Origin of the sequence: Sphingomicrobium astaxanthinifaciens (genome assembly GCF_022865105.1) — a bacterium.
GTDB lineage: Bacteria > Pseudomonadota > Alphaproteobacteria > Sphingomonadales > Sphingomonadaceae > Sphingomicrobium > Sphingomicrobium astaxanthinifaciens.
On sequence record NZ_JAKNYM010000002.1, the window covers coordinates 542,081 to 764,388 of the forward strand.

A 222,308-nucleotide genomic window follows, 5' to 3' on the forward strand; every position below is an offset into this window, starting at 1 on the left:
GGCAGCGCGGCTTGTTCGAAGCGGCGGGGCACGAGGTCGTCGCCTGCCGCTGGAACGCGGCCGACGATGCGCTGCTGCGCGGCGTCGATGCGGTGTTGCCGCTGATCGCCTGGGGCTACCACCTCGACGGCGGGCGCTGGTTCGACCTGCTCGACCGGATCGCCTTTCGCAAGGTGCCCTGCGTCAACGACGTCGCGATCCTGCGGTGGAATTCGGACAAGGCCTATCTCGGCGAGCTCGCCGACAAGGGGGTTGCGGTGGTGCCCACGCTCGAGGGCGAGGGGCAGGACGAGCGGCTGCTCGCGCGCGCCGCCGCGCAGTTTGCGACCGACCGGCTGGTGGTCAAGCCGCGGCTCTCGGCGAGCGGGGAAGGCACCTATGCGCTGCGCCCCGACGAGCCGCTGCCCGCCGATGTCCGCGACGAGCGGCTGGTGGTCCAGCCCTTCCTGCCCGACATCCTGAGCGCGGGCGAGATGAGCCTGCTCTATTTCGACGGTCGCTACAGCCATGCCGCGGTCAAGCGCGCCCGCGCGGGCGAATTTCGGGTCCAGCCCGAGTTCGGCGGGAGCGAGGAGCCGGTCGAGGCCCCCGCCGCGGCGCGCGCGCTGGCCGAGGCGGCGCTGGGCTGCGCGCCGCTCGCCCCCGCCTATGCGCGGGTCGACCTGGTGATGACCGATGACGGCCCGCTGCTGATGGAGCTCGAGCTGATCGAGCCCGACCTGTTCCTGCGCCATGCCCCCGACGAGGGGGCGGGGTTTCGCGACGCGGTGCTGGCGCGGCTCGGCTAGCCCTCGCGCATCCGCGCGATCGGCCCCTCGACCATCAGCCACTGGCGGATCGCGCTCGCGAGGCCCGTGCGCGCGGCGCCCGTCTCGTCGAAGCGGGTGAGGTCGATCCGCGCGACCAGCGCGTTGACCGGCAGGTCGCGCTCGGCGGCGGCGACCTTGAGCGCCTCCCAGAACAGCGGTTCGAGGCTGATCGAGGTCTCGTGGCCACCGATGGTGACCGACCGCTTGGCGACGGGATCGGGGGTGAAGGACATGACGGCCTCGGCGCTAAGGGCGCGAGGGCGGCCTCGCGCCGTCGATCGGGTTTCCGCGTCGCCGACCCGTCGGCCGGCATGCGCGTTTCCCTTTAGCGGATCGGCGGCAGGAGGGGGACCCTCCTGCGCCCGCGCGCCGCTAGTACATGTGCTGGCCGCCGTTGATCGAGAGCGTCGAGCCGGTGATGAAGCCGGCGTCCTCGTCGACGAGGAAACCGACCCCGCGCGCGATTTCCTCGGCCTTGCCGAGCCGCCCGACCGGGATCCGCGCGACGATCTTCTCGAGCACGTTGTCGGGCACGGCGGCGACCATGTCGGTATCGATATAGCCCGGCGCGATCGCGTTGACGGTCACGTTGAAGCGCGCGCCTTCCTGCGCCAGCGCCTTGGTGAAGCCGTGGATGCCCGACTTGGCGGCGGCATAGTTGACCTGCCCGTACTGGCCCGCCTGCCCGTTGATCGAGCCGATGTTGACGATGCGGCCGTAGCCGCGCTCGCACATGCCCTCGAACACCGCCTTGGCCATGTTGAAGCAGCCGCCCAGGTTGGTGTCGATCACTTCCTGCCACTGTTCGTGGCTTTGCCGCTTCATCGTCGAATCGCGGGTGATGCCGGCGTTGTTGACGAGCACGTCGACGGTGCCGAGGTCGGCCTCGATCCTGGTCACCGCGTCCTGGCAGCCGTTGAAGTCGGCGACGTCGAACTTGTAGGCGGGGATCCCGGTACGCTCGGTGAATTCCTTGGCCTTCTGTTCGTTGCCGGCATAGGTCGCGGCAACCTTCATGCCCTTGTCCCTGAGGTGGACGGCGATCGCCTCGCCGATCCCTCGCGTGCCGCCGGTGACCACTGCAACTCGCTGCGTCATGTCCCTCTCCCTGTTGTTCAGGCCCAGCCGCCAAGCTCCTGCCGGATGAGCGTTTCGAGCATCTCCATGCCCGTCTCACGATCATTCAGACAATCGAGGCGGGCGAATTGTTCACCGCCGGCCTCGAGGAATTGTTCGCGCCCCCGGATCCCGAGCTCCTCGATGGTCTCGAGACAGTCGGCGGAAAAGCCCGGCGCGGCGATGGCGAGGCGCGTCACGCCCTCGCCCGGCAGCGCCTCGAGCCGGGTGTCGGTCGCGGGAGCGAGCCATTGCGCCGGGCCGAAGCGCGACTGGAAGGTCACCTCGGTGGGCAGCTCGAGCCGCTCGGTCAGCAGCCGCCCCGTCTTCTGGCACTGGCAGTGATAGGGATCGCCCTTGTGCAGGGTGCGCTCGGGCATGCCGTGGAAGGAGAGCAGCAGTTTCTGCGGCGCAAAATCGAGCGCGGCGAGCTGCGCCTTGAGGTCGGCGGCGAGCGCGTCGAGATGCACCGGGTCGTCATAATAAGGCGGCAGCGTGCGGATCGCGGGCTGCCAGCGGCGTTGCGCGAGCCAGTCCGACAGCGCATCCATGCTGCTCGCGCTCGTCGCCGCGCAATATTGCGGGTAGAGCGGCGCGAACAGGATCTTGCGCGCGCCCGCCTCCCACAGGCGGTCGAGCGCCGCGGGGATCGAGGGGTTGCCGTAGCGCATCGCCCAGTCGACCAGCACGCCTTCGCCGAGCCGCTCGCGCAGCTTGCCCCCCTGCGCCTTGGTGATGGCGGCGAGCGGCGAGCCGTCCTTTGTCCACACTTCCTTGTAGGCCGCCGCGCTCTTCCTCGGGCGCGTGTTGAGGATGATACCGCGCAGGATCGGCTGCCATGCGATCGGCGGGATCTCGATGACGCGGCGGTCGGACAGGAACTGCTTGAGGTAGCGCCTGACCGCTTTCGGCTCGGCCGCATCGGGGGTGCCGAGATTGGTCAGCAGGACGCCGACGCGCGGGGTCGGGAAGGTCGGATGGTCGGCGGGCTTGTCCATATCCTCAACCCCCTAAAGCAAAGGGAAGGCGGCGCAAGGCTGGCCCTTCGCCCAGTGCATTGGCGAGCGCGGCGGGAAGGACCGCCGCACCGAGGCTCGACACCCCGCCGGGAAGCTCGCCCGAGGGGGTGGTGAGCACGGTGATCTCGGGCAGGGCGCGCAGCGCCGGCGCGAGGCCTGCGCGGGCGCCCGGGCGCGGCAGCCCGTCGACCACGCGCGGGGCGGGCAGCTGCAATTCGCCGAGCGCGGCGAGCAGCCCGCCCGTCACCTGTTGCTCGACGAGGGCGGGGTTGATCATCGCGCCGCAATCGACCGCCGCGACGAGGCGGCTGACGCGGAAGGAGGAGGCACTGCCGCTCGCCTCGGCGACCAGCGCGATGCGGCTGCCGTCGAGGCGGGTGCAGGCGACCCCCATCATGCTCGCCCCGCCGCCACCGTCCCAGCCCGCTTCGGCGGCGAGCCGGGTCAGCAGCCGCGCCATGCGCACGTCGCCGCCGAGCAGGCCGATGCGGAACGACAGCGGCTCGCGGCCCAGCGCGCGGGCGGCGGCGTCGATCATCGTCTCGGTGGCGAGCGCGTGGAACGCCTCCTCGCGCCCGCGGTGCCAGCCGGTGCGCAGCGGCAGGTCGAGCGTCGTGGTGCGCAGCGCCTGCGCGGGGATCGTATAGGGCAGCCCGCCCGCCCCGAGCCGGCTTTGCGCGCGGGTGCCGTCGAGCCGGGCCAGCGACGCGCCAAGCCCGGGGGCGGCGGCGTAGGTAGCGCGCCAGCCCGCGATCGCGCCGCCCCCGAGCGCAACCTCGATGCGCGCCGCCATCGGCGGGGCGAACGCGCCGAGCCGCGCCGCCGCCGCGTGGGACACCTGCGCCTGCACCGGGCGGCCGAGCCGCTGCGCGAGCCGAGCCGCGACCGGGGCGGCATCGTTTTCGAGGAGGCGCCCGCTGGGATCGCCGATCCCCATCGGTACCAGCCGGATCGTGCCCGGCGACAGCCCGGTGGCCGCGGCGACCGCGCGGCGGGTCGCGTCAGGCGCGCGCGTGCCCGCCCAGACGTCGATCCCGCCGTCGCCGCGCGGGCGCGCGGTGGCGCTCGGCGCCTCGAGCCCGTGGTGGAGGATCGGCGCGGCGCGAAAATCGGCGACCAGCGGCGCTTCGGCGGCGGCGATCACCTCGCCCGCCTCGCCGACATCGACGAAGGCCTCCCCGCCCTCTTGCGCCAGCGCGGCGTCGAGCGCGGCATCGATCGCGGCATCGCCCGGCGGGGCGCTGGTGACGCGCACGTCGGCGGCGCGCAGCGCCTGTTCGGCGGCCCAGCTGGTCTCGCCGACCACCGCGACGAAATCGGGCGCCTCGACGATCTCGACCACCCCGCCGCGCTCGCTCGCGGCGGCACGGTCCAGCCGCGTCACGCGCCCGCCTGGCGGGGCGAGGCGGATGGCGGCGTAGAGCATGTTGGGCAGCCGGACGTCGGCGGCGAAGGTGAAGCTGCCGCGCATCTTGGGCGGCAGGTCGACGCGATCGGGGCTGGTGCCAATGATGCCCCCGCCCGCCCAGCTCCTGAGTCGGGCCTTGCCCGCGCGCCGCCGCGCCGCCCCTTCCGCGAGGTCGGCGAAGGACAGCGGGCGCTCGCCGCCGCGCACCTCGCTCCCGTCGATGAGCAGCGCGTCGCCATCGAGCCCGGTCCGCTCGGCCGCCTCGTCGCGCAGCAGCTCGCGCATCGCGGCGGCGGCGCGGCGAATATCGAGCGCGAAGCCGCGCACCGAGGTGGCGGCGGCGGTAAGGCGAAGATCGGGCCCGAAGGCGCGCGCGATCAGCGGGTTGGCGAACCCCGACCCGGCCTGTAGCGGCTGCACCGCGATGCTGTCGATCCGCGCCCCCATCTCGTCGGCGATGAGCTGGGCGAAGGCGGTCCAGATGCCCTGGCCATATTCGACCTGCGGGCAGTGCAGCGTGATCCCGCCCTGCGGATCGAGCGCGACCAGCCCGCCGACCGCGGTCCCGCCGGGGGCGACCGGGACGGCGGGGTCGTCATCGCCAAAAGCGTGCCAGGCAACGAGCAGTCCGACGCCGATGCCGCCGCCGATCAGCAGCGATCGCCGGTCGATGCGCACGATCCTCCCCCGGGTCCCCGCGCGGGCCTAGTCGCGATACTGCTTGGCGAGCGCGATGCGGTCGACCTTGCCGGTGCCGAGGCGGGGCAGCGCGGTGTCGGCGACGACGATCTCCTCGGGCACCTTGAAGGCGGCCAGCCGTTCGCCGCAGAAGCTGCGCAGGTCTTCGGCATCGCACCCGCCCTCGGGGCAGGAGACGATGGCGAAGGGCACCTCGCCGAGGCGCTCGTCCTTCTTGGCGAGCACCACCGCCTCGGCCACCGCGGGATGTGCGTAGAGCGCTTCCTCGACCTCGGCCGCGGCGATATTCTCGCCGCCGCGGATGATGATGTTCTTCATCCGGTCGACGATGTAGAGATAGTCCTCCTCGTCGAGATAGCCGATGTCGCCGGTGCGGAAGAAACCGTCGTCGGTATAGGCCGCGGCCGTCGCCTCCTCGTCGCCCCAATAGCCCTTGATCGTGGCCGCCGAGCGGATCGCGATCTCGCCGGTCTGCCCGGCGGGCAGCCGCTTGCCGTCGTCGCCGAGGATGGCGATCTCGACGAAGGGCATTTGCGGGCGCCCCACGCTGGTCGGGCGCTCCTTGTAATTCTGCCAGAAATTGCCGCATCCGACCGCGTTGGTCTCGGTCAGCCCATAGCCCTGGATCGAGCGCGTTCCGGGCAGGTCCTCCTCCTGCCGCTTGAGGTGCGCGGCGGGGCGCGCGGCGCCCCCCGAGTTGATGTCGCCGAGGCTTGAGAGGTCGTAATTGTCCTTATTCGGGTGCGTCATCAGTTCGAGCGCCATCGTCGGCACCCCGGTGAAGACGGTGACCTTTTCCTTCTCGATCAGCTGCATCGCGAGCTCGGCGTCCCACTTGGGCATGAGCACCAGCGCGCGGTCGATGACATAGCTGGTGAGCATCACCGGCACCTCGCCGGTGACGTGGAACAGCGGCACCGAGACGAGCGCGCGCATCTGCTCGGGCACCGGCCGGCCCTCGCTCTCGAGGATGCCGCGCAGCACCATCAGCGAGACGACATAGGTGTAGGTGCCCTGCACCACCTGCCCGTGGGTCGACAGCGCGCCCTTGGCCTTGCCGGTCGAGCCCGAGGTGAAGAGGATGGTGGCATCGTCGTCGGGGGTGACCTGCGGCAGCGCGGTCTCGTCGGCGGCGCCGAGCAGCGCGGCCATCGCGGTCTCGACGGGCTGGTCGATGTCGATATCGAGCGTGCTGTCGCCATGGCCGAGGCCCCGCGCCATCGCCGCGCGCGGCGCGTCGGCGATGATCAGCCTGGGGGCGGTCAGCTCGAGCGCATGGCGCAGTTCCTCCTCGCGCCACCAGCCGTTGATGAGGGTGGCGACGCCGCCCGCCTTCACCACGCCCATATAGGCGGCGATCCAGCTGGTGCAGTTGCGCATCGCGATGGCGACGCGGTCGCCCTTCTCGATGCCGCGCGCGACGAGCCCCTTGGCGATCTTGTCGGTCAGCGCGTTGATCTCGGCGTAGGTGAGCTTTTCCTCGCCCGAGATGACATAGGGATGGTCGGCGTAGAATTGCGCGAACATCATGAACATCATCGGCAGCGTGGGCGGGAAGTTGGCAACCGTCGGCCGCCCGCGGGCGTCGGGCCCGATCACGATGCGCCCGCCTTCGCCGCTGACCGCCGCGAGGACCGCTTCATACTTTTGATCGAGCTCGCTCGGCATCCAACTCTCCTTTGCCTTTGACGCCATCCACCCTATGAGGCGGTAAAGCCTTAGGGAAGCCAGAATGACCGCGATTTCGCCCGCCCCGCCGATCCAGGACTCGATCGATGTCGATCGCTACACCGCCTTTCCCGACCTCGGGCTGTCGGACACGGCGCTCGATCTCGGCGTCTACGAGCTCAAATGGTACAGCCTCGCCTATATCGTCGGCATCTTCTTCGGCTATTGGTACGTGCGCAAGCTGGCCCGACAGCCGGGGTCGCCGATGGCCGAGCGCCATGTCGACGACCTCGTCTTCTGGTCCGCGCTCGGGGTCATCCTCGGCGGCCGGCTGGGCTATGTGCTGTTCTACAACCTCGAGCTCTACCTCACGCAGGGCACGACGATGTTCGGCATCGACCTGCCGCCGCCGCTGGGGATCATCAACCTGCGCGACGGGGGGATGAGCTTCCACGGCGGGGTGATCGGGGTGAGCCTCGCGATCCTCTTCTATTGCCGCAAGCACAAGCTCGACTGGCTGCGGGTCCACGACTATGTCGCCTGCTGCGTCCCGGTCGGGCTCGGGCTCGGGCGGCTGGCCAATTTCGTCAACGGCGAGCTGTGGGGCGGGGTCACCGACGTGCCCTGGGCGATCCGCTTCGTCGAGATGGTCAACGGGGTCGTGGTGCTCGGCCCGCCGCGGCACCCGAGCCAGCTGTATGAGGCGCTGTTCGAAGGGCTGGTGCTGTTCGTCATCCTCGCGGTGATGTTCTGGAAGACGCGCGCGCGCTATTATCCGGGGCTGCTCGTGGGGGCCTTCATCTTCTTCTACGGGGTGTTCCGCTTCGGCATCGAATATTTCCGCGTCGCCGATGCGCACCTCAGCGAGTTCGCGGTAGAGACCGGGCTGCAGATGGGGCAATGGCTGAGCTTGCCGATGATCCTCGGCGGCCTGTTCCTGATGGCGACCGCCAAGCGACGCCGCCAGCGGGTCGAACCGATCGCCGGGCCGACGAGCGTGGCGTGAGCTTCGCCGAGGAATTGAGGCAGCGCATCGCGGCGGGCGGGATCAGCGTCCACGACTATATCGCCGCTTCCAACGCGCATTATTACGCGAGCCGCGATCCGCTCGGGAAGGCGGGCGACTTCACCACCGCGCCCGAGATCTCGCAGATGTTCGGCGAGATGGTCGGTGCCTGCCTCGCCGACTGTTTCCTGCGCGCGGGCGCGCCCGCCGATGCCGCCTACTGCGAATTGGGGCCGGGGCGCGGCACGCTGGCGAGCGACGCGCTCCGGCTGCTGCGCGGGGTCGGCTTCGCGGGCCCAACCCATTTCGTCGAGACGAGCCCGGCGTTGCGCGGCGAACAGGAAAAGCGCCACCCCACCGCGCATTGGCACGACGACGTCGACGCGCTGCCCGAGCGCCCGCTGCTCGTCGTCGCCAACGAATTCTTCGACGCGCTCCCGACCCGCCAGTTCGTGGGGGAACAGGAACGCCGGGTGGTGCTGGCCGACGGCGCCCCCGCCTTCGCCCCCGAGGGCGCGGTGACGCGCGAGGAGAGCGCGGACGCCACCGCCATCGCCGCGCGGCTGGCGGCGCACCTCGCGCGGGTCGGCGGCGCCGCGCTGGTCATCGACTATGGCTATGCGGGCGGCGAGCAGCGCGACACGCTGCAGGCGGTGCGCCGCCATGAACGGGTCGACCCGCTGGCGCACCCGGGCGAGGCCGACCTCACCACCCATGTCGATTTCGGCGCGCTCGCCGAGGCCGCGCAGGACGCGGGCGCACGGACCAGCCGCGTCATCAGCCAGGGCAATTGGCTCGAGACCCTCGGCCTTGGCCCGCGCGCGATGACGCTGGCGGGCAACAATCCCGCGCGCGCCGACGATATCGCCGCGCAGCGCCGCCGCCTGTCGTCGGAAGAGGGCATGGGCACGCTGTTCAAGGTGATGGCGATCCATCATCGCGGCTGGCCGGTGCCCGCGGGTCTGGGCCAGTGAGCCCCCCGCCGTTCATCGCCGCCCCCCCACTGGCCGGCCTGCCGCACGGCTTCTTCGGGCGCGAGGGCGGGGTGTCCGCGCCGCCCTTCGACAGCCTCAACGCGGGTCTCGGCACCGCCGACGAGCCCGGCGCGGTACGCACCAACCGCCGCCGCGCCGCCGATGCGCTGGTCGAGGGCGCCCCGCTGGTCGGGCTCCACCAGGTGCATTCGCCCGAGGTCGTCATCGTCGAACAGCCGTGGGACGAGGCGGACTGCCCCCGGGCCGATGCGCTGGTGACGCGGACGCCGGGCCTCCTCCTCGGCATCGTCACCGCCGACTGCGCGCCGGTGCTGCTCGCCGACCGCGAGGCGGGCATCGTCGGCGCCGCGCATGCCGGCTGGCGCGGCGCGATCGGCGGGGTCACCGACCGGACCATCGGCGCGATGCTGCAGCTTGGCGCCGACCCGCGCCGCATCCGTGCCGCCATCGGCCCCTGCATCGCGCAAAAGCATTACGAGGTCGGGGAAGACATGCTCGCCCCCTTCCTCGAGGAGGACCCCGCCAACGCCCGCTTCTTTCGCGAGGGCGCGCGGGGCCGGCCGCATTTCGACCTCGAATCCTATGTCGCGGCGTGGCTCGCGGGGGCGGGGATCGGCACCGTCTGGCTCGCGGGGGAGGACAGCTATGGTCAGCCGCAGCGCTATTACAGCTACCGCCGCGCCACCCACGCGGACGCCCCCGACTGCGGTCGCCAGATCAGCCTGATTGGCATCGCGCCCGCGGAGCGCTAGGACGCCCCTGAACGCTATTCAGGAGAGCAGTGCCCGTGACCAACGAGACCAAGATCGGCAACCACCAGATCGACCCCCATTCGCTGATGATGGGGTATGGCTACGACCCGCAATTGTCCGAAGGCAGCCTCAAGCCGCCGATCTTCAACACCTCGACCTTCGTCTTCGAGAAGGCGCAGGACGGCAAGGACCTGTTCGCCTATCTCACCGGGCAGAGCGACCGCGTCGCCAAGGGGCTCGTCTATTCGCGCTTCAACAACCCCAACCAGGAGATCCTCGAGGATCGCCTCGCCTTGTGGGAAGATTCGGAAGACGCGCTGGTCTTCTCCTCGGGGATGACCGCCATCGCGCACCTCATCCTCGCCTTCGCGCGGCCCAATGACGTGATCCTCATGTCGGGCCCGCTCTATGCCGCCTCCGAGGGCATCATCATGAAGATCATGCCGCAGTTCGGCGTGAGCTATGTCGACTTCCCCGCCTCGGCCACGCGCGAGCAAATCGACGCCAAGATGGAAGAGGCGAAGGCCAAGGCCGAGCGCCAGGGCGGCAAGGTCGCGCTGGTCTATCTCGAGAGCCCCGCCAACCCGACCAACGCGCTGGTCGACGTCGAGGCAGTCGCCGCCGCGCGCGACGCGATGCTGCCCGACGCGCCGATCGCGATCGACAACACCTTCCTCGGCCCGGTCTTCGCCAAGCCGCAGCACCATGGCGCCGACATGAGCGTCTACAGCCTGACCAAATATGTCGGCGGCCATTCGGACCTCATCGCCGGCGGCCTCACCGGCAAGAAGGCGCTGCTCGACCAGGTGCGCGGCATCCGCAATACGATGGGCGGCATCTGCGACGCCAACACCGCCTGGATGCTCCTGCGCAGCCTTGAGACGGTCGAACTGCGCATGACCCGCGCCGCCGAGAACGCCAAGGCGGTGTGCGACTATCTCAAGGACCATCCCAAGGTCGAACGCATCGCCTATCTGGGGCACCTGCCCGAGGGCAGCCGCCAGAAGGATATCTTCGACCGCCACGAACTGGGCGCGGGGTCGACCTTCTCGCTCTACCTCAAGGGGGGCGAACGCGAGGCCTTCGCTTTCCTCGACGCGCTCAAGCTCGCCAAGCTGGCGGTCAGCCTCGGGGGCACCGAGACGCTCGCCTCGGCGCCCGCCGCCATGACCCACCTGTCGGTGCCGCCCGAGCGCCGCCGCGAACTCGACATCTCGGACAATCTGGTGCGCATCTCGATCGGGATCGAGAAGGCCGACGACCTGATCGCCGATTTCGAGCACGCGCTGAAGGCGGTCTGACCCCGCGCCGTGGCGGGCCGCGCGCGTCCCTGCGGGGCGCGCGCGCGGCCTAGCCCCAGTCCTCGACCGTGTAGCCGCGCACCTCGGCGATCCGCCGCAGCTCGGCATCGGGATTGACCGCGACCGCCTCGTCCGACCATTCGAAGGCGAAGGCGTCGCTGTTGTGGTCCGAATAGAAGCGGACATGCGCGCGCGCCAGCCCGGCGCCCTGCAGCCACTGCTCGATCATCGTCAGCTTGGCCGCGCCATAGCAGTTGTAGCCGTCGATCCGCGGGTGGATGATGTCGTCGATCCCCGCGACCGTCCCGGTGCCGATGACATGGTCGAACCCCAGCAGCTCGCCGATCGCGGCGGCGTAGAAGCGATAGCTCGCGGTCGCCATCACCACCATCCGTCCCTCGGCCTTGTCGCGCGCGATCGCCTTGACCGCGCCGGGGCGCAGGTTGGTGGCGAGCGTCTTCTCGGCAAAGCTGCGCACGATCGGTTGGAGCGCTCGCTCGCTCACCCCCGGGCCGATCAGCAGCCGGTGGTTGATTTCCTTGAGCCGGGCCCGGTCGACGAGCTTGAGCGCATAGCCCAGCAGCGAGGCGGCCACGAGCGGCAGGAGCGCGAGCCGCCACGGCGCGCGCCGCACCGCGCAATGCAGCAGGAAGGGGGTGTAGGTGGGACGGCGCGTGACCGTCTTGTCCATGTCGTAGATTGCCAGGTCGGTCATGCGCCCTCGTCGCTTTCATCGGCTACGGGAAGGAGCCAGCTGGTCACCGGGTCGCCGCGCAGCGCGGCGCTTTTCGCCGCCGCCAGCCGGGTGCCGAGCACCATCGCGGTCACGAGGCTCCAGAAGGCCACCCACTGGATCCCCCACTCGGGGCGGAACAGGATCGCCGAGACGGCGAGCAGCAGGATGTTGATGTTGCGCCGCGCCGCGATCAGGTGGAAGCGGCTGTCGAACGGTTTCCACAGGTGGAGCGCGAAGCCGTGCGCGCGCGCGAAGAGGATCTCGCTGCCGCGGATCGCGGCGTAGGCGGCGACGATGGTGGCGAGCAGGAGCAGCGCGTAGACCGGCTCGAGGAAGCGCTCGCCGCGCTCGAGCCCGCGCATCCAGCCGATATACCATAGCGGGGGGTGGAGCAGGTCGAGCGCGGCATCGAGCCGCCGACCCCACAGATTCGAGGTCCCGGTGATCTTGGCCAGCTTGCCGTCGATCGTGTCGGCCAGCGCGAAGAGCAGCGCGGCGACGAGCCCGGCGCCGAACCAGCCCTGCCAGAAGGCCGCAAACGCGAGCAGCGCGAACAGCGCGGCGATGCCGGTGACCCGGTTGGCGGTCAGCCCGGCGCGCGCGGCGGCGCGGGTCAGCGCGAAACCGATCGGGCGCAGCAGCGTGAGGCTGATCGCATCGGAGACGCGGGGAGTCGCGGCGCCGTAGAGCGCGCGTTCGATCGCGGTGCAGTCGGCGTCGGCATCGAGCCGCGCGATGAACGGGCGATGGCGCTGGTCGATCGCCTCGAGGTCGACGTCCTCGGCGTGCACGAGGGTGAGGACACTCGGCTCGCCGCCCTCGCCGCCGATCAGCCGCTGCGCCTCGATGCGTTCGGCCGGGCGGCTGGCATGGGCGAGCACCGCGACCCCCTCGTGGCACAGCAGCGTGCCCGGGCGCAGCCGCATGTAATCGATCCAGCCCGGGCTCACCGCATGGCCCGCATGCTGGATCATCACCGGGCGGGCGCCATCCTCGCGCAACGCCTCCTCGCTGGCGGCCTCGAGTCCCATCATCGCGGCGACCCGATAGGCGCGCATCCGCGGCGCCAGCCCGAAGGGGGCGATCGCCCCGTCGCCCAGCGGGACAAACAGCATCGGGCGCTCGTTCGCCTCTGGGAAGAACCCGCTCATGCCCCCCTGCTAGACGGGCAATGGGCGACGCGCCAAGCTTTTTGCCGCGCATCTCCTTGCGGGAGGCCCCGCTTTGGCCCATCTGTGGGGGCGATGGGGGACCCTGATCAGACCCACGCCCCGCAGGAGGCGCACCGGCTCGCACCGACGGGCGCGCTGACGATCGCGCGGGTGGGCAGCCTCGAGCGCGACATCGCGGCCGCGCCCGACCCGCTGGTGATCGATCTCGCGCGGGTCGAGACGATGGACACGGTCGGCGCGTGGCTGCTCTACCGCACGCGCAAGCACCGCGGCGCCGAGATCGTCAACGCGAGCCCCGCCGCGCGCGCGCTGCTCGCGCAGGTCGCCGCCGCCGATCACGACACGCAGGTCCGTCCCGACCGCCCCCCCGGGCCGCTCGCCTTCCTCGAGGACCTCGGGATGTGGGCGTTCGACTTCTGGCGCACGCTGCTCGGCATGCTCGGCTTTTTCGGCGCCACGCTGCTTGGCTTCGCGAGCCTGCTGCGCCACCCCAGGCGCTTCCGCCTCAACGCGGTGGTCCAGCGCTTCGACCTCGTCGGGGTGCGCGCGCTCGGCATCATCGGGCTGATGAGCTTCCTCATCGGCATCGTCGTGGGCCAGCAGGGCGCGGTGCAGCTCGCGCAGTTCGGCGCCGAGGTGTTCACCATCAACCTCATCGGGCGAATCACGGTGCGCGAGCTGGGCACGCTGATGACCGCGATCATGGTCGCGGGGCGCTCGGGTTCGGCCTTCGCCGCGCAGCTCGGGACGATGAAGATCACCGAGGAAATCGACGCGATGCGCACGATCGGGGTCTCGCCGATCGAGGCGCTGGTGATCCCGCGCGTGCTCGCGGCGGTGATCATGATGCCGCTGCTCGCCTTCTTCTCGATGGTGCTCTCGCTCATCGGCGGGGGGCTGTTCTGCTGGCTGGTGCTCGAGATCCCGCCGCTGACCTTCATCCAGCGACTGCAGGAAGTGGTGCCGATCACCGACCTGTGGGTGGGGCTGATCAAGGCGCCGGTGTTCGGGTTCCTCATCGCGCTCGCGGGCTGTTTCCAGGGCATGCAGGTGAAGGGCAATTCGGAGGAGGTGGGGCTGCGCACCACGTCGGCGGTGGTGCAGTCGATCTTTCTCGTCATCGTGCTCGACGCGGTGTTCGCGGTGTTCTTCAGCCAGATCGGGTGGATCTGATGATCGCGCCCCCTCCCTCGTGCGAGCCGGTGATCAGCGTGCGCGGGCTGCGCAACGCCTTCGGCACGCAGGTCGTGCACGAGGACCTCGACCTCACCGTGTGCCGCGGCGAGATCATCGGGGTGGTCGGCGGGTCGGGTTCGGGCAAGTCGGTGCTGATGCGCTCGATCATCGGGCTGCAGCCCCCGGTGGCGGGCTCGGTCGAGGTGCTCGGCGAGGAGATGATCGGGCGCGACGAGGACGAGGCCAAGAACATCCGCCGCCGCTGGGGCATCCTGTTCCAGAACGGCGCGCTGTTCTCGACCCTCACGGTGGCCGAGAACGTGCAGGTCCCGATCCGCGAATATTTCCCCTTCATCCGCCCCCCGCTGCTCGACGAGATTGCCGCCTACAAGATCGCGCTGGCGGGGCTCGGTCCCGAGGCGGGGCCCAAATATCCGAGCGAATTGTCGGGCGGGATGCGCAAGCGCGCGGCGCTGGCGCGTGCGCTGGCGCTCGATCCCGAACTGCTGTTCCTCGACGAGCCGACCGCGGGGCTCGACCCGATCGGGGCCGCCAAGTTCGACGAGCTCATCCTGTCGCTGAAGAAAAAGCTCGACCTGACGGTGTTCCTGATCACCCACGACCTCGACACGCTCTATCAAATCTGCGACCGCGTCGCGGTGCTGGCCGATCGAAAGGTGATCGCGGTGGGAACGATTGCCGAGCTCACCGCGCTGGACCATCCCTGGATCCAGGAGTATTTCCATGGGCCCCGCGGGCGCGCAGCCGCGCCGAGGGTCGAGGGTTAAGAGGGGGCAATGGAAACACGTTCGAACCATATCCTCGTGGGCACGGTGGTCCTTGCGCTGCTCGCGGGACTGCTCGTCTTCACGGTATGGATCGCCGGCCTCTCGGGCTCGGCCAAGAAGTGCTACGACATCTATTTCCCCGGCGGGGTCGGCGGGCTCAACCGCGGCTCCAACGTCTCCTTCTCGGGGGTGCCGGTGGGCGAGGTGCAGCAGATCAGCCTCCTGCCGCAGCGCCCCGAATTCGTCTGGGTGCGGATCAGCGTCGATGCCGACACCCCGGTGCTCCAGGGCACCGAGGCGACGATCTCGGGGGTCGGCTTCACCGGCGTGTCCGAGATCCAGCTGACGGGCGCACAGACGGGCGCCCTCCCGGTCACCGACGTTGGGCCGCAGGGCTGCCCCGTCATCCGCTCCTCGGCGAGCGTGCTCGACAGCGTGCTCAACTCGGCCCCCGAGCTGATCGACCGGATCCAGCGGCTGACCGAGCGAATGGCCGAGCTGCTGTCCGACGAGAACCAGAATTCGATCTCCGACATCCTCGAGAATATCGAGAGCGCGACCGACACGCTGGCGGCGCGCGCGCCCGACCTTGCCGACGCGATCGCGCAGGCCAGCGTGGCCGCCGAACGCGCGGGCATCGCCGCCGAACGCTGGGGCGAGGTGGCGCAGACGACCGACGGCATCCTCAAGAACAACGCCGCCCCGGCGATGGCCGAGCTGCAGGAGGCGATCGCCTCGATGAAGGATGCCACGCAGACGCTCGACGCGGCGGTCGCCGACGCGCGCCCCGGGCTCCAGCAATTCTCCAACTCGACCGTGCCCGAGGCCGACCGGCTGGTGCGCGACATGCGGACGCTGACGCAGAGCCTCGAACGCTTCTCGACCCGGCTCGACACCGACGGGATCGGCGGCGCGCTGGGCCCCAAGAAACTGCCCGACTACGACCCCGGAGACGCCCGATGACCCGCGCCGCGCTGCCTGCCCTCCTGACGCTCACGCTCGCCGCCTGCGGGCTGCCGAAGCTGGGCGGCGAGGACCCGCCGCCCGCGCTCACGACGCTCGCCTCGACGGTGCCCGAGCCGGCGCCGCTGGTGCGTGAGCGCGCGGTCACCTTCGCCGTGCCGCTGACCCCCGAGGCGCTCGCGACGACGCGGGTCGCGGCGGTGCGCGGCGGCACCGCGGTCGCCTATATCCAGGACCTGTTGCTCGTCGACAGCCCCGACCGCCTGTTCCAGCAGCTGGTCTCCGAGACCGTCTACCGCTCGACCGACCTGCTGGTGGTCGACCCGCGCCAGCAGGACCAGGTGCCCGCGCTCAAGGTGACGGGCACGCTCTATCGCTTCGACTTCGATGCCGACACCCGCGAGGTGGTGGTCGGCTACGAGGCGCTGTGGGCCGACGGCGGGCGCGTCGCCAGCCGCCGCTTCGAGGCGCGCGAGCCCGCCGTCGGCTATGCCGGCGACGTCGCGCCCGCGCTCAATCGCGCGGCCAACCGCGTGGCCGCCGAGGTCGCCGCCTGGATCACCGGCGGCTGACCGCTCAGGACAGCGACTTCGAGACCTGCTCGAACACGTCCTTCGACAGGCCCTCGGTCTCCATGATCCGTTCGAGCGCGGCGCGCATCATCGCCGAGCGCGCGGGCTCGAACCGCTTCCAGCGACCGAGCGGGGGCACCAGCCGCGCCGCGACCTGGGGGTTGAGCCGGTCGGCGGCGATGATCATGTCGGCGAGCAGTTCGTAGCCGCGCCCCGAGGCGTGGTGGAAGACCCACTGGTTGGCGGTGAAGTTGCTCATCAGCGCGCGTAGCCGGTTGGGGTTCTTCAGCGTGAAGTCGGGATGCTCGGCCAGTCGCGCCACCTCCTCGAGCGTGCCCGCGCGCTCGGCGCGCGCCTGCAGCCCGAACCATTTGTCGAGGACGAGGTTGTTGTCCTTGTAGCGCGCGTAGAAATCGTCGAGCGCCTCGCCGCGCTGCGGCTGCTCGAGGTTGGCCAGCACGGCGAGCGCGCCCTGCCGCTCGGTCATGTTGCGCGCCGCGTCATATTGCGCCTTGGCGAGCGCGGCGCCCGCCGCCGCGTCGCCGGCCGCGAGATAGCCGAGCGCGACGTTGCGCAGCGCGCGGCGGCCCTTGGCCTCGACCGACAGGTCGTCGCCCGCGGGGCGGTCGGCCGCGAGCAGCCGCTCGAGCCCCGCGCGCTGTCCCCGTCCGATCGCGGCGGCGAGCCCGCGGCGCACCTCGTGGACCTTGTCGGGGTCGATGACCTCGAGCCGCTCGCCGATCATGCCTTGCGCGGGCAGCATGATGGCTTCGGCCTTGAAGGCCTGGTCGAGATCGGGGGCGTCGAGGGTGGCCTCGATCGCGGCGATCACCGGGCTGGGGTCGAGCGCGGCGCCCTGTTCGATCGCGGGCAGCATGGCGCGCAGCGCCAGTTCCTGCAGCGCCTCGAAGCGCGCGAAGGCATTGCCGTCGACCCGCGCCAGCGCGGCGAGCTCGTCGTCCTCGCGGTCGGTCTTGAGGATGATCGGGGCCGAGAAGTCGCGATTGAGCGAGACGATCGGGCAGGTCGCGCCGACCGCGTCATAGGTAACCTGCTGTTCGGGCTCGGTCAGCATGACGAGCCGTTCGCCGCCGGCGAGCTCGGCGCCGTTCTGGGGGTCGAGCAGCGCGAGCTTGAGCGGGATCGCCATCGGCGCCTTGTCCGACTGCCCGGGGGTGTCGGGGATCTCCTGCCGCAGCCGCAGCGTGCAGGTCCCCGCCGCCGCGTCATGGTCGAGATGCACGCTCACCCGCGGGGTGCCCGCCTGACTGTACCAGAGGCGGAACTGCGTCAGGTCCTCGCCGCTCGCATCCTCCATCGCGCGGACGAAATCCTCGCAGGTCGCGGCCTCGCCGTCGTGGCGCTCGAAATAGAGGTCGGCGCCCTTGCGGAAGGCCTGCGCGCCGAGGATCGTGCGCATCATCCGAATCAGCTCGGCGCCCTTGTTGTAGACGGTCGCGGTATAGAAGTTGGAAATCTCGATATAGCTGTCGGGGCGCACAGGATGCGCGAGCGGGCCATTGTCCTCGGGGAACTGGACCGCGCGCAGGAGCCGGACGTCCTCGATCCGCTTGACCGCGGCCGAGTTCATGTCCTGCGAAAAGCACTGGTCGCGAAAGACGGTGAAGCCCTCCTTGAGCGAAAGCTGGAACCAGTCGCGGCAGGTGACGCGATTGCCCGACCAGTTGTGGAAATATTCGTGCGCGACGACCCCCGCGATGCCGTCGAAGTCCATGTCGGTCGCGGTCTCGGCGTCGGCGAGCACGTAGCGCGAGTTGAAGATGTTGAGGCCCTTGTTCTCCATTGCCCCGAAGTTGAAATCGTCGACTGCGACGATGTTGAACAGGTCGAGGTCATATTCGCGCCCGTAGGTCTGCTCGTCCCACCGCATCGCGTCCTTGAGCGAGCGCATCGCATGATGGGTCCGCGGCAGGTCCTTCTCGCGCACCCAGATGTTGAGCGCGACCTCGCGCCCGCTCATCGTGGTGAAGCGGTCCGAATTGGCGGCGAGGTCGCCCGCGACCAGCGCGAACAGGTAGCTGGGCTTGGGGAAGGGATCCTCCCAGCGCGCCCAGTGCCGCCCGTCCTCCCCCTTGCCCTCGGCGACCTTGTTGCCGTTGGCGAGCAGGATCGGGAAGGCCTGCGCGTCGGCATGCATGGTGACGCAATAGGTCGACAGCACGTCGGGGCGGTCGGGGTGGAAGGTGATGCGGCGAAAACCCTCGCTCTCGCACTGGGTGCATAGCAGCCCGCCCGAGGCGTAGAGCCCCATCAGCTGCGAATTGGCCGAGGGGTCGATCTCCACCGTGGTCACCACCTCGTGGCGCTCGCCCTCGAGTTCGATGACGAGGTCGTCGCCGTCGAGCGTCCAACGCGCGTCCTGCCCGTCGACCTGGACCGCGAGCGGCTTGAGCTCGTCGCCGGCGAGCCGCAGCGGCCCGCCGCGGTTCTTCTCGACGTCGAGCGTGGCGCGCACGCGGGTGCGCTTGGGGTCGAGATCGATGTCGAGGTCGACATGGCGCACCCACCAGGCGGGCGGTTCATAGTCCTTGCGATAGACGGCGGCATGGTCGGGCGCGGGCGGCGCCTCGGGGTTCATGCGGGCATCGGCCATGGCGAAACATTCTCCTTTTATCCCGCGTCGGGATTGGTGACTTTCATGGGGCGCTGGCGCGACCATAGTGCGAGCACCAGCCCGAGGAGCGCAACCCCCGCGCCGGTCAGGCTGAGGCCGGTCCAGCGAAAACCCTCGAACAGCGTCGACAGTGCCATCGCCACGATCGGCACCATCGCCGAGGAATAGGCCGCCTTGCCCGGGCCGATCCGGCGCACCACCGGGTAGTAGAGCGAGAAACAGACCACCGAGGCGGCGAGGGCGAGCCACAGCAGCCCGGCCCAATAGCCCCAGCGCCACTCGACCACCGGGGCACCGTGCAGCGCGTAGGCGATGAGGCCGTCGGCGAGCGCGCCGATCCCCATCGCCCAGGCGAGCAAACTGAACAGCGGGAAGCGCTTCACCCGCTCGCGCGCCTGGTAGACATTGCTGACCGCCGCCGCGAGCAGGGCGAACACGGTCCAGCCGACCCCGATCATCAGCGCGGTCAAGGTGAGGTCGGGGCGCTCGCGCAGTTCGTGGAGGAAGAGCAGCCCGATGCCGACGACCGCGACCAGCGTGGCGAGGATGAAGCGCGCATTGGGGCGCTGGCCGAGCCACCACCAGCCGAGCAGCGCGTTGGGCAGCATCAGCAGCGCGAAGACGGTCGCGACCAGCCCCGAGGTGACATAATGTTCGGCGGCATAGACGCCGTTGAAGTTGAAGCAGAACTGGCTGATGCCTACGATCGCGGCGGCGCCGAGGAAGCCCGGGGTGGGGCGCAGGCTCTCGCCCTTCCATTTTGCCACCAGCGCCATGCCCGCCGCCGCGATGATGAAACGATAGGTCACCGACCAGGGGGCGGGGACGACCCCTAGCTGGTCCTTGATGACGATCCAGGTCGACCCCCAGATCAGCGTGAAAATGACGAAGGGGAGGGCGACCTGCCGCAGGCCGTCGGCGGGCAGGCTCATAGGCTGGCGATCGCCTCGGCGAAGCGCGCGACCGCGTCCATGTCCTGGTCCCAGCTGGTGACGAAGCGCACCTCGCCCGCCGCCCAGTCGTAGAAATCGAACCCCTGCGCACGCAGTCGCGCCGCCTCCTCGGGGGTCATCTTCACGAACAGCTCGTTGGCCTCGACCGGATGGACCAGCCGCTCGCCGCAGGCCTCGGCGAGGCATTGCGCGGCGGCATTGGCGGCGCGCGCATTGGCGCGCCAGACATCGTCCTCCAGCATGGCAAGGATCTGCGCGGCGGCGAAGCGCCCCTTCGACTGGAGGTGCCCCGCGCGCTTCTTCATCACCCGCACCGTGTCGGCCAGCTCGCGGTCGAACAGCAGCAGCGCCTCGGCGCTCATCCCGCCGTTCTTGATGAACCCGAAGGACAGCGCGTCGACGCCAGCCCGCCACGTCAGTTCGGCGGGGGAGGCGCCGCTGTGCACCACCGCATTGGCGAAGCGCGCGCCGTCGACGTGGAAGCGCAGCTGGTGCTCGCTGGCCTTGGCGCCGAGCGCGGCCATCTCGGCGGCATCATAGACGAGCCCATATTCGGTCGCGTTGGTGACCGAGAGACAGGCGGGCTGGACCTGGTGGACGTCCTTGCGGACCGCCGCCATCGCGGCATCGATCGCGGCCGGCGCGAGCTTGGCACCGGGGCCCTCGAGCAGCGTAAGCTTGGCGCCATGGGTGAAGAAGCCCGGCGCCCCCGCCTCGTCCTGTTCGATATGCGCCATGCGATGGCACAGCACCGAACCCCAAGGCGGGCACAGCGCGGCGAGCGCCAGGCAGTTGGCGGCGGTGCCGGTGGCCACCCAGATCGCGGTCACCTCGGTGGCGAACAACTCGGAAAAGGCGGCGTCCATCCGCGCCGACCAGCCATCGCCGTCATAGGCGGTGTCGAGCCGGTTGGCGGCCACCAGCGCCTCCATCACAGGCGGGCAGGCCGGGGCGGCATTGTCAGAGAAGAAGCGCATGGCTCCCGCATGGCTCGGCCCGCGGGGCGCGTCAATCGGGGGCGGGGGGGAGCGCGAAAAAATGGGGCCGGACCGCTTGGCGATCCAGCCCCGAGATCATAGGGAACATCATGAAGAAAGCCGTCGCTTTCAACTTCCCCTTTTACCTCGATATGGTTAACGAATCCTGTATCCGCCCGCATGAAACGGAAATTTCATCAACGAAAAAGGCCCGTTCGTCTCTTCCGGCGCTGGAAGGGTGCGGTCGTGCTGGGCGCGCTGCTGCTGCTGGCGGCAGTGCTGCACGACCCGGTGCGGATGCTCGAGGAGCGCGGCGGGGTCGTGGTGATGGCGGGGCAGTTCCCGCTGTGCAAGGCGTCGGGCGCCGATACAGCGTGCATTTCGGACGGTGACAGCATCCGGCTCGCCGGGGGCGCGCCGTTGCGAGTGGTCGGGTTCGACACCCCCGAGATCGGCGCGGCACGCTGCGACGCCGAGCACCGGGCGGCGATCGCGGCGCGGGCCGCGTTGCAGCGCTGGGTCAACGCGGGGCCGTTCGAGATCCACTATCGCGCCGAGCGCGACCGCTACGGACGGCGGCTGGGGCGGCTCGAGCGCGACGGCGCGGACGTGGCCGACCACCTGGTCGAGCGCGGGCTGGCGCGGCGCTACGCGGGCGGAAAGCGCGGCGACTGGTGCTAGGCGATGCCGCGCGCGGCGCGGACATGGGGGCTTTCCTCGGCGTCGGCGAAGCGCGCGGGCGCGCCGTCGGCGGCGAGCGCGGCGCGGATCGCGCGGGTGAGGACGAAGGCGAGACTGCCCGCGACGAGGCTGGCGGCGGTGGTCTTCATCGGCGGGCACTTTCTTCACTGGTCAACTGACAGCCCTGTTAGCAGCATGCCGATGAACATTTGGCAAATCGCGCGTTGCGTTCGCGCAACATCGGCGGCTCAATCCTTCTGCAGCGCGATCGGCACGCAGCGGATCAGCCGGCTGTCGGCGAGCGCGGCGGTGCGGTGGACGGTGGCGGCGCGATAGTCGGGATCGGCGATCATCGCGAGGAAGGCGCGCGCGTCGGGGTAGCGCGCGATGAACGCCATGTCCCACGCCTCGTCGGCGGGGCCGATCAGCGTGAGCGCGGGGGTCGCCGACCAGATGACGTCGAGCCCGAGCCGCCGCGTCACCGCGCCCGCCGCGTCGAGATAGCGGTGATAGGCCTCGGCCCCGGTGCAGGGCGCGGCGCCATGCCCCTCGGGGTAGCGCGCGGCGGCGCGGAACCGCAGTAGGTTGAGCATCTCGATCGGCGCGTCGGTCGGCAGGTCGCGAAAGGCGGCGAGCTGGTCCTCGCTCGGGTGGAGATGGGTCATGCGCGGCGGCTCCTGCCGGGGTGAAGGGGAAGGACCCCCATTGTCCACTTTGTCCACTTCGGGAACTTCGCGCCGGCGGCTCGCCGACGCCCCCGCGACCATGGCAGAGGCGCGCGGCGTAGGACAGGGGGTTGGGGAGGGGGTCGGGGACAGGGGCCTGCGGACGGGGGCTTGCGGACGGGGCTTGCGCGGGCGCGAGCGGGGGCGCAGGTTCGGGCACATGAAGGGCAAGGACTATCGCCGCGCGCTCGAGCCGCTCGAGCATGAACTGGCGCAGATGGCGCATTGGGCGCGCGCGACGGGGGAGCGGATCGTGGTCCTGTTCGAGGGGCGCGACACGGCGGGCAAGGGGGGCGTCATCCGCGCCATTTCGCAGCGGCTCAACCCGCGCCAGTGCCGGGTGGTGGCGCTGCCCAAGCCGAGCGAGCAGGAACGCAGCCAGTGGTATTTCCAGCGCTATGTCGCGCACCTGCCGAGCGCGGGCGAGATCGTGCTGTTCGACCGCAGCTGGTACAACCGCGCGGGGGTCGAGCGGGTGATGGGCTTTGCTAGCGAGGAGCAGGTGGCCGCCTTCCTCGACGCGGCGCCGCGGTTCGAGAAGATGCTGGTCGAGGACGGGATCCGATTGTTCAAATATTGGCTGTCGGCGAGCCAGGAGAAGCAGGAGGAGCGCTTTGCCGAGCGGCTCGCCGATCCGTTGAAGCGGTGGAAGCTGTCGCCGATCGACCTCGCCGCGCGCACCCGTTACGCCGACTATACAAGCGCGAGGGAGGCGATGTTCGCCAAGACGCACACGCCACACGCGCCGTGGACGGTGGTCGACTTCAACGACCAGCGGCGCGGGCGGCTGACGCTGATCCGCGACCTGCTCGACCGGCTTCCCGATACGCGGATCGAGGAAGAGGCAATCGACTGGCCCGCGCTCGGGCATCCGCCGCTCGGCGAGGACTTCGGGCTGCTCCACCCGATCGCGCACCGCGAGGGGGAGGAGGGCTGATGGACGGATGGTTCTGGATGATGGTGACCTTTGTCGTCGGCTACCTGCTCGGGCGCAACAGCATGGCGGGCAAGGCCGCGGCGGGCCCGACGGCGGCGGCGAAGGGTCGCCCGGTCGGCGAACTGTCGGCGCGCGGGCGCGCGGCGGTCGAGGCGGCGTTGCACCGCGGCCACAAGATCGAGGCGGTCAAGGCGGTGCGCGAGGAAACGGGGGCGGGGCTGAAGGAAGCCAAGGCGTTCGTCGACGCCTTTGCCGCCAAGCGCGCCGAGCGCCGCAAGGGCGACCCGATCGAGCGCTAGCGGCGGCGCGGCGCGGCGCGGGCGGCGGGATCGCGGCGGGGGTCGGCGCGGTCGTAGCGCGGCAGCAGCCCGGCCCATTCGACCAGCGCGAGCAGCGCGGGGCCGATGATCAGCACGACGAGCATGTAGGTGGCAATCGACATCGCTTCCCCCTGCGTTGTTCAACGCCGGGTTTAACGCGCGCGGTTTAACGCGGGGTAAACGGCACGATCGGGATCAAGGCCGGGGGTTAACCATGTCCCTTGTCGCGGGGCGGGTGAGCGCGGGGCGCACCAAGGCGGCTGAATCGGGCTTAACCCTGTCCGCCAAGGGGTCGTGAACCTTGCGGGTCAACCATCGCGGGCATGGCACGGCAGGATCGGATCGCGCCCGGCGAGGCGCTGTGGGACTGGATCGGCGCGCAGGCGCGCGACGAGGCGATCCGGCAATTGGAACGCGAGGGCTGGCGCGCCCCGCCGACCCCCGAGGAGCGCGGGTCGAGTGCGGGCTGGGCGGTGATCGCGCTGGTCGCGTTGGCGATGCTGGCGGGGCTGTGGTGGGGGTTTACCGGCGGGCGGCACGAGGGGCCGACCCGGCTGCAGGAATGGAATGAAATCCGATCCGGCAGTCCGGGCGGCCCGTCAAGCCACCCGTCTCGACCCTAGCCGAGGACGAGGCAGCCGATGAAGGTCACTCCGCATCCGCAGCAGCAGCTCTGCCCCTTGCTCGCCTGGCAATCGGCCTTGCACTTTTGTCGATCCGAATTGCACTTGAACGGCTTGGTCTCGTAATTGGGGCTCGAGGTGCCGCCCGAGGACAGCACCGCATAGAGCTGGTCGCCGGCACGTTCGGCGCGCGACAGCAGGCGATTCATCTCCATCGGGTCGTTGCCGTCATATCGGGCGACGGCCTCGACGGCTTCAATGGCGCGGCGCTGGGCGGTCATGGCGCGACTGTTGAGCGCCTCGCGCGCGGTGCGCTTGACCATCGCGATCTCCGCCTGCGGATTGGCGACTTGCAGGCGCTGGACGCGTTGCGGGGTGGCTTGTGCCTGGCCTCCAGCGATATTGGCGAGCACCCACCGCGCTTCCTCGCGTTGGGCGTTGATGCCGGTGGCATCGGTGACGCTGACCGAGCAGGTCTCGCTCGCGCTGTTGACGCTCGCAGCAGGCAGCGCCGGGGCGCCCCATAACGCCGCCAGCGCGGTCAGCAGGGTGACGAAGAATGTCATGGTTCAGCTCCCTCTGGGCAGTCGGCGCAAGCAGGCCCCCGCGGGTGAACGCCCCATCGGGGACTCGCACCGACGCACGGGCCCACTCCTTAACATAGATCAGCTCTTCCCGATACTGTAGAAGGCGGCATCAGCGGGCTTGGTGCGGCCCGGCGGAAGGGGAGAGATGGGGGGGCTGGCGCGCCCCGCCGCGCCCCGAGGCGCGTGGTTCGAGTGCGGGCTGGGCGGTGATCGCGATGGTCGCGCTGGCGATGCTGGCGGGGCTGTGGTGGGGGTTCACCGGCGGGCGGCACGAGGGGCCGACGCGGTTGCAGGAGTGGAATGAGCTAAGGGCCGCCGAGCGGAGCGGGAGCGGAACGTAAGCGAGCGAGCGCTAGGCGAAGAGACGGCGCGCCGCGGACGGCCTGCGGGCGTCTAGCGCGACTGGACCAACGGGGTCGGCCGCCCTGACCCCAGCTAAGCTACATTTTCCGCAACGTTGCTCGCTCGTTTTCGAGGCTTTCCAATTTTGACTTAGTAAGTTCAGCGGCCTTGAGCCAATAGACCATGGGCGCGATGGTCCCGCCTTCGTATTGGCCAGCCGCGAATGTCGCCTCGGCCTCCCGGTATGCTTGCCAACTATTTATCGCGATATCGAAGCACGCTTGGTCGTCGGCAGTGAGAAACTCGGACCATTGTCGGAGTTCGTTGTCGAAGTAAATTTCGAGCAACTCATAATTCTTCTTTGACTTTTCGTTCAAAGCCAACTGCGGCCAAATTGATGACTTCGTTGGTGGGTTTTCGGCAGCATCACGTTCGGACTCGGTCAATTCGTAGTCGAAGAACATCCACTCTTGTGGGGCCTTAAGACCAACGACGTGAACGTCGGTCTCCGAGGGTGAAAGCTCAAGCTTTTGCTGTTTGATGGACCCGTCGCGTCGAAGGAAATCCGTCCGAAGCCTCTGCATCTCGTCGAAACTCGGGCTTCGGCCGTGGAAGGCTTTGTAAACCTCAATCCAGTTTCGCACATTCTGGACAGTTTCTGACTCACGCTTCCCCTCAATATGACGTCGTAGAAAGTATCCTACGCCAGTCAAAAGCATGAGGGTTAGCGGAAGCGCCCAGCTCCACTCTATCCCTTGTGTCTCTACTTCGCCCCCGCGAACATATCCTCGCCTTCGTCCTCGGCATCGTCGGCCGCGCCGGCTTTCGCTTTCTGGCGGGTGTCGAAGTTGTCCCAGACGTCCTTCCAGTCGCCGCGCGTCGCGCCCTTCGAATATTCGGTGGCGCGGGTCTCGAAGAAGTTGGCGTGCTCGACGCCGTTGAGGAGCGGGGCGAGCCAGGGGAGCGGGTGTTCCTCGACCATGTAGATCGGCTTGAAGCCGAGCTGTCCCAGCCGCCAGTCGGCGATGTAGCGGATATACTTCTTGATGTCCTTGGCGGTCATGCCCTCGACCGGGCCCATCTCGAAGGCGAGGTCGATGAAGGCGTCCTCGAGCCGCACCACCTTCTGGCAGCAGTCGACGATGTCGTCCTTGACGCTCTGGGTGAGGCAGTCGCGTTCCTTCACGAATTCGTGGAACATGCGGATGATGCCCTCGCAGTGGAGGCTCTCGTCGCGCACCGACCAGCTGACGATCTGCCCCATGCCCTTCATCTTGTTGAAGCGCGGGAAGTTCATCAGCATGGCGAAGCTGGCGAACAGCTGGAGGCCTTCGGTGAAGGCGCCGAACATGGCCAGCGTTTTGGCGATGTCCTCGTCGGACTCGACCCCGAACTGGTTCATGTAGTCGTGCTTGTCGGCCATCTCCTTGTACTGGAGGAAGGCCGAATATTCGCTCTCGGGCATGCCGATGGTGTCGAGCAGGTGCGAATAGGCCGCGATGTGGATCGTCTCCATGTTGGAGAAGGCGGCGAGCATCATCTTCACTTCGGTCGGCTTGAACACGCGGCCGTATTTCTCGTGGTAGCAGTCCTGCACCTCGACGTCGGCCTGCGTGAAGAAGCGGAAGATCTGCGTGAGCAGGTTGCGCTCATGCTCGGTGAGCTTCTGCGCCCAGTCGCGGCAGTCCTCGCCCAGCGGCACTTCCTCGGGCATCCAGTGGACCTGCTGCTGGCGTTTCCAGAAGTCGTAGGCCCAAGGATATTCGAACGGCTTGTAGGTCTTGCGGGCTTCGAGGAGGGACATGGCTCAGGCTCCGGTGAAATGCATGTAGAGAGCGGCGGCCATGATGGCGAGGCCGGCCAGCGTCTCGACGATGACGATGATGGTCCGCTGCTGCGGGCCGAGGGCGGCGATGCGCGGGTAGATGAGGGCGGCGGAGGCCACCATCACCATCCCGGCGATCAGCATGACGAGGTGCAGCGTCTCCATCTTACTGGCACGCCAGACATTCGTCATAGTCGGTGCTGGGCAGCTCGTACTTGGCCGCCTCGGGAGTGTTGTCGGCCTCCACCCCGCCCGCGAACCCGGCGCGCTGCACCGACTTTGAACGCAGGTAATAGAGCGACTTGATGCCCAGCTCCCAGGCGCGGAAGTGGAGCATCAGCAGGTCCCACTTGTCGACGTCGGCGGGGATGAAGAGGTTGAGGCTCTGCGCCTGGTCGATCATCGGCGCGCGGTCGCCCGCCAGCTCGAGGAGCCAGCGCTGGTCGATCTCGAAGCTGGTCTTGAAGGTCGCCTTCTCGTCCTCGGTGAGGAAGTCGAGGTGCTGGACGCTGCCGCCCTTCTCGAGGATCGAATTCCACACCGCGTCGCTGTTCTTGGCCTTCTCGGTGAGCAGCTTCTCGAGGTGCGGGTTCTTGACCGACCAGCTGCCCGAGAGCGTCTTGTGGGTGTAGATGTTGGCGGGGATCGGCTCGATGCAGGCCGAGGTGCCGCCGCAGATGATCGAGATCGACGCGGTCGGCGCAATCGCCATCTTGCACGAGAAGCGCTCCATCGCGCCCATGTCGGCGGCATCGGGGCAGGGGCCGCGCTCCTTGGCGAGCATCATCGAGGCCTCGTCGACCTGGCCGCGGATATGCTTGAAGATCTTGTTGTTCCACGACTTCGCCATCGCGCCCTCGAAGGGCAGCCCGCGGGCCTGGAGGAAGCTGTGGAAGCCCATCACCCCGAGCCCGACCGAGCGCTCGCGCTCGGCGCTGTACTTGGCGCGCGCCATCTCGTCGGGGGCGCGGGCGATATAGTCCGACAGGACATTGTCGAGGAAGCGCATGACGTCCTCGATGAAGCGGTGATTGCCCGACCATTCGTCCCACGTCTCGAGGTTGAGGCTGGACAGGCAGCAGACCGCGGTGCGGTCGGCGCCCAGATGGTCGCGCCCGGTCGGCAGCGTGATCTCGCTGCACAGGTTGGAGGTCGAGACCTTGAGCCCGAGGTCGCGGTGATGCTTGGGCATGTTGCGGTTCACCGTGTCCGAGAACACGATATAGGGCTCGCCGGTGGCCAGCCGCGTCTCGACCAGCTTCTGGAACAGCGAGCGCGCGTTGACCTTGCCGCGCGCCGACCCGTCGCGGGGCGACTTGAGCTCGAACTCGGCGCCGTCGCGCACCGCTTCCATGAACTCGTCGGTGAGCAGCACACCGTGGTGCAGGTTGAGCGCCTTGCGGTTGAAGTCGCCGCTCGGCTTGCGGATCTCGAGGAACTCCTCGATCTCGGGGTGCGAGATGTCGAGGTAGCAGGCGGCCGACCCGCGCCGCAGCGAGCCCTGGCTGATCGCCAGCGTGAGGCTGTCCATCACCCGCACGAAGGGGATGATGCCGCTGGTCTTGCCGTTGAGGCCGACGGGTTCGCCGATCCCGCGGACCGCGCCCCAATAGGTGCCGATGCCGCCGCCCTTGGAGGCGAGCCAGACATTCTCGTTCCAGGTGCCGACGATGCCGTCGAGGCTGTCATCGACGCTGTTGAGATAGCAGCTGATCGGCAGCCCGCGCCCGGTGCCGCCGTTCGACAGCACGGGGGTGGCGGGCATGAACCACAGGTTGGAGATGGCATCGTAGAGACGCTGCGCGTGCTTCTGGTCGTCGGCATAGGCGGCGGCGACGCGCGCGAACAGGTCCTGGTAGCTCTCGCCCGGCAGGAGGTAGCGATCCCGCAACGTTTCCTTGCCGAACTCGGTCAGCTTGGCATCGCGCGAGGGATCGGTTTCGATCGGGAAGCGGCGCTCGTGGACCTTCTTCGAATCGGAGACGACAATGTCGTCGGCGGTCACGTCGCTGCTCGATGCGAGGTCCATGTTGCTCTCCCTAGCCCCCTGATCACATCGCCCGACTCGGCGGGGTCGATGTTCCTGTTTCGTTCATATCGGTTCCAACCCCCTGTTGGAAGCCGTTCGTCGGATTTGGAGAGTCATCGCAACGACTTATCCCCACCATCCCCGCTACCCACAGCTCGCCCCATGCCAGAAATAGGGATTCCTGGCCCCAATCGCTAGATGTTGCGGGGCGAACCGATGGTCAACACAAGGGATAGTGTCTTGGGCGGAGGCTTAACGCAAGAGTCATTTTTCGCTCGACCCCCCGATTGAAGCCGAATTGAACGGCAAAGCCCCGAGCTTCCGGGGTTTTTTGACGATCAAAAAATCTGTGGATGATCGTGTCCCGAAACGACCCGCTCACCGGTCGCGCCGGGGCGGCCCGGGATCGCCCCCGCGCGGCGCCCCGGAGCCCCCCGTCACGCGGCGCCGGCGTCGCTCGGATCACCCCCGGCCCGCCGCGCTGAACTTTCTCGCCGCCGCGGCATTATTGGCGGTGCGGACCGGGCCCCTCTGGCGCGTCCCCCGAGCCGCCCGGCGACGGGCGCGCGGGCGCGTGATGTCGGACCGTATCGGAAGGAACAGCTCCGATGCGCCGGGACGGGCCCCTGCTTTCCCACCCGCGGCGCGACCGGGCGCATCGGCTGGCCGTTTCCTTGCGATCATGCTCGTCGCTCGAGGGAGAAGCTGATGACGGCCACCGTGTGTGCCCCCCGGACCGGGGGGCTGACAGGACCAGGGGGCGAGCGCGCGGCGCGGCGCGCCCCCGCGCCGCCGCGCGGCGGGGAGGGCGAGGGTGGCTGACCTGCTCGCGACCGACTGGCTGGGCACCCCGCTGTGGTTCTGGGGCGCCTTCCTTGCCATCGTGGTTTTCCTCACCGCCTTCGACCTCGGGGTCCTCCACCGCGACGACCGCGAGCTGGGGATCGGCGAGAGCCTCAAGCTGAGCGCCTTCTATATCGGGGTGGCGCTGCTGTTCGGGCTCTGGGTCTGGGCCGAGCGCGGGGCGACCGCGGGGATCGAATATTATACCGGCTTCTTCATCGAGAAGGCGCTGAGCATCGACAATATCTTTGTGATCAGCCTGATCTTCTCCTATTTCGCGATCCCGGCGAAATACCAGTATCGCGCGCTGCTGTGGGGGATCATGGCGGTGATCGTGCTGCGCGGGCTGATGATCGCGGGAGGCGCGGCGCTGCTGGCGGAAGCCTATTGGGTGATTTACCTGTTCGCCGCCTTCCTCATCGTCACCGGGGTGAAGATGTTCTTCGCGGGCGATGCGCCGCCCGACATCGCGAACAACCCGCTGGTGCGCTGGATCGCGCGCCACCTCGCGGTGACCCCCGAACTGCACGGCCCGCAGTTCTTCACGCGCGTCGAGGATCCCGCGACGGGCCGCCGCGTGCGCGCGGCCACCCCGCTGTTCCTCGCGCTGGTGGTGATCAACATCGCCGACCTCGTGTTCGCGCTGGACAGCGTGCCGGCGATCTTCGCGATCACCACCGACACCTTCATCGTCTACACCTCGAACATCTTCGCGATCCTCGGGCTGCGCGCGCTCTATTTCGCGCTCGCCGCGATGATCCACCGCTTCCACTATCTCAAATATGCGCTGGCCGCCGTGCTGGTCTTCATCGGCGCCAAGATCTTCGTCGCCGACCTTGCCATTGATGGGGGCAAGTTCCCCGCGTGGATCAGCCTCGCGGTCACCTTCGGGCTGATCGCCGCGGGCGTCCTCTATTCGCTGTGGCGCACCCGGGGGCAGCCCGAGGCCGGGTGGCCCGCGACCCCCGATGCCGGGGCGAGCCCGGCCCCGCCGACCGGCGAGGAGAAGCGATGAGGCGCCGGAACGCGGCGGGTGGGTCGGATGGAAAAAAGGGGCGGCGCCTCGGCCGAGGTGCCGCCCCTTGCTGTCGTGTCGCCGCGGCGCGGCGGGCCTATTGCGCGACCTCGGCCTCGAGGTCGGCCTCGGCTTCGGCCTCGGTGCAGTCGCCGGTGCGGCGCCCCGAGAGCGTGCGGGTCATCGCATAGTCGCCCTCACCCGAGAAATAGGTGACCGTCTGGACGGTGCCGTCGACCCCGTCCTCGGTGAATTCGGCATCGACCTGGAGGCGGATCTGCCCGCTCTGGCCCTCGCGCTGGCAGACCAGCGCCTGGCGGATCTTGCCGCGCCGGACATAGGGGTTCTCGATCACGCAATCATCGCCTTCCTCGCCGAAGGCGGCCGCGGGCAGCAGCCCGTCCTCGCCGACGCAGACGTTGGCGGTGGTGGTCGAGCCGAGTTCGGCCGAGGTGACGGGATCGGCCTCGTCGGTCGAATCGAGCGACGTCACCTCGCTGGTGATCTCGAAATTGCCGGGCAGCAGCGTGTCGACCGGTGCGACCGCCTCTTCCTCGGCGGCGCTGTCACCACTGCCGCAGGCAGCCAGCGCGAGCGCCAGTGCGCTGGTGGCGAGAATGCGTGTCTTCATGCTTGTCCCCTCCTCTTGGATAATCGCGAGCGCCGCTCAGGCGGCGCCGTCCTCGCAGTCGCCGACCCGTTCGGCGCTGACCTTCATCGTCATGTGCATCCCGCCCTCGTCGGGCGAGGAGGCGCGCATGGTCAGATCGTAGCTCTCGGCCCCGTAGGTGCCGCTCATTTCCATCACCTGCCGGACCCCGTCCATGTTGCAGGTCATCTGCGCGTCGATGCGGCCGTCCTTGAGCGCGAAACGGTCGTAGGCGCAGTCATTGTCCTCGCCCGCGAAGAAGCGCTCGTCGGGCTGTTCGACGTCCTCGGGGGTCAGGCAGGTCGAATAGGTGCGATTGCCCATCATGTCCTGCATCATCGCCGCCATGTCCTCGGTCATGCCGGGCAGCTGGACGTCCTCGATCAGGATCCGGCTCTGCCACTCGCCCGCGCTCATGAAGCTGCCCGCGGCCATGGCGTCGCCAAGCTGGGCCTCGACCTCCTCGGCGCTGATCTTGCCGTCGCCATCGGTGTCGCGGACCTCGCCGTCTTGCGCGCTCGAGCAGGCGCCGAGGCCGAGGCCGAGCGCGAGGGTGAAGGCGGCAACAGGACGCATGGTCGTCTCCCCGGTGATTGGGAAGGCAGCTTGGAGGGGGGCGCGGCGCTTGGCAAGGGGCAAGGCCGCGCCGCGGCTAGCGGCGGCGCCCGGCGGGGCGGCGGGTCGGCGCGTGGAAGTCGGGCGGCTTGGTCGCGATCCAGCCGAGAAAGGCGGCGAGCGCGGGGTGCGCGCGCAGCGCCTCGGCATCATCGCCGATCGCGGCAAGCGTCTTGTTGTCGAGCCCGGCATGGAGCGCGCGGTGGCAGATCGGGTGGACCGGGCGGGTGGTGCGCCCACCGCGCGAGCGCGGGACCGGGTGATGGCGCTCGACCCGCCGCCCGAGCGCGCGGTCGCAGAGCCAGCAGCGGCCGGTATCGGGGCCGGTGTCGGGGCCGGCGTCGGGATCGGGGTCGGGGGGCGCGCGGCGCGGCACGGGCCTAGCCGGGGCAGGGGCCGCGGCGGCTGCCGACGTGGCGGGTGGTGACCGCGACGGTGCCGAGCGCGCCCGCCAGCCGCATCCGGTTGGTCGCGCTGAAGCGGTCGCCCGAATGGCGCCCCGCAAGGTCGAGCGTCATGCTGCCGCGCGCCGAGGTGCAGCGCCCGCGCACGCGCATCGCCCCGTTGGCGAAATCGCGCTCGGTGAAGGTGCAGGTCGCGTCGCGCTCGACCAGCAGCCGCTCGAACGCGGCGGCCTCGTCGGCGCCGAGGCAGCGCTCGTAGGTCTCGACCCGCCCCTCGACCATGCGGCGAACGAGCGGCGGCACCCGTTCGCTGTCGATCGACACCACGCGCGCCTCGACCGACCACAGCCCGGGCGCGGGCGCGGGCGCGGGCGCGGCGGCGGGCGCGGCGGCGGCGAGCGGCGCGGCGAGCAGGAGCGGGAGGGACAGGAGCGGCAGGCGCATGGGCGAACCTTTGCTGGGACGGGGCCGGGACGAGAAACCGGGACGGACAGAGGGCGCCCCCGACTAAGCCGCAAAGCGCGCGGTTGTGCAACCATCGGCGCGGCCCCACATTGGCCCCAACGATGGCTATCCAGATCCGCACCACGCTCGAGGAGCCCGAGACGGGCGAGAGCTTCGTCCCGCATCGCCCCGCGCGTCCCGACAAGGCCGAGGGCGGGCGCCGCTTCGTGCTCAAGTCCGACTACGAGCCCGCGGGCGACCAGCCGACCGCGATCGCCGAGCTGGTCGAGGGGGTGCGCGAGCAGGGCGAGAACAGCCAGGTGCTGCTCGGCGTCACCGGGTCGGGCAAGACCTTCACCATGGCCAAGGTGATCGAGACGCTGCAGCGCCCCGCGCTCATCCTCGCGCCCAACAAGATCCTCGCGGCGCAGCTCTACGGCGAGTTCAAGAGCTTCTTTCCCGACAATGCGGTCGAATATTTCGTCAGCTATTACGACTATTACCAGCCCGAGGCCTATGTGCCGCGCACCGACACCTATATCGAGAAGGAAAGCTCGGTGAACGAGGCGATCGACCGGATGCGACACAGCGCCACCCGGTCGCTGCTCGAGCGCGACGACGTGATCATCGTCGCCAGCGTGAGCTGTCTCTACGGCATCGGCTCGGTCGAGACCTATTCGGCGATGACGTTCAGCCTGAAGAAGGATGACCAGGTCGACCAGCGCGAGATCATCCGCAAGCTGGTGGCGCTCCAGTACAAGCGCAACGACAGCAATTTCACGCGCGGCTCGTTCCGCGTGCGCGGCGACAACCTCGAGATCTTCCCCAGCCACTATGAGGACATGGCGTGGCGGGTGAGTTTCTTCGGCGACGACATCGAGGAAATCCTCGAGTTCGACCCGCTCACCGGCAAGCCGGGGGCCAAGCTGGATCGGGTGAAGATCTACGCGAACAGCCACTATGTGACGCCGGGGCCGACGCTCGAGCAGGCGCGGCACGCGATCAAGCACGAGCTCGAGGAGCGGTTGAAGGAGCTGGTCGCCGAGGGCAAGCTGCTCGAGGCGCAGCGGCTCGAACAGCGGACCAATTTCGACCTCGAGATGATCGCCGCCACCGGCAGCTGCGCAGGCATCGAGAATTACAGCCGCTTCCTTACCGGACGGTTGCCGGGCGAGCCGCCGCCCACCTTGTTCGAATACCTGCCCGACAATGCGCTCTTGTTCGTCGATGAAAGCCACCAGACGGTGCCGCAGATCGGCGCGATGGCGCGGGGCGACCATCGCCGCAAGATCACGCTCGCCGAGCATGGCTTCCGGCTGCCGAGCTGTATCGACAACCGCCCGCTGCGCTTCAACGAGTGGGACGCGATGCGCCCGCAGTCGGTGTTCGTCTCGGCCACCCCGGGGCCGTGGGAGATGGAGGAGACGGGGGGCGTCTTCTCCGAGCAGGTGATCCGCCCCACCGGGCTGATCGACCCGCCGGTCGACATCCGCCCGGTCGAGGACCAGGTCGACGACCTCGTCAACGAGGCCCGCAAGGTCGCGGCGGCGGGCTATCGCACGCTGGTCACCACGCTGACCAAGCGGATGGCCGAGGACCTGACCGAATATATGCACGAGCAGGGCCTGAAGGTGCGCTACATGCACTCGGACGTCGAGACGTTGGAGCGCATCGAGCTGATCCGCGACCTGCGCGTGGGGGTCTATGACGTGCTGGTGGGGATCAACCTGCTGCGCGAGGGGCTCGACATTCCCGAATGCGGGCTGGTCGCGATCCTCGATGCCGACAAGGAGGGCTTCCTCCGCTCGGAGACCAGCCTCATCCAGACGATCGGGCGCGCGGCGCGCAACGTCGATGGCCGCGTCATCCTCTACGCCGACCGGGTGACGGGGTCGATGGAGCGCGCGCTCAACGAGACCCAGCGCCGCCGCGAGAAGCAGCTCGCCTACAACGCGGAGCATGGCATCACCCCGCAGTCGACCAAGCGTGCGGTCGAGGACCTGTTGAAGGACGTCAAGGACGCGGTCGCGGGCGGCGCCGCGCACCCGAGCCCCGAGGCGCCCCCGCTCGCGGGGCACAATCTGCGCGCCTATATTGGCGAGTTGGAAGAGAAGATGCGCAAGGCCGCCGCCGACCTCGAGTTCGAGGAAGCGGCGCGGCTGCGCGACGAGATCCGCAAGCTCGAGGAGGACGAACTCGGCATCCCCGAGGCCGAGCGCGCCGCCCCCAAGGTGGGCTATTCGAACGCCGGGCGGCCGGGGACGCGCAAGACCCGCTTCGGCAAGACGCGCGCGAAACGGATGGGCGGGCGGCCCTAGCGGCGGCTAGCCGATCGCCCCGAGGATCGCGCCGAACAGGGTGAATTGCGCGGCGTGATAGCCGCCGTTGATGAGCCACAGCCCGAGCGGGCGACGCTCGAACAGGTAGGACACGCCGAAGCTGCCCGCGACCCAGAACAGCCCCGCGACCAGCCCGTAGGTGGCACCGGTGACGATATCGACCTCGCCGAGGAACATCGAGAAGGTCGCCGCGGCGAGCAGGTTTAGGACGAAGGCGAGCGAGTAGATCATCGCCATGTTGGCCGAGGCCATGGTCTCCTCGGTGATGCCGACGAGCGCCATCCATTTCCTGCCGAACAGCGGGCCGTACCACAGCCCGCCGAGGACAAAGGCGGACACCGCCGCCACGACAATCGCGATCCAGTTGAATTCCATCGGGTCCCTCCTTCCGGCCGCGCGATCAGCGCAGCACGCCCTTGCGAACCATCGTCACGCTGTACCAGACGAGCAGCAGGGTCACCGCGAAGATGACCGCGGTGAACACCGCATAGCCCGCGCTGCCCATGCTCTCGGGCACCGGATTGACGACGAAGCTGTAGATCGAGGAGCCGACCAGCCCGACGAGCGAGACGATGAAGGCATGGACCGCCCAGCGCTTGCGCAGCAGCAGCAGGACCGAACCCGCGACCGCCCCCCAGACGCCGAGCGCCCAGAAGAATTCCATCCACGCCGGGAAGCCGTAGAAATAGTCGAGCTGGTCGGGGGTGAACTGCCCCATATAGGCATCGTTGCGCGTCTGCGTCATGAGATAGTCGTAGGCGCCGAAGGCGTTCCAAAGCAGGCTGACGACGCCGACCACCCAGAGGTGCCAGGGCGCCGCCGGCGCGGCCGCGGTGGCGTTGGAGGTGACGATCTTCTCGGTCATGGTGCTTCCCCCTGCACGAGGGCGCCGTGTCCGGTGCCCGACATCCGCAACCTGACGCAAGCCGACGCCGTGGTCAATCGCCCGCCGCGACCCCCGCCGTGCGCGGCGGCGGGGCGCCCTGCCAGGACAGGCGCAGCGCGTCGCTCGCGCCCGGATCGGGGCGCGTCTCTAGGGCGATGCCGTCGAGCGCGTCGGCCAGCGCCGCGAGCGCCTCGGGCGGCCCGCTCGCCACTAGCCCGAGACCGAGCCGCCGCGCCGCCCAGCGCGCCTCGGCGAGCGCGGCGGGGTCGAGCCCGCCCTCCGCGTCGAGCGCGATCGGGGCCAGCGGCAGCAGCGGGGGGACGAGTTCGACCGACCAGCCGGGGGCGCTCGCGGCCATGCGGCGCTCGAACCCCCGATAGGCGTCGTAGCCCGCCCCGCCGATGGCCTGCGCGCGCGCTTGAACACGGCGCTTGTCGCGGTCGACCAGCACCTCCTCGGGGGACACGCCGGCGACGATCGACAGCGTCTGGCTGAGCGCGTCGACCTGCCGCTGGACCGCGGCGGCGGCCTCGCGCCCGCGCGCCGCGGCGAGCGCGGCCTGCTCGGCGGCCTCGCCCCCCACCTCGACCTGGAACTGCTCGATGGTCACGCTGACGGGGCGGGCGAGCGTGTCGGCGAGCGCGGCCTCGGCGCGGCGTTCGGCCTGCCCGCGAAGGTCGGGGGTGAGCACCACCGCCGAGACGGCGAGCGGCTCGGCGTCCCAGTCGATCGACAGCGCGTCGATCTTGGCCCGCGCGTCGAATTCGCGCGCGAGCGCCTGGTTGATCGAGCGGGTGGCCTGCGCCTCGAAGGCGATGTCGCGCAGGCTGAGCGTGAGCGGGACCGCGAGCAGCAGCAGCGCGCCGACGATGACCAGCGACTGCACCCAGCCGCGCTTCTTCGAAAGCGTGGTGCGAAACCCGTAGAAGCGCGCCATCGCGGCGGCGGCGGCGGCGATGGTGACGAGGTTGGTGATGAACAGCATCAGCGCCCCCCCGAAGACGCTGCGGTCGAGGGTCGCCAGCCCGAAGCCGACCACCGCGAGCGGGGGCATCAAGGCGACCGCGATGGCGACCCCGACGATCGTGCCCGCGCGGCCCTTGATCATGGCATAGGCGCCGGCCAGCGCCGAGAAGAGCGCGACGAACAGGTCGAGCAGCGTGGGGCGCGTGCGCGCCGCGATCTCGCTGGTGATCTGCTGGATCGGGCTGAGCCACGAGAGCAGCGCGGCGAAGAGGACCGCGGCGACCACCCCGAGGAACAGCGCGCGCGCGCACTCCCGCATCCAGCGCACGTCCCAGATGGCGAGCGCGAACCCCGCGCCGAGGATCGGCCCCATCAGCGGTGACAGCAGCATCGCGCCGATCACCACCGCAGGCGAGGACAGGATCAGCCCGAGCACCGCGATCCCCGCCGACATCGCGGTCATGAAGACATAGCGCGCGTCGGGGGTCGCCTCCTCGCGCAGCCGCGTGATCGCCGCCTCGTGGTCGACGTCGCGCACGAAGTGGCGCCGCCACTGGCGGCGCACGAGCGCGAGAATCTTGAGCTTGTCGCTGATTTCGATCGGCGCGCGCGCGGCTTGGTCGGTCATGGGTCGCATTGGTGACCGATCGGGGGGCAAAGGCCAAGAGGCTTCTCGCACCCGCGGCCCTTGGCGAAGCGGGCGCGCGGCCCTAGGTAGGTGGGATGAACAAGATCCCGCTGCTGCTTGCCCCGCCCGTCTTCCTCCTCGCCTGCGCGCGCACCGAGCCGGTGAGCGAGGAGGAACTGTCCGATGTCGTGGTCGAGACCCCCGCGCTGGCCGACCCCGAGGTCGCCGACGACGGCCCCGACGCGCTGCCCGCCAACGCGATGCAATGGCGGGTCGAGGACGACACCGCGCTGCTCGCGGTCGATCCGGCGAGCCCGCTCCTGTCGATCGCCTGCGGCGAGGATGACAATGGCATCGTGCTGACCCGCTACGGGGTCGAGGGGTCGGGCAGCGCGGGCACGCTGACGATCGTCGGCAACGGCGCCTCGGCGCGGGTTCCGGTGGTCGCCGCCGAGGCCGCCGAGGAAGGCGAGTTCCACTGGACCGCGACGCTGGCGCGCGGCGAACTGGCGAGCAACATCCGCACCGCCTTCGCCGAGGACGAACCGGTCAACATCACCGCCACGAGCGTTGACCCGATCGTGGTCGCGGCGAACCCCGAGCTGCGCGGGCTCCTTGCTCGCTGCGTGGGCGGCGAGATCGGCGACGCCCCGCTGCTGGCGGAGGAGGCCCCGGCGGCCGAATAGGCGCGCCTTCCCTCGCGGGCGAAAGGAAAAGGGGCGGCGGGTCCGATGACCCGCCGCCCCTCTTTGTTGTCGTCGTGGCGAGGTACCGGGGGGGCTTAGAGCCCGACCCCGAGCCCGACCATGACGCTGGCATCGTTGCCGCTATCCTTCCACAGCGCGAAGGACATCGCCGCGTTGAGGTCGACCCCGGGGGCGAGCATCGCGGTGAAGCCGCTGGTGAAGCGGCCGTACATCCCGTCGTCGATCTCGGCGGTGGTCCAGCGGTTGACGATGTCGGGGCTGGTCGCCTGCGCGAAGCGATAGGTGCGCTGGTCGGCGTCGAGCTCCTGCTCGGCGACGAGCGCGGCATAGGGACGGATCTGGATGCCATAGCCCTCGAAGTCGCCGCGCATCTCGAGCCCGGCCTGCCCGCGCAGGCTCGACAGCGAGACCTCGGCGACGCTGAGCATCAGCGCGGGGTCGCCGCTCTCGTCATAGCCGTCGACGTCGAGGCTGACATGGTCGAGCGCGATCACCGGCCCGATCCGCGCGCCGAGCATGTTGGCAAGATAGCCGATCTTGCCGCCGGCGATGAAATGGTCGCCGTCGAACTCGGCGGTCATCGGCAGGCTCTCGAGCACGCCCGCGCGGGTGAGGTCGAAATCGTCGCGGCCGAGCCCGGCATAGGCCTGCGCGAACAGCGGGCCGAGCGCGTAGGCGCCGTAGACCGCGCCGGTCAGGCTGGTCGCCTCGACCGCCGCCGAACCGCGGAAGAACTCGCCCTCGGGCATGGCATAGCGGCCGGCGAGGCCGAGCATGCCGTTGCCAAAGCCATATTCGAACCCGGCGGTGACGCCCGCGCCGTTCATCGCGAGCTCGTCGGTGGTCGCGTTCATCGCCTTGGTGCGGGTCCATCCGTCGCCCTGGACGAACAGCTTGAACCCTTCGGCATAGTCGCCGTCGCGCGGCGCGGTGCCGGCGATGCGATTGCCGACGATGCGGCCCATCTGGTGCGCGTTCTCGAGCGCGACATCGGAGGGGGCATCGAGCGTGAGCGGCGCCTGCAGCTGGGTCGCGACATAGCGCGCGATCACCGCCGAGCCCGCGGCGGTGAGGTGCACCCCGTCGCCGTAGAAGACGAACTGGTTGGCGACGCTGTTGTCGAGCGCGCAGACCAGCGAGCTGAGATCGCCGCCCGCGGCCGCCGCGGTATCGAAGATCGGGCAGGTGGTGCCGGTGAAGCCGAATTCGGCGAGGTTGGCCTCGATCACGCCCGCGACGGTGTCGAGGTCGAGATAGTGGACCATGATGCCCTGCGCGGCATAGTTGGCGAGCACCGGGCGGGTCGCGGCGTCGTAGACGTCGTTGTAGGCTTGGCGGATCTGCCCGGCCTGCGCGGCGGGGGGATAGAGCGCGGTCTCGGGCAGGTTGGCGGTGTTGCCGTTGATCCAGCTGATCGTGCGCGCGCCCGCGCCGACCACCGCGTCGAGCGCGGCGGTCGCGCCGGCGGCGCTGTTGAGCGCCTCGGCCTGGAGGTCGGCGATGTCGGCGGCGCCGGTGGCGACGTCGAGCTGGAAGTCGCGCGCGTCATTGCCGCCGATGTTGAAGGTCACGAGGTCGCCCTCGCCCAGCGTGCCCGACACGCTAGGGAAGACGTCGGGGCCGACGCCGATATAGCCGCCCGAGAGGAAGCTGGCGATCTGGTAGTCGAGCCCGGGCAGGAAGTCGTTGGTGTTGCCGCCATTGGCCTTGGCGCCGCCGACCGCGAAGATCTCGTCGCTGGCGCCGAGCAGGTTGGCGAGCACCTCGGTATAGGCGGGGCCGTTGGAGAAGCGACCCGAGGTGTAGACCACGGTGCCGCGCGGATCGACGCCGCCCAGCTCGAAGGCATTGCCGTCATCGGCATAGCTGTCACCGAAGGCGACGACGCGGTCGATGCGCTGGGCGCTGGCGGCCTGCGGCAGCACGGTGGCAGCGGCCGCCGCCATGGCGGTCGCGGTCAGCAAGCGGGTCTTGATCATCTCTATTCTCTCCTGACGGGGGCGGGACGGCGCCCCGGAAACCTTTTGCGGCGGCGATTCTTGGACAGCGCCCGAGCGAACACAAGCGCGACGGCCGCGCCGCGTGCGCTTCTTCGCGCCATTGTGGCGGGTAGGACACGGCGCCGCCGACGATCGGTTAAAACGCTGTCCTACAGCGAACCGGAATGGTTATATGGGGCGACTCGACCAAGGAGACCGCGATGCGCCCCGACGACTTTTCCAGCCCCGAGCAGCGGGTCGATTTCCTCGACCGGCTGGTCGACCGCCTGATCGACCGCGAGGGCGGTTATGTCGACCATGCCGACGACGCCGGCGGGGCGACCCGCTTCGGCATCACCGAGCGGGTGGCGCGGGCGCACGGCTATGACGGCCCGATGGCGCTGCTGCCGCGCGCCGAGGCGCGCGCCATCTATCGCCGGCTCTACTGGCTGCGCCCGCGCTTCGACGAGGTCGCGCAGGTCGCGCCCGGGGTGGCGGCCGAACTGTTCGATACGGGCGCCAACATGGGGCCCGCGGTCGCCGCGACCTTCCTGCAGCGCGCGCTGACCGCGCTCAACCGGCAGGGGCGCGACTATCCCGACCTCGTCCCCGACGGGCGGATCGGCCCGCGCACGCTGGCCGCGCTGCGCGCCTTCCTCGAGGTGCGCGGGGACGAGGGCGAGACGGTGCTGCTGCGCGCGCTCGAGGCGCTGCAGGGCGAGCGCTACCTGCGGCTCGCCGAGAAGCGGCCCGCCAACGAGAGCTTCCTCTACGGCTGGCTCGCCAACCGGCTCGGCGACCGCGCATGAGGCTGCCCCGCTGGAGCGCGCGCGACTGGCGCGCGATGCTCGCGCTCGTCGCGACGGTGGCGGGGGCCGCGGTCCTGACCGGCTTGTCGATGTGGCTCGTCGCGACCATCGCCGCGAGCGGGGCGGGCGACCGGGCGCTCGCGCTGCCCGCGCTCAAGGCGCTGGCGCGCTCGAACTACGGGCTGCTGGTGATCATCGGGACGGTGCTGCTCAGCCTCGGGCTGGCGATCAACCGCCGCAGCGTGAAGGCGCGCGCGTTCGGCGCCGAGTTCGAGGCCGACGGGGGCGCGCGGCATCCCGACGAGCGGCGCGCCGATGGTTGAGCGGTGGCGCGTGCTGTCGCGACGGGGGCGCGCCGCGCTGCTCGCGCTGCTGCTCGCGCCGCTCGCCTGCCAGCAGCGCGCGCGGCCGCCGGGCGCGCCGCGGTCGACACTATCGCGGCGCATGCGGGAGAACAGCTGGCGGGCGAAGCGCTCGGCCGCCGCAACCGGGAGGAGATCGACCATGCCCAAGGGGCCGAGGCGCCGGTGGGCGCCGCTGTGTCTGGTGCCGGGCTTGACAGCCTGTGTCGCCGCGCCGCCTATCGTGACGACGAACGCTGCCGATTGCGCGGCGCTGGTGCCCGCTGAATGGCGCGAGGGGGTCGCGGGCGCCACGCTCCCCCCCGAGGCGGCGAGCGTGGGCGACTGGATCGTCTTCGCCGACGCGCAGACCGGGCGGCTCGACCGCGCCAACGCGCGCACCCGCGACACGCTCGCCATCGTCGAGACCTGCGAGGCGCGGCACGCCGAGGCGCTCGCGCGAGCGCGACGGCGGGGATGGTTCGCGCGGCTCGGGCTGTGAGCCGGATTGTCGCGCCGCGCGGCGCTTGCTAGGCTCGATAGCGATATGAAACTGGAACTGTCCCGTCCGGTGCGGCCGCCCGTCTCGCCGCAGGCCCGCCGCCGGGCGCGACGCTGGGCGCGCCGGCTCGCGGTGGCGGGCGAGACCTCGCTCTACGCGCTCGAGAAAGTCGGGATCTCGCCGATCGCCATGTTCGACCGGCTGAGCCGGTGGCGCGAGCCCAAGGACGCGGCGCGGCGGGTCGCGCGCGGCGTCACCTATGGCGCGCACCGGCGGCAGAAGCTCGACGTCTACCTGCCGGTGCGGCGGGGCAGCGCGCCCCTGCCGATCCTGCTGTTCTTCTACGGGGGCGGCTGGGTGAAGGGCGAGCGCGGCGAGTTCGGCTGGGTCGCGCGGGCGATGGCGGCGCGGGGCTATATGGTGGTGCTGCCCGACTACCGGCTCGCCCCCCAATATCGCTTCCCCGCCTTCATCGAGGATGGCGCGCTGGCGGTGAAATGGGCGCTCGACCATGGCGGCGAACTGGGCGGCGATCCCGCGCGGCTCGCGCTGGCCGGGCATAGCGCGGGGGGGCACCTGGCGGGCATCCTCAGCCTCGATCCGCGCTATCTCGCCGCCGCCGGGGTGGCGCCGGAGGCGATCAGGGCGGCGGCGCTGATCTCGGCGCCGACCAACTTCCTGCCCTTCGTCGACCCGCGCGCGATCGCCGCGCTCGGGCGGCACCGGCCCGAGCACGAGACCCAGCCCTATCACCTCGCGCACGGGGCGGCGCCGCCGCTCCTGCTTCTCCACGGGACCGCCGACATCATCGTGCGCGCGCGCAACGCGCAGCAACTGCATCGCAAGGTGCTGGCGGCCGGCGGCGAGGCGGAAATGAAGCTCTATCGCGGGCTGACCCATTCGGACCCGATCAAGGCGTTCAGCCCGATCGTCGACAAGGCCGATATCGCGGGCGATCTCGACGCTTTCCTGAAAGCGCGGCTGGGCTGATCGCGCATGCCCGATGGCGACCGAGGCGATTCCCAACCGCCGGGGGGCCGCTAGGGCGGGCGCGAGGACGGGCGCGCGGGACGTCACGATCGGCTCGGGGGCTTCAAGGCAAGCCCGCGCGCGCCGCCGACTTGAAATCGGGGCGGCTTGTCCCCCACATGGCAGGCATGAGCGATACACCCAGGTTTCACGGCACCACCATCATCGGCGTCAAGCGCGGCGGCACCACCGTCGTCGCGGGTGACGGGCAGGTGTCGCTCGGCAATACGGTGATGAAGCCCAATGCCATCAAGGTCCGCCGCCTCGGGCGCGAGGGCAAGGTGGTGGGGGGCTTTGCCGGCGCCACTGCCGATGCCTTCACGCTGTTCGAGCGGCTCGAGAAAAAGCTCGAGGCGCATTCGGGCAAGCTGATGCGCGCGGCGGTCGAGCTGGCCAAGGACTGGCGCACCGACAAGTATCTCAGGAACCTCGAGGCGATGATGATCGTCGCCGATGCCGATACGATGCTGATCGTCACCGGCAATGGCGACGTGTTGGAGCCCGAGGGCGGGATCGCGGCGATCGGGTCGGGGGGCAATTATGCGCTCGCGGCGGCGCGCGCGCTGTCGGATTACGAGAAGGACGCCGAGAAGCTGGCGCGCAAGGCGATGCAGATCGCCGCCGAGGTGTGCGTCTTCACCAACGACAACGTCACGCTCGAGCGGGTCTGACCGGGGGCGGGGTGGGCGCGCGCTTCACCCACCGGCTGGCGCGCGACGACGACCGCCCCGCGCTCGCGGCGCTGATGCGGCTGGCGATCGACCGGCTGCAGGCGGGTGTGCTCACCCCCGCGCAGATCGCGGCGAGCCACGAGATCATGGGGATCGACCGGCAGCTGATCGCCGATCGCACCTATTTCTGCCTGTTCGCGGGGCCGCAGCTGGTCGGCTGTGGCGGGTGGAGCGCGCGGCGCACGCTGTTCGGGGGCGATCACAGCCTCGCGCAGCGCGCCCCCGAGCGGCTCGACCCCGCGACCGAGCCCGCGCGGATCCGCGCGATGTACACCCACCCCGACCATGCCCGCCGGGGCGTCGGCAGCCGGATCCTCGCGCTTAGCGAGGCAGCGGCGCGGGGCGCGGGGTTCGAGGCCGCCGAGCTGATGGCGACGCGCGCCGGCGAACCCTTCTACGCGGCCGCGGGCTATCGCGTCATCGAACGCACCGCGCATCGCGGCGCCAACGGCGCGCTCGTGCCGCTGGTGCGGATGGGCAAGCGGCTCGAGCGCGCGCCCGCTTGAAGCGCCACCGTCCAGCCCCCACCTTCGCCGCCATGACCGAACATATTCCCATCACCAAGTCGCAGCCGCTCACCCCCAAGGCGATCGTCGCCGCCCTCGATGAGCATATCATCGGCCAGCGGGACGCGAAGAAGGCGGTCGCGGTCGCGCTGCGCAATCGCTGGCGGCGCCAGCAGCTCGGCCCCGAGCTGCGCGCCGAGGTGACCCCCAAGAACATCCTGATGATCGGCCCGACGGGGTGCGGCAAGACCGAGATCAGCCGCCGCCTCGCCAAGCTCGCCGACGCGCCCTTCATCAAGGTCGAGGCGACCAAGTTCACCGAGGTCGGCTATGTCGGGCGCGACGTCGAGCAGATCGCGCGCGACCTCGTCGAGGAAGCGGTGCGATTGGAGCGCGACCGCCGCCGCCGCAAGGTCAAGCGCGCCGCCGAGGACGCGGCGATGGAACGGCTGCTCGACGCGCTCACCGGCAAGGACAGCTCGCAGGCGACCCGCGCCTCCTTCGCCGAACGCTTCCGCGACGGCAGCCTCGACGCCGCCGAGGTCGAGATCGACGTGGTCGAGGCGCCCTCGACCCCGTTCGACATCCCCGGGCAGGGCGGGATCGGGATGATCAACCTGTCCGACATGATGAAGGGGCTGGGCGGGCAGCTACCGCGCAAGAAGCGCAAGCTGAAGGTGCCCGCCGCCTACGACCGGCTGGTCGAGGAGGAGGCCGACAAGCGACTGGACGACGACGACGTCAACCGCGCCGCGCTGGAGGATGCGGAGGCCAATGGCATCGTCTTCCTTGACGAGATCGACAAGATCGCGGTGAGCGACGTGCGCGGCGGCTCGGTCAGCCGCGAGGGCGTCCAGCGCGACCTGCTGCCGCTGATCGAGGGGACGACGGTGGCGACCAAGTACGGGCCCTTGAAGACCGACCATATCCTGTTCATCGCGAGCGGCGCCTTCCACGTCGCCAAACCCTCCGACATGCTGCCCGAACTGCAGGGGCGGCTGCCGATCCGGGTCGAGCTGCGCGCGCTGACCAAGGAGGATTTCGTCGCCATCCTCAAGGACACGCGCGCCAGCCTGACCGACCAGTATCGCGCCCTGATGGGGACCGAGGATGTCGCGGTCGACTTCACCGACGAGGGCATCGAGGCGCTCGCGCGGATCGCCGCCGAGGTCAACGAGAGCGTCGAGAATATCGGCGCACGGCGCTTGCAGACGGTGATGGAGAAGCTGCTCGAGGACGTGAGCTTCGAGGCCGAGGACCGCAAGGGCGAGACGGTGGTGGTCGATGCCGCCTTCGTCGAGGCGCAATTGAAGGACATCGCCGGCGACAGCGACCTGTCGCGCTACGTCCTCTAGGGGACGGGCGCCTCGGGCGGGCGGTAGCGCCATGGCAGCCCCTTGGAAAAGGGGGACCACAGCGAGCTTTCGACCCCCGCGATGCGCAGGCGGTCGGCGACCCACTGGTTGCAGGTGGCGACAAGGTTGAAGCCGCCCTTGGCCTCGTAAAAGGCGTCGGAAGCGAAATAGCCCGGGGTGTCGAGCCGTTGCGGCCAGCCGTCGGCGCCGAGGTCGAAGCTCTGCCGCACCGCCTGCCACAGCCGCCGGTATTCGACCGGGCGCAGGCGCAATTCGGCGGCGGCGAAACGCGCCGGGTCGGTGACATATTGGACGTGCATCACGCGGTCGCCCGCGACCAGCGCGCGCACCGCGGTGGCGGGGCGCAGGTCGGCCCAGCGCTCGGCCTCGGTATAGATGCCGCGGTCGCCCGAGCCGATCATCACCCAGTCCGCGCGGGCCCACGCCGGTTCGGCGAGGTCGGCGGCCGGGAAATAGGGCGCCCAGCTGAGCCCGCCCGCCTCGACCGGGAAGACGAGGTCGAGGTGGATGCCGTTGTCGACGAGGTAGACGGTGATGCCCTCGTCGGGTTCGCGCCAGTCGGCGTTGACCGGGACGAGGCTGCCGAGCGCGGCGAGCCCGAGGTAGAGCGCGAGCGGGGCAAGCAGGAACGCGGCGATCCGGCGCGGCCAGCCTGCCTTCCCTCGCTTGGTCGAAGTGCGCTTGCGCCTGGTCACTAGAGCTCCCCCGTCGCCCCGGCGTGCGGCGGGGGCCCATGGCGGCTGGGTAGCAGGGCGGTCGCTATTTGTCTCGGCAGGGCGCGAGTGCGGCGTGCCGTTCGGATCGCCATCGCCCGGCTCATCGTTGCAAGAGCGGGAAAGAGCCGCGCCGCGGCTTTTCCCGTCTCGCTCTTGAGAAAAAGATGGTCGGGGAGACAGGATTCGAACCTGCGACCCCCACACCCCCAGTGTGATGCGCTACCAGGCTGCGCTACTCCCCGACCGGCCCGCGACCGTTTGGGTCGCCGCGGGACGGACGGGCCTCTAGCCCGGGATGCCGTCCCATGCAAGCGCCTCTGGCAAATAGTTTGTTCGCATGATAGGCGCCCCGCTGACTTGAAAAACGGGGGGCGGGTTCCGACCATAAGCGGATCGCTGCATCCCGACAGCCGAACAAGAGACGAATCCATGATCCACTTCCTCGCCGCCGCTGCCGCCGAACCCTCGGGCGCGGTCGCTTTCTTCTTCCAGCTTTTCCCGCTCCTCCTCATCTTCATCATCTTCTGGTTCCTGCTGATCCGTCCGCAGCAGAGGAAGATGCGCGACCACCAGGCGCAGATCGCCGCGGTCAAGAAGGGCGACCGCGTCGTCACCGGCGGCGGGCTGATCGGCAAGGTGACCAAGGTCACCGACGACGAGGTCGAGATCGACCTTGGCGGCGGCAACAAGGTGCGCAGCGTCAAGTCGATGCTCGCCAGCGTGACCGACAAGACCGCCAAGCCGGCCAACGACTAGGACCCCGACCATGCTCGAATTCGCGCGCTGGAAGGTCTGGGCGGTGTGGGCGATCATCGCCGCCGGCATCGTCCTGTCGATCCCGAGCATCCTGTCCGAGGAACAGCTCGAATCCTATCCCGACTTCCTGCCGCAGAGCCGGATCAGCCTCGGGCTCGACCTCGCGGGCGGGTCTTACCTCCTGCTCGAGGCCGACGAGGGCGACCTCGCCAAGCAGCGGCTCACCGCGCAGGAAGAGAATGTCCAGACCGAGCTGCGGGGTGATCCGCGCGTGCGGATCGGCGATGTGTCGACCGCCGACGGGCGGCTCTCGTTCATGGTGCGCGATCCCGCCCAGCTCGACGAGGCGGTCGAGCGCCTGCGCGCGATGACCCAGCCGGTCGGGCTGACCGGGCAGCGCGACTGGAACGTGTCGGTCGAGGATTCGACGCGGATCGTGCTGACCCCCACGGCAGAGGGCGAGCTGCGCGCGATCGAGGACGCGGTGACGGTCGCGCGCGACGTCGTGCGCCGCCGCATCGACCCGTCGGGCACGCGCGAGGTGACGGTCCGCACGCAAGGGTCGAACCGCGTGCTGGTGCAGGTCCCCGGGGTCGAGGACCCCGAAGCGCTGAAGGCGCTGATCGGGCGCACCGCCCGGCTCGAGTTCAAGCTCGTCGACCTCGAGGCCAATCCCGCCCAGCTCAACGCCGGGCGTGCCCCCGTGGGCAGCGAGATCGCGCCCTATCCCGACGCCCCGCTCGGCCTTCCCTTCGTCGGCTATTCGACCGCAGACGGCGTGCCGGTGATCGCGCTCAAGCGCCGCGTCATCGTCTCGGGCGACCAGCTCGCCAATGCGCAGCAGAGCTTCGACCAGGACGGCAACCCCGTCGTCAGCCTCACCTTCAACAGCCAGGGCGCGCGGCGCTTCGGGCGGGTGACGCAGGAAAATGTGCAAAAGCCCTTCGCCATGCTGCTCGACGGCGCGGTGCTCTCGGCGCCCAACATCAACGAGCCGATCCTCGGCGGGCAGGCGCAGATCAGCGGCAATTTCACCGTCGACAGCGCCAACGATCTCGCGATCGCGCTGTCCTCGGGCAAGCTGCCGGTCAAGCTCGACGTGGTCGAGGAGCGCACCGTGTCGGCCGACCTCGGCAAGGATTCGATCGAGAAGGGCGCGGTGGCCGCACTGGTCGCCACGCTCGCGGTGCTGCTCTACATGCTGGCGACCTACGGGCGCTTCGGCGTCTATGCCAACATGGCGCTGATCATCAACGCGTTCATGATCCTCGCCGCGATGGCGGTGTTCAACGCCACGCTGACGCTGCCCGGGATCGCGGGCTTCGTGCTCACCATCGGCGCCGCGGTCGACGCCAACGTGCTGATCAACGAGCGCATCCGCGAGGAATTGCGCCGCGGGCGCAAGGTCCTCGACGCGATCAAGCATGGCTATGACGAGGCCTCGACCGCGATCTTCGATGCCAATATCACCAACACCATCGCCGCCGCGATCATGTTCTATTTCGGTTCGGGGCCGATCCGCGGGTTCGCGGTCGTGCTCCTGATCGGGATCGTGACCTCGGTGTGGACCGCGGTGACCTTCACCCGGATGATGGTCACGCTGTGGGTGCGCAAGGCGCGTCCCAAGACGATCGCCGTCTAGGGAGCGCGGGAAACCATCATGAAACTCATCAAGCTTGTCCCCGACAACACCAACATCGACTTCATGCGCTTTCGCAAGATCGCCATCGCGCTCACGATGGCGCTGGCGATCGCCGGGTTCGTGCTCACCGGCGTGCGCGGGCTCAACCTCGGCATCGACTTCGTCGGCGGCCAGTCGGTGCAGGCCGATTTCGCCCAGCCGGTCGAGATCGAGGAGCTGCGCGGCAAGGTGAACGGGCTCAACCTGGGCGATGCCTCGATCCAGCAGTTCGGCTCGGACACCGCCTATCGCATCCGCCTGCCCAAGCCCGAGGGCGACGAGGCGGCGGCCAATGCGGTGGTGAGCGAGCTGCGCGCCATGCTCGAGGCCGAATATCCCGGCGTCGACGTGGGCTCGGGCGAATCGGTCTCGGGCAACGTGTCCGAGGAACTGGCGATGGACGGCACGCTCAGCCTCGTCTTCGCGATGATCGGTATCGCCGCCTATATCTGGATCCGCTTCGAATGGCAGTTCGGGGTCGGCGCGCTGGTCACGCTGTTCCACGACATCGGACTGCTGCTCGCCTTCTTCTCGATCACCCAGTTGCAGGTCGACCTCAACATCGTCGCCGCCTTCCTCACGGTGGTCGGCTACACGCTCAACGACACCGTGGTCATCTACGACCGTATCCGCGAGAACCTGCGCAAATATCGCAAGATGGGGATCGTCGAGCTGATCAACCTGTCACTGAACGAGACGCTGTCGCGCACCATCACCACCTCGGTGGCGCTGCTGCTGGCGATCGGCGCGCTGCTCCTGTTCGGCCCCGAGGTCATCTTCGGGCTGACGATCGCGATCTTCCTCGGGCTGTTCATCGGCACCTATTCGTCGATCTACGTGTCGGCGCCGCTGCTCGTGTTCCTCGGGGTCACCTCGGACAGCTTCGTTCACGACGAGGACAGCGAAGATCGCCAACGCAGGGACGACGGCGCGGTCGTCTGACACCGCCCTCGCAAAGCCCTTGGCGAGCGATACCCGGAAGGTTAGAGAACAGTCATGTCCATTGGTCCCACCCGCGCGGCGCTGGCCGCTGCCCTCCTCGCCCTTCCCCTGAGCGCCTGCGCCGGCGGCAGCGCGACCGAGGCGGTCGATACCGCCTATGTCGCGCGCGACGTCAACACGCTCTACGCGCTCGGCAAGCAGAGCGCCGACCGCGGCCAATGGTCGCGCGCGGCGGTGGTCTTCGCCGAGGTCGAGCGGCAGCACCCCTATTCGGTGTGGGCGCGGCGGGCGCAGCTGATGAGCGCCTTCTCGCACTACATGGACCGCAACTATCCCGAAGCGGTCTCGGCGGCGCAGCGCTTCCTGTCGATCCACCCGGGCAACAAGGACGCGCCCTACGCCCACTATCTGATCGCGATGAGCTATTATCGCCAGATCGAGGACATCAGCCGCGACCAGAAGATCACCAGCCAGGCGCGCGACGCGTTCGGCGAGCTGATCCGCCGCTATCCCAACAGCCGCTATGCCGCCGACGCGCGGATCAAGGTGGACCTCGTCAACGACCAGCTCGCGGGCAAGGAGATGGAGGTCGGGCGCTTCTATCAGGACAACCGCCGCTGGCTCGCCGCCTCGATCCGCTTTCGCAAGGTGATCGACGATTATCAGACGACGAGCCATGCGCCCGAGGCGCTGCACCGGCTGGTCGAGAGCTATCTCGCGCTCGGCATCCCCGCCGAGGCGCAGAAGGCCGCGGCCACCCTCGGCGCCAATTTTCCCGACAGCAAATGGTATGAGCGCAGCTATCGCCTCATGCAGGACCATCGCCCGCAAGGATAATCCCTGATGCTCAGCCGGCTCGGCATCCGCGACATCGTTCTGGTCGAGCGGCTCGAGCTGGACTTCGCGCCGGGCCTCACCGTGCTCACGGGGGAGACCGGGGCGGGCAAGTCGATCCTGCTCGACGCGCTGGGCCTCGCGCTCGGCGCGCGCGCCGATTCGGCGCTGGTGCGCGAGGGCGCCGAGCGCGCCGAGGCGATCGCCGAGATCGAGCTGCCCGCGGGGCATCCCGCGCTGGCCATGCTCGCGCGCGAAGAGATCGAGGTCGAGCCGGGCGAAGCGCTCATCCTCCAGCGTCGCCTCAAGGCCGATGGCGGCTCGTCGGCCAAGGTCGCGGGCCAGAGCGTGCCCGCCCGCATCGCCCGCGCGCTCGGCGAGACGATGGTCGAGATCCACGGCCAGCACGCCGACCGCGGGCTCTTGGACGCCAAGGCGCATCGCGGACTGCTCGATGCCTTCGGGCAAGTCGACACGCGCGAGGTGGAGGGGGCCTGGTCGCGGTTGTCGGCGCTGCGCCGCGAGCGCGACGAGCTTGCGGCGAAAGCCGAGGCGGCGGCGGCGGACCGCGAATGGCTCGACCATGCGATCGAGGAACTCGACGCGCTCGCCCCCCAGCCGGGGGAGGAAGAGGAACTGGCGGGGCTGCGCCAGCAGATGAAGGATGCGGCGCGGATCGAGGACGACCTGTCGGCGATCGACCCGCTGCTCAACGGCGGCGAGGGGGCGCTGTCGCAGATGCGGCAGGCGGCGCGCGCGTTCGGCCGCGTCCACGAGGTGCACGAGGGGCTGGCGAGCGCGCTTGCGGCGATCGACCGCGCGATCATCGAGGCCGACGAGGCCGAACGGCTGTTCGCCGAGGCGCGCGCCGAACTGGTGCACGACCCGCGCGTGCTCGACGAGGCCGAGGAGCGGCTGTTCGCGCTGCGCGGGGCGGCGCGCAAGCACCGCGTCGATGTCGAGGGGCTAGCGAAATTGCGCGACGAACTGCACGAGCGGCGCAGCGCGATCGAGACGGGGAGCGAGCGATTGAAGGCGCTCGAGGGCGAGATCCTTGCCGCCGAGGCGGTCTATGACGCGGCCGCCGATGCGCTGTCGGGCGCGCGCGAGGCGGCGGCGGCGCGGCTCGACGCGCGGGTCGCCGAGGAACTGGCGCCCTTGAAGCTGGGCGATGCGCGCTTCGTCACCGAGCTTACCCCGAGCGAACCCGGCCCGCACGGCATCGACCGCGTCGAATTCACCATCTCGACCAACCCGGGATCGCCCTTCGGGCCGCTCGGCAAGATCGCGAGCGGCGGCGAATTGTCGCGCTTCCTGCTGGCGATCCGCGTCGCGCTCGCCGAGGTCGGCGGGGCGGGGACGATCATCTTCGACGAGATCGACCGCGGCGTGGGCGGCGCGGTGGCGAGCGCGATCGGCGACCGGCTGGCGCGGCTCGCGCAACAGCACCAGGTGCTGGTGGTCACCCACAGCCCGCAGGTGGCGGCGCGCGGGCAGCATCATTTGCGCATCGCCAAGGCGAGCGAGGGCACGGTCACGCGCACCTCGGTCGAGCTGCTCGGGCCCCACGAGCGGCGCGAGGAGATCGCGCGCATGCTGTCGGGGGCGGCGGTTACCGACGAAGCGCGCGCGGCGGCGGCCAAACTGATGGAAGCGGCCTGAGGGCCCGGCAGGGAGAGAGACGATGAACCGACGCGAGATGAGCCAGACGCACGAGGCCACCGAGCTCCTTCACGAGGTCTTCGACGACGGCAGCGGGATGGCGCGACCCGGGGTCGTCATCCTGCCGAGCTTCGCCAACCGCGGGCCGGTCGAGGTGGCGCATGCCGAACGGCTGGTCGCGCTCGGCTATTCGGTGCTCGCCGCCGACATCTTCGGCAAGGACATGCTCGGGCTCGATGTCGGCAAGGACGAGGACAAGCAGCGCGCCTTCGACACCATGAACGAGAAGATGGAGGACCGCGGCGGCTTCGTGAAGCAGCAGCAGGCGATCCTCGAGTTCGCGCGCGGGCTCGATGTCATCGACGGTGACTGCATCGCGGTGATGGGGTTCTGCTTCGGCGGGCTGTGCACGCTCGACCTTGCGCGCTCGGGCGCCGATTTCCAGGTCGCGGGAAGCTTCCACGGGCTGCTCAAGGTGCCCAATTTCAAGACCGTGAAGATCAAGCCCAAGGTCGCGGTCTTCCACGGCTGGGACGATCCGATGGCGCCCCCCGCCGACGTCGTCGCGCTGGGGCAGGAATTGACCGAGCAGGGGGCGTGCGACTGGCAGGTCCATGCCTATGGCGGGGTCGGCCATGCCTTCACCAACCCGCAGGCGGGCAAGCTCGGGATCGACGGGGTCGCCTTTGACGACAATGCCGCGAGCCGCAGCTGGGACAGCTTCTGCGACCTGCTCGAGGCGACCTTCCGGAAATGAGCGAGGGCCCGCCGCCGGTATGGCAGGTGCGCAGCGCCTACCTGCCCTTGCTCTTCCTCGCGCTGGTGCTGCCGTGGGGGGCGTTCGCGCTGGTGGCGATCACGATGGCGTGGCCGCTGGTCGAGCCGCTCTTCTATTTCTACCTCGTCGTCGCCGGCGCCGTCTTCCTGATCGGCGTGCGGCTGATCCGCGAGAAGCAGACGCCGGGGCTGTTTCGCGCCGCCACCGCGCTCGCGCTCGTCGCGGCGCTGCCCGCGCTGCTGTTCGTCGGCTGGATGGTCGCGACCTCGCCGACCCCGGGGGAGCAGGCGCGCGAACTGGTCGGCGCCGATGGTTGACGTGGCGCGGATGAGCGAGGCCGAGGCGGCCAACCGGCTGATGCGGCTGGCGCGCGAGATCGCCAAGCACGACAGGCTCTATCACGACCGCGACACCCCCGAGATCTCGGACGCCGACTATGACGCGCTGGTCGCCGAGAACCGCGCGATCGAGGCGGCCTTCCCGCAGCTGGTGCGCGACGACAGCCCGTCCAAGCGGGTCGGGCACCTGCCCTCCTCGCCGCTGTCGAAGGTGACGCATGCCAAGCCGATGCTGAGCCTCGACAATGCGTTCGAGGCCGACGACGTGCGCGAGTTTCTCGGCCGCGTGCGGCGCTTCCTCAAGCTCGTTCCCGAGGCGCCCGTCACGCTGACCGCCGAGCCCAAGATCGACGGGCTGTCCTGCTCGCTGCGCTACGAGGGGGGCCGGCTGGTGCTCGCGGCGACGCGCGGCGACGGGAGCGTGGGCGAGGACGTCACCGCCAATGCGCGCACCATCGACGATATCCCCGAGACGGTCGAGGGGGCGCCGCAAGTGCTCGAGGTGCGCGGCGAGGTCTATATGGCGACCGAGGATTTCGCGGCGCTCAACGCGCGGCAGGAGAAAGCGGGCGAAAAGGTCTTCGCCAACCCGCGCAACGCGGCGGCGGGGAGCTTTCGCCAGAAGGATGCAAGCGTCACCAAGGCGCGGCCCTTGCGCTTTTTCGCGCATGGCTGGGGCGAGATCAGCGCGCTGCCGCGCGAGACGCAGAGCGGGATGGTCGACTGGCTGCGCGGGCTCGGCTTCCCGGTCGACCCGATGTTCGTCACCTGCGAGGGCGCCGAGGCGGCGCTCGAGCACTATGACGCGATCCAGGAGGCGCGGCCCGACCTCGGCTACGAGATCGACGGGGTGGTCTACAAGGTCGACCGGCTCGACTGGCAGGAGCGGCTCGGGCAGGTGGCGCGCGCGCCGCGCTGGGCGCTGGCGCACAAGTTCCCCGCCGAACAGGCCGAGACGGTGCTCGAGGCGATCGACATCCAGGTCGGGCGCACGGGCAAGCTGACCCCGGTGGGGCGCTTGAAACCGATCGGGGTGGGGGGCGTGATCGTCTCCAACGTGACGCTGCACAATTTCGACGAGATCGACCGGCTCGGCGTGCGCCCCGGCGACCGGGTGCGCGTCCAGCGCGCGGGCGATGTCATCCCGCAGATCGTGGCCAACTTGTCGGACGCGGCGGGGCGCGATCCCTACCCGCGCCCCGCGACCTGCCCGGTGTGCGACAGCGAGGCGGTGGCCGAGGAAGGCGAGGTCGACATCCGCTGCACGGGCGGGCTGATCTGCCCGGCGCAGCGGTTCGAGCGGCTCAAGCATTTCGTCAGCCGCGGGGCGATGGATATCGACGGGCTGGGCGAGAAGAGCATCGCCGAGTTCCTCGAGCTGGGCTGGATCGAGAAGCCCTCGGACATCTTCGAATTGCACCGGCATCGCGAAGCGCTGCTCAAGCGCGAGGGCTGGAAGGAGACGAGCGTCGACAAGCTGCTCGCCGCGATCGATGCGCGGCGCGGCTTCGATGCGGCGCGCTTCCTGTTCGGGCTCGGCATCCGCCACGTCGGGGCGGTCACCGCGCGCGACCTGATGAAGGCGTTCGGCTCGATCGAGGCGCTACAGGAGGCGGCGCGGGGCGAGACCCCGATCGCCGATCTGACCGCGGTCGACGGGGTCGGCGAGGTGGTGGCGCAGGCGGTGGTCGACTTCTTCCACGAGCCGCACAACCGCGAGGAAGTGGCGAGGCTGATCGCGCGCGCCGCCCCCGCGCCCTATGTCGTCGAGACGGTCGACAGCGACTGGGCGGGCAAGACGATCGTCTTCACGGGCAAGCTCGAAGCCGTGTCGCGCGACGAGGCCAAGGCGCAGGCCGAACGGCTGGGCGCCAAGGCGGCGGGGAGCGTGTCGTCGAAGACCGACCTGCTGGTGGCGGGGCCGGGGGCGGGGTCCAAGCTCAAGAAGGCACAGGAACTCGGCGTGCGGGTGATGAGCGAGGAGGAATGGCTCGCCGAGGTGGCGAAGGCCTAGCCGACCGGTTCGATCGTGACCTTGGCGTGACCGCGGCGGACCATGCCGATTTCCTCGGCGGCGGCGCGCGACAGGTCGATGTCGCGGGCATGGTGGAAGGGACCGCGGTCGTTGATGCGGACCGTGACCGACTTGCCGTTATGCGTGTTGGTGACCTTGACCAGCGTGCCGAAGGGCAGCGTGCGGTGCGCGGCGGTCATCTGCGCGGGGTCGAAGATCTCGCCCGAGGCGGTCGGGCGCCCGGCGAAGCGGCGGCCATAATAGCTCGCGCCGACGATCTCGGGCTCGGGCTCGGCCAGCACCTCGAGGTCGACCGGGGTCTCGGGCAGGTCGGCGGCGGCAGTCTCAATAGCGGGAGCGACCTCGCGCAGGACCACCACCCGATCGGGGCTGAGCGCGGCGGCGACGGGCTGCGCGGGCACGAATGCCGCGCTCCCGGCGAACGCCAGCAGGCCCGCCAGTGCGATGGGTACAGTGGTCCCGAGGTCGATGATCCGCCCTAGTCCGCTCATGGGAGATGCGGACTAGCGTCAAAAAACGAAGGGTCCACCCGTAAACGGGGTTTTTAACTTCGAGTCGTTTCCCGCTTGCGACGAGCTGCGGATCAGGCGGGTCTTTCGAGCCGCAGGACGCGCCATTCACCCGTTCCGCGATCGATACAATCGAGCCCCTGCGCGGTGTAGGCGGCGGCCACGCGGTCGGCCTGGTCGTCGAGCAGCCCCGACAGGATCATCGTCCCCCCGGGCGCAAGCGCGGCGGCGAACCCGGGGGCAAGGTCGATCAGCGGGCCGGCGAGGATGTTGGCGATGAGCAGGTCGAAGGGCTTGGCGTTGGCGATCAGCGGATGGCCGAGCCCGGGGGCGGTGAGCAGCAGGACATGCCCCGCGCCCTCGCCGGTGGGGATATGGTTGCGGCTGGCATTGTCCTCGGCGACCTCGATCGCGACGGGGTCGATGTCCGAGGCGATGATCCGCGCCTCGGGCCAGAGCCGCAGCGCGGCGAAGGCGAGCAGCCCGGTCCCGGTGCCGATATCGGCGATGTTGCTGAACCGGCGGCCCTCGCTGCCGAGCCGGTCGATCGCCTCGAGGCAGCCGGCGGTGGTGGCATGCTGCCCGGTGCCGAAGGCGAGCCCCGCCTCGACGGTGAAATCGACGACGCCCTCGCGCTCGTCGGCGGGGTGGTGCGGGGTGTGGACGTAGAAGCGCCCGGCGCGGATCGGTTCGATCCCGGCCTGGCTCATGGTCACCCAATCCTCCTCGTCGAGATGCTCGACGACCGGCTCGCCGGGGGCGAGGCGGCGCAGGAGGATGAGGTCCTGCGTGCTCGGCTGCTCCTCGAAATAGGCGCGCAGGCGCCATTCGTCGGGCTTGTCCTCGTCGGGCTCGTCGGCGCTCAGCACGGGGGGCGTGTCGTGGAGCGCGAACAGTTCGTCACCGCTGTCGGCGATGCGCTCGGCCTCGGCCTTGGTGCACGGCAGGGTGACGCGCCAGCTCATAGGGTCGGCGCGGCCGCGTCCATCGTGCGCAAGTCGCGCATCTCGCCGGTCTCGCGCGCGAGCCGCTGCTCGAGCTTGTCGCGCTGCGCGCGCGCATAGGCGGCGCAGGCGCCGGGCTCGACGACGCGATCCTCGCCGAAGCGCTCGATCATGTTGCTGGCGCTCGGGTGCGGGGTGAGGAGGATGTCGCAGTCGAGCGCCTCGATACGGTCGAGCGAGGCGCGGAAGGCGTCGAGATAGGCGGGATGGTCGGTGAACCTGTAGGTCTCGCTGCTGACGGGCGAGAGGCTGTCGACATAGGCGATGCGATGGCAGGCCTGCGGACCGCAATCCTCCCACGTCCAGCTCAGCGCGCCGGGGCTGTGGCCCGGGGTCTCGAGCATGCGCACGCGCAGCCCGCCGAGCCCGACCTCCTCGCCGTCGACGAGCAGGTCGTCGACCGCGATCGGGGCATAGCGCTCGTGCATCCCGGCCTGCGGGTCCTCGGGGGCCAGTTGGCCGGCCTCGAGCCAGCGCGCGGCCTCGCCCGAGACCATCCGCGCCTGCGTCATCGCCTTGAGCTTGGCGAGCCCGCCGACATGGTCGTGATGTTCGTGGCTGTGGCTCATCCAGTAGACGTGGCGCAGCGAGAAGCCGAGCGTGCGGATGTTCTCGGCGATGAGGTCGGCGGCGGCGGCGGTGCCGCCGTCGATCAGCATGTGCCCCTCCGCGCTGGTGATGAGCACCGCGCTCACCCCGCAGGTGCCCACGAGATAGCTGTTGCCGTGGACATGGACGGGCGGCGCGGGCTTGTCCCAGTCGTCCCAGTCGGTGCAGGCGGCGGCATAGGCGGCCGGCTCGAACGGGCGCGGCGGCGTCTCGCTGGTGAGCGCGGGGCCGAGGTCGATGGCACAGCCGGCGAGCAGCGCGGGCAGCGCGGCGAGGAGGAAGGGGCGCTTAGCGGACAAAACTGGCTCCGTTGACGTCGAGGATCGCGCCGGTGGCGCTGGCGGGGGCGGTGGTGGCGAGCCAGCGGATGGTCTCGCCGATTTCGGCGGGCTCGGCAACCTTGCCGAGCGGGATGTCGGCGAGCAGCTGCGCGCCGCCGCGGCTGGCGAGATAGTCCTCGGCCATCCCGGTCATGGTAAAGCCGGGGCAGACCGCGAAGGCGAGGATGCCCTCGTGCGCGTAGCCGCGCGCGATCGACTTGGTCATCGCGACCATCCCCGCCTTGGCGGCGGCATAGTGCCAGTGGCGGGGCGAATCGCCGCGATAGGCGGCGCGGCTTGCGACGTTGACGATGCGGCCCGGCGCGTCCTCGGGGCGGCTGCGGAAATGGGCGATGGCGAGGCGGCACAGGTCGGCGCTGGCCTGCAGGTTGACCTGCAGGGTGCGCCCCCAGGCGGCGTGCCAGTCGGCGTCGCTGGCATTGTCGTCGACGGCCTCGAACACGCCCGCGTTGTTGACGAGCACGTCGATCCGCTGGTCGAGCGCGGCGAACGCCTCTTCCCACAATCGGCGCGGCGCGGCGGGATCGGTGAAGTCGGCGGCGAGGAGGTCGCCCCCGCCGCTGGTCGAGGAGCCGATGACGCGGTGGCCCTCGGCGCGCAGCGCGTCGAGGGCGGCCTTGCCGATGCCGCGGCTCGCGCCGGTGATCAGGATATGCATGCGCTTCCCCTAGCGCGGCCGGGCCGCGCGCGCAAAGCGGGTCGCGGCGCGGCTCAGGCGGCCGAGACGTTGAGCGCGAATTCCTCCGAGGCCGAGGAGAAGTGCTCGATCTGCTGCGTGAAGTCGTCGAAATCGGAGCGCACCGCGCCGATCGAACCGGCGACCAGTTCGGTCTCGCCGCGGATCGAGGCGATGGTCGAGCTCATCGAATCGGCGGCGAGCGCGGTCTCGTCGACCGCGGCGGTGATCGTCGTCACGGTCTGCGCCTGCTGCTCCATCGCCTCGCGGATGCGCTCGGCGCTGGCCTGCACCTCGCCGACCGTCTGGCGAATCGCCGCGTTGGAGGCGACGGTCTGCCCGGTCGCCTCGGTGATCGCGCCGATCTTGGCGGCGATGTCGTCGGTCGCGCGCGCGGTCTGGTTGGCGAGGCTCTTGACCTCCTGTGCGACGACCGCGAAGCCGCGCCCCGCATCGCCCGCGCGCGCCGCCTCGATGGTGGCGTTCAAGGCGAGCAAGTTGGTCTGGCCGGCGATGTCGCGGATGAGCCCGAGGATTTCCTCGATCGAGGAGACGTGGAGCTTGAGCGCGTCTGAAGTGGCGACCGCCTTGTGCGCCTCGTCGCCCGCGCGAGCGGCGATGTCGGCGGAGGTCTCGACCTCGAGCCGCGCGTCCTCGATCGCGCGGATCAGCCCGGCGGCGGTCTGCGCCGCCTCGCGCATCGCGGCGGCCGACTGCTCGGCGGCGGCGGCGACCTCGCTGGTCTTGCCGAGCATGCCGCTGGCGCTCTTGGCGCTCTCGTCGGCGCGGCCGAGCATGCCCTTGGCCTTGCTCGCCGCGGTGGCCGAAATCTGCTTCACCTTGCGCTGGAACAGGCGGCTGTGGACCGAGCGTTCCTCGGCTGCCTCGCGCGCCTCGCACACCGCGACCTGCGCGAGGATGATGTCGGCCGAGTAGAGCATGGTGGTCAGCACCGCATCGCACAGCCGGCCAATCATCGCGGGATCGCTCGCGAACTTGCGCCGGGCGGCGGCCATGATCGCCATCGTCATGCGGCTGCGCTTCACGTTCCACTGCGGGATTGCCACTTCCTCGCCGAACAGCCCGATGCCGATCTGGGCGACGTCGCGGATCCATTGGTCGCCGAGCGCCTGGTCGAACAGCCGACGCACGAAATCCTCGCCGCGGGCGCCCAATTCGGCGCGCGCGGCGGCGATCAGTTCCTCTTCCAGCGCGGGCCAGATCTCGGGGTGCGCGGCAACGAACTCCTCGTTGCTGAGATAGGCCTCGACGCGCGCCGCGACCTGTTGGTCGCTGATCGGCCGGAGCGCCTTCATCTTGCGTTGCGAAATCTCGGTCATGGCCCCTCTTCTCGTGCCCGGTCTAGACGGCGAAACGCGATACGAACTGCTGGGTGGTCTCGCGGAAGTCGCTGATCTGGTCGTTGAAGCGCGCGAACCCTTCCTCGACCCCGTCGAAATCCTTGGCGACGGTCTCGGTGTCGGCGCGGATCGTGGCGATGGTCGAGCTCATCGAATCGGCGGCCAGCGCGGTCTCGTCGACCGCGGCGGTGATCGTGGTCACGGTCTGCGCCTGCTGCTCCATCGCCTCGCGGATGCGGTCGGCCGATTTCTGCACGTCCTCGACGGTGGCGCGGATCGAGGCGTTGGTGTCGACCGTCTTCTTGGTCGATTCGGTGATGCCCGCGATCTTCGCGGCGATGTCGTCGGTCGCGCGCGCGGTCTGGTTGGCGAGGCTCTTGACCTCCTGAGCGACGACCGCGAAGCCGCGCCCCGCATCGCCCGCGCGCGCCGCCTCGATGGTGGCGTTGAGCGCGAGCAGGTTGGTCTGGCCGGCGATGTCGCGGATCAGCCCGAGGATCGATTCGATCGCCTCGACATGCCCCGACAGCGCTTCCGACACCTGCACCGCCTCGGTGGCCTGGCTGCCCGCACGGTTGGCGACGTCGGCGGCGGTCTCGACCTCGTTGCGCGCATCCTCGATGGCGCGGATCAGCCCGGCGGCGGTCTGCGCCGCCTCGCGCATCGCGACCGCGCTCTGTTCGGCGGCGGCGGCGACCTCGCTGGTCTTGCCGAGCATGCCGCGCGCGCTCGCGGCCGAGACGGTGGCGCGTTCGCGCAGCGAGCGGCTCTCGGCCGAGCAGCGCTCGACCACGCCGAGCACCTTGTCGTTGAATTCGCCCGCCTGCCGCGACTGCACCAGTTCGGCCTCGGCGCGGGTGATCGAGATGGCGTGGTGGATGAAACAGTCGATCTCGAGCGCCTGCAGGTCGGACAGCGTGCGCGCGAAGGCGACCGTCTGTTCCTCGCTGATCGCGGCCGCGCGGATCGCCACGAACGCGGCCTCGGTCTGGGCGGCGACCGCGGCGAGCAGCGTCGACAGGCTGATCCCGTTGGCCAGCGAATCCTCGACGAAGTCGCGGCTCTGCTCGATCCAGCCCGAATCCTCGAGGTTCTGGAACTTGCGGCGGATATAGGGCGCGATGTCCTGCGCCAGCTTCTCGATGCGCGTCGCCGAGAAGTCGCCGCTGACCTCGGGCGAGCGGGCGTAGCGGCGCCAGAATTCGCGCGCCATTTCCTGCTCGACCCCCTCGACCGCCTCGTAGAGCATGCGCGCCCGGTGCGGGAGGTCGCCCGAAAGGTCGTACATGGAGAGCCCGCGGCTCACATCATAGTCGGCGTCGACCTGCTGCTGGATCACCTTGTTCATGCTCGTCTTGTCGTCCTTGCGCACAGTGGGTTTCAGGCTGTGCACCCGGCTTACGGCCGAAGTGGTTAAGAGCGGGTTAGCCGGTGCGCCGCCTTGCCATGTATTTGCGCATTCCCTATCGGGTGAGCGCTTGAATTTCCTGATGTGAGGAATTGGATGAACGCGCCCTCCTCGCGGCCCTTGTCGCCGCACCTGTCGATCTATCGCTGGCAGCCGCACATGCTGGTCTCGATCCTGCACCGGATCACCGGCGCGGGGCTGACCACCGTCGGGCTCGCCGTGCTGGCCTGGTGGCTGGTGGCGCTGGCCTCGGGGGCCGAAGCCTATGCCGCCTTCGAGGGGGCGATGGGCTCGCTCCCCGGCCAGCTCGTGCTGGTGGGGCTGAGCTGGGCCTTCTTCCAGCACCTGTTCTCGGGGCTGCGCCACCTCGTCCTCGACATGGGGGCGGGCTATGAACTCAAGGTCAACCGCTTCTGGGCGGTGATGACGATCGCCGCCTCGGTCTTTGCCACCGCGCTGCTGTGGGCGGTCCTGAAGGGGGTGATCTGATGGGACGCGGGAAAAGCGCTTCGCCGCTCGCCAAGGTGCGCGGGCTCGGTTCGGCGGGCGAGGGCGGCGAGCATTGGCTCTACGAACGCTTCACCAGCGTCGCGCTGGTGCTGCTCGCGGGCTGGTTCCTCGCCTCGCTCGTGATGCTGCCCGACTTCTCGCAGCCGACGCTGGTCGAATGGCTCGCGAGCCCGATGGGGGCGGTGCCGATGGCGCTGTTCGTCATCACCAGCTTCGCGCACGGGCTCGACGGGCTCAAGGTGGTCGTCGACGACTATGTCCATGAAGAAGGCAGCCGGATCGGCTGGCACTTCGTCCTCACCATCCTCGCCATCGCCGGCGCGAGCTTCGCGCTGTTCAGCCTCGCGACCATCGCCTTCGGAGCTTAGACCCCCATGTCCGCTTACAAGATCATCGACCATATCTATGACGTCGTCGTCGTCGGCGCGGGCGGCTCGGGGCTGCGCGCCACGATGGGCGCGGCCGAAAAGGGCCTCAAGACCGCCTGCGTGACCAAGGTCTTCCCGACGCGCAGCCATACCGTCGCCGCGCAGGGCGGGATCGCCGCGAGCCTCGGCAACATGGGCCCCGACCACTGGACCTGGCACATGTACGACACCGTCAAGGGGTCGGACTGGCTGGGCGACCAGGACGCGATCGAATATCTGTGCCGCGAGGCGCCGGCGGCGGTCTACGAGCTCGAGCATGCGGGCATGCCGTTCAGCCGCACCGAGGAAGGCAAGATCTACCAGCGCGCCTTCGGCGGCATGACGCAGAACATGGGCGAGGGCCCGGCGGCGCAGCGCACCTGCGCGGCGGCCGACCGCACCGGCCATGCGATGCTGCACACGCTCTACCAGCAGAGCCTCAAATATGACGCCGACTTCTTCATCGAATATTTCGCGCTCGACCTGATCATGGAAGACGGCGAGTGCCGCGGGCTCATCGCCCTGTGCCTCGACGATGGCACCATCCATCGCTTCCGCGCGCAGGCGGTGGTGCTGGCGACCGGCGGCTATGGGCGCTGCTATTATTCCGCCACCTCGGCGCACACCTGCACGGGCGATGGCAATGCGATGGTGCTGCGCGCAGGCCTGCCGCTCCAAGACATGGAGTTCGTCCAGTTCCACCCGACCGGCATCTATGGCGCGGGCGTGCTCATCACCGAGGGCGCGCGCGGCGAGGGCGGCTATCTCACCAACGCCGAGGGCGAGCGCTTCATGGAGCGCTATGCGCCGAGCGCGAAGGACCTTGCCAGCCGCGACGTCGTCTCGCGCTCGATGGCGATGGAGATCCGCGAGGGTCGCGGCGTGGGCGAGGAGGGGGACCATATCTTCCTCCACCTCGACCATATCGATCCCGACATCCTCGCCGAGCGGCTGCCGGGGATCACCGAGACCGCCAAGATCTTCGCGGGGGTCGACCTCACCCGCCAGCCGATCCCGGTGGTGCCGACGGTGCACTACAACATGGGCGGCATCCCGACCAACTATCATGGCGAGGTCGTCACGCTGAAGGACGGCAACCCCGACCATGTCGTGCCCGGCCTGTTCGCGGTGGGCGAGGCGGCGTGCGTCAGCGTCCACGGCGCCAACCGCCTCGGCTCGAACAGCCTCATCGACCTCGTGGTCTTCGGGCGCGCGGCGGGGCACCGCCTCGCCGAGGTGGTCAAGGCCAATGGCGCGCAGCCCAAGCTCAAGGATGACGCCGCCGATCTCGCGCTGGCGCGGCTCGACCACTTCCGCCACGCCGACGGCGGCACGCGCACCGCGGACCTTCGCCTCAAGATGCAGAAGACCATGCAGTCGGACTGCGCGGTGTTCCGCACCGAGGAGCTGCTCGCGGGCGGGGTGAAGAAGATCGACGCGATCTACGAGGGCATGACCGACGTGTCGGTCGCCGATCGCGGGCTGATCTGGAACTCGGACCTCGTCGAGACGCTCGAGCTCGACAATCTGCTCGTCCAGTCGAAGGCGACCATCGGGCTGGCCTCGAACCGCAAGGAAAGCCGTGGCGCGCACATGCACGAGGACTATCCCGATCGCGACGATGCCAACTGGATGAAGCACAGCCTCATCTGGGTCGACGGCTGGGGCGGCAAGGGCGGCCAGACCACCATCGATTACCGCCCGGTCCACGAATATACGCTGACCGACGAGGTCGGCTATATCGAGCCGAAGAAGCGGGTCTACTAAGAGACCGCGCCGGCGAATCGAAAAGGGCGCTCCGGGAGACCGGGGCGCCTTTTTTGCGGGGGGTTAGCGCGAATATGGCTTTTGCCGCGGCGAGCCGCTAAGTCCGCCTCCATGAGTGACAAACATACGCCGCGGGACCCGATCTTCCCGTCCTCCAAGACCGACGCCGCCGCGGCCGCGACGATCCCCTCGAGCCCGCAGACCGAGAGCGAGGCGTACAAGCTCGCCTTCCAGGACCATGCGCTGATGCTGCGCGACGAGCTGCGGCCGGTGCGCCTCCAGCTCGAGCTATTGAAGCCCGAACTGCTGATGCAGGAAGCCAAGATCGCCTCGACCTTCGTGATGTACGGCTCGGCGCGCGTGCCCGAGCCCTCGAAGGCCGAGCAGAAGCTGGCCGCCGCCAAGACCGATTACGACAAGAAGGTCGCGCAGCGGCTGGTCGCCAAGTCCAAATATTATGACGAGGCGCGCAAGCTGGCGCGGATCGCCTCGACCTTCCCGGTCGACGAGGACGGGCAGCGCCACTTCGTCGTCACCTCGGGCGGCGGTCCGAGCTACATGGAAGCGGCCAATCGCGGCGCGCACGACGAGGGCAAGGAATCGATCGGGCTCAACATCACGCTGCCGCACGAGCAACTGCCCAACGAATATATCACCCCCGACCTCAGCTTCCAGTTCCACTATTTCGCGCTGCGCAAGATGCACTTCCTGATCCGCGCGCGCGCGGTGGCGGTGTTCCCGGGGGGCTACGGCACCTTCGATGAACTGTTCGAGCTGCTGACGCTGGTGCAGACGGGCAAGGTTCACCCGCTGCCGATCCTCGTCTTCGGCAAGGAGGAGTTCTGGGACCGGGTGCTCGACCTCGAGGCGCTCGCGCTCGAAGGCACGATCTCGAAGGGCGACCTCGACCTCATCACCTGGGTCGAGACCGCCGAGGAGGCGTGGGCCGAGGTGTGCAAGACCTACGACGCCTGCTTCCACCCCTAGCCGGTCGGCGCGGCGGCGGCGCGGCTCAGCAGCGCCCGCCCGCCGCGCGCGCCGCCGCGGCGGCGGCGACGAAGTTGGCGGGCGCGAGGTCGATCTCGCGCGCCACCGCGTCCCACGGCACGTCGTCGGGATCGCGGAAGCGGATGCACGACTTGCCCATGTCGAGCCGCTTGCCCGCGGCCTCGAAGGCGGCGGCGAGCCGCTGCTTTCGCGCCTCGCTCAGATAGGCGCACATCAGGTAGAGCCCGAAATGGCGCTTCTGCGCGGCGAGCGCGGCGAACATCAGCGGCTTGCCGTTGTAGGTCGGGCCCGAGATCGCGAGCGGCACCTCGAAGGTGGGGAAGCCCCAGGTCATGGCTTCGTCATAGCCCTCGGGCACGATCGCCCGCAGACGCGAAAGCGCGCCGCGAAAGGGTTCGCGGCGCGCTTCGTCGATGGTCTCGACATAGGCGTCGACGTCCGCGGCAGCGCGGTCGCCGGCGCGGGCCATGCTAGTTGGCGTCGGGGACGTCCACCCCGCCTTGCGAGCCGGTGCCCTCGACCGCGTTCTCGGTCAGGTCGTCGGCGGTGTCGCTGTCCTGCGCCAGCTGGAGCTCGCCTTCGGCCGAGGCTTCCTCGGCGTCGGCCACCGCGTCGTCCATCGCCGGCGGGGGCGGCACCGCGATGCCGCTGCCCAGCGTGTTGAGATAGAGCATGACGTCGGCGCGATCCTGCGGGTTGCCGAGCCCGGCGAAGGTCATCTTGTTGCCGGGGGCAAAGCCGCGCGGGCTCTGCAGCCAGGCCGACATGTTGTCCCAGCCCCAGTTGCCCTCGAGCCCGGCGAGCGTGTCCGAATAGGCAAAGCCCGGCTTGGCGGCGATGTCGGCGCCCATGATGTCGTAGAGGTTGGGGCCGACCTTGTTGGCGCCGCCCGCGGTCACGGTGTGGCAGGCGCTGCACTTCTTGAAGACATTCTCGCCGCGGGTCGCGTCGGCGCTGGCGAGGAAGAAGGCGATCGGCTGTTCGGCCTCCTGTTCGCCGCCGGCGGCGAGCGAGGCTTCCTTGACGTAGGGCGGGCAATAGCCGTCGCTGGCGTCATCCGAGCAGCTCTCGACCTCCTGCGCGTGGAAGACTTCGCTGACGACGAGCGTCGAGCCGAGCGCGATGATACCGGCGAAAAGCACCCAGCCGGCGATCGTGTTGTTGCGGTCCTGCATGATATCCCCAGAAAATTTTCTTGCACGCCCTTTAGGGCGGTGGGGCGAAGCTTTCAAGGCAGGAGGGAGGGCGCCCCGCGCGCCGCGTCGAAAGCGGCGAGCGCCTTGACGTAGAGCGTCGGCAGCCCCGCCTGCGCGAGCCGGTCGCGCGGCTGCCACCAGCCCTCGACGTCGCGCGGCGGTTCGGGGCGCGATTCGACCGCCAGCGTGAGCGCGAAATGGGTGAAGACATGGCGGATGGCCGCCGCCGCCGCCGCCGGCGCGGGGGGCGCGCCGTCGCGCCACGCGCTGCCCGGGAGCGCCGCCATCCCCCCGAGCACGCCCTTTTCGGGGCGCCGGACGAGGAAGATCGCGCCATCGCGTTCGATCACGAAGGCGGTGCCGTGGCGCTCGGGGCGCGCCTTGCGCGGGGGGCGGGGCGGGATGCTCGCGGGATCGCCGCCGGCATGCGCGGCGCACGTGTCGGCCAGCGGGCAGGCGGCGCAGTCGGGCGTGCGGGGGCGGCAGATGGTGGCGCCGAGGTCCATCAGCGCCTGCGCCATCGCGCCCGCGTCGACCCCCTCGTAGAAGAAGGCCGCGCGCTCGCGGATCTCGGCGCGCGCGTCCTTCACCGGGCGACGAATCGCGAAATAGCGCGCGACCACGCGCTCGACATTGGTGTCGACCACCACCGCCTCGCGCCCGAAGGCGATGGCGGCGACGGCGGCGGCGGTATAGTCGCCGATCCCGGGCAGCGCGCGCAGGCCGGCCTCGCTGTCGGGAAAGCCGCCGCGCCCGGCGACCGCCACCGCGCAGGCGTGGAGGTTGCGCGCGCGAGCGTAATAGCCGAGCCCCGCCCACTGGCCGAGCACCTCCTCGAGCGGGGCGGCGGCCATCGCCTCGACCGTCGGCCAGCGGGCGAGGAAGGCGTCGAAGCGGGGGGCGACGGTGGCCACGGTGGTCTGCTGGAGCATGACCTCGGAGAGCCAGACGTGATAGGGGTCGGGCGCCGCTTTGGCGCCGGGAGGGGTGCGCCACGGCAGGTCGCGCGCATGGGCGCGATAATGTTCAAGCAATTGCTGGCGCGGGCTTTTTCGCATCGCCCGCCTATGGCATGGGTGGAGCCGATGACGAAGAGGGGTGGGAAAAAGGGCGGCGAGGATACGCCCCGCGTGAACGGCGTACGGCGCGCGGGCGACCTTGTCGCGCCGATCGCGGGGGTGGCGTTCAAGCGGTTCGGCTTTATCCAGGGCGCGGTGGTCGAACGCTGGCCCGAGATCGTCGGCGAGCATTATGCCAGGCACAGCCTTCCCGAATCGATCCGTTTCCCCTCGGGCAAGAAGCGCGGCGGCACGCTCACCCTGCTGGTCGAGGGCGCGCAAGCGCCGCTGTTCCAGCACCTCGCGCCGATGATCATGGAGAAGCTCAACGATTTCTTCGGCGCGGGCGCGGTGACCAAGGTGGTGTTCCGGCAGGGGCGGCTGCCGGCGCGCAGGCCCAGCCCCCAGCGCCCGCGCCCGGCCCCCGTGCCCGAGGAACTGGGCGAGGGGCTGCGTGAGATCGCCGACCCCGAACTGCGCTCGGTGCTCGAATCGCTTGCCTCGGGGCTCGAAGGCGCCAAGACTGTTCCCAACATCCCGCTCGTCGGCCGGATCGGCGAGAAGAAACCAAGCTAGCATTTCGGAGAGCTCACCAATGAAGAAACTGATCCTTGCCTCGACCGCGCTCGCGCTGGCGGCGTGCAACGGTGATGGCGATGCCACCGGGGGCGGGGGCGACCTGCCCGTCGCCGATGCCCCGGTCGAGACCGTCGCCGCGCCCGAGGGGCAGCAATGGAGCGAGATCGTCACCAAGACCGATGCGGGGGGCTATCTGATGGGCAACCCCGATGCCGCGGTGCAGCTGGTCGAATATGGCTCGATGACCTGCGGGGCCTGCGCGCGCTTCGACATGGAATCGAAGGACGCGATCAAGGATTATGTCGACAGCGGGCGGATGAGCTTCGAGTTTCGCAACTATGTGCGCGACCCGGTCGACATCACCGCCGCGCTGCTCGCGCGGTGCGTGAGCGAGGATCGCTTCTTCGCGGTCAACAGCGCGCTGTTCGCCAGCCAGAACCAGTGGTTCGGCGAGCAGATCCCGGCCATCGAACAGGCCCGGCTGGCGACCCAGTCGGCGCCGCCGAGCGACCAGTTCAAGGCGATCGCCGAGGCATCGGGGCTCAAGACCGCGCTGGCGCAGCGCGGGCTTCCCTCGGCGCAGGCCGATGCCTGTCTCGCCGACGAGGCGGCGGCGACGCGGGTGGTGGCGATGAAAACCACCGCCGACAGCGATTATCCGATCACCGGGACGCCCGCGTTCCTGATCAACGGCGTGATGCCGACCGAACCGATGGGCTGGGCCACGCTCGAGCAGAAGCTCAAGGCCGCGCTCGGCGAACCGGTCGAGGCTTCCGACGCCGCGCAATAGGGCAGCGAGGGGGGCTCGAGGGTCGTGAAGTTCAAGCGCCTCAAACTGTCGGGGTTCAAGAGCTTCGTCGAGCCCACCGAGATGCGCATTGAACAGGGGCTGACCGGGGTGGTCGGCCCCAACGGCTGCGGCAAGTCCAACCTCCTCGAGGCGATCCGCTGGGCGATGGGGGAAGGCAGCCCCAAGAGCTTGCGCGGCGCAGGCATGGAAGATGTCATCTTCGCGGGCACCGAGACGCGCCCGCAGCGCGATTTCGCCGAGGTGTCGCTGCTGGTCGAGCGCAGCCAGGAGGAAGCGGGCGAGAACCAGGCGGGCGAGACCGAGGTCACGCGCCGGATCGAGCGCGGCGCGGGCAGCGCTTACCGGCTGAACGGGCGCGACGTGCGCGCCAAGGACGTGGCGCTGCTGTTCGCCGATGCGGCGACGGGGGCGCATAGCCCCGCGCTCGTCAGCCAGGGCAAGATCGGCGCGGTCATCGCCGCCAAGCCGCAGCAGCGCCGCCAGCTGCTCGAGGAAGCGGCGGGCATCTCGGGGCTGCATCAGCGGCGCAAGGATGCCGAGACCAAGCTGCGCGCCGCCGAGGCCAATCTCGAGCGGCTCGACCACCTGCTCGGCGAGCAGGCGGCGCGCGCGGCGAGCCTCAAGCGGCAGGCCAAGGCGGCCGAGCGCTATCGTATCCTTTCGGACAAGATCCGGCTGGCCGAGGCGCAGCTGATGCTCGCGCAGTGGCAGGAAGCCGACAAGGCCGCGCTGGCGGCGGAGAAGGATGCCAAGAATGCCGAGGCGCGCGCGAAGACACTCGCCGAGGAACGCGACGCGGCCGAGCAGGCGCGCGGGGAGGCCGCCCAGGCGCTGACCGAGGCGCGCGAGGCGGCGGCGCGCGCGCGCGAGCAGGGGCAGGAGATCGGGCATCGGCTGGCGAGCCTTCGCGCCCAGCAGCAGACGGTGCAGCGGCGGATCGCCGACCTCGACGCCGCGGCGGGCGCGCTGGCCGCCGAACAGGCGCGCGAGGCGGCGCTGCGGCAGGACGCCGACAGCGCGATCCTGGCGCTGGAGGAAGAGCAGAAGCGGCTCGAGGCGACGCTCTCCTCGGACGAGGAGGAAGCGGGCAGGCTGCGCGGGCGGCTGGGCGACGTCGAACGGGCGGCGAGCGAGGCGGAAGCGGCGCTGGCCTCGCTGGTCGCGCGCGAGGCGGCGGCGAAGGCCGAGCGCACAGTCGCGGAGGCCGCGCTCGAGGCGGCGCAGGCGCAATGCGCGCGCACCGAGAACGAGATGCGGCGGCTCGCCGAGCAGGAAGCGGCGCTGGATGCGGGCGATGATTATCGCGCGGCGCTGGCGGCGGCCGAGCTGGCGGCGGGCGAGGCGGAAAAGCGCGTCGCGGCGGCCGAGCAGGCGATTGCCGAGGCCGAGGCCAAGGGCGCGCGCGCGGGCGCGAAGCGCGATGCCGCCGAAGCGGCGCGGGCCGAGGCGCAGGCGGCGCTGGCAACCGCCGAGGCCGAGCACCGGGCGCTGGCGAGCGCGCTCGACAAGGGCGAGACGGGGCTGATCGCGGGGATCCGCGCGGCGCCCGGTTACGAGCGCGCGCTGGCGGCGGCGCTGGGCGAGGATCTGCACGCCGAAATCGGCGGCGCGGGGGCGCGGCGCTGGGCCGAGGGGGGCGCCGAGGACAGCGGGGACCCCGAGCTGCCCGAGGGCGCCGAGCCCTTGTCGGACCATGTCGAGGCGCCGCCCGCGCTGCATCGCCGTCTGTCGATGATCGGGGTGGTCGAGGCCGATGACGGGCAGCCGCTCGCGGCGGGACAGCGGCTGGTGACCCGCGAGGGGGTGATGCGGCGCTGGGACGGCTTTACCGTGTCGGGCGAGGGCGCGGCGGAGGCCGAGCGACTGGAGCGGGTCAACCGCGCCGAGGCGCTGGCGGCCAAGCTGCCGGGGCTGCGCGCGGCGGCCGAGGACGCCCAGGCGGCGCGCGATGCGGTCGAGAAAGCGATCGGCCAGGCGCGCGAGGCCGAGCGCGAGGCGCGGGCACGGCTGGCAGCGGCGGAAGAGGCGCGGCGCGCGGCGGCGCGCGACATCGACCGGGCGAAGGGCGCGATCGAGCGGCAGGACGAACGCAAGGCCGCGCTTGCCGAACGGCGCGAGGAATTGAAGCCCCTGGCGAGAAGCGCCGAGGAGCGGCTGCACGAGGCGCAGCGCGCGCTGGCGGCGCTGCCCGATCATGAGGGGTTGTCGGGCGAGGTGGCGGCGGTGCGCGAGAAAGCGAGCGAGGCGGGCCGCGCGGTGGCCGACCAGCGCGCGGCAGTGGCGACGCGCCAGCAGGGCATCGAGGCGGCGCGCGAGCGGCAGGGGCAGGCCGCGCGCGAGGCGGCGAGCTGGCGTGCGCGGGCGCGCGATGCCGAGGAACGGCTCGCGGGCAATGCCGAGCGGGCCAAGGCGCAGCGCGCCGAGCGCGAGGAACTGGCGGGCAAGCCGCAGGAGCTCGCCGAACAGATAGCGCGGCTCGAGGAGGAACAGCGCGGACAGCAGGCGGGCAATGCCGAGGTGCTCGAGGCCGAGCGCGCGGCGATGGCGCGGCTCAAGCAGGCCGAGGGCACGCTGGCGGCGGCAAGCGAGTCGCATTCCAACGCGCGCGAGATCAGGGCGGCGGCGCAGGCGCGCGCCGAGGCCGCCGCCGAGCGTCGCCGCGACCGCGCGCGCGCGAGCGGGGAGGCCTATGGCTGCCCGCCGGTGCTGCTGGCCGAGAAGTTCGGGTTCGACGACGAAGCGCTGCCCAGTGCCTCGGCGCTAAAGGAGGAGGTGGCGGGGCTGACCGCGCAGCGCGAGCGGATCGGGCCGGTCAACCTCGTCGCCGAGGACGAGCTCAAGCAGCTCGAGGACGAGCAGCAGGGCAGCGCGGCCGAGCGCGAGGAGCTGGGCGAGGCGATCGCGCGGCTGCGCGGGTCGATCGGGCATCTCAACCGCGAGGGGCGGGTCCGGCTGCTCGCCGCCTTCGAGGCGGTCGACAGCCATTTCCAGAGCCTGTTCGCGACGCTGTTCGGGGGTGGCAAGGCGCATCTCGAACTGGTCGAATCGGACGATCCGCTCGAGGCCGGGCTCGAGATCATGGCGCAGCCTCCGGGCAAGAAGCTGGCCGCGCTGACGCTGTTGTCGGGGGGCGAGCAGGCGCTCACCGCGGTGGCGCTGATCTTCGCGCTGTTCCTGACCAACCCGGCGCCGATCTGCGTGCTCGACGAGGTCGATGCGCCCTTGGACGACGCCAATGTCGAGCGCTTCTGCGACCTGCTCGAACGCATGAACGCGCAGACCGACACGCGCTACCTCATCGTCACCCACAATGCGGTGACGATGAGCCGGATGGACCGGCTCTACGGGGTGACGATGGTCGAACGCGGGGTCAGCCGGCTGGTCTCGGTCGACCTCGCGGCGGCGGAGGACCTGATCGCGGCCGAATAATTGCGACCATCGGCCCTTTCGCTATTGCGAATGATTATCAGTAACGATAGGGCGGCACCCAACACACCAGTTGGAGAGCTTATTCATGTCGCTTCGATTCGTCCTTCTCGCCACCGCCACCGGCATCGCCACCCCCGCGCTCGCCGCGACCGGCAATACCGCCAGCGACACCCTCGCCGGGGTCGAACTGGGCGGCGAAGGCCCGGGCGACCCGATCGTCGTCACCGGCAAGCGCGACGGCTATGGCGCCGACCGCAGCGCCAGCGCGACCAAGACCGACAGCGACCTCAACGACGTGCCGCAGGCGGTCAGCATCGTCACCGCCGAACAGATCTCGGACCAGGCGCTGCGCAGCATCGGCGATGTCGTCAGCTACGTCCCCGGCATCTCGATCGAATCGGGCGAAGGGCACCGCGACGCCATCGTCATCCGCGGGTTGTCCTCGACCGCCGACTTCTTCACCGACGGGCTGCGCGACGACGTCCAGCATTATCGCGGGCTCTACAATGTCGAGCGCGTCGAGGTGCTCAAGGGGCCCAACGCGCTGGTGTTCGGGCGCGGCGGCGGCGGCGGCGTGGTCAACCGCGTCATCAAGCGCCCCTTCCACGACGAATATGTCGCGGGCGCCGTCTCGATCGACAGCGAGGGCGCGGGGTTCGCCGAACTCGACCTCAACAGCCCGCTGAGCGGCAACACCGAGGGCCGCCTCAACGCGGTCTACGAGCGGCTCGACAATTTCCGCGACATCGAGGGCGACCGCTTCGCGGTGAACCCGACGCTGTCGCTGCACCTGTCGCCGACCACCCGGCTCGACCTCGGCTATGAGTATGCGCAGGACAATCGCGACGTCGATCGCGGGCTGCCGCCGGCGTTCGAGGGCACGATCGCCAATCCCGCGACCGCGATCGACGGGTATGACGAGACCTTCTTCGGGGTGCGCGGGCAGAACCGCACCGATTTCCACAAGCATGTCGCCGATGCGCGCCTCGAGGCGCAGCTCGGCAGCGAGGTCACCTTCGTCTCGAAGGCGCTGTTCGGGGCGTACGACAAGTTCTACCGCAACGCGCTGCCCTCGAGCGCGGTGACCGAGATCGACGGCGTCGATAGCGTCAAAATCACCGCCTATGAGGACTTCATCCAGCGCGAGAATTTCCTTTGGCAGAACGACGTTGTCGCCAATGTCGTCACCGGCGGCATCGGCCACCGCCTGCTGGTCGGGGCCGACATGAGCCTGCAGTCGAGCGACGCGGGTCGCCTGCGCGGCTTCTTCGACGGGCTGCCCGCCGCCGACAAGAGCCCCAACGGGCGCGAGACCTTCGTGCCCCTGGCGCAGGACATCGTCATTCCCGAGATCACCTTCCGCGGCGGGTCGGGCGAGCGCGCGAGCGAGACCGAGGTCGAGGCGTTCGGCATCTACGTGCAGGACCAGGTCGAGATCGGTGAGCATGTCGAACTGATCGCCGGGCTGCGCCACGACTGGGTCGACATCCGCGTCGCCGACTTCATCGGCGGCACCGACCTGACGCGTTCGGACAGCCTGTGGAGTCCGCGCCTCGGTGCGGTGGTCAAGCCCAATGCGGACCTCAGCGTCTATGCCAGCTGGAGCCGCAGCTACCTGCCCCAGTCGGGCGACCAGTTCGCCTCCCTGTCGCCGACCACCGCGGCGCTGGAGCCCGAGCGTTTCTCCAACTACGAAGTCGGCGCCAAGTGGCGCGTCATCCCCGAGTTCGACGTGACGCTCGCCGCCTACCGCCTCGATCGCACCAACATGCGCGCCGAGGACCCGACCTCGGGCGACAGCGTGCTCACCGGCGAGATCCGCGCCGAGGGCATCGAGCTCGAGGTGCATGGCAAGGTCGGGCGGCTCAGCCTGGCGGGCGGCATGGCCTTCCAGGACGCCGAGGTGACGAGCGACACGGGCGACGCCCCCGCGGGCCGGCAGGTCGCCGACCTGCCCGACTTCGATGCCTCGCTCTGGGGGCGCTACGACGTCACCGACCGGCTCGGGATGGGGCTCGGCGTGAGCCACCGCAGCTCGATGTTCGCGAGCTTCTCGAACGAGGTGGTCGTCGAGGCGCTGACGCTGGTCGATGCGGGGGTCTTCTACGACCTCAGCGACGACATCGCGCTGCAGGTCAATGTCGAGAATTTGTTCGACGCCGACGGCATCGTCTTCGCGCACAACGACAACAACCTCTACCCGGTCGAGGGCCGTACCGCGCGCGCGACGCTGCGCTTCGGCTTCTAGCCCGACATCGCTTCGGCAAATTGACGGGCGCGCTTCAAGTCTTCCACGAAGCGCGCCCGTTCTTCTTGCGCGCGGACCCGGTCGGGCAGGCGCAGGAGGTAGCTCGGGTGCACGGTGAGAAAGGCGGTGCTGCCGTCGGGGAGCTGTTGCGGGCTATCGCGCAGCTTGCCGATGGTGACCGGCTTGCCGAACAGCGCGCGGCCCGCGCTGGCGCCGAGCGCGACGGTGACGGGCGGCACGATCAGCTCGCGCTCCTGTCGGAGCCACCAATTGCAGGCGCTGATCTCGCCCGCATTGGGCGACTGGTGGATGCGGCGCTTGCCGCGAGCCACGAATTTGAAATGCTTGACCGCGTTGGTGACATAGGCGCGCGAGCGGTCGACGCCGGCCTCCGCGAGCGCCGCGTCGAGCAGCTGGCCGGCGGGGCCGACGAAGGGCTTGCCCGCGAGGTCCTCGGCATCGCCCGGTTGCTCGCCCACCAGCATGAGCTGGGGGTCGAGCGGACCTTCGCCGAAGACGGTCTGGGTGGCGTTGCAGTGGAGGTCGCAGCGGGTGCAGGCGCTGGCCTCGTCGCGTAGCAGCGCCCAGGCGGCCTCGACGTTCGAGGGTCGTGCCTTGGGCGTCGCGGGAACGGTTTCCCGCTTCGTCATGCTCGTCTCGATCATCTGCGATTCGCGCTTCTGCGCGCCCGCGAGCAGCTCGGGGATGAGCGCAGTTTCGGGCATGTTCTTCCAATATTTCCGGGGCATTTCGGTGGTCATTGCCTTCACCTTGACCCGCGCCGGGTTGAAGATCGACTTGTAATAGGTCTTCCACGTCGCCTCGACCGGATCGCCGTCGGGGGCATCGGCCTTGGTCGCACCGGGGCTCTCGCTCAGCGCCTCGCCATCCCAGTGGATGCAGACCTCGGGGGTGAGGATCGACCAGCGCATGTTGGGGAAGCGGCGGATGAAGAAACCGGCCTCGGCGCGGGTGATATGGTGGTCGGGTTCGAACCAGGCGACCATCCGCTCTTCGCCATCGCTGTCCTCCATTTCGCGGAAGCGGACGAAGGCGTGCATCTTGTGCGCATCGCGCCCGACCTCCTTGGCGAGGCGGTTGAGGCGGTCGACCAGCGGGTCGGCGCGGTCGGACAGCGCCTCGCGGTTCGACTGCAGCTTCCACAGCATCGCGTAGAGCAGCGCATAGCGCTCGGGGTCCGAATGGAGCGCGACGCGCCTGGCGAGGCCGGGGAAGGCCTTGGGGACGCGGATCTCGCGCGACCCTTCGGGGAGGGGGGCATCCTCGCCGAACAGGCCGACGTCTTCGCCCGCGATCTCGAAGGTGACCGCCTGCGGGGGGATGCCCGCCGCAACGAGACCGCGTGCCGCCTCGCGCCACCCGTCATAATCGTCGGGGCGGGCGAGGAGCACGCGGTGGATGTCGATCTGGGGCCCGTCGGGCAGGATCCTGGTCATGCGCTAACGGGCCACAGCGGGATTATTCCCGATTGTCTTCCATGTCCTTGCCTTCGAGCGCGCGCGCATATTCCTCGGGCTTGCGCTCCTCGAACTTCTCGCCGAGCTCCTTGGCTTCGCTCGTGGACAATTCCTCCTTGGCGGCGGGGAACATGTCGGCCTCTTCCTCATCGATATGATGAAGATAGTCGTGCTGGAGCTTCTTGAACTTCTGCGTCCACGCGGCATCGGTCATCGGCATGTCGGCCAGTTCGGCCATCAGTTCGTCGAGTTCGTGATGCTCGGCGACGCTGTGCTGCCCGTCGTGCCGCAGCTCGGGATCCTCGAGCATGGTCGAATAGAGCGTTTCCTCCTCGGCCGCGGCGTGCGCGGTCACCTCGGTGCGGAAATTGTTGAACAAGGTGCGCCGCTCCTCGCTTTCGCCGGTCATCGTCTCGATCCGGTTCAGCAGCTCGCGATGCTTTTCGTGATCCTTCTTTAGGCGCTTGAAGATGGTCTGGTTGCTCATCGAATACTCCTGTCTGCTCTTCCCCCCACCAACGCGTCGCGGGCACCGCGAGTTCAGGCAGCCTTTGGGGCAGGGGGGTCGAACAGGCCGAGTTGAGCGGGAGGCGGGAGGAGCAGCGCCTTGAGGTCGGCGCGGTCGGTGAGCAGGCTCGGCGACCAGCCGACACAGGTTATGAAAGGCCGCACCTTCTTTACCGAAACGGTTAGTCGGGCGATATCGTCGAGCCGCAGCCGACGGTGCCGGCGCGAGGTGAGGATGCGCCCCACCGCCTTGGTCCCGAGCCCGGGGACACGCAGCAGCTGCTCCTTTGAGGCGCGGTTGACGTCGACCGGGAACGCCTCGCGAAACTTGAGCGCCCAGGCGAGCTTGGGGTCGATGTCGAGCGGGAGCATGCCCTGCTCGTCGGTCGCGGCGACCACTTCCTCGGGCGAGAAGCCGTAGAAGCGCATCAACCAGTCGGACTGGTAGAGGCGGTGCTCGCGCATCAGGGGCGGGCGTTTCAGCGGGAGCACCGCGCTGGGGTCGGGGATCGGCGAGAAGGCGCTGTAATAGACGCGGCGCAAGCCGAAATTGTCGTAGAGCCCGCGCGCGCGGTTGACGATCGCGCCGTCGTTGGCGCCGTCGGCGCCGACGATCATCTGCGTCGACTGTCCCCCCGCCGCATAGCGCGGCGCGTGGCGGTAGCGGCGGCGCGCGTCCTTGGCATCGAGGATATGGTGCTGCATCTCGCCCATCGCGCCGTGGATGCGATCCTCGTCCTTCTCGGGCGCGAGCCGCTCGAGCCCCGAGCGGGTCGGCAGCTCGACGTTGATCGAGACGCGGTCGGCGTGGCGCCCCGCCGCCTCGATCAGGTCGGGATCGGCGTCGGGGATCGTCTTCAAATGGATATATCCGCGAAAGTCGTGATCCTCGCGCAGGCAGCGCGCGACCTCGACCAGCTGCTCCATCGTATAGTTGGACGACTTGATGATGCCGCTCGAGAGGAACAGCCCCTCGATATAGTTGCGCTTGTAGAAGCTGAGCGTGAGGTCGACGACCTCCTGCGCGGTGAAGCGCGCGCGGCGCACGTTCGAGGATTTGCGGTTGATGCAATAATGGCAGTCGAAGATGCAGCTGTTGGTAAGCAGGATCTTGAGGAGGCTGATGCAGCGCCCGTCGGGGGCATAGGCGTGGCAGATGCCGGTGCCGGTGGTCGACCCCATCCCCTTGCCCGACCGGCTGTCGCGCCCCTTCGCCCCGCTGCTCGCGCAGCTGGCGTCATATTTGGCCGCGTCGGCGAGGATGCCGAGCTTTTGCTGGGTGTCGAGCCGTGCCATCTGTTCGCTATACGTTCTCGCGCGCGCGAACGAAAGACTCGCAGCCGACATAGCGGCGAAAATTCATCGACAGCGGGCCACGCTTCGGCCTAGTTTCAGCGCCGAAACACAGGAGACAGACCCATGCGCCTCATGCTCGCCGCCGCCTTGCTCGCCACCACCGCCGCCACCCCGGCGCTGGCGGGCCCGCAGGAGGACTATGACGCGCTCACCGAGCGTTATTGGCAGTGGCAGCTCGAGCAATATCCCACGCTCGCCTCCTCGGTCGGGGTCAAGGATCATGACGACCGGCTGACCGACATGAGCCTCGAGGCGATGGACGAGCGCACCCGGACCAGCGAATTCTTCCTCGCCCGGCTGCGCGCGATCCCGGGCGAGCAACTCACCGAGCGCGACCGCGTCAACAAGGCGATCCTCGAACGCGATCTCGAGACCGCGATCGAGGGGGCGCAATATGGCCAGCGGCTGATCAACTTCACCAACCGCTCGGGCTGGCACCAGAGCATTGCCGGGCTGGCCAACAACCTCACCTTCCGCAGCGCCGAGGACTACGACAATTACCTCAAGCGCCTCGCCGCCTATCCGGCGCAGAACGAGCAGGCGATCGCGGTCGCCGACGCGGCGGTGGAGGGGGGCTATGTCCTGCCCTGCACCGTGCTCGACGGCTATGCCGCGACCATCTCGGGGGTGATCGGCGAGGACGTCACGACGAGCCGCCTCTACGGCCCCTTCGCGGGCGAGCGCCCCGACTTCATCGATGACGGCGAGTGGGCGCGCTACCAGGCGCGTGCGGCGGCGCTGATCGACGGCGAATTGCGCGCCGCCTACGACCGCCAGCTTGCCTGGTTCGAGGAGGACTATCTGCCCCATTGCGCCGAGGCGGTGGGCGTGTCGGCGCAGCCGGGCGGGGCGGCCTATTACGCCTATCGCGCGCGGCTGATGACCACGACCGAGCTGACCCCCGACGAGATCCACCAGATCGGGCTGTCCGAAGTCGCGCGCATCCGCGCCGAGATGGAAGCGGTCGCCGCCGAGGCCGGGTTCGAGACGCGCGAGGCCTTCATCGAGGACCTGCGCACCAACCCCGTCTATTACGCCGAGACGCCCGAGGAGCTGATGCGCTACGTGGCGCGCGAGGCGAAGAAGATCGACGGGCTGATGCCGACGCTCTTCACCGTGCTGCCGCGGCTGCCCTACGGGCTCGCCGAGATCCCCGCCGAGATCGCGCCCGGCACCACCACCGCTTATTACAACCCGGGCAGCCCGCAGAACGGCATCGCGGGGCTCTATTACGTCAACACCTCCAAGCTCGACCAGCGGCCCTTGTGGGAGGTGCCCGCGCTGACCGTGCACGAGGGCGTGCCGGGGCATCACCACCAGATCGCGCTGGCGCAGGAGATCGACCAGCCCGACTGGCGCCGCAATCTCTTCTTCACCGCCTTTGTCGAGGGCTGGGGGCTCTATTCGGAGCGGCTCGGGATCGAGATGGGGCTTTACGACACCCCCGCCAAGGAGATGGGGCGCCTGTCCTACGAGATGTGGCGCGCGACCCGGCTGGTGGTCGACACCGGGATCCACGCCAAGGGGTGGAGCAAGGACCGGGCGATCGCCTACATGCTCGACAATACCGCGCTCAGCCCCGCCAATATCGAGGCCGAGGTCAACCGCTACATTTCATGGCCGGGGCAGGCGCTCGCCTACAAGATCGGCGAGCTGAAGATCCGCGAGTTGCGCACGCTGGCCGAGGAGACGCTGGGGCGCGACTTCGACCTGCGCCGCTTCCACGACGTGGTGCTCGGCTCGGGGGCGGTCCCGCTCGACGTGCTCGAGGGCAATGTGCGGGCGTGGATCGCGGCCGAGCAGGCGGGCTAGGCGCGCCCACTTAGCGAGGCGGTCGGGGGCGCTCGGGGGCGGTCCGGGGCGGTTCGCCGCCCTATTCGGGGACGACCAGTTCCTCGTCGATCTCGACCCGCTCCTCGCCGCTGCGCTCGATCAGCTTCTCGAGGCAGCCGAGCTGCCCGGCGGGGCCGACCGGCGAGCATTGCTGGATGCCGGTCTCGTTGACCGTCTCGAGATAGCGCGCGTTGACCGCCCAGCTCTGGCTTTCCTGCCGGCTGCCGGTCTCGCGCAGTTCCTCGGGGATGCGGTAGCGTTCGCTGTCGGGCTTGCGCGCGCAGACGACGACATTGTCGTCGGTCGAGCGCGGGCAGGGATCGTCGCCGAACACGACGATGCGGGTGACGGTCCGGTCGCGTGCCTGCGCGGCGGCATCGGCGGGGGCGATCAGCGGCGCCAGCGCGGCGACGGCGAGGACGGGCAGGAGGCTCTTGGTCATGGCTCGGGTCTTCCTTTCGATCCCTCAACGCGCGAGGGGGGGAGCGGGTCGCTCAGATGCGTTTGGACAGGGCGATGGCGAGGCGGCAACCGGCGCGGATCGCGGCGGTCATCAGCGGATAGGCGGGGGCCTCCTGCGCGCCATGTTCGCGCGCGGTCTCGCGATGTTCGAGCTCCTCGGCCTGGAAACGGCGGATATCGCCCGACAGCTCGGGGTCGTCGGCGCCGAGCTGGGCGAGTTGCTCCTCATAATGCTTGTCGATCTCGGTCTCGACCGCGTCGGTGCACGCCATCGCCGCCTTTTCGCCCATCAGCGCGGTGACCGCGCCCAGCCCGAAGCCGGCGACGTTCCAGAAGGGCTGGAGCAGCGTGGGGCGCACGCGGCGCTGCGCCATCAGTTCGTTGAAGCGCGCGAGGTGCGCCTCTTCCTGCGCCGCCATGTGCGCGATGGCATGCGCGGCGCGGCTGTCCTCGCCGAGCACCGCGAGCTGGCCGGCATAGATGCGGGTGGCGCCATATTCGCCCGCCTGGTCGACGCGGATCATGGCGTGGGTATCGGGGCGCGGGTCGCCGGGGCGCCAGTTGCTGCTCATGCGCGGCCTTTCATGCCGCCGACGAGGACGAGCCCCGCGGCGGCGAGCGAGAGAATCGCGTTCCACCCCGCCATCGAGATGCCGAGCAGCGACCATTGCACGCTGTCGCAGCGCACCACCGGGGCGCTGACAAGCTCGGCCAGCGTGCCGCCGCTGTTCGAGGCGCAGCGGGTCAGGCCCTCGAACCATCCGAGCTCGACCCCGGCATGGTAGACGCCGATGCCCCCCGAGACCGCGATGGCGAGCCCGGCAAGGAGGACGAGCGGGCGGCGCAGCCGGGCGAGCGGGATGGCGAGCAGCGCCAGCGCGATCGCGATCGCATGCGGCCAGCGCTGCCAGATGCACATCTCGCACGGCACCAGCCCGCCGATCAGCTGCGAGCCGATCGCGCCGGCGAGCAGCGCGGCGGGCACGAGCAGCGCGAGCCCATGCGCGGTGCGCAGGTCGAGCAGCGGCGAGCGGGGGCGGGCGGGCGCGAGCATCAGCGCGCCGACGCCACGCGCTGCGGACGCCGGTTCAACCGCTCGAGCGTCTCGATCGCATAATGGAGCTGGAAGTCCTCGATCCCGGCTTCCTCGAGCTCGGCGGGGGTCGCGAGGAAGCGCGGATCGGGCGCGCTGTCGTCCTCGAGCACCGCATCCTCGACCCCGGCCTGCGCGACGAGGTGGCGGCGCAGGTCGGCCTCGCGCAGCCGCGGCCGGTTGAGGCGGTCGGGATCGGACAGCTGGGGCACCACGATATCGGGTTCGATGCCGCCCGCCTGCACGCTGCGCCCCGAGGGGGTGTAATAGCGCGCGGTGGTGAGCCGCAGCGCGCTCGTCTCGCCGGTCTGGATGATGGTCTGGACGCTGCCCTTGCCGAAGCTGGTCTCGCCCATCACCACCGCGCGGCGATGGTCCTGCAGCGCGCCCGCGACGATCTCGGAGGCCGAGGCCGAGCCCGCGTCGATCAGCACGATCACCGGCTTGCCCCCGGTGAGGTCGCCCTTGGTGGCGTAGAAGCGATCGATGTCGGCGGGGTCGCGCCCGCGCTCGGACACGATCTCGCCGCGGTCGAGGAAGAGGTCGGTGACCTCGACCGCCTGGTTGAGCAGCCCGCCCGGGTTGGCGCGCAGGTCGACGACATAGCCGACCGGGCCGTCGCCGCCGATCGCGCGGTCGATGCCGCGGATCGCGGCGGCGACCCCCTCGGCGGTGGGGGCGGAGAACTGGTTGATGTTGATGATGCCGACATCGCCGTCGACTTCCCACTTGACCGGCTTGAGGTCGATGATCTCGCGCTTGACCGCGACGTCGAAGGGCTCGGTGCGCCCGGGCCGCACGATCGTCAGTATCACCTCGGTGCCGGGTTCGCCGCGCATCTTGGCGACCGCCTCGTCGAGGCTGAGCCCGAACAGCAGTTCATCGTCGATATGGGTGATATAGTCGCCCGCCTTGATGCCGGCGCGATCGGCGGGGGTGTCCTCGGTCGGGGCGATGACGAAGACCGCGCCGTCGCGGTTGGTGACGGTCAGCCCGAGCCCGCCATATTCGCCGTCGGTCGACAGCCGCATCGTCGCGAAGTCGGCCGCGGTGAGATAGGAACTGTGCGGATCGAGGCTCGAGAGCATGCCCTCGATCGCGCCGCGGATGAGGTCGGCGTCGCTGACCTCCTCGACATAGTTGGCGCGCACCCGCTCGAACACCGAGAGGAAATTCTCGAGCTCGCGGTAGGTCTCCTCGTTCTGCGCCTCGGCGGGGCGCTCGAGCCCCGGCATGATCGTCGCCACGCCGATGATCGCGGCGGCGGGAATGAGGGCGGTGGCGAGCGGGCGCAGGCGCTTCACGATGGCAGTGTCCTTGTTGTTGCGGTCCGGACCAACGCGCGGGCCGGGCGCTCGATCCTACCGCGATTAGGCGTGCAGTTGAACCAGAATCAGGATGAACCTGCGATGAGGGCGGGGCTGACCGGGCGCTGCCCGTGCCACAGCTCGACCCCGATCGGGCCGAGCGCGCGCCCGAGCGCGTCGGCGCGCCGGACGCGGTCGCCCGGCTCGTGGTCGGTCGCGACGTTGGCGATGAGGCTGAACCAGCCCGCGCCATGGTCGATGATGACGATGCCGTCGCGCCCGCGGAACGGCCCCGCGAAGGCGATCTCGCCATCGGCGGGCACGCGCACCACGCTGCCGCGCCCGAGCGCCATCGTGAGCCCGCGCGCGCGGACCCCGTCGGGGGTGAGCGAGCCGAGCCCCGCGGTCACGCGCGCGCGCGCGGGCAGGCGGTAGCGGAACGGGGGAACCGTCGCGGGCGCGGCCGTGCGCGCGAGATCGGCGGGCGCGGGCGGCGCGGGCGCGTAGCCCGCGAGCGCCGCGGCGATCTCGGCGGTAAAGGCCTCGCGCGTTGCCGCATCGGCGAGCTCGGCGCCCTGCTCGCGCGCGGCGATGGCGCGCGCATCGGCCCGGCTGGCGGCGATGCCGAGCGCCTGCGCGGCGGCGAGGCTTTCCTGCTGGAGCGCGGCGAGCGCGCGCTCGTCCTGCGCCAGCCGCGCCTGCTCGGCGGCGATCGCGGCGGTGCGCTCGGCCTGCCCCCGCACCAGCGCGTCGAGCTCGGCGTGCCGCGCGCGCAGCGTGAGCGTGCGCGCCTCGATCAGCGGGACCACCGCTTCGATCACCGCCTGCGTGGCGATCAGCTCGTCGATCGAGCGCGCATCGGCGAGCGTGAGGATCGGGGGACGCCGCGACAGGCTGGCCAGACCCGCGAGCAGCGCGGCGGCGGGCGCCTGCCGGGCCTCGAGGTCGGCGCGCAGTTCGTCCGCGGCGGCCGCGAGCGTGCCCTGTTCGATCCGCGCCACCGCCAGCCGTGCCTCGGCCGCCTCGATCCGCGCGGCGATGGTCTGGCGCCGACGCACCATCGCCGCGGCCTTGTCCTCGGCGGCGCTCGCCTGGCGTGCCAGCTGCGCCGCCCGCGCCTCGGCCTCGCGCGCCTCGGCCCGGACCCGGTCGAGCCGCGTCTGCGCGCTCGGCGGCGGGGCGGCGAGCGACTGGCCGGCGAGCGCGGCAAGCAGCAGCGCGGCAAGGAGCGGTCTCATCCGCGCGCCTCGCGGCGCCGCCTCATCGGGCGCCCTCGCGGTGATAGGGGTGCCCCGCGAGGATCGCGGTGGCGCGGAACAGCTGCTCGGCGAGCATCGCGCGGCACAACAGGTGCGGCCAGGTCGCCGCGCCGAAGCTGTAGAGCAGGTCGGCCTCGGCCTTGACCTCGGGCGCGTGCCCGTCGGCCGCGCCGATGAGGAACCGCGTCTCGCGCACCCCCTCGTCGCGCCAGCGCCCGAGGAGGGTCGCGAAGGCGGTGGAGGACAGCGGCTTGCCGGTCTCGTCGAGCACGACGGTGCGCGCCGGCGTCGCCTTGGGCGCGGGCACCACCCCGCCCGTCTCGGGCAGTTCGCTATGCTTCACCTTCCAGCCGATCCGCTTGAGATAGCGGTCGACCAGCTCGCCCTCGGGCGTGCGGGCGATCTTGCCGCGCGCGATGATGTGAAGCAGCATGGGCGCGGCGCCTCGGGTCGGACGGTCAGGCTTCGCCGGCGTCGTCGCCGAAGGCCCACATCCGTTCAAGGTTGTAGAAGCTGCGCACCTCGGGGCGGAACAGGTGGACGATCACGTCGCCCGCATCGATCAGCACCCAGTCGGCGGTCGGCAGCCCCTCGATCCGCGGTGTGACCCCCTCGGCGCCCTTGACCTTCTCGGCCAGTTTCTGCGCGATCGCGGCGACCTGCCGGGTCGAACGGCCCGACGCGATCACCATGTGATCGGCGATCGAGCTCTTGCCCGCGAGCGGAATCGAGACCACGTCCTGCGCCTGCTCGTCGTCGAGCAGCTGCATCACGAGCGCATGCAGCGCATCGGGATCGTCAGATTTCACGGGCGGGGTGGGGACGGTGGCGGCCATGGTCTCTAGCTCGGGCAAGGTCTCTCCTCATGGGTTACGACCGCTGCCTCGCGGTCGCTTCGGGCGCTGGTGAATAGTCCTCGTGCCAGTCGGGATGGCGCGCGCGCAGGCTCGTTGCGGAAGTCGGGTCGGGGGCAAGCGTCAGGAACGTGATTGCCGGTGCCTTCCAGTCCGTCCAGTGCTGCGCCTGGTCTGCGGATCGGACGAAGTGCCGCAGCCAACCCATGGCGCGTGCCGCCCGGGCCCCTCCCTTATAGCCCGGACGGGTCATCACGGCAATCGGCAGCATGCGGGCGATCGTGCGCCAGTCCTTCCAGCGATGGAATTCGCCGATGATGTCCTCGCCGACCAGCCAGATGAAGTGGTGCTGCGGATAGTGGCGCCGCAGCGCGCGCAGCGTGTCGACGGTGTAGCGGGTGCCGACCCGCGCCTCGAAGTCGCTGGCGCGGATCGGGGCGCGGCGCGCCATCGCCCGCGCCGAGGCGAGCCGCGCCGCATAGGGCGCCATCCCCGCCTTGGGCTTGAGCGGGTTGCCCGGGCTCACCAGCCACCACACCGCGTCGAGCCCGAGCGCGCGATGCGCGCCGAGGCTCGCCTGCCGATGCCCGCGATGCGCGGGGTTGAAGCTGCCCCCCAGAAGCCCGATCCGTGCCATGCGCGATGCGCTAGCATGGGGTCTTGGCGGGGGCCAGCGTGGCGGGTTATGCCCGGGCGAGCAGTGGGGGACGGACGATGACGGGCGAGGAACTGGGCGCGATCGGCGAGACGGCGGGCGGCGCGGGAGCCGCGCGTGCGCTCGAGCCGGGGCATGGCGAAGCTGCCGCTGCGGCGGAATCGGGGCGATGCCTCAATTGCGGCTGCGCGCTCGAGGGGGCCTATTGCCACTGCTGCGGACAGAAGGCCGAGGTGCATTTCACCCTGTCGGGGCTGCTCCACGACATCGTCCACGGCGTCCTCCACCTCGACGGCAAGTTCTGGCGCACGCTGCCCAGACTCGTCTGGCGGCCGGGCGAACTAACGCGCGATTACGTCGCGGGCAAGCGCGCGCGCTACATCAGCCCGATCGCGCTCTACCTCTTCACCGTGGTGGCGATGTTCGCGCTGGTCGTCTCGGTCGGCGATGTCGATGCGGACGATGTGCGGATCGGGGCCAGCGCCGCCGACATCGAGACCGTCGCGGAGGCCGAGAGCCGCGTCGCCTCGCTCGAACAGACGCTGGAGGACATGGCGGGCGACGACTATCCCGGTGCCAGCGGCGCGCGCACCGGGGTGAGAGCCGAGCTTGCCGCGACCCAGCGCCGACTGCGCGAACTCGAGGGCAAACCCGATCCCGAACGGGCGCCGGTCGATGCCGCTGCGAGCGAGGGCGACACGCTCGTCGCGCCCGTCGATAGCGGTCCTCTCGAATCGTTTCTCAACGGCCTGACGACCGCCGCTTCATTCGAGGCGCTGAGCGAGAATCCGAGCCTGTTTCTCTACAAGGTGCAGACCAAGGCCTACAAGCTGAGCTGGCTGCTGATCCCGCTCTCGCTGCCCTTCCTGTGGCTCCTGTTCCCCCTCACCAAGCGCTTCGGCATGTATCACCACGCCGTCTTCGTGACCTATTCGATCAGCTTCATGATGCTCTTCACCGTGACGATCAGCCTGCTCGCGCGGGCTGCGCCGGGGGCCGACTGGCTGATCGTGCCGATCCTGCTGGTCCCGCCGCTCCACATGTACCGCCAGCTCAAGGGAGCCTACGGGCTCGGGCGGCTTTCGGCGCTGCTGCGCACGGTCCTCCTCGCGCTCTTCGCGCTGGTGACGCTCGTCCTCTTCCTCGTCCTGATGCTCCTGATCGGCGCCGTGGGATAGCAAGAGGGCGGCCCGTCCACGGACCGCCCTCCTTAGACGATCGGTGCTGCTGCCTCAGGCGGTCGCGGGACCGCCGAGCGGCTTGGGACGCCCCGCCTTGGGGATCGAGCTGCCCGCGACCGGGATCGCGGGCGCGCTCGGGCCGCCGCGATCGATCGTGCCGCCCTCGAGGAGCGTCTTGATCTCGTCGCCGGTGAGCGTCTCATATTCGAGCAGCGCCTGCGCCAGCGTCTCGAGCTCGTCGCCATGGTCGGTGAGGACCTGCTTGGCGCGCGCATAGCCCTTTTCGACCAGCGCACGAATCTCGCGGTCGATCCGCTGCGCGGTCTCCTGGCTGACGTTCATGCCCTGGCTCTGCGAATAGCCGAGGAAGGTCTCGCCCTGCTGCTCCTCGTACTGGATCGGGCCCATCTCGTCGGACATGCCCCACTGGGTGACCATGTCGCGCGCGAGCTTGGTGGCATATTGGATGTCGCCGCTGGCGCCCGACGAGACCTTGTCGTAGCCGAAGATGATTTCCTCGGCGACGCGCCCGCCCATCGCCACCGCCATGTTGGCGTGCATCTTGTCGCGGTGATAGCTGTAGCTGTCGCGTTCGGGCAGCCGCATGACCATGCCGAGCGCGCGCCCGCGCGGGATGATGGTCGCCTTGTGGATGGGGTCCGATGCGGGTTCGTGCAGCGCGACGATGGCGTGCCCCGCCTCGTGATAGGCGGTCATCTTCTTCTCGTCCTCGGTCATCACCATGCTGCGCCGCTCGGCGCCCATCATGACCTTGTCCTTGGCCTCCTCGAACTCGGCCATGGCGACGAGCCGCTTGCCCTTGCGCGCGGCCAGCAGCGCGGCCTCGTTGACGAGGTTGGCAAGGTCGGCGCCCGAGAAGCCCGGCGTGCCGCGCGCGATGACGCGCGCGTCGACGTCGGGCGCCAGCGGCACCTTGCGCATGTGCACGTGGAGGATCTTCTCGCGGCCCTCGATATCGGGGCGCGGGACGACGACCTGGCGGTCGAAACGACCCGGACGCAGCAGCGCGGGGTCGAGCACGTCGGGGCGGTTGGTGGCGGCGATGATGATGATGCCCTCGTTGGCATCGAAGCCGTCCATCTCGACGAGCAGCTGGTTGAGCGTCTGCTCGCGCTCGTCATTGCCGTTGCCGAGCCCGGCGCCGCGATGGCGCCCGACCGCGTCGATCTCGTCGATGAAGATGATGCAGGGCGCGTTCTTCTTGGCCTGTTCGAACATGTCGCGCACGCGGCTGGCGCCGACGCCGACGAACATCTCGACGAAGTCGCTCCCCGAGATGGTGAAGAAGGGCACGCCCGCTTCGCCCGCGATGGCGCGGGCGAGGAGAGTCTTACCTGTACCCGGGGAGCCGACGAGCAGCGCGCCCTTGGGGATCTTGCCGCCCAAGCGCGCGAACTTGCCCGGATCCTTGAGGAATTCGACGATTTCCTGCAGCTCCTCGCGCGCCTCGTCGATGCCCGCGACATCCTCGAAGGTGACGCGGCCCTTGGCCTCGTTGAGCATCTTGGCCTTGGACTTGCCGAAACCCATCGCGCCCCCGCCCGAATTCTTCTGCATCTGGCGCAGCACGAAGAAGCTGATGCCGAGGATGAGGAGGAAGGGCAGCGAGTTGACGAGGATCAGCTGCCACAGGCTGGCCTGCTCGGCGGGCTGGACCGAGACCGCCACCCCATTGTCAAGGAGGCGGTCGGAGAGCCGCGCATCGGGCGGCGAATCGGTGGTGAAGCGCGCGCCGTCGAGCTCGCCCGACACGAGGCTCGAGCCGTCGCTGCGCGGGCTGATCGTGACCGCGCGGATCTCGCCCTCCTCGACCCGTTCGATGAAGTCCGAATAAGGGAGCTTCTCGCCCGCATTGGCGGCGCTGTCGCCCGACAGGGCCTGCACGAAGAGGATGAGCCCGAAGATGATCGCGAGCCAGATGACGAGGCTTCGCATCCACGGATTGCGCGGATTTTCAGGCGGTTGGGGCGTGTTCGGGTCCATGGGTAAGCCTTGATGAAACGGGGGTTTTCCCGGTCAAGATAGGGACGCGGGAGGGCGGCGACAATAAGGGGTTTGGTCGGGAGCGGCTTTTCAGCCCCCTTCGCCGGCGCGCCGCGGCGGGGCGGGGGCGAGGTGCCAGTGCGCGCCGCGCGGGCGCAGCAGGAGCTTGCCGAGGCTCGCGGGTTCGCCGGCGGCGAGCCGTTCCATCGCGCGCGCGAGGTCGGGGCCGCGCGGGGCGGGCTGCCCGAGCGCGGCCATGCCGAGGAGGAGCAGGCGGCGGCGCAGCTCGCGCGGGAGTGCGGCGGGGCGTTCGATCAGCCACCCCCCTTGCTGCGCGCGCGCGCGCGCCTCGAACAATTCGCGGGCGACATGGTCGAGCGCTTCCTCGGCCTCGGCGAGATGCCGCGCGCTGGCGGCATATTGCGCCTCGTCGGCGAACCCGGCGGCGTCGAGCGCGCGGCGCAGCCGCACGCGGTCGAAGCGCGCCTCATCGTTCATCGGGTCCTCGACCACCGCCAGCCCGGCGGTACCGACGACCTCGCGCAGCTCGGCGCGCGGCCATGCCAGCACGGGACGCACGAGCCGCACCGCCTCGCCGAGCGCGCGCTGCTCGCGGATCGCGCTGAGCCCCGGCAGGCCGGCGCCGCGGGCGAGCCGCATCAGCATCGTCTCGGCCTGGTCGCGGGCGTGGTGGGCGGTGGCGACATGGCCGATCCCGCGGCGCCGCGCCCACTCCTCGATCAGCGCATAGCGCGCCGCGCGCGCGGCGGCCTCGACATTGCGCGCCGGCGGCCCGTCGGGCCAGTCGACGGCGAGGGTGTCATGCGCGATGCCGCGCGCGCGGCAGGCCGCGGCGACGGCCTCGGCGTGGTGCGCGCTGTCGGGGTGGAGGCGATGGTCGACCGTGACCGCGGCGAGCCGCTCGGGGCGGGCCGCCTGCGCCAGCAGCAGCAGCGCAAGGCTGTCGGCGCCGCCCGAAACGGCGATCCCGAGCGGGGCGTCGGCGGGCACCAGCCGCGCGAGCGCGCGGCGCAGTCGGTCGACGCGGTCGGCGGGCAGGGGCGGCGGGCGCATCGCTGCCGGACCCCGGCGCGGCTTAGCCGTCGCAGCGCGCCGCGGCCCGCGCCGCGGGCAGCCGTTCGGCGAGGAAGGAGCGCATCGCGCCGCCATAGACGTCCTCGAGTTCGTCGTAGACCCGGCAGGCCTGCGACGGCTGGTTGAGGCGCATCAGCGCCTGCCCGAGAAAATAGAGGCTGTCGGCAGCGCGCTCGCCGGTCTCGTCGCCGCGATAGTTGGCGAGCAGCACCTCGGCGGCCTCGCGCGGGCGGTTGGCGTCGAGCAGCGCGCGCCCCTTGAGGTTGCGCGCCCAGCTCAGCTTGGGGTGGCCCGGATATTGCGCGATCATCGCGTCGAGCTGGCGGATCGCACCGTCGAAATCGCCCGCGTCCCACAGCCGGAAACCGACGTTATAGGCCTCTTCGCCATCGGCGAGCCGGACGGGATCGGTGATCGGGATCACCGCGACGGGGCGCGCCGCGGCGGGCGGGGGCGCGGCGGCCACGGCGCCCGCGTCGGCCCCGCCCGACAGCGCGTCATCGGGCGCGGCCGGGGTCTCGACCATCGGGGTCGGGGCGGGGGGCGGCGGCGCGCTGCGCAGCTCCTCGACGGTGGCGCGCAGCCGCGCGACGTCGGCCTCCATCTGCCCGAGGCGGAATTGTGCCTCCTCCGACTGGCGGACGAGCGTGGTGACCTGCCGCTCGAGCGCCTCGATGCGCCCGGTCATGATGTCGACCGACTGCCGCGTGGCGACCGGTTCGTCATAGAAGCCGGCGGTATCGGCGGGAGGACCGTCGGGGTAGACGCGGCGCTGGACCTGGCGAACCTGCCGCTCGAGCCGCTCGATGCGGTCGCGGTTCTCGCGCTCGCGCGCGCGGTCGCGGTCCTGCGCGTAGGCGGGCTGGGTAAGGAGGAGCAGCGCACAGAGGCTGAGAAGAAAACGGTGCATCGGGAATCCCTGGATCTTGGTGGGTAAGGTCGCGGTCGCGAGGCTCGCAGGGCGCGCCTTGCGGCACGATGAACTAGGCGGCGCCGCCATCGCCATCACCCTCGTCGACGCCAGCGGCGTCGTCGGCCGGCGCGGGGGCGGGGGTCGGCGCCGCGGCCGCCGGCGCCGGTGCGCTCGTCGGTTCCGCCTCCGCCTCGGCCGCGGGCGCGCGTTGGGTGGTCGGCCGGGGCGCGCTGCGCTGCGGGCGTTGGGTAGCGGCGGTGCGGGTGGTGGTGGTGCTGGCGGTCGGCCGCGGCGCGGCGGCGCTCGTCTGGCGCGCCGGCGCGCTGCCCGTCGGTGCCGCGCGAGTGCCGCGTTCGAGCAGGTCGCTCGCGAGCAGCGAGACATCGCGCACGCGTTCGCTGTCGGGGCCGAGCTGGACGATGTCGGTGTCGCCCACCGTGACGCGCAGCGCCTCGGGGCGCGCGGTCTCGAGCGTGGGCGCGCTCGCGCTGGCGGGCACCAGATAGTCCTCGCCGCGGGTCATCAGCCCCTCGTAGAGCCGATCATCGCCATCGCGCACGCGCAGCCAGACCTCGTCGGTGGCGATCAGCCGCACCGGGCCCTCGGGGGGCGCCGGATCGGCCACCGCGGGGGTGACCTCGGCGGGCTCGGCCTCGGCGACCGCTTCGGCGGCTTCCTCTTCGGCGGCGAGGCGGCGATCGTTCATCCAGCTGAACAGCAGGATCGCGCCGATCACCGCGGCGGCGGCGACGACGATCACCCAGCGCGGCATCCCGCGCGAGGTGTCGGCGACTTCATAGGCGCCGACATGCGCGGTGGGCGGCTGCCACGCCCCCATCTCGGCGCGGACCTGGTTGCCGATCGCCTCGCGGTCGAGCCCGACCGCCTCGGCATAGGTCTTGGCAAAGCCGACCGAATAGGTGGCGGCGGGCAGCTTGGACCAGATGCCGGCCTCGAGGTTTTCGAGGTGGCGCTGGGGGATGCGGCTGTCGCGCGCCAGCTCCTCGAGGCTGAGCCCCTTGTCCTCGCGCGCGGCGCGCAACTGCTCGCCCACCGGAGTGCCCGCGTCGGCCGCGCTGATGTCGTTGTCGGTCTCGTCCATGTCCGTCCACCCCTTGTCCCGATCGGCTTCGAAAGAAGGCGGTTCGCCCCCCCTTGTCAACCACCATGGCGGGGCGGTCAGTCGAGGATCACGCCCTGCTCGCTCGCCCAGCTCGACAGCGCGCGGCGCATGTCGCGGGGCGGGTCGGCGAGCAGCTCATCCATCTGCTGCGCCACCTTGCCCGCGTCGAGCGAGCGGATCATCGCCTTGATCGGGCCGATCGCGGCGGGGGTGATCGAGAAGCGGCGCAGCCCGATGCCGACCAGCGCCATCGCCTCGAGCGTGCGCCCGCCCATCTCGCCGCAGATCCGCACCGGGGTCGAATGCGCGTCGCATTGCGCGATGATCCGCCGCAGGTAGCGCAGGATCGCGGGGCTGAGCCAGTCGTAGCGGTCGGCCAGCCGCGGGTCGCCGCGATCGGCGGCAAAGAGGAACTGGGTGAGGTCGTTGGTGCCGATCGACAGGAAATCGACCCGTGGCAGGAGCTGGTCGAGCATCTCGGCCAGCGCGGGGACCTCGAGCATCGCGCCATATTCGACCACCGTCGGCAGGAAGCGTTTCTGGCCGCGCAGCCAGGCGATCTGGTCCTCGAACAGCGCGCGCGCCTCTTCATATTCCCACGGCTCGGAGACCATCGGGAACATCACCTTGAGGTGACGCCCGGCGGCGGCCTCGATGAGCGCCCGCGCCTGCGCCTTCATCAGTGCCTTGCGATCGAGGCTGAGGCGCAGCGCGCGCCACCCCATCGCCGGGTTCTCGGCCACGTCCTTCTCGTCGAGATAAGGCAGCGCCTTGTCGCCACCGATGTCGATGGTGCGGAACACGACGGGCTTGTCGCCGGCCGCCGCGAGCACCGTCTTGTAGAGCTTGTACTGGCTCTCGCGCCCCGGCAGCGTGGCGGCGACGAGGAACTGGAACTCGGTCCGGAACAGCCCGATCCCCGCGGCGCCGACGGTGTCGAGGTGATCGGCATCCTCGGCGAGCCCGGCATTGACCATCAGCTCGACCTGCTGCCCGTCCACGGTCTCGGCGGGCTTTTCGAGGTTGGCGGCGAATTCGGCGCGGCGCGCCTGCGTCATCGCCATGCGCTCGTCGAACGCGTCGCGCTCGCGCGGTTCGGGCCGCACGGTGATGGTGGCGTGGTCGCCGTCGACGAGGATCTCGTCGCCCTCCGCCGCGATATGGCGGATGTCCTCGATCTTGCCGACCATCGGCACCCCCATCGCGCGCGCGACGATGGTGACGTGCGCGGTCAGCGAGCCTTCCTGCAGGACGATGCCCTTGAGCCGCCGCTTGTCGTAATCGAGCAGTTCGGCGGGCCCGAGGTTGCGCGCGATCAGGATGGTGTCTTCCTGCAGCCCGGTCTGGGCCGCGGTGCCGACGCGCCCCGAGACGATGCGCAGCAGCCGGTTCGACAGGTCCTCGAGATCGTGCATCCGCTCCTTGAGCAACGGGTCGTCGATCTCCTGCATCCGCGCGCGGGTGCGCTGCTGGACCCGCTCGATCGCCGCCTCGGCGGTCAGCCCGCTGTCGATCGCCTCGTTGATGCGGCGGCTCCAGCCCTCGTCATAGGCGAACATCTTGTAGGTCTCGAGCACCTCGTGATGCTCGCCCCCGGTACCGAATTCGGCATCGCGGATATTGGCGTCGATCTGCTCGCGCATCTTGCGGAAGGCGGCGTAGACGCGCGCGCGCTCGGCCTCGATGTCCTCGGCGACGGTATGCTCGACGGTGACCTTGGGCTGGTGGAAGACGGCGCGGCCGCGCGCCATCCCGGTGACCAGCTTCAACCCCGCGAGTTGCTGCGCGCCGGTGTCGCGCGCGCGCCCCTTGGTGCCGTCGGCGAGCCCCGCCGAGGCGAGCAGTTCGCTGAGCACCATCGCCACCGTCTGCAGCGCCTCGATCTCGACCTCGAGATACTTGCGGCTGTCCTCGTGCTGCACGGTGAGCACCCCGATCGGGGTCTCGCGCCGCACGATCGGCACCCCGGCGAAGGAGTGGAAATGCTCCTCCCCGGTCTCGGGGCGGAAGGCGAATTGCGGGTGGCGGCTGGCTTCCTCGAGGTTGAGGATGAGCATCTGCTCGGCGATCGTGCCGACGAGCCCCTCGCCCATCTCGAGCCGGGTCTTGTGCACCGCTTCGCGGTTGAGCCCGTGGGTCGCGAACAGCTCGAGATGCCCCTCCTTGAGGACATAGATCGAGCACACCTCGCTCTCCATCGCCTCGGCGATGATGTCGACCACCTTGTCGAGCTTGGCCTGCGCGCTGCCGCGGGCGGCCATGACGGCGTGGAGGCCGGTGAGGATTTCGCGGGCGGCAAAGGCGGCGCTTTCGACCATGCGCCAAGCGCTAGCAGGTCGGGAGCGGGGAGGAAAGCGGGGGTTTCGGGTCCGAATCGGTGGCGATCGCGCTGGCCTCGCTCCCCCCGCAGCGGGCACGATCGAGCCCCCAGCAAGAGGATGTTGCCGATGACTTTCCATCGCCCGATCGACCCGCCCCGACGCGGTCACGGTCCCGGCCGTGCCGCCGCAAGCGGGCGCCGATCCGGCGGGAATCGTGTTCCCCTGCCCGACCGCGGAGCTCGAGCGGCTGTCGAGCGACCTGCTCGGCGCGGTCGATCGCTTCCAGGCCGACCAGGACGCGCATCTCTTCGGGTTGCGGCTGTCGCGGCTGCTGACGCTGATCCGGCTGCAGCTCGCGCGCGCCGACATCGCCGCGCGCGCCCGTGCGCAGGCGCGCGACGACGCCGCACTGGCGCGGCTGGCGCGCGCCGCGGCCGAGGAGGGGGAAGCGGTCGCCGCGACGATCGAGCGCTTCGCGCGCCGCTATGCCGACGCGGGCAGCGCGATCAGCGACTTCACCAATTTCCGGCACGATGCGCGGGTGCTGGTCGGCCATCTCGCCGAACGGGTGGAGCGCGAGCGGGCCATCCTGCCGCGCCTCGCGGGCCAGCTGCGCGCGGTCGAGGCCAAGCGGCCGTAGGCGCGGCCGCTTCGCGACGCGACGGATCGGCGGCTCTACGGCCACCCTCCTCGGCGGCTCGACAACCGCCTCGATGCCGCTAAGGCTCGCCACGGTTGATGTGGGGAGTATCGCCTTGTTGTCATGCTGTCTCTGCGCCGCCAGCCTTGCCCTGATCCCGCCCACGCCGCCGCCGGTGATCGCGTGGGACGATGCGCAGGTCGAAGCGATGCACGACGCGCTCGGGGAAGAAGGCACCCGCCTCGGGATGGCGCTGGCGACGGCCGAAGCCCAGGCGCGACGGGCGGTCCGCGCGCTCGACGCCGACAGCAGTGATGCCGACATCCGCGAGGCACGAGATGCCATGGCCCGCTACACGGCGGCTTTCGGCGCCTACGAGACGATCCGCCTCCAGCTCAAGGCGATGGAACTCCGGCTCCCGACCCCGCTCAGCGAGGCCGATGCCGACAAGGTCGCGCGGCTGATTGTCTCGCGCTACGACCTGCTCAATGCTGCGGCGCGGCGACGCGGGGCGCTCGAGGCGCTCTATCGCGAGAAGCTCGACGCCTCCGCGCCGCCGATCATCACCGCGCCCGCCGCCGACTAGCCCCGGTTGGACAGCGCGGCAGCGGCCTCGTCGACCAGTTCCTTCACGATGTCGGCGATGGGCTCCTCGCGCTTGACCATCCCGACCGACTGGCCGGCCATGACGCTGCCGCTCTCGACGTCGCCGTCGATCACCGCGCGCTTGAGGGCGCCCGCCCAATAATGCTCGATCTGGAGCTGGGCCTCGCCCATCTCGAGTTCGCCGCTGTCGAGCTTGGCGGCGACCTCGCGCTGCTTGGCCGAGAAATTCTCGGTCTCGCGATTCTTGAGCGCGCGCACCGGGATCACCGGCAGCCGCGGATCGATCTGGACGCTCGGCACCGCGTCGCGCGCGGAGGCGCGCAGGAACATCTTCTTGAAATTCTCGTGCGCGATGCACTCGTGCGCGCACACGAAGCGGGTGCCCAGCTGGACCCCGACCGCGCCCATCTCGAGATAGGCGGCGATCGCCTCGCCGCGCCCGATCCCGCCGGCGACGAACACCGGCATGTCGGCGGCGACGTGGGGCAGGATCTCCTGCGCGAGCACGCTGGTCGAGACGGGGCCGATATGCCCGCCCGCTTCCATCCCCTCGACGACCAGCGCATCGACCCCCGAGCGCTTGAGCTTCTTGGCCAGCGCCAGCGCGGGGGCGAAGGCGATGAGCTTGGCGCCATTGCCCTTGATGCGGTCGATCGACTTGCCGCTCGGCAGCCCGCCCGCGAGCACGACGTGGCTCACCTCGTGGCGCGCGCAGATGTCGATGAGGTCGTCGATGTCGGGGTGCATGGTGATGAGGTTCACCCCGAACGGCTTGTCGGTCATCGCCTTGGTCGCGGCGATTTCCTTGTCGAGCAGCTCGGGCGGCATCGCCCCGCAGGCGATGACGCCGAACCCGCCCGCGTTGGAGATCGCGGAGACGAGGTTGCGTTCGCTAATCCAGCTCATCGCGCCGCCCATGATGGCCCAGCGGGTGCCGAGGAATTCGGTCCCGCGCGCCATTAGGCGGTCGAGCTTGTCGTGGCTCATCTGATCATTCCCCCAGTTCGAATGCGGCATGCAGCGCGCGGACCGCGACGTCGACCTGCTCGTCGGGCACCAGCGCGCTGGCCTTGAGTTCGGAAAGCGTGGCCGCGAGCAGCGGCACCTGCCGGTCGGCGAGCACGTCGAAGACCTTGGCGGCAAGCTCGGGATTGGAGCGGATGCCGACCCCGACGACGCTGACCTTGGCGACATTGTCGTCGCTGGTGACGGCGGTCTGGCCGATCGCGTCCTTGGCGCCGTCGAGCGCCTTGAGCGCGCGCGCCAGGTTGGTCTTGGGCACGGTGAAGTGAAGGCTGTCGGGCCCTTGCGCGACCATGTCGACCGACAGCCCCTCGCTCGCCAGCGCGCGCAACGCGGCGGCGAGCCGCCCGGGGCGGTCGCTCGCGGCGAGCTTGACCAGCGCCTCGCTGCGGTCGGCGGCGATGCCGGAGATGGCGATGCGTTCCATGTCAGCCTCTTCCCAGTTGGTGATGATGTGGGTGCCCGGTTCGTCCTCGAAGGCGGAGCGAACCGTCAGCGGCATGTCCTCGCGGATGGCCAGCCCGACCGAGCGGACCTGCAGCACCTTGGCCCCCGCGCCCGCCAGCTCGAGCATTTCCTCGGCGCCCACCGCCTCGAGCTTGCGCGCGGTCGGCTCGATCCGCGGGTCGGTGGTATAGACCCCCGCCACGTCGGTGTAGATGTCGCAGCGGTCGGCCCGCAGCCCGGCGGCGATGGCGACCGCGCTGGTGTCCGAGCCGCCGCGCCCCAGCGTGGCGATGCGCCCCTCCTCGGTGCGGCCCTGGAAACCCGGGATGACCGCGACGGTGCCCGCGCGCAGCGCGCCGTCGAGCGCCCCGCTCTCGATCTTCTCGACCCGCGCATTGCCGTGGACCCCGCTCGCCTCGAGCAATTGCCAGCCCATGAAGCTGCGCGCCTCGAGCCCGGCATTCTGGAGCGTCATCGCGAGCAGCCCCGCGGTGACCTGTTCGCCGCTCGCCACCACCACGTCATATTCGCGCGGGTCGTGATGCGCGGCGGCTTCCTTGCAAAATTGCACCAGCCGGTCGGTCTCGCCCGCCATCGCCGAGACGACCACGCAGGTCTCGCTGCTCGCCGCCTGCCGCTCGACGAGCCGGGCGACGTGGCGGATGCGTTCGATCCCCGCCATCGAGGTGCCCCCGAACTTCATCACGACCCGCATATTTTCTCCGCGTGGCAAAACGTTTCGGTGCTGGTAGGATGGGGGCATGGCGAAGACAAGCATCCTGGCCTCCGAGGCCGCGCATTTCGGTGGCCTCGCGGGCGACTGGTGGGACCCGAAGGGCGCGTCCGCCATGCTCCACAAGCTCAACCCGGTGCGGCTGGGATTCGTGCGCGAACAGCTCGACCGCCATTTCGGGCTCGACGAATGCGACTTCGCGCCGCTCGAAGGCAAGCGCGCGATGGACGTTGGCTGCGGCGCGGGGCTGCTCACCGAACCGCTCGCGCGGCTGGGGGCGAGCGTCACCGGGGTCGATGCCGCGCAGGAGCTGATCGAGGCGGCGCGGGTGCACGCGGCGGGGCAGGGGCTGGCGATCGACTATGTCGCGGGCGAGGTCGCCGGCGTCGAGGGCCGCTTCGACCTCGTCACCGCGATGGAAGTGATCGAACATGTCGCGAGCCCGCGCGATTTCCTCGCCACGCTGGTGTCGAAGCTGGCCGATGACGGGCTGCTCATCCTCTCGACCCCCAACAAGACCCCGCTGTCGCGGCTGCTGACGATCACGCTGGCCGAAGGGACGGGGCGCATCCCCAAGGGGACCCACGACTATGACATGTTCATCCCCCCCGAAGAACTCGCGGCGATGCTGGCCGAGCTGGGGATGGAGGTGATCGAGACCAAGGGCATCGCCTTCTCGCCCGCAAGGGGGCTCCATTTGTCGGAAGACCTGCGGCTCAACTACCTGGTGAGCGCGCGCAAGGCGTAGGCACCCGAGGGGGCGGGGCGGCCTGACCCCTCCTTTTCTGTCGATTGGCGATCGCGGGCTGGCCGGCTTTCGCGCGCTGGTGACCAAGCGATGCTCGCGCCGCTCCGCCTGCCTGGGCGCGCCTGCTAGAAGTCCACCTTGTCGTAGTGCGCGGGCGGGGCGAGCCCTTCCATCCGCTCGCCCAGCAGCGGGCGAAAGCAGGGGCGGCTTTTCATCACCGCATACCAGGTCTTGGCCTGTTCGTGCCCGCGCCAGTCGAGCGCGCCGAGATAGTCGACCACGCTGAGCTGCGCGGCGGCGGAGAAATCGGCGAGGCTGAGGCTCGGCCCCGCCAGCCAGCGGCGGTGGTCGAGCAGATAGTCCATGTAATCGAGATGGCCGTTGGCGGCGCGCATCGCGTCGCGCAGCCGCACCGTGTCGGGGCTGGCGCGGGTGACGAGCCGCTTGAGCATGCGCTCCTCGAGCAGCGGGGCGACGACGTCGGCGAAGAACTTGCGGTCGAACCAGTCGCACAGGCGGCGGATCTCGGCGCGCTGTTCGGGGCCGCCCTGGAGCATCCCCATCTTCTCGGTCGTCTCCTCGACCCATTCGCAGATCGGCTGCGCGCCGATGAGGACGTGACCGCGCTGCGGATCGACCAGCACCGGGGTCTCGCCCGCGGGGCTCATGTCGAGGAACTCGTCGCGCCGCTCCCACGGATATTCGCGCACCAGTTCGTGCGCCACGCCCTTCTCGCCGAGGACGAGACGGACCTTGCGGCCATGCGCGCAGAGCGGGAATTGGAAGAGCTGCAACATCGATCAAGCTTGCTGATAAGAAAGGCCGCCCGCCCCGTCCAGCGGGGCGAGCGGCCAGGATGTCGGAAGGCGAGGCCTAGTCGTGGTCGTGCGCCTCGGCCGCATCTTCCATCTGTTCCTCGACCTCTTCATCGACCATGTCGATGCATTCGCTGTCGTCACCTTCCTCGAGATCCTCGCACGCCGGGGCCGGCTCGGGGAACATCGGCGGCAGGTGCGCCATGCGCGCGGTCATCGTTTGCGCCAGCGGCTTCATCGCCGGCAGCGCGGCGGGAAGACCCTCGAGAAGGCCGAGATAATATTCGGGCTGGAAGCCGATCAGCATGTAGTTGCGCGCGAACTTGCGCCCCGTCGGCGTGGCCGCGAAGGCCGCCAGTTCGAGCAGTTCGGCCTCGCTATACTGGCGCGCGAAGACGCGGGCCATGCCATCGCGGAAGGGGCCGTCGAAGGCGGCGGCGAGGGGCGGCAGTTCGGTGTCGAGGACGTCGCGGATGATCGTCAGGCGCTCGTCGAAATGCTCATCCTTCTCGGCGATCATCGAAGCGACCGACTTGTCGCCGAGCATGGCGATGAACATCGCGGCGGTCGCCTCGATCTGTTCGTCGCTGAGCTCCTCGATGCCGTCGAAGTTGAAGTCGTCACCCATTTCGGCGTCGAGCGCCTTCATGCCCGCGACGATCGCCTTGGCGCTCTCGACCACGCCATATTCCTCGGCCAGCTGCGGGATCGGGGTGTAGAGCATCTTGTCGGCATAGGGGCCGACCAGATAGTCGACGACATATTCGGTGTTGCCCGCGGGCCAGATCATGTCGACCGCGCCGCGCGCGAGTTCGATCTTGGCATCGCTGGGCGCGAGCGCGACGGTCTCGACGCCGCTGTCCTGCGCGGCCAGCGCGGGGCTGGCGATGGTCAGGGCGAGCGCGCTGGCGCTCAGGGCGAAGAGTTTCTGCATGGTTAGTCCCCCCGGACCGGTGATGAAATCAGATGGCGCCGAGCCAGAAGAGGGCGGCGACGCCGACGGCGATACGATACCAGGCAAAGGGTGCAAAGCCGATTTTGGTAACGATCGAAATGAAGGCCTTGACCACGATATAGGCGACGAAGAAGCTGACCAGCGCGCCCAGCCCGATCCAGCCCATGTCCTCGGCCACCATCGCGTCGCGCGCTTTCCACAGCGAATAGACGGTCGCGCCCGACAGCGTCGGCACGGCGAGGAAGAAGCTGAATTCGGCGGCGGTCTTGCGGTCGATGCCGAACGCCATCGCGCCCATGATCGTCGCCCCCGAGCGCGAGACGCCGGGAATCATCGCGAGGCACTGGACAAGCCCGACCAGCAGCGAGCGCTTGAAGCCGATGGTGGCGACCGCGCCGCCGACCTGATCCTCGGGGATGTCGGGCCGCGCGGGCGGGTTGGCGAGCTTTTCGACCAGCAGGATGCCGACCCCGCCGATGATCAGCGCCCATGCCACCACCACCGCATTCTCGAGCAGGTTGTCGATGCTGTCGCCCCAGATCACCCCGATCGCGACCGCGGGAAAGAAGGCGACGAGGATGTTGCGGGTGAAATCGAACGCCCCCTTCGAGCCCTTGAACAGCCCCTTGAGCACGCCCCAGAAGGTCTTCCAGTAGAGCACCACCACGGCGAGGATCGCGCCGGGCTGGATGGCGATGTTGAACACCGCCCATTCGGCGGCATCGAAGCCGAGCAGTTCGGTGGCGAGAATGAGGTGCCCGGTCGAGGACACGGGCAAATATTCGGTCAGCCCCTCGACGATGCCGAGGATGATGACGAGCAATGTGGTGGACATCGACTATCCCTGACGCGCGGCGCGGCCGAAGCGGCCCCCGGGGGTGAAGCGTTCGAGCCACGCCGGCGCGACGGCTTGCATCGGCGTGGGCGTGATCCCCATCGCCTCGAGGCCCGGATGCGCGCCGGTGGCGACATTGTCGCGCTGGAGCAGCAGCCACTGGTCCTTGGTGAGCGGCGCGCCGGGCAGGAAGCCGAGGCTCGACAGCAGGTCGCCCATGACCGGCGGCAATTCGACGAAATTGGGCTTGCGCCCGGCCATCTCGGCGATGCGGTGGTTGAGCTCGCGCATGCTGAGTGCCTCGGGCCCGGCGACCTCGTAGGTCTTGCCCCCCTGGGTGCGGGGATCGAGCGCGGCCTTGGCGATCGCCTCGCCGAGGTCGCGCACGAACACCGGCTGGAAGCGCGTGTCGGGCGCGAGGATCGGGGTCGCGGGCAGGTCGAGCATGCCGGCGAACCGATTGGTGAACTCGTCCTCGGCGCCGAACACGGTCGAGGGGCGCAGGATGGTCGCCTGCGCGAAGGCGGCGCGGACCGCCTCCTCGCCCTCGGCCTTGGTCCTGGCATAATGGCTCGGCCCGTGCGGATCGGCGCCGAGCGCGGAAACCTGGACGAAGGCGCTGGCCCCCGCCGCCGCCGCGAGCCGCGCCGCGGTCGCCGCGCCCTCGACGTGCAGTGCCTGCTGCTTGGCGGTATCGAAGGTGCCGACGAGATTGACCACCGCATCGGCGCCCACCACCGCCGCCTCGATCGTGTCGGGCCGTTCGATATTGGCCGGCATCAACGCGATCTGGCCGACCCGCGAGAGCGGCTGCAGCGTGTGCGCGCTCTTGGGGTTGCGCTCGGCGATGCGCAGCCGGACATTGTGGCGGAGGAGTTGCTCGGCGGCATAGCGGCCGATGAAGCCACCCCCGCCGATGAGGGTGATGATCTTGGGAGCGGTCGGGTCGGACGTCACGGGAAAGCCTCGCTGCTGCCTTGGGGGCGGTACCGGGCGTCTCTAGGCGAGCCGCCCTGTCGCTTCAAGGCCGCGCGGGCCGCGCGGGTTCCCGCGCGCGGGTCAGCGCCCCATCCGTTGGCGCAGGTGATCGAACACGGCCGGGTAGAGGGGGACCTTGAACGCGCAGCCGGCGAGGAACTTGTCGGTCCAGCACACCTCGGCCTCGAGCGGCTGCAGCCCGGGCAGCGTCACCCACAGCCGCTCCCCCAGCGCGGGCTGGTAGGGCAGTTCGATGCAGCAGCCCCCCGGCGACAGGTTGCGGAGCGAGGTGGGATAGGGCTTGCCGCCGGCGTGGCGCGAGCGCACCTCGGCCTCGATGGCGATCCGCTCGGCGCGGCGGGCCTCGTTGAACGGAACCTCGGCATTCATCGTGCGAGCGTCTCCCTCGTCGTACGAGCCTCGGCCGCGTCGGGCGAGCCTCATGCCGTGTCGCGCGGCGCCAGCCTTGGCGGGCGGGCCCAACCTTGGCGGCTGAGGAGCGCGAACCTATTTGCGCAGCATAGATCAGTCGGCGCTAAATTTCAGTTAAATCGTATCCACTTTTGCGCGAGGCGCCGACAATATGCCGTTGACAAGCGGTCGGGGCTGCGAATAGAGGCCGCGTCCTACCGCGGTTTCACGCATCTGTGCCCAGGTGGCGGAATTGGTAGACGCACCGTCTTCAGGTGGCGGCGGGGGCAACCCCGTGGAGGTTCGAGTCCTCTCCTGGGCACCATCTCTTCGTTCGCAATCATCCGCTAACGATTGGAAAAATCCCAGAATTCTGGTAAGAACCGTGGATGATTGTTCGTCATCGTTCGCTGTTGATTGCCTGCAGCCATAGAATTCTGGGGGCCTTTTCTGGGGCTTTTTTCGTCCTGTTCGAGAAATCCGATGGCATTGACTGATAATGCCGTTCGTCAGGCCAAGGCCGCGCCTCGTGAGCGTAAGCTGTTCGATGAGAAAGGCCTATTCCTTCTGCGGTGTTGAATCACATGTTGGGATCGTGCAAACGCATGCTCATTTAGGAGCTAAATGGGCGGATATGGCTCAAGCTTGTCACCATACGCTTTCTCGATGCGTTTAAAATCAGGGGCGAAATCAAGTTTTTTTCGAGCCCTTTCGAGAGATAGAAAAGCTTGCTGCTGCGCAGCGCAAGAAAGCTTTTGAGAAGTCCCTATAGTCAGCAAACTGAGGGACTTCTGCAACCAAACCCCGAATTCGACAGAGTCGACGCCATCTTTGCTAATCGCGCCGAAAGCATCCTCTATAATATCTGCTGCCTCGAGGGCTCTGACTATTACTCTTTTGCGCGGTTCGTAGGGGTTGCCTATCCAATCCTGCGTATCCCAATCTCTGATAATTTTAGCCATTCGTACCGTAACATCGATCGCGGTTCCTGGGTCATTGATGCCGGGTGAAAGGGCGCGCGATGCGATTTCGGAGAGTGCGATCAAGCCAAAGCGAGGGTCGGAGGAATAGCTGCGGGCATCGCCAAGGACAAAGGCATCACGAACCTTGTCGAAGTCAAACCCACGTTCTGCGTTATCGGAAAACACCTTCGCCAGCGGACGTGCCGGATCGACCAGCGCTCCGGGATGGCTAAAAACAAGCACTTCCGCTTCGTTGTCATTCGCCCATTTTTCGAGGCAGTCGATGTCGATATGCTGAATGAAAGCACATTTTTCGGCGAAGACATCTATGCCTCCACCGGTTCGTGGACCAACCGCCGCTGCCCCAAGCGGTGCATGGGCAGGCCACTGGGCAAAGGCCTTGCGGGTCGCATGTTCGACTTTCGTGATCGTGTCGCCTAACCGACCAAGTCGCGCAATATTGTCAACCCAGCGCACAAACGTCACAATGACCCAAGCGAAGGTGATGAGCGTGAAAACGAACAACGTGAATCGACCAGCTATCCCAAAGTAGCCTACCGATAATGCTATCAAGCCGACGATGCTAAATATGAACGCGCCTACGAAGCTTGACAAAGCTGTCTGCGACATTCCGTCAGCAATGATGAGCGAAAAAGCGCGCGGCGTCGCATTTCCCCCTGCCGATGCGTAAGCTGCGACCATAGAGGCCACTGCGAAAGTCGCGACGCCAAGCATGCTGGCTGAGATCACCGTAAGAAGCTTCTCAATCGTGCCGGGACTGATGTTCGGGACGATCTCCTGCAACGCGAGATTGTCAGCCACTTGGCCTAGAAAAACCACTGCTGTTGCGATTAGGGCGTAACCGAGGGGCTTGACCCAAAGCATCTGCCGCAACCGATCCACGGTAAATTTCAACCGGCTAGCAATCATTGATTGAATTTCCCGACCAGTCCGTGAGGCTGGGGCAGGGATGGTTTAGCCTTCCCTCGCATTACGGCCGTGCACGCGCAGCTGCGCACGAAAGCACACACAAAAACCGTGCCAAGCACTTAGCTTCGCTTCCACCAATGTGGTGGACGATTGATCGATTCTGCCTGCTCATCCGGTTCTCCGGTCGGATCGAGAAGGTCCTCGCTGGCAACGAAGTCGGCAATCTCGCTGGTTTCTTCGACCGTATAAGGTTTAAGCGTTTTTCCGTCGCCGCGGAAGCGATCAATTACCTCCAGCATCGACGCATCCGCAAGCGCCGCGCCGACCGCTTCTTCCGATTGGCCGAGATGCTCGGCAAGCAACGAATTGCGGATGCGATTAATGGTATTTTTCAGTTCTTCGCCGCCTGCTGACCGGGCATCAATCAAGCAATCGCATTCACTGTCGAAACCCATCGATCGATTGTTAATATTAGCCGACCCTACGCGGAGAACCACGTCATCAACTATCATGACTTTAGCATGCACATAAATGGCAGCGCCTTGGGCGGTGTAAGGATGAAAAATATTGAATTTGCCGTATCTATCGTAGCTCTTTAGCTTTGTTACGAATTTGGCTCTAGCCGTGTCCATCACCACTTGCTCTAGCCAGCCCTCGGCGCTTTCTGGCATTATTACGACGATTTCGGGAGAGTCGGATTGGGTCAGACGTTGCGCGATTGCAGACGTAATTTTCCGTGAAGCGAAATACTGCGTTTCGATATATATATATCGTTTCGCTTGAATTATGAGATCCGTGAAGAGGGTCTCAATCTCGCGAATTTCTGGAGCGTCTCGATGCTCTCCACGTGTGCGGGCGATAGCTACATTAACGTCGCTCGCCGTTACCGCTCCATCAAAGGGCCAATCACTTAAGTCATTTATGGGTGTGATTGGTTTGGCACCGGCACGTTCCCAACGGTCATATGCGAGTTCACCCAAAACTTCGGCCGCTTTCCCATAAATCGCCATCGAGACATCGTGCCAGGGCTCATATTGCTCGCCATCAGGCGTTCGGCGAACTTTTACATCGTCTTCGTGTTTGCGCGTGTCCCAGCGACCACCCGTAACGTCGATCCCGCCGCAAAATGCGAGGTTGCCATCAACGACGATCAATTTCTGATGATGGCTGGCGCCATACGGATGGGCACTATCGAACTTAACTTTAATTCGTGGATGCCACATCCATTTTAAAAGATCGGCAACCATGCCGCGACGGGCGAGTAGTTTGATCGCAGCAAAATTCCATTTGAGTATATAAATTCGCAACGAAGGGTTGTTGCGGACGATCTCGCTAATCAGTTCTCCCAATGATTCTGTTCCTGAGGGCCCATCGAGACTGATCCTGGTGTCAAAATCCCATCCAATAAGCAGAATCTGCCTCTTTGCCGACAACAAAGCAGTCTTCAAATCCTGGAAAAAATCTTGGGCGTCGATGATCAGCCGTACTTTTTCGGCTGACGCTACTTTCCAGCAGTTTCGGCCTGGGATGTGTGCCGCCTCACTGGCGCATTTGATTTCTTCGGCCATTGATTAATCCTGCTGATATATCCGTGTAATCGGCTTCTACCTGAATGTCGCTTATCAGGACAGCTGATGTTTATAATATAGGTTGCCCCACTTGATGCGAGTGCGTAACGCTACTGACATGGCCGCATCACTGATCCCCGCGCCAGCTCCGCATTTGGATCCAATTCTCGCTACAGTGTTGGACGCTGTAGTGATGATGACGGAGGACGGTGTCATCGCCGGCTGGAATAGTGTTGCAGAACAAACGTTTGGATGGACTGCACGAGAAGCGCAGGGCCAAATCTTGAGTCAACTCATCGTTCCTGCTCAATATCGCCAGGCCCACAGGGATGGGCTAGCCAGGCTTGCAAACGGAGGTGAGCCGCGTGTGCTGCATCGCCGGATCGAAATCACGGCGCTTCACAGAGATGGTCACGAAATACCTGTAGAGCTCGCGATCACCGCGGCTAAACCTGCCGACATAAGAGTCTACGTTGGATTCATACGAGACATCTCTGATCGACGAGAGGCGGAGGCGAAGCTAGAAAAGGAAGCTAAGAAAAACCGTCTCATGTTCAACATTGTGAGCATGGCGGCGAGCACGAGTCCGTTCGATACCATTCTCAAAACAGCTTTGGAGGCATGCTGCCAGATAATTGGCTGGCCCGTAGGGCATGCCTTCATTGTCGCGCCTGGCCCCTCTCCCGAATTGCGATCGTCAGGAGTGTGGTTCGAGACCACAAAAGGGCAGTCTGATCGTATAAGATTTGCGACCGAGGAGATTGTCTTCGAGCGGGGTTTGGGGCTGCCTGGCACGATATTAGCCACGGGCAAGTCTCATTGGATCGCAGATACCGACGATGATGCCAACTTTCCTCGGAGGGGTAATGGCTTTCGGGGAGCTTTTGGGTTTCCGGTTAAGTGCGATGGTCGCATCGTCGCAATTTTAGAATTTTTTTCCGAGATGCCGGTGTCGCCAGATGCGGAATTATTGCTGACAGTTCGAGCCGTCGGTGAGCAGGTAGGGAGAGTTTTAGAGCGCCAATCGGCTGCGGAGAGACAAAGCTTACTTCTGAATGAATTTAGGCATCGTGTGAAGAACGTATTATCTGTCGTACACGCTGTGGCAAACCAGACATTTCGGATGGCCAATACAAAAGAGCGTGCTCATGAAGTGTTCAGTGGACGGCTTATGGCCATGGCCGCGGCTCAAGACTTGCTCGTTGCTCAAAAAGGCACCGGCGCCCAGTTTGGCGATATAATAAAAGCTGCGCTCGTAGGTTCGGGTGTATGCGTGTCCCGCATAAACTATTCCGGCCCACAACTTGTTGTTTCATCTCGACACGCTGTGACAATTTCTCTGGCTATTCACGAGCTTACTACAAACGCGTTTAAATATGGTTCACTTTCAACAGATCGTGGGTCTGTCCGCATTTCTTGGGATGTTGATGGCAACAATCAGTTTAATTTTGAATGGCGAGAAATTGAAGGGCCCATTGTTGCAGAACCGAAACGCAAGGGTTTTGGCAGTAATCTCTTAGAGCGAGGTTTGGCTCATGAACTTGGAGGGCGCGTCAAAATCACTTACTGTAAGAGTGGGTTGGTTTGCAAATTTACCGGTCCTGTCGACGATTTGAGAAAATAAAAAATGATAGGCACGTAAGAATTACAATAAATAGCTACTTTGGTTACCGAAAGCAAAGTCGCAGTGAGCGCCAGCAGGACGGCATAGAGAAGGCGAAGGCCAAGGGCGTGTACAAAGGACGCCCCAAATCCATAGATCCAAGTGAGGTTCAACGCCTCAGGAATACTGGAATGGGTGCGTCTGAGATCGCGAGGGAACTGAAAATCGGTCGGGCATGCGTTTATCGTGCGCTTGCTGGTTAGGCTTTTGGCTCGCTTCCCCGCCTACCTGCTTTTTTCGGAATCCAGTGAAGGCTGGCAACCCTGAGCAAGATATAGGTGAGTGACGCGACGTCGGCCCGAAACTAGTGTCTAGTTCTCGTTGTTCACAGGGAGTTAGCGTTGGAACTCGATTGGGATGAAATAGTCGCTGGCGTACCGACGATCCAGGTGCGTGATTTCCTCAAGCTCACCACTCAGTCCGTCAGTCGCGACTATCTCATTGAACTGCGCAGCAGCCAATACGAGGTTGGTTCACTACTCGACGAACTGCTGGCGCGCGGGTGGATTGAAGAAGATGGGCGAGGTGTTGTCCGCAACACGCTCGCGGGTAACGCAGTAGCCCAAGCCAAGAAGCTGGAACGGATCTCGCGGAATGAAGCCGAACTCCTTCTCCAAGAGGTCTTAGAGGCTGTCGACGAGATCAATGGCGACGATGTCTATGCCTACGACGTGACGCACCTGGCGGTCTTTGGAAGCTACCTTACCGAAACCGACACTCTAAGCGATTTGGACATCGCTTATGAATTGCGGCCTCGATGGACACCTAAGACTGCAGAAGAGGTGAGCGAGCGTTCGATTAGGGCCTTCTCACCGCCTAAATCGGCTGACTGGATGCGCCGTCTTGGATGGCCTGAGGAAGTGGTTTTGGAAAAGGGTCAACAAGCGCGTTTCGCTCGAGAAGCTCAGCAGCGTGCTTTCCCTTGGTTTTCCCTAAGGGAGCCCCAAGTGTGAGTCCTTAAGAGGGACTCAAACCGACATCCCCCTTGCGTCCTGCACTAGCGACTGGCACTTAACTGCACATACTGGAGCGACTAGGAACCGCAGAAATCAGATATTTTCTAGCCAGGTCAGGCAGTCCTCTCCTGGGCACCATACTTTCGAGACCGCAAGTCGTTCGGGTCGCGGGGCTGCCGCCCCCCCGGGTTCGTCCTTCCAGCATCATCGCCAGGCCCTGCGCCTCCGGGCCCCGTGACGCCGCCGGCGGGGACGCGAGGCTTCCGCTTCGCCGCGCGAGCGCCTAGGACGGCAGGCATGACGCTCTACGCTCTTGGCGACCTTGCCCCCCGGCTCGAAGACGGGGCCTGGGCGGCGCCCTCGGCCGACCTCGTCGGTGATGTCCGGCTGGGCGCGCGCGCGAGCGTCTGGTTCGGCGCTGTCATCCGCGCCGACAACACCCCGATCATCCTTGGGGAGGAGACCAATTTCCAGGACGGCGCGATCGGCCATTCGGACCCCGACGCGCCGCTCACCATCGGCGCTCGGGTGACGGTGGGGCACCAGGCGATCCTGCATGGCTGCACGGTCGAGGACGAGGCGCTGATCGGCATGGGCGCGCGGATCTTGAACCATGCGGTGATCGGTCGGCAGTCGATCGTCGGCGCGGGCGCGCTGGTGACCGAGGGCAAGGTGTTTCCCGAACGCTCGCTGATCGTCGGCGCGCCCGCCAAGGCGATCCGCACGCTCGATGAGGATGCGGTGCGGCTGCTGCGCGCGTCCGCCAAGCTCTATGCCGAGAAGGCGGCGCATTATGCGGGCGACCTGGAGGTGGTGGGCTAGCCGGTCGCCCGAGGGGGCACCGACATCGCTCGCTAGCCCAGGCGGTTACAGTGCTGTGCCCTGCGGGCATGAGCGCGGCTTGAAACGCGGGGGCACCCCCGACCATTTCCCTTTCATGATCGAGATCCGACCCTTCGACACATTGGGCCATGCGAACCATGGCTGGCTCGATGCGCGCCACCATTTCAGCTTTGCCAATTATCACGACCCGGCCCGCATGGGCTGGGGGCCGATCCGCGTCTGGAACGACGACGAGATCGCCCCCAAGAGCGGTTTCCCGCCGCATCCGCACCGCGATATGGAGATCATCACCTATGTCCGCACGGGTGCGATCACGCACCAGGATTCGATGGGCAACAAGGGGCGTACGGCGGCGGGCGACGTGCAGGTGATGAGCGCCGGGCGCGGGGTGATGCACGCCGAATATAATCTCGAGGACGAGCAGACGACGCTGTTCCAGATCTGGATCGAGACCGCCAGGCCCAACGCCGACCCGGCGTGGGGACAGATGCCCTTCCCCAAGGACGCGCGCGACGGCGCCTTCCAGCTGCTCGCCTCGGGCGATCCCGACGATGGCGCGCTCTCGTTCAACGCCGATGCGAAGGTGCTGGGGGCCACGCTGCCCGCGGGCAAGACGCTCGAATATCGGACCGGCCGGGATCGTTATCTCTACCTCGTCCCCTCGGGCGCGGTGACGGTCAACGGGCATTCAGCCGGCGCGCGCGATGGTGTCGCGGCGCATGAGGAAGACACGCTGGTCATCGAAGCGGGCGAACGGGACGTCGAACTGGTGCTGGTCGACGCCGCCTGAGCCCTTGCAAAGGGGGGGCGATCCTGCTTGGTCGCCGCCCGACATGAAGATCCTGCTTCCCGCCGCGACGGCGCTCCTGCTGGCCCCCGCATCGCTTGCCGCCCAGCAGCAGCCGGCGACCAACGAGATCGTCGCCATCCCGCCGAGCGGGGGCGAGACGGGCGAGGCCGCGCGCGAGGGCGCGGTCGGCCCCGAATCGCTGCGCGACTTCTCGCTCGATCCCGCCGACCGCGCCCCCGCGCGGCCGCAGGCCTCGCCGCCTGCATCCCCGGGCACGCCAGCGCCCCCACCTTCTGTCGCGCCATCGCCGCGCCCGGTGGAACCGGCGCCGTCGCGACCGACCGCGCCCCCACCTGGGGCGGCGCCGACTGCGGCGAGCGCAGCCCCGCCCGTGGCGGCGAGCGGTTCGGAGGCAACGCCTTCCGCTTCCGCGTCGACCCGATCGCAGGAGGCGGCGAGGACGCTGGTCGCGACCGAGCCGACGGCTCCCTCGGTCGCGATTGCCCCGCGGGCACCGGCGCCGGAACTGGAGGAAGAAGCGACGAATCTGAAGGGCTGGTTGCTCGCGCTGGTCCCGGTCATCGTGACCATCGGTGCCTTCCTGCTGATCGCGCGTCGCCGCAAGGCGCGCGGGGGGAGCGGGCAGTTGGGTCCGACGAAGGTGGCACAAGAAGCGCGGCCCCCATTGCCTGCGTCTCCTCCGGCGCACGCGTCGGCGCGCCCCGCGCCTGCCCGCCCCGCGCCGTCGCCGCCCGCGCCGGATCGCCCCGATCCCGCGCCCGCGCCGAGCGGGCTGGTGACCACCACGCTCAAGCCCGACCTCCAGGTCGCGGTCGCCCCGTTGCGCTGCGCGATCGACGAGGAGGAATTGTGGCTCGACTATCGCATCGACCTCGTCAATCGGGGCACCGGGGCCGCGCACGCGGTGCATTTCGATGTCGCCATGCTCAATGCCGGGCCCGAGCAGGCGCAGCAGATCGCCGAATTCGCGGCGCACCCGCAGGCAACGGGGCGCGCGGCGCCGGTGCCGCTGCTGGCGCCGGGGCAGGGGCGCAGCCTGACCGGGCGCGCGGCGCTGCCGCTGGCGAGCGCCAAGGTCTACGTGATCGAGGAGCGACCGCTGCTGATGCCGATCCTCGTGGTCGCGCCGCGCCGGGCGGCGGGGCAGGCCAACCCGGCGATCATCGGCGAGCCCGCGGTCGCCTATATGGTCGGGCGCAGTGGCGGGAGCGGGGGGCGGCTCGCCCCGATCCGCGCCGACGTGCGCCCCAAGCTGATCCGCGACGCCGCTCTCAAGCCGCTCTGACGCGCCGCTCGAGCGCACCGTGCCTACATCGGCGGCACCATATAGCTGTGCCAGGCGAGGATGGCGGCGGCGCCGCGATGCGGTGACCAGGGTTCGGCCCATTGTCGCACCAGCTTCTCGGGCGGGCGTTCCGGCCGCTTAAGAATCTTCGCCAGTTCGACCTGCACGGCGAGGTCGCCCGCGGGGAAGACGTCGGGGCGCCCTTCGGAAAAGAGGAGGTAGATTTCCGCCGACCAGCGACCGATGCCCTTGATCCTGGTGAGTTCGGCGATCGCCGCCTCGTCGTCCTCGGGCAGGTGCCGGAAATCGACCTCGCCCTCATGCACCAGCCGCGCGAGGCTGCGCGCATAGCCCGCTTTCTGGCTCGACAGGCCGGCGGCGCGCATCGCGTCGTCGTCGGCGACCATCATCGCCTCGAGGTCGGGGTCCTCGCCGAAGCGGTCGGCGAGCTTCCTCCACATGCTGTCGGCGGCCGCGACGCTGACCTGCTGGCCGACGATGGTGCGCAGCATGGTGACGTGGGTGCACGGGCGCACGCGCGGGGCGGGGCGCCCATGCGTCTCGATCACCGCGGCGAACGCCGGTTCGATCGCGGCGAGCGCGTCGAGATGCGCATCGAGGCTCGCCTGCGTCTGGACCATCAGCCGTGGTCGGCGGTGGCGGCGGCGTAGAGGCTGATCGCGGCGGCGTTGGAGACGTTCAGGCTCTCCATCCGCTCGCTGATCGGCAATTTCGCCAGCGCATCGCAATGGTCGCGCACGTTGGCGCGCATGCCGGGACCCTCAGCGCCGAGCACCAGCGCGACGCGCTTGGGGCCGAGCGCCGCGGCGAGCGTCATGTCGGCCTCGCCCGCCAGCCCGATGCGCCAGTATCCGGCCTCGGCCAGCTCCTCCAGGGCGCGGCTGAGGTTGACGACGCGCACCCACGGCACCGTCTCGAGCGCGCCCGAGGCGGCCTTGGCCAGCGCCCCGCCCTCGGGCGGCGCGTGGCGGTCCTGCGTGACGATGGCATCGACATCGAAGGCGGCGGCCGAGCGCAGGATCGCGCCGACATTGTGCGGGTCGGTGACCTGGTCGAGGACGAGGATAGTCGAGCGCTCGCCCGCCCCGGCGATGACATCGCCGAGCCACACGTCCTCGAGCGGTTCGCATTCGATCACCACCCCCTGGTGCGGGGCGTCGTGGGGGACGAGGCGCGCGAGGTCGGTGACCTCGGCCCGCACCACCTGCACCTCGGGCGGGAACTGCATGAAGTTTGCCATTTCCTGCGTGGTCCAGGCCTTGAGGACCGTGCGGTTCGGATTGTCGAGCGCGGCCGCGACCGCGTGCTTGCCCCAGAAGCGCGGGCGGTTGGGGTTGTCGCCGCGCTTGCCTTTACGTTTGCGTGCCATGGGCGCCCAATGCGCCGGGACGCGGCGCGTTGCAAGCGGGGGGCTGTTTTTCAAGGCATCGCGACGCGCGCGCGGTGCCCGCGCTCAGCCGGGGGTGGCGAGCTTCATCAGGACGAGCCCGCCGACGATCATCACCGCCGCTGTCACCCGCAGGAAGCTGAGCGCCTCGCCGAAATAGGCGACGCCGATGATGAAGGCGCCGACCGCGCCGATGCCGGTCCAGATGGTATAGGCGGTGCCCAGCGGCAGGACCTTCATCGACCAGGCCAAGAGCCCGAAGCTCGCCAGCATGGCGGCGACGGTGACGATGCTGGGGCCGAGGCGGCTGAACCCGTCCGACTGCTTCATCGCGGTCGCCCAGACGATCTCGAACAGCCCGGCAAGGAAGAGGATGAACCACGCCATCGGGGGGTGTTCGACCGCGCTCAGCCCGCCCCGTCGGCGTCGAGCGCGTAGCCCGCGGCGCGCACGGTGCGGATGAGGTCGGGGCCGCCATGCTCGTTGAGGGCGATGCGCAGGCGGCGGATGTGGACGTCGACGGTGCGCAGCTCGATATCCTCGCTGTGCGGCCAGACGGTCTCGAGCAATTGCTGGCGCGAGAAGACGCGGCCGGGGTTCTCCATGAAATGCTTCAGGAGGCGATATTCGGTCGGCCCGACCGAGATCGGCTTGTCGTCGCGCTTCACCCGGTGCGCGGCGAGGTCCATCTCGAGCCCGGCATATTCGAGCGTCTCGGCGGCGAGCGCGGGGCGCACGCGGCGCAGCACCGCGCCCGCGCGCGCGACCAGTTCCTTGGGGGAGAAGGGCTTGGTGATATAATCGTCGGCACCCGTTTCGAGCCCGCGGATGCGATCGTCCTCCTCGCCGCGCGCGGTGAGCATGATGATCGGCAGGTTGGCGGTCGACTGGCGGCGGCGCAGGCGGCGGCACACCTCGATCCCGCTGATCCCCTCGATCATCCAGTCGAGGATGACGAGGTCGGGCACGATTTCCTCGGCGAGGATCAGCGATTCCTCGCCGTCGCCGGTGCGGGTCACGGCATAGCCCGCGCGCTGGAAATGGTAGGTGACGAGATCGGCCAGCGCGCGGTCGTCCTCCACCAGCAGGAGTTTCTTGTCCGACATTGGCGCCATCTCCCCCTCTTGTTCGCGCGCGCGCCGCTCAGACGGTGTCGTCGCGCTCGAGCTTGTCGGCCATCATCCCGCCGGTGGCCGCATAATAGACCATCTCGGCGATGTTGGTGGCATGATCGCCGATCCGCTCGAGATGCTTGGCCACGAACAACAGCTGGGTGGCGTGACCGATATGGTGGCTGTCTTCCATCATGTGCGTGAGCAGCGTGCGGAAGATCGAATTGTAGAAGTCGTCGACCGCCTGGTCGCGGCGCGCGACGCGCAGCGCGGTCTCGGCATCGCGCTCGACGAAGGCGTTGAGGACATCGTGCACCATCTCGGTGGCGATCCGCGCCATCTCGGGCATCAGCGAGAGCGGCTCGATAGCGGGCGCGGTCTCGAGCTGCTCGACGCGGCGCGCGATATTCTTGGCATAGTCGCCGATGCGCTCGACCACGGTGGAGATCTTGAGCGCAGCGACGACGTCGCGAAGGTCGCCCGCCATCGGCGCGCGCAGCGCGATGGTCTGGATCGCGCGCTGCTCGGTCTGGCGGTCGAGCTCGTCGATCTTGGCATCGTCGGCGACGACCTTGCGCGCGCCCTCGACATCGCGCTGGGTGAGGCAGCGCATGCTCTCGCGGATCTGGTGCTCGGCCAGCCCGCCCATCTCGCTGATGAGCGCGCGCAGCTGGTCGAGGTCCTCGTCGAAGGCCTTGAGCGTGTGCGCCGACATGAGCGGCTCGTGGGTGTCGCGATCAACCATAGCGGCCAGTGATATAGTCCTGCGTGCGCTGCTGCGTGGGGTTGGTGAAGATCTGCCCGGTCTCGCCATATTCGACGAGGTTGCCGAGGTGGAAGAAGGCGGTGCGCTGCGACACGCGCGCGGCCTGCTGCATGTTGTGCGTGACGATGGCGATGGCGTAGCGCCCGCGCAGCTCGTGGATCAGTTCCTCGATCTTGGCGGTGGCGATCGGGTCGAGCGCCGAGCAGGGCTCGTCCATCAAGATGACCTCGGGGTCCACGGCGATGGCGCGCGCGATGCACAGCCGCTGCTGCTGGCCGCCCGACAAGGCGGTGCCGCTCTCATCGAGGCGGTCCTTGACCTCGTCCCACAGCCCGGCGCGGCGCAGCGAGCTTTCGACGATCGCGTCCATGTCGCTCTTCGAGCTGGTGAGCCCGTGGATGCGCGGCCCGTAGGCGATGTTCTCGTAGATCGACTTGGGGAAGGGGTTGGGCTTCTGGAACACCATGCCGACGCGCGCGCGCAGCTGGACCACGTCCATCGCGGGGGCGTGGATGTCCTCGCCGTCGAGCTCGATCAGCCCCTCGACGCGCGCCGAGGGGATGGTGTCGTTCATCCGGTTCAAGGTGCGCAGGAAGGTCGACTTGCCGCAGCCCGAGGGGCCGATGAAGGCGGTGACCTTGTCGTCGAAGATCTCGATCGACACGTCCTTGATCGCCTGCTTGTCGCCGTAGAAGACGTTGACGTTCTCGGCGCGCATCTTGGGCAGCGCGGGGGCCGCGCTGGTGTCGGCGGCGGTGGCGGTGGTGGTATCGTTCATCGGTTCATTCCTACCAGCGGCGCTCGAAGCGGTTGCGCAGGTAAATGGCGAGGGCGTTCATCGCGAGCATGAAGAGCAGCAGCACGATGATCGCGGCGGAGGTCTTCTCGACGAAGCCGCGATCGACTTCGTCGGACCAGAGGAAGATCTGCATCGGCAGCACGGTCGCCTTGTCGGTGATCCCCGTGGGGGGCGAGGCGATGAAGGCGCGCATCCCGATCAGCAGCAACGGCGCGGTCTCGCCCAGCGCGCGCGCCATGCCGATGATGGTGCCGGTGAGGATGCCGGGCAGCGCCAGCGGCAGGACATGGTGGAACACCACCTGCATCCGGCTCGCCCCGACCCCCAGCGCAGCATCGCGGATCGAGGGCGGCACCGACTTGATCGCGTTGCGCCCGGCGATGACGATCACCGGCATGGTCATCAGCGCGAGCGTGAGCCCGCCCACCAGCGGCGCCGAGCGCGGCAGGTGCATGACGTTGAGGAACACCGCGAGGCCCAGCAGGCCGAAGATGATCGAGGGCACCGCGGCGAGGTTGTTGATCGACACCTCGACCATGTCGGTCCAGCGATTGCGCGGCGCGAATTCCTCGAGATAGACCGCCGAGAGCACCCCGATCGGGAAGGCCAGCGCCATGGTCACGAGGATGGTCAGCATCGAGCCCTTGAGCGCGCCCCACACCCCGACCGCGCTGGGGTCGGTCGAATCCGAGGCGGTGAGGAAGGTCCAGTTGAAGGCGCGGCTGAGCTCGGCGCGCTGTTCGACCGTGGCGACCAGCGCCTCGGCGGCGGCGGAGCCATCGCCCTTGGCGGCCATGTCGATCTCGCTCGCCACCGGCAGCGACAGCGTCGGGGTCGTGCCTGCCAGATCGGGGTCGTCGACCAGCGCCTCGGCCAGCTCGATGGTCGCCCCGTCGGCGAACAGGCGGGTCGCCTCGGCGCCATATTGCCGGGTCGCGGCCTCGCGGATCATGCCGCCGAGCGCGCCGTCGGCGAGCAGCCGGCCGACACGCTCGGCGCGGCTGCCGGTTTCCTCGCGCGGCGGCTCGGTGAACGACAGGTCGACCGTCAGCGGCGCCTCGGTGCGGGTGAAGCCCGACAGCCCGTTGATCGCCATCGTGACGAGCAGGAAGGCGAGGAAGGCGACCGAGATGCCGACCGCGACCAGCCCGAACAGCCGGAAGCGGCGTTCGGCGGCATAGCGCGCGGCGACGCGTTTCTGCATCGTCTCGCTCGACCAGCGGCGGGCCGGCCCGGTCGCTTCGCGCGGACTATTCATAAGCTTCCCGATATTTGCGCACCACGCGCAGCGCATAGAGGTTGAGCAGCAGCGTGATGAAGAAGAGGACGAGGCCGAGCGCGAAGGCGGCGAGCGTCTTGGCGCTGTCGAATTCCTGGTCGCCGGTGAGCAGCTGGACGATCTGCACCGTCACGGTGGTCACGCTGGCGAAGGGATTGGCGGTAAGGTTGGCGGCCAGCCCGGCGGCCATGACGACGATCATCGTCTCGCCGATGGCGCGGCTGACCGCGAGCAGGATGCCGCCGACGATGCCCGGCAGCGCGGCGGGGAAGATGACCTTCTTGATCGTCTCCGAGCGGGTCGCGCCGAGCGCGAGCGAGCCGTCGTTCATCGCCTGCGGCACCGCGGCGATCGAATCGTCGGCCATCGAGGAGACGAAGGGAATGATCATGATCCCCATCACGAGCCCCGCGGCGAGCGCGCTTTCCGAGCTGGCGGGAATGCCCAGGGTGACCCCGAGGTCGCGGATCGCAGGGGCCACGGTCAGCGCGGCGAAATAGCCGTAGACCACGGTCGGCACGCCGGCGAGGATCTCGAGGATCGGCTTGAGCCACGCGCGCACCCGGGCGTGCGCATATTGCGTGAGGAAGATCGCGCTCATGAGCCCGAGCGGGATGGCGACGATCATGGCGATGATCGCGCCGATGAAGATCGTGCCCCAGAACAGCGGCACCGACCCGAAGGCGCCCGAGGAACCGGCCTGGTCGGCGCGGATCGCGGTCTGCGGGCTCCACTGGGTGCCGAACAGGAATTCGACCGGGTTGACCTTCTGGAAGAACAGCAGCGTCTCGAACATCAGCGACAGGACGATGCCGAGCGTGGTGAAGATGGCGATCATCGAGGCGCCGACCAGCACCACCATCATCCAGCGCTCGACCCCGGTGCGGGCGCGGAAGGCGGCGCCGGTTCGGCGCATCGCGAACAACAGCCCGACGAGGAAGGCGGTGAAGGCCACCCCCGCGCCCATCCAGCCATAATGCGCGCGCGCCGCGGCATGGACCGGGGCGAGCGCCTCGGACTGCGGGTAGAAACCGCTGCTCTGGTAGCCGCCGGCGATGGCGCGCGCTTCGCTGAGGATCGCGTCGCGCTGGAGATCGAAGTCGGGCAGCGCCTGCCCCGCCGGCGAGGCGAGGACGGCCTGTTCGACCAGACCGCCCTGCACGATCGCCCAGATGGCAAGGAGGAGGAGCGCGGGGACCGCGCTCCACAGGAAGACGTAGATACCGTGATACCCCGGCAGGCTGTGCAACCGCTCGCCGCCCCGGCGCAGGCCGGAGACGCGCGTGCGCGTCGTGAAGGCGGCCGCGGCCGCCAACACCAGGATGATCATCGCAGCAACGAAGAGGCTCATCGGTTTCCTATCGTCCGTCCCGTCCCCGGTCGCCTAGAGCGAACTGCCGTCGAGGACGGTCATCTCGCTCGCCACGGCGTCCGAACTGGCGCGCTGTTCATCGCCCAGCGCGACCAGCCCGCGGGTCGCGAGCAACCCGCCCGGCTGCCAAGCGTCCTTGTAGGCGGCGATGAAGTCGGCGAGCGCGGGCTTGGCCGCCGCATGCTGCTTCTTGGCATAGACGTAGAGCAGCCGCGCGGCCGGATATTCGAGGCTCGAGATGGTCTCGGGGGTCGGTTCGACGCCATCGAGCGCGACCGGGCGGACCTTGTCGGCATTGGCGTCGAGGAAGCTGTAGCCGAGGATCCCCAGCGCGCCGGGTTCGCCCGAAACCTTCTGGACGAGGAGGTTGTCGTTCTCGCCGGCTTCGACGAACGCCCCGTCCTCGCGGATCTTGGTGCAGGTCGTCTTGTGCGCGTCTTCGTCGCTGTCCTTGAGCGCCTGCATCTCGGCATTGGCATCGCACCCGACTTCCATCACCAGTTCGACGAAGCTGTCGCGCGTGCCCGAGGTCGGGGGCGGCCCGTAGACGAGGATCGGCGTGTCGGGCAGCGAGGGATCGATGTCCGACCAGCGGGTTGCGGTCTGCTCGTCGCCATAAGGGGTGGCGGCCAGCGCGCGATAGACCTGCTCGCTGGTGAGCGTGAGCGGCGCATCGCCGGCGGCGTGGATGAGGGTCAGCCCGTCGATCCCGATCGGCAGTTCGAGGATCTCGGTGACGCCGGCGGCCTCACAGTTCTCGAACTCGCTCGACTTCATGCGCCGCGAGGCGTTGACCATGTCGGGATATTGCGTGCCGAGGCCCTCGCAGAACAGCTTCATGCCCGATCCGGTACCCGTCGACTCGACGAAAACGCGCACGCCCGGATTGGCGCGCTCGAACGATTCCGCGACCGCGGTGGTGAACGGATAAACGGTCGAGGAGCCGACGATCTTGATCTCAGTTGCGGACGGCGAATTGCCCCCCGACCCGCAGGCGGTAAGGAGCGCGGCGAGCGAGGCGCCCAGCAGCAATTTCTTCATGTTGGTTCTCCCCATTTCGGGCCCCCGTGGCCCGTCATGCAATGGGGCGGATAGGGGGTTCTCTGGCAGCCTCTGTGACCGACGCGTGACAATATGATGACTCGGTGCGCGGGATTTTGCGGGCACGCGCGGTCAGCGCGCGATCGGCAGGTCGACGGTGATGGTGGTGCCGGTGCCCAGCGCGCTGGCGATGTTGAGCGTGCCGCGGTGGCGCTCGGCGATATGCTTGACGATTGCGAGCCCGAGCCCGGTGCCGCCGCTGTTGCGGCTGCGCGCCGCGTCGACCCGATAGAACCGCTCGGTCAGCCGGGGCAGGTGCTCGGGCGCGATCCCCGGCCCCTTGTCGCTCACCGCGAGGCGGACGCGATCGCGGCCCGATCGCCGCACCGCCACGCTGACCGTGTCGCACCCCTCGGTGCAGCCATAGCGGATCGCATTGCCGAGCAGGTTGTCGGCAAGCTGGAGCAGCTGGGTCTCGTCGCCGAGGATCGCGGGCACGCCCTCCTCGATCTCGGTCGCGATCGCGCAGCCGCGCCGCTCGGCGAGCGGGCGGTTCTCCTCGACGCACTTGCGCACCAGCGCGCCGAGGTCGATCTCCATGCGCGGCGCGAGGTAGCGGTCGGCCTCGATCCGCGACAGCGCCATCAGGTCGGTGACGATGCGCAGCATGCGCTTGGCCTCGGACTCGATGGTGCGGGCGAACTTGCGGCGTGTCGCCTCGTCCATGGCGCCTTTCTCGGCGAGCGTCTCGGCAAAGCCGAGGATGCCCGCGAGCGGGGTGCGCAGCTCGTGGCTCGCGTTGGCGACGAAATCGACCCGCATCCGCTCGGCCGCCCGCTGCGCGGCGCGGTCGGTCATGCGGACCATCACCACCTTCTCGTCGATCGGCGTGACCTCGACGAGCCAGGGCTGGTCGGCGCGACCGAGCCCCTCGACCTCGAGGCTGGTGCGCCGCGCCGCGGTGATCGCCGCCAGCACCCGCGGGTGGCGGATGGCGAGGCGGATGTCCGAATTGGCGAGGCGGAAGCCGAACTGGTCGCGGGCGGCGCGATTGATCGCCATCAGCCGCTGCCCCTCGACGAGGATCACGGGGTCGGCGAGCGCGTCGATCAGGGCGGCAACCAGCGGATTGAACATGCCGAGGCTTTTAACGCGCCCGTCGGGGCCGGGCTAGCCGGTTGACGACTGCATCCGCCACGGCTCGCCCTCGCGCAGCCGCAGCGCGTGGCGCACGGTGGCGATCAGCAGGATGAGCAGGATCGGGTAGACCCAGAAGCGCGCCGCCGCGGCATAGGCCTGCGGCAGCAGCGCGAGGTTCACCGCCTTGGCGGCGTGGCTGAAGCTGGTGGTGAGCTGGAGCCCCGCGACCCACAGCGGCCAGAAGCGGTCGGACCGGAGCGCCAGCGCGACATAGACGGCGAGCACCGCGAGATCGACCAGCAGGACGCCCATCTCGACCCCGCCATAGCGCCGCTCGACGGGGCCCATGACCACGACCGTCACGATCGAGGCGATGACCGAGACCGAAGCGACGACCTTGTGCTCGCGGCCGCCGGCAACGAAGGCGTAGCCGCAGACGGCGAGCAGGATCAGCGTATAGACGAGGGGTGGCAGCATGATGGTCTCACCGGGTCGCACCGCGATGCGACCCGGTCAATCCTTTCGCTCAGGCGACGACGCGCAGGTCGGCGGTTCCGGTGGTCTCGGGGCATTCGCCAAGGTCGCCATAGCCGGTGGTGCGCAGCCCGGGCACGAGGGCCTGCGTTTCCTTGAGCACCTGGTGCGCCTTGGCCATGCCGCCGCGCGCGCGGACCAGCGCCTGGATGCTGTCGGCGACCTCCTCGAGCGCCTCGTGGCCGGTGGCGGTGGCCACCCCCGCCACGCTGCGCGCGTGGATCATGCGACCCTGCAGCTCGGCGATCGCGGCGATCGCCCCCTCGATCTGGTCCTCGACGGCGCGAACCTGGGTGGCAACTTCGAACGCGGCGGCCTGGATGGCTTGCTTGCGCATGGCGAATCTCCTCTCGTCGCGGCGACCCCGGGTCACGCGAGGAGGATCAGCTCGACAATAGCCGGGCGAGGCTTTCCAGCCCGGCCATGTACATGCCCGCCGAGAAGGTCGCGCCCAAGGCGATGAGCGCGATCCACAGCAGGCGCATGCCGATCCCCATCTCGTTGCGGGGTCGTTGCCGCGTGGCAAACGGCAAAGGCAGGGAGAACCGGGTATCCGCACCATCCTGCTCGGTATTGGACAGAGCGGGCCCGGAACTCCCTGCACGATCGACGTGCCGAATCTGTTTGCCGATCGCCGCTTCGGAATGGACGGGTTCGGCGGGGTCGGGAATGTACGGAGATTGACATATCAAGCGTTGATAAGGGTCTTCCCCCGGCGCCGCCTCGTGATCGGCGAGCAACCGCGCCGCCTGCTGGCGCCGCGACACCCCGAGCGTGTGCAGCGCGATGCGGATGCGCTGGTCCACCGTGTGCGGCGAGATCCCGAGCTTGGCGGCGATTTCCTTGCTATTGTGGTGCGCGGCGACGAGGCGCAGGCATTCGCGCTGCCCCTCGGTGAGGCGGGCCAGGCGCGCCTCGGGGGAGGCGTCTTGCTCGTCGCGCAATTGCTCGCTCATCCTTGGTCCCGGGTCCACTACCTCTTCTGCCCTCGCATCGGGCGAGGCGCCTACCTTAGTGCAATTGTCGGCGCGAAACCACCAACCCGCATTAACCAGCAATTCAATCGGCCCGGCGCGCCACCGCCGCCGCCTTCTATAACGTTTCGCCTATGAAACAAGCTGCTCGACCCGCGTCGGCGGGAGGGTGAGGCCGGCGGCGGGCGCCCGCCGGGCGCGCTCCGGTGCGGATGGAGACAGGCGCGCGCGCCCCGCCGGGACGGGGCGGGAGCGGGAGGGATCGGGGATGATCGGGGGGGAACAATGGTGGACAGGGCTGGATTCGAACCAGCGTACGCTTGCGCGGGCAGATTTACAGTCTGCTGCCTTTAACCACTCGGCCACCTGTCCACAGATGTTCGGCAGGGGCGCCATTTGGCGGCTGCCACGCCGCCTGTCAACCGCCTTGCGGGCGGCTGGAGCGGGTAGCGGGAATCGAACCCGCATATCTAGCTTGGAAGGCTAGTGTTCTACCATTGAACTATACCCGCCCGGGGCTGCGAGCGATGCCTCTGCCAAAGCTCGGCGCGCCGGTCAATCGGGAACGCGGCGGCGTTGCCGGGCTTTGACCGGGCGAAAGGAACCCGCCCGATGCCCGCCCGTGCCAGCTGGAAAGGACAGATCCGCCTCGCGCTCGTCGCGATCCCGGTCGAAATCTACCCCGCCACCAAGTCGGGCAGCTCGGTGAGCTTCCACCAGGTCCACGAGCCCTCGGGCCAGCGCGTGCGCTACGAGAAGGTGGTGCCGGGCATCGGCCCGGTCGACCGCGACGAGATCGTCAAGGGCTACGAGATCGACAAGGGCGAATATGTGCTGCTCGAGCCCGAGGAGGTCGAGGCGGTCAAGCTCGAGAGCAAGCGCACGCTCGAACTCGTCCAGTTCGTCGATGCCGGCGAGATCGACGCGATCTATTTCGAGAAGCCCTATTATGTGGTGCCGCAGGACGAGCTGGCCCAGGATGCCTTCATCGTGCTGCGCGATGCCTTGCGGCAGGCGGGCAAGGTCGGGATCGGCCAGCTCGCCATGCGCGGGCGCGAATATGTGGTGAGCGTCAAGCCGTGCGGGCGCGGGCTGGTGCTCGAGACGCTGCGCTACGAGGAGGAGCTGCGCAAGGCCGAGGCCTTCTTCCGCGAGATCGGCGAGGACAAGCCCGACGCCGAACTGCTCGAGCTCGCCACCAGCCTGATCGACAAGAAGACCGCGCCCTTCGACGCGAGCCAGTTCGAGAACCGCTATGTCGAGGCGCTGCGCGATCTCATCGACAAGAAGGTGAAGGCCAAGGGCAAGCGGGTGATCGGCGATGCCACGCTCGACGAGGAGCGTCCGCAGGGCAGCAATGTCGTCGACCTCATGGCCGCACTCAAGGCGAGCCTCGATGAAGGAAAGGGCAAGGCGAAGGCGGCCGCGAAGAAGAAGGCGGGCGCGAAGAAGACGACGCAGAAGAAGGCCTCTTGAGCTACCGCCCGCCGCAGAAGGCGACGCTCAGCGACCATGTGCCGACCCGTTGCGACTGGCTGTTCGAATATAAGTATGACGGCTACCGGCTGCTGCTCGACACCGGCGACGCGGTGGCGTGGACCAAGAATGGCAAGGACTGGTCGGACCGCTTCGCGGGGCTCATCGAGGCGGCATGCGCGCACTTTCCCAAGGGCTGCCTCGTCGATGGCGAGGCGGTGGTGCTGGGGTCCGACGGCCAGCCCGATTTCGGCGCCTTGCAGCGCGCGCTCAGGAAAAGCGGCGGCAAGGACATCCTCTTCTTCGCCTTCGACCTGATCGAGGAGGAAGGCAAGGACCTCACCGGCCTCACCAACCTCGAGCGCAAGGCGCGGCTGGAAGCGCTGATGGAGGGGGCGCCGCCGCCGCTCTTCTATGCCGAGCATGTTTCGGGCGGCGGCGAAGCAATGCTCGAGGCGGTGTGCCGCGAGGGTGGGGAGGGGGTCATCGCCAAGCGCGCCGCCGCGCCCTACCGCCACCGCCGCACCCGCGACTGGCTCAAGGTGAAATGCAGCAACCGGCAGGAATTCGTCATCGTCGGCTGGGTGGAAAGTGACAAGAAGGCGCGGCCCTTCCGCTCGCTGCTGCTCGGCGTGCACGAGGACGGCGCGCTGCGCTACGCGGGCAAGGTCGGCACCGGCTTCGACCATGAGACGATGGTGGCGCTCAAGAAGAAGCTCGAACGCCTGTCGCGCAAGACGCCGCCGCTCGAGGTGCCCCGCGGCGAGGCGAAGGAAGCGCGTTGGGTCAGCCCCAAGCTGGTCGCCGAGGTCGCCTTCACCGAATTCACGAGCGCGGGCACGCTGCGCCATCCCAGTTTCCTCGGGCTGCGGTCGGACAAGCCCGCGCGGCAGGTCAAGCGCGAGCGCGCGCTGCCGACGGCGGCGGGCGTCGGGGTGAAGGTGACGAGCGCCGAGCGCATGGTCTTCGCGCAGGCGCGCGTCACCAAGGGTCAGCTCGCCGATTACTATGCCGCCATCGCGCCGCTGCTGCTGGTGCATGCGGCGCGGCGCCCGCTCACGCTGGTGCGCTGTCCGCAGGGGCGGTCCAAGCACTGTTTCTTCCAGAAGCACGGCGCCGATGCGCTCGGCGATGCGGTGCATGGCGTGCCGATCCGCGAGAAGGACGGCGGCACCGAGGACTATCTGTGGGTCGAGGACGCCAAGGGGCTCGTCCAGTGCGCGCAGATGGGAACGATCGAGTTCCACGGCTGGGGCAGCCGCAACGACGCGCTGGAGGCGCCCGACCGGCTGGTGTTCGACCTCGACCCCGACGAGGGGCTCGATTTCGCCGACGTGAAGGCGGCGGCGGTGAGCGTGCGCGACATCCTTGCGGAGATGGGGCTGGACAGCTGGCCGCTGCTGACGGGGGGCAAGGGCGTGCATGTCGTCGCCCCGCTCGACGCGAGCGCGAAGTGGCCCGCCGTGAAGAGCTTTGCCGAACGGTTCGCGCGGGCGTTGGCGCAAGATCGTCCCGACCGGTTCACCGCCAATATCCGCAAGAACAAGCGCGGGGGAAAGATCTTCCTCGACTGGCTGCGCAACCAGCGCGGCGCGACCGCGGTGATGCCCTATTCGGCGCGCGCGCGGGAGGGCGCACCGGTGGCGGTGCCGGTCAGCTGGCCCGAACTGGCGTCAGCGAACAGCGGGCACGACTGGCACGTCGGCGACCTCGAGAAGCTGCTGCGCCATGCCGAGGGGTTGACCGGCTGGGGCAAGGCGAAGCAGTCGCTGCCCGACCTCTGACGTCGCCCCGGCGGCCCGGGTCAGTCGATCACGAGCGCGAGCCCGATGATACCGAGCGCCACCATCAGCACGCCGCCGATCACCAGCAGCACCTTGCCCGTGCTCGGCGGCTTGGCCTGCTGGCGCTCGAGTCCCTTTGGGGTGAGATAGTAATGCCCGCCCGCGGTGCGCCCGATAAAGCCCGCCTTGTGCAACGCCTTGACCGTGCGCGCGTGGCTTTTCTTCCCGCCCGGCAACGCGACGGCGTCGGCCGGCCGGAGCGCGCCCGCGTCCTTGAGCGTGTCGAGGATCTGCTTCTGCTCGGCAGCGACCGCGATCGCGGCCGCGATGGCGCCCGAGCTGGCGATGGTCGCGCCCGCGTTCACTGGTCGGCGAACCGGTCGGTGGCGCGCACGAGGCCGTCGAGGATGCCGGGCTCGGCATAATTGTGGCTGCCGTCGGGCACGATCTGGAGGTCGACCTCGGGCCACGCCTTCTTCAGCTCCCACGCCGAGCGCGGCGGGGTGCAGCTGTCGTGGCGCCCCTGCACGATCACGCCCGGGATGTGCCGGATCTTGTGCACATCGCGCAGGATCTGGCCTTCCTCGAGGAAGCAGTGGTGGCGCATATAGTGGTTCTCGATCCGCGCCATGGCGATGGCCTGGTCGGCGTTCTGCATATGCGCCATGACATCGTCATTGGGGAGCAGGGTGACCGTCACCGCCTCCCAGCGCGACCAGGCGCGCGCGGCCTCGAGCTTCTTCTCCTCGTCATCGCCGGTGAGGATATGGTGGAAGGCGGTGATGGGATCGTCGCGCCCGTCCTCGGGGAGGACCGAGAGAAAGCGGTCGAACTCGTCGGGATAGATCTCGCTGGCGCCATATTTGAACAGCCAGCCATATTCGTAATCCTCGCCGAAGAAGATGCCGCGCAGGATGATCTCGCTCGCCCGCTCGGGATGCGCCTGCGCATAGGCGAGGCTCAGCGTCGAGCCCCAGCTGCCCCCGAACACCTGCCACTTTTCGTGGCCGCAATGCTCGCGGAGCTTCTCGATGTCGGCGATCAGGTGCTGCGTGGTGTTGTTCTCGAGGCTGGCGAAGGGTGTCGAGCGCCCGCAGCCGCGCTGCTCGAACAGGAGGACGTCGTACTTCTCGGGGTTCCACTGGCCGCGGTGCGCGGGGCTGATCCCCCCGCCCGGCCCGCCGTGGAGGAAGACCGCGGGCTTGGCCCCCGGGGTGCCGACGCGCTCGTAATAGATGGAATGACCGTCGCCCACGTCCATGTGCCCGCTCTCGTAGGGCTCGACGATCGGGTAGAGGGTGCGGCGTTCGGTCATGCAGGTCTCCAGCAACAAAAAGGGCGGCCCCGAAGAGCCGCCCCCGATGCCTAGCGAGTTTTTGCCCCGCTTAGAAGTTCACGCCGATTTCCGCGCCGATGATGCGCGGTTCGTTGACGAACCCGGTGAGGTTGTTGAAGTCGATGCCCCCCACCGCGCTCGCATCGTCGAGGATGTTGCGCGCGAAGACCGCGACGTCGAAATCGTCGGTCTTGTAGCCGACCCGCAGCCCGCCCTCGAGCAGGCGATCGTCCGAGAATTCGACGCTCTCGTAGAGGAAGAAGATGATCTTCGAACGATAGTACCAGTCGGTGAACAGGTAGAGGTCGCCGGCGCCGACCGGATGCTCGTAGCCGAGCGTCCAGTTGGCGGTCCATTCGGGCGCCTGCGGCAGCTGGTTGCCGTCGATCAGCACCTGCGCGGGGTCGAAGGTCACCGGGTTGAACGGCACCACCACCGGGTCGAGCACGATGCAGGCCGCGCCGCAGCTCTCGACCACCAGGTCGGGATCGTCGATCTTGGCCGAATTGTACGAGACCCCCGCGGTGAGCGTCAGCCCGCGCGCCGGCCGCGCCATCAGCTCGGCCTCGATGCCCGACCCGTTCACTTCCTCGGCGTTGAGCAGCAGGTTGGCGTTGGTCGCCCCGCCGACCGCCGAGAGCTGGAGGTCGTCGGTGGTGAACATGTAGCCGGTGAGGTTGAACATCACCGAATCGAAGCTGGTCTTGACCCCCGCCTCGTAGCTCATCGTGGTCTCGCTGTCGGCGCGCGACATGTCGCGGTCGAACAGGATGCGACCCTGCAGCGAGGGCGCGCGATAGCCCTTGGCGACGCGGGCGAAGAGGTTGATCTGGTCGTCCACCTCATAGACCCCGCTGACGTCCCAGGTCAGCACCTCGTCATCGGCCTCGAGCGTCATCGCGGGGACCGGGCCGCCGAAGAAGGCGCGCCCGTCGAGCGGGCGCTCGGCGACGAGCGTCTTGTCGTCGAGGTTGTAGCGCGCGCCCGCCTGCAGCGTCAGCCCGCTGTCGAAGGCGTAGCTGAGGCTGCCGAACAGCCCGAGGGCCTCGGCGTCCTGCCGCTGGTCGACGATCGCGACCGGGGTGAGGTCGGTCGGGGTGGCGAAGTCGAAGCTCTCGATGTCGATCTTCTCGTTGAAGTAGAAGACCCCCGCCTGGTAGCCGAGCCCGTCCGTGTTGTTCGAGGCGATGCGCAGTTCCTGCGTGAACTGGTCGAGGCTCGGGATATTGTCCTGGCTCTGCGCCGGGAAGGGGATGAACCCGGGCCCCATGTCGGGCAGGAACGAGGCGCCGAAGCCGCCGTCGATGTCGCCGCGGCTGAACAGCTGGCCCGCCCAGTAGCTGGTGATCGAGTAGAGGGTCACCGGCCCGAGGTCGTAATCGAAATGCGCCGACAGGTTGTAGTTGTCGAGTTCCTGGAAGTTGAGCCCGTCGCCGCGCACCTGCGAGCGCACGAATTCGCCGCCGTCGACCCCGACCAGTTCGTTCGACCCGGTCTCGAACAGGTTGGCGCGGAAGACGCGCGCCGAACCCTGCTGGCTGCGCAGCTGGCCGGTCAGCCGCAGCGAGCTCGCCTCGTTCGGCTCGACCAGCAGCTGGACGCGCGCGGCGACATCGTCATAGCCCTCGAGATTGTTCTCGCCCGGCGCGTCGAGATTGTCGATCCAGTCGTCACGGTGCTGGTACAGCCCCGAGACGCGGACCGCGACATTGTCCGCGAGCATCGCGCCCACGCCCGCCTCGGCGGTGATCGAATTGTAGCTGCCCCAGCTCGCCTTGGCATAATTCTCGGCGGTCAGCCCCGGCTTAACGGTGTCGAACTTGACGATGCCCGCCGGGGTGTTGCGCCCGAACAGCGTGCCCTGCGGCCCGCGCAGCACCTCGACCCGGTCGAGGTCGAACACCGGGAACCCCTTGAGGATCGGGTTCTCGAGGACGACCTCGTCATAGACGAGGCTGACCGGCTGCGAAGCGTTGAGGTCGAAGTCGGTGTTGCCGAGCCCGCGGATGTAGAAGCGCGGGAAGGTGCGCCCGAACGAGCTTTCGATGTTGAGGCTGGGGACACGGCCCGCGAGCCCGCGGATGTCGGCGCCGCCGGCGTTGATCGCGGCGAGCGTGTCGTCGCCCACGGTCGCGACCGAGATCGGCACGTCCTGCAGGTTCTCCTCGCGGCGCTGCGCGGTGATGACGATGACGCCGAAGCCTTCCTCGGCATCCTGCAGCACGCTGTCCTCATCACCCGTCACCTGCGCGGCGGCAGGCGTGGCGGCGAACGCCGTGGCGGTGGCCATGGCGGTAAGTGAAATCATTTTCGAAAGGCGACGCATCGAATTCTTCCCCATCTCAGAGGTTTGAAGGGTCCGGCCCCCGCGCCGGTCCCGATGCTTCGCGCCCTCTAGACCATGATGCCCCAGAGTCAATCAACAGCTGGCATCATGGTGAAAATTTCATGTCGCGTGACCGGCATGCATCGCTTTTTCGGCGCGAAATCAGAAGCTTTGATCGCCGTAGACCGGCTCGACCGAGCCGTTCCATTCGCCATGGTAGAGCGCCAGCAGCCGGTCGGCGGGCGACTGCTTGCGGGCGAGGATCTCGCGCAGCGGATCGAGAAACCCCGTCTCGTTGTCGCCCGCCGCGTTGGTGCGCGCGCGCGCGGTGAGGCCGTGGTGCGCCAGCTCCACGACGCGCTCGGCCAGCGCCTGCATGGTGCCGCCGCCGGGGACCGGGGTGCGCAGCCCGAGCCGCGGCACGTCGGCGCGCAGCCGCTCGCGCTCCTCGAGGCTCCAGTGCCGGCACAGGTCCCACGCCGCATCGAGCGTGGCCCCGTCGTAGAGCAGCCCGACCCATAGCGCGGGCAGCGCGCAGATCCGGCTCCACGGCCCGCCGTCGGCACCGCGCATCTCGAGGAAGCTCTTCAGGCGCACCTCGGGGAAGATGGTCGACAGATGGTCGGTCCAGTCGGCGCGGGTCGGCGTCTCGCCCTCGAGCCCGTCGAGCCTGCCCTCGAGGAAGTCGCGAAAGCTCTTGCCCGCCACGTCATGGTAATGCCCATCGCGGAAGACGAAATACATCGGCACGTCGAGCGCATAGTCGCACCAGCGTTCATAGCCGAAGCCCTCTTCGAAGACGAAGGGGAGCATGCCGGTGCGATCGGGGTCGGTGTCGGTCCAGATATGGCTGCGGAAGCTGAGGAAGCCGTTGGGCTTGCCCTCGGTGAAGGGCGAGTTGGCGAACAAGGCGGTAGCGACCGGCTGGAGCGCGAGCCCGACCCGGAACTTCTTCACCATGTCGGCCTCGGACGCATAGTCGAGGTTGACCTGGATGGTGCAGGTCCGCTGCATCATGTCGAGCCCGAGGCTGCCGACCGTGGGCATGTAGCGGCGCATGATGCCGTAGCGTGCCTTGGGCATCCACGACAGCTCGTCCCTGGTCTTGTCGGGCCACATGCCGAGCCCGAGGAAGCCGAGCCCCAACTTCGTGCCCACCGCCTTGACCTGGCGCAGGTGGCGCCCGGCCTCGGCGCAGGTCTGGTGGAGATGCTCGAGGGCGGCGCCCGACAGTTCGAGCTGCCCCGACGGCTCGAGGCTGACGGTGCCGTCCTCGCCCGTCAGCGCGATAAGCTTGCCCCCCTCGATCACCGGCCGCCAGCCGAATTCGGTGAGCGCGTCCAGCAGGTCGCGGATGCCGCCCGGCTCCTCCCAGCTGGGGGCGCGGTGGTCGGCGGTCCGGTAGACGAATTTCTCGTGCTCGGTGCCGATGCGCCAGTCGCGCGCCGGCTTCTCGCCCTGCGCGAACAGCGCGAGCAGGTGGTCGCGGCTGGCGATCGGCGGGCTCTCGGAAAGGTCGGTGCGCGTCGTCATCGCGCCCGCCCTAGCGCGGCGCGGCGCACCCGCCTAGCCACTAAACGCTCCAGTCCCCCGCGCTCGCCATGTACGCCGCGATCGCGGCGAGCGCGGCGGTCTCGGCGCGCAGGATGCGCGGCCCGAGCGAGATGGCGATCGCGCCCTCCTCGGCGCGGATCATCGCGCGTTCCTCGGGCGTGAATCCGCCCTCGGGGCCGACGAGGATGGTGGCGGGCGGCGGCGCGAAGCTCGCCAGCGCGGGCGCCCCGCCCTCCTCGTCGGCGAAATAGAGCGGGGTGCGCTCGCGCTCGAGCAGCCAGCGCTTGAGCCGCACCGGGGGCAGCAGCGTGGCGAGCGCGGTGCGCCCGCACTGCTCGGCCGCCTCGACGATATGCGCGCGGATGCGATCCTCGCCGACGCGCGCCGCGATGGTGCGCTGGGTCAGCACCGGCTGCAGGCGCTCGACCCCCAGTTCGACCGCTTTCTCGACGAGGAAGTCGATCCGCTGCTTCTTGATCGGGGCGAAGGCGAGGGTGAGCCCGCTCGCGGCCTCCTGCGGGCGGGTCTGCGCGGTGACCCGCAGCCGCACCCGCTTCTTGCCCGTCTCGATGATCTCGCCGCGCCATTCGCCGTGCGCGCCGTCGAACAACAGCAGCGCATCGCCCGGCTGGCGCCGCATCACGGTGCCGACATAATGCGCCTGCGGCTTGTCGAGGTCGATCTCGACCCCCTCGGTTAGCGGGGTGTCGATAAAGAGGCGGGGCAGGCTCTCGGGCGGCCAGGCGGGGGTAGCGGGCATGGCCAACGCCTAGCCCCCCGCCTCGCGGCTTGCCAAGCCTTGGCGTCAGTCGCCGGGTGCCTCGCGGAACTCGAACGGATCGCGCCGTTCGCGCCGTTCGATTTCGCCGCACGCCACCGGCAGGCTAATCAGGTAGCCGCCAGTGGGCAGGCCGTCGTTGACGCCGCCGGGCACGGTGAGGCCGTGCACCACGACCGCGCCGAGTTCGAGCGGGCGCAGGTCGCCCTTAACGATATTTTCGCCGGAAATCGGATTGATATATTCGTTGAGATCGATGGTGATCTCGGTCGATACGCTACCGTCGAGATCGTCGTCGATATTATCGAAATCGACGACGATGCCGCCATAGAGCGGCAACCCTTCGCCAAGTTCGACGAAGCCGTCACCATCGCTGTCGCTGGCGATCGTCGGGCAGATCGCATCCCCGACCGCGCCTGCGGGGGTGTCCGACCCGTGGATATGCGCGAGGTGGATGCCACCCGCTTCAAGGCCCTCGACCTCGATCCGCACCTGGAGGTAGCGATTGCCCCGTTCCTGGAAAATGAAGCGACCGGTCACCCCGCTGCCGTTGAGCGCGTCGAGCTCGGCGACGTGGGTGGGATTGGTGATCTTTTCGGGTTGCGATGCGGCGGGTGCGGCCAGCAACGGGATCGCCGCGGCCGCGCAAAGGAACGACTTGCACGTCACACTCATCTCCTATCGTCGATTTTGAAAGGTTGCCAAACGCCTGCCATCCCCCCGGTCGTTCGCTCTGTTAAACACCCGTATACCAACCATGTTAACTTTTGCATAGACCGGGGCTGTGGGAGGCCCCGTTCCGCACATTCTCGTCTTTTCAGCAGGGGAAGAGGGAACGCGGCGGGGGGCTCCCGATTTAGGATCGTGTGAGTAACGAACTGCAGCCGATCGTCGCGGTGGGGCGCAACTGCTGGCGGATCGAGCGGGCCAGCGAGGCGCGCATGATCGTCGACGCCGCCGCCTATTACCGCATCATCGCCGAAGCGATGCAGCGCGCGCGGCGCCGCATCTTCATCGTCGGCTGGGATTTCGACACCCGCATCACCCTCGCCCCCGACCGCGAGGGAAGCTACCATGAAAGCCTCGGCCATTTCTTCATCGAACTGGCGCGCGAGCGTCCCGGGCGCCAGATCGACATCCTCAAGTGGAATTTCGGCGCGCTCAAGCAGTTCTTGTCGCTCCGCGCGAGCTACTGGCTGCTGCGCTGGTGGCTCGCCCCCCCGATCAATTTCAAGTTCGACGGCGCGCATCCCAAGGGGTGCAGCCATCACCAGAAGATCGTCGTCCTCGACGACAGCCTCGCCGCCTGCGGGGGGATCGATATCGCCATGCGCCGCTGGGACACGCGCGAACATGCGCCCGATGACGAGTGCCGCACCACCCCCAACGGCAAGCCCTATGCGCCGTGGCACGACGTCACCATGCTCCTGCGCGGCGAGATCGCGGGCGCGCTCGGCGATCTCGGGCGCGAACGCTGGCGGGTGGCGACGCGGCGCGATCTCGAACCGCTCGAGGATTGCCGCGACGACTGGCCCGAGGATCTCGAGCCGCATTTCACCGACGTCGACGTGGCGATCGCGCGGACCCGCGCGGCCTGGGACGATCTCGAGGAAGTGCGCGAGAACGAGGCGCTCGTGATCGACATGATCGAGCACTGCCGCCGCTTCGCCTATATCGAGAACCAGTATTTCACGAGCCCCAAGATCGCCGCCGCGATCTGCACCCGCCTCGCCGAGGACGATCCGCCCGAGATCGTGCTGGTCATGCCACGCACCGCCGATGGCTGGCTCGAGAGCGTGGCGATGGACGGCACGCGCCAGAAGCTGATGCAGGCGATCAGCAACGGCACGGGGGGCGAGAACTTCCGCATCTACGTGCCGGTCAACGCGGCCGACACCGACATCTACGTCCACGCCAAGGTGGCGATCGTCGATGACCGCTTCCTGCGCGTCGGCTCGTCCAACCTCAACAACCGGTCGATGGGGCTCGACAGCGAATGCGACGTCGTCGTCGACGCGGGCCTGCCCCACAATGCGGGGCGCGGGCTCGAGGAGCGCATCGCCGGCCTGCGCCGCGACCTGATGGCCGAGCATCTCGATGTCGAGGTCGAGGCGATCGCCGCGCTCGAGCAGGAGGGCAAGGGGCTGGTCGAGGTCATCGAGGCGCTGCGCGGGGAGGGCAAGACGCTGACCCTGCTCGAGATGAAGGACCTGTCGGGCACCGAGCAGTTCATCGCCGATCACGAACTGCTCGATCCCGAGGATACCGAGGAAATGTTCGAACCGCTCGCGCGCAAGACGCTGCGCCAGCGCTGGCGCGAGACCCGGACCCGATTCCGCGACCGCTTCTCGCGCTCGGCCTGAGCGCGCGCGCTTGACCCCGGCCCCGTCGCCGCGCCATGCGCGGGCGATGGATCTCGTTCCCGACAGCGAGCGCACCGGGCTGATCGGCGCGCTGCCGAAGAGCTGGCGCCCCTATGCCGCGCTGATGCGGCTCGACCGCCCGATCGGCACCTGGCTGCTCTACTGGCCCTGCCTCGCCGGGCTCGCGCTGGCCGGGGGCGGCGGGCGCTGGGCGCTGGCCTTCTGGTTCCTGCTCGGCGCCTTCGCGATGCGTTCGGCGGGGTGCGCCTATAACGACATCGTCGATCGCGACCTCGATGCCCGGGTCGAGCGCACCCGGCTGCGCCCGCTGGCGAGCGGGCGGCTGTCGCTCAGGCAGGCGTGGGGACTGGTCGCGCTGCTGCTGCTGGTCGGGCTGCTCGTCCTGCTCCAGCTGTCGCTGGCCGCGCAGCTGGTCGCGCTCGCCAGCCTCGCGCTCGTGGCGGCCTATCCCTTCATGAAGCGGATCACCTGGTGGCCGCAGGCGTGGCTCGGGCTGGTCTTCTCGTGGGGCGCGCTGGTCGGCTGGACCGCCGGCTGGGGGAGCCTCGCGCTGCCCGGGCTGCTCCTGTGGGGCGGGTCGGTTTTCTGGGTCATCGGCTATGACACCATCTACGCGATCCAGGACGTGGAGGACGACGCGCTGGTCGGGGTGCGCTCGTCGGCGCGGGCGCTCGGCGGCCGGGTGCGCACGGGGGTCGCCCTGTGCTACCTCCTCGCGGTGGCGCTATGGGGGGCGAGCCTGTGGCAGCTGAAGCCGACCCCGCTGGCGCTGGCCGCGCTCGCGCCCGCCGCGCTGCACCTCGGCTGGCAGGTCGCGAGCCTGCGCGCCGACGACGGCCAGCGCGCGCTCGATCTGTTTCGCGCCAACCGCATCGCCGGGCTGCTGCTCGCGCTCGCCTGCCTGACGGTCGGCTTGTCGCGCGGGGCCTGAGGGCTTAAGCGCCTCGGCCATGCGCAATCTCGAACACGCCCGCCAAGCCACCCGCCGCGCCGTCGACCTCGCGATCAAGGCGGGCGCCAGCGCTGCCGATGCAGCCTTGGTCGCGAGCGGATCGTCGAGCGTCGAGGTGCGAATGGGCGCGCTTGAGGACGTGCAGCGCTCGGAGGGCGAGAAGCTGGGGCTGCGCGTCTTCCTCGGCCAGCGTGTCGCCAGCGTCTCCTCCTCCGACCTTTCCGAAGACGGGCTCGCCGGGCTGGCGTCCCGCGCGGTGGCGATGGCCAAGGCGGCGAGCGAGGACGAATATGCGGGCCTCGCCCCCGAAGCGATGCTGATGGACGGCGCCGCGCCCGACCTCGACCTGTACGAGGACAACGAGCCCGGCCCCGAGGCGCTCAAGGAGCGCGCGCTCGAATGCGAGGCCGCCGCGCTGGCGATCGACAAGGTCGCCAATTCCTCGGGCGCGAGCGCCTCGGCCTCCTCGAGCCTGTTCGCGCTCGCCACCAGCCATGGTGTCGATGCCGCCTTCCGCTCCTCGGGGCACGGCTGTTCGGTCGCGGTGATCGCCGAGGATGCGAGCGGAAGCGAGCGCGACTATGCCTATCATTCGGCGCGCTATCTCGCCGACCTCGAGGATGCCCGCGCCATCGGCACGCGCGCGGGCGAGCGGGCCGCCGCGCGGCTGTCGCCGCGCCGGTTCGAGGGCGGGCGCATGCCCGTCCTGTTCGACCCGCGCGTCGCCACCAGCCTCCTCTCGCACCTCGCCGCCGCGCTGTCGGGCAATGCGGTCGCGCGCCGCTCCTCCTTCCTGCAGGACAAGATGGGCGAGCAGGTCTTCGCCCCCGGGGTGACCATCACCGACGATCCGTTGCGCAAGCGCGGGCTGCGCAGCCACGGCTTCGACGGCGAGGGGCTGCCGGTGCAGCGCATGCACATCGTCGAGGACGGGCGGCTGCAAAGCTGGTTCGCCGCCTCGGCCGCCGCGCGCCAGCTCGGCATCGACCCCACCGGCCATGCGATCCGCGGCCCCGGCGGCGCGCCCGGCGCGGGGCCTAGCAATTTCTGGATCGAGGCGGGCGAGCGAAGCCGGGCGGAGCTTCTCGGCGCGCATCCGCGCTGCTTTCTCGTCACCGAACTGATCGGGCAGGGGGTCAATGGCGTCACCGGCGACTATTCGCGCGGCGCGGCGGGGTTCTACGTCGAGCATGGCGAGATCGTCGCCCCCGCGAGCGGCGCGACCATCGCCGCCAACCTCAAGGACATGTTCGCCACCCTCGAGCCCGGCAGCGACCTCGAACTGCGCAAGGGCGTCGATGCGCCCACGCTGCTGGTCCCCGAGATGACGGTGGCGGTAGGCTAGCGCAGCCGCGAGCCTTCGGGGCGATAGCCCCGCGCCCACAGGACATAGGTCACGCGGCGATGCCCGTTGGCAAGATCGCGCACATAATGGTTGGGGCGGCCCTCGGCATCATAGCCGACAATCCCGCCGAAGCGGCCGCCGGGCAGCTCGGCCTGTGCCGGCGGGAAGGCGCCGAGTTTGTTGCGGCCCTTGCCGCCGCCGCGCCCCGGATTGCCCGACCCGCCGTCATCGGCGCCCTCGCCATACATGGTCGCGCTGTTGAGCACGTTCCAGTCGGCTTGCCCGGGGTCGAGGTTGGACGAGCGATAGCGCCCCCCGCCGTCGGGATCGGCGCTATAATCCATGCAAGTGCCGAGGTTGCGGTTGTAGAAATTGGTATCGAGATGGCCGAGCCCGAAGGTATGGCCGATTTCGTGGCACATCACGAATTCACGCTGCGCAGGGGTGTCGTAGAAACTGCCCGGCGTGAAATAGCTGTCGTTGATCTGCGCGGTCGCCCAGCTGATGAAGGCTTCGGCGTCGGCATCGATCGTCGCCACCCCGACCCAGCCGGTCGAGCCATAGGTGTCGGCGCGTACGATCACCTCGCCGAGGATCGGGTCGCAGGCATTGGCGGCGGCGTCGTCGGCGGGCAACTCGGTGCTGTTGAGCGTCAGCGGCGACTGCGCATTCTCGCCCCATTTCTCGAACGCCGCGACCGAGCTTCCCTTGTAATAGGGTCGCCAGATGTCGGCGGTGTCGCCGCCCTGAAAGGACAGGTCGAGCGTGACGGGCACGCCGCCCGGGGCCCAGCGAAAATCGCCCCATTGGTGGCCCGTGCCCGCGATCGCGGTGCCGGCGGCCAATATGGTTGCGGTGCCCGCGAGGAGTCGGTGAAGGTGCATGATCGTCCCCTTTTTCCTGCCGGAAAGGGACGCGGTCGGCCATCCCTTCCCGCAGCGCGCGATTGTTCATTCGGGGACACCCTGAGTCAATTGGGGCGAATCAGGGAGGCGCGCGTGGTCAGTCGGCCGCCCCCACCGGCGCGATCCCCAGCCGCGGGATCTCGATCTTGGGACAGCGGTCCATCACCACCTCGAGCCCGGCGGCCTCGGCGCGCGCGGCGGCGGCCTCGTCGACCACCCCCAATTGCATCCAGATCGACTTGGCACCGGCGAGGATCGCCTGGTCGACCACGGCGCCGACTTGGTCCGAGTTGACGAAGCAGTCGACCATGTCGATGGGGACGTCGATCTGGTCGAGTTCGCGCCAGACATATTCGCCGTGGACATGCTGCCCGGTGATGCGCGGGTTGACGGGCAGCACGCGATAGCCGCGCTCAATCAGCCAGGCCATCACGCGGTGGCTGTCGCGCTGTGGCTTGTCGGAGGCGCCGACCATCGCGATGGTGCGGGTCTGTTCGAGCAGGCGGGCGATGTCGGCGTCGGCGGTCAGCGGCATGGACTTCTCCTTTGCCCCCCGAACGGTTCAGCCCGCTCTCTTGCTCCCGAGCTGCTCGAGGAGCGCGCGCGCGAGCGCCATGAAGGCGTCCTGCGCGGGGCCTTCCTCGGCGGCGGGCGGCGCGCCCGCGTCGCTCGCCACCCGGATGCTCGCCGACAGCGGCAACCGCCCGAGGAAGGGCAGCCCGAGCTCGGCGGCGCTGGCTTCGGCGCCGCCCCTGCCGAACGGGTCGCTGGTCTCGCCGCAATGCGGGCAGGCGAACCCCGCCATGTTCTCGACGATGCCGAGCACCGGCACGTCGGTCTTGCCGAACAGGTCGATCGCGCGGGTGGCGTCGATCAGCGCGAGGTCCTGCGGGGTCGAGACGATCAGCGCCCCCGCCGGGCGCGCCTTGCTGATCAGCGACAATTGCACGTCGCCGGTGCCGGGCGGCAGGTCGATGAGGATGATCTTCGCCGCGCCCCAGTCGGCCTCGAGCAGCTGGTTGAGCGCCCCCGCCGCCATCGGCCCGCGCCACGCGAGCGCGGTGCCGGGTTCAACGAGCTGGCCGACCGAGAGCAGCCGCACCCCGTGTGCCGACACGGGGATCAGTGTCTTGCCCTCGGCCTTGGGCTTCTCGTCGGTCCCGAACAATCGCGGCTGCGAGGGGCCGTAGATGTCGGCATCGACGAGCCCGACCTCGTGGCCGAGCCGGGCCAGCGCAACCGCGAGGTTGGCCGACAGGGTCGACTTGCCGACCCCGCCCTTGCCGCTGGCGATCGCCACGAAGGTGCGCTCGACCTTGGCCGCGGTCAGCCCGACGCGCACCTCCTCGACCCCGGGAAGCGCCAGCGCGGCGCTCCTGAGGTCCTCCTCGAGCGCGCGGCGTTCGAGCGCGTCGAGCCCGCTGGCATCGACCAGCAGCCGCGCCACCTTCCCCTCGAGGCGGCGGCTCTTGAGGCGGTCGGCGTGCAGATGCGTGTCGAGCGGGGCGAGCGGATCGTCGGTCATGGCCGCCTCCTTAAAAGGCTAAATGCGCGCTGTCCCTTTTTTTTGCCGGGCGCCACCCTATTATCGGGGCATGAGCATTTTTTCGGGGTGGCGCGCGGGCGCGCTTTTCAGCGACAGCAAGGGGCCGTGGGGCCCGGCCGGCGGCGGGGCATCGGGCGGGGGCGGCAAGGGCGGCGACGAGCCCCCCAAGGGTCCCTGGCGCCCGGGGCCGACTCCCCCCGGCGGTGGCGGCCGGCCGCGGCGCCCCGGCAACATCACCAGCCTCGACGAATGGCTCAAGGGCAACCGCGCGCGCTTCGGCGGCGGCGGCCCGGGCGGTCGCGGCGGGCCCTCCTTCCCCGGCATGCCCAAGGGTTCGGTCATCGTCTGGGCGATCGTCGGGCTCGTGCTGCTGCTGCTGCTCTTCTCGACCGTCCACCGCGTCGCCCCCGAGGAGCGCGGGGTGGTGACCCGCTTCGGGCGCTATGTCGAGACGCTGTCCCCCGGGATCGGGCTGACGCTGCCCGCGCCGATCGACCGGGTCAGCAAGGTCGACGTCGAGGACATCCGCAACATCGACGTCGGCTCGGACGAGACCGAGAATTTGATGCTGACCGGTGACGAGAACATCATCGACATCGCCTACCAGGTGCGCTGGAAGATCCGCGACCCCGAGAAATATCTGTTCGAGCTCGCCAACCAGGAGGACACCGTCCGCCAGGTCGCCGAGAGCGCGATGCGGCAGGTGATCGCGCAGGCGAGCCTGCAGGACGCGATCGGCGAGGGCCGCTCGGAGATCCAGGCGCGGGTGCAGGAAGAGATGCAGCAGACGCTCGACGGCTACCGCTCGGGGATCGAGATGCGCGGGGTGGAAATCAAGCGCGCCGACCCGCCCGAGGTGGTCAACGAGGCCTTCAAGCAGGTCACCGCCGCGCAGCAGGACGCGCAGAGCTTCATCAACCAGGCGCGCGCCTACGCGCTCCAGCTCACCGCGCAGGCGCAGGGCGAGGCCGAGGCCTTCGACAAGGTCTATGAGGAATATCGCCTCGCCCCCGAGGTCACCCGCCAGCGGCTCTATTACGAGACCATGGAGCGCGTGCTGCGCGACGTCGACAAGACCATCATCGAGGCCGAGGGGGTCCAGCCCTATCTGCCCCTGAACCAGTTGCAGCGGCAGGCGCGTCCTTCGACGAGCGCCGGTGGAGGCCAGTAATGATCAGCTATGTTCGCAACCACCCGCTGTTCGCCTTCTTCGCCGCCTTGTTCGTGCTGGTCGTCCTCGTCGCCGCCTTCCCGGTCGCGCGCGAGACCGACCAGGGGGTGGTCGTGCGCTTCGGCAAGCCCGAGCGCATCATCAACCCCTATGTCGAGGGGCAGGGCATCGGCGGCGAGGGCGCCGGGCTGACCTGGCGCATCCCCTTCGCCGAGGACGTCGTGTGGATCGACAAGCGCGTGCGCGACATCGACATGGACACCCAGCTCGTCCTGTCGACCGACCAGCTGCGGCTCGAGGTCGACGCCTTCGCGCGCTACCGCATCACCGATCCGTTGCAGATGTATGTCGCCGCGCAGCGCGTCGAGCGTGTCGAGGAGGCGCTACGCCCGATCCTCGGCTCGCAGCTGCGCAACGAGCTCGGCAAGCGCCCCTTCGCCTCGCTGCTCAGCCCCGAGCGCGAGGGGGTGATGGAGAATATCCGCCGCGGGCTCGACGCGGTCGCGCGCCAATATGGCGCCGAGATCATCGACGTGCGGATCAAGCGCGCCGACCTGCCCGACGGTTCGCCGCTGGATTCGGCGTTCGAGCGCATGCGCACCGCGCGCGAGCAGGAAGCCCGCGCGATCCGCGCGCAGGGGCAGAAGCAGGCGCAGATCATCCGCGCCGAGGCCGACGCCGACGCCGCGCGGACCTATGCGGCAAGCTTCGGGCAGGATCCCGACTTCTACGATTTCTACCGCGCGATGCAGAGCTATCGCACCACCTTCGTGAAGAATGGCGATGCCAACGATCCCAAGGGCGAGGCGGCGATCGTGCTGTCCCCCGACAACGAATATTTCCGCGAGTTCACCGGGCGCTAGGCAACCGCGCGCCCGGCGCTGCCGTTGGCAGAAGCGGGGCGCCCGTTGGTCGGGGCCGCAAGGCAGCATTCAAATGGCATTCAGCCCCGCGACCTAGCCTCGCTTTCGAACCGTTGGCATGCGATGATGAAGGAACTGGAATGGCCAAGGAGATGACCACCGTGCGCTACGTCTACGGGATTGCCGCCGCGCTTCTGCTCGGAGGGAGTGCCTATTCGATGACCGGGGGGACGCTGGCCGGCCAGGAGGCGCAGAACGCGCCGCGCCCGGTGCCCGTCGCCGGCGCGCCCGAGAGCTTCGCCGACCTCGCCGCGCGGCTCCAGCCCGCGGTGGTCAACATCTCGACCCGGCAGGAGATCGAGGTGCAGCGTCGCCAGCAGGACCCGCTCGACCAGTTCTTCCGCCGCTTCGGCGTGCCCAACCCGCGCGGCAACAGCGAGCCCGACGACGCGCCGGTCACGCGCGAGACCGGCTCGCTCGGGTCGGGATTCGTCATCTCGCCCGACGGCTATATCGTCACCAACAACCACCTGATCGAGGGGCGTGGCGGCAACGGCGGCACCGTCGACGAGGTCTATGTCACCTTCCCCGACCGCACCGAATATGAAGCCCGCATCGTCGGGCGCGACCCGGACAGCGACCTCGCCGTGCTCAAGATCGAGGGCACCAACCTGCCCTATGTCAACTGGGGCGACAGCGACGACGTGCGCGTCGGCGACTGGATCATCGCGATCGGCAACCCCTACGGGCTCGGCGGGACGGTGACCGCAGGAATCGTCTCGGCGCTGCATCGCGGCATCACCGGGTTCGGCGCCTACGACCGCTACATCCAGACCGATGCCTCGATCAACATGGGCAATTCGGGCGGGCCGATGTTCGACATGGCGGGCAACGTCATCGGCATCAACTCGGCGCTCATCTCGCCGACCGGCGCGAGCGTCGGCATCGGGCTGGCGATCCCCGCCGAGGCGGCCAAGCCCGTGATCGAGAGCCTGCGCCGCGGCGAGGCCCCCGAGCGCGGCTATCTCGGGGTCTCGCTCCAGCCCCTGTCGGAAGACATCGCCGACGCGCTCGGGCTGCCCAAGGAGCGCGGCGAGCTGGTGCGCTCGGTCGTGGCCGGGCAGGCGGCCGAGGCGGCGGGGCTCCAGCGCGGCGACGTCATCCTCGCGATCGACGGCACCCCGGTGACCCCCGACAACACCGTCTCCTACCTCATCGCCAACACCCCGGTCGGCGCCACCGTGCCGCTCACCATCATCCGCAACGGCGAGCGCCGCACCGTCAACGTGCGCGTCAACCAGAGGCCCAGCCGCGAGGAACTCGCGGCCCAGCTCGGCAGTCCCGAGCGCGAGGACGGCGGGATGGCGGCCGAGGACGAGACCCCGGTCGACGGCGGCGATGCGCTCGGCATGACGCTGCAGCCGCTGACCGACCAGATTCGCGATGCGCTGCGGCTCGAGCCCGGGCTCGAGGGCGTCATCATCAGCCGGGTCGACCCCAATAGCGACGCGGCCCGCAAGGGGCTGCAGCGCGGCGAGGTCATCCTGCGCGTCAACCGCCAAGACGTGCGCAACGTCGACGATGTCGACGCCGCGGTCGGGGCCGCGCGCGCGGCGGGGCGCGACAGCGTGCTGGTGCTGGTCCAGCGCGGCCGCCAGCCCGCGCGCTACATCGGGCTCGAGCTCGAACGCTAGGCTTGCGGTTCGGCCCGTCGCCGCTAGGCTCGTCGCGATCAGTGGGGAGAGCGAGCGGCGTGGACAACGAGACGATCTTCATCGGCACCGCGGGCGCGGGCGGGGCGCGGCAGGCATTGCGGCTCGACCGCGCCAACCGGCACGGGCTCATCGCCGGCGCCACCGGCACGGGCAAGACGATCACGCTGCAGGGGCTGGCCGAGGGGTTCAGCCGCGCCGGGGTGCCGGTCTTCCTCGCCGACGTGAAGGGCGACCTCGCCGGGCTCGCGCTGCCAGGCTCGGCGACGCACAAGCTGCACGACCCCTTCACCAAGCGCGCGCGGCTGATCGACTATGACACCTATGCCTACGAGGATTTCCCGGTCCGCTTCTGGGACCTGTTCGGCACGCAGGGCCACCCCGTGCGCACCACCGTGTCGGAGATGGGGCCGCTGCTGCTCGCACGGCTGATGGATCTCAACGACACGCAGGAAGGCGTGCTCACCATCGCCTTCCACCTTGCCGACGCCGAGGGGCTCTTGCTGCTCGACCTCGACGACCTGCAGGCGATGCTGGTCGAGGTCGGCGAGCGGCGCGCCGAGCTCACCCTCGACTATGGCAATGTGTCGACCGCCTCGATCGGGGCGATCCAGCGCCGGTTGCTCCAGCTGCGCACGCAGGGGGGCGACCGCTTCTTCGGCGAGCCCGCGCTCGACCTCGACGACTTCATGGCGTGCGACGAGCGCGGGAAGGGGGTCGTCAACATCCTCGCCGCGAGCGAACTGATGCAGAGCCCGCGGCTCTACGCCACCTTCCTCCTGTGGCTGCTCTCCGAACTGTTCGAGGAGCTGCCCGAGGTCGGCGACCCCGACAAGCCCGAGCTGGTGTTCTTCTTCGACGAGGCGCACCTCCTGTTCGACGATGCCCCCAAGGCGCTGGTCGAGAAGGTCGAGCAGGTGGTCCGGCTGATCCGCTCGAAGGGGGTGGGGGTCTTCTTCGTCACGCAGAACCCGATCGACATCCCCGACGAGGTCGCCGGCCAGCTCGGCAACCGGGTCCAGCACGCGCTGCGCGCCTTCACCCCGCGCGACCAGAAAGCGGTGCGCGCGGCGGCCGGGACCTTCCGCCAGAACCCCGGGCTCGACGTCGCCGAGGTGATCACCCAGCTCAAGGTCGGCGAGGCGCTGGTCTCGGTGCTCGACGAGGAGGGCGCGCCGACCCCGGTCGAACGCACGCTGGTCAAGCCGCCTTCGGCGCGCGCCGGCGCGCTCTCGAGCGGCGAGCGCGCGATGATCATGGCCGCCGACGGGATCGGCGCGCGCTATGACGAGGTCGTCGATCGCGAGAGCGCCGAGGAGGTGCTCGAGGCCCGCGCCGCCGCCAAGGCCGCCGCCGCCGCCGAGGACGAGGCGCGCGCCGCCGAGGAAGAGGCGCGCGAGAAGGCCGAGCGCGCGGCGCGCCGCTCGGGCGGCACGCGCTCGCGCTCGCGCTCGAGTTCACGTTCGAGCTCGACCGTCGACAAGATCGGCCGCGCGGTCGAACGCACCATCGTCAACAAGATCGGGCGGCAGATCGGCAACGCCATCCTGCGCGGCATTCTCGGGTCGATGGCCGGGGGCGGTGCCCGCCGGGCCACCTCCTCGACCGGCAAGCGCGCGCGCCGCGCCGCGGCCAGGCCGCAATGGGACAAGCTGCGGTGAACGCCGAGCTCGGCCTCGTCCAGCGACTCGAAGCCGAATGGCGCCGCGCGCTGTTCGCCAAGGACGAGACCGCGCTGCGCCGGCTCATCCACCCCGATTTCCAGCTCGTCGGGGTGCGCGGCGAGGCCCCCGTGATGCTCGACCTCGACGGGTGGATCGGCGCGCTTGCCAACATGGACGTGGTCGACCTCGAGGTCGACATCCTCGACTGTACGCGGACCAACGGCACGATCGTGGCCACCGTCGATGCGCGCTGGAGCGTGCGCTATCTCGGGCAGGTCATTCAGGAAAGAGTCCTGTTGTCCGATATATGGGTCGAGACGGCGCGCGGCTGGCAGGTGCTGCGCCGCCATAGTTCGCCGCTGGCCTGCGACTAATTGGACAGCGGCGCGATCCTCCCCATATCGGGGCGGACGCAAGTTTGTGAAGGATGACCCGATGATTGCCACGATGATGATCGCCGCCGCGCTGGCGCAGGACCCCGGTACGGTGCGTGCCTCGCGCGCCGCGTTCGACGACTGCCTCGAGGCGCGGGTCGAGGCCGCGCGCGATGGGGGGCAGTCGCCCGCCGATTTCCGCGCCGCGATCCGGACCGCCTGCGCGGCGGAGGCGGCGGCGCTGCGCACCGCGCTCATCGCCTACGACCTGTCGACCGGGCAGGGTGCCGACGATGCCGCGACCTGGGCGCAGGAGGATATCGACGACAGCCGCGAGGCGGCGGCGCGTCGGCTCGAACGCTAGCCGCGTCCGCGGTAGCCGGGCACGCCCTGGTCGGGCAGCCACAGCCCCTCGGGGGGCGTCCCCGACTGCCAGAACACGTCGATCGGGATGCCCCCGCGCGGGTACCAGTAGCCGCCGATGCGCAGCCACTTGGGCTGCATCTCGTCGAACAGCCGCTTGCCGATCCCCACGGTGCAATCCTCGTGGAAGGCGGCGTGGTTGCGAAAACTACCGAGGAACAGCTTGAGGCTCTTGCTCTCGACGATCGTTTCACCGGGCGCATAGTCGATCACGAGATGCGCGAAATCGGGCTGCCCGGTGACCGGGCAGAGCGAGGTGAATTCGGGCGCCGCGAAGCGCACCAGGTAGAGCTCGCCGCGACGCGGGTTGGGCACATAGTCGAGGTCGGCGTCCTCGGGGCTCGAGGGCAGCGCGCGGGTCTGGCCGAGATGCTTGGGGGTCATGGACCAAGGCCCATAGCCGCCCCCATTCGTCGGCGCAAACCCCGCGGTTCGTCGCGCCCGGCGCAACCTTGGGGCCCGCTCCGCCCGTTGGCCGGGCAAAAGGAGAAACCGCATGAGCAATCCGAACAGCTTCCAGACCGACCAATATGTCAAATGGGACTGGGGCGAGGGCACCGGCTGCGGACAGGTCGAGGAGCGCTTCGAGCGCGAGGTGACGCGCACCATCGAGGGCAATGAGATGACCCGCGAGGGGAGCGAGGACAACCCCGCCTACCTGATCCGGCAGGAGGACGGCGACAAGGTGCTCAAGCTGGGCTCCGAGCTCGAAGCGCAGGACACTTAAGCGCCGCGTGCCGTTGGTGTAGCAAGGGGCGCCCGTTGCGGCGCCTTTTGTCTTTCGTCAGGAGGATCGATTATGGACGATCTCGTCACCGCCGCGTGGCTCGAGGCGCATCTCGACGCGGTGCAGCCGGTCGATTGCACCATGTTCCTCGCCGACCACGGGCACGATGCCAATGCCGAGTTCGAAGAGGGGCATGTGCCCGGCGCACTGCGGCTCGATATCCGCGCCTTCGCCGATCTCGACCATGACGCCCCGCACATGCTGCCGCCCCCCGCACTCGGCTGCGCGATGCTCGAGGCGCTGGGGCTGCGGCGCGACAGGCCGATCGTCGTCTATGACGACAGCCCGCTGCGTAGCGCGGCGCGCGGCTGGTTCACCATGCGCCATTACGGCGCGCGCGCGGTCGCCATCCTCGACGGCGGGCTGGGCGCGTGGAAGGCGCAGGGCCGCGCGCTCGAGACCGGCCCCGCGCGCGTGCGCACCGGGCTCTGGCCCGACGCCGGGCCGGTCGGCGGCATCGTTACTAAGCAGGACATCCTGGCCGGCGAGGCGCCGCAGGTGGTCGATGCGCGCAGCCGCGCGCGCTTTCGCGGCGAGGCCGAGGAGCCGCGCCCCGGCATGGGCCGGGGCCATGTGCCGGGCGCGCGGAGCCTGCCGATGGGGCAATTCTATCGTGAGGACGGCACCTTCAAGGACGCCCACGGGCTGCGCGCCGCCTTCGCGGCGGCGGGTGTCGATCCGCACGCGCCCTTCACCGCCAGCTGCGGGTCGGGGGTGACCGCCTGCTCGATCCTGTTCGCCGCGCACCTGCTCGGCGCGCGCGAGGGGCGGCTCTACGATGGGAGCTGGTCCGAATGGGGCGCCGACCCCGACACCCCCAAGGAAACGGGCGACCCCGCCTCCGCCTAGAGCGAGAGGTAGGGCGGGCGCGGCGGCAGCGCGCGGCGGTCCGCCTCGCGCGGCGCGGCATCGGGCGCCTTGTGGGCGGCGCCGGCGTTCGAGTCGCGAGGGGGCAGCGGGGCGATCATGGCCCCGGAATACGCCCCGGCGATGAAGATGGGCTTAACTGGGCTCGATGTCGCGCAGGATCCAGCCGCGCTGGGGGATCGTCTCGATAAACTCGGCCCCGCCGCTGGCGCTGCGCAGCTTCTTGCGCAGCTTGGAGATGAAGACGTCGATGATCTTGGGCTGCGGCTGGTCGTCGGCGCGGCGATAGAGATGCTTCAGCAGCATGTTGCGGGTGACGACATTGTTGCGCGCATAGGCGAGCAGTTCGAGCACGCGATATTCCATCTCGGTGATGCCGATCGGATGCCCGTCGATGCGGATGAGCCGCTGCACGGCGTCGACGTTCATGCGCCCGCCGCACAGGCTCTCGGGCATCTCCTGCCCCTGCGCCTTGAGGCTGGCGAGCAGCTTGGAGGCGGTTTCGTCGGCATCGGTGGTGGCGCCGGGGGCGGGCGCGCCGAGCACCGCCTGCTGGATTTCCGACAAGGCCTTCTGCGCCTCGTCGACGAGGCCCAGCCCGTCCTCAAGCTTGCGTCGCGCGCGCTCGAGCTGGCTTTCGATGTCGACCAGCCCGTTCTGCAGCTTGTTGCCCGCTTCGCTCATGTCCCGTCCCCCCTGGCGCTTACTGCGGCGTGTCGGCGGCGGCGTCCTGCCCGTCGCCTTCGGGCGTCTCGAGGATCGTCTGCGTCGTCGCGCCCTTGTCGACCACACGCGTGTCGGGATCGCCCGCGGTCGAGCGCGCGCCGAGCGGGATGGTGCCGCCGTCGGCGGCCTCGCTGATGACGGTGCGTTCGGCGGCCGAGCGCGGGGCGGGCCCGCCGAACAGCGCCTCGAGCGCGCGCGTCTGCGCCTCCCCCGCGCTGGTCGACACGGTGCCCGCGCGCGGCGGCTCGAGCGTGTAGTCGGGCGGGATGATGAGCGGCGCGTTGCGCGTCACCGCATATTCGTCGAGCGAGCCCTCGTTGCGCGCGCAGCCCGAAACGGCGACGGCGATGGTCATGAGGGCAAGAGCCTTACGCATTGGAAATCTCCTTTTCGCGCCGGGGCCAGAAGGCGCGGATCAGTAGGTAGGCGACACCGAGCGTGATGGCCGCGTCGGCGATGTTGAATACATAGAAAGGCCGAAACGACCCAAAGTGCAAGTCCGCATAGTCGACGACATAGCCGAAGCGGGCGCGGTCGACGATGTTGCCGAGTGCCCCGCCGAGGATCATCGCGAAGCCGAGGCGGTCGCCTTCCTCGCCCGGGCGGGTCATCAGCCAGCCGACGATCGCGGCGATGATCGCGGTGGCGGCGACCAGCAGCCAGCGCCCCAATTCGGTGTCGGCGGCGAGCAGCCCCAGCGAAATGCCGCGGTTCTCGACCCAGGTCAGGTTGAAGATGTCGACGATGTAGACGCTGCCCTTCGCCTCCAGGGCAAAGGGCCCGACGATCCACCATTTGACCAGCTGGTCGACGATGAAGATCGCGAGCGCGATCGCCATGCCCTTGCGAACGCTCATTTGAGCACCTCCTCGCAGCGCCCGCACAGCTCGCCGTCCTGCGTGACCTCGGGCAGGTGGCGCCAGCAGCGCCCGCACTTGGCGTGGGTCGTCGTCTCGATCTTCAAGCCATCGCCCTTGTGGACGGGGCCCGAGATGAACAGTTCGGCGAGGAAGTCGGGGTCCTCGGCGCTGTCGACCGTCACTTCGGCCTGCAGCGACGAGCGGATCACCTTGTCCTTGCGATAGGGCTCGATCGCCTCGGTGACCCGCGCGCGAAGCTCGCGAAGCTCGCTCCACCGCGCCGCCAGCGTCTCGTCCTTCCAGCCGTCCTCGATCTCGGGCCAGAAGAGCGTGTGCACGCTGCCGCCTTGCGGGTAGCGCGTCGTCCACGCCTCCTCGGCGGTGAAGACGAGGATCGGCGAGAGCCAACGCGTGAGCGCGTGGAACAGGACGTCGAGCACGGTGCCATAGGCGGCGCGCACATGCGTCTGCTCGCCCGTCTCGGCATTGACGTCGCAGTAGAGCCGGTCCTTGCGGATATCGAAGAAGAAGGAGGACAGGTCGTCCTGCGCGAAATCGACCAGCGTGCGGACGTAGCGGTTGAAGTCGTAATTCTCGGTCGCCGACCTCAGCACGCCCGACACCTCGGCGATGCGATGCAGCATGTAGCGCTCGAGCTCGGGCATGTCCTTGGCGGGCACGGCGTTGGCGGGATCGTAATCGACCAGCGCGCCGAGGAGGTAGCGCAGCGAGTTGCGAAGCTTGCGATACTGGTCGCCCACCCCGCGCAGGATCTCCTCGCCGATGCGATGGTCCTCGGTATAGTCGACGCTCATCGCCCACAGGCGGATGATGTCGGCGCCATATTGCTCCATCACCTTCAAGGGGCTGATGGTGTTGCCGAGGCTCTTCGACATCTTCATGCCCTTGGCGTCCATCGTGAAGCCGTGGGTCAGCAGCGCCTTGTAGGGCGCGCGCCCGCGCGTGCCGCAGCTTTCGAGCAGCGAGGACTGGAACCAGCCGCGATGCTGGTCACTGCCTTCGAGATAGAGGTCGGCGGGCGAGCGCTGCTCGGGCCAGTCGCCGCTCTCGAGCACGAAGGCATGGGTCGAGCCGCTATCGAACCAGACATCGAGGATGTCGGTGACCATCTCGTAATCGGCGGGGTCGCGACCTTGCCCGAGGAAATGCTGCGCACGATCCTCGCGCCAGGCATCAACGCCCTCGGCGCGCATCGCCTCGACGATGCGTTGGTTGACGTCGTGATCGACCAGCAGTTCGCCGCTCTTGCGCTCGACGAACAGCGCGATGGGCACGCCCCAGGCGCGCTGGCGGCTGATGAGCCAGTCGGGACGGTCGGCGACCATCGTGCCGATGCGGTTGCGCCCGCGCTCGGGATAGAAAGCGGTGTCGGTGATCGCGTCCATCGCCGCCTCGCGCAGCGTGGGATAGTCGTCGGCCACGCCCTCGCCCTCGGGCAGCGGATGCCCGCCCTCGCCCTCCCAGCGCTGCTCGGCGCGGGTCTTCTTGGGCAGGTGATGGAGATGCTTGTCCATCGCGATGAACCACTGCGGGGTGCAGCGATAGATGACCTTGGCCTTCGAGCGCCAGCTGTGCGGATAGCTGTGCGCATAATCGGCGCTCGCGCTCAGCAGCGCGCCGGCCTCCTTGAGGTCCGAGCAGATCGGGCCTTCGGGGGAATTGAAGGGCTTGTTGATGACGCTGCGGCGGCGCTCGTCATCGCCGCCGAGCCACAGCCAGTCGTCGCGATAGGTGCCGTCGCGGGTCACCGCGAAGACGGGCTCGATGCCGTGCTGCTTGCACAGGCGGAAATCGTCCTCGCCATGGTCGGGCGCCATGTGGACGATGCCGGTGCCGCTGTCGGTGGTGACGAAGTCGCCCGCGAGCAGCGGGCGCGGCTTGGCGTAGAAGCCGCCGAGATGGTGCATCGGGTGGCGCGCGACGGTGCCGTCGAGCTCGGCACCCTTGAAGCGCATGACGTCGGTGAAGCCCAGCCCGGTCCGCTTGGCGACCGCTTCGAGAAGGTCGACACCGACGATGAAGCGCCGCCCCTCGGCCTCGACGAGCGCATAGTCGATCTCGGGCCCGAAGCTCAGCGCCTGGTTGACCGGGATCGTCCACGGCGTGGTGGTCCAGATCACCGCATAGGCACCGACCAGTTCGGGCAGCTTGCTCTCGACGATCTCGAACGCGACGTCGATCTGCGGGCTGTCGGTCAGATCCTGATATTCGACCTCGGCCTCGGCCAGCGCGGTTTCCTCGACCGGCGACCACATCACCGGCTTCGACCCGCGATAGAGCTGGCCCGTTTCGGCGAACTTGAAGAGCTCGGCGACGATCTGCGCCTCGGCCTCGGGGCGCATGGTCAGATAGGGCTTGTCCCACTCCCCGATATTGCCGAGCCGCTGGAACTGGTCCGCCTGCACCTCGACCCATTCGGCGGCATAGGCGCGGCATTCGGCGCGGAATTCGGGCGCGGGGACGTCCTTCTTGTCCTTCTTCTTCTTGCGATACTTCTCCTCGATCTTCCATTCGATCGGGAGACCGTGGCAGTCCCAGCCGGGCACGTAGGGCGCGTCGCGCCCAAGCAGCGTCTGCGAGCGCACGACCACGTCCTTGATGGTCTTGTTGAGCGCATGGCCGATATGGATGTCGCCATTGGCATAGGGCGGCCCGTCGTGGAGGATGAACTTCTCGCGCCCCGCGCGGCTCTTGCGCACCTGCCCGTAAATGTCCTCTTGCTGCCAGCGGGCAAGGATCTTCGGCTCCTTCTGCGGGAGACCGGCTTTCATCGGGAAGTCGGTCTTGGGCAGGAAGACCGTGTCTTTGTAGTTCGGCTTATCGGACATGGGGTTAGGCGCTTAAGGGCGCGAACGCCTTCGCACAACAGATAAGGTTAGGGTCGCCCTTGCGAAAGCAGCCGCCGTGCCTCGGCCCCGTCGGCGTCCATCTGGCGCTTCAAGGCTTCGAGATCGTGGAACGCCGCCTCGGGGCGCAGGTAGTGGTGCAGCTGCACCTCGATCTCCTGCCCGTAGAGGTCGCCCTCGAAATCGAAGATGAAGGTCTCGAGCAGTTCCTTGGGCGGGTCGAACATCGGGCGTACGCCGAGGTTGGAGACGGCGTCATGCTCAGCTCCGTCGGGCAGCCGCACGCGGGTCGCGTAGATGCCATAGGCGGGGCGCAGATATTGCCCGAGTTCCATGTTGGCGGTCGGCCAGCCCAGCTCGCGCCCGCGCTTGTCGCCATGCACCACCTTCGCGCGGACCGCGAAGGGGCGGGTGAGGAGGCGGGTGGCGGTGGCCGGATCGCCCGCCTGCAAGGCCTCGCGGATGCGCGAGGAGGAGACGATCGCCTCTTCCATCGCCACGGCGCCCACGGCCTCGGCGCTCATGCCCTTGGCGGCGCCCAGTTCGGCGAGCTTGGCGACATCGCCCTCGCGCCCCTTGCCGAAGGTGAAATCCTCGCCGGTGACGACGCCCGCGACTTGTAGCCTGTCGGCAAGCAACTCGACGAACTCGGCGGCGGTGAGCGAGGCGAGCGCATCGTCGAAGGCGAACACCAGCATCCCGTCGGCACCGGCGTGGGCGAACAACTCCTCGCGCTGGTCGAGCGTGGTGAGGCGGAACGGCTTGGCATCGGGGCGGAAGTGCCGCACCGGATGCGGATCGAAGGTCGCCACCACCGCGGGCCGCCCCTCATGCGCCGCCTTGGCGATGGCGCGCCCGACCACCGCCTGGTGCCCGAAGTGGAACCCGTCGAAATTGCCCAACGCGACGATCGCGCCGCGCAAGGCCTCGGGGGCGGGGTCGGTATGGCTGAACCGCTGCATGGGACTAGCGCCTTAGCGAGGACGAGCGCCCGCGCCTAGTCGATCTCATGTTCATCGAGCAGCGCGCCGCTCAGGCGTTCCTCGGTGAGCGGGTCGAGGTAGATGCCGTTGTCGCCCAGCTGCGCGATGTGGAGCAGCGCGTCGCCGCGGTTGACCACCCCCATCCGGCTGTGGCCGATGACCAGCCCCTCGATCGGCGACTTGAGCACGCTTTCCTCCTCGGGATGGGTCGGGTTGCGCACCGTCGCCACCACCTGCCCGAGGCCGACCTTGCGCCCCGAGGGGGTGCGCACCGAGGCGATGCCGCCGCGTGGGGATCGGAGCCACAGCGAGCGCGTGCTCTCCAGCGGCGCGGCGATCTTGCGCTTCGAGGCCTTTAGATCGAGCATGTCCATCGCCGCCATCACGCGCAGGATGCCGTTGACCCCGACGCGGGTGGAGAAATCGTCGAAGCGCAGCGCCTCGCCCGCCTCATAGAGCAGCATCTCGAGCCCGTTCTCCATCGCCACCCCGCGCATCGAGCCCTCGCGCAGCTTCGAATGCATGATGATCGGGGGCGAGAAGGCCCGCGCCAGTTCGCTCGCCTTGCCACATTCGGGGCTGACGCGGATCTGCGGCAAATTGTAGCGGTGGATGGCGGCCGAATGCAGGTCGATCGCGAAGTCGGCGCGCTCCATCAGCATGGTGCGGAAGAGATAGGCGATGCGGCTGGCGAGGCTGCCGTCCTCGCGCCCCGGGAAGCTGCGGTTCAAATCGCGCCGGTCGGGGAGGTAGCGGCTCCACGCGACGAAGCCGAAGGGGTTGACGATCGGCACCGCGAGCAGCGTGCCGCGCAGCTTCTTGGGCTGCATCTTGGCGAGCAGCCGGCGCACCACCTCGATCCCGCTGATCTCGTCGCCGTGGATCGCGGCCGAGACGAGCAGCGTGGGGCCGGGCGCGGTGCCGTGGACCACGCGCACCGGCAGGTGGACCATGTTGCCCGCCGAATCGCGACTGATCGGCACGTCGACCGCGAGCCGCGTCCCGGGCTTGACCTCATGGCCGTCGAAGGCGAAGTTCGTGCTCCCCATAGGGGCTTAATGACGCAGGTCGGGCTTTGGCTCCACCCCCGTCGACGCGGGACGCCCGCTTTTGCACCTTGCCCGCGCGGCCAGCCTTGACTCGCCCGCCGCGCCCGCCTATTTCGCGCCCATCCCGAACCGCGGTGACCGGCGGCGCCCTCGTTGCGTCCGCCGTTTTCATCGTTGGAACGGGGGAACGCTTTGAGATGGGTTGGCAAGTGCCCGCCAACCCGTGGAGCCGCAAGGAGAATATTTGGTTATGGCACGTATTGCCGGGGTCAACATCCCGACCAACAAGCGCGTCGAGATCGCGCTCACCTACATCCATGGCATCGGTCACACGACCGCCAAGGAAATCACCGAAAAGCTGAAGATCGCGCCGGAACGCCGCGTCGCCGACCTGTCGGACCAGGAAGTCCTGCAGATCCGCGAGACGATCGATGCGGACTACACCGTCGAAGGTGACCTTCGTCGCGAGAATGCGATGAACATCAAGCGCCTGATGGACCTCAAGTCCTATCGCGGCCTGCGTCACCGTGCCGGCCTGCCGGTCCGCGGCCAGCGCACGCACACCAATGCGCGCACCCGCAAGGGCAAGGCCAAGCCGATCGCCGGCAAGAAGAAGTAAGCGCCTCTCAGGCCCGCTTCTCGCACAGCTTTTAGAAGAGAGATTCCAATATGGCACGTGAACCGCAGCGCGTTCGTCGCCGTGAGCGCAAGAACATCACCGCCGGCGTGGCGCATGTGAACGCCAGCTTCAACAACACCATGATCACCATCACCGACGCGCAGGGCAATGCGATCAGCTGGTCCTCGGCCGGGATGATGGGCTTCAAGGGCTCGCGCAAGTCGACCCCTTATGCCGCGCAGGTTGCCGCCGAAGATGCGGGCAAGAAGGCCCAGGAGCATGGCGTGCGCACCCTCGAGGTCGAAGTGAAGGGCCCGGGTTCGGGTCGCGAATCGGCGCTCCGCGCGCTGCAGGCGGTGGGCTTCACCATCACCTCGATCCGCGACGTCACCCCGATCCCGCACAACGGGGTCCGCCCGTCCAAGCGCCGCCGCGTCTAACCGCGCGCTGATCGCCCCGGGCCGAGACCGTCTCGGCCCGACACACCGTTAACACTGGCGGGGGACGCCCCGCCGAACATCTGGGGACACTATGTCGATCAACGCGAAGAACTGGCAGGAACTCAAGAAACCGCAGGGCCTCGACCGCAAGCCCGGCGCCGACGCCAAGCGCAAGGCGACCTTCGTGGCCGAGCCGCTCGAGCGCGGCTTCGGGATGACGCTCGGCAACAGCCTGCGCCGCGTCCTCCTCTCCAGCCTCCAGGGCGCCGCCATCACCTCGATGAAGATCGAGGGCGTGCTGCACGAATTTTCCAGCCTTGCTGGGGTTCGGGAGGACGTGACGGATATCGTGATCAATATCAAACAGGTCGCGGTGAAGATGGAAGGCGAAGGCCCCAAGCGGCTGCAGCTGTCGGCGACCGGCCCCGGCGAAATCACCGCCGGCCAGATCGCCTGCCCGGGCGACATCGAGATCACCAACCCCGATCTCGTCATCTGCCACCTCGACGAGGGCGCGACGCTCAACATGGAGCTCACCGCCGACGTGGGGAAGGGCTATGTCCCCGCGGCGATGAACCGTCCGGCCGACGCGCCGATCGGGCTGATCCCGGTCGACAGCCTCTATTCGCCGATCAAGCAGGTCGCCTACAAGGTCGAGAACACCCGCGTCGGGCAGGAGCTCGACTATGACAAGCTCAGCCTCACGGTCGAGACCGACGGCACGGTGACCCCCGAGGATGCGGTCGCCTATGCCGCGCGCATCCTGCAGGACCAGCTCCAGCTGTTCGTCCACTTCGACGACAGCATGGTCGCGCCGGCGCCGGCGCAGGGAGCCGCCGCGGGGGGCGCCGCCGAGGGCGGTCAGGACACCAACCAGCTCAACCGTTACCTCCTCAAGAAGGTCGACGAGCTCGAGCTGTCGGTGCGTTCGGCCAACTGCCTCAAGAACGACAACATCATCTACATCGGCGATCTGGTGCAGAAGACCGAAGCGGAGATGCTGCGCACGCCCAACTTCGGCCGCAAGAGCCTCAACGAGATCAAGGAAGTCCTTGCCTCGATGGGCCTGCGCCTCGGCATGGAAATCCCGGGCTGGCCGCCCGAGAATATCGAGGAAATGGCCAAGAAGCTCGAGCAGGAATTGCTCGGCTAAGCCGGACTTCCGATGGGAAGAGATCGAGGGCCGTCCCGCAAGGGGCGGCCCTTTTCTTTTGGTGTGGATCCCGTAATGGTCACCTTGCCGAAAGTAAGGGGGCATTGCGTGGATATTGCGGGCTATTTTCAGACTGTCCGGGAAAAATATGAAAGCGGACAGGCGACCGAGCATAGCTATCGTGGCGCGCTGGAAGACTTGTTTCAAAGCATCGACACGAAGCTGACCGTCATCAACGAGCCCAAGCGCTCGGAAGGGGGCATGCCCGACCTCATGCTCCAGCGCGACGGCATTCCTATCGGATGGGTCGAAGCCAAGGATATCGACAAGGATATCATCAAGCTGAAGGGCTATTCGGTCGAGCAGCGAAAGCGGTACGAAAAGGCTTATCCCAACCTCATCTACACCAATGGCGTGGACTTCGAATTCATCCGCAGTGGCGAGCGGGTCAAGCTGGTCACCATTGCCGATTTCATGGGAGAACTGGGGGGGCTCAATCCGCAGCCCGCCGCCTATGCGACGCTCGAACGGCACCTTCACGCTTTCGCGCAGGAAAAGCCGATCTCGATCCGATCCGCCAAAAAACTGGCGGAATTCATGGCGGCCAAGGCGGCCATCATCAAGGACGAAATCGACATGGCGTTGGCCGAGGATGAGGGCTACCGCTCGACGCTGGCTGGCCAGTACAAGAGCTTCAAGCAGAACCTCCTGCCCAACCTCACGCCGGGCGAATTCTCGGACATCTATGCCGAGACCATCACCTACGGCATGTTCGCCGCCCGCTTCCACGATCCCGACCTCAACACGTTCAGCCGCGCCGAGGCGATGGAGCATCTCCCCGCCTCCAACCCATTCCTGAAGGGGTTGTTCGAATATATTGCCGGGCCCCAGCTACCACAGCGCCTCAAATATGTGGTCGATGACCTGGTCGAGGTCATGCGCGCCAGCGATCCCCACTCGCTGTTCGAGAATTACGGCAACTTCACCGCGCGCAACGACCCCTTCATTCATTTTTACGAAGACTTCCTGGCCGCCTACAATCCCAAGAAGCGCAAGAGCCGCGGCGTCTGGTACACGCCCGAACCTGTGGTCGACTTCATCGTTCGAGCCGTCGATGATGTGTTGAAGGAGGAATTCGGGCTGAAGGATGGTCTTGCCGACACGAGCAAGGTGACGGTCGACTGGGACATGGGCACCAACCATCCCAAGACGGGCAAGCCGATTACCGAAAAGCGCGAAGTGCACAAGGTCCAGATCCTCGATCCCGCTACCGGAACCGGCACCTTCCTCGCCAAGGCGGTGCAGTTGATCGCCGACCGCGTGAAATCCCGCGCGCCGGGCAAATGGTCATCCTATGTCGAGGAAGATTTATTGCCGCGTCTTCACGGGTTCGAGTTGCTCATGGCGAGCTATGCCATGTGTCACATGAAGCTCGACATGCAGCTGGCCGAGAATGGCTACAAGCCGAGCGCGAAACCGCCGCGTCTGTCAGTATGGCTGACCAATGCACTGGAACCCGCCGAGCGCGAGGTGCGGGATTTGTTCTTCGCGCCGTTGGCCGAGGAAGCGCGCGGGGCGAGCGAGGTGAAGCGGCAGACGCCGATCATGTGCGTGATTGGGAACCCGCCTTATAACGCTCGATCTGAGAACGTTGGGCAGTGGATCACTAGTCTAATTGAAGACTATAAGTATGTTGATGGGAAGCACTTCGGTGAACGGAAACACTGGCTTCATGATGACTATGTGAAATTTATTCGTATGTCTGAGAAGCTGATTTCTGAAAATCCATCGGGCGGTGTACTCGGATTCATCACAAATCACGGCTACTTAGACAATCCAACTTTTCGCGGGATGCGTTGGCATCTTTTGCAAAGCTTTGACAAAATATGGGTGCTCGATCTGCACGGTAATGCGAAACGCCGAGAGGTCGCGCCCGATGGATCCTCTGACAAAAATGTGTTCGACATCATGCAAGGCGTAAGCCTCGTAATAGCAGTTCGAAAAAATGGGCGTTCGCAAGGCCCCGCAGAAGTGTTCCATCACGAACTATGGGGGAGCAGGCAAAGCAAGAATGAAAATCTATGGACTTTACAAGGAAAGCGAGCAGGATTCCATAAGCTCGAATTACGAAAGCCGCTAAATTTGTTCGTTCCGAAGGATTTAGAGCTTATGGAGCGCTATGAACGCGGCTTCAAGAGTGACAGGCTTTATTCTGTATCGGTGACTGGGATTGTGACTGCTCGAGACCATCTTGCGATTGATTACACGGCCAATGAGCTCTCATACAAAATTGGGCATTTTGTCGACGAGAACCAATCAGATGACGCAATCAGACAGAGATTTTTCTCGCACAAAAAACCTGGGAAGTTCCTGCCCGGAGATAGCAGAGGCTGGTCGCTGTCGGATGCCCGCCGAAAGCTGAAAGATCAGGATTACGAGCAAAAGTTTGAAGATATTGGTTATCGACCCTTCGACACTCGAAAGATTCTTTACAGCACTGACCTAATTGATTGGGGCCGAGAAGCCTTCTATCGAAGCATCAGGCCTACAGAGAACCTATCCTTCGTCACGGTCTCTAAGCAACTTCAATCAAAACCGACGTCCTATTACTTTTTGGCGTCTGCCATGGTGTCGAACGGATATATCCGATCTGATAGCGTAAGTATTGATTCGATTTTTCCTCTCTATTCTTATCCAGACGACTCTTCTGTCCAAACTGACACCCTTGCATCAAAAGAGCGCAAGATCAATTTCGACCCCAAACTCTTTGCCGCCATCTGCGAGGCGGCGGGAATCGACCCTACAGATCAGGCCGGTCGCGAAGACGATTTCCGCGCGCCCACTGGCGATGCCCGCCCCTCCGAGATCAAGGTCTTCGACTATATCTACGGCGTGCTCCACTCGCCCGATTATCGCGAGACCTTCGCCGAATTTCTGAAGATCGATTTCCCGCGCATTCCCTATCCGCCCAGCCCTGCAATCTTCCGCCATGTCAGCGAGAAGGGCGAGGCGCTGCGGCGGCTGCATCTCATGGAGGATGCCGCCGTTGGCGAGACGCCCTATCCCTACCATGGCGAGGGTGACGATGTGGTCGCGGCGCGGCATCCAAGGTTCGAGGACGGCCGGGTCTACATCAACCCCGATCAATTTTTCGATGGCGTGCCGAAGGTGGCTTGGGACTTCTATATCGGCGGTTATCAGCCCGCCCAGAAATGGCTCAAGGACCGTAAGGATCGCGCGCTCTCATGGGACGATATCGGGCACTATCAGAAGATCGTGAAGATCCTCCTCGAAACCGATCGGATCATGCGCGAGATCGAACTTCCGCTCGATCTCGAAGCAGAGGGGTAAGGGTGTCGTGGAAGGGGGTTTGGGGGCCGGGGCCCCCAAGCTGGCTCGCGCGGCAGCGCTTGCGGAGCAACATTCTTGCGATCGTTGTTGGTAATGACGCGGGCGCGCTAATTTCAACAACTTAAGCCATGCCAAACGGGCTCTAATGCCCTATGGGGCGCGCGGGCCGTGCGATTGACGCGGGCCGTGCCGGGCGGTTGGCCGCGGCACCCACTGACTTTCGCCACCCTCTGGGCGCCTCGCGCCATGACGTGGCTTTTTAGCGAGATTTCATGTCCTTCGATCATCTGCCGCCCGTTCTTCAGTCCGCCCTTGCCGAGAAGGGGTATGACACGCTCACCCCCGTGCAGGCCGCGGTCAGCGACGCGGAGGCGCGGGGGCGCGACCTCATCGTCTCGGCGCAGACGGGGTCGGGCAAGACGGTGGCGTTCGGGATCGCGCTGGCGGACGAACTGCTGGGCGCGGTCGGGGACAGCCCGCTGGTCGACAAGCCGCTGGCGCTGATCATCGCGCCGACGCGCGAGCTGGCGCTGCAGGTCAGCCGCGAACTCGAATGGCTCTATGCCGGGGCGGGGATGCGGATCGCGACCTGTGTCGGCGGGATGGATGCGTCGAAGGAGCGGCGCAATTTGCGCACAGGGCCGGCGGTGGTCGTCGGCACGCCGGGGCGGCTGCGCGATCATCTGGAGCGCGGGGCGCTCGACCTGTCGGGGCTGGTGGGGGTGGTGCTCGACGAGGCCGACGAGATGCTCGACATGGGGTTTCGCGAGGACCTCGAGGAAATCCTCGACGCGACCCCCGAGGGGCGGCGCACGCTCTTGTTCTCGGCGACGATGCCGCGGCCGATCGTGCGGCTGGCCGAGCGCTACCAGCGCGATGCGCTGCGCCTCACGCTGGCAGGGGATACGCGCGGGCATGGCGACATTGCCTATGAGGCGATCAATGTCGCGCCCTCGGATATCGAGAATGCGGTGGTGAACCTGCTGCGCTATCACGAGGCGGAGACGGCGATCTGTTTCTGCGCAACGCGCGACAGCGTGCGGCGGCTGCACGCGACGCTGCAGAACCGCGGGTTCGACGTGGTGGCGCTGTCGGGCGAGCATTCGCAGTCGGAGCGCAACCAGGCGCTGCAAGCCTTGCGCGACGGACGGGCGCGGGTGTGCGTGGCGACCGACGTGGCCGCGCGCGGGATCGACCTGCCCAATCTCTCGCTCGTCGTGCATGTCGAGATCCCGCGCGATGCCGAGACGCTGCAGCACCGTTCGGGGCGGACGGGGCGCGCGGGCAAGAAGGGGACGGCGGCGATCATCGTGCCCTACAACCGGCGGCGGCGGGTCGAGGGGATGCTGCGCGGCGCGAGGATCGAGGCGCAGTGGATGGACGCGCCGTCGCCCGAGCAGATCCGCGCGATGGATCGCGGGCGCCTGCTCGAGAAGATCACCGCGCCGGTCGACCCGGAGGAAGAGGAGCTGGGGCTGGCGGCCGAGCTCATCGACAAGATGACCCCGGTCGAGCTGGCGACCGCGCTGGTGCAGGCGCATCGCGCCAAGATGCCGCAGCCCGAAGAGCTCATCCCCAACACCCCCGAGGCGCGCGAGCGGGTGAAGGCCGAGGCGCATCGCCCGGGGTTCGAGGACACGGTCTGGTTCCGCATGGGGGTCGGGCGGCGGCACAATGCGGGGCCGCGCTGGATCCTGCCGCTCCTGTGCCGCCGCGGGCATATCACCCGCAACGAGGTGGGCGCGATCCGGGTCGGGCAGAACGAGACCTTCTTCCAGGTGCCGCGCAGCGTCGCGCCGCGGTTCGAGGATGCGCTGGCGCGCACCGCGGGGGGCGATGACGAGCAGGACGCGATCCCGATCGAGTTTTCGCCCGAGGGCCCGCGCGAGATGGCGAGGGCGAACAAGAAGCAGGGCCAGTTCGCGGTCAAGCCGGCGCGCGGCGGTCCGGGCGATGGCCCGCGCGGGGCCAAGCCGTTCAAGCCCAAGTTCAAGGGCAAGCCCCAATCCAAGCCCAAGCCGCACCGCGGCAAGCGCTAGTCGGCGCTGTCCTACAGATATCCAGATAGGTTATCACTTTCCGAAAGGAGAGTGAGCTATGGGATATCCGGGTTGTCGGGGGCGTGCCCCTGACGGAAGCCTGCGCGGCAGCGCTTGCGGAGCAAGTCGTTGAGCCGCCCGGCCAAGTGGCGCGGGGCGTTCATCGAGGCGCTGGCGACGTGCGGGAACGTTCGGATGGCGGCGCGGGCGGCGGGGATCGATCACACATCGGCCTATGGGCTGCGCTCGCGCGATGCGGCGTTCGACGCGCAGTGGCAGGCGGCGCTGGCCACGGTGTCGCGCGAGGGCGCGAGACCGGTCGCAGTGCCGGGCGAGGAAGAGGTGGAGGTCGTTTCCACCCGCAGCGGGCGGATCGTCGCGGTGGGCAGCGGACGCTTCGGGCCGCGAGCACGCGAGACCTTCCTTGCCGAGATGGCGGCGACGGGGTCGGTGCGGCGCTCGGCACGGGCCTGCGGCTTTTCGGAGCAGGCGCTCTACAAGCAGCGCGACAAGGATCCGTCCTTTGCCAAGGCGTGGAACGCGGCGCGGCGATTGGGACATGCGCGGATCGTTGACCTGGCCGCCGATGCGGCGCAAGCGCAGTTCGATCCCGACACCCTGCCCGAATGCGAGGGGCTGCCCAAGGTGACGACCCGCGAGATGCTCGACATCCTGAAGTTCAGCGCGGCGCAGGCCGAGAAGGAAGAGGCCGCGCTGGCGGCGGCGCATCCGCCAGCCAAGGACGAGGCAGGCAGCGCGCCCGATGCGGCGGCGGTGGCGGCGGCGCGCGCGGCGGTGCTCGACCGGCTCGAGCGGCTCGCCGCCGAGCTGCGGGACGAAAAGCTGGCGCAGGGCTGGCGCGAGGTCGAGGGCGGGTGGGTGCCGCCGGGCTGGACGCCGGGGCCCGCGGACGGGGGCGACGCTTGACTCGCGCGCGCATTTGGTGTCTGGGGCGCTGCAAGACCGGTGGAGCGCCTGTTCTCCGCCGGCTTTTTCAATGGGAACGGCCGGTCCCCACCAGAAGCATCGGCCAGGCTGCGGGTACCTAGGACGGCCCGCATACGAACGGAGAAAGACCATGCGCCATCGCGTTGGCCATCGCAAACTCAACCGCACCACCTCGCACCGCATCGCGCTCCTGCGCAACATGGCGGCGGCGCTGATCAAGCACGAGCAGATCAAGACCACCCTTCCCAAGGCGAAGGAACTGCGTCCCTATGTCGAGAAGCTCGTCACCCTCGCCAAGAAGGGCGGGCTGTCGAACCGTCGGCTCGCGCATTCGAAGCTGATGGACGATGCGCAGCTGCAGAAGCTGTTCGACGTCCTCGCCGAGCGCTACGCCGATCGCCAGGGGGGCTATACCCGCGTCATCAAGGCGGGCATCCGCAAGTCGGACGCGGCGCCGATGGCGATCATCGAGTTCGTCGACCGCGACGTCGATGCCAAGGGGCAGGATTCGGGCCCGGTCGAGATGGCCGAGGACGAGGCCGAGGCCTAAGCCCTCGCGCTCGATCCGAGCTGAAGCAGACGGGCCGTTCCCCAGCCGGGGAGCGGCCCGTTTCCTTTCGGGGCCTGCGCGGCGCGGCGGCGGGGTGCGCGGAGCGCGCGGGGGCGCGGCGATCCGGCCTAGACAAGCGGGCGCTGGCTGGGCCATCCAGTCGGCAACCCTTTCCCGTACCCGGAGACCGACCGATGCGCGTTACCGCCCTGACCCTTGCCCTGCTTGCCACCACCGCCTGCGCCACGACGCCGGCGACCGAGGAGCCGATGATGACCGCCCAAGCCGCTGGCCCCGTGCTCGACTATCCCGAGACCAAGAAGGTCGACGCGGTCGACACCGTGGGGTCGATCACCGTCGCCGACCCCTATCGCTGGCTCGAGAACGACGTGCGCGAGGACCCCGAGGTCGCCGCGTGGGTGGCCGCCCAGAATGCGGTGACCGATGCCTATCTCGACACGCTGCCGGGGCGCGACTGGTTCAAGGCGCGGATGACCGAGCTGTACAATTACGAGCGGATCGGGCTGCCGACCGCGCGCGGCGGGCGCTATTTCTTTACCCGCAACGACGGGCTGCAACCGCAGTCGGTGCTGCACGTGCGCGAGGGGCTCGAGGGGCCCGAGCGGATGCTGATCGACCCCAATATGTGGTCGGACGACGGCGCCACCGCGCTGGCCGGCTACGTGCCCAGCGAGGACGGGTCGATGATCGCCTACATGGTGCAGGACGGGGGGTCCGACTGGATGACCATCCGCGTCCTCGACGTGGCCACCGGCAAGGTGCTCGAGGACGAGATCGAGTGGGTCAAATTCTCGGGGCTGGCGTGGGCCAAGGACGGGTCGGGCTTCTACTACAGCCGCTTCCCCGCCACCGAGGAGGGGGGCAAGTTCACCGGGCTCAACACCGACCAGGCGGTCTATTTCCACCAGGTGGGAACGCCGCAGTCGGCGGATGAGCTGGTGTTCGCGCGGCCCGACAATCCCGAATTGAACAATACCGCGACCGTGTCCGATGACGGGCGCTATCTCATCACGTCGTCCTCGACCGGGACCGACGGCTGGGAGACGGGCGTGATCGACCTCGAGGGCGCGGATCGCACCCGCATCGTGATCGAGCCGGGGGTCGATTACGAAACCTCCTATGTCGGCAACGCGGGCACGACCTTCTATTTCGCGACCAACCGCGATGCGCCGCGCGGCGGGGTGTTCAAGGTCGACATCACCGACCCGCAGCTGGCGCGCGAATGGGTGATCGCCGAGGACGAGGCGGTGCTCGACAGCGTGTCCCATGTCGGCGGGCATCTCATCGCCGACTATCTGGTCGACGTGAAATCGGAAGCGCGCGTCCATGCCATGGACGGCAGCCTCGTGCGCAAGGTCGACCTGCCGGGGATCGGCTCGGCGGGCGGGTTCGGCGGCGATCCGGAGAAAAGCGAGACCTTCTACGCCTTCTCCAGCTTCGGCCAGCCGGGGACCATCTATCGCTACGACGTGGCCACCGGCGAGAGCAGCGTGTGGGCCGCTCCCGAGGTCGAGTTCGACCCCGCCGACTATGTCACCGAGCAGGTCTTCTATACCTCGAAGGACGGCACCCGCGTGCCGATGTTCATCACCAGGAAGCGCGGCGTCGAGGGGCCGGTGCCCACGCTGCTCTACGGCTATGGCGGGTTCAACATCTCGGTCACCCCGAGCTTCAACCCGGTGCGGCTGGCGTGGCTCGACGCGGGCGGCGCCTATGCGGTCGCCAACATCCGCGGCGGCGGCGAATATGGCAAGGCGTGGCACGACGCCGGGCGGCGCGGGTTCAAGCAGAACGTGTTCGACGACTTCGCGGCGGCGGGCGAATGGCTCAAGGCCAACGGGGTCACCACCGCCGACGGGCTGGCGATCGAGGGGCGCTCCAACGGCGGGCTGCTCGTCGGCGCCTCGATCAACCAGCGCCCCGACCTGTTCGACGCGGGGCATGCCGCGGTCGGGGTGATGGACATGGCGCGGTTCGATCGCTTCACCGCGGGGCGCTACTGGGTCGACGACTATAACCGCCCGCAGCGCGAGGCCGACCTCGCCTACAACCTGACCTATTCGCCCTATCACAACGTGCGTGCCGAGATCGATTATCCGGCGCTGATCATCACCACCGCCGACACCGACGACCGGGTGGTGCCGGCGCACAGCTTCAAGCTGGCGGCGATGCTGCAGGAGAAGGCGGGGCCGGGCGACGCGCCGCTGGTGATCCGGATCGAGACGCGCGCCGGGCACGGCGCGGGCAAGCCGACCGACAAGATCATCGAGGAGGCGAGCGACGTGGCCGCCTTCCTCGCCAAGCACACCGGGCTCAAGACCCCGCGCGATGCCAGCCTCGACATGATGGCCGAGTAGGCGACCACGCGCGGGCGGCAGCCCGCGACGCACGCCGGGACAAGGGCGCTTCCTCCTCGCGGGGGAGCTCCCTTTTGCCTTTGCGCGCGAGGCGGCGCGCCAAGCTGAACCTCGCAAAACAGCCGCGTTCAGGCTTGGCCCATCGACGCCATGGTAAACCGGGCACAAGATCGGCACCGACCCTGTCTTCGTCGATCCCCAGTATGGACGAGTAGGAGAGCCACCATGGCCAAGACCTTCAGGATGCTCGGGTTGGCCGGCGCTGCCGCCGCGACCGCGGCCTTTGCCGCGACCCCCGCGCAAGCCCAATATTATCCCGACCACCGCGGCACCACCGCCGAGCGCGTGATCGGCACCATTCTCAACGGGGTGCTCAACGGCGGGCGCACCTATGGCTACGGCCAGTACCCGTCGGGCAATTACGGCTATCACGACTATGCCCGCAGCAACCGCGCCGCGGTCGACCGCTGCGCGCGGGCGGTCGAGAGCCGGCTCGATCGCCGCTACGACCGGCGCCGGGGCTATGACGCCTACGACCCCTATGGCTATGGCCAGGGCTACCAGACCTATCGCCACGGTGCGCGGGTGACCGGGATCACCAGCGTGCGGCGCGACCGCCGCGGCGGGCTCAAGGTCTACGGGCTGGCGAGCCGCGGCTATGCCGGCGGCCCCTATGGCCAGCAGGCGGTGTCCGACCTCAAGTGGGACTGCGAGATCGACCGCCGCGGGCGGATCCGCGACATCGACGTCGATCGCCGCTCGCGCCGCGAGATGGCGCGCGACTGGCAGTATCAGCAGCGCGGACCTTATTATCCGCAGCGCCAGTACGGCTATCGCTACTAGGCGCCAGGAGCGGAGGGCACGGCGGGGCCGCCGACGGGAGACCGTCGGCGGCCTTGTCGTATGTGGCCGGGGTCGGTCGGGCCGGGGCTGGGCCGGTGGGGGGGGGGCGGGCCGCGCCGGGGCGGGGTGTCACCGGCCCCCATGCGCGGGGGCCGGTGACGGGGGTGGAACGTGTACCGGTGGACCGGCACGCCTGTTAGCAGCGCGCCCCCCGGCTGGCACGCGCGATAGGGTCCGGAATGGAGCTTTGCTCGTGGTGGACAGGCGCGGGGCCGGGCAGTATCGCGGGCGCAGCAGGGGCGAACGGCGCCCCGCCGAAAGGGACCGGAAGCGATGCAAGCGAGCGAATTGGGCGGGACGATCCTGATCGTCGATTTCGGGAGCCAGGTGACCCAGCTGATCGCGCGCCGCGTGCGCGAGGCCGGGGTCTATTGCGAGATCGCGCCCTTCAGCATGGCCGAGGAGGCGTTCGCGCGGCTACAGCCCAGCGGCATCATCCTGTCGGGCAGCCCCGCCAGCGTGCCCGACGAGGGCAGCCCGCGCGCGCCGCAGGTGCTGTTCGACAGCGGGCTCCCCATCCTAGGCATCTGCTACGGCCAGCAGGTGATGACCCACCAGCTTGGCGGCGAGGTGAAGCCGGGGCACGAGACGGGCGAGGGCGGCGAGTTCGGGCGCGCCTTCCTGACCGTCACCAGGGACTGCAAGCTGTTCGACGGGCTGTGGAAGGAAGGCGAGCGCCACCAGGTGTGGATGAGCCACGGCGACAAGGTCACCCGCTTCGCCGAGGGCTTCGAGATCGTCGCCAAGTCGGACGGCGCCCCCTTCGCGGTGATCGCCGACGAGAAGCGCCACTATTACGGCACCCAGTTCCACCCCGAGGTGGTGCACACCCCCGACGGGGGCAAGCTGATCGCCAATTTCGTGCGCCACGTCTGCGGGCTGGCGGGCGAGTGGACGATGGCCGCCTATCGCGATGCCAAGATCGCCGAGATCCGCGAACAGGTCGGCGACAAGAAGGTCATCTGCGGGCTGTCGGGCGGGGTCGACAGCGCGGTCGCGGCGGTGCTGATCCACGAGGCGATCGGCGAGCAGCTGACCTGTGTCTTCGTCGACCACGGGCTGATGCGCGCCAACGAGGCCGAGCAGGTGGTCGGGCTGTTTCGCGGGCATTACAACATCCCGCTCGTCCACGTCGATGCGGAGGAACGCTTCCTGTCGGGGCTGGCGGGCGAGACCGATCCCGAGAAGAAGCGCAAGTTCATCGGCAAGACCTTCATCGACGTGTTCGAGGAAGAGGCCGCGAAGATCGGCGGCGCCGAGTTCCTCGCGCAGGGCACGCTCTATCCCGACGTGATCGAGAGCGTCTCCTTCACCGGCGGGCCGTCGGTGACGATCAAGAGCCATCACAATGTCGGGGGCCTCCCCGAGCGCATGAACATGGCGCTGGTCGAGCCCTTGCGCGAACTGTTCAAGGACGAGGTGCGCGAGCTGGGGCGCGAGCTCGGGCTGCCCGACGCCTTCGTCGGGCGGCATCCCTTCCCCGGGCCGGGGCTGGCGATCCGCATCCCGGGCGAGGTGACCAAGGAGAAATGCGACATCCTGCGCAAGGCCGATGCGATCTACCTCGAGGAAATCCGCAACGCGGGGCTCTACGACGCGATCTGGCAGGCCTTCGCGGTGCTGCTGCCCGTGCGCACGGTGGGGGTGATGGGCGATGCGCGCACCTATGACAGCGTGTGCGGGCTGCGCGCGGTGACCAGCGTCGATGGCATGACCGCCGACGTCTATCCCTTCGAGAGCCGGTTCCTCCAGAACGTGGCGACGCGGATCATCAACGAGGTGCAGGGCATCAACCGGGTGGTCTACGACTATACCAGCAAGCCCCCGGGGACGATCGAGTGGGAGTAACCGCAGCAAATTAGTCCGGGGGACTAATTTGGCGGTTACTCCAAGCCAGACGCGAAGCGGACTGGCGAGGCGGGCACGCCTCGTGACGAGCACCGATAAATCGGTTGCGAATGGGAACCCGTGCTGCCCTGCCGCATTGATGCTGCAATGCGACACGATCCGAGAAATTCGATGAAGACCAAGGCCTTGCCGATTTTCGCCACGCTGGCGCTCGCCGCGTGCGGGCGCGCCGAGGCCGATCCCGTCAGCCTCGAGAACGACCTGCCGGTCGAAGCGATGGTGGTGACCGAGGACGAGCGCTCGGCGCGGGTCGAGGCCGAAGTCGCCGAGGTCGCCGCCCAGCGCGCCATCGACGAGATGGGTTGAGAAGGCCGTTCCGCCCTCCCTCCAGGAAAACCCACCTCCCGGCTTGGTCCCACTTGCGCCACGCTTTGTCGCGCTAGCGGAACGAGGCCGGAAAAGCGCGCATTGCGGGGGAAGGGAAGCAACAGGAGGATCCAGATGAACCCGACCAAATTTGCCGCGCTTGCCGCCGGAACGGCGTTGCTGAGCGCCTGCGCGACGCTCGAGAGCGTCGAGGAAACGCTGACCGAAGCGGTCGACGACACCTATACGGCCTACCTCACCGGCGACCAGGTCCCCGGCGGGGGCGACCCCGATGGCTATGCCCGTGTCGAAGTGACGGTTTCCGGCACGCTCGACAATATCTGTTACGAGATCAGCGACCTGCAGGGTGTCACACCGACTGCCGCGCACATCCACGAAGGCGGCGAGGGCGTCAGTGGCCCTCCGGTCGTGGCATTCGAGGACAATGGCGGAAGCTGGACCGGCTGTATCGAAGGGTCGGCGCCTGTTCGCGATCATATCGAGAGCGTGCCCTCGACCCACTATGTCCAGATCCACACCGCCGAATATCCCAACGGCGCGATCCGCGGCCAGCTGTACGATTACGATTGATCGTCCGGCCCAACGGAGTTGAGCGAAGGGGCTGCCTCAGGCGGCCCCTTCTGCTTTGGGGAGCTCGCGCCCCGGCACCTTCACTTCGTGTCCCAGCGCATCGCGCGACCAGAGCATGGTGACGAGCGTGTAGATGACGACGGTGAGCGGGGCGGCGAGGACGACGCCGACGAAGCCGAACAGCCCGCCGAGCGCGGCGAGCGAGAAGATGAGCAGCGCGGGCGGGATCGAGACCGCCCAGTTCTGCACCATCGGGGTGAGGACATTGCCCTCGATCTGCTGCGCGACGAGATAGACCAGCACCGCGTACCAGAACAGTTCGGGCGCGGCCGAGAAGGCGATGATCAGCCCGGGGATGGCGCCGATGAAGGGACCGACCAGCGGGATGAAATTGGCGACCCCGATGGTGAGCCCCAGCGCGGCCGCGCTCGGGATGCCGAGGATGGCGAGCCCGATCCACACCATCAGCCCGACGATCGTCATGGTCGCGAGCTGGCCGAGCAGGTAGCGCCGCAGCGCCTGCCCCGAGGCCTCGAGCGCCTCGACCACCTTGGCCGAGCGGTCCTTGGGGAACAGCTTGGCGAGCCCGCGCTGGTAGACCCCGGGGTCGAGCGCGAGATAGGCGGCGCCGACGATCACCAGCACGAGGTTGGTGAGCAGCCCGAGCAGGCCGAAGGCGAAGTTGAGCGCGCGGCCGGCGAGTTCCTGGACGTCGGGAGTGGTGCCCGCGAGGCTGCCGACGAAGGGCAGCCGGGCGAGCTGGTCGCGCACCTCGGGCACGGCCTGCGCGAGCTGCGCCTGCAAGGTGGCGAACTGGCCCGACAGCTGCGCGCCGAAGAGCCAGCCGAACAGCCCGAGCAGGACGAGGATCGCGGCGAGCCCGAGCAGTACCGAGGCGGTGTTGCCGAGCCCGAGGTGCTGGAAGGGGATCGCGGCGGCGCGCACGAGGACGGCGATGAGGATCGCGCCGAAGATGAGCAGCAGCGTGTTCGCCATCAGCGGCAGCAGCATCGCCAGCCCGATCACCAGCAGCACCACCAGCGTGCGCCGCACCATCTCGCCCAGGCTCATCGCGATTCTCCCCCTCGAATGTCGGGCCAAGGGGTGACGCGGGCCGCCGCGCTTGGCAAGGGGAAAGGGCACGAGGCCACCGAGGAGAAACTGGCATGACACCGACCGCGACGATCCTGCTGCTGGGCTCGGGCGAGCTGGGCAAGGAATTCGTCATCTCGTGCCAGCGGCTGGGGTGCCGGGTGATCGCCTGCGACGCCTATGCCGATGCCCCCGCGATGCAGGTCGCCGATGCGGCCGAGGTGTTCGACATGCTCGACGGCGCCAAGCTGCGCGCGGTGGTGGAGAAGCATCGGCCCGACCATATCGTCCCCGAGATCGAGGCGATCCGCACCGAGATGCTGGTCGAGCTGGAGCGCGAGGGGTGGCAGGTGGTGCCGACCGCGAAGGCGACCCGGCTGACCATGAACCGCGACGCGATCCGCGATCTCGCGGCGGGCGAGCTGGGGCTGGTCACCAGCCCCTATCGCTATGCCGAAAGTTTCGAGGAATTGCGGCAAGCGGCGGGGGCGGTGGGCTATCCGCTGGTGGTCAAGCCGGTGATGAGCTCGAGCGGCAAGGGCCAGTCGACGGTGCGCGGCGAGGACGAGCTCGAGGCGGCATGGCGCTATGCCTGCGCGGGCATGCGCGGCGATCGCCAGCGGGTCATCGCCGAGGGCTTCGTCGACTTCGATTACGAGATTACCCTGCTCACCGTCCGCGCCGCCGACGGGGTGCATTTCTGCGCGCCGATCGGGCACCGGCAGGAGGGCGGCGACTATCGCGAGAGCTGGCAGCCCGCGGCGATGGCCGAGGCGGCGCTCGACAAGGCGCAGGCGATGGCGGCGAGGGTGGTCGACGCGCTCGGCGGCCACGGCCTGTTCGGGGTCGAGTTCTTCGTGAAGGGCGAGGAGGTGATCTTCTCCGAACTGAGCCCGCGCCCGCACGATACGGGGATGGTGACGCTGGTGAGCCAGAACCTGTCCGAGTTCGACCTGCATGCGCGCGCCATCCTCGGGCTGCCGATCCCGCCCTTGAACGCGCGCCCGAGCGCGAGCGCGGTGCTGCTCGCCGAAGCCCACGAAGAGGACTTCGCGATCGAGGGGCTGGCCGAGGCGATGGCGGCGCCGCCCGGCAGCCATGTCGACGTGCGGCTGTTCGGCAAGCCGGTGACGCGGCCCGGGCGGCGCATGGGGGTGGCGCTGGCGAGCGCGCCGGGCGCGGGCACCGAGCGGGCGCGCGAGATCGCGGTGGCGGCGGCGTCCAAGCTGCGGATCCGCACGGGCGACTGATCATGCGCTGGTTCCTCGTCGGCGCGCTGGCGATCCTCGCGTTCGCCGCCAATTCGCTGCTGGCGCGCGCGGCGCTCGCCGACGGGACGACGGGGGCGGGGATGTTCGCGGGGCTGCGGCTGCTCGCGGGGGCGCTGGTGCTGCTGCCCTTCCTCGACCGGGGGTGGCTGGGGCGGCATGTCGGGGGCGGGGCGATGCTGGCGCTCTACGCGATCCTCTTCGCCTTCGCCTATGTCCGGCTCGACGCGGCGAGCGGGGCGCTGATCCTGTTCGCGGTGGTGCAGGCGACGATCGTCGGCGTCGGCGCGGCGCGCGGCGGCAAGGTCGGGCGGCTCGGCAGCGTCGGCATCCTGCTTGCCTTCGCGGGGGTGGCGCTGCTCCTCGCGCCGGGCGCGCGCGGGGTCGATCCGCTCGGCGCGGCGATGATGGCGGCGGCGGGGGTGGGCTGGGGCGCCTATACGCTGATCGGCCAGCAGGGCGGCTCGGCGGCGGGGCGCAACGCGGAAAGCTTCCTCATCGCCGCGATCATCGCGTTGCCGCTGCTCCTGCTCGATGGCGCGGTGAGCGCACGCGGCGCGCTGCTGGCGCTGCTCTCGGGCGCGGTGACGAGCGGGCTCGGCTATGTCGCCTGGTATGCGGTGGCACCGCGGCTGAGCCTCACCGGGGTGGCGGCGGTGCAGCTGGCGACCCCGCCCGCGACCGCGCTGCTGGCATGGCCGTTGCTCGGCGAGATGCCCGGCGCGCGGCTGGCGCTGGCGAGCGCGCTGGTGCTCGGCGGGATCGCGCTGGCGATGCGCGGGCCGCCCGCGCGATCGGCGCGGCTGGCGGAACCGGAGCGGGGCGGCTAGCGCTGGAAGCTGCGATGCCCGCCGATAGCCCGCCCCGAAAGCCGTCCGCCGCCAAGCTGGTCCGCGGCTCGATCCCCGGTCACCTGCTGACCCAGACCGCGCCGATGATGGTCGGCGGGGCGGCGCTGATGAGCGTGGGCATCATCGATGCCTATTTCGTCGGCCAATTGGGCGCCGGGCCGCTGGCGGCGATCAGCTTCATCTTCCCCGTGACGGTGGCGCTCTCCTCGCTCGGCGTCGGCGTGATCGCGGGGATCTCGAGCGTGGTCAGCCGCGCGCTGGGGCGGGGCGAGGAGGAACTGGCGCGGCGGCGCGGCAACATGGGCATCGTGCTCGCCGCCCTGTTCGGGATCATCGTCGGGCTGGGGCTCTATGTCGGGCGGCACGCGCTGTTCGGGCTGATGCAGGCGGACGCGGCGATCCTGCCGCTGATCGATGCCTATATGGGGCCGTTCGCGCTGTTCTTCCCTCTCCTGCTCGTGAGCATGGGGGTCAACGGCTGCCTGCGCGGGCAGGGGCTGGCGAAGCGGTCGTCGAGCGTGCTGCTCGCGCTGGCGGTGGCCAACTGGATCCTCGACCCGCTGCTGATCACCGGGGCGTTCGGTTTTCCCGGCATGGGGATCGAAGGCGCGGCGTGGGCGACGGTCGGCGGCTGGGCGGTCGCGGTGCTGGTCGGCTTCCTGTTCCTCCAGCGCAGCGCGCTGCCCTTTGCGCCGCGCACGCTGCCGCAATGCGACTGGAAAGCCGGCAGCCGCGCGATCGCCAAGGTGGCGGGGCCGGCGGCCTTTTCCAACTCGATCAACCCGATCGGGCTCAGCGTGCTCACCGGCTTCCTCGCCGCGAGCGCGGGGGAGGCGGCGGTGGCGGGGTTCGGCACGGGCGGGCGGCTGCAGAGTTTCGCGGTGGTGCCGCTGCTCTCGCTGTCGGCGTCGATCGGCGCGATCGTCGGGCAGAATTGGGGCGCCGGCGAGCTCGGGCGGGTGCGCCAGGCGCTGCTTTGGGCAGGGGGGTTCTGCATCGCCTACGGGCTCGCCATCGGCGCGCTGCTGGTGGGGTTTCGCGAGAGCTTCGCGGGGGTCTTCACCGACGATCCGCAGGTGATCGCGGCGATGAGCGATTATCTCATGATCGCGGCGTGGGGCTATGCCGGCTATGGCGTGCTGATCATGGCGAACGGCGCGCTGAACGCGCTCGATTTCGCGGGCAACGCGCTGGTGCAGAGCGTGGCGCGGGTGCTGCTGGTGATGGTGCCGGTGGCGTGGTGGCTGGGCGGCGAATGGGGCGCCAACGGCATCTATGCCGCCGAACTCGCCGCCAACCTGTTCGGCGGGCTGATCGCGGCGGCGATGCTGTGGTGGGTGGTGTGGCGGCGCCCCGCGACGGGCTGAGGCGGGTTTCCCGCGCTTTTGCTATTGCGAACCATTCGCAGCCGTGGTCTGACCGGGGCATGGACCGGCCCCGCTATGCTTCCTGTCGATTCGCGATCCCCGGCGCCCCGAGCGCGCGGCGGGCGCGGCATGCGGTGGGCGCGGGCCAGGGCGCGCGCGCATGACTGAGCGCGGCGAGAAGCTGCTGGGCTGGACGCTGCTCGCGCTCCCCGGCGCGTGGCTCGCGCTCACGCTCGCGCGCACCCCCGAGCCGTGGCTGGCCGACTGGATCGCGGCGAGCGGGCTGTGGTCGGCGCGCTTCCTCATCCTCGCGCTGGCGCTGACCCCGTTGCAGCGCCTGTTCGGCAACCGGCGCGCGATCCGGTTGCTGCTGCGCCATCGCCGCGCGATCGGGGTCGCGGCCTTCTGCTACACGGCCGCGCATGTCGCGCTCTATGTCGTCGACATGGCCGACTGGGGGGCGATCCTCGGCGAGGCGGTCATCCCCTCGATGCTCGCGGGCTGGGGCGCAATGCTGGCGATGCTCTTCCCCTTCCTCGCCTCCAGCGATGCGGCGATGCGCCTGCTGGGCAAGGGGTGGAAGCGGGTGCAGCGGCTCGCCTATCCCGCCACGCTGCTGACCCTCGTCCACTGGCTGCTCGTCCATGACGGGGCGGGCGAGGCGCTGCTTCACTTCCTGCCGCTCGGCTTGCTCCAGCTCGCGCGGCTCCATCTCCACCTGACCACGACCAAGAAAGCGATTGCGACATGACCAAGACGATCCTGGCGGCGCTCGGCGCCAGCCTGCTCCTCACCCTCCCGGCGAGCCCCGCCGAGGCGACCGGCAAGATGCGCTGCGACGTGGCCGAGGCCGATCGCCAGCCGCTCGAGAAGCTGACCGCCAAGCTCGCGGCCGAGGGCTGGCAGGTGCGCAAGGGCAAGGTCGATGGCGGCTGCTACGAAGTCTATGCGACCGACCCCGAGGGGCGCCGCGTCGAAGCCTATTTCGATCCGCAGACCTTCGAGAAACTGCTCGTTTCGCAGCGCGGCAAGGAGCTTTTCCGGGCGGCCGGTCGCTAGCGCGGGCGTCCTACCACGCCACCGCCCCGCCCGCGCGCACTTGAAGCGCGGGCGGGGCTTTTGCATATGCGCTGCAACGCAGAGCGGATTTCAAGGGCAAAACATCATGATCACCATGTACGGCATCCCCAATTGCGACACCGTCAAGAAGGCCAAGAACTGGTTCGAGAAGCGGCAGATTCCCTATGCCTTCCACGATTTCAAGAAGTCGGGGATCGACAAGGAGACGCTCGAACTGTGGGTGCTCGACATGGGCTGGGAGCCGCTGCTCAACAAGCGCGGCACGACCTTCCGCGAGCTGCCCGCGCCGCTCAAGGAGGATATCGATGCCGACAAGGCGATCCTGCTGATGAGCGCGCATCCGACGATGATCAAGCGCCCGGTGGTGACCGACGGCGACACCGTGCTGGTCGGCTATGATTCGACCGGCTACGAGAAGATGACCGGGATCGACGACTAGTCGCGGGAACGGCAGGTGGCCGGACCACGTTCGCTTCCTCGAGAAGGAGAATGAACATGGTCAAGGCGAGCTGGAACGGCGAGACGATCGCGCAAAGCGACGACACGGTCGAGGTCGAGGGCAACCACTATTTCCCGCGCGAGCACGTGAAGATGGACCGGCTGGTGCCGTCCGACACGCGCAGCCATTGCCCGTGGAAGGGCGAGGCGCGCTATTTCTCGATCAAGGCCGACGGGGTGACCAACGCCGACGCGGCGTGGAGCTACGAGGAGCCCAAGGAGGCGGCGAGCCAGATCAAGAGGCGGATCGCCTTCTGGAAGGGGGTCGAGGTCGGCTAGAGCCAGCGCTTCGAGCGGGCCAGCCAGGCCGTATAGGACGCGCCGAACTTGCGCGCGAGATAGGCTTCCTCGCGGGCGATGACGTAGCGGTCGATCACGAAGAGGACCGGCACCAGCCCGGCGAGCATCAGCAGGCAGCCGGCGATGATCGCGATCCCGGCATAGGCGAAGGCCATGCCCAAGTACATCGGGTTGCGGGTCAGCCGGTAGGGCCCCGACAAGGCGAGCGCGCGCGTCTCCTCCCACGGTTCGGGCGGGGTGTCGGCGCGGCGCATGGCGAGGATTGCGGTGACGATCAGCAGCGCGCCCGCGATCACCACGACCGCGCCCGAGAAGGCGCGAGCGGGCCAGCTGAAATGGCGCAGCGGCACGTCGCACGCCCCCGCCAGCCTGTCGTGGATGAACAAGAGCAGCGCGAGCGGCACGCCGTAGATCAGCGGCGGCGGGGCGATCACCCCGGGAAGGTCCTTGCGCGCCCGGTCGTCGCGCGGCTCGTTGCCATCGCTCATGGGCGCAAGCCTAGCGGGCCGCGCCGCGGCGCGCTAGAAGCCTCGCCCATGTCCAAGATTACCATCGATACCGATACCAGCCGCGCCACCCCCAAGCCCAAGCCGGGCAAGCGCATGACCGCGCCCGCGATCATGGCGCGCAAGCAGGACGGCAAGGTCGACGAGCCGCTCGTCATGCTGACCGCCTATACGATGCGCATGGCGCAACTGCTCGACGCGCATTGCGACATGCTGCTGGTCGGCGACAGCCTCGGGCAGGTGATCTACGGGCTCGACAGCACCATTCCCGTCAGCCTCGAGATGATGTGCGCGCACGGCGCCGCGGTGGTGCGCGGGTCGTGGCACGCGATGATCATCGTCGACATGCCGTTCGGCAGCTACGAGGCCTCGCCCCAGCAGGCGTTCGAGAGCGCCAGCCGGATCATGAAGGAGACGGGCTGCGCGGCGGTCAAGCTCGAGGGCGGGGAGGCGATGGCCGAGACGGTTCGCTTCCTCACTAGCCGCGGCATCCCGGTGATGGGGCATGTCGGGCTGACCCCGCAGGCGGTCAACATGCTCGGCGGCTATCGCGCGCGGGGCCGGGACGATGCGGAGGAGGACAAGATCCTCGCCGATGCGCGTGCGGTGGCGCAGGCGGGCGCCTTCGCCATCGTGGTCGAGGGGGTGATGGAGGAGATCGCCAGCGCGGTGGCCAAGGCCAGCCCGGTGCCGGTGATCGGGATCGGTGCCTCGAAGGATTGCGACGGGCAGGTGCTGGTGACCGAGGACATGCTCGGCCTGTTCGAGCGCACCCCGCGCTTCGTGAAGGTCTACCACGACCTCGCCGACCAGATTTCGGGCGCGGTCGCGACCTATGCCGACGAGGTGCGCGGGCGCCGCTTCCCGACCGCGGCGCAGACCTATCGCCGCAAGGGGTGAAGGGCTTTGCCTTTGCGGCCAAGCGGCGCTAAGCCAGCCTCCGTTCATTTCGGGGTGGGATGGTGCGTCGGTGACGGCGCCCCGGTCGCGCCCCTGACCAGTCGAGGATAATCCGTGGCCCTTCCCCCGCAAGACGCTGCCAGTTTCGAACGCGAAGTCGACGAGGAATATCGGCGCGCGCAAGCCGCCCAGTTCGGCCAGAAATATGGCAAGTGGATCGCGCTCGCGGTGATCCTGTTCCTCGCCGCGGTGGCGGGCGCCATCTGGTGGCAGGGCGAGCAGGTGCGCAAGGGCGAGGCCGGGGCCGAGGAGCTGGCCAAGGTGGTCGCCGACCTCGGCGATCCCGCCGAGGCCGACACGCTCGCGCCGCGGCTCGAGGCGCTGGCGACGCGCGAGGGACCGGCGACCGCGGCCGCGGCGACGATGCTGCGCGCGGCGGTGCTGCTCGAGCGCGGCGACCGCGCCGGGGCGATCGAGGCCTATCGCGCGCTCGCCGAACGGCCCGACGCCCCCGCGCCCTATGCCGCCGCGGCGCGGATCCGCTGGACCTATCTCGACTTCGACCAGGTCGAACCCAACGTGGTGATCGCCCGGCTGCAGGGGCTCGCGCAGGACGGCCAGCCGTTCCACGGCGCGGCCAAGGAACTGACCGCGCTGGCGCTGCTCGCGCAGGGGCAGGAAGAGCAGGCGGCGCAGCTGTTCAAGACCATCGCCGAAGACCGGAGCCTGCCCTCCAGCCTGCGCACGCGCGCGGTGCAGGTGGCGGGCTCCTACGGGGCCGACGCCACCGCCGCGCTCGCCCAGCTCGAACAAGAAGGACAGTAAGCCTCATGACCGCACGTCACTCCAAGATCCTCCTGTCGCTGGCGCTCGCCGCCGGGCTGGCGGGCTGCGGCCTGTTCAAGGAAGCGCAGAGCCGGACCCCGGTGCTGGGCGAACGCGTCGCGGTGCTCGGCGCCGAGGTCGAGGTCGGGATCGACGCGACCACCGCCGCGCTGCCGTTCGCGCTGCCCGCGCCGCGAGCCAACGAGGACTGGGCGCAGTCGGGGGGCAACGCGCCCAAGTCGATGGGACACCTCGCGCTCAACCCCGACCCGCAGCTGGCATGGCGCCAGTCGGCGGGCGCGGGCTCGACCGACGCGGCGCGGCTGATCTCCACCCCGGTGGTGGCGGGAGGCCGCGTGTTCACCATCGACACGCGCGGCATCGTGCGCGCCTTCGACGCGGCGAGCGGGGCGCTGCAATGGGCGACCGGCACCGCCAGCGATGCCAGCGACCGCGACGCGCTCTACGGCGGCGGGGTCGCGTTCGGCAACGGCCGGCTCTACGCGACCAACGGGCTGGGCAATGTCGTCGCGCTCGACCCCGCGAGCGGCGCGGTGGCGTGGACGGTGCGCCCGGCGGGACCGCTGCGCGGCGCGCCGACCTTCGACGGCACCCACCTCTATGTCACCACGCAGGACAACCAGCTGCTCGCGCTGCGCCCTGCCGACGGCTCGACCGAATGGCGCGCGACCGCCGCGCTCGAGGTCGCCGGGGTGTTCGGCAACGCCGCCCCGGCGGCGGGCCGCGGCACCGTTGTCGCGGGCTTCTCCTCGGGCGAACTCAACGCCTATCGCTACGAGAACGGGCGGCTGTTGTGGCAGGACGCGCTGGCGCGCACCTCGATGTCGACCAGCGTGTCGGCGCTGTCCGACATCGACGCCGACCCGGTGATCGACAGCGGGCAGGTGATCGCGGTCGGGCAGGGCGGGCGCATGGTCGCACTCGACATCCTGTCGGGCCAGCGCCTGTGGGAACTCTCGCTGGCGGGGACCTCGACCCCCACGGTGGCGGGCGACTGGGTGTTCGTCGTCACCGACCGCGCGCAGGTCCTCGCGATCGCGCGCGAGACCGGGCGGGTGCGCTGGATCAACCAGCTGCCGCGTTTCAAGAACGAGGAAAAGCGCCGCGGCGCCTTCTATTATGCCGGGCCGGTGCTCGCGGCGGGCAAGCTGTGGGTGGCGGGCTCGAACGGGGCGCTGATCGAGATCGACGCCAACAGCGGGCGCTTCGTGCGCCAGCGCGATGTCGGCGAGCCGCTGGCGCTGCCCCCGGTGGTGGCGGGGGGCACGCTCTACCTGCTGGGCGAGGATGGCGGGCTCCACGCCTACCGCTGATCGACGCGCGCGCGGCTTGACCCGGCGCGGCGCGCGGTCCAAGGCCGCGCCATGAGCCCCAAGCGCCCCCTGCCCGTCGTCGTGATCGTCGGCCGCCCCAACGTGGGCAAGTCCACGCTGTTCAACCGGCTGGTGGGCCGCCGTCTCGCGCTGGTCGACGACCAGCCCGGGGTGACGCGCGACCGTCGCGAGGCCGAGGCGAGCCTGCTCGGGCTCGACTTCAAGGTGATCGACACCGCGGGGTTCGAGACCGAGGCCGAGCCGACGCTGCCCGGGCGGATGCGCGCGCAGACGCAGGCGGCGGTACGCGCCGCCGACGTGGCGCTGTTCCTGATCGACGGGCGCGCCGGGCTGACCCCGCTCGACCGCGAGATCGCCGACTGGCTGCGCGGGCTCGACACCCCGATCCTCGTCGCCGCCAACAAGGCCGAGGGGCGCGCGGGCGAGGCCGGGCGGCTCGAGGCCTATGAGCTCGGGCTGGGCGACCCCTTCGCGCTGTCGGCCGAGCATGGCGAGGGCATCGTCGACCTGTTCGACGGCCTGCGCGAATATCTCGAGAAGGACCGGGACGCGGCCCAAGAGGACCCCGAAGCGGGCCCCGAGGGCCCCGAGCTCGAGCATGTCGAGGTCGACCCCGACGGCGAGGAAGTGGTGGTCGAGACGCTCGGTCCGCTCAAGCTGGCGATCGTCGGGCGCCCCAATGCGGGCAAGTCGACGCTGGTCAACCAGATGATCGGCGAGGAGCGGATGATCACCGGCCCCGAGGCCGGCATCACGCGCGACGCGATCCACCTCGACTGGGCCTGGCAGGGGCGCGAGGTGCAGCTGGTCGACACCGCGGGGCTGCGCAAGAAGGCCAAGGTCGACGACCGGCTCGAGAAGATGTCGAGCGTCGACACCAAGCGCGCGATCGACCGCGCCGAGGTGGTCTGCCTGCTGCTCGACGCGACCCGCGGACTCGAGGCGCAGGACCTGCGCATCGCCGACCAGGTGCTGCAGGAGGGCCGCGCGCTCGTCATCGGGCTCAACAAGTGGGACGTCGCCGACAATCCGAGCGCGCTCTACAACGGCATCCGCGGCGCGCTCGACGAGGGGCTGGCGCAGGTCAAGGGGGTGCCGCTGATCGCGGTGTCGGCCAAGACCGGCAAGGGCATCGACCAGCTGATGCAGGCGGCCTTCGAGCTGCGCGACAAATGGGCGAGCCGGGTGCCCACCGGGCTGCTCAACCGCTGGTTCGACGACGCCATCGACGCGCACCCGCCGCCCGCGCCCAAGGGCATCCGGATCAAGCTGCGTTATATCACGCAGGCCAAGTCGCGCCCGCCCGCCTTCGTGCTGTTCGGCACGCGGGTCGACAAGCTGCCGACCAGCTATCACCGCTACCTGATCAACTCGCTGCGCCGCGACATGGACCTCGGGCCGATCCCGATCCGGCTGATCACGCGCGCCCCCAAGAACCCCTTCCATCGCAAATAAACGAATGCTTTACCCTCTTTGACTAGGGGGGAGGAGTGATGGAGCGTCCCGACCGGGGCGGAGGGGAAGGGATGTTCGAGCGTTGAGCGAAGCGGCCCAGATCGTCGACTGGAAATATTTCGAGGATGCCCGCGCCCAGCTCGGTCCCGGGTTCATCAAGATTCTCGGCTATTTTCGCGAAGACGGGCTCAGCAGCCTCGAGAAGATCGAGGCGGCGATGCGCAACCACGACACGGTCGCGCTGATCATCCCCGCGCACACCATGAAGGGCGAATCGCGCCAGTTCGGCGCCGAGCCGCTGGCGGCGGTCGCCGAGACGATCGAGAACCGCGCGCGCAGCTGCGTCGAGGAAGGCCGCTTCCCCGCCGAGCTGGTGCCCGACGTAGTCAAGCTGCGCCAGCTGTTCGAGCTGACCATCGAGATGTTCGACGAGGCGACCAACCCGCGGCTGCGCAAGCCGGTCGGCGGGTTCGGGGTTCGCGGCGTGCACAATTCGGGCTTCGGCCGCGCCCAGCGCTGAGCGTCAGCGGCGCAGCGGCGCCCATCGCCCGCGCGCGAGGCTGCGCCACAGCCATTCGAAGGGGCCGTAGCGAAAGCGCTCGAGCCAGGGCTTGGACCATCCCAGCATGACGAGCGCGCCGAGCGGGGCGCACAGCCACCATTGCCCGCGCGAGAGCTGCGCGAAGCCGCCGCCGAACACGAGCGGGGCCATCAGTACGGTGGCCCCGAGATAGTTGGTGAAGGCGGCGCGGCCCGCCGCGCCGAGCCGCGCCGCGAGCGCGCCGCCGCGCCGCGCGAGGAGGATCGCGCAAGCGGCATAGCCGACCGCCATCACCGGCTGCAGCGGGAGGAGCGCGAAGACGCGGACGAGGAGCAGGTCGTCGGGGCGGTAGCCGCGCTGGACGACGAGCAGCAGGACGGGCAGCGCCGCCGCCGCCCCGAGCGGCACCAGCAGCGCCACGCGGGCATAGCGGCGCGGCGGGTGCGCGCCCGCGAGGAAGCCGTTGGCGAGCAGCGCCATGCCGAGCAGCATCAGCCCGAGCGTCTCGACGAAGAACCAGCCGGTGTTGGTGAGCCAGGTCCAGCGCTCGTGGGCGAGGGTGGCGGCGGCATGCGCGAGCGGGTTGTCATGCGCGGCGATCTCGCGCGCCAGCTCGGCGGGCGCCAGCGTGGTGGGGGCGAGCGCCAGCGGGCCGGGCGCGGCCAGCGCGGTCCCCGTCAGCGCGGCGAGGAACAGGAAGTTGAGCGCGAGCAACCCGATCGCGGCGAGCAGTAGCCAGCGCGCGGGCGCCTCGCGGAACCAGAAGGCGACCATCCCGACCAGCGCATAATGGGCGAGGATGTCGCCCTGCCAGAGGAAGTAGAAATGCGCGAGCCCGAAGAGCAGCAGGGTGCCCATGCGCGCGGCATGCGCGGCGAGGGGCGCGCGTCCCGCCGCCTCGGCACGGGCGCAGACGAGCAGCAGCGAGGCACCGAACAGGAGCGAGAACAGCGAGCGCATGCGCCCGTCGATGAAGAGGAAGTTGGCGCCGTGCGCGAGGCGGTCGCCCGCGCCGTCGAAGCCGAGGAAGGTGGGATAGCTGACGGCCGCGCCGGGGAGCCCCATGTCGATGACATTGGCGAACAGGATGCCGATCACCGCGAGCCCGCGGGCGGCATCGAGCTCGGCGATGCGGGACGGCTGGGTCGTCGCCATGCGGGGGAAGGCTAGAGCCAGCTCGTGATGCGGTCGAGCGGTTTCTTGCGCGCGGCGTGGAGCGGGTAGGTCGCGTCGGCGGCGGGGAGCCCGGCGACGATGATCATCATCGGCCGCTCGTCGGCGGGGCGCCCGCAGATCTCGCGCAGGAAGCCCATCGGCGAGGGGGTGTGGGTGAGGGTGGCGAGCCCGGCGCGATGGAGCGCGGCGAGGAGCAGCCCGCAGGCGATGCCCACGCTCTCGGTGACATAATAGTTCTGCTTGCGGTCGCCCGGCTCGGGGCCGCCCTTGCGCTGGGCGAAGACGGCGATGAGGTAGGGCGCGGTCTCGAGGAAGGGCTTTTCCCAGTCGGTGCCGATCGGGGCCAGCGTCTCGAGCCATTCCTCGCCCGCCTTGCCCGCGTAGAAGGCGCGCTCCTCGGCCTCGGCGGCCTCGCGGATGCGGCGCTTGGCCGCGGCGCTCTCGACCACCGCGAAATGCCACGGCTGGTGGTTGGCCCCGTTGGGCGCGGTGCCGGCGGCGCGGATCGCCTGTTCGATCACCTCGCGCGGGACCGGGGCGTCGGCGAAGAAGCGGCACGAGCGGCGCGTCGCGACCTCCTCGTAGAAGCCGCGCGCGGCGGCGATGCGCGCCTCGTCGTCGAGCTCGGGGAGGCGGTAGGGATGCGAGGGAACGTCTTTCATCGGGGACGAGCCTAGCGGGCCGCGCGGCGGCTTGGAAGCGACAACCGCCGGGACGGGGCGCGGCCTTGCGACCGACGGTCTCGAGGCCCGGCGAGGGGGGGGGCGCGCGGGGGCGAGCGGGGTGTCGGCCATGGCGGCCGCGCTCAGGCCTGCTCGTCGGCGGGCTTGGACTGGAGCTGGATATAGTTCTGCAGCCCCATCCGTTCGATCATTTCCTGCTGGCGCTCGAGATAGTCGAGATGCTCTTCCTCATTCTCGAGGATCTCGGCGAACAGGTCGCGGGTGACATAGTCGCGCACCTCCTCGCAATGCGCGATCGCCTCGCGCAGCAGCGGGATCGCCTCGGCCTCGAGCGCGAGGTCGGCGGCGATCAGCTCGGGCACGCTCTCGCCCACCCGCACCGAGCCGAGCCGCTGGAAATTGGGGTGGCCGTCGAGGAACAGGATGCGTTCGGTGAGGCGGTCGGCATGCTGCATCTCCTCGATCGATTCCTTGCGCTCGAAGGCGGCGAGGCGCTCGATCCCCCAATGGTCGAGGAGGCGGTAGTGCAGCCAATATTGATTGGTCGCGGTCAGCTCGTTGGTGAGCGCCTGGTTGAGATACTCGAGTACCTTCTTGTCGGTGACCTTGACCATGAATTCCCGTTCCTCGCTGACGCCCGATGGCGACGTTCATACGCCCCTCGCGCAGGGGCTTCAAGGGCGGGAATGGCGGAAATTCGGGGATTTTCAGCTAATGCGACTGATTAGCAATGCGCGCGCAGCGTGCCGCGCGCGCGGCTCAGGCGGCGGCGACGTCGCGCGGGGCGAGCAGTTGCGCGCGTTCGCTCAGCACCAGCGCGTCGGCATGGTCCTCGCAGCCGCCGCACTGGAACTGGCAGCCGAGCGAACGGTAGGCGGTCTCGGCATCGGGGCAGCCGCGACGGGCGGCGGCGCGGATGTCCTTCTCGCGAATCAGGTTGCAGTGACAAACGACCATGTCGATCGTCATGACGCTATTGCGAATGATTTGCAATAGTAAAAGCGATCTAGAGCTCGCTCGCCATCAGCGTCGGCAGGAAATGCTCGTGCGCCTCGCGCAGCTCGGCGAGGCGGATCGCATCGTCGAACAGGTGGAGCGTGTCGCCCCCCGATTGCCCCAGCGGGGTCATCTCGAGCCCGGCGTCATTGGCGCGCGCGAGCGCGGCGAAATCGTCGGCGGCGACGACATAGACGCCCTGGTGCTCGCCGAACCAGAATTCGGGATCGGTGGTGTCCCAGCCGAGCGTGAAGCCGGTGTCGCCCGCGAGCGCCATCTCGGCCATGGCGACGAGGATGCCCCCGTCCGATACGTCGTGCACCGCGCTGACGAGGCCGTTGTGGATGAGCTTGCGGATGAGCGCGGCGGCGGTCTTTTCGGCCTCGAGATCGACGCGCGGGGGCAGGCCCTCCTTGCGCTCGTGCACGACCTCGAGCCAGCGCGACTGGCCGAGCTGCTTAGCATGGGTGGTGTCGCCGATGGCGATGAGCTGCTGGCCGGGCTTCAGGGCGATGCCGACGGCCTTGGACCAGTCCTTGATGAGGCCGACGCCGCCGATGGCGGGGCTGGGGAGGATGGCGCTGCCGCCGCCGGTGGCCTTGCTCTCGTTGTAGAGGCTGACGTTGCCCGAGACGATCGGGAAGTCGAGCGCGCGGCACGCCTGCCCCATGCCGTCGAGGCAGCCGACGAACTGGGCCATGATCTCGGGGCGTTCGGGGTTGCCGAAGTTGAGGCAGTTGGTGACCGCGAGCGGGGTGGCGCCGACCGCGCTGATGTTGCGATAGGCCTCGGCGATCGCCTGTTTGCCGCCCGTCACGGGGTCGGCATAGCAATAGCGGGGCGAGCAGTCGGTGGTGATGGCGAGCGCCTTGTCGCTGCCGTGGACGCGCACCAGCGCGGCATCGCCGCCCGACTTCTGCACTGTGTCGCCGCCGACCTGAGAATCATACTGTTCCCAGATCCAGCGGCGGCTGGAGAGATGTTCGCTCGCCATCAGCTTCATCAGGTCGCCGGCGAGGTCGGTGCTCTCGGGCACCTCGCCCAAGGGCTCGATCCCCGCCCAATCGCGATACTTGTCCTGGTCCATGTGCGGACGGTCATATTCGGGCGCCTTGTCGGCGAGCGGGGCGAGCGGGATGTCGCAGACGACATCGCCCTGCCATTCCAAGACCATACGGCCGGTATCGGTGACCTCGCCGATGACCGCGAAATCGAGTTCCCACTTCCTGAAGATGGCTTCGGCCATGGCCTCCTTGCCGGGCTTCAAGACCATGAGCATGCGCTCCTGGCTCTCCGAGAGCATCATCTCATAGGGCGTCATGCCCTCTTCGCGCTGGGGCACCTTGTCCATGTCGAGGCGCAGGCCCGAGTTGCCGTTGGTCGCCATCTCGACGCTGGAGGAGGTCAGCCCCGCCGCGCCCATGTCCTGGATGGCGACGATGGCGTCGGTGGCCATGAGTTCGAGGCAGGCCTCGATCAGCAGCTTTTCGGTGAAGGGGTCGCCGACCTGCACGGTCGGGCGCTTTTCCTCGATGCCTTCGTCGAAGTCGGCGGATGCCATGGTGGCGCCATGGATGCCGTCGCGCCCGGTCTTGGAGCCGACATAGACGATCGGATTGCCGATCCCGGTGGCGGCCGAATAGAAGATCTTGTCGGTCCTGGCGACGCCGACGGTCATCGCGTTGACGAGGATGTTGCCGTTATAGGCCTTGTCGAAATTGGTCTCGCCGCCGACCGTCGGCACGCCGACGCAATTGCCATAGCCGCCGATGCCCGCGACCACGCCGGCGATGAGGTGGCGCATCTTGGGGTGCACCGGATCGCCGAAGCGCAGCGCGTTCATGTTGGCGACCGGGCGCGCGCCCATGGTGAAGACGTCGCGCAGGATGCCGCCGACCCCCGTCGCCGCGCCCTGGTAGGGCTCGATGTAGGACGGGTGGTTGTGGCTCTCCATCTTGAAGATCGCCGCATCGCCGTCGCCGATGTCGATGACCCCCGCATTCTCGCCCGGGCCCTGGATCACCCATTCGGCCTGCGTCGGGAGCTTCTTCAAGTGAAGCTTGGAGGACTTGTACGAGCAATGCTCGGACCACATCACCGAGAAGATGCCGAGCTCGACGAGGTTGGGTTCGCGCCCGAGCGCCTCGAGGACGGTCCGATATTCATCGTCGGACAGGCCATGCTCGGCGACGATCTGCGGGGTGATCTGGGTCTCGGTCATGGGCGTCGTCTACTGGGGTTGGGGGCATAAAAAAAGCCCCTCGGCGCAGGTGCGGCGAGGGGCCTTTCGGGTTCGCGAGGGGCCGGGGCCTCAGGCTTCGCAGGTGGCGCCGTTGAGGACCACCGTGTTGGCGTCGGGCGAGCCGGTCATCGTCACGGTCCCGTCCTCGTTGGTGTAGGGGCCGCCGGCGCCCTGCTGGACCAGCTGCATCCCGCGTTCGCCCTGCGGGGTGACGCGCGCGCTCATCTGTTCGCCGGTGCGGATCCAGTCGATCTTGAGGAGCTGGTTCGAGCCCTTGCAGCGATAGTCATCCGAGCCCACGCCCATCGGCACGCTGGCGGGGTCGACGGCCTCGGCGGCGGCGAGATCGTCGGCCATCGGGTCGTCGATCTCGTAGGTGTAGGTCTCGGGTTCGCTCGAGCAGGCGGCGAGGCCGCAGGCCGCGGCGGCGATGAGGATGATGCGCTTATTCATGACGCGCGGGCTTCTCTCTCGTCGGGGGCGCTTCGTCAAGGGGGTATCGCGGCGCGTCGTGGCGATTGCATCGCGCCCGGGGCGGGCGTAGGCTTGGCGCATGGTCGTGCCAGTTCATCAACGCGTCCGGGTCGGGATCACCGGGCTGGCGGTCGTCTTCCTGCTCGTCTTGCTCGGCACCGCGCTGCTCAAGGTCGGCGGGGGCGAGGAGCGCGCGGTGGTCGCGGGCAGCGAGAGCACGCCCGCCGCGCCCGCCGACCCTCTGTCCGAGATCGGCGCCGCGCCGGGGATGGAGGCCGAGGAGGAAGACGAACCGATCGCGCCGCTGCCGATCCCGATCGACCCGGCGACCGAGGAGCTGATCGTCAACGAGATCGCGGTGCCGCCGGAGGCGCAATGAGCGACGAGGCCGGCAAGGCACCGTCGCGCTGGTGGCTGCTGGTCCCCGTGCTGGGCGGGATGCTGCTGCTGGTGCAGCTGGCCTCCTACCTCCTCGACAAGGTGCAGGACCCGGTGGCCGAGGGGCCGCGGGTGATGGCGTTCGACGAGGGGCCGGCGGCAGCGGGCGCGCGGGCGCGGCCCCGGCTGATGCTGGTGACGAGCCTGCCGGCAGGCTTCACCGGGGGCTTCGACCTCGAGGCGGGGTTCGGCTCGCCGCTGCTGGCAAGCCTCGAGCAGGCCTATGCGGTCGAGCTGGCCGAATATGTCGACCCCGGCAAGCTCGGCGAGCATGAGCGCCTCCTGCTCGCGCACCCGCGCGCGCAGCCGGCCGAAGCGCTGGTGGCGCTCGACGACTGGGTGCGCGGCGGCGGGCGGGTGCTGCTGCTCGCCGATCCGCTGCTGAGCGCGCGCGCCGACCATCCGCTCGGCGACCCGGGGGCACCGGCGCCCGGTTTCGCCGACACCGGGCTGCTGGCGCGCTGGGGCGTGCGGCTCGATGGGCCGGTGACCGGGGGCGAGGCGGCGCTGATGGTCGAGGGCGTGCCGGTGCTGCTGCGCTCGCCCGGACGGATGGCGGTCACCGGGTCGGGTTGCGCCACCTTCGCCGAGGCCTTTGCCGCCGACTGCCGGATCGGCGCGGGACGCGCGATCATCGCCGCCGATGCCGACTTCCTGCTCGTCGAGGGCGAGGCGGGCGCGGACAATCGCGCCGCGCTGCTCGCGCTGCTGGCGCGACTCGCGGGCTAGGAATTCGGGCGACAGCGCCTGCCCAACAGACTTATCCACAAGGCCGGGACGCGGCGGGCCGCGTTCATGAACGATTTACCATGTCGCGAAACTCCGCAGGATTCCTGCTGAATCCACGATCGACCATCAGAATCCATGAAATCCCATTGTATCCCACGCAATCCTGCGTTACACACAGGTCCTCAAGTCGCCCCGCTCCCGCCGCCGGTCGCACGGCCTTGGTCAGGCCGACGTCCCCGACCGCCGGCGGGAGCGAGGGCGCACCAGGGGACGCAAAGGGGCCATGGCACTCGATCATCTTTTCCAGGGAAGCGCGGTCAACGCGGTCGACGCCAAGGGCCGCGTCTCCGTGCCCGCGTTCCTGCGGAGCGTGATCGAGAAGCGCGGCGATGCCCGGACCATCGTCCTCGCCAAGCACAAACTGTTTCCCGCGCTCGACGCCTACGACCCCGCTTTCGCCGGGCGTCGCCACGAGAAGCTCGAGCGACGCGCCGAAAAGGTCGAGACCGAAGAGGGCTCCGAGCTCGACGCGATGATGGCCAGCATGATGGCCTTCGGCGCGACCGAGGAAGTGCCCTACGACAAGACCGGCCGGATCGTCCTGCCGCCGATGATGCGGCGCAAGGGCAGGATCGAGGATCTCGCGCTGTTCATCGGGGTGGGCGAGACCTTCCAGGTCTGGAACCCCAAGCTGTTCCTCGAGGACGATCGCATCCACGAGGACATGAAGGACATCGCGCGCTTCCGGCTCGAAGAGCGGGGGGTGGCACTGTGAGCGCGCCCGACACCGGTGCCCGCAAGCCGCACCTGCCCGTCCTGCTCGCCGAAGTCGTGCGCGAACTCAAGATCGAGCAAGGCGACCGCATCGTCGACGGCACCTTCGGGGCGGGCGGCTATACCAAGGCGATCCTCGCGGCGGGGGCGGGCGAGGTGATCGGCTTCGACCGCGATCCCGATGCCATTGCGGCGGCGCGCGAGCGCGTGCCCGACGAACGGCTCACGCTGGTCGCGGCGACCTTTTCGCAGATGGACGAACGCATCGAGGGACAGGTCGACGGGGTGGTGCTCGACCTCGGCGTCTCCTCGATGCAGCTCGACCAGGCGGAGCGCGGTTTCGCCTTCAAGCAGGACGGCCCGCTCGACATGCGCATGAGCCAGGAAGGGATGAGCGCGGCCGAGTTCGTCAACGAGGCGCCCGAGGCCGAACTGGCGCGGGTGATCAAGCTTTACGGCGAGGAGCCGCGCGCGCGCCGCGTCGCCGCCACCATCGTCAAGGCGCGCCCTCTGGCGCGGACCAGCGAGCTTGCGGACGTGGTGCGCAAGACGCTGGGCTATCACAAGGGCATGAAGACCGACCCCGCGACGCGGACCTTCCAGGGCATCCGCATCCACCTCAATGCCGAGCTCGAGGAGCTCGAGAAGGGGCTGGTCGCCGCCGAGAAGATCCTGAAGCCCGGCGGGCGGCTCGCGGTGGTGAGCTTCCACAGCCTCGAGGACCGGATCGTCAAGCGCTTCCTGCGGACCCGCTCGGGCAATCGCCCGCAGGGCTCGCGCCACCTGCCGCAGCGCGCCGACGGCCCGCCCGCCACCTTCGAGGCGGTGTCGAAGGCGATCGCGCCGAGCGAGGACGAGCTGCGCGAGAACCCGCGTGCGCGCAGCTCCAAGCTGCGCAGCGCGACGCGCACCGCCGCGCCGGCATGGGGAGCGGCGGCATGAGGGGGTTCGGCTCGATCCTGTGGACCGCCGGCATCGCGGTGGCGGTGCTCGCCTGCTACCTCGTCAGCCTGCAGGTCGCCTCGAGCCGCGCCGACCTCGAGGAGGTCGAGCGCCAGATCGCGCTGACGACCCGCGAGATCCGCACGCTCGAGACCGAGATCGGCACCCGCGGGCGGCTCGCCCAGCTCGAGCGCTGGAACGTGAATTTCCTCAAGCTGTCGGCGCCACAAGCCGACCAGTTCGCCGCCTCGGCCTATATGGTCGCGGCGATGGCGGCGCCCGAACGCGGGCGCGGTTACGAAGGGCCGGTGATCCTCGCCTCGGCGCCCGCCGAGGCGGCGGTCGGGGCGGGCGCGCTGGTCCACCAGGCGAGCCTGTCCACCAGCAAGCGCCCGCGCCGCGGGCCGACGATCGAGGGCGAGGGGCCCGAGGCGTCGTCGGGGACCGTGTCGTCCCCGGCGGCGCCGACCACCGCGCGCCCCGAGCCCCCGCGCGACCCGCTGGCCCCGCTGCCCGCGGGTGACGCGCGGGCGGCGCCATGAGCCGCGGGCCGGGCCCCGCGCTGGTCAGCGCCCCCGAGCGCCTCAAGCTTCAGGGCCAGAAGCGCCAGCTCCTCTCGATGATGCACCAGCGGCTGATGGTCGCGATGCTGCTGTTCGCCTTCGGCATCCTGACCGTGTCGGGGCGGATCGGCTATCTCGCCATCTTCGGCGCCGACGCGGCGACGACGGCGGGCGGCGCCGCGCATGCCGCGACTCGCGGCGACATCGTCGATCGCGACGGCCAGCCGCTGGCGCGCACGATCGAGGCGTGGACGGTGGCGGTGCAGCCGCACAAGGTGATCGGCAACAAGCTCGACCTCGCGCGCGAGCTGGCGCGGCTGATGCCCGAGAAGGACGAGGCCGACTATTACGCGCTGCTCACCAGCGGCAAGACCTTCGCCTATCTCCAGCGCCGCGCCGGGCCGCGGCTGGTCGAGGCGGTCAACGCGCTCGGCGAGCCGGGCATCCAGCTGACCCGCGAGCCCGACCGGCTCTACCCGCAGACCGCGCTCGCCGCGCACGTGATCGGCTATACCGATATCGACGGCAAGGGGGTGGCGGGGGCCGAGGCGGCGTTCGACGAGGCGCTGTCCGACCCGCGCGGCGGCGACCCGGTGCAGCTCTCGATCGCCGCCCCGGTGCAGGGAGCACTGCGCGCCGAACTCGCCGCGGCGATGACCCAGTTCGACGCGATCGGGGCGGCGGGGGTCATCATGGACGTGCACACCAGCGAGATCATCGCACTCGCCAGCCTGCCCCAGCTCAACCCCAATGTCGCCGGGCAGGGGGGCGCCGAGGCGCGCTTCAACCGCGCCGCGCTCGGGGTCTACGAGCTCGGCTCGACCTTCAAGCCCTTCACCGTCGCGATGGGGCTCGAGGAGGGCAAGGTGACCTCGATGGGGCAGATGTACGACTGCCCCGAGAGCTACGAGGTCGGGGGGCGCCGGATCAGCGACACCCATCCCTTCGGGCGCGCCTGCTCGGTCGCCGAGATCATGATGGAGAGCTCCAACGTGGGCACCGCGCAGATCGCGCAGGCGATCGGCGGCGCGCGGCAGAAGGCGTATCTCGACAAGATGGGCTTCACCCGCCGGCTCGACTATGAGCTGCCCGAGCGCGGGCGCCCGCTGACCCCGCGCGAGTGGAGCGAGATCGCCACCGTGACGGTGGGCTACGGCCACGGCATCGCGGTGACCCCGGTGCACCTCGCCTCGGGCTATGCCACCTTGTTCAACGGCGGGCTCTATCGTCCCCCCACCGTGCTCAAGGTCGGCCCCGACCATCCGGTCGCCAGGGGCGAGCGGGTGTTCTCCGAGCAGACCTCCGAGGCGATGCGCGCGCTCTTGCGGCTGGTCGTCACCCATGGCACGGGGAAGAAGGCCGATGCCCCGGGCTATCGCGTCGGCGGCAAGACGGGCACGGCCGAGAAGATCGTCGGCGGGCGCTATTCCAAGCGCATCGTCGTGACGAGTTTCGCCGGGGTCTTCCCGATCGACGAGCCGCGCTATGTCATCGTGGTGATGCTCGACGAACCCAAGGGGACCAAGGAAACCTTCGGGTTCCGGACCGCCGGCTGGAACGTCGCCCCGCTGGTCTCCAAGACCGTGGCGCGGGTGGCGCCGATGCTGGGAGTGCGGCCCGATACGGCGCGCGAACCCGACATGGGGCAGGTGCTGCCCTTTGTCCGGCTGGACGAGGAGTGACGACTTGCGGCTGTGCGACCTCGCCGGACGGGCGAGCGATACCAAGGTCACGGGCTTTGCGATCGACCATCGCAAGGTCGTGAAGGGCAATATCTTCGGCGCCTTCCAGGGCGCCAGCGTCAATGGCGAGGACTTCATCCCCGCCGCGATCGAGAAGGGCGCGATCGGGGTGATCGCGCGCCCCGGGGCGCGCGTCGAGGGCGCCGAGCATATCGCGAGCGAGGACCCGCGCGCGCTGTTCGCCGAGGTGGCGGGGCGCTTCTACGCCCCCTATCCCGACCGCATCGTCGCGGTGACCGGCACCAACGGCAAGACCTCGACCGTCGAGATGACGCGCCAGCTGTGGCGCATGATGGGGCACCGCGCCGCCTCGATCGGCACGCTCGGGGTGACCACCGCCGAGGAACAGATCCGCACCGGGCTGACCAGCCCCGACATCGTCACCTTCCTCCACAACATGGCGGGCCTGAAACGGATGGGGGTGAGCCACGTCGCCTTCGAGGCCTCGAGCCACGGGCTCGACCAGCACCGCGTCTCGGGGGTCCCGGTCGAGGCCGCCGCCTTCACCAATTTCAGCCGCGACCACCTCGATTACCACGCCACGATGGAGGAGTATTTCGCGGCCAAAATGGCGCTGTTCGACACGCGGCTGAGCCCCAGCGGCACCGCGGTGGTGTGGACCGACGATGCGCATTCGGACGCGGTGATCGCGCGGGTCAAGGCGCGCGGACTCAAGCTGATGACGGTGGGCAGCCGCGGCGAGACGATCCGGCTGGGCGAGCGCCGCGCCACCCCGCTCGGGCAGGCGATCAGCCTCACCCACGACGGCGAGACGCGGCTGCTCAAGCTGCCGCTGATCGGCGCCTACCAGGCCGCCAACGTGCTGGTCGCGGCGGGGCTCGCGCTCGCCACCGGGGCGAGCTGGGGCAAGCTGTTCGAGGCGATGGGGCGGCTGGCGCCGGTGCGCGGGCGGCTCGAGCGCGCGGTGATCTCGAGCCGCGGCGCGCCCGTCTATGTCGATTACGCGCACACCCCCGACGCGCTCGCGGCGGCGATCGCGGCGCTGCGCCCGCACGTCGAGGGACGGCTGATCACCTTGTTCGGCGCGGGCGGCGACCGCGACCGCGGCAAGCGCGCGCCGATGGGCGCGGTTGCGGCCGAGCATTCGGACGTGGTGATCGTCACCGACGACAACCCGCGCAGCGAGGACCCCGCCGCGATCCGCGCCGAGATCCTCGCCGGCGCACCGGGCGCGATCGAGGTCGCCGACCGCCGCGAGGGTATCGCGCAGGCGATCGCGCTGGCGGGCGCGGGCGACATCGTCCTGCTCGCGGGCAAGGGGCACGAACAGGGGCAGATCGTCGGCGACCACGTCCTGCCCTTCGACGATGTCGCGGTCGCGCGGGAGTGCGCGGGATGAGCCGGCCGCTGTGGACCGCCGAGGAAATCGTCGCCGCCACCGGCGGGCGCGCGAGCGCCGACTTCGCGGTGCGCGGGGTCGCCTTCGACAGCCGCGAGATCGAGCCCGGCTTCCTGTTCGTGGCGATGCCCGGGACGGTCCACGACGGGCATGACTTCGTCGCCGGTGCCTTTGCCCTCGGCGCCGCCGCCGCGCTGGTCGCGCGCCCGGTCGAGGGGCCGCACGTGCTGGTCGACGACGTGCCCGCCGCGCTCGACGCGCTGGCGCGCGCGGCGCGCGCCCGGCTGGCGAGCGACGCGCTGGTCATCGGGGTCACCGGCAGCGTCGGCAAGACCTCGACCAAGGAAGCGATCGCCGCCGCCTTCGAGCGGCTCCACCCGGGGCGGGTCCACCGCTCGGTCAAGAGCTACAACAACCATACCGGGGTCCCGCTGAGCCTGGCGCGCATGCCGCGCGAGGCGCGCGTGGTGGTGCAGGAAATGGGGATGAACCACGCCGGCGAGATCGCCCAGCTGACGCGGCTGACCCGCCCGCATATCGCGGTGGTGACCGCGATCGCCCCCGCGCATATCGAGAACCTCGGGTCGATCGAGGCGATCGCCGACGCCAAGGGCGAGATCTTCGAGGGGCTCGAGCCGGGGGGCACCGCGATCATCCCCGAGGCGACCGACCAGCGCGAGCGGTTGGTCCGCGCGGCGCGCGACAAGGCCGCCCGGATCCTCACCGTGGGCGGCACCGAGGGCGATGCCGCGGTGCTCCACTCCGCCCCCGCGCAGGCGAGCGGCAGCCTCGTTACCGCGCGCGTGCCGGGGCGCACCATCACCTTCACCGTGGCGCAGCGCGGCGCGCACTGGGTGCAAAACGCGCTGACCGTCCTGTCGGTGGTCGCGGTGGCGGGGGGCGATGTCGCGCGCGCCGCGCTGGCGCTGACCGAGATGGGGGGGCTCAAGGGCCGCGGCGAACGGCACCTCCTCGCGCACGAGGGCGGCGAGGTGCTGCTGATCGACGAGAGCTACAACGCCAACCCCGCCTCGATGGACGCGACGCTCAAGGCGCTCGGCGAGGAGAAGGTGGCGCGCAAGGTCGCGGTGCTCGGCACGATGAAGGAGCTGGGCGCGGCCAGCGCGCAGGCGCATGCCGACCTGCGCGCCCCGATCGAGGCCGCCGGGGTGGAGCTGGCGATCCTCGTCGGCGCCGAGATGGCGCCGCTCGCCGAGGCGCTGGCGCTAACCCCGATCGAGGTGGTCCATGTTAACGATGCGGCGGCTGCAACGGATGAACTGTTAACGGCGATGCGCCCCGGCGACGCGGTTCTCGTCAAGGCGTCCAACTCGATGGGACTTGGCAAGCTCGTCGAGAAAGTGGCAGGGGGCGGCGCATCATGCTCTACCTGATCGCCGAATGGCTTGGCTTCCCCGGCCCCCTCAACCTTTTCCGCTACATCACATTCCGCGCCGGCGCGGCGACCGGGACCGCGCTCCTCGTCGGGCTGCTGCTCGGACCCGCCTTCATCGCCTGGCTGCGCAAGAAGCAGGGCAAGGGGCAGCCGATCCGCGCCGACGGGCCGCAGTCGCACCTCGCCAAGCGCGGCACCCCGACGATGGGCGGGCTGCTCATCCTCATCGCGGTCTTCCTCTCGGTGTTCCTGTGGATGGACCTTGGCAACCGCTACGTCTGGGCGGTGCTGCTGGTGACCGCGGGGTTCGGGCTGATCGGGTTCATGGACGATTATGATAAGGTGCGAAAAGCGCATCACGCGGGCATCCCGGGCAAGGTGCGGCTGCTGCTCGAATTCGTCATCGCCGGGCTCGCCACCTGGCTGATGGTGGGATTGTCGGGGACCAACCTGCACCTGCCCTTCATCTCGGGGCCGGTGCTCGACCTCGGCTGGTTCTACATCGTCTTCGGTGCGTTCGTGATCGTCGCCTTCGGCAATGCGGTCAACCTGACCGACGGGCTCGACGGGCTCGCGACCATGCCGGTGATCATCGCCAGCGTGGCCTTCACGCTGATCGCCTACCTCGTCGGCAATGCGGTGTTCGCCGCCTATCTCGGCATCCCGCACGTGCTCGGGGTGGGCGAGCTGGCGGTGGTGCTGCTCGCGGTGGTCGGCGCGGGGCTCGCCTTCCTGTGGTTCAACGCGCCCCCGGCGGCGGTCTTCATGGGCGATACCGGCAGCCTCGCGCTGGGCGGCGCGCTGGGCGCGGTGGCGGTGGCGACCCACCACGAATTCGTGCTCGCGATCGTGGGCGGGCTGTTCGTGCTCGAGGCGGTGAGCGTGGTGCTCCAGGTCTTCTTCTTCAAGCGCACCGGCAAGCGCATCTTCAAGATGGCGCCGATCCACCACCATTTCGAGCAGATGGGGTGGAGCGAGCCGACGGTCGTGATCCGCTTCTGGATCATCAGCTTCGTGCTCGCGCTGGCCGGGCTGTCGACGCTGAAACTGCGGTGATCCTGAGCGCGGCCTGGCAGGGCAAGCGCTACGCGGTCTACGGCCTCGCGCGCTCGGGGCTGGCGAGCGTGGCGGCGCTGGTGCGCTCGGGCTGCGAGGTCGCCTGCTGGGACGACAATGCGGAAGCGCGCGGGCGCGCCAACCCCTTCGCCACGCGCGTCGACTTCCTCGAGGAGGGGCTGGAAGGCTACGACAGCCTCGTCGTCTCGCCGGGCGTCCCGATCAACACGCATCCGATCGCGCGGCTCGCGAATGAGGCGGGCTGCGAGATCATCGGCGATGTCGAGCTGTTCGCGCGCGCGCGCGGCGACCTGCCCCGCCATGCGGTGGTCGGGATCACCGGGACCAACGGCAAGTCGACCACCACCGCGCTCATCGACCATGTGCTGCGCGCGGCGGGGGTGGGCAGCGTGGCGGCGGGCAATATCGGTGCGCCGATCCTGAGCCTCGATCCGCTGCCGCAAGGCAGCGCCTATGTGCTCGAGCTGTCCTCCTACCAGATCGACCTCACGCACAGCCTCGCTTGCGAGGTGGCGGTGATCCTCAACATCACCCCCGACCATCTCGACCGCTACGACGGCGACTTCGCCGCCTATGCCGCCTCGAAGGAGCGATTGTTCGCGATGCAGTCGGACGCGGGGGTGGCGATCGACATGCGCGAGGTGGCGGCCCCCGACCCGGGGGCGCGCTGGAGCGCGGCGCTCAGCGGGCCGCACAATGCGCAGAACGCGGCGGCGGCGATCCTCGCCTGTTCGGCGCTGGGGCTGTCGCGCGAGGAGATCGAGCGCGGGCTCGAAAGCTTCAAGGGGCTGCCGCACCGGATGGAGCGGGTCGCCGACAAGGACGGGGTCGCCTTCGTCAACGATTCCAAGGCGACCAACGTCGACAGCGTGGCACCGGCGCTCGCCGCCTTCGATGCCATCCACTGGATCGCGGGCGGGCAGGCCAAGTCGGGCGACCTGTCGGCGCTCGAGCCGCACTATGACCGGGTCGTGCGCGCCTATCTCGTCGGCGAGGCGCAGGACTTGTTTGCCAAGGCCTTGGACGGCAAGGTGCATTTCGTGAAGACGGGGACCATCGAGGAGGCGGTGAAGCAGGCGGCGGCGGCGGCGGGCCGCGGCGAGACCGTGCTCTTGTCGCCGGCCTGCGCGAGCTTCGACCAGTTCCGCGATTTCGAGGCGCGGGGCGAGGCGTTTCGCGCCGCGGTGGAGGCGCTCTAGACGATGCTCAAGATCCGCCCCGCCAGCTACGGCCGCTCGGACCGCTCGGCGCTGAGCCAGTGGTTCTGGGAGGTCGACCGCACGCTGATCGCGCTCATCTTCGTGCTGGTCGGCATCGGGCTGATCGCGGTCGCGGCGGCGAGCCCGGCGGCGGCCGATCGCTACAGCGCGCCGGGCACCACGCTGCCCGAACTCTATTTCTTCTGGCGCCAGCTCGGCTGGATCGTCCTGTCGCTGCCGCTGATGGTGCTGGTCTCGATGGTGCCGCGCCCGCTGCTCACCCGATTGTGCCTCGCCGCCACCGCGGTCGGGCTCGTCGCGCTGGCGCTGGTGCCGTGGCTGGGCAGCGAGGTCAACGGGGCGCGGCGCTGGCTCGATCTCGGGGTCTCGCGGGTGCAGCCGTCCGAATTCCTCAAGCCGGTCTACACCGTGGCGCTCGCCTTCCTGTTCACCCGCCGCTGGGGCTTTGCCGCGCGTGCGGGGGCGAGCGGGGGGCTCGCGGCGCTCACCGCCGTCCTCCTGATGCGCCAGCCCGACTTCGGCTCGACGGTGATCTTCCTCGCCACCTGGGCGGCGCTGTTCGCGCTCGCGGGGGCGCGGATGAAGCTGGTCGTCGGGCTCGGGGTGGCGGGGCTGGTCGGCATCGTGCTCGCCTATTTCTTGTACGACGTGGCGACGGCGCGGATCGACGCCTTCCTGTTCGGGCAGGGCGACAGCTTCCAGACCGACAAGGCGATGGCGACGCTGACCGCGGGCGGCCTGCTCGGGGCGGGACCGGGGGCGGGCAGCCTCAAGTTCAGCGTGCCCGAACCGCACACCGACTATATCTTCAGCGTGATCGGCGAGGAGTTCGGGCTGATCGCCTGCCTCGCCATCGCCATCCTCTATTTCATGATCGTGGCGCGGGTGCTGGTGAAGCTGCTCGACGAGGACGATGCGATGGCGATCCTCGCGAGCGCGGGGCTGGCGCTCCAGTTCGGGCTGCAGGCCTTCATCAACATGGCGGTCAACGTCCAGATCGCGCCCTCGAAGGGGATGACGCTGCCCTTCATTTCCTATGGCGGCTCGTCGATGCTGGCGCTCTCGCTGGGGATGGGATTGCTGCTCGCTTTCAGCCGCCGGAACCCCTATCTCAACCGATCACCCTATGTGGTCCGATGGAGCGGTACATGAACATCACGCTGGCAGCCGGCGGCACCGGGGGCCATATGGTCCCCGCGCATGCGCTGGCCAACGAACTGAAGGCGCGCGGGCACGGCGTGATGCTGGTCACCGACGAGCGCGGCGCGAGGATCCCCGCGCTGTTCGACGAGGTGCCGGTCGAGGTGCTGCCCGCGGGACGGCTCGGCGGCGGGCCGCTGGGCATGATCAAGGCCTTCTTCAGCGTGATGAAGGGGCGCAGCGCGGCGCGCGCGCTCTATCGCCAATTCACCCCCGACTGCGTGGTCGGCTTCGGCGGCTATCCCGCCTTTCCCGCGCTGCTCGCGGCGCATGCCGAAGGGGTGCCGACGATCCTGCACGAGCAGAATGCGGTGCTCGGGCGGGTCAACCGCCTGCTGGCGGGCAGGGCCAAGGCGGTGGCGACCGCCTACAAGACGGTGCACCGCTCGAGGGACAAGGCCAAGGAGGTGCTGGTCGGCAATCCCGTCCGCGCCGAGGTGGCGCGGCTGGGCGAGATGCCCTTCCCGCCGTTGGACGAGACGAGCCCCTTCCACCTCCTCGTCACCGGCGGCAGCCAGGGCGCGAGCGTGCTGGGCGAGGTGGTGCCCGAGGCGCTGGCGCTGCTCGACGAGGGGCTGCGGCATCGGTTGAACGTCGTCCAGCAATGCCGCCCCGAGGATATCGAGCGGGTGCGCGCGCGCTATGCCGAACTCGACATCCCCGCCGAGACGCTGACTTATATCGAGGACATGCCGCGGCGGATCGCTAACGCGCAGCTGGTGATCGCGCGCGCGGGCGCCTCGACCATCGCCGAGCTGACCGCGGCGGGGCGGCCTGCGATCCTCGTGCCGCTGCCGATCGCGACCGACGACCACCAGACCTACAATGCCATGGAGATGGCCAAGGCGGGGGGCGCGGCAATGATCAAGCAGCCCGACTTCACCCCCGAGAAACTGGCGCGGCAGATCGAGGAAGTGGTCGGCGACGGCGAGGCGCTCGCCACCGCGGCGGCGCGCAGCCTGTCGGTCGGGCGCCCGCGCGCGGCCGAGGACCTCGCCGACCTCGTCGAGCGCATCGCGGCGGGCGACACCCCGGTGCCGGTGGGCATGGTCGGCGCGGTCACCCCCAAGCCGCGACCCTCGGGAATGGGAGTGCCCGCATGAAGGCGTTGGGACGCGACCTCGGGACGATCCATTTCGTCGGCATCGGCGGCATCGGCATGTCGGGCATCGCCGAGGTGATGCACCAGCTGGGCTACAAGGTGCAGGGCTCGGACTTGAAGGACGGGCCGGTCACGCAGAAATTGAAGGACCTCGGCATCCCGGTGCATATCGGCCACGACCCCGAGAACCTCGGCGATGCCGAGGTGGTGGTCTGTTCGACCGCGATCCGGCGCACCAACCCCGAGGTGCAGGCGGCATCGGAAAAGCGGCTGCCGCTGGTCAAGCGCTCGGAGATGCTCGCCGAACTGATGCGGATGCAGCGCACCGTCGCGGTCGCGGGCACGCACGGCAAGACGACGACGACGAGCATGGTCGCCGCGCTGCTCGACGCGGGCGGGATCGACCCGACCGTGATCAACGGCGGGATCATCAACCGCTACGGCTCGAACGCGCGGCTCGGCAAGTCGGACTGGATGGTGGTCGAGGCCGACGAGAGCGACGGCAGCTTCCTCAGGCTCGACGGGACGATCGCGATCGTCACCAACATCGATCCCGAGCATCTCGACCATTATGGCGGGTTCGACGAGGTCAAGGCGGCGTTCGCGCAGTTCGTCGAGAACGTGCCCTTCTACGGGCTCGCGGTGATGTGTATCGACCATCCCGAGGTGCAGAATGTCATCGGGCAGGTGCAGGATCGGCGCATCCGCACCTACGGCTTCTCGACGCAGGCCGACCTTCGCGCCGACCATGTGCGCCCCGAGCTCGGCGGCACCTGCTTCGACGTCGTCCACACCGACCGCGACGGGCAGGTGAGCGTGATGAAGGATATTCGCGTGCCCATCCCCGGCAAGCACAACGTCCTCAACGCGCTCGCCGCGATCGGCGCGGCGATGGAACTCGGCGTCACCGAGGACCAGATCCGCGAGGGCTTCGCCAGCTTCGACGGCGTCAAGCGGCGCTTCTCCAAGGTCGGCGAAATCGGCGGGGCGACGATCATCGACGATTATGCCCACCACCCGGTCGAGATCCGCGCGGTGCTCGAAGCGGCGCGCGATGCCTGCCCCGACAGCCGCGTCATCGCGGTGGTGCAGCCGCACCGCTATACGCGGCTGCAGGAGCTGATGGAGGAATTCCAGACCGCCTTCAACGAGGCCGACATCGTCTATGTCACCCCGGTCTATGCCGCGGGCGAGGACCCGATCGAGGGGGTCGATGCCGAAGCCCTCGCCGAGGGGCTGCGCAATCGCGGGGTGCGGATGGTGCGCACCGTCGCCGACGAGGCCGAGCTCGCCGAGGCGCTGCGCGACGTGGCCGCCAAGGGCGATGTCATCCTGTGCATGGGCGCGGGCGACATCACCGGCTGGGCGGCGCGGCTCGCCGACGGCATCGCTGCTGCGAGGAAGAGCAAGTGAGCGCGCCCAGCGAGATCGCCGTGCGGGGCAAGCTGACGGCGAACGCGCCGCTCGCCAAGCTCGTCTGGTTCAAGTCGGGGGGCAAGGCCGACTGGCTGTTCGAGCCGGCCGACGTCGACGACCTGTGCGGCTTCCTGTCGCAGCTCGACCCCGACATTCCGGTGATGGGGCTGGGGCTCGGCTCGAACCTCATCATCCGCGACGGCGGGGTCGAGGGGGTGGTGGTCAAGCTGCCCAAGGCCTTTGCCAAGGTCGAGCAGGTCGATGCGGTGACGCTCGAGGCGGGCGGGGGCGCGCATGGCGTGCTGATTTCCTCGGCCGCGCGCGATGCGGGGATCGGCGGGATGGAATTCCTGCGCTCGATCCCGGGCACGCTCGGCGGCTTCGTCAAGATGAACGGCGGCGCCTATGGGCGCGAGACCTGCGAGATCCTGACCGAGGCGACGATCGTGCGGCGCGACGGCACGCTCGAGCGCTGGTCGAACGACGATCTCGGCTATTCCTACCGGCACAGCGAGCTGCCCGAGGGGGCGATCGTGGTGTCGGCGAGGCTCGAGGGGCATCCCGAGAAACCCGAGGTGATCCAGGCCGAGATGGACCGCATCCAGGAGGCGCGCGAGGCGAGCCAACCGGTGCGCACCAAGACCGGCGGGTCGACCTTCAAGAACCCGCCCGGCGGGTCGGCGTGGAAGTTCGTCGACGACGCCGGCTGCCGCGGGCTCACGAAGGGCGGCGCGATGGTCTCGGAAAAGCACACCAACTTCCTCATCAACACGGGCGAGGCGACGAGCGCGGATATCGAGGACCTCGGCGACGAGGTGCGCGCGCGGGTCAAGCAGCATTCGGGGCAGGAACTCGAATGGGAGATCAAGAGGGTCGGACGGCGATGAGCGATCTCGACAAGGACATGCACGTCGTCGTGCTGATGGGCGGCTGGTCGGCCGAGCGCGAGGTGTCGCTCTCCTCGGGCGAGGGGGTGGTGCGCGCGCTGGAGGCGCGCGGCTGGTCGAACGTCACCCCGGTCGACATGGACCGCAACGTCGCCCGCGTGATCGCCGAGCTGCGCCCCGACGTCGTCTTCAACGCGCTGCACGGCTCGCCCGGCGAGGACGGGACGGTGCAGGGCATGCTCGACCTGATGCAGATCCCCTATACCCATTCGGGCTGCACCACCTCGGCGGTGGCGATCGACAAGCAGCTGACCAAGGCGGTGCTCGAACCGCATGGCATCCCGATGCCGCCCGGCAGGATCGTGACGAGCGAGAGCCTCTACGACGCCGAGCCGATGCCGCGCCCCTTCGTCCTGAAGCCCGTCGACGAGGGCTCCTCGGTCGGCGTGGCGATCGTCACCGACGAATTCGGGCCGATCACGCGCGAGACCGAGGGGCCGTGGCAGCAATTCGACCGGCTCCTGTGCGAGGAATTCATCGCCGGGCACGAGCTGACCGTCGCGGTGCTGGGCGAGGAGGCGCTCGAGGTCACCGAACTCAAGATCGCCAGCGGCTGGTACGATTATGCGCACAAATATGAGGAGGGGCAGACGGTCCACGTCTGTCCCGCCGAGGTGCCCGGACCCGTCGCCGAGCGGATGAAGCACCTCGCGCTCGAGGCGCACCGGCTGCTGGGATGCCGCGGCTGTTCGCGCTCCGATTTCCGCTGGGACGAAGAGCGCGGGCTCGACGGGCTGTTCCTCCTCGAGACCAATACCCAGCCGGGCATGACCCCGCTCAGCCTCGTGCCTGAACAGGCGCGCGCGAGGGGGATCGACTATGGCGAATTGTGCGAGCGGCTGATCGCGGAGGCATTCGGCTGATGGCCCGAGGGGGGACCCGCAAGACCAGGAAGAAGCCCGCGCCCAAGAAGCGCGCGGCGAAGGTGCAGGCGACGCCGGGCGCAGACCGGCTGCTGCGCCGGACGGGGATCGCGGCGGCGCTGGTCGCGCTGGTCGCGCTGCTGTTCGCGCTCGGGCTGCCCGGCATGGCGGGGCGCGCGATCGGCAGCGGGCTCGGCGAGGCCGGGCTCGAGGTCAAGCGGATCGACATCAGCGGGGTCGAGCAGATGGATCCCGACGCGATCTACCGGGTCGCGCTGGGCGAGCATGCCAACGCGCTGCCGCTGGTCGACCTCGAGGGGCTGCGCGCGCAGCTGCTCGACTTTCCCTACGTCAAGGACGCGCGCGTGTCGCGGCGCTATCCCGACGCGCTGGTGATCGACATGGTCGAACGCGTCCCCGCCGCGCTGTGGCAGGGCGAGGACCGCCTGTTCCTCGTCGATGCCGAGGGGGTGGTACTCGAACGCGTGCGGGTGGCGCAGATGCCCGACCTGCCGCTGCTGATCGGCGCCGGGGCCAACCGCGAACTGGCGCAGCTCGAGCGGTTGCTCGCGCGGGTGCCCGCGCTCGCGCCGCAGCTCGCCTCGGCGCGCTGGGTCGGCGGGCGGCGCTGGGACCTCAACGTGCAGACCGGCGAGATCCTCGTGCTGCCCGAGGGCGAGCGCGAGGCGGGGGTGGCGCTCGAGAAGTTCATGGCGCTCGACGCCAAGGCGGCGCTGCTCGGCATCGGGGTCGAGCGCTACGACCTGAGGCTGCCGGGCAAGGCGGTGGCGCGCAGCCCGCAATTCGTCGGCGCGCGCGAGGAAGCGTCGCGCGCGGCGGCGCGCGCGGAGGAGATCGACTGATGGCCGCCGCCCCCGACAATCTCATCGCCGCGCTCGATATCGGCTCCTCGAAGGTCGCGACGATCATCGCGCGCGTGGGCGAGGACGGCCAGCTCGAGGTGGTCGGCTCGGGGCAGCACCAGAGCCGCGGCATCAAGCGCGGCGCGATCGTCGACATGGACGCCGCCGAAACGGTGGTGCGCGAGACGATGGACCAGGCCGAGCGCAAGAACGCGCTGGCGATCGACGAGGTGTGGGCGGGGTTCGCCGCCGGCGGGCTGACCAGCGACGTCGCCACCGTCGAGGTCGAACTGGGCGGCCAGCAGGTCGAGGAGGGCGACATCGCCGCGCTGCTCGAGGCGGGACGCGGGAGCCTCGACCGCGAGGGGCAGGTGGTGCTCCACGCGCAGCCCGCGCTCTATACGCTCGACGGGGTCGAGGGGGTCAAGAACCCGCGCGGGCTGCACGCCGAGAAGCTGGGCGTCGACATCCATGTCATCGCCGCCGACCTCGCACCGTTCAAGAACCTCGACTATGTCATCCGCTCGGCGCACCTCGGGGTGGGGGCGATCATCGCCGCCCCGCTGGCGAGCGCGCGCGCCTGCCTGAGCAAGGATGAGCGCGACCTCGGGGTGGCGCTGGTCGAGCTGGGTGCCGACATGACGAGCGTGAGCCTGCACGTCGGCGGCATGCTGGTGGCGATGCGCACGCTGCCGGTCGGCGCGCGCGACATTTCCGAGGACATCGCGATGGCCTTCGGGGTGTCGCGCCGCGACGCCGAGCGGATGAAGTGCCGCTATGGCTCGGCCAACCTCAGCCCCTCGGACAACCACGAGATGATCGACGCCGAGATCGGCGAGGACGGCGAGCCGGTGCGGATCAGCCAGGCGCAGCTGATCACCGTGATCCGCCAGCGGCTCGAGGAACTGGCGGGCGAGATCGACACCGCGCTCAAGAGCCTCGGGTTCGGCGGGCCGGTCAAGCGGCAGGTGGTGCTCACCGGGGGCGGGGCCGAGCTCAAGAATGTCGACGACTATCTGCAGGGCGTGCTCGGCCATCGCGTGCGCATCGGACGGCCGCGCAAGGTGCGCGGACTGCCCGAGGCGCAGCGCGGGCCGGCCTTCTCGAGCCTCGTCGGGCTGCTGCTGCTCGCCGCCGAGAGCGGGGAGGGGTCCGACGATATCGCGGTGCCGACCCGGCGCCGGCGCCGCGGCGGGCTGGTCGACCGGCTGCTGGGAGCGCTGCGCGGCGGCTGATCGGGGCCAGATCGAATCAGCGAACCGATTAATCGTCCCATACTGAATCATTTCTTCACTAATTGGCCATCGCGGCGCAGTTTTCGCTTTGGCGCCGAGTCGGGATGTGCCAAGATTCCGCTCTACGGTTCAGTAGGTTGGCGGAGCAAGGGAGGCACCCGACATGAGCATCGATTTCCAGCGACCCGAGGTCGACGAACTGCGCCCGCGCATCAGCGTGGTGGGGGTCGGCGGCGCGGGCGGCAACGCCATCGCCAACATGATGGGAGCCGACGTGCAGGGGGTCGAGTTCCTCGTCGCCAACACCGACGCGCAGGCGCTCAACGCCAGCGCCGCCGACACCCGCCTCCAGCTCGGGCTCAAGATCACGCAGGGGCTCGGCGCGGGCTCGCGCCCCGAGATCGGGCGCGCCGCCGCCGAGGAAACAATCGAGGAGATCGAACGCGCGCTCGAGGGCAGCCACATGGTGTTCGTCGCCGCCGGGATGGGCGGGGGCACGGGCACCGGCGCCGCCCCGGTCATCGCCAAGGCGGCGCGCGCCAAAGGGATCCTCACCGTCGGGGTCGTGACCAAGCCCTTCGCCTTCGAGGGCGCGCGCCGCGGGCGCGCCGCCGACAGCGGGATCGAGGAGCTGCAGCAGCATGTCGACACGCTGATCGTCATCCCCAACCAGAACCTGTTCCGCCTCGCCACCCCCGACACCACCTTCAAGGAGGCCTTCGAGATGGCCGACGAGGTGCTGCAGCAGGGGGTGCGCGGCATCACCGACCTGATGGTCATGCCCGGGCTCATCAACCTCGACTTCGCCGACGTGCGCTCGGTGATGAGCGAGATGGGCAAGGCGATGATGGGCACCGGCGAGGCCGAGGGCGAGAACCGCGCCATCGAGGCCGCCGAGAAGGCGATCTCCAACCCGCTGCTCGACGGGGTCAGCATGAAGGGCGCCAAGGGCGTCATCATCTCGATCACCGGCGGCATGGACATGAAGCTGATGGAGGTCGACGAGGCCGCCAGCCACATCAAGGAACTGGTCGACGAGGACGCCAACATCATCTGGGGCAGCGCCTTCAACGACGACCTCGAGGGCAAGATCCGCGTCAGCGTGGTGGCGACCGGGATCGACGGCGAGGAGGATGTGAAGGGGGTGCCGCAGTCGGCGAGCACCAGCCAGTCGAGCGTCTTCACCTTCCCCGGCGCGCGCGGCGGCCAGCCCCCCGCGACCCCGAGCATCGCCCCCAAGGCGAGCTTCTCGATCGACAATGCGACCGCCGCGGCGGCGCGCCCGACCCCGGGCGCTAAGGTCGAGGAAGAGGCGCTCGACCTGACCGACGCGCTCGCGAGCGAGGACGAGCGCGAGGACGATGATCCGCTGATGCTCGAGAGCGACGACATCCTCGCCGGCCCGGTGAGCGCGCCCCCGGTGGCGCCGCCCGCCGACGATGTCGCCGAGACCGACGCCGAGGAGGAGGACGACATGCCCTCGTTGCTGGCGGCCAAGGGGAATGCCCGCAAGACCGTGCCGACCCCGCCCCCCGGCGGCGGCGGGACGCTGTTCGAGCGGATGAGCAACATCGCGCGCGGCGCGCAGGCGACGGGCGAGGAAGGGGCGCAGGACGAACCCGGGTTCGGGGCCGAGAGCTTCGACATCCCGGGCTTCCTTAACCGCAAGAATAACTAGCGAAATTAATGACTTGCCCCTGCTGCTCGTCGCTCGAGCGGCACCGTTCGTCGCACCGCGCGGCAGGGGACAGTTCCCTGAAAGCTTGAGCCGGGCATGACCGTCGCCATGCGACTTCCGATTCCCCCTTCACGGCGCGCCTCGCGCGCGCTCGCCGGCGCCCTTGCGGCGCTGCTCGCCGGGGCCGCCGCCGCGCAGCCCAGCCCGGTCGACGACCTCACCCGCAACCTCGCGCTGCTCGATCGCGAGCCGCGCAACTTCGACGCGCTGGTCGGCGCCGGCGATGCCGCGCTGGCGATCGGCGACCTGCCGAGCGCGGCGGCTTTCTACGGCCGCGCCGCCGAGGTGCGCCCCGAGGACCCCGGGGTGCTGATCGGGCAGGGCTCGGTCGCGGTGCAGATGAACCAGCCCGAGCGCGCGCTCCAGTTCTTCGCGGCGGCGCAGGGCCGCGGCGGCAGCGCGGTGGCGATGGGCGCGGGCCGCGGGCTCGCCTACGACCTGCTCGGGCAGACGCGCGCCGCCGAAGAAGATTATCGCGCGGCGATGGCGGGGCCGCGCGCCGACGAGGCGCGCCGCCGACTGGCGCTCAACCTCGCGATGGGGGGCGATCGCACCGCGGCGATGGCGCTGCTCGCCCCGCTCGTCGCCACCGGCGACCCGGCGGCGCTGCGCGCGCGCGCCTTCGTGCTGGCGCTGACCGGCGATACCGACAATGCGCGCCGCGCGATCGAGAGCGCGATGCCCGGTGCGGGCGCGGCGATCGAGCCGTTCCTGCGCCGCCTCCCGCAGCTGACCCCGCAGCAGAAAGCGGCGGCGGTGCACCTCGGGGTGTTCCCGACCGATGCCGGCGCGGCAGCGGCGAGCGCGCCGCGGGCCGCGCAGGCGGTGCCGCCCGCCGCGGCCCCCGCGCCCGCGCCGAGGGTGGCGCAGGCGTCGCCGCCCGCGGCCGCGCCCCCTTCCGCGCCCGCGCCCGCGCGCACCGCGACGAGGCCGCCCGCGCGCCCTAATCCCCCGGTCGACGCGCAGGCGTCGCAGGTCACCACGCAGGAGCGCTCGGACGACGATCGCCGCGCATCGGCCGGGACCTACGAGGCGACCGGGCCGATGACCTACAGCCGGATCCGCGATGCGCAGCTGCGGCGCGAACGGCGCTTTGCCGACGGCGGCGAGCCGTCCGACGCGCCGACCGCCGAGGCGCAAGCCCCCGAGACGCAAGCGCCCGCGCCGCCCCCCGCGCCGCGCCCGGTGGTGGGCCCGCGCGCGGCGCCCGCGAGCGCGCCCGACACCCCATCCGAGCCGCGCGCGGCCGCGCCCGACCGCCTGTCGGGGATCGAACGCGCGCTGGCGCAACCGCCCGCGCCGCTGGTCACCCGCGAGGTCGCGGCGGCGACCCCGCCCCCCGCGCCGCGCCCCAAATATGACGCCCCCCCGCCGCCCCGGCCCAAGGTCGAGGCGGCGCGTCCGGCGCCGGCCCCCGCCGTTCCCGCCGCCCCCGACATCGGCGTCGAGGGACGCTGGTTCGTGCAGCTCGCGGGGAGCGACAATCGCGGCGCGATGGGCTTCGAATGGCGCCGCCTCCAGCGGCGCGCGCCCGACGCGCTGGCGGGCCGCGACCCGCTGCTGACCCGCGGGGTCGACTTCCACCGCCTGCTCGTCGGCCCGTTCGACGACCGGGGCGAGGCGCAGGCGCTGGTTAACACGCTCAAGGCCGCGGGGGTCGACGCCTTCGTCTGGCAGCGCGACCCCGCGGCGCTGCGCATCGACCCGCTCTAGGAGACCGCCATCGTGCTCGACCCGCGCCTGAGGAGCGACCCGCATGCCTCGCGCGGGCGGCGGCATGGCGAGGACGCGGCGGGCCCGCGCGGCCCGCGCGATGCCTTCCAGCGCGACCGCGACCGGATCATCCACTCGGTCGCCTTCCGCCGGCTGCGGCACAAGACGCAGGTCTTCGTCGCCCCCGACGGCGACCATTACCGGGTCCGGCTGACGCACAGCCTCGAAGTCGCGCAGATCGGCCGCGCGATGGCGCGCACGCTGGGGCTCAACGAGGATCTCACCGAGGCGCTGTGCCTCGCGCACGACCTCGGCCACCCGCCGTTCGGCCACGCCGGGGAGGATGCGCTCGAGGCGGCGGTCGCCGATGCCGGCGGGTTCGACCACAACGGCCATGCGCTGCGCATCCTGACGCTGCTCGAGAGCCCCTATCCGGGGCACGAGGGGCTCAACCTGACGTGGGAGACGCTGGAGGGGCTGGCCAAGCACAACGGGCCGGTCGCCGCGCCCGGCTGGGCGCTCGCGGCGGTCGACGCCGAGCATGCGCTGGCGCTCGCCAGCCACGCCAGCCTCGAGGCGCAGCTCGCCGCGATCGCCGACGACATCGCCTATGACAATCACGACGTCGACGACGGCCTGCGCGCGGGCATCCTCGATCTCGACGCGCTGCTCGCGGTGCCGATCGTGGCGCGGCACTGGCGCGCGATCGAGGCGCGGCACCCGGGGCTCGACCTCGCGCGCAAGCGCGCCGCGCTGGTGCGCGACATGATCGGCACGATGGTCGGCGACGTGATCGCCGAGACGCGCGCGCGGATCGCCGCGGCGGGGGTCGAGACGGTGGACGAGGTGCGCGCGGCGGGGCGTACGCTGGTCGGTTTCTCGCCCGCGCTGGCGGCCGAGGAACGCGCGCTCAAGCAGTTCCTCTACGCCAACCTCTACGACAGCGCGCCGCTGCAGCCGATCCGCGAGGGGGCCAAGGCGGTGGTGACCGGGCTGGCCGAGGCGCTGATCGCGCGCCCCGAGCTGTTGCCCGAGGGATGGGCGCGGGGCGAGGGCGAGACCGCGCGGCGGCGCGGCATCGCCGACTATATCGCGGGCATGACCGACCCCTTCGCGATCGCGCGCCACGAGGCGTGGATCGGGCCGGTCGCGCTCGAGGCCAAATTCTAGCCGCCCCTAGGTATTGCCGCGGCGGCGCCTATATCGGCAAGCATGGCGGGACGCGCACAAGATGACAGGATCGTGCTGATCGGCGCCACCGGGCTGGTCGGCTCGCACCTCTTGCCCCGCCTCGAGGGGCGCCCGCTCCTCAGCCTCGCGCGGCGCGCGACGCTGCCGGCCCGGCCCGGCTGGCGCGAGAAGACGGGGGCGCTCGAGGACTGGCCCGCGCTGCTCGAAGGCGAGGCGGTCGATGTCGCCGTCGCCGCGATCGGCACGACCTGGGCGAAGGTCGGCAACTGGGAGGATTTCGACCGTATCGACCGCCACGGGGTGGTCGAGTTCGCGCGCGCCGCGAGGGCCGCGGGCGCGCGCCAGCTGGTCGTCGTCTCCTCGGCCATGGCCCGCGCGTCGAGCCGCAGCCGCTATCTCCAGATCAAGGGCCAGATGGAGGCCGACGTCGAGAGCCTCGGCTACCCGCGGCTCGACATCGTGCGCCCCGGGCTGCTCAAGGGCGCGCGCCCGCGCGAGCGGCGGGTCAAGGAGCGGCTCGGCATCTGGCTGTCGCCGCTGACCGACCGGCTGGTGCCGCGCAAGCTGCGCTCGATTCCCGCCGAGACGGTCGCCGCCGCGATCGCCGCGCTGGCGGGAACGCCGGGGACCGGGGTCCATGTCCGTCACAACCCCGAGATCCGCGCGCTGGCGGCGACGGCGGCGACGGCGCCCGCGGCGGCGACGGTGACGCCGGGGGCGGGGCGATGATGCGCCCCTTCATCCCGCGCGCGCCGATCATCATGGGCGCGATCAGCGGCAGCTTCCTCGGCAGTCTCGCCCTGGTCGTCATCGCGCTGGTCGCGGGCGGGCGAATCGACCCGGCGATGCTCGTGCCGCTGCTGCTGCTGACGGGCGCGCTGGTGCCGGTGGCGGCCTTCGCCATCGTCCTGTTCGGCTACCCCGCCGCCAATGCGGTCGGCAGCGCGTGGCGCGAGAAATGGGTGTGGGTCGCGGCGCTGCTGATGGGCGCGCTGGCGGGGTGGATGACGCGGATCGCGCTGATGGCGGTGATCGCGGGGGGCAGCTTCGGGATGGCGGGCGACTGGCCGGTCGACCCCGGCCCGGTCTATGGCGCAAGCGTGGGGCTGTGCTTCTGGCTGTTCGAGCGCGACTGGCGGCTGCGCGACGCGGCGCGCCGCGCCGCCGAGGGGCCGGGGGAGGCGCTGCCGACCGCCGAGGATTTCGCCCGCCTGCCCTGATCGGCGACGTGCATTTGGCCTAAAAAGAGACATTTTCGTGCCGTCTGCCTTGGCGTGCGTTGTTAACTTCTGATATACCGTGCGGGTCAACAGCGGGGAGTCGCGGATCATGCCGACAATGCTCTTGGCCACCATGCTCGTGCTGGCCGTCGATGGGGAAGGAGGGGCGCCCGAGGGAATGCGGGTGGTGACCGGGCCGGGGCTGTCGGTGCCGAGCCTGACCGCCGCGCCGCAACCGATGGTCGGCGCGGGAATGGCCTTCGACATGAACGCCGCCGCCGCGCTCGGCGCGCGATGGGGCACGGTGACCTCGACCTATCGCAGCCCGGCGCACAACCGCCGCGTCGGCGGGGTGCCCAACAGCTATCACCTGCGCAACCGGGCGATCGACATCGCGCGTCGTCCCGGGGTGCGGCATCACCAGATCGCGGCCGCCTATCGGCAGGCCGGCTATCGGCTGATCGAGAGCCTCGACGAGGGCGACCACAGCCATTTCGCGTTCGCCGACGGGGGCACGGGGGCACCCAGGCCGGTCGCCACGCTGGTCGGTTCGGACGACGAACCGAACCGCTGGCGGCTGGTCTTCGCCCCCAAGCGCGACTGAAGCGCGCGCGCGGGCTTTTTTCCGGCGACCGGACGCGCTAGAGGGCTGCGCACCTCTTCCCCAGCTGCCGGAACCCAACAGTCATGTCGCTCTACGCCCGTTTTCAGGACAAGCTCGAAGCCATCCTCGGCGATCTCGTGCGCGAGGGCGTGCTGCCCGACGGGTTGCCGATGCAGGCGGTCGCGGTCGAGCCGCCGCGCGATGCCAGCCACGGGGACCTCGCCACCAATGCGGCGATGGTGCTGGCCAAGCCGGCGCGAACCAACCCGCGCGCGCTGGCGGGCGAAATCGCGCCGCGGCTCGAGGCGCTCGACGGGGTCACCGCCGCCGAGGTCGCGGGGCCCGGGTTCATCAACCTCAAGCTCGACCCGCGCGTGTGGGACGAGGAGCTCGAAGCGATGCTCGCGGAAGGCGACCATTACGGCCGCGTCGATGCGGGCGAGGACGCGCGCACGATCAACATCGAATATGTCAGCGCCAACCCCACCGGGCCGATGCACATGGGGCACAGCCGCGGCGCGGTGGTCGGCGATGCGCTGGCGAGCCTGCTCGAATGGGCCGGGCGCAAGGTGGTGCGCGAATATTATGTCAACGACGCGGGCGCGCAGGTCGACACGCTCGCGCGCTCGGCGCACCTGCGCTACCGCGAGGCGCTGGGCGAGGACATCGGCGCGATCCCCGAGGGGCTCTACCCGGGCGACTATCTCAAGCCCGTCGGCGCGGCGCTGAAGGACGCCTATGGCGCGCGCTATGCGCAGGCGCCCGAGGCCGAGTGGCTGCCCGTCTTCAAGCCCTTCGTGGTCGAGAAGATGATGGACATGATCCGCAAGGATCTCGCGCTGCTCGGCATCCACCACGACCTGTTCTCGTCCGAAGCCGAACTGCAGGCCTCGGGCAAGGTCGAGGAGGCGCTCGCCACGCTGCGCGCCAAGGGGCTGGTCTACGAGGGCGTGCTCGAGCCGCCCAAGGGCGAGACCCCCGCCGATTGGGAACCGGTCGAGCTCACGCTGTTCCGTTCGACCCAGTTCGGCGACGACCAGGATCGCCCGATGAAGAAGTCGGACGGCAGCTGGACCTATTTCGGCGCCGATGCCGCCTATCATTACCAGAAGGCGCAGGGCGCCGACCATCTGGTCAACATCTGGGGCGCCGACCATGCCGGCACCGTCAAGCGGGTGCAGTCGGCGGTCACCGCGCTGACCGACGGCGAGAAGGGCCTCGACGTCAAGCTGGTGCAGATGGTGCGGCTGTTCCGCGACGGCGAACCGGTGAAGATGTCCAAGCGCTCGGGCAATTTCGTCACGCTCGCCGAGATGGTCGAGGAGGTCGGCAAGGACGTGGTGCGCTTCATGATGCTCACCCGCAAGGCCGACGCGCCCTTGGACTTCGACTTCGCCAAGGTGACCGAGGCGTCGAAGGAAAACCCCGTCTTCTACGTCCAATATGCACATGCGCGCATCTCGAGCCTCAAGCGCAAGGCCGCCGCGGCGGGGCTCGATGCGGGCGCGGCCGACCTCACGCTGCTCGACGAGGTCGAGCGCGCGCTGGTGCGGCAGGCGGCGCAATTCCCGCGGGTCGTCCGGCTCGCCGCCGACGCCTATGAGCCGCACCGCATCGCTTTCTATCTCTACGACCTCGCCGCCGCCTTCCATGCCAGCTGGAACCGCGGCAACGACGATCCGGGCAAGCGCTTCCTGATCGAGGAGCAGCCCGATTTGTCGCGCGCGCGACTGGAACTGGCGCGCGGGATCGGGCAGGTATTGCGCAACGGGCTCGCGATCATGGGGGTCGAAGCCGCCGAGGAGATGCGTTGATGGACGCCAGTGAAGAGGAACGGCTGCCCTGGCTCGAGGCGGTCGAGGACCAGGCGGGCCCCCGCCCCATCTCGGCCCGCAAGATGGCGGTCGGCGCGGGGCTGGTGGTGACCGGGCTGGTCGCCGTCGGCCTCACCACCTTCCTGCTCGGGCGCGAGGATGCGGGCGGCGCGCCGCCGCTGATCGAGGCCCCCGAGACGCCCTACAAGACGCGGCCGGCCGATCCCGGCGGGCTCGACCTGTCGGACGACAGCGGGACCGCGCACGCGACCAGCGTGGGCGAGGATCCCGACGCCCAGCTCGATACCGCCAAGCTGGCGGAGGAAGCGCCGCGGATCGCGGTCGCCGAGCCCGCGCCCGCGCCCGCGACGCGCCCCAGCGCGCCCGCCCCGCGCCCCGCGCCCGCACCCGCGCCCGCGCCCGCCGCGACGGCGAGCGGGCCGCTGGTCCAGCTCGGGGCCTATTCGACCCGCGCGCAGGCCGAGACCGGCTGGGCGCTCTTGTCGACCAGCTACGACAAGGTGGCGGCGCTCGAGAAGCTCATCGTCGAGGCCGAGGTGGGGGGACGCACCCTCTACCGGCTGCGCGCCCGCGCCGCCGACGCCGCTGCCGCGCGCGCCGCTTGCGCCGCGCTCGAGGCGGCGGGCGAGAGCTGCGTCGTCGTGCGCTGATGCAGGCGGTGATCTACGGGCTGTCGGGCCCGACATTGAGCCGCGAGGAACGCGCCTTCTTCACCGACGCCAACCCGGCGGGCTATATCCTGTTCGGGCGCAACGTGGAGACCCCGGCGCAGGTGCGCGCGCTCACCGACGAGCTACGCGCCCTGCACGGCCGCGACCGCCTGCCGGTACTGGTCGACCAGGAGGGGGGACGGGTCGCGCGGATGCGCCCGCCCGAATTTCCCGCCTTCCCGGCGATGGAGCAGTTCGCGCGGCTTTATGACAAGGCGCCCTCGAGCGCGATCGAGGCGGCGCGCGTCAACGCGCGCGCGATCGGGCTGATGCTGGCCGAGTGCGGGGTCAGCGTCGATGCGCTGCCCGTGCTCGACGTGCGCCAGAAGGGCGCGACCGCGATCGTCGGCGACCGCGCGCTGGGCGAGGAGCCGATGAAGGTCGCCGCGCTCGGCCGCGCGGTGATCGACGGGCTGCATTCGGCGGGGGTGGTGTCGATCATCAAGCATATCCCGGGGCATGGCCGCGCGATGGTCGACAGCCACGAGGACCGCCCCACGGTGACCGCGACGGGCCCCGAGCTCGACGTGGACCTCGCGCCCTTCGAGACCTTGAACTGGGCGCCGATGGGGATGATCGCGCATATCGTCTACACCGCGTGGGACCCCGACCATATCGCCAGTCAGTCGAGCCTCGTCATCCAGGACATCGTGCGCGGGCGGATCGGCTTCGATGGCTGGCTGATGAGCGATGACCTCAACATGGCGGCGATGGACGGCTCGATCGCCGAGCGCGCGATCGGGGTGATCTACGCGGGCTGCGACGTGGCGCTGCATTGCTCGGGCAAGATGGAGGAGATGGTCTCGGTCGCCGAGGTCATCCCCGACCTCACCGAGGCGGGTCGGCGGCGGATGGACGAAGCGATGGAGATCAGCGCCGACGACGAGCCGATGGACATGGCCGAGGCGATCGCCAAGCGCGACGAACTGCTCGCGCTCGCTTGAGGCGCTTGTAAGGGCGCCGATTTGCGCTACGCTTCCCCGATGGGCGAGGTGGTCTTGCATCCGGTGGTCGAGGACGAGGGGCTGACGCTCCACATCGAGCATTGGGAAGGCCCGCTCGACCTGCTGCTCGACCTCGCCCGCGGGCAGAAGGTCGACCTGCACGAAATCTCGATCCTCGAGCTGACCGAGCAGTTCGTCGCCTATATCGAGCGCGCGCAGGCGCTCCAGCTCGAGGTCGCCGCCGACTATCTGGTGATGGCGGCGTGGCTCGCCTACCTCAAGAGCTGCCTGCTACTGCCCAAGGACCCCGAGGTCGATCCCAGCCCCGAGGAACTGGCGTGGCGGTTGCAGCAGCGGCTGATGCGACTGGATGCGATGCGCGAGGCGGGGGCGCGGCTGCTGGGGCGCGACCGGGTCGGACGCGACGTCTTCCTGCGCGCCGCACCCGAGGGGCTCAGGACCGAGCGCAAGTCGCGCTGGCAGGTCCGCGCCTATGACCTGTTCGCCGCTTACGGGCAGGTGCGCGCGCGCACCCAGCCGGCGATGCACGTGGTGCACGACCGCAAGGTGATGACGCTCGAACACGCGATGGAGCGGCTGCAGTCGATGCTCGGCTTCGCGGTCGAATGGACCGACCTTCGCCGCTTCCTGCCCCGGAGCGAGGACAAGGCTTTCCTCAAGAGTTGCCTTGCCTCCTCCTTCCTCGCCAGCCTCGAACTGGCACGCACGGGGATGATCGACCTCGAGCAGGAAGAGCCGTTCGGGGCGGTGAAGGTGAAGAAGGGCCGATGAGCGAGGATTTCGCGCGCAAGGTCGAAGCGGTGCTGTTCGCCGCCGACGAACCGCTCACCGCCGAGCAGATCGGCGATCATGCGGGCGAGGGCGACGTGAAGGCGGCGCTCGGCGAACTGGCGGGTCACTATGCGGGGCGCGGCATCGAGCTGGTCGAGCGCGGCAAGCGCTGGCATTTCCAGACCGCGGGCGATCTCGCGCACCTGTTGCGGCGCACCCGCGAGGAGCCGCGCAAACTGTCGCGCGCGGGCACCGAATGCCTCGCCATCATCGCCTATCACGAACCCGTCACCCGCGCCGAGATCGAGGCGATCCGCGGGGTGCAGATCTCGAAGGGCACGCTGGACGTGCTGATGGAGGCGGGGTGGGTGCGCACGGCGGGGCGGCGCGAGACCCCGGGGCGCCCGCTGCAATATGCCACGACCCCCGATTTCCTCACCCATTTCGGGCTGGCCAGCCGCCGCGACCTGCCGGGGATCGACGACCTCAAGGCGGCCGGGCTGCTCGATCCGCTCGACGAGGAGGCGCTCGAACTGGCGCTGTCGGGCGATGACGAGGAAGAGGATGAGGTGGAAGTCGGGGACGAAGAGGTCTAAACCGCCCGTGAAACAACTTTTACGTGGAGTCTTCTCATGGGCAATATCGGCCTTCCCGGTATCCTCATCCTCGCCTTCCTCGTCCTGCTCCTGTTCGGGCGCGGGCGCTTTTCCAGCCTGATGGGCGACGTCGCGCAGGGGCTCAAGAGCTTCAAGAAGGGCATGGCGGAAGAGGACGAGACCCCCGCCAAGAGCGAACCGCGCCAGCTGCCGCGCGAGGACCAGACGATCGAGGCCGAGGTCAAGCGCGACCGCGAACAGGACAAGCCCGCGAGCTAGTCCATGTTCGGGATCGGTGGCCTCGAAATCCTCGTCGTCGGGGTGATCGCGCTGCTCGTCGTCGGCCCCAGGGAATTGCCCGGGCTGATGCGCGTCGTCGGTCGCTTCGTCGGCAAGCTGCGCGCCTATGCGCGGCACTTCACGCAGGGCATCGACAATATCGTGCGCGAGGCCGAGCTCGAGGAGATGGAGAAGCAGTGGAAGCGGCAGAATGAGGAGATCATGAAGCGCTTTCCCGCCGACCTCTACGACGAGCAGCCGCCGATGGTGCCGGGCGATGCGGCGACCGGGGTGCCCGGCGACTCCGCGCGTCCCGACGACCCGGAGCGCAAGCGGCCGTGAAGGATCTCGACGAGACCAAGATGCCGCTGCTCGAGCATCTCGTCGAGCTGCGCAGGCGGCTCTTGTGGGTGGTCGCCACGCTCGCCGTCGCCTTTGTCGGCTGCTTCTATGTTGCCAAGCCGATCTTCGCGGTGCTGGTCCAGCCGCTGCTCGACGCGGGGCAGGGGCGGCTCATCTTCACCGACATCTTCGAGGCCTTTTTCGTCGAGGTGAAGGTGGCGCTGTTCGCGGCGCTGATGATCACCTTCCCGGTGCTCGCGGTGCAGCTGTGGCGCTTCGTCGCGCCGGGGCTCTACGCCAAGGAGAAACGGGCATTCCTGCCCTTCCTGTTGCTGACCCCGGTCTTCTTCGCGCTGGGGGCGAGCTTCGCCTATCTCGTCGCCATGCCGATCGCGCTCGAATTCCTGCTGGGCTACGAGGGCGAGATCGGCGGGGTGGAGACCGACGCGCTGCCCGGCATCGGCAACTATCTGGGCTTCTCGACCAAGTTCCTGTTCGGCTTCGGGGTCGCCTTCCTGCTGCCGATCCTGCTGATGATCCTCGAGCGCGCCGGGCTGGTGACGCGCGAGCAGCTGGCCGGGGGGCGGCGCTACATGATCGTCGGCGCCTTCTTCATCGCCGCCGTCCTGACGCCTCCCGATGCGGTCAGCCAGGTGATCCTCGCGGTGCCGCTGATCCTGCTCTACGAGTTCGCGCTCGTCGCCATTCGCGTAACGCATTGGCGTCGCGCGAAGGTCGCGGCTGTTGCTGGTTCGGAAGAAAATGAGGGCCCGGAAACGCCACCGGGGGGGGGGAGGGTTGGCGATTCCGGGCCCACTTGAGTGGATAGCGAGAGCGGGGGGGCAAAAGGTCACTATCCATGTGACACAACGCCCCTTTTGAAACCCGGTTCCTAAGCGCGTTTGTTTTTTTGTAAATTTCGCCTCAGCGCGCGGGACGCTGGGCATTTTCCTCGGGGAAGACGGGCAGTTCGACCGAATAACCCCCGAGTTTGCGGTCGAGCGGGGAGCGCAGCTGGCGCGACAGCCCATCGACGATCCGCTCGAACTGGCGGTGGCGCTGGTCGCTCCCGCCGGCGCCCACCAGCGCCTCGCTGGCGACCGTCAGCCGCGCCGTCAGCTCGCTGGTCCGCCGCAACGCGATCTCGAGCTCGATCGCATCGCGCAGGATCGCATATTCGACCACCTCGGTGATGAAGAAGGCGGCCGAGACGGCGGCGTCCTGCGTCGTCGCCGCGCCGTCGAGGTCGAGGCTGATCGCCAGCCGCGCATCGGGGGCCGAGGCGCGCAGGCTGGCCGCCAGTTCGGTGATCAGCGGCCGCAGCTGGATGCCGCGGCTCTCCTCGATCTCGGCGAAATGGTTGCGGTGGACGACGCTCAGCGCCTCGACCCGGCGGCCGATCCCGGCATAGGCCTCGCGCGCCTCGTCGCCATGCGCGCCGCGCGAATGGATGTTGAGCAGGCTGGCGACCACCTGGAGGTTGTTTTTGACGCGGTGGTGGACCTCGCGGACGAGCCGGCGCTGCCCCTCGATCGCGGCGATCAGGTCGCGCTCGCCCTCCTCGATCCGGCTGACCGTGCCGGCGAAGCTCTCGCCGAGCTCGCGGATCTCGCGCGCCGGGCCGAGCTTGGCGGGGGGCGCGAAGTCGTGGGTCGCGACGTCATAGTCGCGCACCGCGTGGTTGAGGCGGCGCAGGGGGCGCATGAAGAGGAGGTGGACCAGCGCCCACGACAGGATCGCGGCGAGCGCCCACATCAGCACCGGCAGGAAGATGTTGAGCCGGTCGCGCAGGTCGACGTCGACATAGTCGGCGGCGGCGTGCGCGGTGAGGCGGCGATCGACGAGCCCGATCGTGAGCTCCTCGTGGCGACGCCCCTCGGCGGTCGGTCCCGGCGGGCCGATCAGCACCAGTTGCTCCTCGCCGTCGTCGAGCACGAAGCCGTCGACGCGGGTGGTGGCGGCGGCGATCGCCTCGGCCATCTCCGCCGCGGTGATCATCCCGGTGGCGCTGGCCCCGGGGATGCCGACCCCGAGGAGCAGCCCCTCGCGCTCGGGGTCGACCCACAGTTCGACGCGGCCGTTGGCGACGGGGCCGCGCGTCACCAGCCCCTCGCGGTCGAGGTCGCCGCATTCGATCGCCCCCTCGGCGGCGGTGATCGAGAAGCGCCGCGCGACCGCGGGCGCGACCGACAGCGCATCTCGCGCGACGAGGCAGGGGTCGCGCTCGCCGACCGAAAGCGCGCCATAGGCCGAGACGCGCAGCGCCAGCGTGTTGCGCGCGACCAGCGCCTCGACCGCGCGCGCGGCGGTGAGCATCTCGCCCTGCGCCTCGCCGCGCAGCGCGCGCCGCGTGTCGGCCAGCTCGGCCGAGGTGGTGTAGACGGTGAGCGCGCCGATCGGCAGCAGCGCGAGGCCGAGCGCAATGACGAGCTTGGTCGGGGTCGAGAGCGTGTTGAAGAGCCGCTCGATCGGGGTCATGCCGTGGCCTGCGGCCTAGTTCAGCTTGTCGAGAAGGTCGCGCAGGTCGTCGGGAATGTCCTCGCGCAGCGTCTCGTCGTAGACCGACTTGAGAGCGCGCCCGAGACTTTCGTCGCGCCCCTTGCGCACGGGGCGATCGGCCCCGGCGGGCACTGCGCCTTTGCGGTTCGCCTCCTTGGTCTTCGCGCTCTCGTCGGTACCGCTCAAGCCAAATTCCCCTTCGCGCGGGTTGTCACGCGCCATGATCCAAACTCCCGAGCGCCGCCGATCCCCTTGTCCCAAGAGGGCCTGGCGATTGTTCCGCAACGGCGTCGCGGCACAGTCGCCGTGGCGGCTCAGACCGTGTCGGAGGGGAGTAGAGGCTAGCTGCCGCTGCCGTCAACCCGACCCCCCCCGACCGGGTCATCTTGCGAGGGGTGAAACCAAAGGGCTTTAGCTTTGTTCCCCTTCCAAGACCGGAAGAGCGGGGACTGTCACGAACACCACACACCCGGCCCGCGCCCCGTCCCCGGGCGCCCTGCGGGACGGGACTTGAAACGGATACGTAACGGCTCCACCTTGGGGGCCGCGCGACAAACAGGAGTTGAGAACGCCCATGTCACTTGGCCAGGAACTCGCCCCCCACCTGCCCTTCCTGCGGCGCTATGCCCGCGCCCTGACCGGCAGCCAGGTGCATGGCGACAATTTCGTGCGCACCACGCTCGAGACGATCGTCGAAAATCCCGACGAGTTTCCGCGCGATCGCGATCCCCGGCTCGGGCTCTATCGCACCTTCCACGCGATCTGGTCGACCGCGCATATCGAGGATGACGCCGATCCCTCCGCGCGCGAGGGCAACGAGGCCGAGAGCATCGCGCAGGCGCGGCTGAGCCAGATCACCCCGCTGTCGCGCCAGGCGCTGCTGCTGACCAGCCTCGAGGGCTTCTCCAACGAGGATACCGCCTACCTGATCGACACCACCCCCGAGGATGTCGAGAAGCTCGTCAGCGAGGCGACCGCCGAGATCGAGAAGCAGACCCGCGCCGAGGTGCTGATCATCGAGGACGAGCCGATCATCGCGATGGATATCGAGACGATCGTGCGCGACCTCGGGCACAATGTGACGGGGGTCGCGGTGACCCGCGACGAGGCGGTCGCGCAGGCCCGCTCGGAACGACCGAGCCTGGTCCTCGCCGATATCCAGCTGGCCGACGATTCCTCGGGCATCGACGCGGTCAAGGACATCCTCGCGGACTTCCGCGTGCCGGTGATCTTCATCACCGCCTTCCCCGAACGGCTGCTGACCGGCGAGCGGCCCGAGCCGACCTTCCTCATTACCAAGCCGTTCCAGCGCTCGACGGTGAAGGCGGCGATCAGCCAGGCGCTGTTCTTCGACGCCGCCACCGTTCCCGCCTAGGCGCGATTTTTCCCGCACTTTCCCGTCGCCCCCGACCAAAGGACGGGGGACGGACGGTTGTTTCGGTGGCGCATTGCGCCTACCTTAGGAAAATCGGTCGCGGCGCGACGCACATCGCCGCGACCCCACGTCACGAGGGGGACGTTCGTTGACCAAGCAGAAGGCCATTGATGAGGGCGACAAGAAGCCCGATCCGGTGCCGCTGCCGGATGACGAGTTCAAGGAGCAACTCGCGCAGGTGATCCCGCACCTGCGCGCCTTCGGGCGCTCCCTGTCGGGCAACCGCGACACCGCCGACGACCTCGTCCAGGAAACGCTCCTCAAGGCGTGGGCCGCGCGCAAGCGCTTCCAGGCCGGGACCAACATGCGCGCGTGGACCTTCATCATCCTGCGCAACCTGTTCCTCTCGCAGATGCGCCGCGCGCGCTTCAAGGGCGAGTGGGACGATGTCACCGCGGCCAAGATCCTCGCCGCGCCCGCGGCGCAGGACCGCCATGTCGAACTGGGCGACATGCAGCGCGCGCTGTTGCAGCTGCCGCAACCCCAGCGCGAGGCATTGATCCTCGTCGGCGCGGGCGGCTTTGCCTATGAGGAAGCGGCGCAGATCTGCGGGTGCGCGGTCGGCACCATTAAGAGCCGCGTGGCGCGCGGGCGCGTCGCGCTCGAGAACCTCCTCAATTCAGAAGACCTGCCGCCGCGCAAGCAGCATGAGAGCGATCCCGAGCTGTCGGCGCTGCAGAACATCATGAGCCAGGTCGACGAACTGTCGAACGAGAATTGAGCCGCGCGCCGTGCCCGGCCTATCCGACGATCGGCCGATCGACGGGGCGGCTGGCGGCGCACTCGAGGCCCCGGGTGCGCCAGCCCGGCGCGGGGCATATCCACAAGTCGGCATGTGAATGAGCGGTCCGTCGGCGAACGCCGCAGCGACGGGCGGTTGGCTAGCTGAGCTGGGCCAGCAGCTCTTCCATGTCGCGTGGCAGCGGTTCGCGGCGCACCGCGTCGAAGGCGCGGCGCAGGTGCGCGGTCACCGGATCGGCGGGCGATGGAATCGTAACGCGCATGGATACGCGCTCGCTTTGCGAGGCGGTCCGGGCGTCAGTCCCCTTGGCGTGGCTGTGCAACATGGTCAGGTAGGTAACGCCCGAGTCGCGCAAGCGTTTCACGCGTGCGGCCAACGCTACGGGGAGATGCGATGAGTCGAAACCGGAACGACCGCCATGCCGCCTGGGCGCGCGCCGAGGCGCACGCGCCCTTCCTGCGCGCCGCGGGGGCGCGGCAGGCGGGGGTGCTCGAGACCTTCCTCGAGGCCGGCAGCGAGGCCGCGGTCGCGGCGGCGATGGCGCTCGAGTGCGACGGGATCGGCGCGCAGTTGCGCTGTCGCCGCGACGCGCTCGCGCTCGCGGTGGCGCTCGCCGACCTGTCGGGCGAATGGGGGCTCGAGCCGGTGACCCGCGCGCTGTCCGACTTTGCCGACATGGCAATCGACCGCGCGCTCGCCGCGGCGATCGAGCAGCGCGTGCCCGGCGCCCCGCTCGAGGGGATCACCGCGATCGCGCTCGGCAAGCTGGGGAGCCGCGAACTCAACTATTCCTCCGATGTCGACCTGATCCTGCTCTACGACCCCGAGCGGCTACCGGTGCCGCCGCGGCGCGAGCCGGGCGAGAGCGCGGTGCGGATCGCGCGCGATTTCGTCGCGCTGATGCAGGAGCGCACCGCGCAGGGCTATGTCCAGCGGGTCGATCTGCGGTTGCGCCCGGCGAGCGAGGCGACCCCGATCGCGCTGCCCGTCGGCGCGGCGATCTCGCATTACGAGAGCGCGGCGCTGCCGTGGGAGCGCGCCGCCTTCATCCGCGCGCGGGTCGCCGGCGGCGACCGCTTCCTCGGGCAGCGTTTCCTCGAGGCGATCGAGCCGTTCGTGTGGCGCCGCGCGATCGACTTCGGGGTGATCGACGAGGTCCGCGGCATCGCCGCGCAGGTGCGCGACCATTATGCCAGCGGGCAGGCGTTCGGCCCCGGCTACGACCTCAAGCGCGGGCGCGGCGGGATCCGCGAGATCGAATTCTTCGTCCAGTCGCACCAGATGATCTTCGGCGGGCGCGCCCCCGAGTTGCGGCGCGGGGCCACGCTCGAGGCGCTCGACGCGCTGGTCCAGCAAGGCCATTTCGCCGCCGCCGACGCGGCCCCGCTCGCGGCCGCCTACCGCGCGCTGCGCACCGCCGAGCACCGGCTGCAGATGGTCGCCGACAAGCAGACCCACGCGATCCCCGAGGATGCCGCGGCGGTCGACAATGTCGCCGCGCTCGACGGCGCCGCCTCGGGCGCGGCGTGGCTGGCGCGGCTCGCGCCGCACGCCGAGGCGGTGGCGCCGCGGTTCGACGAGCTGGTCGCCGAGGCGGGGGGACGGCTGCCCGCCGACCCCGACACGCTGGCGGCACGGCTGGGCGAACTGGGGCTGGCCGACCCGGCGGGGGCGGCGCGGCTGATCGCGGGCTGGCGCGCGGGGCGCGCGCGTTCGCTGCGCTCGGCGCCCGCGCGCGCGGCGTTCGAGGCGATGCTGCCGACGATGCTCGAGGCGATCGGCGCGGGGCCCGACCCGGCGCATGCCTTCAACCGCTTCGCCGACATCGTCGAGCGGGTGCCGAGCGCGATCAACTTCTACCGGCTGCTCGAGGCCAACCCGCCGCTGGCGCGGCTGCTCGGGCGGCTGCTCGCTTATTCGCCCACGCTCGCGGCGCAGCTGGCGCGGCGCCCGAGGCTGCTCGACGGGCTGCTCGACAAGTCGGCGTTCGACCCGCCGCGCTCGGCCGACGCCTTCGGGGCCGGGCTCGCCGAGGTGATCGCCGGGCTCGACTACGACCAGGCGCTCGACCGCGCCCGCGCGCTGGTCAACGAGAAGCGATTCGCACTGGGGGTGCAGCTGATCGACGGCACGGTCGACCCGCTGGTGGTGGCGCGCGGCTATGCCGAGGTCGCCGAGGGGGCGATCCGCGCGCTCGCCGATCGCGCGCGCGCCGAGTTCGAGCTGGTGCACGGGCGCTTCGACGGGTTGGGGCTGGCGATCCTCGGGCTCGGGCGGCTGGGGGGCGAGGCGCTGACCCACGCCAGCGACCTCGACCTCGTGTTCCTCTACGATGCCCCGCGCGCGGCGCAATCGGACGGTGCCAAGCCGCTGACCCCGGCGGACTATTACAACCGGCTCGCCAGCCGCATCGTCTCGGCGCTGTCGGTGCCGACCGCGGCGGGGCCGCTCTACGAGGTCGACACGCGGTTGCGGCCGCAGGGACTCGAGGGGGCGCTGGCGGTCAGCTTCGAGGCGTTCGAGGCCTATCAGCGCGGTCAGGCCTGGACGTGGGAGCATATGGCGCTGACCCGCGCGCGCCCGGTCTATGGCCGGAGCCGCGCGCGCGACCGGGTCGCGGCGCTGCTCGCCGACATCTTCGGGATGGACCGCGACGCGGCGGGCACGCGCCGCGATGCCGCGATCATGCGCGCCGACATCGCGGCGCACAAGCCGCCGCGCGGACCGCTCGACATCAAGTTGGGGCCGGGCGGGCTGGTCGACTTGGAGTTCGCGGTCCACGTCACCCAGCTGATCCGCCGCGAGGGGCTGTCGCCACGGCTCGCCGAGGCGGTCGTGCTGCTGGCCGACGCGGGGCTGGCGCCCGCGACGCTGCCGCGCGACCAGGCGCTGCTGACCCGGCTCCTGCTGCTGTTCCGGCTGGTCAGCCCCGACAGCTCCTCGCCCTCGGCGC

At 69.2% G+C, this 222,308-nt stretch carries 222 protein-coding genes, 4 tRNA genes and 2 pseudogenes (2 of these 228 running past the window's edge); 123 read left to right on the forward strand and 105 right to left on the reverse strand.

Annotated elements, in window-relative coordinates:
• A protein-coding gene (locus L8951_RS06465) for an ATP-grasp domain-containing protein (protein ID WP_244382176.1) crosses the window boundary here: on the forward strand, positions 1–788 show its 3' portion. 64 nt of this gene lie to the left of the window's left edge; the window shows 788 of its 852 coding nt (coding positions 65–852); its start codon lies beyond the left edge, outside the window; its stop codon occupies positions 786–788.
• Here the strand turns inward: L8951_RS06465 and L8951_RS06470 are convergent.
• From L8951_RS06470 to L8951_RS06490, 5 genes are all read right to left on the reverse strand, one after another.
• Positions 785–1,042: a ribbon-helix-helix domain-containing protein gene (locus L8951_RS06470; protein WP_244382177.1), complete on the reverse strand. Its 258-nt coding sequence runs from the start codon at positions 1,040–1,042 to the stop codon at positions 785–787. The two genes, L8951_RS06465 and L8951_RS06470, sit on opposite strands and share 4 nt — an antisense overlap.
• A gap of 139 nt (positions 1,043–1,181) precedes the next feature.
• Positions 1,182–1,907, reverse strand: a complete 726-nt coding sequence (gene phbB, locus L8951_RS06475) for an acetoacetyl-CoA reductase (protein WP_244382178.1) — start codon at positions 1,905–1,907, stop codon at positions 1,182–1,184.
• A 17-nt stretch (positions 1,908–1,924) separates the two neighbouring features.
• Positions 1,925–2,923 (reverse strand): ferrochelatase, encoded by a 999-nt coding sequence (hemH, locus tag L8951_RS06480; protein WP_244382179.1) that lies wholly within the window; start codon positions 2,921–2,923, stop codon positions 1,925–1,927.
• A gap of 4 nt (positions 2,924–2,927) precedes the next feature.
• A complete protein-coding gene (locus L8951_RS06485; RefSeq protein ID WP_244382180.1) occupies positions 2,928–5,030 on the reverse strand; it encodes a molybdopterin cofactor-binding domain-containing protein in 2,103 nt (700 codons plus the stop codon).
• A 27-nt stretch (positions 5,031–5,057) separates the two neighbouring features.
• The gene (locus tag L8951_RS06490; protein WP_244382181.1) at positions 5,058–6,719 is read right to left on the reverse strand and encodes a class I adenylate-forming enzyme family protein; all 1,662 of its coding nucleotides are present in this window, start codon (positions 6,717–6,719) and stop codon (positions 5,058–5,060) included.
• 64 nt (positions 6,720–6,783) lie between these two features.
• Here L8951_RS06490 and lgt point away from each other — a divergent pair, with 64 nt between their 5' ends.
• Genes lgt through L8951_RS06510 form a run of 4 tightly spaced genes read left to right on the forward strand, consistent with a single transcriptional unit; the run spans position 6,784 to position 10,773 of the window.
• Complete coding sequence (gene lgt, locus L8951_RS06495) at positions 6,784–7,725, forward strand: prolipoprotein diacylglyceryl transferase (protein ID WP_244382182.1); 942 nt, start codon at positions 6,784–6,786, stop codon at positions 7,723–7,725.
• The gene (locus tag L8951_RS06500) at positions 7,722–8,699 is read left to right on the forward strand and encodes a class I SAM-dependent methyltransferase (protein WP_244382183.1); all 978 of its coding nucleotides are present in this window, start codon (positions 7,722–7,724) and stop codon (positions 8,697–8,699) included. Before lgt ends, L8951_RS06500 begins: the two co-directional genes overlap by 4 nt.
• Positions 8,696–9,472 carry a peptidoglycan editing factor PgeF gene (gene pgeF / locus L8951_RS06505; RefSeq protein WP_244382184.1) on the forward strand — a complete coding sequence of 259 codons (777 nt, stop codon included), beginning with the start codon at positions 8,696–8,698 and terminating at the stop codon, positions 9,470–9,472. The genes L8951_RS06500 and pgeF overlap by 4 nt, the downstream gene beginning before the upstream one ends.
• Positions 9,473–9,507: 35 nt before the next feature.
• Positions 9,508–10,773, forward strand: a complete 1,266-nt coding sequence (locus L8951_RS06510; RefSeq protein WP_265535953.1) for a cystathionine gamma-synthase family protein — start codon at positions 9,508–9,510, stop codon at positions 10,771–10,773.
• A gap of 49 nt (positions 10,774–10,822) precedes the next feature.
• Here L8951_RS06510 and L8951_RS06515 read toward each other — a convergent pair whose 3' ends face one another.
• Both L8951_RS06515 and L8951_RS06520 read right to left on the reverse strand, forming a co-directional pair.
• Positions 10,823–11,488: an HAD family hydrolase gene (locus tag L8951_RS06515; protein WP_244382185.1), complete on the reverse strand. Its 666-nt coding sequence runs from the start codon at positions 11,486–11,488 to the stop codon at positions 10,823–10,825.
• On the reverse strand, positions 11,485–12,660 hold the full coding sequence (locus L8951_RS06520; RefSeq protein ID WP_244382186.1) for a CDP-alcohol phosphatidyltransferase family protein: 1,176 nt from the start codon (positions 12,658–12,660) through the stop codon (positions 11,485–11,487). The genes L8951_RS06515 and L8951_RS06520 overlap by 4 nt, the downstream gene beginning before the upstream one ends.
• Positions 12,661–12,753: 93 nt before the next feature.
• Between L8951_RS06520 and L8951_RS06525 the strand changes: the two genes are divergently transcribed.
• From L8951_RS06525 to L8951_RS06540, 4 genes are read left to right on the forward strand one after another with little or no spacing between them, the layout of a single operon-like run.
• The gene (locus tag L8951_RS06525; RefSeq protein WP_244382187.1) at positions 12,754–13,854 is read left to right on the forward strand and encodes an MlaE family lipid ABC transporter permease subunit; all 1,101 of its coding nucleotides are present in this window, start codon (positions 12,754–12,756) and stop codon (positions 13,852–13,854) included.
• Positions 13,854–14,645 carry an ABC transporter ATP-binding protein gene (locus L8951_RS06530; RefSeq protein ID WP_244382188.1) on the forward strand — a complete coding sequence of 264 codons (792 nt, stop codon included), beginning with the start codon at positions 13,854–13,856 and terminating at the stop codon, positions 14,643–14,645. The genes L8951_RS06525 and L8951_RS06530 overlap by 1 nt, the downstream gene beginning before the upstream one ends.
• Before the next feature lie 9 nt (positions 14,646–14,654).
• Positions 14,655–15,608 (forward strand): MlaD family protein, encoded by a 954-nt coding sequence (locus L8951_RS06535; protein WP_244382189.1) that lies wholly within the window; start codon positions 14,655–14,657, stop codon positions 15,606–15,608.
• A complete protein-coding gene (locus tag L8951_RS06540) occupies positions 15,605–16,180 on the forward strand; it encodes an ABC-type transport auxiliary lipoprotein family protein (protein WP_244382190.1) in 576 nt (191 codons plus the stop codon). The genes L8951_RS06535 and L8951_RS06540 overlap by 4 nt, the downstream gene beginning before the upstream one ends.
• Before the next feature lie 4 nt (positions 16,181–16,184).
• Here the strand turns inward: L8951_RS06540 and pepN are convergent, their stop codons facing one another.
• The 3 genes from pepN to L8951_RS06555 are packed head-to-tail and all read right to left on the reverse strand — an operon-like array spanning position 16,185 to position 20,745.
• Positions 16,185–18,794, reverse strand: a complete 2,610-nt coding sequence (pepN, locus tag L8951_RS06545; protein ID WP_244382191.1) for an aminopeptidase N — start codon at positions 18,792–18,794, stop codon at positions 16,185–16,187.
• 17 nt (positions 18,795–18,811) lie between these two features.
• Entirely contained in the window at positions 18,812–19,747 is a 936-nt protein-coding gene (locus tag L8951_RS06550; protein ID WP_244382192.1) for a DMT family transporter, read from the reverse strand.
• A complete protein-coding gene (locus tag L8951_RS06555) occupies positions 19,744–20,745 on the reverse strand; it encodes a threonine aldolase family protein (protein ID WP_244382193.1) in 1,002 nt (333 codons plus the stop codon). Before L8951_RS06555 ends, L8951_RS06550 begins: the two co-directional genes overlap by 4 nt.
• A gap of 246 nt (positions 20,746–20,991) precedes the next feature.
• Between L8951_RS06555 and L8951_RS06560 the strand changes: the two genes are divergently transcribed.
• On the forward strand, positions 20,992–21,426 hold the full coding sequence (locus L8951_RS06560; RefSeq protein WP_244382194.1) for a thermonuclease family protein: 435 nt from the start codon (positions 20,992–20,994) through the stop codon (positions 21,424–21,426).
• Here L8951_RS06560 and L8951_RS06565 read toward each other — a convergent pair.
• Positions 21,423–21,575: a hypothetical protein gene (locus L8951_RS06565; RefSeq protein WP_244382195.1), complete on the reverse strand. Its 153-nt coding sequence runs from the start codon at positions 21,573–21,575 to the stop codon at positions 21,423–21,425. The two genes, L8951_RS06560 and L8951_RS06565, sit on opposite strands and share 4 nt — an antisense overlap.
• Before the next feature lie 99 nt (positions 21,576–21,674).
• The gene (locus L8951_RS06570; protein ID WP_244382196.1) at positions 21,675–22,091 is read right to left on the reverse strand and encodes a DUF1330 domain-containing protein; all 417 of its coding nucleotides are present in this window, start codon (positions 22,089–22,091) and stop codon (positions 21,675–21,677) included.
• 220 nt (positions 22,092–22,311) lie between these two features.
• Here L8951_RS06570 and ppk2 point away from each other — a divergent pair, with 220 nt between their 5' ends.
• The gene (ppk2, locus tag L8951_RS06575) at positions 22,312–23,088 is read left to right on the forward strand and encodes a polyphosphate kinase 2 (protein WP_244382197.1); all 777 of its coding nucleotides are present in this window, start codon (positions 22,312–22,314) and stop codon (positions 23,086–23,088) included.
• Positions 23,088–23,387, forward strand: coding sequence for a ribosomal protein L7/L12 (locus L8951_RS06580; protein ID WP_244382198.1), 300 nt, complete (start codon positions 23,088–23,090; stop codon positions 23,385–23,387). The genes ppk2 and L8951_RS06580 overlap by 1 nt, the downstream gene beginning before the upstream one ends.
• Here the strand turns inward: L8951_RS06580 and L8951_RS06585 are convergent.
• On the reverse strand, positions 23,384–23,530 hold the full coding sequence (locus L8951_RS06585) for a hypothetical protein (RefSeq protein ID WP_244382199.1): 147 nt from the start codon (positions 23,528–23,530) through the stop codon (positions 23,384–23,386). The two genes, L8951_RS06580 and L8951_RS06585, sit on opposite strands and share 4 nt — an antisense overlap.
• A 201-nt stretch (positions 23,531–23,731) precedes the next feature.
• Here L8951_RS06585 and L8951_RS06590 point away from each other — a divergent pair, with 201 nt between their 5' ends.
• Positions 23,732–24,031, forward strand: a complete 300-nt coding sequence (locus L8951_RS06590; RefSeq protein WP_244382200.1) for a hypothetical protein — start codon at positions 23,732–23,734, stop codon at positions 24,029–24,031.
• On the opposite strand, the gene L8951_RS06595 is transcribed toward L8951_RS06590, so the two are convergent.
• Positions 24,028–24,597: a hypothetical protein gene (locus L8951_RS06595; protein WP_244382201.1), complete on the reverse strand. Its 570-nt coding sequence runs from the start codon at positions 24,595–24,597 to the stop codon at positions 24,028–24,030. The two genes, L8951_RS06590 and L8951_RS06595, sit on opposite strands and share 4 nt — an antisense overlap.
• 227 nt (positions 24,598–24,824) lie before the next feature.
• On the opposite strand from L8951_RS06595, the gene L8951_RS11525 reads away from it, so the two are divergent.
• Complete coding sequence (locus L8951_RS11525; protein WP_265535956.1) at positions 24,825–24,959, forward strand: hypothetical protein; 135 nt, start codon at positions 24,825–24,827, stop codon at positions 24,957–24,959.
• A gap of 99 nt (positions 24,960–25,058) precedes the next feature.
• Here L8951_RS11525 and L8951_RS06600 read toward each other — a convergent pair whose 3' ends face one another.
• From L8951_RS06600 to L8951_RS06615, 4 genes are all read right to left on the reverse strand, one after another.
• The gene (locus tag L8951_RS06600) at positions 25,059–25,424 is read right to left on the reverse strand and encodes a lysozyme inhibitor LprI family protein (RefSeq protein WP_244382202.1); all 366 of its coding nucleotides are present in this window, start codon (positions 25,422–25,424) and stop codon (positions 25,059–25,061) included.
• Between the two features lie 299 nt (positions 25,425–25,723).
• Entirely contained in the window at positions 25,724–26,764 is a 1,041-nt protein-coding gene (locus L8951_RS06605; protein WP_244382203.1) for a ribonucleotide-diphosphate reductase subunit beta, read from the reverse strand.
• A 3-nt stretch (positions 26,765–26,767) separates the two neighbouring features.
• Positions 26,768–26,950, reverse strand: coding sequence for a hypothetical protein (locus tag L8951_RS06610; protein ID WP_244382204.1), 183 nt, complete (start codon positions 26,948–26,950; stop codon positions 26,768–26,770).
• Position 26,951: 1 nt separating this feature from the next.
• Entirely contained in the window at positions 26,952–28,814 is a 1,863-nt protein-coding gene (locus tag L8951_RS06615) for a ribonucleoside-diphosphate reductase subunit alpha (protein WP_244382205.1), read from the reverse strand.
• Between the two features lie 814 nt (positions 28,815–29,628).
• Between L8951_RS06615 and L8951_RS06620 the strand changes: the two genes are divergently transcribed.
• Entirely contained in the window at positions 29,629–30,672 is a 1,044-nt protein-coding gene (locus L8951_RS06620) for a TerC family protein (RefSeq protein ID WP_244382206.1), read from the forward strand.
• A 97-nt stretch (positions 30,673–30,769) separates the two neighbouring features.
• On the opposite strand, the gene L8951_RS06625 is transcribed toward L8951_RS06620, so the two are convergent.
• The 4 genes from L8951_RS06625 to L8951_RS06640 form a co-directional block, all read right to left on the reverse strand.
• On the reverse strand, positions 30,770–31,303 hold the full coding sequence (locus tag L8951_RS06625; RefSeq protein WP_244382207.1) for a DUF3617 domain-containing protein: 534 nt from the start codon (positions 31,301–31,303) through the stop codon (positions 30,770–30,772).
• 36 nt (positions 31,304–31,339) lie between these two features.
• The gene (locus tag L8951_RS06630) at positions 31,340–31,897 is read right to left on the reverse strand and encodes a DUF3617 domain-containing protein (RefSeq protein ID WP_244382208.1); all 558 of its coding nucleotides are present in this window, start codon (positions 31,895–31,897) and stop codon (positions 31,340–31,342) included.
• 76 nt (positions 31,898–31,973) lie between these two features.
• A complete protein-coding gene (locus L8951_RS06635) occupies positions 31,974–32,312 on the reverse strand; it encodes an HNH endonuclease (protein WP_244382209.1) in 339 nt (112 codons plus the stop codon).
• Between the two features lie 4 nt (positions 32,313–32,316).
• The gene (locus L8951_RS06640) at positions 32,317–32,784 is read right to left on the reverse strand and encodes a DUF3617 domain-containing protein (RefSeq protein ID WP_244382210.1); all 468 of its coding nucleotides are present in this window, start codon (positions 32,782–32,784) and stop codon (positions 32,317–32,319) included.
• 122 nt (positions 32,785–32,906) lie between these two features.
• On the opposite strand from L8951_RS06640, the gene uvrB reads away from it, so the two are divergent.
• Positions 32,907–35,102: an excinuclease ABC subunit UvrB gene (uvrB, locus tag L8951_RS06645; RefSeq protein ID WP_244382211.1), complete on the forward strand. Its 2,196-nt coding sequence runs from the start codon at positions 32,907–32,909 to the stop codon at positions 35,100–35,102.
• A 6-nt stretch (positions 35,103–35,108) separates the two neighbouring features.
• Here uvrB and L8951_RS06650 read toward each other — a convergent pair whose 3' ends face one another.
• From L8951_RS06650 to L8951_RS06660, 3 genes are all read right to left on the reverse strand, one after another.
• Positions 35,109–35,498 carry a DUF1761 domain-containing protein gene (locus L8951_RS06650; RefSeq protein ID WP_244382212.1) on the reverse strand — a complete coding sequence of 130 codons (390 nt, stop codon included), beginning with the start codon at positions 35,496–35,498 and terminating at the stop codon, positions 35,109–35,111.
• A 25-nt stretch (positions 35,499–35,523) separates the two neighbouring features.
• Entirely contained in the window at positions 35,524–35,988 is a 465-nt protein-coding gene (locus L8951_RS06655; protein ID WP_244382213.1) for a hypothetical protein, read from the reverse strand.
• 73 nt (positions 35,989–36,061) lie between these two features.
• Complete coding sequence (locus tag L8951_RS06660) at positions 36,062–37,603, reverse strand: DUF389 domain-containing protein (protein WP_244382214.1); 1,542 nt, start codon at positions 37,601–37,603, stop codon at positions 36,062–36,064.
• A gap of 95 nt (positions 37,604–37,698) precedes the next feature.
• Here L8951_RS06660 and L8951_RS06665 point away from each other — a divergent pair, with 95 nt between their 5' ends.
• Entirely contained in the window at positions 37,699–38,289 is a 591-nt protein-coding gene (locus tag L8951_RS06665) for a hypothetical protein (protein WP_244382215.1), read from the forward strand.
• A 95-nt stretch (positions 38,290–38,384) separates the two neighbouring features.
• On the opposite strand, the gene L8951_RS06670 is transcribed toward L8951_RS06665, so the two are convergent.
• Positions 38,385–40,289 (reverse strand): autotransporter domain-containing protein, encoded by a 1,905-nt coding sequence (locus L8951_RS06670; RefSeq protein WP_244382216.1) that lies wholly within the window; start codon positions 40,287–40,289, stop codon positions 38,385–38,387.
• Between the two features lie 221 nt (positions 40,290–40,510).
• Here L8951_RS06670 and L8951_RS06675 point away from each other — a divergent pair, with 221 nt between their 5' ends.
• The 7 genes from L8951_RS06675 to hslU all read left to right on the forward strand — a co-directional run bounded on the left by L8951_RS06675 (position 40,511) and on the right by hslU (position 45,562).
• Positions 40,511–41,098: a glycoside hydrolase family 108 protein gene (locus L8951_RS06675; protein ID WP_244382217.1), complete on the forward strand. Its 588-nt coding sequence runs from the start codon at positions 40,511–40,513 to the stop codon at positions 41,096–41,098.
• Positions 41,095–41,421: a hypothetical protein gene (locus L8951_RS06680; protein WP_244382218.1), complete on the forward strand. Its 327-nt coding sequence runs from the start codon at positions 41,095–41,097 to the stop codon at positions 41,419–41,421. The genes L8951_RS06675 and L8951_RS06680 overlap by 4 nt, the downstream gene beginning before the upstream one ends.
• A gap of 262 nt (positions 41,422–41,683) precedes the next feature.
• Entirely contained in the window at positions 41,684–41,941 is a 258-nt protein-coding gene (locus L8951_RS06685; RefSeq protein ID WP_244382219.1) for a hypothetical protein, read from the forward strand.
• Positions 41,942–41,986: 45 nt separating this feature from the next.
• Positions 41,987–42,931, forward strand: a complete 945-nt coding sequence (locus L8951_RS06690; RefSeq protein WP_244382220.1) for an alpha/beta hydrolase — start codon at positions 41,987–41,989, stop codon at positions 42,929–42,931.
• Between the two features lie 167 nt (positions 42,932–43,098).
• Positions 43,099–43,641, forward strand: a complete 543-nt coding sequence (gene hslV / locus L8951_RS06695; RefSeq protein WP_244382221.1) for an ATP-dependent protease subunit HslV — start codon at positions 43,099–43,101, stop codon at positions 43,639–43,641.
• 11 nt (positions 43,642–43,652) lie between these two features.
• On the forward strand, positions 43,653–44,207 hold the full coding sequence (locus L8951_RS06700; RefSeq protein WP_244382222.1) for a GNAT family N-acetyltransferase: 555 nt from the start codon (positions 43,653–43,655) through the stop codon (positions 44,205–44,207).
• Positions 44,208–44,239: 32 nt separating this feature from the next.
• Positions 44,240–45,562: an ATP-dependent protease ATPase subunit HslU gene (gene hslU, locus L8951_RS06705; RefSeq protein WP_244382223.1), complete on the forward strand. Its 1,323-nt coding sequence runs from the start codon at positions 44,240–44,242 to the stop codon at positions 45,560–45,562.
• On the opposite strand, the gene L8951_RS06710 is transcribed toward hslU, so the two are convergent.
• Positions 45,559–46,278 (reverse strand): TIGR02117 family protein, encoded by a 720-nt coding sequence (locus tag L8951_RS06710; protein WP_244382224.1) that lies wholly within the window; start codon positions 46,276–46,278, stop codon positions 45,559–45,561. The two genes, hslU and L8951_RS06710, sit on opposite strands and share 4 nt — an antisense overlap.
• 186 nt (positions 46,279–46,464) lie before the next feature.
• Positions 46,465–46,541: transfer RNA gene (locus L8951_RS06715), tRNA-Pro, on the reverse strand.
• A gap of 187 nt (positions 46,542–46,728) precedes the next feature.
• On the opposite strand from L8951_RS06715, the gene yajC reads away from it, so the two are divergent.
• Genes yajC through ligA form a run of 8 tightly spaced genes read left to right on the forward strand, consistent with a single transcriptional unit; the run spans position 46,729 to position 55,304 of the window.
• Positions 46,729–47,055 (forward strand): preprotein translocase subunit YajC, encoded by a 327-nt coding sequence (gene yajC / locus L8951_RS06720; protein ID WP_244382225.1) that lies wholly within the window; start codon positions 46,729–46,731, stop codon positions 47,053–47,055.
• A 10-nt stretch (positions 47,056–47,065) separates the two neighbouring features.
• A complete protein-coding gene (gene secD, locus L8951_RS06725) occupies positions 47,066–48,697 on the forward strand; it encodes a protein translocase subunit SecD (protein WP_244382226.1) in 1,632 nt (543 codons plus the stop codon).
• A gap of 18 nt (positions 48,698–48,715) precedes the next feature.
• Positions 48,716–49,678: a protein translocase subunit SecF gene (gene secF / locus L8951_RS06730; RefSeq protein ID WP_244382227.1), complete on the forward strand. Its 963-nt coding sequence runs from the start codon at positions 48,716–48,718 to the stop codon at positions 49,676–49,678.
• A gap of 54 nt (positions 49,679–49,732) precedes the next feature.
• Complete coding sequence (locus tag L8951_RS06735) at positions 49,733–50,515, forward strand: outer membrane protein assembly factor BamD (protein ID WP_244382228.1); 783 nt, start codon at positions 49,733–49,735, stop codon at positions 50,513–50,515.
• 6 nt (positions 50,516–50,521) lie between these two features.
• Positions 50,522–52,174, forward strand: coding sequence for a DNA repair protein RecN (recN, locus tag L8951_RS06740; protein WP_244382229.1), 1,653 nt, complete (start codon positions 50,522–50,524; stop codon positions 52,172–52,174).
• Between the two features lie 22 nt (positions 52,175–52,196).
• Positions 52,197–52,931: a dienelactone hydrolase family protein gene (locus tag L8951_RS06745; RefSeq protein ID WP_244382230.1), complete on the forward strand. Its 735-nt coding sequence runs from the start codon at positions 52,197–52,199 to the stop codon at positions 52,929–52,931.
• Positions 52,928–53,269 (forward strand): hypothetical protein, encoded by a 342-nt coding sequence (locus L8951_RS06750; RefSeq protein WP_244382231.1) that lies wholly within the window; start codon positions 52,928–52,930, stop codon positions 53,267–53,269. The genes L8951_RS06745 and L8951_RS06750 overlap by 4 nt, the downstream gene beginning before the upstream one ends.
• Complete coding sequence (ligA, locus tag L8951_RS06755; protein ID WP_244382232.1) at positions 53,262–55,304, forward strand: NAD-dependent DNA ligase LigA; 2,043 nt, start codon at positions 53,262–53,264, stop codon at positions 55,302–55,304. Before L8951_RS06750 ends, ligA begins: the two co-directional genes overlap by 8 nt.
• On the opposite strand, the gene L8951_RS06760 is transcribed toward ligA, so the two are convergent.
• The 6 genes from L8951_RS06760 to L8951_RS06785 form a co-directional block, all read right to left on the reverse strand.
• Positions 55,301–55,816: a septal ring lytic transglycosylase RlpA family protein gene (locus tag L8951_RS06760; protein WP_244382233.1), complete on the reverse strand. Its 516-nt coding sequence runs from the start codon at positions 55,814–55,816 to the stop codon at positions 55,301–55,303. The two genes, ligA and L8951_RS06760, sit on opposite strands and share 4 nt — an antisense overlap.
• A gap of 92 nt (positions 55,817–55,908) precedes the next feature.
• The gene (locus tag L8951_RS06765) at positions 55,909–56,799 is read right to left on the reverse strand and encodes a 50S ribosomal protein L11 methyltransferase (RefSeq protein WP_244382234.1); all 891 of its coding nucleotides are present in this window, start codon (positions 56,797–56,799) and stop codon (positions 55,909–55,911) included.
• Positions 56,796–57,746 carry a subclass B3 metallo-beta-lactamase gene (gene bla / locus L8951_RS06770; protein ID WP_244382235.1) on the reverse strand — a complete coding sequence of 317 codons (951 nt, stop codon included), beginning with the start codon at positions 57,744–57,746 and terminating at the stop codon, positions 56,796–56,798. The genes L8951_RS06765 and bla overlap by 4 nt, the downstream gene beginning before the upstream one ends.
• Positions 57,736–58,446, reverse strand: coding sequence for an SDR family NAD(P)-dependent oxidoreductase (locus tag L8951_RS06775; RefSeq protein WP_244382236.1), 711 nt, complete (start codon positions 58,444–58,446; stop codon positions 57,736–57,738). Before L8951_RS06775 ends, bla begins: the two co-directional genes overlap by 11 nt.
• Before the next feature lie 53 nt (positions 58,447–58,499).
• A complete protein-coding gene (locus L8951_RS06780; RefSeq protein ID WP_244382237.1) occupies positions 58,500–59,804 on the reverse strand; it encodes a methyl-accepting chemotaxis protein in 1,305 nt (434 codons plus the stop codon).
• A 22-nt stretch (positions 59,805–59,826) separates the two neighbouring features.
• Entirely contained in the window at positions 59,827–61,173 is a 1,347-nt protein-coding gene (locus L8951_RS06785; protein ID WP_244382238.1) for a methyl-accepting chemotaxis protein, read from the reverse strand.
• 156 nt (positions 61,174–61,329) lie between these two features.
• On the opposite strand from L8951_RS06785, the gene sdhC reads away from it, so the two are divergent.
• From sdhC to L8951_RS06805, 4 genes are all read left to right on the forward strand, one after another.
• A complete protein-coding gene (gene sdhC, locus L8951_RS06790) occupies positions 61,330–61,722 on the forward strand; it encodes a succinate dehydrogenase, cytochrome b556 subunit (RefSeq protein ID WP_244382239.1) in 393 nt (130 codons plus the stop codon).
• Positions 61,722–62,111, forward strand: a complete 390-nt coding sequence (sdhD, locus tag L8951_RS06795) for a succinate dehydrogenase, hydrophobic membrane anchor protein (RefSeq protein ID WP_244382240.1) — start codon at positions 61,722–61,724, stop codon at positions 62,109–62,111. The genes sdhC and sdhD overlap by 1 nt, the downstream gene beginning before the upstream one ends.
• A 6-nt stretch (positions 62,112–62,117) precedes the next feature.
• A complete protein-coding gene (gene sdhA, locus L8951_RS06800) occupies positions 62,118–63,917 on the forward strand; it encodes a succinate dehydrogenase flavoprotein subunit (RefSeq protein ID WP_244382241.1) in 1,800 nt (599 codons plus the stop codon).
• 111 nt (positions 63,918–64,028) lie between these two features.
• Positions 64,029–64,904: an LOG family protein gene (locus L8951_RS06805; protein ID WP_244382242.1), complete on the forward strand. Its 876-nt coding sequence runs from the start codon at positions 64,029–64,031 to the stop codon at positions 64,902–64,904.
• Between the two features lie 25 nt (positions 64,905–64,929).
• Here the strand turns inward: L8951_RS06805 and L8951_RS06810 are convergent, their stop codons facing one another.
• The 3 genes from L8951_RS06810 to L8951_RS06820 are packed head-to-tail and all read right to left on the reverse strand — an operon-like array spanning position 64,930 to position 67,179.
• Complete coding sequence (locus tag L8951_RS06810; protein ID WP_244382243.1) at positions 64,930–65,394, reverse strand: DUF1801 domain-containing protein; 465 nt, start codon at positions 65,392–65,394, stop codon at positions 64,930–64,932.
• Position 65,395: 1 nt separating this feature from the next.
• The gene (locus tag L8951_RS06815) at positions 65,396–66,100 is read right to left on the reverse strand and encodes a c-type cytochrome (RefSeq protein WP_244382244.1); all 705 of its coding nucleotides are present in this window, start codon (positions 66,098–66,100) and stop codon (positions 65,396–65,398) included.
• Between the two features lie 53 nt (positions 66,101–66,153).
• Positions 66,154–67,179, reverse strand: a complete 1,026-nt coding sequence (locus L8951_RS06820; protein ID WP_244382245.1) for an A/G-specific adenine glycosylase — start codon at positions 67,177–67,179, stop codon at positions 66,154–66,156.
• A gap of 27 nt (positions 67,180–67,206) precedes the next feature.
• Between L8951_RS06820 and L8951_RS06825 the strand changes: the two genes are divergently transcribed.
• The 4 genes from L8951_RS06825 to L8951_RS06840 all read left to right on the forward strand — a co-directional run bounded on the left by L8951_RS06825 (position 67,207) and on the right by L8951_RS06840 (position 74,246).
• Positions 67,207–67,755: a DUF721 domain-containing protein gene (locus L8951_RS06825; protein WP_244382246.1), complete on the forward strand. Its 549-nt coding sequence runs from the start codon at positions 67,207–67,209 to the stop codon at positions 67,753–67,755.
• Positions 67,756–67,774: 19 nt separating this feature from the next.
• Positions 67,775–68,548 (forward strand): DsbA family protein, encoded by a 774-nt coding sequence (locus L8951_RS06830; protein ID WP_244382247.1) that lies wholly within the window; start codon positions 67,775–67,777, stop codon positions 68,546–68,548.
• Positions 68,549–68,572: 24 nt separating this feature from the next.
• Complete coding sequence (locus L8951_RS06835) at positions 68,573–71,998, forward strand: chromosome segregation SMC family protein (protein WP_244382248.1); 3,426 nt, start codon at positions 68,573–68,575, stop codon at positions 71,996–71,998.
• 85 nt (positions 71,999–72,083) lie between these two features.
• Positions 72,084–74,246: a TonB-dependent receptor gene (locus L8951_RS06840; RefSeq protein ID WP_244382249.1), complete on the forward strand. Its 2,163-nt coding sequence runs from the start codon at positions 72,084–72,086 to the stop codon at positions 74,244–74,246.
• Here L8951_RS06840 and L8951_RS06845 read toward each other — a convergent pair.
• From L8951_RS06845 to L8951_RS06855, 3 genes are read right to left on the reverse strand one after another with little or no spacing between them, the layout of a single operon-like run.
• Positions 74,243–75,667 carry a UdgX family uracil-DNA binding protein gene (locus L8951_RS06845; RefSeq protein ID WP_407696410.1) on the reverse strand — a complete coding sequence of 475 codons (1,425 nt, stop codon included), beginning with the start codon at positions 75,665–75,667 and terminating at the stop codon, positions 74,243–74,245. The genes L8951_RS06840 and L8951_RS06845 overlap by 4 nt on opposite strands.
• A 58-nt stretch (positions 75,668–75,725) precedes the next feature.
• Positions 75,726–76,211: a hemerythrin domain-containing protein gene (locus L8951_RS06850; RefSeq protein WP_244382251.1), complete on the reverse strand. Its 486-nt coding sequence runs from the start codon at positions 76,209–76,211 to the stop codon at positions 75,726–75,728.
• Between the two features lie 53 nt (positions 76,212–76,264).
• Complete coding sequence (locus L8951_RS06855; protein ID WP_244382252.1) at positions 76,265–77,527, reverse strand: putative DNA modification/repair radical SAM protein; 1,263 nt, start codon at positions 77,525–77,527, stop codon at positions 76,265–76,267.
• Between the two features lie 123 nt (positions 77,528–77,650).
• Here L8951_RS06855 and L8951_RS06860 point away from each other — a divergent pair, with 123 nt between their 5' ends.
• Positions 77,651–79,399, forward strand: a complete 1,749-nt coding sequence (locus tag L8951_RS06860; protein ID WP_244382253.1) for a DUF885 domain-containing protein — start codon at positions 77,651–77,653, stop codon at positions 79,397–79,399.
• Between the two features lie 61 nt (positions 79,400–79,460).
• Here L8951_RS06860 and L8951_RS06865 read toward each other — a convergent pair whose 3' ends face one another.
• From L8951_RS06865 to L8951_RS06900, 8 genes and pseudogenes are all read right to left on the reverse strand, one after another.
• The gene (locus L8951_RS06865; RefSeq protein ID WP_244382254.1) at positions 79,461–79,862 is read right to left on the reverse strand and encodes a hypothetical protein; all 402 of its coding nucleotides are present in this window, start codon (positions 79,860–79,862) and stop codon (positions 79,461–79,463) included.
• A 52-nt stretch (positions 79,863–79,914) separates the two neighbouring features.
• Positions 79,915–80,454 (reverse strand): demethoxyubiquinone hydroxylase family protein, encoded by a 540-nt coding sequence (locus L8951_RS06870; protein ID WP_244382255.1) that lies wholly within the window; start codon positions 80,452–80,454, stop codon positions 79,915–79,917.
• Positions 80,451–80,936, reverse strand: coding sequence for a disulfide bond formation protein B (locus tag L8951_RS06875; RefSeq protein ID WP_244382256.1), 486 nt, complete (start codon positions 80,934–80,936; stop codon positions 80,451–80,453). Before L8951_RS06875 ends, L8951_RS06870 begins: the two co-directional genes overlap by 4 nt.
• Positions 80,936–82,210 carry a S41 family peptidase gene (locus tag L8951_RS06880; protein ID WP_244383208.1) on the reverse strand — a complete coding sequence of 425 codons (1,275 nt, stop codon included), beginning with the start codon at positions 82,208–82,210 and terminating at the stop codon, positions 80,936–80,938. The genes L8951_RS06875 and L8951_RS06880 overlap by 1 nt, the downstream gene beginning before the upstream one ends.
• A gap of 158 nt (positions 82,211–82,368) precedes the next feature.
• Positions 82,369–83,520 (reverse strand): murein hydrolase activator EnvC family protein, encoded by a 1,152-nt coding sequence (locus L8951_RS06885; RefSeq protein WP_244382257.1) that lies wholly within the window; start codon positions 83,518–83,520, stop codon positions 82,369–82,371.
• A 22-nt stretch (positions 83,521–83,542) separates the two neighbouring features.
• Positions 83,543–83,974, reverse strand: coding sequence for a 23S rRNA (pseudouridine(1915)-N(3))-methyltransferase RlmH (locus L8951_RS06890; RefSeq protein ID WP_244382258.1), 432 nt, complete (start codon positions 83,972–83,974; stop codon positions 83,543–83,545).
• Between the two features lie 25 nt (positions 83,975–83,999).
• Positions 84,000–84,377: a ribosome silencing factor gene (gene rsfS / locus L8951_RS06895; protein WP_244383209.1), complete on the reverse strand. Its 378-nt coding sequence runs from the start codon at positions 84,375–84,377 to the stop codon at positions 84,000–84,002.
• Between the two features lie 34 nt (positions 84,378–84,411).
• A pseudogene (locus L8951_RS06900) lies at positions 84,412–85,056 on the reverse strand (nicotinate-nucleotide adenylyltransferase); the annotation flags it as partial.
• A 14-nt stretch (positions 85,057–85,070) separates the two neighbouring features.
• Between L8951_RS06900 and L8951_RS06905 the strand changes: the two are divergent.
• Complete coding sequence (locus L8951_RS06905; RefSeq protein WP_244382260.1) at positions 85,071–86,228, forward strand: DUF3667 domain-containing protein; 1,158 nt, start codon at positions 85,071–85,073, stop codon at positions 86,226–86,228.
• A gap of 54 nt (positions 86,229–86,282) precedes the next feature.
• Here L8951_RS06905 and ftsH read toward each other — a convergent pair whose 3' ends face one another.
• The 5 genes from ftsH to ptsP all read right to left on the reverse strand — a co-directional run bounded on the left by ftsH (position 86,283) and on the right by ptsP (position 93,684).
• On the reverse strand, positions 86,283–88,187 hold the full coding sequence (gene ftsH / locus L8951_RS06910) for an ATP-dependent zinc metalloprotease FtsH (RefSeq protein ID WP_244382261.1): 1,905 nt from the start codon (positions 88,185–88,187) through the stop codon (positions 86,283–86,285).
• 138 nt (positions 88,188–88,325) lie between these two features.
• Positions 88,326–89,309: a tRNA lysidine(34) synthetase TilS gene (gene tilS, locus L8951_RS06915; RefSeq protein WP_244382262.1), complete on the reverse strand. Its 984-nt coding sequence runs from the start codon at positions 89,307–89,309 to the stop codon at positions 88,326–88,328.
• Positions 89,310–89,331: 22 nt separating this feature from the next.
• Positions 89,332–90,240: a tetratricopeptide repeat protein gene (locus L8951_RS06920; RefSeq protein ID WP_244382263.1), complete on the reverse strand. Its 909-nt coding sequence runs from the start codon at positions 90,238–90,240 to the stop codon at positions 89,332–89,334.
• 73 nt (positions 90,241–90,313) lie between these two features.
• A complete protein-coding gene (locus L8951_RS06925) occupies positions 90,314–91,345 on the reverse strand; it encodes a helix-turn-helix domain-containing protein (protein ID WP_244382264.1) in 1,032 nt (343 codons plus the stop codon).
• 77 nt (positions 91,346–91,422) lie between these two features.
• Complete coding sequence (gene ptsP, locus L8951_RS06930; protein WP_244382265.1) at positions 91,423–93,684, reverse strand: phosphoenolpyruvate--protein phosphotransferase; 2,262 nt, start codon at positions 93,682–93,684, stop codon at positions 91,423–91,425.
• A gap of 181 nt (positions 93,685–93,865) precedes the next feature.
• On the opposite strand from ptsP, the gene L8951_RS06935 reads away from it, so the two are divergent.
• Positions 93,866–94,327: a hypothetical protein gene (locus tag L8951_RS06935; protein ID WP_244382266.1), complete on the forward strand. Its 462-nt coding sequence runs from the start codon at positions 93,866–93,868 to the stop codon at positions 94,325–94,327.
• A gap of 100 nt (positions 94,328–94,427) precedes the next feature.
• Positions 94,428–94,913, forward strand: a complete 486-nt coding sequence (locus L8951_RS06940) for a hypothetical protein (protein WP_244382267.1) — start codon at positions 94,428–94,430, stop codon at positions 94,911–94,913.
• On the opposite strand, the gene L8951_RS06945 is transcribed toward L8951_RS06940, so the two are convergent.
• Both L8951_RS06945 and L8951_RS06950 read right to left on the reverse strand, forming a co-directional pair.
• A complete protein-coding gene (locus L8951_RS06945; protein WP_244382268.1) occupies positions 94,910–95,920 on the reverse strand; it encodes an NAD(P)H-dependent flavin oxidoreductase in 1,011 nt (336 codons plus the stop codon). The two genes, L8951_RS06940 and L8951_RS06945, sit on opposite strands and share 4 nt — an antisense overlap.
• A gap of 4 nt (positions 95,921–95,924) precedes the next feature.
• The gene (locus tag L8951_RS06950) at positions 95,925–97,106 is read right to left on the reverse strand and encodes an aspartate kinase (protein ID WP_244382269.1); all 1,182 of its coding nucleotides are present in this window, start codon (positions 97,104–97,106) and stop codon (positions 95,925–95,927) included.
• Between the two features lie 58 nt (positions 97,107–97,164).
• Between L8951_RS06950 and ubiG the strand changes: the two genes are divergently transcribed.
• Positions 97,165–97,884 (forward strand): bifunctional 2-polyprenyl-6-hydroxyphenol methylase/3-demethylubiquinol 3-O-methyltransferase UbiG, encoded by a 720-nt coding sequence (ubiG, locus tag L8951_RS06955; protein ID WP_244382270.1) that lies wholly within the window; start codon positions 97,165–97,167, stop codon positions 97,882–97,884.
• A gap of 125 nt (positions 97,885–98,009) precedes the next feature.
• On the opposite strand, the gene L8951_RS06960 is transcribed toward ubiG, so the two are convergent.
• The 5 genes from L8951_RS06960 to L8951_RS06980 form a co-directional block, all read right to left on the reverse strand.
• A complete protein-coding gene (locus L8951_RS06960; RefSeq protein ID WP_244382271.1) occupies positions 98,010–98,681 on the reverse strand; it encodes a glutathione S-transferase family protein in 672 nt (223 codons plus the stop codon).
• Between the two features lie 76 nt (positions 98,682–98,757).
• Positions 98,758–99,633 carry a DUF2059 domain-containing protein gene (locus L8951_RS06965; RefSeq protein ID WP_244382272.1) on the reverse strand — a complete coding sequence of 292 codons (876 nt, stop codon included), beginning with the start codon at positions 99,631–99,633 and terminating at the stop codon, positions 98,758–98,760.
• Positions 99,634–99,661: 28 nt separating this feature from the next.
• Positions 99,662–100,489, reverse strand: a complete 828-nt coding sequence (locus L8951_RS06970) for an undecaprenyl-diphosphate phosphatase (protein WP_244382273.1) — start codon at positions 100,487–100,489, stop codon at positions 99,662–99,664.
• 3 nt (positions 100,490–100,492) lie between these two features.
• Positions 100,493–101,446, reverse strand: coding sequence for a complex I NDUFA9 subunit family protein (locus L8951_RS06975; RefSeq protein ID WP_244382274.1), 954 nt, complete (start codon positions 101,444–101,446; stop codon positions 100,493–100,495).
• A 102-nt stretch (positions 101,447–101,548) separates the two neighbouring features.
• Positions 101,549–101,857, reverse strand: coding sequence for a PilZ domain-containing protein (locus L8951_RS06980; protein WP_244382275.1), 309 nt, complete (start codon positions 101,855–101,857; stop codon positions 101,549–101,551).
• Positions 101,858–102,116: 259 nt separating this feature from the next.
• Between L8951_RS06980 and L8951_RS06985 the strand changes: the two genes are divergently transcribed.
• Positions 102,117–102,203: transfer RNA gene (locus tag L8951_RS06985), tRNA-Leu, on the forward strand.
• A 295-nt stretch (positions 102,204–102,498) separates the two neighbouring features.
• On the opposite strand, the gene L8951_RS06990 is transcribed toward L8951_RS06985, so the two are convergent.
• Together L8951_RS06990 and L8951_RS06995 are read right to left on the reverse strand one after the other, a co-directional pair.
• Entirely contained in the window at positions 102,499–103,755 is a 1,257-nt protein-coding gene (locus tag L8951_RS06990) for a DUF2254 domain-containing protein (protein ID WP_244382276.1), read from the reverse strand.
• 134 nt (positions 103,756–103,889) lie between these two features.
• Positions 103,890–105,338, reverse strand: coding sequence for a phospholipase D-like domain-containing protein (locus L8951_RS06995; protein WP_244382277.1), 1,449 nt, complete (start codon positions 105,336–105,338; stop codon positions 103,890–103,892).
• Positions 105,339–105,456: 118 nt separating this feature from the next.
• On the opposite strand from L8951_RS06995, the gene L8951_RS07000 reads away from it, so the two are divergent.
• The 6 genes from L8951_RS07000 to L8951_RS07025 all read left to right on the forward strand — a co-directional run bounded on the left by L8951_RS07000 (position 105,457) and on the right by L8951_RS07025 (position 110,896).
• Positions 105,457–106,962, forward strand: coding sequence for a sensor histidine kinase (locus L8951_RS07000; protein ID WP_244382278.1), 1,506 nt, complete (start codon positions 105,457–105,459; stop codon positions 106,960–106,962).
• Between the two features lie 107 nt (positions 106,963–107,069).
• Entirely contained in the window at positions 107,070–107,204 is a 135-nt protein-coding gene (locus tag L8951_RS11630) for a helix-turn-helix domain-containing protein (protein WP_265535974.1), read from the forward strand.
• 138 nt (positions 107,205–107,342) lie between these two features.
• Complete coding sequence (locus L8951_RS07010; RefSeq protein ID WP_244382279.1) at positions 107,343–107,954, forward strand: hypothetical protein; 612 nt, start codon at positions 107,343–107,345, stop codon at positions 107,952–107,954.
• A gap of 300 nt (positions 107,955–108,254) precedes the next feature.
• Positions 108,255–108,779, forward strand: coding sequence for a gamma carbonic anhydrase family protein (locus L8951_RS07015; RefSeq protein WP_244382280.1), 525 nt, complete (start codon positions 108,255–108,257; stop codon positions 108,777–108,779).
• A 115-nt stretch (positions 108,780–108,894) separates the two neighbouring features.
• Positions 108,895–109,590: a pirin family protein gene (locus tag L8951_RS07020; RefSeq protein WP_244383211.1), complete on the forward strand. Its 696-nt coding sequence runs from the start codon at positions 108,895–108,897 to the stop codon at positions 109,588–109,590.
• A 43-nt stretch (positions 109,591–109,633) separates the two neighbouring features.
• Complete coding sequence (locus L8951_RS07025; protein ID WP_244382281.1) at positions 109,634–110,896, forward strand: hypothetical protein; 1,263 nt, start codon at positions 109,634–109,636, stop codon at positions 110,894–110,896.
• A gap of 23 nt (positions 110,897–110,919) precedes the next feature.
• Here L8951_RS07025 and L8951_RS07030 read toward each other — a convergent pair whose 3' ends face one another.
• The 16 genes and pseudogenes from L8951_RS07030 to L8951_RS07100 form a co-directional block, all read right to left on the reverse strand.
• Positions 110,920–111,537 (reverse strand): DNA-3-methyladenine glycosylase family protein, encoded by a 618-nt coding sequence (locus tag L8951_RS07030; protein WP_244382282.1) that lies wholly within the window; start codon positions 111,535–111,537, stop codon positions 110,920–110,922.
• Positions 111,537–112,286, reverse strand: coding sequence for a 23S rRNA (guanosine(2251)-2'-O)-methyltransferase RlmB (gene rlmB, locus L8951_RS07035; RefSeq protein ID WP_244382283.1), 750 nt, complete (start codon positions 112,284–112,286; stop codon positions 111,537–111,539). The genes L8951_RS07030 and rlmB overlap by 1 nt, the downstream gene beginning before the upstream one ends.
• Positions 112,287–112,370: 84 nt before the next feature.
• Entirely contained in the window at positions 112,371–112,691 is a 321-nt protein-coding gene (locus tag L8951_RS07040; RefSeq protein WP_244382284.1) for a DMT family transporter, read from the reverse strand.
• Positions 112,692–112,711: 20 nt separating this feature from the next.
• A complete protein-coding gene (gene phoB, locus L8951_RS07045) occupies positions 112,712–113,410 on the reverse strand; it encodes a phosphate regulon transcriptional regulator PhoB (protein ID WP_244382285.1) in 699 nt (232 codons plus the stop codon).
• A 37-nt stretch (positions 113,411–113,447) separates the two neighbouring features.
• Complete coding sequence (phoU, locus tag L8951_RS07050; RefSeq protein ID WP_244383212.1) at positions 113,448–114,131, reverse strand: phosphate signaling complex protein PhoU; 684 nt, start codon at positions 114,129–114,131, stop codon at positions 113,448–113,450.
• Between the two features lie 22 nt (positions 114,132–114,153).
• Positions 114,154–114,960, reverse strand: a complete 807-nt coding sequence (gene pstB, locus L8951_RS07055; RefSeq protein WP_279614736.1) for a phosphate ABC transporter ATP-binding protein PstB — start codon at positions 114,958–114,960, stop codon at positions 114,154–114,156.
• 10 nt (positions 114,961–114,970) lie between these two features.
• On the reverse strand, positions 114,971–116,239 hold the full coding sequence (gene pstA / locus L8951_RS07060) for a phosphate ABC transporter permease PstA (protein ID WP_244382286.1): 1,269 nt from the start codon (positions 116,237–116,239) through the stop codon (positions 114,971–114,973).
• Complete coding sequence (gene pstC / locus L8951_RS07065) at positions 116,232–117,611, reverse strand: phosphate ABC transporter permease subunit PstC (protein WP_244382287.1); 1,380 nt, start codon at positions 117,609–117,611, stop codon at positions 116,232–116,234. Before pstC ends, pstA begins: the two co-directional genes overlap by 8 nt.
• Before the next feature lie 33 nt (positions 117,612–117,644).
• Positions 117,645–118,673: a substrate-binding domain-containing protein gene (locus tag L8951_RS07070; RefSeq protein WP_244382288.1), complete on the reverse strand. Its 1,029-nt coding sequence runs from the start codon at positions 118,671–118,673 to the stop codon at positions 117,645–117,647.
• A gap of 132 nt (positions 118,674–118,805) precedes the next feature.
• Complete coding sequence (locus L8951_RS11725) at positions 118,806–119,318, reverse strand: sensor histidine kinase (RefSeq protein ID WP_407696411.1); 513 nt, start codon at positions 119,316–119,318, stop codon at positions 118,806–118,808.
• Positions 119,307–119,810: pseudogene (locus L8951_RS11730) on the reverse strand (histidine kinase dimerization/phospho-acceptor domain-containing protein); the annotation flags it as partial. The gene L8951_RS11725 and the pseudogene L8951_RS11730, both read right to left, overlap by 12 nt.
• Before the next feature lie 33 nt (positions 119,811–119,843).
• Entirely contained in the window at positions 119,844–120,290 is a 447-nt protein-coding gene (locus L8951_RS07080) for a hypothetical protein (RefSeq protein WP_244382290.1), read from the reverse strand.
• Between the two features lie 49 nt (positions 120,291–120,339).
• Positions 120,340–120,684 carry a hypothetical protein gene (locus L8951_RS07085; RefSeq protein WP_244382291.1) on the reverse strand — a complete coding sequence of 115 codons (345 nt, stop codon included), beginning with the start codon at positions 120,682–120,684 and terminating at the stop codon, positions 120,340–120,342.
• A 46-nt stretch (positions 120,685–120,730) separates the two neighbouring features.
• Positions 120,731–121,303, reverse strand: a complete 573-nt coding sequence (locus L8951_RS07090; RefSeq protein WP_244382292.1) for a helix-turn-helix domain-containing protein — start codon at positions 121,301–121,303, stop codon at positions 120,731–120,733.
• A gap of 304 nt (positions 121,304–121,607) precedes the next feature.
• Positions 121,608–121,693 (reverse strand) — tRNA-Tyr (locus L8951_RS07095).
• Positions 121,694–121,759: 66 nt separating this feature from the next.
• Positions 121,760–121,833 (reverse strand) — tRNA-Gly (locus L8951_RS07100).
• A gap of 100 nt (positions 121,834–121,933) precedes the next feature.
• Between L8951_RS07100 and ku the strand changes: the two genes are divergently transcribed.
• Both ku and ligD read left to right on the forward strand, forming a co-directional pair.
• Entirely contained in the window at positions 121,934–122,797 is an 864-nt protein-coding gene (gene ku / locus L8951_RS07105; protein WP_244382293.1) for a non-homologous end joining protein Ku, read from the forward strand.
• The gene (gene ligD / locus L8951_RS07110) at positions 122,794–124,581 is read left to right on the forward strand and encodes a DNA ligase D (RefSeq protein ID WP_244382294.1); all 1,788 of its coding nucleotides are present in this window, start codon (positions 122,794–122,796) and stop codon (positions 124,579–124,581) included. The genes ku and ligD overlap by 4 nt, the downstream gene beginning before the upstream one ends.
• A 20-nt stretch (positions 124,582–124,601) precedes the next feature.
• Here ligD and L8951_RS07115 read toward each other — a convergent pair whose 3' ends face one another.
• From L8951_RS07115 to L8951_RS07140, 6 genes are all read right to left on the reverse strand, one after another.
• Positions 124,602–124,946 (reverse strand): hypothetical protein, encoded by a 345-nt coding sequence (locus L8951_RS07115; protein WP_244382295.1) that lies wholly within the window; start codon positions 124,944–124,946, stop codon positions 124,602–124,604.
• Entirely contained in the window at positions 124,943–125,896 is a 954-nt protein-coding gene (pip, locus tag L8951_RS07120) for a prolyl aminopeptidase (protein WP_244382296.1), read from the reverse strand. The genes L8951_RS07115 and pip overlap by 4 nt, the downstream gene beginning before the upstream one ends.
• A gap of 70 nt (positions 125,897–125,966) precedes the next feature.
• Positions 125,967–128,207, reverse strand: coding sequence for a TonB-dependent receptor (locus L8951_RS07125; RefSeq protein ID WP_244382297.1), 2,241 nt, complete (start codon positions 128,205–128,207; stop codon positions 125,967–125,969).
• Between the two features lie 198 nt (positions 128,208–128,405).
• Positions 128,406–129,776 carry a glutamate--cysteine ligase gene (locus L8951_RS07130; protein WP_244382298.1) on the reverse strand — a complete coding sequence of 457 codons (1,371 nt, stop codon included), beginning with the start codon at positions 129,774–129,776 and terminating at the stop codon, positions 128,406–128,408.
• Positions 129,777–129,816: 40 nt separating this feature from the next.
• Positions 129,817–130,557: a 16S rRNA (uracil(1498)-N(3))-methyltransferase gene (locus tag L8951_RS07135; RefSeq protein ID WP_244382299.1), complete on the reverse strand. Its 741-nt coding sequence runs from the start codon at positions 130,555–130,557 to the stop codon at positions 129,817–129,819.
• A gap of 45 nt (positions 130,558–130,602) precedes the next feature.
• Complete coding sequence (locus tag L8951_RS07140) at positions 130,603–131,244, reverse strand: superoxide dismutase family protein (protein WP_244382300.1); 642 nt, start codon at positions 131,242–131,244, stop codon at positions 130,603–130,605.
• Positions 131,245–131,441: 197 nt separating this feature from the next.
• Between L8951_RS07140 and L8951_RS07145 the strand changes: the two genes are divergently transcribed.
• The 3 genes from L8951_RS07145 to L8951_RS07155 are packed head-to-tail and all read left to right on the forward strand — an operon-like array spanning position 131,442 to position 135,256.
• Positions 131,442–132,938, forward strand: a complete 1,497-nt coding sequence (locus tag L8951_RS07145; protein ID WP_244382301.1) for a phospholipase D-like domain-containing protein — start codon at positions 131,442–131,444, stop codon at positions 132,936–132,938.
• Between the two features lie 46 nt (positions 132,939–132,984).
• On the forward strand, positions 132,985–133,890 hold the full coding sequence (gene ubiA, locus L8951_RS07150) for a 4-hydroxybenzoate octaprenyltransferase (RefSeq protein ID WP_244382302.1): 906 nt from the start codon (positions 132,985–132,987) through the stop codon (positions 133,888–133,890).
• A gap of 19 nt (positions 133,891–133,909) precedes the next feature.
• Entirely contained in the window at positions 133,910–135,256 is a 1,347-nt protein-coding gene (locus L8951_RS07155) for a TldD/PmbA family protein (protein ID WP_244382303.1), read from the forward strand.
• On the opposite strand, the gene L8951_RS07160 is transcribed toward L8951_RS07155, so the two are convergent.
• The 3 genes from L8951_RS07160 to L8951_RS07170 all read right to left on the reverse strand — a co-directional run bounded on the left by L8951_RS07160 (position 135,253) and on the right by L8951_RS07170 (position 137,686).
• A complete protein-coding gene (locus tag L8951_RS07160; protein ID WP_244382304.1) occupies positions 135,253–136,140 on the reverse strand; it encodes a hypothetical protein in 888 nt (295 codons plus the stop codon). The two genes, L8951_RS07155 and L8951_RS07160, sit on opposite strands and share 4 nt — an antisense overlap.
• Positions 136,141–136,258: 118 nt before the next feature.
• The gene (locus tag L8951_RS07165) at positions 136,259–136,696 is read right to left on the reverse strand and encodes a CoA-binding protein (protein WP_244382305.1); all 438 of its coding nucleotides are present in this window, start codon (positions 136,694–136,696) and stop codon (positions 136,259–136,261) included.
• Between the two features lie 27 nt (positions 136,697–136,723).
• Positions 136,724–137,686, reverse strand: a complete 963-nt coding sequence (locus L8951_RS07170; protein WP_244382306.1) for an Mrp/NBP35 family ATP-binding protein — start codon at positions 137,684–137,686, stop codon at positions 136,724–136,726.
• A 70-nt stretch (positions 137,687–137,756) separates the two neighbouring features.
• Here L8951_RS07170 and hflK point away from each other — a divergent pair, with 70 nt between their 5' ends.
• The 6 genes from hflK to L8951_RS07200 all read left to right on the forward strand — a co-directional run bounded on the left by hflK (position 137,757) and on the right by L8951_RS07200 (position 143,855).
• Complete coding sequence (gene hflK, locus L8951_RS07175) at positions 137,757–138,878, forward strand: FtsH protease activity modulator HflK (protein ID WP_244382307.1); 1,122 nt, start codon at positions 137,757–137,759, stop codon at positions 138,876–138,878.
• The gene (gene hflC, locus L8951_RS07180) at positions 138,878–139,741 is read left to right on the forward strand and encodes a protease modulator HflC (RefSeq protein WP_244382308.1); all 864 of its coding nucleotides are present in this window, start codon (positions 138,878–138,880) and stop codon (positions 139,739–139,741) included. Before hflK ends, hflC begins: the two co-directional genes overlap by 1 nt.
• 140 nt (positions 139,742–139,881) lie before the next feature.
• On the forward strand, positions 139,882–141,435 hold the full coding sequence (locus L8951_RS07185; protein ID WP_244382309.1) for a Do family serine endopeptidase: 1,554 nt from the start codon (positions 139,882–139,884) through the stop codon (positions 141,433–141,435).
• Positions 141,436–141,494: 59 nt separating this feature from the next.
• A complete protein-coding gene (locus L8951_RS07190; protein WP_244382310.1) occupies positions 141,495–143,114 on the forward strand; it encodes a helicase HerA-like domain-containing protein in 1,620 nt (539 codons plus the stop codon).
• Entirely contained in the window at positions 143,111–143,491 is a 381-nt protein-coding gene (locus L8951_RS07195; RefSeq protein ID WP_244382311.1) for a nuclear transport factor 2 family protein, read from the forward strand. The genes L8951_RS07190 and L8951_RS07195 overlap by 4 nt, the downstream gene beginning before the upstream one ends.
• Positions 143,492–143,552: 61 nt before the next feature.
• Entirely contained in the window at positions 143,553–143,855 is a 303-nt protein-coding gene (locus L8951_RS07200) for a hypothetical protein (protein WP_244382312.1), read from the forward strand.
• Here the strand turns inward: L8951_RS07200 and queF are convergent.
• Positions 143,852–144,298: a preQ(1) synthase gene (gene queF, locus L8951_RS07205; RefSeq protein WP_244382313.1), complete on the reverse strand. Its 447-nt coding sequence runs from the start codon at positions 144,296–144,298 to the stop codon at positions 143,852–143,854. The genes L8951_RS07200 and queF overlap by 4 nt on opposite strands.
• A 112-nt stretch (positions 144,299–144,410) precedes the next feature.
• Between queF and L8951_RS07210 the strand changes: the two genes are divergently transcribed.
• Entirely contained in the window at positions 144,411–144,641 is a 231-nt protein-coding gene (locus L8951_RS07210; protein ID WP_244382314.1) for a hypervirulence associated TUDOR domain-containing protein, read from the forward strand.
• 72 nt (positions 144,642–144,713) lie between these two features.
• A complete protein-coding gene (locus L8951_RS07215; RefSeq protein ID WP_244382315.1) occupies positions 144,714–145,550 on the forward strand; it encodes a sulfurtransferase in 837 nt (278 codons plus the stop codon).
• A 153-nt stretch (positions 145,551–145,703) separates the two neighbouring features.
• Here L8951_RS07215 and L8951_RS07220 read toward each other — a convergent pair whose 3' ends face one another.
• From L8951_RS07220 to L8951_RS07245, 6 genes are read right to left on the reverse strand one after another with little or no spacing between them, the layout of a single operon-like run.
• Complete coding sequence (locus L8951_RS07220; RefSeq protein ID WP_244382316.1) at positions 145,704–146,252, reverse strand: winged helix-turn-helix domain-containing protein; 549 nt, start codon at positions 146,250–146,252, stop codon at positions 145,704–145,706.
• A 19-nt stretch (positions 146,253–146,271) separates the two neighbouring features.
• Positions 146,272–146,670, reverse strand: a complete 399-nt coding sequence (locus L8951_RS07225; RefSeq protein ID WP_244382317.1) for a DUF3035 domain-containing protein — start codon at positions 146,668–146,670, stop codon at positions 146,272–146,274.
• Positions 146,663–147,151, reverse strand: coding sequence for a signal peptidase II (gene lspA, locus L8951_RS07230; protein WP_244382318.1), 489 nt, complete (start codon positions 147,149–147,151; stop codon positions 146,663–146,665). The genes L8951_RS07225 and lspA overlap by 8 nt, the downstream gene beginning before the upstream one ends.
• Positions 147,148–150,003 (reverse strand): isoleucine--tRNA ligase, encoded by a 2,856-nt coding sequence (gene ileS, locus L8951_RS07235; protein WP_244382319.1) that lies wholly within the window; start codon positions 150,001–150,003, stop codon positions 147,148–147,150. The genes lspA and ileS overlap by 4 nt, the downstream gene beginning before the upstream one ends.
• Positions 150,004–150,050: 47 nt before the next feature.
• The gene (locus L8951_RS07240) at positions 150,051–150,983 is read right to left on the reverse strand and encodes a bifunctional riboflavin kinase/FAD synthetase (protein WP_244382320.1); all 933 of its coding nucleotides are present in this window, start codon (positions 150,981–150,983) and stop codon (positions 150,051–150,053) included.
• A gap of 35 nt (positions 150,984–151,018) precedes the next feature.
• The gene (locus L8951_RS07245) at positions 151,019–152,053 is read right to left on the reverse strand and encodes a succinylglutamate desuccinylase/aspartoacylase family protein (protein ID WP_244382321.1); all 1,035 of its coding nucleotides are present in this window, start codon (positions 152,051–152,053) and stop codon (positions 151,019–151,021) included.
• Between the two features lie 250 nt (positions 152,054–152,303).
• On the opposite strand from L8951_RS07245, the gene rpsM reads away from it, so the two are divergent.
• From rpsM to L8951_RS07305, 12 genes are all read left to right on the forward strand, one after another.
• Complete coding sequence (rpsM, locus tag L8951_RS07250; RefSeq protein ID WP_244382322.1) at positions 152,304–152,672, forward strand: 30S ribosomal protein S13; 369 nt, start codon at positions 152,304–152,306, stop codon at positions 152,670–152,672.
• A 50-nt stretch (positions 152,673–152,722) separates the two neighbouring features.
• Complete coding sequence (rpsK, locus tag L8951_RS07255; RefSeq protein ID WP_244382323.1) at positions 152,723–153,112, forward strand: 30S ribosomal protein S11; 390 nt, start codon at positions 152,723–152,725, stop codon at positions 153,110–153,112.
• 91 nt (positions 153,113–153,203) lie between these two features.
• Positions 153,204–154,265 (forward strand): DNA-directed RNA polymerase subunit alpha, encoded by a 1,062-nt coding sequence (locus tag L8951_RS07260; RefSeq protein ID WP_244382324.1) that lies wholly within the window; start codon positions 153,204–153,206, stop codon positions 154,263–154,265.
• A 108-nt stretch (positions 154,266–154,373) separates the two neighbouring features.
• Entirely contained in the window at positions 154,374–157,616 is a 3,243-nt protein-coding gene (locus L8951_RS11635; protein WP_244382325.1) for a type ISP restriction/modification enzyme, read from the forward strand.
• 272 nt (positions 157,617–157,888) lie between these two features.
• Positions 157,889–159,655 carry a DEAD/DEAH box helicase gene (locus L8951_RS07270; protein WP_244382326.1) on the forward strand — a complete coding sequence of 589 codons (1,767 nt, stop codon included), beginning with the start codon at positions 157,889–157,891 and terminating at the stop codon, positions 159,653–159,655.
• A 129-nt stretch (positions 159,656–159,784) separates the two neighbouring features.
• Complete coding sequence (locus tag L8951_RS07275; protein WP_244382327.1) at positions 159,785–160,582, forward strand: hypothetical protein; 798 nt, start codon at positions 159,785–159,787, stop codon at positions 160,580–160,582.
• 151 nt (positions 160,583–160,733) lie between these two features.
• Positions 160,734–161,153 carry a 50S ribosomal protein L17 gene (gene rplQ / locus L8951_RS07280; RefSeq protein ID WP_244382328.1) on the forward strand — a complete coding sequence of 140 codons (420 nt, stop codon included), beginning with the start codon at positions 160,734–160,736 and terminating at the stop codon, positions 161,151–161,153.
• A gap of 194 nt (positions 161,154–161,347) precedes the next feature.
• Positions 161,348–163,531: a prolyl oligopeptidase family serine peptidase gene (locus L8951_RS07285; protein WP_244382329.1), complete on the forward strand. Its 2,184-nt coding sequence runs from the start codon at positions 161,348–161,350 to the stop codon at positions 163,529–163,531.
• A 225-nt stretch (positions 163,532–163,756) separates the two neighbouring features.
• On the forward strand, positions 163,757–164,374 hold the full coding sequence (locus tag L8951_RS07290) for a hypothetical protein (protein ID WP_244382330.1): 618 nt from the start codon (positions 163,757–163,759) through the stop codon (positions 164,372–164,374).
• 333 nt (positions 164,375–164,707) lie between these two features.
• Complete coding sequence (gene guaA / locus L8951_RS07295) at positions 164,708–166,282, forward strand: glutamine-hydrolyzing GMP synthase (protein WP_244382331.1); 1,575 nt, start codon at positions 164,708–164,710, stop codon at positions 166,280–166,282.
• Positions 166,283–166,453: 171 nt separating this feature from the next.
• A complete protein-coding gene (locus L8951_RS07300) occupies positions 166,454–166,648 on the forward strand; it encodes a hypothetical protein (RefSeq protein WP_244382332.1) in 195 nt (64 codons plus the stop codon).
• A gap of 135 nt (positions 166,649–166,783) precedes the next feature.
• Positions 166,784–167,239 (forward strand): CHRD domain-containing protein, encoded by a 456-nt coding sequence (locus tag L8951_RS07305; protein ID WP_244382333.1) that lies wholly within the window; start codon positions 166,784–166,786, stop codon positions 167,237–167,239.
• 36 nt (positions 167,240–167,275) lie between these two features.
• Here the strand turns inward: L8951_RS07305 and L8951_RS07310 are convergent, their stop codons facing one another.
• Positions 167,276–168,310 (reverse strand): AI-2E family transporter, encoded by a 1,035-nt coding sequence (locus tag L8951_RS07310; RefSeq protein ID WP_244382334.1) that lies wholly within the window; start codon positions 168,308–168,310, stop codon positions 167,276–167,278.
• 95 nt (positions 168,311–168,405) lie between these two features.
• Between L8951_RS07310 and purT the strand changes: the two genes are divergently transcribed.
• From purT to L8951_RS07345, 7 genes are all read left to right on the forward strand, one after another.
• Complete coding sequence (gene purT / locus L8951_RS07315) at positions 168,406–169,581, forward strand: formate-dependent phosphoribosylglycinamide formyltransferase (RefSeq protein WP_244382335.1); 1,176 nt, start codon at positions 168,406–168,408, stop codon at positions 169,579–169,581.
• A 2-nt stretch (positions 169,582–169,583) separates the two neighbouring features.
• Positions 169,584–170,429 (forward strand): DMT family transporter, encoded by an 846-nt coding sequence (locus L8951_RS07320; RefSeq protein ID WP_244382336.1) that lies wholly within the window; start codon positions 169,584–169,586, stop codon positions 170,427–170,429.
• Positions 170,430–170,443: 14 nt separating this feature from the next.
• Positions 170,444–171,817, forward strand: a complete 1,374-nt coding sequence (locus L8951_RS07325) for an MATE family efflux transporter (protein WP_244382337.1) — start codon at positions 170,444–170,446, stop codon at positions 171,815–171,817.
• Positions 171,818–171,977: 160 nt separating this feature from the next.
• Complete coding sequence (locus L8951_RS07330) at positions 171,978–172,568, forward strand: ferric reductase-like transmembrane domain-containing protein (protein ID WP_244382338.1); 591 nt, start codon at positions 171,978–171,980, stop codon at positions 172,566–172,568.
• Positions 172,565–172,876: a PepSY domain-containing protein gene (locus tag L8951_RS07335; RefSeq protein ID WP_244382339.1), complete on the forward strand. Its 312-nt coding sequence runs from the start codon at positions 172,565–172,567 to the stop codon at positions 172,874–172,876. The genes L8951_RS07330 and L8951_RS07335 overlap by 4 nt, the downstream gene beginning before the upstream one ends.
• A gap of 106 nt (positions 172,877–172,982) precedes the next feature.
• The gene (locus tag L8951_RS07340; protein WP_244382340.1) at positions 172,983–173,336 is read left to right on the forward strand and encodes an ArsC family reductase; all 354 of its coding nucleotides are present in this window, start codon (positions 172,983–172,985) and stop codon (positions 173,334–173,336) included.
• Between the two features lie 56 nt (positions 173,337–173,392).
• Positions 173,393–173,674 carry a DUF427 domain-containing protein gene (locus L8951_RS07345; RefSeq protein ID WP_244382341.1) on the forward strand — a complete coding sequence of 94 codons (282 nt, stop codon included), beginning with the start codon at positions 173,393–173,395 and terminating at the stop codon, positions 173,672–173,674.
• Here L8951_RS07345 and L8951_RS07350 read toward each other — a convergent pair.
• A complete protein-coding gene (locus L8951_RS07350) occupies positions 173,671–174,183 on the reverse strand; it encodes a methyltransferase family protein (RefSeq protein ID WP_244382342.1) in 513 nt (170 codons plus the stop codon). The genes L8951_RS07345 and L8951_RS07350 overlap by 4 nt on opposite strands.
• A gap of 48 nt (positions 174,184–174,231) precedes the next feature.
• Between L8951_RS07350 and panB the strand changes: the two genes are divergently transcribed.
• From panB to L8951_RS07375, 5 genes are all read left to right on the forward strand, one after another.
• Entirely contained in the window at positions 174,232–175,101 is an 870-nt protein-coding gene (gene panB, locus L8951_RS07355) for a 3-methyl-2-oxobutanoate hydroxymethyltransferase (RefSeq protein ID WP_244382343.1), read from the forward strand.
• Positions 175,102–175,215: 114 nt separating this feature from the next.
• Positions 175,216–175,926 carry a tetratricopeptide repeat protein gene (locus tag L8951_RS07360; protein ID WP_244382344.1) on the forward strand — a complete coding sequence of 237 codons (711 nt, stop codon included), beginning with the start codon at positions 175,216–175,218 and terminating at the stop codon, positions 175,924–175,926.
• A gap of 5 nt (positions 175,927–175,931) precedes the next feature.
• On the forward strand, positions 175,932–177,260 hold the full coding sequence (locus L8951_RS07365) for an outer membrane protein assembly factor BamB family protein (protein ID WP_244382345.1): 1,329 nt from the start codon (positions 175,932–175,934) through the stop codon (positions 177,258–177,260).
• A 51-nt stretch (positions 177,261–177,311) separates the two neighbouring features.
• On the forward strand, positions 177,312–178,736 hold the full coding sequence (der, locus tag L8951_RS07370; RefSeq protein WP_244382346.1) for a ribosome biogenesis GTPase Der: 1,425 nt from the start codon (positions 177,312–177,314) through the stop codon (positions 178,734–178,736).
• An 82-nt stretch (positions 178,737–178,818) separates the two neighbouring features.
• The gene (locus L8951_RS07375; RefSeq protein WP_244382347.1) at positions 178,819–179,256 is read left to right on the forward strand and encodes an Hpt domain-containing protein; all 438 of its coding nucleotides are present in this window, start codon (positions 178,819–178,821) and stop codon (positions 179,254–179,256) included.
• 3 nt (positions 179,257–179,259) lie between these two features.
• On the opposite strand, the gene L8951_RS07380 is transcribed toward L8951_RS07375, so the two are convergent.
• The 6 genes from L8951_RS07380 to L8951_RS07405 all read right to left on the reverse strand — a co-directional run bounded on the left by L8951_RS07380 (position 179,260) and on the right by L8951_RS07405 (position 184,827).
• Entirely contained in the window at positions 179,260–180,432 is a 1,173-nt protein-coding gene (locus L8951_RS07380) for a DUF418 domain-containing protein (protein WP_244382348.1), read from the reverse strand.
• Positions 180,433–180,443: 11 nt separating this feature from the next.
• The gene (locus L8951_RS07385) at positions 180,444–181,115 is read right to left on the reverse strand and encodes a nitroreductase family protein (protein WP_244382349.1); all 672 of its coding nucleotides are present in this window, start codon (positions 181,113–181,115) and stop codon (positions 180,444–180,446) included.
• A gap of 143 nt (positions 181,116–181,258) precedes the next feature.
• Complete coding sequence (gene bfr, locus L8951_RS07390) at positions 181,259–181,750, reverse strand: bacterioferritin (RefSeq protein ID WP_244382350.1); 492 nt, start codon at positions 181,748–181,750, stop codon at positions 181,259–181,261.
• A 145-nt stretch (positions 181,751–181,895) separates the two neighbouring features.
• Positions 181,896–182,105, reverse strand: coding sequence for a (2Fe-2S)-binding protein (locus L8951_RS07395; protein WP_322597138.1), 210 nt, complete (start codon positions 182,103–182,105; stop codon positions 181,896–181,898).
• Between the two features lie 37 nt (positions 182,106–182,142).
• Entirely contained in the window at positions 182,143–184,353 is a 2,211-nt protein-coding gene (gene purL / locus L8951_RS07400) for a phosphoribosylformylglycinamidine synthase subunit PurL (RefSeq protein WP_244382351.1), read from the reverse strand.
• 90 nt (positions 184,354–184,443) lie between these two features.
• Positions 184,444–184,827, reverse strand: coding sequence for a hypothetical protein (locus tag L8951_RS07405; protein WP_244382352.1), 384 nt, complete (start codon positions 184,825–184,827; stop codon positions 184,444–184,446).
• A gap of 100 nt (positions 184,828–184,927) precedes the next feature.
• On the opposite strand from L8951_RS07405, the gene L8951_RS07410 reads away from it, so the two are divergent.
• The 31 genes from L8951_RS07410 (at position 184,928) to tatC (ending at position 215,500) form a co-directional block, all read left to right on the forward strand.
• Entirely contained in the window at positions 184,928–185,227 is a 300-nt protein-coding gene (locus L8951_RS07410; protein ID WP_244382353.1) for a hypothetical protein, read from the forward strand.
• The gene (locus tag L8951_RS07415; RefSeq protein WP_244382354.1) at positions 185,224–186,015 is read left to right on the forward strand and encodes a GldG family protein; all 792 of its coding nucleotides are present in this window, start codon (positions 185,224–185,226) and stop codon (positions 186,013–186,015) included. Before L8951_RS07410 ends, L8951_RS07415 begins: the two co-directional genes overlap by 4 nt.
• Before the next feature lie 283 nt (positions 186,016–186,298).
• Positions 186,299–186,790 (forward strand): division/cell wall cluster transcriptional repressor MraZ, encoded by a 492-nt coding sequence (locus L8951_RS07420; RefSeq protein ID WP_244382355.1) that lies wholly within the window; start codon positions 186,299–186,301, stop codon positions 186,788–186,790.
• On the forward strand, positions 186,787–187,731 hold the full coding sequence (gene rsmH, locus L8951_RS07425) for a 16S rRNA (cytosine(1402)-N(4))-methyltransferase RsmH (protein WP_244382356.1): 945 nt from the start codon (positions 186,787–186,789) through the stop codon (positions 187,729–187,731). The genes L8951_RS07420 and rsmH overlap by 4 nt, the downstream gene beginning before the upstream one ends.
• Entirely contained in the window at positions 187,728–188,273 is a 546-nt protein-coding gene (locus tag L8951_RS07430; RefSeq protein WP_244382357.1) for a hypothetical protein, read from the forward strand. Before rsmH ends, L8951_RS07430 begins: the two co-directional genes overlap by 4 nt.
• Positions 188,270–189,976, forward strand: coding sequence for a peptidoglycan D,D-transpeptidase FtsI family protein (locus L8951_RS07435; protein WP_244382358.1), 1,707 nt, complete (start codon positions 188,270–188,272; stop codon positions 189,974–189,976). Before L8951_RS07430 ends, L8951_RS07435 begins: the two co-directional genes overlap by 4 nt.
• Before the next feature lie 4 nt (positions 189,977–189,980).
• On the forward strand, positions 189,981–191,396 hold the full coding sequence (locus tag L8951_RS07440; protein WP_244382359.1) for a UDP-N-acetylmuramoyl-L-alanyl-D-glutamate--2,6-diaminopimelate ligase: 1,416 nt from the start codon (positions 189,981–189,983) through the stop codon (positions 191,394–191,396).
• Complete coding sequence (locus L8951_RS07445) at positions 191,393–192,790, forward strand: UDP-N-acetylmuramoyl-tripeptide--D-alanyl-D-alanine ligase (RefSeq protein WP_244382360.1); 1,398 nt, start codon at positions 191,393–191,395, stop codon at positions 192,788–192,790. The genes L8951_RS07440 and L8951_RS07445 overlap by 4 nt, the downstream gene beginning before the upstream one ends.
• Positions 192,778–193,848 (forward strand): phospho-N-acetylmuramoyl-pentapeptide-transferase, encoded by a 1,071-nt coding sequence (mraY, locus tag L8951_RS07450; protein ID WP_244382361.1) that lies wholly within the window; start codon positions 192,778–192,780, stop codon positions 193,846–193,848. Before L8951_RS07445 ends, mraY begins: the two co-directional genes overlap by 13 nt.
• Complete coding sequence (locus L8951_RS07455; protein ID WP_244382362.1) at positions 193,845–195,068, forward strand: Mur ligase family protein; 1,224 nt, start codon at positions 193,845–193,847, stop codon at positions 195,066–195,068. Before mraY ends, L8951_RS07455 begins: the two co-directional genes overlap by 4 nt.
• A 3-nt stretch (positions 195,069–195,071) precedes the next feature.
• Positions 195,072–196,241, forward strand: coding sequence for an FtsW/RodA/SpoVE family cell cycle protein (locus tag L8951_RS07460; RefSeq protein WP_244382363.1), 1,170 nt, complete (start codon positions 195,072–195,074; stop codon positions 196,239–196,241).
• Positions 196,238–197,392, forward strand: coding sequence for an undecaprenyldiphospho-muramoylpentapeptide beta-N-acetylglucosaminyltransferase (gene murG / locus L8951_RS07465; protein WP_244382364.1), 1,155 nt, complete (start codon positions 196,238–196,240; stop codon positions 197,390–197,392). Before L8951_RS07460 ends, murG begins: the two co-directional genes overlap by 4 nt.
• Positions 197,389–198,804, forward strand: coding sequence for a UDP-N-acetylmuramate--L-alanine ligase (gene murC / locus L8951_RS07470; protein ID WP_244382365.1), 1,416 nt, complete (start codon positions 197,389–197,391; stop codon positions 198,802–198,804). The genes murG and murC overlap by 4 nt, the downstream gene beginning before the upstream one ends.
• Positions 198,801–199,694: a UDP-N-acetylmuramate dehydrogenase gene (murB, locus tag L8951_RS07475; protein ID WP_244382366.1), complete on the forward strand. Its 894-nt coding sequence runs from the start codon at positions 198,801–198,803 to the stop codon at positions 199,692–199,694. The genes murC and murB overlap by 4 nt, the downstream gene beginning before the upstream one ends.
• The gene (locus tag L8951_RS07480; RefSeq protein WP_244382367.1) at positions 199,691–200,617 is read left to right on the forward strand and encodes a D-alanine--D-alanine ligase; all 927 of its coding nucleotides are present in this window, start codon (positions 199,691–199,693) and stop codon (positions 200,615–200,617) included. Before murB ends, L8951_RS07480 begins: the two co-directional genes overlap by 4 nt.
• Positions 200,617–201,480: a cell division protein FtsQ/DivIB gene (locus tag L8951_RS07485; RefSeq protein ID WP_244382368.1), complete on the forward strand. Its 864-nt coding sequence runs from the start codon at positions 200,617–200,619 to the stop codon at positions 201,478–201,480. The genes L8951_RS07480 and L8951_RS07485 overlap by 1 nt, the downstream gene beginning before the upstream one ends.
• Entirely contained in the window at positions 201,477–202,715 is a 1,239-nt protein-coding gene (gene ftsA / locus L8951_RS07490) for a cell division protein FtsA (RefSeq protein ID WP_244383215.1), read from the forward strand. Before L8951_RS07485 ends, ftsA begins: the two co-directional genes overlap by 4 nt.
• 163 nt (positions 202,716–202,878) lie before the next feature.
• Positions 202,879–204,393, forward strand: coding sequence for a cell division protein FtsZ (gene ftsZ, locus L8951_RS07495; protein ID WP_244382369.1), 1,515 nt, complete (start codon positions 202,879–202,881; stop codon positions 204,391–204,393).
• Positions 204,394–204,501: 108 nt separating this feature from the next.
• Positions 204,502–206,166 carry an SPOR domain-containing protein gene (locus L8951_RS07500; RefSeq protein WP_244382370.1) on the forward strand — a complete coding sequence of 555 codons (1,665 nt, stop codon included), beginning with the start codon at positions 204,502–204,504 and terminating at the stop codon, positions 206,164–206,166.
• A gap of 12 nt (positions 206,167–206,178) precedes the next feature.
• The gene (locus L8951_RS07505) at positions 206,179–207,336 is read left to right on the forward strand and encodes a deoxyguanosinetriphosphate triphosphohydrolase (protein ID WP_407696399.1); all 1,158 of its coding nucleotides are present in this window, start codon (positions 206,179–206,181) and stop codon (positions 207,334–207,336) included.
• Between the two features lie 72 nt (positions 207,337–207,408).
• Positions 207,409–208,086: an NAD-dependent epimerase/dehydratase family protein gene (locus L8951_RS07510; RefSeq protein WP_244382371.1), complete on the forward strand. Its 678-nt coding sequence runs from the start codon at positions 207,409–207,411 to the stop codon at positions 208,084–208,086.
• A complete protein-coding gene (locus tag L8951_RS07515) occupies positions 208,083–208,577 on the forward strand; it encodes a hypothetical protein (RefSeq protein WP_244382372.1) in 495 nt (164 codons plus the stop codon). The genes L8951_RS07510 and L8951_RS07515 overlap by 4 nt, the downstream gene beginning before the upstream one ends.
• Before the next feature lie 109 nt (positions 208,578–208,686).
• Entirely contained in the window at positions 208,687–209,181 is a 495-nt protein-coding gene (locus tag L8951_RS07520; RefSeq protein WP_244382373.1) for a D-Ala-D-Ala carboxypeptidase family metallohydrolase, read from the forward strand.
• Between the two features lie 83 nt (positions 209,182–209,264).
• Positions 209,265–210,995 (forward strand): arginine--tRNA ligase, encoded by a 1,731-nt coding sequence (gene argS / locus L8951_RS07525; RefSeq protein ID WP_244382374.1) that lies wholly within the window; start codon positions 209,265–209,267, stop codon positions 210,993–210,995.
• Positions 210,995–211,666, forward strand: coding sequence for an SPOR domain-containing protein (locus tag L8951_RS07530; protein ID WP_244382375.1), 672 nt, complete (start codon positions 210,995–210,997; stop codon positions 211,664–211,666). The genes argS and L8951_RS07530 overlap by 1 nt, the downstream gene beginning before the upstream one ends.
• Entirely contained in the window at positions 211,666–212,670 is a 1,005-nt protein-coding gene (gene nagZ / locus L8951_RS07535; RefSeq protein ID WP_244382376.1) for a beta-N-acetylhexosaminidase, read from the forward strand. Before L8951_RS07530 ends, nagZ begins: the two co-directional genes overlap by 1 nt.
• 39 nt (positions 212,671–212,709) lie before the next feature.
• Entirely contained in the window at positions 212,710–213,462 is a 753-nt protein-coding gene (locus L8951_RS07540; protein WP_244383217.1) for a segregation and condensation protein A, read from the forward strand.
• On the forward strand, positions 213,459–214,058 hold the full coding sequence (scpB, locus tag L8951_RS07545; protein ID WP_244382377.1) for an SMC-Scp complex subunit ScpB: 600 nt from the start codon (positions 213,459–213,461) through the stop codon (positions 214,056–214,058). The genes L8951_RS07540 and scpB overlap by 4 nt, the downstream gene beginning before the upstream one ends.
• 36 nt (positions 214,059–214,094) lie before the next feature.
• Entirely contained in the window at positions 214,095–214,337 is a 243-nt protein-coding gene (locus L8951_RS07550) for a twin-arginine translocase TatA/TatE family subunit (protein ID WP_244382378.1), read from the forward strand.
• 3 nt (positions 214,338–214,340) lie between these two features.
• Complete coding sequence (gene tatB, locus L8951_RS07555; RefSeq protein WP_244382379.1) at positions 214,341–214,679, forward strand: Sec-independent protein translocase protein TatB; 339 nt, start codon at positions 214,341–214,343, stop codon at positions 214,677–214,679.
• Between the two features lie 20 nt (positions 214,680–214,699).
• On the forward strand, positions 214,700–215,500 hold the full coding sequence (tatC, locus tag L8951_RS07560) for a twin-arginine translocase subunit TatC (protein WP_244383218.1): 801 nt from the start codon (positions 214,700–214,702) through the stop codon (positions 215,498–215,500).
• A gap of 103 nt (positions 215,501–215,603) precedes the next feature.
• Here tatC and L8951_RS07565 read toward each other — a convergent pair whose 3' ends face one another.
• Both L8951_RS07565 and L8951_RS07570 read right to left on the reverse strand, forming a co-directional pair.
• Positions 215,604–217,157, reverse strand: coding sequence for a sensor histidine kinase (locus L8951_RS07565; RefSeq protein WP_244382380.1), 1,554 nt, complete (start codon positions 217,155–217,157; stop codon positions 215,604–215,606).
• A gap of 15 nt (positions 217,158–217,172) precedes the next feature.
• A complete protein-coding gene (locus L8951_RS07570; protein ID WP_244382381.1) occupies positions 217,173–217,364 on the reverse strand; it encodes a NepR family anti-sigma factor in 192 nt (63 codons plus the stop codon).
• A gap of 388 nt (positions 217,365–217,752) precedes the next feature.
• Between L8951_RS07570 and L8951_RS07575 the strand changes: the two genes are divergently transcribed.
• A complete protein-coding gene (locus L8951_RS07575; RefSeq protein WP_244382382.1) occupies positions 217,753–218,553 on the forward strand; it encodes a response regulator in 801 nt (266 codons plus the stop codon).
• A gap of 148 nt (positions 218,554–218,701) precedes the next feature.
• The gene (locus L8951_RS07580) at positions 218,702–219,334 is read left to right on the forward strand and encodes a sigma-70 family RNA polymerase sigma factor (RefSeq protein WP_407696400.1); all 633 of its coding nucleotides are present in this window, start codon (positions 218,702–218,704) and stop codon (positions 219,332–219,334) included.
• Between the two features lie 160 nt (positions 219,335–219,494).
• Here L8951_RS07580 and L8951_RS11540 read toward each other — a convergent pair whose 3' ends face one another.
• On the reverse strand, positions 219,495–219,617 hold the full coding sequence (locus L8951_RS11540; protein WP_265535975.1) for a hypothetical protein: 123 nt from the start codon (positions 219,615–219,617) through the stop codon (positions 219,495–219,497).
• Positions 219,618–219,748: 131 nt separating this feature from the next.
• Between L8951_RS11540 and glnE the strand changes: the two genes are divergently transcribed.
• Positions 219,749–222,308 carry the 5' portion of a bifunctional [glutamate--ammonia ligase]-adenylyl-L-tyrosine phosphorylase/[glutamate--ammonia-ligase] adenylyltransferase gene (gene glnE, locus L8951_RS07585; RefSeq protein WP_244382383.1) on the forward strand. Its footprint extends 128 nt past the window's final position, so only the first 2,560 of its 2,688 coding nucleotides appear in the window; its start codon is at positions 219,749–219,751; the stop codon falls past the right edge of the window.

Excerpts from the sequence above, each read along its gene's own strand:
- L8951_RS07350 (WP_244382342.1), bottom strand. The coding sequence starts at position 174,183 with ATGAGCGATGGCAACGAGCCGCGCGACGACCGGGCGCGCAAGGACCTT.
- L8951_RS07125 (WP_244382297.1), bottom strand. The coding sequence starts at position 128,207 with ATGGCCACCGCCACGGCGTTCGCCGCCACGCCTGCCGCCGCGCAGGTG.
- L8951_RS06660 (WP_244382214.1), bottom strand. The coding sequence starts at position 37,603 with ATGACCGACCAAGCCGCGCGCGCGCCGATCGAAATCAGCGACAAGCTC.
- L8951_RS06520 (WP_244382186.1), bottom strand. The coding sequence starts at position 12,660 with ATGAGCGGGTTCTTCCCAGAGGCGAACGAGCGCCCGATGCTGTTTGTC.
- ubiA (WP_244382302.1), top strand. The coding sequence starts at position 132,985 with ATGGATCTCGTTCCCGACAGCGAGCGCACCGGGCTGATCGGCGCGCTG.
- hflK (WP_244382307.1), top strand. The coding sequence starts at position 137,757 with ATGAGCATTTTTTCGGGGTGGCGCGCGGGCGCGCTTTTCAGCGACAGC.
- pstB (WP_279614736.1), bottom strand. The coding sequence starts at position 114,960 with ATGAACGATACCACCACCGCCACCGCCGCCGACACCAGCGCGGCCCCC.
- L8951_RS06670 (WP_244382216.1), bottom strand. The coding sequence starts at position 40,289 with ATGATCAAGACCCGCTTGCTGACCGCGACCGCCATGGCGGCGGCCGCT.
- L8951_RS06630 (WP_244382208.1), bottom strand. The coding sequence starts at position 31,897 with ATGCGTCCTGTTGCCGCCTTCACCCTCGCGCTCGGCCTCGGCCTCGGC.
- L8951_RS06585 (WP_244382199.1), bottom strand. The coding sequence starts at position 23,530 with ATGTCGATTGCCACCTACATGCTCGTCGTGCTGATCATCGGCCCCGCG.
- L8951_RS07365 (WP_244382345.1), top strand. The coding sequence starts at position 175,932 with ATGACCGCACGTCACTCCAAGATCCTCCTGTCGCTGGCGCTCGCCGCC.
- L8951_RS06680 (WP_244382218.1), top strand. The coding sequence starts at position 41,095 with ATGAGGCTGCCCCGCTGGAGCGCGCGCGACTGGCGCGCGATGCTCGCG.
- L8951_RS07285 (WP_244382329.1), top strand. The coding sequence starts at position 161,348 with ATGCGCGTTACCGCCCTGACCCTTGCCCTGCTTGCCACCACCGCCTGC.
- phoU (WP_244383212.1), bottom strand. The coding sequence starts at position 114,131 with ATGTCGGCGCACACGCTCAAGGCCTTCGACGAGGACCTCGACCAGCTG.
- L8951_RS07520 (WP_244382373.1), top strand. The coding sequence starts at position 208,687 with ATGCCGACAATGCTCTTGGCCACCATGCTCGTGCTGGCCGTCGATGGG.
- L8951_RS06675 (WP_244382217.1), top strand. The coding sequence starts at position 40,511 with ATGCGCCCCGACGACTTTTCCAGCCCCGAGCAGCGGGTCGATTTCCTC.
- L8951_RS06595 (WP_244382201.1), bottom strand. The coding sequence starts at position 24,597 with ATGACATTCTTCGTCACCCTGCTGACCGCGCTGGCGGCGTTATGGGGC.
- L8951_RS06535 (WP_244382189.1), top strand. The coding sequence starts at position 14,655 with ATGGAAACACGTTCGAACCATATCCTCGTGGGCACGGTGGTCCTTGCG.
- L8951_RS07435 (WP_244382358.1), top strand. The coding sequence starts at position 188,270 with ATGAGCCGCGGGCCGGGCCCCGCGCTGGTCAGCGCCCCCGAGCGCCTC.
- pip (WP_244382296.1), bottom strand. The coding sequence starts at position 125,896 with ATGACCGAACGCCGCACCCTCTACCCGATCGTCGAGCCCTACGAGAGC.
- ubiG (WP_244382270.1), top strand. The coding sequence starts at position 97,165 with ATGGCGAAGACAAGCATCCTGGCCTCCGAGGCCGCGCATTTCGGTGGC.
- L8951_RS06850 (WP_244382251.1), bottom strand. The coding sequence starts at position 76,211 with ATGAGCAACCAGACCATCTTCAAGCGCCTAAAGAAGGATCACGAAAAG.
- L8951_RS07185 (WP_244382309.1), top strand. The coding sequence starts at position 139,882 with ATGGCCAAGGAGATGACCACCGTGCGCTACGTCTACGGGATTGCCGCC.
- sdhD (WP_244382240.1), top strand. The coding sequence starts at position 61,722 with ATGGGACGCGGGAAAAGCGCTTCGCCGCTCGCCAAGGTGCGCGGGCTC.
- L8951_RS06640 (WP_244382210.1), bottom strand. The coding sequence starts at position 32,784 with ATGCGCCTGCCGCTCCTGTCCCTCCCGCTCCTGCTCGCCGCGCCGCTC.
- L8951_RS06760 (WP_244382233.1), bottom strand. The coding sequence starts at position 55,816 with ATGAGCGGACTAGGGCGGATCATCGACCTCGGGACCACTGTACCCATC.
- L8951_RS06880 (WP_244383208.1), bottom strand. The coding sequence starts at position 82,210 with ATGCCGGGGCTCGAGCGCCCCGCCGAGGCGCAGAACGAGGAGACCTAC.
- L8951_RS07290 (WP_244382330.1), top strand. The coding sequence starts at position 163,757 with ATGGCCAAGACCTTCAGGATGCTCGGGTTGGCCGGCGCTGCCGCCGCG.
- L8951_RS06865 (WP_244382254.1), bottom strand. The coding sequence starts at position 79,862 with ATGACCAAGAGCCTCCTGCCCGTCCTCGCCGTCGCCGCGCTGGCGCCG.
- L8951_RS06970 (WP_244382273.1), bottom strand. The coding sequence starts at position 100,489 with ATGTCCACCACATTGCTCGTCATCATCCTCGGCATCGTCGAGGGGCTG.
- L8951_RS07090 (WP_244382292.1), bottom strand. The coding sequence starts at position 121,303 with ATGAGCGAGCAATTGCGCGACGAGCAAGACGCCTCCCCCGAGGCGCGC.
- L8951_RS07445 (WP_244382360.1), top strand. The coding sequence starts at position 191,393 with ATGAGCCGGCCGCTGTGGACCGCCGAGGAAATCGTCGCCGCCACCGGC.
- ppk2 (WP_244382197.1), top strand. The coding sequence starts at position 22,312 with ATGAAGGGCAAGGACTATCGCCGCGCGCTCGAGCCGCTCGAGCATGAA.
- L8951_RS06815 (WP_244382244.1), bottom strand. The coding sequence starts at position 66,100 with ATGCAGGACCGCAACAACACGATCGCCGGCTGGGTGCTTTTCGCCGGT.
- lspA (WP_244382318.1), bottom strand. The coding sequence starts at position 147,151 with ATGAGCGTTCGCAAGGGCATGGCGATCGCGCTCGCGATCTTCATCGTC.
- L8951_RS06650 (WP_244382212.1), bottom strand. The coding sequence starts at position 35,498 with ATGGAATTCAACTGGATCGCGATTGTCGTGGCGGCGGTGTCCGCCTTT.
- L8951_RS07260 (WP_244382324.1), top strand. The coding sequence starts at position 153,204 with ATGTCGATCAACGCGAAGAACTGGCAGGAACTCAAGAAACCGCAGGGC.
- L8951_RS06750 (WP_244382231.1), top strand. The coding sequence starts at position 52,928 with ATGAGCGAGGGCCCGCCGCCGGTATGGCAGGTGCGCAGCGCCTACCTG.
- L8951_RS06840 (WP_244382249.1), top strand. The coding sequence starts at position 72,084 with ATGTCGCTTCGATTCGTCCTTCTCGCCACCGCCACCGGCATCGCCACC.
- L8951_RS07405 (WP_244382352.1), bottom strand. The coding sequence starts at position 184,827 with ATGAATAAGCGCATCATCCTCATCGCCGCCGCGGCCTGCGGCCTCGCC.
- L8951_RS06960 (WP_244382271.1), bottom strand. The coding sequence starts at position 98,681 with ATGTTGCAGCTCTTCCAATTCCCGCTCTGCGCGCATGGCCGCAAGGTC.
- L8951_RS07460 (WP_244382363.1), top strand. The coding sequence starts at position 195,072 with ATGCTCAAGATCCGCCCCGCCAGCTACGGCCGCTCGGACCGCTCGGCG.
- L8951_RS06470 (WP_244382177.1), bottom strand. The coding sequence starts at position 1,042 with ATGTCCTTCACCCCCGATCCCGTCGCCAAGCGGTCGGTCACCATCGGT.
- L8951_RS07210 (WP_244382314.1), top strand. The coding sequence starts at position 144,411 with ATGAGCAATCCGAACAGCTTCCAGACCGACCAATATGTCAAATGGGAC.
- L8951_RS06825 (WP_244382246.1), top strand. The coding sequence starts at position 67,207 with ATGACGAAGAGGGGTGGGAAAAAGGGCGGCGAGGATACGCCCCGCGTG.
- L8951_RS06525 (WP_244382187.1), top strand. The coding sequence starts at position 12,754 with ATGGGGGACCCTGATCAGACCCACGCCCCGCAGGAGGCGCACCGGCTC.
- bfr (WP_244382350.1), bottom strand. The coding sequence starts at position 181,750 with ATGGTCAAGGTCACCGACAAGAAGGTACTCGAGTATCTCAACCAGGCG.
- L8951_RS06995 (WP_244382277.1), bottom strand. The coding sequence starts at position 105,338 with ATGGCCGAAGAAATCAAATGCGCCAGTGAGGCGGCACACATCCCAGGC.
- guaA (WP_244382331.1), top strand. The coding sequence starts at position 164,708 with ATGCAAGCGAGCGAATTGGGCGGGACGATCCTGATCGTCGATTTCGGG.
- L8951_RS06655 (WP_244382213.1), bottom strand. The coding sequence starts at position 35,988 with ATGACCGAGAAGATCGTCACCTCCAACGCCACCGCGGCCGCGCCGGCG.
- L8951_RS07000 (WP_244382278.1), top strand. The coding sequence starts at position 105,457 with ATGGCCGCATCACTGATCCCCGCGCCAGCTCCGCATTTGGATCCAATT.
- pstC (WP_244382287.1), bottom strand. The coding sequence starts at position 117,611 with ATGAGCCTCTTCGTTGCTGCGATGATCATCCTGGTGTTGGCGGCCGCG.
- L8951_RS07240 (WP_244382320.1), bottom strand. The coding sequence starts at position 150,983 with ATGCAGCGGTTCAGCCATACCGACCCCGCCCCCGAGGCCTTGCGCGGC.
- L8951_RS06540 (WP_244382190.1), top strand. The coding sequence starts at position 15,605 with ATGACCCGCGCCGCGCTGCCTGCCCTCCTGACGCTCACGCTCGCCGCC.
- L8951_RS07030 (WP_244382282.1), bottom strand. The coding sequence starts at position 111,537 with ATGGTCCAGACGCAGGCGAGCCTCGATGCGCATCTCGACGCGCTCGCC.
- L8951_RS06950 (WP_244382269.1), bottom strand. The coding sequence starts at position 97,106 with ATGAAGTTCGGGGGCACCTCGATGGCGGGGATCGAACGCATCCGCCAC.
- L8951_RS06610 (WP_244382204.1), bottom strand. The coding sequence starts at position 26,950 with ATGGAGACGCTGCACCTCGTCATGCTGATCGCCGGGATGGTGATGGTG.
- L8951_RS06805 (WP_244382242.1), top strand. The coding sequence starts at position 64,029 with ATGAGTGACAAACATACGCCGCGGGACCCGATCTTCCCGTCCTCCAAG.
- L8951_RS06890 (WP_244382258.1), bottom strand. The coding sequence starts at position 83,974 with ATGCTGCTTCACATCATCGCGCGCGGCAAGATCGCCCGCACGCCCGAG.
- L8951_RS07540 (WP_244383217.1), top strand. The coding sequence starts at position 212,710 with ATGGGCGAGGTGGTCTTGCATCCGGTGGTCGAGGACGAGGGGCTGACG.
- ligA (WP_244382232.1), top strand. The coding sequence starts at position 53,262 with ATGGTTGACGTGGCGCGGATGAGCGAGGCCGAGGCGGCCAACCGGCTG.
- phbB (WP_244382178.1), bottom strand. The coding sequence starts at position 1,907 with ATGACGCAGCGAGTTGCAGTGGTCACCGGCGGCACGCGAGGGATCGGC.
- lgt (WP_244382182.1), top strand. The coding sequence starts at position 6,784 with ATGACCGCGATTTCGCCCGCCCCGCCGATCCAGGACTCGATCGATGTC.
- L8951_RS07130 (WP_244382298.1), bottom strand. The coding sequence starts at position 129,776 with ATGACGACGCGCACCGACCTTTCCGAGAGCCCGCCGATCGCCAGCCGC.
- L8951_RS06980 (WP_244382275.1), bottom strand. The coding sequence starts at position 101,857 with ATGAATGCCGAGGTTCCGTTCAACGAGGCCCGCCGCGCCGAGCGGATC.
- L8951_RS07480 (WP_244382367.1), top strand. The coding sequence starts at position 199,691 with ATGAGCGATCTCGACAAGGACATGCACGTCGTCGTGCTGATGGGCGGC.
- L8951_RS07310 (WP_244382334.1), bottom strand. The coding sequence starts at position 168,310 with ATGAGCCTGGGCGAGATGGTGCGGCGCACGCTGGTGGTGCTGCTGGTG.
- rsfS (WP_244383209.1), bottom strand. The coding sequence starts at position 84,377 with ATGGCCGCCACCGTCCCCACCCCGCCCGTGAAATCTGACGATCCCGAT.
- purL (WP_244382351.1), bottom strand. The coding sequence starts at position 184,353 with ATGACCGAGACCCAGATCACCCCGCAGATCGTCGCCGAGCATGGCCTG.
- ftsH (WP_244382261.1), bottom strand. The coding sequence starts at position 88,187 with ATGCGAAGCCTCGTCATCTGGCTCGCGATCATCTTCGGGCTCATCCTC.
- hemH (WP_244382179.1), bottom strand. The coding sequence starts at position 2,923 with ATGGACAAGCCCGCCGACCATCCGACCTTCCCGACCCCGCGCGTCGGC.
- L8951_RS07165 (WP_244382305.1), bottom strand. The coding sequence starts at position 136,696 with ATGCCGCTGACCGCCGACGCCGACATCGCCCGCCTGCTCGAACAGACC.
- L8951_RS07550 (WP_244382378.1), top strand. The coding sequence starts at position 214,095 with ATGGGCAATATCGGCCTTCCCGGTATCCTCATCCTCGCCTTCCTCGTC.
- L8951_RS06555 (WP_244382193.1), bottom strand. The coding sequence starts at position 20,745 with ATGCGCTTCTTCTCTGACAATGCCGCCCCGGCCTGCCCGCCTGTGATG.
- L8951_RS06785 (WP_244382238.1), bottom strand. The coding sequence starts at position 61,173 with ATGAACAAGGTGATCCAGCAGCAGGTCGACGCCGACTATGATGTGAGC.
- argS (WP_244382374.1), top strand. The coding sequence starts at position 209,265 with ATGTCGCTCTACGCCCGTTTTCAGGACAAGCTCGAAGCCATCCTCGGC.
- hslU (WP_244382223.1), top strand. The coding sequence starts at position 44,240 with ATGACCGAACATATTCCCATCACCAAGTCGCAGCCGCTCACCCCCAAG.
- L8951_RS11725 (WP_407696411.1), bottom strand. The coding sequence starts at position 119,318 with ATGGCGCTGTCGCGGATCGAGGCCGACCGCTACCTCGCGCCGCGCATG.
- L8951_RS07395 (WP_322597138.1), bottom strand. The coding sequence starts at position 182,105 with ATGACGATCGACATGGTCGTTTGTCACTGCAACCTGATTCGCGAGAAG.
- L8951_RS06615 (WP_244382205.1), bottom strand. The coding sequence starts at position 28,814 with ATGGACCTCGCATCGAGCAGCGACGTGACCGCCGACGACATTGTCGTC.
- L8951_RS06570 (WP_244382196.1), bottom strand. The coding sequence starts at position 22,091 with ATGACCCATCTCCACCCGAGCGAGGACCAGCTCGCCGCCTTTCGCGAC.
- L8951_RS07220 (WP_244382316.1), bottom strand. The coding sequence starts at position 146,252 with ATGAGCGAAGCGGGCAACAAGCTGCAGAACGGGCTGGTCGACATCGAA.
- tatB (WP_244382379.1), top strand. The coding sequence starts at position 214,341 with ATGTTCGGGATCGGTGGCCTCGAAATCCTCGTCGTCGGGGTGATCGCG.
- L8951_RS07415 (WP_244382354.1), top strand. The coding sequence starts at position 185,224 with ATGAGCGACGAGGCCGGCAAGGCACCGTCGCGCTGGTGGCTGCTGGTC.
- rpsK (WP_244382323.1), top strand. The coding sequence starts at position 152,723 with ATGGCACGTGAACCGCAGCGCGTTCGTCGCCGTGAGCGCAAGAACATC.
- L8951_RS07040 (WP_244382284.1), bottom strand. The coding sequence starts at position 112,691 with ATGGCGTGGTTCATCCTCTTCCTTGCCGGGCTGTTCGAGATCGTCTGG.
- uvrB (WP_244382211.1), top strand. The coding sequence starts at position 32,907 with ATGGCTATCCAGATCCGCACCACGCTCGAGGAGCCCGAGACGGGCGAG.
- pstA (WP_244382286.1), bottom strand. The coding sequence starts at position 116,239 with ATGAATAGTCCGCGCGAAGCGACCGGGCCGGCCCGCCGCTGGTCGAGC.
- secD (WP_244382226.1), top strand. The coding sequence starts at position 47,066 with ATGCTCGAATTCGCGCGCTGGAAGGTCTGGGCGGTGTGGGCGATCATC.
- L8951_RS07575 (WP_244382382.1), top strand. The coding sequence starts at position 217,753 with ATGTCACTTGGCCAGGAACTCGCCCCCCACCTGCCCTTCCTGCGGCGC.
- L8951_RS06920 (WP_244382263.1), bottom strand. The coding sequence starts at position 90,240 with ATGCACCGTTTTCTTCTCAGCCTCTGTGCGCTGCTCCTCCTTACCCAG.
- nagZ (WP_244382376.1), top strand. The coding sequence starts at position 211,666 with ATGCAGGCGGTGATCTACGGGCTGTCGGGCCCGACATTGAGCCGCGAG.
- L8951_RS07305 (WP_244382333.1), top strand. The coding sequence starts at position 166,784 with ATGAACCCGACCAAATTTGCCGCGCTTGCCGCCGGAACGGCGTTGCTG.
- purT (WP_244382335.1), top strand. The coding sequence starts at position 168,406 with ATGACACCGACCGCGACGATCCTGCTGCTGGGCTCGGGCGAGCTGGGC.
- L8951_RS07335 (WP_244382339.1), top strand. The coding sequence starts at position 172,565 with ATGACCAAGACGATCCTGGCGGCGCTCGGCGCCAGCCTGCTCCTCACC.
- L8951_RS07200 (WP_244382312.1), top strand. The coding sequence starts at position 143,553 with ATGATTGCCACGATGATGATCGCCGCCGCGCTGGCGCAGGACCCCGGT.
- phoB (WP_244382285.1), bottom strand. The coding sequence starts at position 113,410 with ATGTCGGACAAGAAACTCCTGCTGGTGGAGGACGACCGCGCGCTGGCC.
- ileS (WP_244382319.1), bottom strand. The coding sequence starts at position 150,003 with ATGTCCGATAAGCCGAACTACAAAGACACGGTCTTCCTGCCCAAGACC.
- L8951_RS07015 (WP_244382280.1), top strand. The coding sequence starts at position 108,255 with ATGACGCTCTACGCTCTTGGCGACCTTGCCCCCCGGCTCGAAGACGGG.
- L8951_RS07225 (WP_244382317.1), bottom strand. The coding sequence starts at position 146,670 with ATGCGTAAGGCTCTTGCCCTCATGACCATCGCCGTCGCCGTTTCGGGC.
- secF (WP_244382227.1), top strand. The coding sequence starts at position 48,716 with ATGAAACTCATCAAGCTTGTCCCCGACAACACCAACATCGACTTCATG.
- der (WP_244382346.1), top strand. The coding sequence starts at position 177,312 with ATGAGCCCCAAGCGCCCCCTGCCCGTCGTCGTGATCGTCGGCCGCCCC.
- L8951_RS06820 (WP_244382245.1), bottom strand. The coding sequence starts at position 67,179 with ATGCGAAAAAGCCCGCGCCAGCAATTGCTTGAACATTATCGCGCCCAT.
- L8951_RS07420 (WP_244382355.1), top strand. The coding sequence starts at position 186,299 with ATGGCACTCGATCATCTTTTCCAGGGAAGCGCGGTCAACGCGGTCGAC.
- yajC (WP_244382225.1), top strand. The coding sequence starts at position 46,729 with ATGATCCACTTCCTCGCCGCCGCTGCCGCCGAACCCTCGGGCGCGGTC.
- recN (WP_244382229.1), top strand. The coding sequence starts at position 50,522 with ATGCTCAGCCGGCTCGGCATCCGCGACATCGTTCTGGTCGAGCGGCTC.
- L8951_RS06810 (WP_244382243.1), bottom strand. The coding sequence starts at position 65,394 with ATGGCCCGCGCCGGCGACCGCGCTGCCGCGGACGTCGACGCCTATGTC.
- murC (WP_244382365.1), top strand. The coding sequence starts at position 197,389 with ATGAAGGCGTTGGGACGCGACCTCGGGACGATCCATTTCGTCGGCATC.
- L8951_RS07565 (WP_244382380.1), bottom strand. The coding sequence starts at position 217,157 with ATGACCCCGATCGAGCGGCTCTTCAACACGCTCTCGACCCCGACCAAG.
- L8951_RS07325 (WP_244382337.1), top strand. The coding sequence starts at position 170,444 with ATGCCCGCCGATAGCCCGCCCCGAAAGCCGTCCGCCGCCAAGCTGGTC.
- panB (WP_244382343.1), top strand. The coding sequence starts at position 174,232 with ATGTCCAAGATTACCATCGATACCGATACCAGCCGCGCCACCCCCAAG.
- sdhA (WP_244382241.1), top strand. The coding sequence starts at position 62,118 with ATGTCCGCTTACAAGATCATCGACCATATCTATGACGTCGTCGTCGTC.
- L8951_RS07485 (WP_244382368.1), top strand. The coding sequence starts at position 200,617 with ATGGCCCGAGGGGGGACCCGCAAGACCAGGAAGAAGCCCGCGCCCAAG.
- L8951_RS06565 (WP_244382195.1), bottom strand. The coding sequence starts at position 21,575 with ATGAAGACCACCGCCGCCAGCCTCGTCGCGGGCAGTCTCGCCTTCGTC.
- L8951_RS06690 (WP_244382220.1), top strand. The coding sequence starts at position 41,987 with ATGAAACTGGAACTGTCCCGTCCGGTGCGGCCGCCCGTCTCGCCGCAG.
- tilS (WP_244382262.1), bottom strand. The coding sequence starts at position 89,309 with ATGCGCCCGCCGCCCCTGCCCGCCGACCGCGTCGACCGACTGCGCCGC.
- L8951_RS07410 (WP_244382353.1), top strand. The coding sequence starts at position 184,928 with ATGGTCGTGCCAGTTCATCAACGCGTCCGGGTCGGGATCACCGGGCTG.
- L8951_RS07170 (WP_244382306.1), bottom strand. The coding sequence starts at position 137,686 with ATGACCGACGATCCGCTCGCCCCGCTCGACACGCATCTGCACGCCGAC.
- mraY (WP_244382361.1), top strand. The coding sequence starts at position 192,778 with ATGCTCTACCTGATCGCCGAATGGCTTGGCTTCCCCGGCCCCCTCAAC.
- L8951_RS07160 (WP_244382304.1), bottom strand. The coding sequence starts at position 136,140 with ATGCACCTTCACCGACTCCTCGCGGGCACCGCAACCATATTGGCCGCC.
- L8951_RS07330 (WP_244382338.1), top strand. The coding sequence starts at position 171,978 with ATGACTGAGCGCGGCGAGAAGCTGCTGGGCTGGACGCTGCTCGCGCTC.
- L8951_RS07020 (WP_244383211.1), top strand. The coding sequence starts at position 108,895 with ATGATCGAGATCCGACCCTTCGACACATTGGGCCATGCGAACCATGGC.
- L8951_RS06665 (WP_244382215.1), top strand. The coding sequence starts at position 37,699 with ATGAACAAGATCCCGCTGCTGCTTGCCCCGCCCGTCTTCCTCCTCGCC.
- L8951_RS06550 (WP_244382192.1), bottom strand. The coding sequence starts at position 19,747 with ATGAGCCTGCCCGCCGACGGCCTGCGGCAGGTCGCCCTCCCCTTCGTC.
- L8951_RS07500 (WP_244382370.1), top strand. The coding sequence starts at position 204,502 with ATGCGACTTCCGATTCCCCCTTCACGGCGCGCCTCGCGCGCGCTCGCC.
- L8951_RS06745 (WP_244382230.1), top strand. The coding sequence starts at position 52,197 with ATGAACCGACGCGAGATGAGCCAGACGCACGAGGCCACCGAGCTCCTT.
- L8951_RS07080 (WP_244382290.1), bottom strand. The coding sequence starts at position 120,290 with ATGCTGCCACCCCTCGTCTATACGCTGATCCTGCTCGCCGTCTGCGGC.
- scpB (WP_244382377.1), top strand. The coding sequence starts at position 213,459 with ATGAGCGAGGATTTCGCGCGCAAGGTCGAAGCGGTGCTGTTCGCCGCC.
- sdhC (WP_244382239.1), top strand. The coding sequence starts at position 61,330 with ATGAACGCGCCCTCCTCGCGGCCCTTGTCGCCGCACCTGTCGATCTAT.
- L8951_RS07025 (WP_244382281.1), top strand. The coding sequence starts at position 109,634 with ATGAAGATCCTGCTTCCCGCCGCGACGGCGCTCCTGCTGGCCCCCGCA.
- L8951_RS07070 (WP_244382288.1), bottom strand. The coding sequence starts at position 118,673 with ATGAAGAAATTGCTGCTGGGCGCCTCGCTCGCCGCGCTCCTTACCGCC.
- hslV (WP_244382221.1), top strand. The coding sequence starts at position 43,099 with ATGAGCGATACACCCAGGTTTCACGGCACCACCATCATCGGCGTCAAG.
- L8951_RS06625 (WP_244382207.1), bottom strand. The coding sequence starts at position 31,303 with ATGAAGACACGCATTCTCGCCACCAGCGCACTGGCGCTCGCGCTGGCT.
- L8951_RS06885 (WP_244382257.1), bottom strand. The coding sequence starts at position 83,520 with ATGAGACCGCTCCTTGCCGCGCTGCTGCTTGCCGCGCTCGCCGGCCAG.
- L8951_RS07320 (WP_244382336.1), top strand. The coding sequence starts at position 169,584 with ATGCGCTGGTTCCTCGTCGGCGCGCTGGCGATCCTCGCGTTCGCCGCC.
- queF (WP_244382313.1), bottom strand. The coding sequence starts at position 144,298 with ATGACCCCCAAGCATCTCGGCCAGACCCGCGCGCTGCCCTCGAGCCCC.
- L8951_RS07385 (WP_244382349.1), bottom strand. The coding sequence starts at position 181,115 with ATGAAAGACGTTCCCTCGCATCCCTACCGCCTCCCCGAGCTCGACGAC.
- L8951_RS07430 (WP_244382357.1), top strand. The coding sequence starts at position 187,728 with ATGAGGGGGTTCGGCTCGATCCTGTGGACCGCCGGCATCGCGGTGGCG.
- L8951_RS07345 (WP_244382341.1), top strand. The coding sequence starts at position 173,393 with ATGGTCAAGGCGAGCTGGAACGGCGAGACGATCGCGCAAAGCGACGAC.
- L8951_RS06945 (WP_244382268.1), bottom strand. The coding sequence starts at position 95,920 with ATGAGCCACGACAAGCTCGACCGCCTAATGGCGCGCGGGACCGAATTC.
- L8951_RS06605 (WP_244382203.1), bottom strand. The coding sequence starts at position 26,764 with ATGTCCCTCCTCGAAGCCCGCAAGACCTACAAGCCGTTCGAATATCCT.
- L8951_RS06580 (WP_244382198.1), top strand. The coding sequence starts at position 23,088 with ATGGACGGATGGTTCTGGATGATGGTGACCTTTGTCGTCGGCTACCTG.
- L8951_RS06780 (WP_244382237.1), bottom strand. The coding sequence starts at position 59,804 with ATGACCGAGATTTCGCAACGCAAGATGAAGGCGCTCCGGCCGATCAGC.
- L8951_RS06590 (WP_244382200.1), top strand. The coding sequence starts at position 23,732 with ATGGCACGGCAGGATCGGATCGCGCCCGGCGAGGCGCTGTGGGACTGG.
- rlmB (WP_244382283.1), bottom strand. The coding sequence starts at position 112,286 with ATGGCACGCAAACGTAAAGGCAAGCGCGGCGACAACCCCAACCGCCCG.
- L8951_RS06490 (WP_244382181.1), bottom strand. The coding sequence starts at position 6,719 with ATGCCGAGCGAGCTCGATCAAAAGTATGAAGCGGTCCTCGCGGCGGTC.
- hflC (WP_244382308.1), top strand. The coding sequence starts at position 138,878 with ATGATCAGCTATGTTCGCAACCACCCGCTGTTCGCCTTCTTCGCCGCC.
- L8951_RS07270 (WP_244382326.1), top strand. The coding sequence starts at position 157,889 with ATGTCCTTCGATCATCTGCCGCCCGTTCTTCAGTCCGCCCTTGCCGAG.
- L8951_RS06830 (WP_244382247.1), top strand. The coding sequence starts at position 67,775 with ATGAAGAAACTGATCCTTGCCTCGACCGCGCTCGCGCTGGCGGCGTGC.
- pepN (WP_244382191.1), bottom strand. The coding sequence starts at position 18,794 with ATGGCCGATGCCCGCATGAACCCCGAGGCGCCGCCCGCGCCCGACCAT.
- ku (WP_244382293.1), top strand. The coding sequence starts at position 121,934 with ATGCCCGCCCGTGCCAGCTGGAAAGGACAGATCCGCCTCGCGCTCGTC.
- L8951_RS11540 (WP_265535975.1), bottom strand. The coding sequence starts at position 219,617 with ATGCGCGTTACGATTCCATCGCCCGCCGATCCGGTGACCGCGCACCTG.
- L8951_RS07155 (WP_244382303.1), top strand. The coding sequence starts at position 133,910 with ATGCGCAATCTCGAACACGCCCGCCAAGCCACCCGCCGCGCCGTCGAC.
- L8951_RS07300 (WP_244382332.1), top strand. The coding sequence starts at position 166,454 with ATGAAGACCAAGGCCTTGCCGATTTTCGCCACGCTGGCGCTCGCCGCG.
- L8951_RS06855 (WP_244382252.1), bottom strand. The coding sequence starts at position 77,527 with ATGGCACGGCTCGACACCCAGCAAAAGCTCGGCATCCTCGCCGACGCG.
- ftsZ (WP_244382369.1), top strand. The coding sequence starts at position 202,879 with ATGAGCATCGATTTCCAGCGACCCGAGGTCGACGAACTGCGCCCGCGC.
- L8951_RS07340 (WP_244382340.1), top strand. The coding sequence starts at position 172,983 with ATGATCACCATGTACGGCATCCCCAATTGCGACACCGTCAAGAAGGCC.
- L8951_RS07530 (WP_244382375.1), top strand. The coding sequence starts at position 210,995 with ATGGACGCCAGTGAAGAGGAACGGCTGCCCTGGCTCGAGGCGGTCGAG.
- murG (WP_244382364.1), top strand. The coding sequence starts at position 196,238 with ATGAACATCACGCTGGCAGCCGGCGGCACCGGGGGCCATATGGTCCCC.
- L8951_RS06775 (WP_244382236.1), bottom strand. The coding sequence starts at position 58,446 with ATGCATATCCTGATCACCGGCGCGAGCCGCGGCATCGGCAAGGCCGCC.
- L8951_RS06765 (WP_244382234.1), bottom strand. The coding sequence starts at position 56,799 with ATGAGCTGGCGCGTCACCCTGCCGTGCACCAAGGCCGAGGCCGAGCGC.
- L8951_RS06530 (WP_244382188.1), top strand. The coding sequence starts at position 13,854 with ATGATCGCGCCCCCTCCCTCGTGCGAGCCGGTGATCAGCGTGCGCGGG.
- L8951_RS06925 (WP_244382264.1), bottom strand. The coding sequence starts at position 91,345 with ATGGACGAGACCGACAACGACATCAGCGCGGCCGACGCGGGCACTCCG.
- tatC (WP_244383218.1), top strand. The coding sequence starts at position 214,700 with ATGCCGCTGCTCGAGCATCTCGTCGAGCTGCGCAGGCGGCTCTTGTGG.
- L8951_RS07135 (WP_244382299.1), bottom strand. The coding sequence starts at position 130,557 with ATGCCCGCTACCCCCGCCTGGCCGCCCGAGAGCCTGCCCCGCCTCTTT.
- L8951_RS07515 (WP_244382372.1), top strand. The coding sequence starts at position 208,083 with ATGATGCGCCCCTTCATCCCGCGCGCGCCGATCATCATGGGCGCGATC.
- L8951_RS06860 (WP_244382253.1), top strand. The coding sequence starts at position 77,651 with ATGCGCCTCATGCTCGCCGCCGCCTTGCTCGCCACCACCGCCGCCACC.
- L8951_RS06965 (WP_244382272.1), bottom strand. The coding sequence starts at position 99,633 with ATGCAGAAACTCTTCGCCCTGAGCGCCAGCGCGCTCGCCCTGACCATC.
- L8951_RS07215 (WP_244382315.1), top strand. The coding sequence starts at position 144,714 with ATGGACGATCTCGTCACCGCCGCGTGGCTCGAGGCGCATCTCGACGCG.
- L8951_RS06515 (WP_244382185.1), bottom strand. The coding sequence starts at position 11,488 with ATGACCGACCTGGCAATCTACGACATGGACAAGACGGTCACGCGCCGT.
- rplQ (WP_244382328.1), top strand. The coding sequence starts at position 160,734 with ATGCGCCATCGCGTTGGCCATCGCAAACTCAACCGCACCACCTCGCAC.
- L8951_RS07085 (WP_244382291.1), bottom strand. The coding sequence starts at position 120,684 with ATGCGCAAGCAAGCCATCCAGGCCGCCGCGTTCGAAGTTGCCACCCAG.
- L8951_RS07380 (WP_244382348.1), bottom strand. The coding sequence starts at position 180,432 with ATGGCGACGACCCAGCCGTCCCGCATCGCCGAGCTCGATGCCGCCCGC.
- L8951_RS06870 (WP_244382255.1), bottom strand. The coding sequence starts at position 80,454 with ATGAGCAGCAACTGGCGCCCCGGCGACCCGCGCCCCGATACCCACGCC.
- L8951_RS06600 (WP_244382202.1), bottom strand. The coding sequence starts at position 25,424 with ATGTTCTTCGACTACGAATTGACCGAGTCCGAACGTGATGCTGCCGAA.
- L8951_RS07245 (WP_244382321.1), bottom strand. The coding sequence starts at position 152,053 with ATGGGGAGCACGAACTTCGCCTTCGACGGCCATGAGGTCAAGCCCGGG.
- L8951_RS06875 (WP_244382256.1), bottom strand. The coding sequence starts at position 80,936 with ATGCTCGCGCCCGCCCGCCCCCGCTCGCCGCTGCTCGACCTGCGCACC.
- ptsP (WP_244382265.1), bottom strand. The coding sequence starts at position 93,684 with ATGGTCGAAAGCGCCGCCTTTGCCGCCCGCGAAATCCTCACCGGCCTC.
- L8951_RS06735 (WP_244382228.1), top strand. The coding sequence starts at position 49,733 with ATGTCCATTGGTCCCACCCGCGCGGCGCTGGCCGCTGCCCTCCTCGCC.
- rpsM (WP_244382322.1), top strand. The coding sequence starts at position 152,304 with ATGGCACGTATTGCCGGGGTCAACATCCCGACCAACAAGCGCGTCGAG.